Genomic DNA, 228,537 nt, shown 5'->3' on the forward strand with positions numbered 1-228,537 from the left:
GCTCGCTGGGCTCATAACCCAGAGGTCGCAGGTTCAAATCCTGTCCCCGCTACTGCAGTCGAAGGCCCGGATCCCTTGGGATCCGGGCCTTCGTGGTGTGCGAACTCATGTACTGAGGGGAGGGGCGGCCGCGCCGTCGTGGGGAGTTGAGCACCGTGTGTTTGACTTGTCGTCCTGTGGGCATGTCGACAAAACGCTGAAGTGACCTCACGGGGTGCGGTATACCGGGTGTACCCAGGTTGCAGGTGGTGCGACGATGGACGTTATGGGGGACAAGGCAACTCTGTTCGAGTCAGGGCGATTTGTGACGCCTTCCGGTGAGGAACCGTCCCGTGACGAGATGACCGACATGGGGGACGCCGCCGAGGAGGTACGCCTCGGACTCGCCGCGCAGAGCGGCGACGCCGAGGCCGCGAGCGTCCTCGGAGCCATGCTGCTGCGCCGTGGCGACCTCGACGGAGCCGAACCCCACCTACGGGCCGCCACCGCGGCCGGCGACCGGGCCGCCGCCAACAACCTGGGCGTCCTGCTGCACCAGCGGGGCTACCCCGAGGAGGCCGCCGGCTGGTGGCGCATCGCCGCCGTCGCCGGTTCCGCGGCCGCCGCGCACGCGCTGGGCCGCTACCACCGCGAACGCGGGGACGAGCCCGCCGCCGAGTACTGGCTGCGCCAGTCCGCCGAGCAGGGCCATGTCCTCGGCGCCTACGCGCTCGCCGACCTGCTGGAGCACCGCGGGGACGTCGCCGCCGAGCACTGGATGCGGGCCGCGGCCGAGCGCGGACACCGGGAGGCCGCCTACCGGCTGGCGCGCGCGCTCGACCGCCCGGCCGGACGCGAGGAGGAGGCCGGGGCCGACAACGCTGTCGCCGAGGCCGAGCAGTGGTACCGGCAGGCCGCCGCGCGCGGCCACCGGCGGGCCGCGCTGCACCTCGGGGCGATCCTGGAGAGGCGGGGCGAGCTGAAGGAGGCCGGGCGCTGGTATCTGACCTCCGCCAAGGACGGCGAGGCCCGGGCCGCCTGCGCGCTGGGCTTCCTGCTGCGCGACGCCGGGGACACCGAGAGCGCGGCGGTGTGGTGGCTGCGGGCCGCCCAGGACGGCGACGGCAACGCGGCCAACGCGCTCGGCGCGCTGCACGCCGAACGCGGCGAGACCCAGACCGCCGAGCGCTGGTACCGGGCTGCGCTGGACGCCGGCGACGACAACGGCGCGTACAACCTCGGGCTGCTCTGCGCCGAGCAGGGGCGGACCGCGCAGGCCGAGCAGTGGTACCGGCGCGCCGCCTACGCCGGGCACCGGGAGGCGGCGAACGCGCTCGCCATCCTGCTGCTGCAGGGCGGCGACGCCACCGGCGCCGAGCCGTGGTTCTCCAAGGCCGCCGAGGCCGGCAGCGTGGACGCGGCGTTCAACCTCGGCATCCTCTACACCGGACGCGGCGAGGAGGCCATGGCGCTGCGCTGGTACGAGCGGGCGGCCGCCGCCGGGCACACCGAGGCCGCGCTGCAGGTCGGGATCGCCCGGCTGCGCGAGGGTGAGGAGCAGGAGGCCGAGCGGCATCTGCGGTGCGCCGCGGGTGGCGGCAGCGCGGAGGCGGCGTACCGGCTGGCCGCGCTGCTCGACGCGCGTCGGCCGCCGGAGCCGGCGCACGAGCTGGGCGAGATCGTGCACGAGAAGACCGAGTGCGAGGAGTGGTACGAGCGGGCGGCGACCCAGGGGCACCGGCGGGCGCAGGTGCGGGTCGGGATGCTCGCGGCGGCGCGCGGGGACGTGGTCGAGGCGGCGCGGTGGTACCGGGCGGCCGCGGAGGCCGGGTCGCGCAACGGCGCCTTCAATCTCGGGCTGCTGCTGGTCCGGGAGGGCAGTGAGCCGGAGGCGGCGGTGTGGTGGACGCGGGCCGCGGACGCCGGGCACGGGCGGGCGGCGCTGCGGCTGGCCCTGGTCTACGCGCGTCGGGGTGAGCTCGCGGAGGGGCAGCGGTGGGCCGACAGGGCGGTGGAGCTGGGGCCGGCGGAGGTTTCCGAGCGCGCGGGGCGGTTGAGAGACGCCCTCAGAGAGGAACTGTCGGCGTGACGCCGCGCTGGGCTCCCGCGGATGCGTCCCGCCGGCCCGCGCGTCCCGGTCGGCTGCGAAGTGAGCCCCGCCACGTCGCCGGTAACCGATTTGCTTCCGGGCGCTCCCCTCACGTAATGTCGTGTTCACCGACGCGGGGTGGAGCAGCTCGGTAGCTCGCTGGGCTCATAACCCAGAGGTCGCAGGTTCAAATCCTGTCCCCGCTACTGAAGGCCGAGGGCCGGAATCCAGAGATGGGTTCCGGCCCTCAGTCGTGTCCAGGGGCAGCGCAGCAAAAAAGAGGGGGCTCGTGGCCCCCTCTCCGGCGTTCGCTCAGGCCCTCGCGCAGTCCGGGCACAGTCCGCGGTACGTCACCTCTACGTCCGACACCGTGAAGCCGAAGCGCTCCGCGTCGGGGAGGTCGGCCAGCGGGTTGCCCGTCGGATGGACGTCGCGGATCGCGCCGCACCGGGCGCAGACCAGGTGGTGGTGCGGCCGGTGCGCGTTCGGGTCGTAGCGCTTGGCGCGTTTGTCCGTCGCGACTTCCAGCACCTCGCCGAGGGAGACCAGCTCGCCCAGCGTGTTGTAGACGGTGGCCCGGGAGATCTCCGGCAGCTTCGCGACGGCCCGCGCATGGACCTCGTCGGCCGTCAGATGGACGTGTTCGCCGTCGAGGACCTCGGCCACGACGCGCCGCTGCGCGGTCATCCGCCATCCGCGTCCACGCAGCCGTTCCAGAAGGTCGCTCATGTCCACCAGCCTAACAGCAGGGAGGACCAGGACGGGAATAGGTGTGAGTTTGGATCAATATTTGACTTAGATTGAGTCCAATGTAGGATCGAGAACGGCTTTGGCCACAGGACAGGACTGGGACAGGACAGTCAGCGATGACGCAGGAGGCGCGCGTGACGCAGGGACCGCTCACCACGGAGGCCGGTGCTCCGGTCGCCGACAACCAGAACAGCGAGACGGCGGGTGTCGGCGGGCCGGTCCTCGTCCAGGACCAGCTCCTGCTGGAGAAACTCGCCCACTTCAACCGGGAGCGCATCCCGGAGCGGGTCGTGCACGCCCGGGGCGCCGGGGCCTACGGCACCTTCACGGTGACCGCCGACGTCACGCCCTACACCCGCGCCGCCTTCCTCTCCGGGATCGGCAAGGAGACCGAGGTCTTCCTGCGCTTCTCGACGGTGGCCGGCAACCTCGGCGCGGCGGACGCCGTCCGTGACCCGCGGGGCTTCGCGCTGAAGTTCTACACCGAGGAGGGCAACTACGACCTCGTCGGCAACAACACCCCGGTGTTCTTCATCCGGGACGCGATCAAGTTCCCGGACTTCATCCACACCCAGAAGCGCGACCCGTACACCGGCTCCACCGAGGCCGACAACGTGTGGGACTTCTGGTCGCTGTCGCCGGAGTCCACGCACCAGGTGACCTGGCTCTTCGGCGACCGCGGCATCCCGGCGTCGTACCGGCACATGGACGGCTTCGGCTCGCACACCTTCCAGTGGAACAACGCGGCCGGCGAGGTCTTCTGGGTCAAGTACCACTTCAAGACCGACCAGGGGATCAAGAACCTCACGGCGGAGGAGGCCGCGGTGCTCGCGGGCAAGGACCCCGACTCGCACCAGCGCGATCTGCGTGAGGCGATCGAGCGCGGGGAGTTCCCGAGCTGGACCGTGGGTGTGCAGATCATGCCGGCGGCGGACGCGGCGACGTACCGCTTCAATCCCTTCGACCTGACCAAGGTGTGGCCGCACGCGGACTACCCGGTCATCGAGATCGGCAGGCTGGAGCTGAACCGCAACCCCCGGAACGTCTTCGCCGAGGTGGAGCAGTCGATCTTCAGCCCCGCGCACTTCGTGCCGGGCATCGGCCCCTCGCCCGACAAGATGCTCCAGGGCCGTCTCTTCGCGTACGGCGACGCGCACCGCTACCGCGTCGGCATCAACGCCGACCACCTGCCGGTGAACCGCCCGCACGCCACCGAGGCGCGCACGAACTCCCGTGACGGCCATCTCTACGACGGCCGGCACGGCGGCGCGAAGAACTACGAGCCGAACAGCTTCGGCGGGCCGGGGCAGACCGGCCGTGCGCTGTGGCAGCCCACCTCCGTCGACGGCTCCACCGGCAGCCACCCGACGCCGGTGCATGCCGAGGACGACGACTTCGTGCAGGCGGGCGACCTCTACCGGCTGATGTCGGAGGAGGAGAAGGAGCGGCTCGTCGCCAACCTGGCGGGCGCGATCGCGCCGGTCTCGCGCGAGGACATCGTCGAGCGCGCCATCGGCAACTTCGCGAACGCCGACGCCGAGTTCGGCAAGCGGCTGGAGGCGGCGGTGCGGGCGCTGCGTGGCTGAGTCGGAGGCACTGCCTCCCCCGGTGCCTCAAGAGCCTGGGGGAGCGCACCCCAGGGCGGGCCGGACCCCACGCTGCTCGGGTCCGGCCCGTTCCGCCTGCTCAGAGCGCCGGTGCGGGCTCGCGGGCCGGGGCCCAGCAGCGGATGATGTCGCGGACCGAGACGATCCCGGCGACCTCGCCGCGGTCGAGCACGACCAGGTGCCGGAAGCCGCCGTGGGCCATGGCGCCGGCGGCCTGCTCCAGGGTCCAGGTGGGGGCCGCGAAGACGACGTCGGTGGTGGTGTGGGCGTGGGTGCGTTCGGTGTCCGGGTTCTGGCCGAGGCCGACGGAGTTGAGGATGTCGCGTTCGGTGAGGATGCCGATGCCGCCGGCGTCCGGGTCGAGGACGACGGCGGCACCGACGCGACGGGCGGACATCAGGGCGGCTGCCTGGCGGAGGGTGTGGGCGGGGCCGACGGTGAGGATCACCGTGCTCATGGCGTCTCGGACGAGCATGGAAAGGGCCACCTCCTAGGAATCCCGTGATAGTTCAGGGATTCACAAATTCACAAGTGGGGGTGGATTCAGAGTGCCAGGTAAAGCAGGAGTCAACAAGAGGGCGCGTGGAGTGAGTTCAGGGGCGTGCCCGGGTTTCTCTGGTGACTCAGTGGCGCGGGTTGAGATACCCCAGCAACTCGTCGTGCAGCAGGCCGTTGGACGCCACCGCGTTGCCGCTGTGCGGCCCCGGGCGGCCGTCGAGGCCGGTGAAGGTGCCGCCCGCCTCCGTGACGACGACCGCGGTGGCCGCCATGTCCCACAGTGACAGCTCCGGCTCCGCGCAGATGTCCACGGATCCCTCGGCGACCATCATGTACGGCCAGAAGTCGCCGTACGCGCGCGTGCGCCACACCTGGCGGGTGAGGTCGAGGAAGCCGTCGAGCCGGTCCTGCTCCTCCCAGCCGGACAGGGAGGAGTACGCGAAGGACGCGTCCGCGAGCTTGCCGACGCGGGAGACGTGCATGCGGGTCGCGGAGGTCAGGCTGCGGCCGGTGAAGGCGCCGTGGCCCTTCGCGGCCCACCAGCGGCGGCCGAGGGCGGGGGCGGAGACCACGCCGACGACGGGCTGGTAGCCGGTCTCGCCGGCCTCCATCAGCGCGATGAGCGTCGCCCAGACGGGGACGCCCCGGACGTAGTTCTTGGTGCCGTCGATGGGGTCGATCACCCAGCGGCGGGGACCGGAGCCCTCGACGCCGTACTCCTCACCGAGGATCGCGTCCCTCGGGCGGGCGCGCTGGAGGTGGCCGCGGACGAGTTCTTCCGCCGACTTGTCCGCCTCGCTCACCGGGGTCATGTCCGGTTTGGTCTCCACCTTCAGGTCCAGTGCCTTGAAGCGGTCCATGGTGGCGGCGTCGGCTGCGTCCGCGAGGACGTGGGCGAGGCGCAGGTCGTCGAGGTAGTCCGGCATGGAAGAACCGTATCTGTCGTGGTCGGCGTGGGCCAGCATGGGACAGGGCGTTGCGGGGGCCTTGTGCTGCGGTGAGGGTGACGTGGGGCGCGGGGCCCACCGGGCGCCCGGAAGCCGGCCGGGGGCGGATCTGGCGTGCTGCGTGGATTCCTCGCCGGCCGGAGCGCGCCCCCGAACCCCCGCGAACCCTTGACAGTGCATACAAGTGCGTCAAATCTGGGCGCAGAGCTGCTCCGCTCAGGGAGGCGATGATGCCTGCTGCCCGGGAGTCCCTACTGGACGCCGCCTACACGGCCCTCGTGCGCCTGCCGTGGTCCGCGGTGCGGATGGTCGACGTGGCAGCGGCGGCCGGCGTGTCCCGGCAGACCCTGTACAACGAGTTCGGCAGCAAGGACGGCCTGGCCCGCGCGCTGGTGCGCAGGGAGGCCGACGGCTACCTCGCCGGAGTGGAGCGGGCGCTCGCCGGGCCGGGAGAGCCGGGGGAGCGGCTCACCGCCGTGGCCGAGTGGACGAACTCCGCCGCTCGGGACAACGCGCTGATACGGGCCATGCTCACCGGCTGCTGGAGCGAACGGCTGCCCGCCCCTCCGCTCACCGCCGTACCGTCCTCCTCCTCGGTGCCCGCGCAGCGCCGGGCCGACGGGCCGCTGCCGGCGCCCCGCGACTTCGTGCGGATCGTGCGGGACCGTGCGGTCACCGCCCTGACGGGCCCCACCGCCGGCGCCGCCGGTTCCGCCGAGCTGTCCCGCCCGTGCGAACTGGCCGTACGCCTCGCCCTGTCCTGCGTCGCGGCGCCACCGGGGGAGGGCGGCATGGCGGAGCTGATCCGGGCGGTCGTCCCGCGTCAGGCGGTGTGAGGCTCAGTCGCTGCAGGCCGGCCGGTACCCCGGTCCGCCGGCCGGACTCCTTCGTCCAGAACGGGTCCCCGGTCCCGCCCGGCTGCGCCGCGACCAGCCCGCCGTCCCGCACGGCCGCCGTCCACCCGGCCTTCGCCCCGCACGCCCCACAGGTGAGCCGGCGGCGCCGGAACAGCAGCTCGAAGCAGTACTTCCGGTGTCGGACGGGACCGGTGTCCGGCTCGGAGGCCATGACCGGGACCGCACACCTAGTGCGCCGACCCCGACAACTGCAGCCCTATCACCCCGACGATGACCAGACTGATCGAGACGATCTTCAGGGTGGACACCAGGTCGCCGAGGAAGACCATGCCGTAGATCGCCGTGCCGGCCGCGCCGATGCCGGTCCACACCGCGTAGGCGGGGCCGACGTCGAGCTTGCGCAGGGAAAGGGTCAGCAGGCCGAAGCTGCCGAGGGCGAACGAGGCGAAGGCGATCGTCGGCCAGAGACGGGAGAACCCGTGCGAGAGCTTCAGGCACACGGCGAAACCGGTCTCCAGAAACCCGGCCACGATCACCAGCAGCCACGCCATGCGCTGTCCTCCCGTTGATCCGGATCTCCGGCTCGGTGCGATTATGCACTTACCGGCCCCGGGCCCCGGCAAACAACGCGAAGGCGGCTCAGTCCCCTTCCCTGCGCTCCCGCGTGGCCAGCAGCCGGCGCAGCGAGTACAGCCGCGCCGGGTCCGCGTGGCCCTCCTCGACCCAGGCGTCCAGCGCACAGTCCGGCTCGTCGTGGCTGCACGCGCGCGGGCAGCCCTCCGTGCCGGGTTCGAGATCAGGGAAGGCGTGGATCACCCGGGACGGGTCGATGTGCGCCAGCCCGAAGGAGCGGACCCCGGGGGTGTCGACGACCCAGCCCTCCGCACCGGTCAGGGGCAGGGCGAGGGCCGACGTGGTGGTGTGGCGGCCACGGCCCGTCACCGCGTTCACATGTCCCGTCGTACGCCGCCGCTCCTCGGGGACCAGGGCGTTCACCAGCGTCGTCTTGCCGACGCCCGAGTGCCCGACGAACGCGGTGATCTTGCCGTCCAGGTACTCGCGCACCCGGTCCGCCGCGTTGCCGTCCGCCAGCTCCTCGCGGCTGGTGACGACGTACGGGATGTCGAGCGCCCCGTACAGCTCCAGCAGCTTGTCCGGCGGGGCCAGGTCCGACTTGGTCATCACCAGGAGGGGGTCCAGGCCGCCGTCGTAGGCCGCGACCAGGCAACGGTCGATGAGGCGGGGGCGGGGTTCGGGGTCGGCCAGGGCCGTGACGATGGCCAGCTGGTCGGCGTTGGCGGCGACGACGCGCTCGTACGGGTCGTCGTCGTCGGCCGTGCGCCGCAGCACCGACGTGCGCTCCTCGATGCGGACGATCCGGGCCAGCGTGTCCTTCTTGCCGGACAGATCGCCGACCAGGGCCACCCGGTCCCCGACCACCGCCGCCTTGCGGCCCAGCTCGCGGGCCTTCATCGCGATCACCGCCCGGTCGCCGACCAGGCAGGTCAGCCGACCGCGGTCGACCGTGAGGACCATGCCCTCGGCCGCGTCCTCGTGCTTGGGCCGGAGGTTGGTCCGCGGCCGGTTGCCCTTGCGGTTGGGACGGGCGCGGATGTCGTCCTCGTCGGTGTGCTTGCCGTAGCGGCGCATGGCGTCCGTCCCTACTGCCCGAGCATCCCGGTCCACAGCTCGGGGAAGTCCGGCAGGGTCTTCGCCGTCGTCGCCACGTTCTCGATGCGCACGCCCTCGACCGCCAGGCCGATGATCGCGCCGGCGGTCGCCATGCGGTGGTCCTCGTAGGTGTGGAAGACGCCCCCGTGCAGCGGGCGCGGGCGGATGTGCAGGCCGTCGGCGGTCTCGGTGACGTCACCGCCGAGCCCGTTGATCTCCTTGGTGAGCGCGGCCAGCCGGTCCGTCTCGTGCAGCCTCAGGTGCGCCACGCCCCGCAGGGTCGAGGGGGAGTCCGCGAGGGCCGCGACGGCCGCGATGCCCGGGGTCAGCTCGCCGACGTCGCCCAGGTCCACGTCGATGCCGTGGACGGCACCCGAACCGGTGAACACCAGCCCGTACTCGGTGAGTTCGCAGGAGCCGCCCATCTCGGTGAAGATCTCCCGCAGCCGGTCACCGGGCTGGGTGGTCCGCTCCGGCCAGTCCGGAACCAGCACCTTGCCGCCGGTGACCAGCGCCGCCGCCAGGAACGGCTGGGCGTTGGACAGGTCCGGCTCGACCGTCAGGTCCCGGCCGAGCAGCGCGCCCGGCGTCACCCGCCACACGTTCGGCTCGCCGCCCGACTCCGGGGTGTCCACCTGGGCGCCGACCGCACGCAGCATGTCGACGGTCATCCGGATGTGCGGCATGGAGGGCAGGGTCGCGCCGGTGTGACGGACCTCGACGCCCTGGTTGAAGCGCGGGCCGGAGAGCAGGAGAGCGCTGACGAACTGGGAGGACGAGGAGGCGTCGATCGACACCGGGCCGCCGTCCAGGGCCCCGCCGCCGTGCACGGTCAGCGGCAGCGCGCCCCGGCCGTCGTCGTCGATGCGGGCGCCGAGCACGCGCAGCGCGTCGATCACACCGTGCAGAGGGCGCTCGTACGACCGCGGGTCGCCGTCGAAGCGGATCGGGCCGTCGGCCAGCGCGGCCACCGGCGGCAGGAAGCGCATCACCGTGCCGGCGTTGCCGACGTCGACCGTGGCCGGGCCGTGCAAGCCCGTCGGCAGCACCCGCCAGGCCTCGCCGGTGCCGTCGGGGCCGACCCCCTCCTCGATCTCCACGCCCATCGCGCGCAGGGCACCGGCCATCAGCAGGGTGTCGCGGGAGCGCAGCGGGCGGCGCAGCCAACCGGGCTCGGAGGCGAGGGCGGCCAGCACCAACGCGCGGTTGGTGACCGACTTGGACCCGGGCACGTGGACCGTCGCGTCGACGGCTCCGCTCGCGTGCGGGGCGGGCCAGAGGGCGGGAGGGGCGGTGTTCGGGGCCATGGGGCCACTTTATAAGGAGGGCCGCGCAGCCGTTTTCCGTGCGCGGCCGAGTGGGGTCCGGCGGCGTCTCACACCTGCAGCAGCCAGCGCCCCCCACCGATCAGCGAACACACCGTCACCGCGTGGAACAGGAAGAGCCACAGCGCCGCCGGTACGTGCGTGAGCCGGGACAACTGGTCCGCGTCCGAGTCGCCCGCGCCGCCGCGCGACCGTTTCAGTTGCAGCTCGAACGGCGGCCGCACCCCGCCGAACAACAGGAACCACACCACCGCGTACGCGAACGCCGCCTGTACCTGGGGCCCCGCCAGCCAGGAGACCAGCAGGAAGGCGCCACCGGCCAGCACCACGGTCAGCACGCCGTAGGCGTTGCGGATCATCACCAGCATCGCCACCAGCAGGGCGGTGGCCACCCACAGCAGGAGGGTGATGTGCCCGGCCGCCAGCAGTGCGGCGCCGCCCAGACCCAGCAGCGACGGGGCCGTGTACCCCGCGGCGGCCGTCAGGATCATGCCCAGCCCGTACGGCCTTCCCCGGCTGACCGTGAGGCCGCTGGTGTCGGAGTGCAGCCGGATACCGGTGAGCTGCCGGCCGGTGAGCAGGGCGACCAGACCGTGGCCGCCCTCGTGCGCGATGGTGATCGCGTTGCGCGCTATCCGCCACAGGCCGTGCGGGACGACGACGGCGAGCGCGGCGGCCAGCGTGGCGAGCACCACCCACAGGTCGGGATCGGGCTGGGTACCGGTGAGCCGGTCCCAGAGGTCGGGCAGCGCGAGGGCGGCGAGGCTGTCCATGTCTGCTGGTGGCTCCCTTTCACCGGACGGAATCTGGCAGTGTGGCACGTATGTGCGGACGGTATGCATCGAGTCGTAGGCCCGAGGATCTCGCAGGAATCTTTGAGATCGAGATGGGGGTCCCCGCGGGGCGGGCGGAGTCGAGCGGCTGGGGAAGAGAGCCCGAGGAGACCCTGGCGCCGGACTACAACGTGGCTCCGACCAAGGAGGTCTTCGCCGTCCTCGACCGCCCCCTGAAAGACGCGGCCTCTGCGCGTCCGGTTCGCCAGCTGCGCAAGCTGAAGTGGGGACTGGTGCCGTCCTGGGCCAAGACGCCCGAGGGGGGTGCCCGGATGATCAACGCGCGGGCCGAGACCGTGCACGAGAAGCCCGCCTACCGCCGTGCCTTCGCCGCCCGGCGCTGCATCATCCCCGCCGACGGCTACTACGAGTGGGTCACCGGCACGCAGGAGCGCGAGCTGGAGGTCGAGGGCAGGAAGAAGCGCCCGCGCAAGCAGCCGTACTTCGTGCTGCCGGCCGACGGCTCGGTGTTCGCGATGGCCGGGCTGTACGAGTTCTGGCGCGACCGGACCCTGCCCGACGACCACCCACAGGCCTGGTGGGTCACCTGCTCGGTGATCACCACCGAGGCCGAGCGGACCCCGCTGGCCGTCGCGCCCGCCCAGGGCCCGCACACCCTGGCCGACATCCACCCCCGGATGCCGCTGATGCTCACCCCGGATCGCTGGGACGCCTGGCTCGACCCCGGCCGCACCGACCCCGACGACCTGCGCGGCCTGCTCGCCCCGCCCCCGCCCGGCCTGATGCGCGCCTACCCGGTCTCCACGGCCGTCAGCAACGTCCGCAACAACGGCCCGGAGCTGCTGAAGGAGCTGGAGGCACCGGAAGAGGGCACACTCTTCTGACGTGACCACACAGATCGTCGGTACGGACGCCGGGGACGCCCGGATCACCTGGCACCGGGCGCGGAAGGCCCGGCTCGTGCTGGCCGCCGGCCACGGCGCCGGGGGCGGCATCGAGGCCCGGGACCTGCGGGCCCTCGCCGATGCGCTGCCCGGCCGCGGAGTCACCGTCGCCCTCGTCGAGCAGCCCTGGCGGGTCGCGGGCAAGAGGGTGGCGCCCGCGCCGAAGACGCTGGACGCCGGCTGGCGGGGTGTGTGGCCGGCGCTCACGAAGCCGGGACTGCCGGTGATCTCCGGCGGCCGCAGCGCCGGGGCCCGGGTCGCCTGCCGCACGGCGACCGAGCTGGGCGCACACGCCGTGCTCGCGCTGAGCTTCCCGCTGCACCCGCCGGGCAAGCCGGAGAAGTCCCGCGCCGAGGAACTGCTCGGCGCGGGAGTGCCCACGTTGGTCGTCCAGGGCGGCAACGACCCCTTCGGCAAGCCGGCGGAGTTCCCGAGGGGCGACTTCGAGCTGATCGAGGTGCCGTACGGGGATCACGGCTTCGCCGTGCCCAAGCGCGCGGAGATCACCCAGGAGCGGGCCGTGGAGATCATCGCCGAGGGTGTCGTGAAGTGGGTCGCGTCACTCGGGTGACGGCCGGGAATGTTGCGTGACGGACCACTGTTGTGGCCGACAGAAGTGCTGAGGCCTCGGCACCGACGTCGTAGGAGAGGAAGTCCGCCGCATGGGTTCGACCATCTGCCCGAGCCATACGCGTAGCGCCGACCTGGACTGGACGGTGCTGCACGCGGCCAAGACCGCTCCTATTCGAGGGGCGGCAGGCCCGGGTCGTGTTCTATCCTCCGAATCGAGTGGGACCGGTCTCGGTCCTGCCCGGGATCTTGAGGAGGTGGGTCCGGTCACTGGGACCGACGCAGGGACCGACAACGGCCAGGCGGAGCAGCCCGAGGGCCAGGGCATCAGCGCGGAGGCGACCGACGAGTCCACCGCGGAGCGCAGTGCGCGCTTCGAGCGGGACGCGCTCGAATTCCTCGACCAGATGTATTCGGCCGCGCTGCGTATGACACGCAACCCGGCCGACGCCGAGGACCTGGTGCAGGAGACCTACGCCAAGGCGTACGCGTCCTTCCACCAGTTCCGCGAGGGCACCAACCTCAAGGCGTGGCTGTACCGCATCCTCACCAACACGTTCATCAACTCCTACCGCAAGAAGCAGCGCGAGCCGCAGCGCTCCGCCGCGGAGGAGATCGAGGACTGGCAGCTCGCCCGCGCCGAGTCGCACATGTCGACCGGTCTGCGCTCCGCGGAGTCGCAGGCGCTCGACCACCTGCCCGACTCGGACGTGAAGCAGGCGCTGCAGGCGATCCCCGAGGAGTTCCGCATCGCCGTCTATCTCGCGGACGTAGAGGGCTTTGCGTACAAGGAGATCGCGGACATCATGGGGACACCCATCGGTACGGTGATGTCCCGGCTGCACCGGGGCCGCCGTCAGCTGCGCGGCATGCTGGAGGACTACGCCCGCGAGCGCGGGCTGGTCCCGGCGGGCGCCGGAGAGTCGAACGAAGCGAAAGGCTCGGGCTCATGAGCTGCGGAGAGCCGCACGAGACGGACTGCAGTGAGGTCCTGGACCATCTGTACGAGTTCCTCGACAGCGAGATGCCGGACGTCGATCGCGACAAGTTCCAGCACCACTTCGAGGAATGCTCCCCGTGCCTGGAGAAGTACGGTCTGGAGCAGGCCGTGAAGAAGCTGGTCAAGCGCTGCTGCGGGCATGACGACGTGCCGGCGGACCTGCGCGCCAAGGTCATGGGGCGGATCGAGCTGATCCGCTCCGGCCAGACCGTGCCCGAGCACGACGTGACGGCGACGCCCAGGAGCGCCGAGCGCCTTCAGGAGAGCTGAGCACACCCCTCGGGAGCACCCGCCAGGAGAGCTGGGCAGCGCGCCGTTTCACCCGAACGTGCTAATCCTCAGGTCGTGGGCGCCGCGTCCCCCGACCCCACCCTAGGCTCCGAGCCTGGACAGGCGTGGTCGGGGAGGGGCGCGATGGAGGCGGTACCGGCGAGAGCACGCGGCTATGTGGCCGGTGTCGCCCTGCTGGCGCTGCTCTGCCTCCTGCCGCTGCCGACGATACGCACTCCCTGGTGGGCGCTCGGCCTGCTCTGCGCGCTCTACGCCGCCTGCGAGCACGTCGTGCGCGGGCGCTTCGGCGGGACCTTCCACCCCGTCCTGCTCGCCGGGGCGTTCCTGCTGCCGCCGCCGGCCGCCGCGCTGGTCCCGCTGCCCGCGGCCCTGCTCCCCCCGGTCGAGCACGGGTCCGCGCCGCTCAGGCGCGTCTGGCGGGCCGCGCAGCTCGCGCTCGCCGTGTGGGGCGCCGCCACGGTGCACTGGACGCTCGGCGGCCGGGACGCCGTCATCGCCTCCGACTTCCCGTACGCCCTGCTGCCCGCAGGCGCGGCGGTCCTCGCCTTCTGTCTGGTCCTCACCGTCCTCGACGGCGGCATCCGGGCCGTCGCCCTCGGCATCCCGCTGCGCCGGGCCTGGCGCGGGCTGCTGTCCCGGTCCCTCGCGCCCGTCGCGGTGCACGGACTCGCCGGGCTGATGATGGCCGTGCTGTGGCGCAGCCCGTACGGCCCGGTCGCCGCGCTGCTGGTGCTGCTGCCGATGTGCGTGTCCTGGTGGATCTTCGCCCAGTACCACCGCGAACGCGCCGCCCACCAGGCCACCATCCGCGCGCTCGTGCAGGCCGTCGACATCAAGGACGGCTACACCCGGGGCCACAGCGAACGCGTCGGACAGGCCTCCGTGATGATCGCCCGCGAACTCGGCATGGACGACGAACGCGTCGAGGTGCTGCGCTTCGCCGGCATCCTGCACGACGTCGGCAAGCTCGGCGTCCCCACCCGGCTGCTGCGCAAGGACGGCCCGCTGACCGCCGAGGAGCGCCGGATCATCGAGCTGCACCCCGAGTACGGCCATGAGATGGTCCGCGGGATCTCCTTCCTGGGCGAGGCCCGCGCCGCGATCCTGCACCACCACGAACGCCTCGACGGCAGCGGCTATCCGTACGGCCTCGCAGGTGCCCAGATCCCCGAGTGCGCCCGGATCGTCGCCGTGGCCGACGCCTTCGACGCGATGACCTCCACCCGCTCCTACCGCAGGGCGCGGCCCGTCGAGGCGGCCGTCGCCGAGCTGGAGCGCTGTGCCGGCGCGCAGTTCGACCCGCGCGTGGTCACCGCTCTCGTCCGGGCCCTGGGGCGGTGGGGGTGCCCCCGAGCGGGCGAAGCCGAGAGCGGGGGAGGCCTGCACCCGAACGCCACCGCCGACGAGACGCCCGGGCCGGCCCAGGACCGGCAGCCGTTCACCGGGGCGCCCCGGTGAACGCCCTGCGGATCGTCCACGGCGCCGCCGCCCTCGCCGCGGCCGCGTCCCTGGCCGACGTCCTGTGGACCGGCGTCGCCGACCGGGGCGTCGCACTCGCCTTCGGGGTGCTCATAGCCGTCGGCGAGCTGACCCGGTGGAGCGGCGCCCAGGTACGGCAGGCCGCCCCGCTCGCCACCGCCGGCTCGCTGTCGTACGCCCTGCTCGGACCCGACGCGGGGCACCCGACGCTGCACGACGCACCGCAGGTCGTCACCGTCGTCCTCACCGCGTCCCTGCTCGGCGGCGTCCCGCACATCTGGTGCGGCCGCCCGACCCTGGACCACCTCGCCCGCCGCGTCCTGACCGTCGGATTCGCCGCCGTCTGCTTCCAACCCCTCTTCAACAGGGGCGTGTTCGAGACCTGGAGCGGCCCCGCCTACGCACTGCTGCTCGTCGCCCTTCTCGTCCTCACCGCCCTGTGCGACGCAGTCCTGGCCGCCGCGCTGGCCCACTGCCGCACCCGCTGGCCGTTCGGCCCGCTGCTGCGCGAGGAACTGCGCGGGCTGCTCGGCATCGGCTCCGCCGTGTGCGCGACCGGCGCGGTGATGGCGCTCGCGGTCGCCGTCGCCGGCCTGTGGGCGCTGCCGGTGTTCTGTCTGCCCCTGCTGCTCACCCAGCTGTCCGTGCGCCGGTACGCGGCCGTGCGCGCCACCTACCGGCAGACCATCGCCTCCCTCGCCCGCGCCACCGAGATAGCCGGCTGCACCCCTGCCGGGCACGCCCGCCGCGTCGCCGCGCTCAGCCTCGCCGTGGGCCGGGACCTGGGCCTCATCGAGGGCGAACTGACCGTCCTGGAGTACGCGGCCCTCATGCACGACATCGGCCAGCTCAGCCTGGTCGACCCGGTCCCGGCCGGTGCCACCGCCGACCTGCCCGCCGAGGAACAGCGGCGCATCGCGCTGCTCGGCGGGGCCGTCGTAAGGCAGACCGGGGTGGCGGCCGCCGTCGCCGTGGTGGTGGAGCGGCAGGCGGATCCCTACCGTGAACAGCCCGTGGCCGCCCGGATCATCCGGGCCGTGAACGCCTACGAGGAGAAGTCCAGGGTTGCCGGCCCCGAGGGACCCCTGAGGGCACTGGAGGAACTGCGCCTCGGCACCGCCGGTGACTACGCTCCCGAGGTGGTGGAGTCCCTCGGCCGGGTGCTCGCCCAGCCGGGGGCCTGGCGTAGGAGCGCGCCCGCGGAGGGCGGCGAGAGAGAGATACCGCACCGTCTGACCTCGCGCCCGGCTGGGTAACCCATGGGTAATGAGCGCCTTTCCCGCCGTACGTGGTTGGATGCGAGGGAGAGGGTGTCCGGGGGCACAAGCCAGCCCACTGTGCGGAAATGGAACTGGCAGGCGGGAATCGTGAGGATCTTCGGCAAGGGACGGCACCGGCCCTCCGCCTCCTGGCGGCAGGCCACCGACCGGGCGTTCACGCTCATCGGCGACGGCCGGTACGAGGACGCGGGCGAGCTGCTGACACGGGCCGCCGATCTGGAGCCCTGGCTGTCGGAGTCCTGGTTCAACCTCGCCCTGCTGCACAAGTTCCGGCACGACTGGGAGCAGGCCCGCGCGGCCGGACTGCGCGCCGTCGCCCTGCTCGACCGGGAGACCGGGGCGCCCGACTGGTGGAACGTCGGTATCGCCGCCACCGCCCTGCAGGACTGGTCGCTGGCCCGCCGCGCCTGGCAGGCGTACGGGCTGAAGGTGCCCGGCGGCGCCGCCGTGGCCGGGGAGCCGGCCGGCATGGAGCTGGGCAGCGCGGCCGTGCGGCTCTCCCCGGAGGGCGAGGCCGAGGTCGTGTGGGGCCGCAGGCTGGACCCGGCGCGGATCGAGGTGCTGTCCATCCCGCTTCCCTCGTCCGGGCGACGCTGGGGCGAGGTCGTGCTGCACGACGGGGTCCCGCACGGCGAGCGCACCACGTCCACCGGGCACGCCTACCCCGTCTTCGACGAGATCGAGCTGTGGGCGCCCTCACCGGTCCCGACCTGGGTGGTTCTGCTCGAGGCGGCCACGGAGGCGGACCGGGACGCGCTGGAGCAGCTGGCCGCCGACGCGGGATTCGCCGCGGAGGACTGGTCCTCCTCGGTGCGGTTGCTGTGCCGGATGTGTTCGGAGTCCCGGATGCCCTCCGACGAGGGCGAAGGGGTGCATCTGGATCCCCACGACCACAGCGAGCCGGGACATCCCGGGCCGCTGGGGCACCGCACCGACGGGCAGCTGTGGGTGCCCGAGCGTGAGTGCGGGGTGGCCGCCCCGGCTTCGCTCGTTCGGGGGTTGCTGGACGGGTGGGTCGCGGACAGCCCGGACTCGCGTGACTGGCGGGATCTCGAAGAGGTTTGCTGAGCAGCCGATGACCGGCCACCTTTAGGCTGTACCCGAGACTTTTCCCAGGTTTGCAGGAAGGCGTACGTCGGTCATGGCGCAGCAGGACACCGATCAGCAGCACGCGGGCGTGCTCCCCGTCGACGACGAGGGTTACGTCGTCGACACGGAGGACTGCGAGGAGCGCGAGAAGGCCTGGCGGGAGCGCGGGACCTCGCGGCCGATCACCGTCGTCGGCAACCCGGTGCTGCACAAGGAGTGCAGGGACGTAACCGGGTTCGGCGAGGAGCTGCGGCAGCTGGTGGCCGACATGTTCGCCAGCCAGCGCACCGCCGAGGGCGTGGGCCTGGCCGCCAACCAGATCGGGGTCGACCTGAAGGTCTTCGTCTACGACTGCCAGGACGACGAGGGCGTCCGGCACGTCGGCGTCGTCTGCAACCCGAAGCTGGTCGACCTGCCGGCCGACAGGCGCCGCCTGGACGACAGCAACGAGGGCTGCCTGTCCGTGCCTGCGGCGTACGCCCCGCTCGCGCGCCCCGACTACGCCGAGGTGACCGGCCAGGACGAGCAGGGCAACCCGATCAAGGTCCGCGGCACCGGCTACTTCGCACGGTGTTTGCAGCACGAGACCGACCACCTCTACGGCTATCTGTACATCGACCGGCTGTCCAAGCGGGACCGCAAGGACGCGCTGCGGCAGATGGCCGAGAACGAGCCACGTTATCCGGTGGTCGCCAACGACTAGGTGCCACAGGGCCGTTGGGGCGCCCGACAGGGATCACTCCCGGTCGGGCGCCCTTCGTATGAGCCGGCCTCGCTCATCCGTGCGTCGTGCAACCGGCCCCTTCTGTGGTCCTGATGATCCCCAATCGGTCACACAAGGGGGGATTCTCGGCACCTTGGGGTAGTGAGTGGGGCAAATCCGTTCCCATGACGGTCAGTTGTGGTGCTGAATGGAAGTGCGGGGATACGCAACGGCGCACGCCCGGCACGACGGGAGGGGTGTGCGCTCCTGGCGGCGGAGAGGGGTTTGTACGTGCATGCTTTCCCACACAGCACCACAACGACGCCTACGGCGGTCGTAGTACCACCCTCACTGGCACTCCCGGTGATCGAGTCCGCCTTTCCTCGGCAACTGCACCCGTATTGGCCGCGACTGCAGGAGAAGACGCGGCTGTGGCTGCTGGAAAAGCGGCTGATGCCGGCGGACAAGGTGCGGGAATATGCCGACGGACTGTGCTACACCGACCTCATGGCGGGCTACTACCTCGGCGCCTCCGAGGAGGTACTGCAGGCCATCGCCGACTACAGCGCCTGGTTCTTCGTCTGGGACGACCGCCACGACCGGCACGTCGTCCAGGGCCGGGTCGGCGACTGGCGGCGGCTGAGGTACCGCCTGCACGCGGCACTCGACGCACCCCGGCACCATCTGCACCACCCGGACCCGCTGGTCGCCGGGTTCGCGGACAGCGTGCTGCGGCTGTTCGGCTTCCTGCCGAGCACCTGGAACCAGCGCTTCGCCCGGCATTTCCACGCGGTGATCGAAGCCTACGACCGCGAGTTCCGCAACCGCAGCGAGGGACGCATACCCGGCGTCGAGGAGTACCTCGCCCTGCGCCGGCTCACCTTCGCGCACTGGATATGGACGGACCTGCTGGAGCCGAGCGCCGGATGTGAACTCCCGGACGCGGTACGGAAAAAACCGGCCTATCGCCGGGCGGCACTGCTCAGCCAGGAATTCGCCGCCTGGTACAACGACCTGTGCTCGCTCCCGAAGGAAATAGCGGGTGACGAGGTCCACAATCTCGGTATCAGTCTCATCACCCATGAGGGACTGACTCTCGAGGAATCGGTGGACGAAGTCAGGCGGCGCGTCGAGGAATGCGTCAGTGAATTCGTCGACGTCGAGCAGGAAGCGCTGCGTTTCGCCGACAGCCTCGCCGACGGCACGGTCAGTGGAAAGGAACTGAGCGCCGCGGTGCGCGCCTGCGTCGGCAATATGCGGAACTGGTTCAGTTCCGTCTACTGGTTCCACCACGAATCCGGCCGGTACATGGTCGACACCTGGGACGACCGGTCCACGCCCCCGTACGTCACGAACGAAGCGGCAGGTGAGAAATGACCGTCGAGTCTGTGAAGCCCGTGACCCCCGAAGCCACCGGGACGACCGAACTACGCGAACCGCCCCTGGCCGGAGGTGCCGTGCCGGGTCTCGGGCACGGCCTCAAACTGGTCCGCGACCCGCTGGCCTTCATGTCCCGGCTCCGCGACCACGGCGACGTCGTACGCCTCAAGCTCGGCCCCAAGACGGTGTACGCCGTCACCACGCCCGAGCTGACCGGCGCGCTCGCGCTCAGCACCGACTTCAAGATCGACGGACCCCTCTGGGAGTCCCTCGAAGGGCTGCTCGGCAAGGAGGGCGTGGCCACGGCCAACGGCCCCCGGCACCGGCGCCAGCGGCGCACCATCCAGCCCGCGTTCCGGCTGGACGCCATCCCCCAGTACGGGCCGGTCATGGAGGAGGAGGCACACGCGCTGACCGAGCGCTGGCAGCCCGGCGAGACCATCGACTGCACCTCGGAGTCCTTCCGGGTCGCCGTCCGCATCGCCGCCCGCTGCCTGCTGCGCGGAGAGTACATGGACGAGCGCGCCGAGCGGCTCAGCGTCGACCTCGCCACCGTCTTCCGCGGCATGTACCGGAGGATGGTCGTCCCCCTCGGGCCGCTGTACCGGCTGCCGTTTCCGGCCAACCGCGAATTCAACCGGGCGCTGGCCGATTTGCATCTGCTGGTCAACGAGATCGTCGCCGAGCGGAGGGCGTCTGGTCAAAAGCCGGACGATTTGCTGACGGCATTGCTGGAGGCAAAGGACGACAATGGCGACCCCATCGGGGAACAGGAGATCCACGACCAGGTCGTCGCGATACTCACCCCCGGCAGCGAAACAGTGGCGTCCACGATCATGTGGCTGCTCCAGGTCCTCGCGGAACACCCGGAACACGCCGCAAAGGTACGGACCGAGGTCGAATCGGTGACCGGTGGCCGACCTGTCGGATTCGAGCACGTCCGCTCACTGAGGCACACCAACAATGTCGTCACCGAGGCCATGCGGCTCAGGCCGGCCGTATGGATATTGACGCGGCGCGCGGTCACCGACACCCAACTCGGCGGCTATCGCATTCCGGCCGGGGCGGACATCGTCTACAGCCCCTACGCGATCCAGCGCGACGCCCACTCCTACGACCGCCACCTCGAGTTCGACCCCGACCGGTGGCTGCCGGAGCGGGCCAAGGAGGTGCCCAGGCACGCCATGAGCCCCTTCAGCACGGGCAACCGCAAGTGCCCCAGCGACCACTTCTCGATGACACAGCTGAGCCTGGTCACCGCGGCGATCTCGGCGAAGTACCGCTTCGAGCAGGTCGCGGGGTCGGACGACACCACCCGCGTGGGCATCACGCTCCGCCCGCATGACCTGCGGCTGAGGCCGATGCCCTGGTAGGACTCCTGGTACCGACGCGCGCTCAGGCGGCTTCAGGGCCCCGGAACGCGCGCCGGTAGGCGTTCGGGGTGGTGCCGAGGGCCCGCACGAACTGGTGGCGCAGCGCGGCGGCCGTACCGAACCCGGTGCGCCAGGCGATCGCGTCCATCGTCTCGTCGGTTCCCTCCAGCAACTCCTGTGCGCGCAGCACCCGTTGACGCAGGATCCACCGGTAGGGAGTCGTCCCGGTCTCCTGCTGGAAGCGGCGCGCGAAGGTGCGCGGCGCCATGTGGGCGCGGGCTGCGAGCTGTTCGACGGTCACCTCCGTCTCGAGGTGCTCCTCCATCCACACCAGCACCTCGCCGACGGTGTCGCACGAGCCCTTCGGCAGCGGGCGCTCGATGTACTGCGCCTGCCCGCCGTCGCGGTGCGGCGGTACGACCATCCGGCGGGCGATCTTGTTGGCGACCTCGGGCCCCTGCTCCTTGCGTACGAGGTGCAGACAGGCGTCGATCCCGGCGGCGGTGCCGGCCGAGGTGATCACGGGGTCCTCGTCGACGTAGAGCACGTCCGGCTCGACGGTGACCCCCGGATACCGGCGGGCGAGCTGTTCCGCGTGATGCCAGTGCACCGCGCACCGCCGGCCGTCCAGCAGCCCGGCCGCGGCCAGCAGGAACACCCCGGAGCAGACGCTGAGCACCCGGGCCCCCCGCTGGACGGCCCGGCGCAGGGCGGTCAGCAACTCCTCCGGGTACTCCCGTACGGCATACGTCTCCCCGGCCGGCACGGCGATCAGATCGGCCTCCTCCAGCCGCTCCAGCCCGTAGGGGGTGGACACGGTGAACCCGCAGTGGGTGGCGAGGGTGGGCCCCTCGGCGGAGACCACGGCGAAGTCGTACACCGGCAGCCCCTCGTCGCTGCGGTCGATGCCGAACACCTCGCACACGACACCCAGCTCAAAGGGATGCACCCCGTCCAGCAGCACGGCGGCCACGTTCTTCAGCATGCTGCCAGTGTGCCGCGTCGGCGGCAGTAATTCGAGGGTGTGCGGCAGTCCTGCCACTCACGGTAAGGAGTGTTCCGCGCGACAGTGATGGCATGAACGGAAACCAGATCCAAGGCGTCATCGGCGTGCTCGTCACCCTCGGGATCCTCGTCCTCATGATCCTCCCGTCCGCGGTCGGCGCCGTGCGGGAGTGGCGCGTCGACCGGCAGCTCAGGCAGGCGGAGCGCGGCGAAGACGAGGGCGCGCCGGAGCAGGGATGCACCCGCAGCCGACACGGGGCGGCGCACCCCGCCTGAGGGAAGGGGCGGCAGCCCTGACGCTGCTCACGGCGACCGGTGCGCACGCCGAGGGGAGGGGCGACATCCGGGTCACGGGTGCCGTCGTCAACGGTGGGAAGGACGTCACGATCGGCACCACCCGGCGCGTCACCTACCCGATCGCCATCACCGTCCGGGACAACTCGGGCGTGAGGGGACCGACGCACGTCAAGCGTCTTCGACAAGGCCGACGGCTCGGGCTTCGGCGACTGGACCGGCACCACGTGCGTCGTGGGAGGGCCTGAAGTACCACGGGTTCACCGGGCAGGACGTGACGCTCCAGTTCAGGGCGGACGGCGCCGCCCACTACCGCGCGGTCAGGACGGTGCGGACGGGCGACGCCGGGAAGCTCGGCACCAAGGTCACCGCCACCTCGGCGGGCAGCTGGCGCTGGTACTTCCCCGGCACGACGACGACCGCGCGGATCGTGTCGGCCGGGGACGCGGTGAAACTGAGGTAACGGCCGGTCAGAAGTCCTCGTCCAGGTCGACGGTGCCCTCCACCGCGACCTGGTACGCCGACGGGCGACGCTCGAAGAAGTTCGTCAGCTCCTGAACACCCTGCAGCTCCATGAAGGAGAACGGGTTCTCCGAGCCGTACACCGGGGCGAAACCGAGGCGGGTCAGGCGCTGGTCGGCGACGCACTCCAGGTACTGCCGCATCGACTCGGTGTTCATGCCCGGCAGGCCGTCGCCGCACAGGTCGCGGGCGAACTGCAGCTCGGCCTCCACGGCCTCCTGGAGCATGTCGGTGACCTGCTGCCGGAGATCGTCGTCGAACAGGTCCGGCTCCTCCTTGCGGACCGTGTCGACCACGTCGAAGGCGAAGGACATGTGCATGGTCTCGTCGCGGAACACCCAGTTGGTGCCGGTGGCGAGACCGTGCAGCAGGCCCCGGCTGCGGAACCAGTAGACGTACGCGAACGCGCCGTAGAAGAACAGGCCCTCGATGCACGCCGCGAAGCAGACCAGGTTGAGCAGGAAGCGCCGGCGGTCGGCCTTCGTCTCCAGCCGCTCCAGCTTCTCCACCGAGTCCATCCACGTGAAGCAGAACTGCGCCTTCTCGCGGATGGACGGGATGTTCTCGACGGCCGCGAAGGCCGCCGCCCGGTCGTCCGGGTCGGGCAGATAGGTGTCCAGCAGCGTCAGGTAGAACTGGACGTGCACGGCCTCCTCGAAGAGCTGGCGCGACAGGTACAGGCGCGCCTCCGGGGAGTTGATGTGCTTGTACAGCGTCAGCACCAGGTTGTTCGCGACGATCGAGTCACCGGTCGCGAAGAAGGCGACCAGCCGGCCGATGAGGTGCTGCTCCTCCGGCGTCAGCTTCGCGAGGTCGGCGACGTCCGAGTGGAGGTCGACCTCCTCCACGGTCCACGTGTTCTTGATGGCGTCCCGGTAGCGCTCGTAGAAGTCGGGGTAGCGCATGGGGCGCAGGGTCAGCTCGAAGCCCGGGTCGAGAAGGTTGGTGTTACGGGTGGACATCACTGGCAGGCCTCGCAGGACTCGGGGTTTTCCAGGGAGCAGGCCACGGCGTCGGGGTCGGCGACCTGCTGGACGGGGATGGCGGCCGGGGTCTGCGCCCGGGCCGCGCGGGCGATCCGGGTCGCCGGGCGCGAGCGCAGGTAGTACGTCGTCTTCAGGCCCGACTTCCAGGCGTACGCGTACATCGAGGAGAGCTTGCCGATGGTCGGCGTCTCCATGAAGAGGTTGAGGGACTGGGCCTGGTCCAGGTACGGGGTCCGGGCCGCCGCCATGTCGATCAGGCCGCGCTGCGGGATCTCCCACGCCGTGCGGTACAGCGCCCGTACGTCGGCCGGGATCCAGGCGAAGTCCTGCACCGAGCCGTTGGACTCGCGCAGCGCCTCCCGGGTGCGCGCGTCCCACACGCCGAGGTTCTTCAGGTCCTGCACCAGGTAGGAGTTGACCTGGAGGAACTCGCCGGACAGCGTCTCGCGCTTGAACAGGTTCGACACCTGCGGCTCGATGCACTCGTACACGCCCGCGATGGAGGCGATGGTGGCCGTCGGGGCGATGGCGAGCAGCAGCGAGTTGCGCATGCCGACGGACGCGATCCGTGTCCGCAGGGCGGCCCAGCGCTCCGGCCAGGTCAGCTCGACGTCGTAGTGGTCGGGGTGCAGCACGCCCCGGGCCGTACGGGTCCTCTCCCAGGCCGGCAGCGGGCCGCTGCGCTCCGCGAGGTCGGCGGAGGCCTCGTACGCGGCGAGCATGATCCGCTCGGCGATCCGCGTGGACAGGGCCTTGGCCTCCGGCGAGTCGAAGGGCAGGCGCAGCTTGAAGAAGACGTCCTGCAGCCCCATCGCGCCCAGGCCGACCGGCCGCCACTTGGCGTTCGACCGTCCTGCCTGCTCGGTCGGGTAGAAGTTGATGTCGACCACGCGGTCGAGGAAGGTGACGGCCGTGCGGACCGTCTCGTCCAGCCGCTCCCAGTCGATGTCGCCGGTCGCCGTGTCGGCGAACGCGCCGAGGTTCACGGACCCCAGGTTGCAGACCGCGGTCTCCCCGTCGTCCGTGACCTCCAGGATCTCCGTGCAGAGGTTGGAGGAGTGGACCACGTGACCGGGCAGGGCCGTCTGGTTGGCGGTGCGGTTGGCGGCGTCCTTGAAGGTCATCCAGCCGTTGCCGGTCTGTGCGAGGGTGCGCATCATCCGGCCGTACAGCTCACGGGCCGGGATGGTCTTCTTCGCCAGGCCCGCCGCCTCGGCCTTGCGGTAGGCGGCGTCGAACTCCTCGCCCCACAGGTCCACCAGCTCCGGCACGTCCGACGGGGAGAACAGCGACCACTGCTCGTCGGCGTTGACCCGGCGCATGAACTCGTCCGGGACCCAGTGCGCGAGGTTCAGGTTGTGCGTACGGCGGGCGTCCTCACCGGTGTTGTCCCGCAGCTCCAGGAACTCCTCGATGTCGGAGTGCCAGGTCTCCAGGTACACCGCCGCGGCGCCCTTGCGCCGGCCGCCCTGGTTCACGGCGGCCACCGAGGCGTCCAGGGTCTTCAGGAACGGCACGATGCCGTTGGAGTGCCCGTTGGTGCCACGGATCAGCGAACCGCGGCTGCGGATGCGGGAGTACGACAGACCGATGCCACCGGCGTGCTTGGAGAGCCGGGCCACCTGGTGGTAGCGCTCGTAGATGGAGTCCAGCTCGTCCAGCGGGGAGTCCAGGAGGTAGCAGGACGACATCTGCGGGTGCCGCGTGCCGGAGTTGAAGAGGGTGGGGGAGGACGGGAGGTAGTCGAGCCGGCTCATGAGGCCGTAGAGCGCGGCGACTTCGTCCACGGAGCGGATGGTGTCGTCCTCGGCGAGACCGCTCGCGACCCGCAGCATGAAGTGCTGGGGCGTCTCGATGACCTTGCGGGTGATCGGGTGTCGCAGCAGGTAGCGGCTGTGCAGGGTGCGCAGGCCGAAGTAGCCGAAGCGGTCGTCGGCCTGGCGGTCGATCAGCGCGTCGAGCCGTTCGGCGTGCAGCCGCGCGAACTCGGCGGTCCGGTCGGCGATGAGCCCCTCGCGGTGCCCCACGGCCACGGACTCGGTGAAGGACGTCACGCCCTGCGAGGCGGCCTCGGCGCGGATGGAGACGGTCAGCAGCCGGGCGGCGAGCCGGGAGTAGGCGGGATCGTCGGAGATGAGTCCGGCGGCGGCCTCCGTGGCCAGCTCGCGCAACTCCGCCTCGTCGGCCCGGGCGGACCGGCCGCGCAGCGCGGCGGCGGCGACCCGGCCGGGGTCGGCGTCGGGGAGGTCGGCGGTCAGCTCGGTCAGGGTCCGCAGCAGCGCGGCTCCGGGACCGTCGGTCTCCAGGCCGCTGGCTGAAGCCGGGTCTGCTGGCGCGATGGTCACGTGGGGCTCTCCCTCGCTCGGCACGGGGGCCTTGCGGAGGGCAGGGGCAGCCACGAGCGCACACGGCGTCGCGTCCACCGGCCCATTCCACGAGGCCCGGACGTCGGAAGGCACCCTGGCCGGACGGCCGGGCGCACGCTGCCGGCAGGTCCTCGGACTGACACAGGCGTGCGAAGGCACACAAGTACACCGTTGCGGGACAGTTCCGGATTCGCACCGGATTCCCCTGCGGCGACAGCGAGGATGAGCATACATCTAGTGCCGGGCTGTCGCGTCACCCCCAGATGTTGTGTCGCGTCGGTCTCAGAGCGTCAACTGGTAGGTGAGCAGAGTGATGTCGTCCAGATGCGGCACGGGATTCCAGTCCCGCTCGGGCGTGCGAACGAAACCCAGGCGTTCGTAGAGCCGGTGGGCGGCGTGCATGCTGCGCTGGCTCGACAGCACCACGGCCGTGCAGCCCTCGGTGGAGCGGGCGCGTTCGAGGCAGGTGCGGACCAGGGCTTCGCCGGCGCCCCGGCCGCGTGCGTCGGGTACGACGGCGAGCGCCCGGATCTCGGCCTCGCCGGGGCGGGCGATGTCGGCGACGGGGCCGCCGGACGGGACGAAGGTGACGCCGCCGACGACCCGGTCGCCCGCAACGGCGACGAGGACCTCGGCTGCGGCCGCGCGCGCGGCGACGTCCTTGAGCACGGGCAGATACGGGTCGCTCTCGCCGTAGTCGAGGAGACCGTCGTCCAGGTAGGCACGGGCGGTGAGTTCGCCGAGCGCGGCGTACTCGCTGGGTTCCGCTGTCCGGATCCGGATGTCCATGCGGGCGAGTGTGTACGACAGCGGGCCGCCGTCGCATGCGCTTTCCGGCGGCCCGCTGTCGCGCTGATCGGGACTAATGGACGCTTCCCGCCGTCGCCGGCGGCAGCTCCACCTGGACTCCCGGGTCTCCCGCGTCCGCCGTGTAGTCCTCCGGCCTGGTCTCGTCGAGGCCCTCGGGGGCCTTCACGGCCTTGAGGACGAAGGTGAGGACCACGGTGACCGCGACGTTCAGCACGAACGCCGTGAGGCCGATGTAGCCGATCTCGCCGATGCCGGGGATCTCCTTCGCCGAGCCGCCGAAGTGCTTCTGGGTCGGGGAGGCGACGCCGTACGCGGCGACCGTGCCGTACACCATGCCGACCGCCCAGCCGGCGAGCAGGGCCCAGCGGTGGAACCAGCGGGTGAACAGACCGCCGACCAGGGCCGGGAAGGTCTGCAGGATCCAGATGCCGCCGAGCAGTTGGAAGTTGATGGCGACCGTCTTGTCCATGGTGAGGACGAAGACCAGCGCGCCCACCTTCACCAGCAGCGACACGAACTTGGAGACCTGCGCCTCCTGCTTCGGCGTGGCGTCCGGCTTGATGAAGTCCTTGTAGATGTTGCGGGTGAAGAGGTTCGCCGCCGCGATGGACATGATCGCCGCCGGGACCAGCGCACCGATGCCGATCGCCGCGAAGGCCACGCCCGCGAACCAGTCCGGGAACATGTCCTCGAACAGCTGGGGGATGGCCAGCTGGCCGTTGGTGACCTTGACGCCGGCCGCGATCGCCATGAAGCCCAGCAGCGCCAGCAAGCCCAGCATCAGGGAGTACAGCGGCAGGATCGTGGTGTTGCGGCGGATCACCTCACGGCTCTTGGAGGACAGGGTCGCGGTGATCGAGTGCGGGTACATGAACAGCGCGAGCGCCGATCCCAGCGCGAGCGTGGCGTACGTCCACTGGCCCGCCTCCGGCGGGGCGAGCGCGCCGCGCGGCTTGCCCGTCGCCGGGTTGACCTGGCTGAACGCGTGGCCCGCCTTGGCGAAGATGTCGTCGAAGCCGCCCAGCTTGATCGGGATGTAGATGATCGCCACCGCGATGACGATGTAGATCAGCGCGTCCTTGACGAACGCGATCAGGGCGGGGGCGCGCAGGCCGGAGGAGTAGGTGTACGCCGCCAGCACGCCGAAGGCGATCAGCAGCGGCAGGTCCTTCACGAACCAGTTCGTGTTGTCGCCGCCGCCCACGCCCATCACGTCCAGCACCGCCTGGATGCCGACGAGCTGGAGCGCGATGTAGGGCATCGTCGCCAGGATGCCCGTCAGCGCCACCGCGAGCGACAGGCCCTTGGAGCCGAAGCGGCCGCGCACGAAGTCCGAGGTCGTCACGTAGCCGTGCTTGTGGGACACCGACCACAGGCGCGGCAGGAACGTGAAGATCAGCGGGTACACCAGGATCGTGTACGGCACCGCGAAGAAGCCGGACGCGCCCGCCGCGTAGATCGCCGCCGGTACGGCGACGAAGGTGTACGCCGTGTACAGGTCGCCGCCGAGCAGGAACCAGGTGATCCAGGTGCCGAACGACCGTCCGCCCAGGCCCCATTCGTCCAGGGAGTGCTCGTTCTCGGCCCTGCGCCAGCGTGCGGCGAGGAAGCCCATGACCGTGACGGCCAGGAAGAAGAAGATGAAGACGCCGAGCGCGACGCCGTTGACGCCGCCCTTCACTTCGCCTCACCGCCCTTCCGAGCGGTACGGGCGCGCTGGTCGCGCTGCCACAGCTGGTACGCGGTCATGGTGAGCGCCGTGGAGATCAGCACCCAGAGCATCTGGTACCAGTAGAAGAACGGGATCCCGATGAAGGCGGGATCCGTCTTCGCGTAGGAGCCGACCCAGAGCATCGCCACGAAGGGTGCGATGAGACAGACGGCGATGATCACGCGGACCGGTGTGACGACCGGTGGTCTCACTTCAGGCGTATCGGACATGCCACGGCTCTCCGTCCCCTCACTGATCACCTGTGTAATGCGCAGGCAATCTAGGTGACGGTGTCGCGGCAGCGGAAGACCTCGTCCGTATATCGGTATATCGATTCAGCGAACGTCCACGGGTCCTGCGCGCCTCACTCCGCCGGGCGCTTGAGCCGCGCCACGAACTTGTAGCGATCGCCCCGGTACACCGAGCGCACCCATTCCACCGGTTTGCCCTCCCGGTCCAGGGAGTGGCGGGAGAGCATCAGCATGGGCAGGCCCACGTCGGTGCCGAGCAGGCCCGCCTCGCGCGGGGTGGCCAGGGAGGTCTCGATGGTCTCCTCGGCCTCGGCGAGGTGGACGTCGTAGACCTCGGCGAGGGCCGTGTAGAGGGACGTGTACTTCACCAGGGAGCGGCGCAGGGCCGGGAAGCGCTTGGCGCTCAGGTGGGTGGTCTCGATGGCCATCGGCTCGCCGTTGGCCATGCGCAGCCGCTCGATGCGCAGTACGCGTCCGCCGGCGGCGATGTCGAGGAGCCCGGCGAGCCGGTCGTCGGCGGTGATGTAGCCGACGTCCAGCAGCTGCGAGGTCGGCTCCAGGCCCTGGGCGCGCATGTCCTCGGTGTAGGAGGTGAGCTGCAGCGCCTGGGAGACCTTGGGCTTGGCGACGAAGGTGCCCTTGCCCTGGATCCGCTCCAGCCGGCCCTCCACGACCAGCTCCTGCAGGGCCTGGCGGACGGTGGTGCGGGAGGTGTCGAACTCGGCCGCCAGCGTGCGCTCGGGCGGGACCGGCGTGCCCGGCGCCTGGGTCTCCGTCATGTCGAGCAGGTGCTTCTTCAGGCGGTAGTACTTGGGCACGCGCGCCGTACGGACGGTCGTCCCGGCCTCGTTCTCCGCACTGCTGACGTCGGTGCTCATGCTCTGCCTTCCCGGCTCCGAATGCCGAAGCGACCGACCTGACATCGGCCGCGCCTCACATCGTGGCACGGCTTCGTCTGTCAGGAGTCCACCCGCACGCTCCGTGATCTCCTCTGTATACCGTCGCACCCGGTGTTGGTCTAGTCCATCGGGGGCGGGCGGGGCCCGGCGCGGTTCTCCTGCCGGACCCCGCCGGTGACGGTCAGATCCCCTGCCAGTCCGGCTTGCCCGCGTAGGTGTGGCGGAAGTAGTCCGCCAGCTTCAGCTTGGACGCGGCGGCCTCGTCCGCCACCACCGTGGCGTGCGGGTGCAGCTGGAGCGCGGAGGCCGGGCAGACGGCCGCGACCGGGCCCTCGACGGTCGCGGCGACGGCGTCCGCCTTGCCCTCGCCGGTAGCCAGCAGCACCAGGTGCCGGGCCTCCAGGATGGTGCCGATGCCCTGGGTGATGACGTGGTGCGGCACCTGCTCGATGTCGCCGTCGAAGAAGCGGGCGTTGTCGACCCGGGTCTGCTCGGTCAGCGTCTTGATCCGGGTGCGCGAGGCGAGCGACGAGCAGGGCTCGTTGAAGCCGATGTGCCCGTCGGTGCCGATCCCGAGCAACTGCAGGTCCACCCCGCCGGCCTCGGCGAGCGCGTGGTCGTAGGCCTCGCACGCCGCCTGGATGTCCGCGGCGGTGCCGTCGGGTCCGAGGAACGCGTCCATGCCGATGCCGAGCGGCTCCAGCACCTCCCGGCGCAGGACCGAGCGGTAGGACTCGGGGTGGTCGGCGGGCAGCCCCACGTACTCGTCGAGCTGGGCGATGCGCGCCCGCGAGGTGTCCACGGCGCCGGAGCGCACCTTCGCGGCGAGTGCCTGGTAGATGGGCAGCGGGGTGGAGCCGGTGGCCACGCCGAGCAGGGCGTCGGGCTTGCGTCGCAGCAGCTGGGCCAGGGCCTCGGCGATCAGCTCGCCGCCCGCCGCGGCGTCCGGAACGATGACAACTTCCACGCTGGGCCTGCCGTTCTGAAGTGGGCTCTGTGCGTCTATGTGGTTTAGACCAATCTAACAGAATCGGGTCCTTCGATGAGCGCCTCTTTTTCTCTAGGGCCCGCTATAAAATGACCCTCATGGTGAGCGGTCAGGAGACGGGAACCCGGGCGGCGGCCTCCAGGACGCGGGGCCGGCCGCGCTCCTTCGATCGTGCCACCGCACTGGAGAAGGCGCTCATGGCCTTCTGGCGGCACGGCTACGAGGCCACCTCGGTCTCCGACCTCACGAGGATCATGGGCATCGGCGCCCCGAGTCTCTACGCGGCCTTCGGTGACAAGCGGACCCTGTTCGAGGAGGTCGTGCGGCTCTACGGCGACACGTACGGCGCCTTCGGCGACCGCGCCCTCGCCGAGGAGCCCACCGCCCGCGCCGCCGTGGCGCGCATCCTGCGCGAGGCCGCCGCCGAGTACACCGACCCCGGACATCCGAACGGCTGCCTGGTCGTGCACGCCGCCACCAACTGCACCAGCCCCGAGGTGGAGCGGTTGCTGCGGGAGCGGCGCCAGGCGAACACCGCCGCCTTCGAGTCCCGGATCCGGGCGGACGTCGCCGCCGGGCTGCTCCCCGCCGCCACCGACGCCGCCGCTCTCGCCCGGCACACCGCCGCGATGATCCAGGGCATGTCCCAGCAGGCGCGCGACGGAGCGAGCCGGGAGGAGCTGGAGGCGCTCGGGGAAATTGCCATGGCCATCTGGCCCCGCGGCTGACCCGGGCGGGCTAGGCTGCGTGGCATCGGGTGCCATCATCTTGTCGTGCAGTCTTCGTGCATGCCGACAAGACCATGGACACATCCTTGTGGTCTAGTCCACAATCCAAGTGAACAAGCCTCCGTCTTCCCCGCACAGGAAGGCGGATCGAGGAACCGGCGCTCTCTGCCCTGACTGCCCCGGCTCCTCGACCTTCGGCCGACCGGGACCGCACACCCCACGGCCGATGATGCTCCGGGCTGCGGTGCCGGGAGGGTTGAGGGTCCCTTCCAGGCGCCGCGGCCCGCGGGTGTTTTTCAGCCACGTTCAAACGTGCGGGTACGCTCGCAGACGTGCCCTCCATGAACGAACTGGTCCGCCAGCACACCGCACTCGACGACTCCGACCTCGAGTGGCTGCATCTGCTGGTCTCGGAGTGGCAGCTGCTCTCCGACCTCTCCTTCGCCGACCTGGTCCTGTGGGTTCCGACCCTGGACGGCACCCGGTACGTCTCGGTCGCCCAGATGCGCCCCAACACCGGCCCCACTTCCTACCAGGACGACATGGTCGGCCACCTCGTCCCGCGCGGCCGGCGGCCCATGCTGGACGCGGCGCTCGACGAGGGCCGGATCGTGCGCGAGGGCGACCCGGAGTGGCGCGAAGAGGTCCCCGTACGGGTCGAGTCCATCCCCGTACGGCGCGACGGCCGTGTCCTCGGCGTGATCGCCCGCAACACCAATCTGCTCACCGTCCGCACCCCGAGCCGGCTGGAGCTGACCTATCTCCAGAGCGCCTCGGACCTCGCGCAGATGATCGCGGCAGGATCGTTCCCCTTCCCCGACCAGCAGGTCGATATGGACGCCTCGCCGCGTGTCGGCGACGGTCTGATCCGGCTGGACGCCGACGGCATCGTCCAGTACGCCTCCCCGAACGCCCTGTCCGCCTACCACCGGCTCGGCCTCGCCGCCGACCTGGTCGGCCACCACCTCGGGCAGATCACCGCAGAACTCGCCCCGACCCGTGGCCCGGTGGACGAGGCGCTCGTCAAGCTCGCGAGCGGCTGGGCGCCGCGCGAGTTCGAGATCGAGGCCAACGACGGGGTGATCCAGTTCCGGGCGATCCCGCTCAAGCCCAAGGGCACCCGGATCGGCTCGCTGGTGCTGTGCCGGGACGTCACCGAACTGCGGCGCCGCGAACGCGAGTTGATCACCAAGGACGCGACCATCCGGGAGATCCACCACCGGGTGAAGAACAACCTCCAGACGGTGGCCGCGCTGCTGCGGCTGCAGGCCCGGCGCATCGATTCCGAGCGCGGCCGTGAGGCCCTGGAGGAGGCCGTCCGCCGGGTCGGCTCGATCGCGATCGTGCATGAGACGCTGTCTCAGAACCTGGATGAGCGGGTCGAGTTCGACGACATCGCCGACCGCGTGCTGGCGATGGTCGCCGAGATCTCACCGGGCAAGGTGACCGGCCGCCGCAGCGGGCGCTTCGGGATACTCGACGCCGAGGTCGCCACCCCGCTGTCGATGGTGCTCACCGAGGTGCTCCAGAACGCCCTGGAGCACGGCTTCCGCGAGGGCGACACCGGCACGGTCGAGGTCTCCGCGGTCCGTGGCGGCACCACCAAGGAGGCCCGCCTGCTCGTCACCGTCCAGGACGACGGCGTCGGCCTGCCCGCGGACTTCGACCCGCACCGCTCGGGCAACCTCGGCCTGCAGATCGTACGCACCCTGGTGGAAGGGGAGTTGGGGGGATCGTTCGACATGGTCCGGGCGCCGGGCCGGGGAACCAGGGTGATCCTCGATATTCCGGTGCGGGCGCAGAAGTAGCCCGACTACCGTACGTGGCCGGGCGTTCGGGGGCGCAGGAGGACAGCAAAAAGCCCCGGACCGCCGTCGGTCCGAGGCTTGTGCTCGTTGCTGCTCCGCTGTAGGGCTAAGCGCATCGGGGGATACTGCGCGCTGCGGCTCGGGGGCGGGAGATGCGTGCGTGCTGCACGCGCCGCCAAGCTCAGGCTGTCAGCAGGGGTGGGTATGTCAGGCGGAGGCCTGACGAGCCCGGTTGCGGGCGGCGCGGCGCTTCATGGCGCGGCGCTCGTCCTCGCTGAGACCACCCCAGACGCCGGAGTCCTGACCGGACTCGAGCGCCCACTGCAGACACTGCTCGATCACCGGGCAGCGACGGCAGACGGCCTTGGCTTCCTCGATCTGCAGCAGCGCAGGACCGGTGTTGCCGATGGGGAAGAAGAGCTCGGGGTCTTCCTCGCGGCAAACGGCGTTGTGACGCCAGTCCATGGCTGCTACCTCTCCTAGGTTCTCTGAACGTATTACGTGCAGGTTGCTTGTGAATGTGAACGCTTTCACGAATCCCTCAACAAGTGAAGGGCCGACCGCCGAGTCTCCCCGGCGTGGTCCTGGGGTATGAAGAGGGGTTCTGGTGATCAGTGGAGGCCGGTGTTGCGGGCCGTCCCGATCGCCACGTAGAGACTCGCAAACCTCAGCGGCGGATACAACCCCTTCCGGAAAGTTTTTTTTGATTCCTCGGTGTCGACTAGGTCACAGCCGTACTTCCATGGGGTGGATCCTGGCCTAAACGTTCGAGTGAAAGGACTTTCGCCCTTTCCGCTCACACAATCACACGCAGTGCACGGCGTACGCCTGTGAACGTCACGCTGCTACGCAGTCCCAGGTGGTCTCCGTCCATCTGCAGGGGGAGCGGCGCCTTCGAATGCAAGGTGAACTGGTCCAGATCGTGCAGTGAGACCACGTGCCTGCCGTGGGGGCCGCGCTCGGGGGACGAAGTGAGCAACTGGGTGCCATACCGGGCAACCGCGGCCGTCGACAGACGGCTGAGACCGAGTACGTCGACGCCGGTATCGAACGAGGCCTTAGGCGACGTGTACATGGGGCGATTGCCGAGATACGTCCAGGGGGACGTGTTCGAGATTATGGCCACCACGAGATCGGCAATCGGGTCCTCGCCGGGTCGCTCCAGCGTGATCGAGCCGCGCCGGCGGTTCGGCTCGCCGAGGAACTGCCGGATCACCTGGCGTACGTACAACGCGTGGGTCGACCTCTTCCCGCGCTCGCGCTGCTGCTCCACCCGGCCGACGACACCCGCGTCGAATCCCAGTCCCGCGTTGAAGGTGAACCAGCGGTCCGGGACGGCCTCGTCCTCGGTGCCGGGCGTGCCCGAGGTCAGTCCGAGCCCGACGACCCGCTCCCGGCCCTCCCGCAGCGCGTCCAGCAGGGCGCCGGTGGCCTCCACCGGGTCGTTGGGCAGGCCGAGGGCGCGGGCGAAGACGTTCGTGGAGCCGCCGGGTACGACGGCGAGACCGGGCAGGCGGTCCAGGGCGGGGCCGGCGTGCAGGAGGCCGTTGACGACCTCGTTGACCGTGCCGTCGCCGCCGAGGGCCACCACGAGGTCGATGTCGTCGCTGTCCGCCGCCTGCCGGCCGAGGTCGCGCGCGTGCCCGCGGTACTCGGTGGTGACCGCCTCCAGCTTCATCTCGCTGGCCAGCGCGTGGATCAGCACGTCGCGCCTGCGTGCGCTTGTGGTGGTTGCCGCCGGATTGACCACGAGAAGTGCACGCATGGATGGCAGCGTACCTACTGGGGGGTACCGGGCCCATACCGAGGTAGGGATCCGGTAAGAGGGACGGGCGTGAGCCTGGATACGTGGTGCGGGCGGTGGTGACGCCCATGAGCCCGGGGTGCGTTGCGGTCCGGCGGCCGCGTATGCGTCGCGGCCGGTCGCGCGGTCCGAGCGCCCCCTTTCGGGGCGCTCGGCACCGACCCCGCTACCCTGCTGGGGTGAGCAGTGAGCAGAACCCCGCCCAGGACACCGCTGAAGCCGCCGCGGCGCCCCGCCCCCGTCGGCTGACGTATGCCGCCCTGCTGGCCGGCCTGGAGGGTGTCGCGCTCATGGTCGGCGGGCTGTGGGTGCTCGTCCTCGGATTGGCGGGCGACCCGGACGACCGGCAGCAGGCCGTGACCCTGGGCATCACCCTGGCCGTGCTCGCGCTGCTGCCACTGCTCGCCGCCCGCGGACTGCTGCTGCGGCGCGGCTGGAGCCGCGGCCCCGCCGTGATCACCCAGCTCATGGCGCTGCCGATCGCCTACAACCTGCTCAAGGCCGACAGCATCGCGATCCCGGCCGGAATCGTCCTGGCCGTCGTGGCCGTGGCGGCGCTGGTGCTGCTCGTCAACGGCGAGACGACCCGGGCCCTCGGCATCAAGGGACCGGGTCGCGCCGAATAGTTCCCTCCGCGGATCACTCCTCGACGAGGAGCTTCTCCCGGAGCTGGGCCAGCGTGCGGGCCAGCAGCCGGGAGACGTGCATCTGGGAGATGCCGACCTCCTGTGCGATCTGCGACTGGGTCATGTTCCCGAAGAAGCGCAGGAGCAGGATCCGCTTCTCGCGCGGCGGGAGGTCCTCCAGCAGCGGCTTGAGGGACTCGCGGTACTCCACACCCTCCAGCGCCTCGTCCTCCGCACCGAGGGTGTCGGCGACCGCCGGGGACTCGTCGTCGGTGTCGGGGACGTCCAGGGACAGCGTGGAGTACGCGTTCGCGGACTCCAGGCCCTCCAGCACCTCCTCCTCGGAGATGGCGAGCTTCTCGGCCAGCTCGTGCACGGTGGGGGAGCGGCCGTGCAGCTGCGACAGCTCGGCCGTCGCCGTGGTCAGCGCGAGCCGCAGCTCCTGCAGCCGGCGCGGGACGCGGACCGCCCAGCCCTTGTCGCGGAAGTGGCGCTTGATCTCGCCGACGACGGTCGGGGTGGCGTACGTGGAGAACTCCACGCCGCGGTCCGGGTCGAACCGGTCGACGGACTTGATCAGACCGATCGTGGCGACCTGGGTGAGGTCGTCCAGCGGCTCGCCGCGGTTGCGGAAGCGGCGCGCCAGGTGCTCCACGAGCGGCAGGTGCATACGGACCAGCTGATTGCGCAGCTCCGCGTACTCCGCACTGCCCGCGTTCAGCTTGCGCAGCTCGACGAACATCGCCCGCGCCCCACTGCGGTCCTGGGGGTCGTGGTGTGCGGCCTGCACTGCCTGCGCGTCCGGCGCGTCGTCCTCGGCGTACCGCTCGTGCTCGCTCATCGTCCCGCCCGTAGCCCTTCCCCGAGGCCTGGCTCCCGCGCGGACGGCGGACCCGGCGCCGGATCCCTCCGCCGGTACGCCCTGCACGGCACCGTCACCGCCGGCACGCGCGGAGTCCCCCTCCGGGTGCGGTCTGGCCTGCTCGGGGATGCCGTCGATGCCGTCCGCCGTGCGTCGGGAACCGTCCCGGGGGGCCTCCCCTGAGACGTCACCCGTGTTCGGCCAGGGGGCACCCCCGTCCCCGGCCGGCAGCTCCCGTGTGCCGCGCTCTTCGTCCCGCACCGGACCGTCCCCGTTCCTCACGCCGGGCCAGGGCCCGCGCCGCGCTGTTTGTAGAGGCTGATCGACACGGTCTTGTCCTCGTCGACGGCGGACGAGACCTTGCCCGCGAGGGCTGAGAGCACCGTCCAGGCGAAGGTGTCCCGCGAGGGGGCGTGACCGTCCGTGGTCGGCGCCGAGACCGTGACCTCCAGCGAGTCGTCGACGAGCCGGAAGACACAGCTGAGCACGGAGCCGGGCACGGCCTGCTGGAGCAGGATCGCGCAGGCCTCGTCCACGGCGATGCGCAGGTCCTCGATCTCGTCCAGGGTGAAGTCCAAGCGGGCCGCGAGACCGGCCGTGGCCGTCCGCAGCACCGACAGGTAGGCACCCGCAGCCGGCAGCCGGACTTCCACGAAGTCCTGATTCGCCGCGGGCTCGCCTGCGATCTGGGACACCCTCACCTCCATGGTGGTACAAGCTTTACGGGGCCGAGGGTCGCCCCTCGGGCTAACGCGTACGTGGTTCCGCGGTGACGCTATCGCGCTCCGAACGTTTCTGTCCCGGGACCCCAACCCCCCTGGCGTCACTCACAGTAAAGCTGCGCATACGCTCCGTGTCTAGAGGGTCGGCGGGCCCAAATGGGAAGTGCGCGCGCCGGATTGACGTACCCAGACGTCAGACGCTCGAACCGTCGTGCGGCCACCGCCGATTGCAGTGTCACACGAGAACGCTGTCGGGCGGGAATGCGATCATGCGCGGAGCCCCTCCGACAAGGCCGCTCAGACCAGCACGTGGTCCACGAAGCACCACCGCCAGTCCTCGCCGGGTTCGAACGAGCGCATGATCGGGTGACCGGACGCCTCGTGGTGCCGCGTCGCGTGCCTCCCCGGCGAGGAGTCGCAGCAGCCGACGTGACCACAGGTGAGACACAGGCGCAGCTGCACCGGGTGCGTGCCGTCCCGCAGGCACTCCGGGCAGGTCGCGTCGAGCGGATCCGGTTCCGGGTGCGGCAGCGCGTCGGCGTGCGTGCACTGTTTCATGATTGCCAGATTACGACGGGCGTGCGGGTGGCCGCGCGGAAAACGAGGGTGGGCGAGGACCATGGACGTGATGCCGCTGCTGTTGCTGGTGGCGGGCAGTGCGGCGATCGCGGGGGCCGCCCGGCGCACTCCGGTGCCGGCGCCGCTGCTGCTGGTCGCCGTCGGCCTGGCGGTCTCGTACCTTCCCGGGGTCCCGCACTACACGCTGGACCCGAACATCGTCCTGCCCCTGGTGCTGCCGCCGCTCCTCTACAAGGAGGGCACGGAGAGCTCGTACCTCGATCTGCGCGCCCAGATGCGGCCCGTCGGACTGCTGTCGATCGGGTACGTGCTCTTCGCGACCTTCGCGGTCGGCTGGGTCGCCTATCTCGTCGTCCCGGGGCTGCCGCTGCCCGCCGCGCTGGTGCTGGGCGCGGTGGTCGCGCCGACGGACGCGGTCGCGGCCGCGGCGATCGCTCGCCGGGTCGGTCTGCCGTCCCGGCTCACCACCATCCTCCAGGGCGAGTCGCTGCTCAACGACGCCACCGCGATCACCGCCTACAAGGTCGCCCTCGGAACGGCCGTCGGTGCGGGCGCCACCTGGACGGGCGGCATCGAGGAGTTCCTGCGGGCCGCCGTCGGCGGTGTGCTCGTCGGGCTGGTGCTCATGGTGCCGATCCACTGGCTGCGCACCCATCTGACGGAGGCGCTGCTCCAGAACACCCTCTCCCTGCTGATCCCGTTCGTCGCCTACGGCGTCGCAGAGCAGTTCCACGGTTCCGGCGTCCTCGCGGTCGTGGTGGTCGCGGTCTATCTCGGGCACCGCGCGTGGGAGGTGGACTTCGCCACCCGCCTCCAGGAGGACGCGGTGTGGCGGATGGTCGCCTTCCTGCTGGAGTCGGCGGTGTTCGCGCTGATCGGTCTCCAACTGCCCACCGTCCTCGAGGGGTTGCGCGCCTACCACGGGGCCGACGCCGTCTGGTACGCGGTCGCCGTCTTCCTCGTCGTCGTCGCGGCCCGCTTCGTCTGGGTGTTTCCCGCGACCTTCCTGCCCCGCCGGCTCTTCCGCCGCATCCGGGAGCGTGAGGACGCCCCCACGTGGCGGGCGCCGGTCGTGACGGGATGGGCCGCCATGCGGGGAGTGGTCTCGCTCGCCATCGCGTTCTCCATCCCGCTCACCGTGAACAGCGGCGCCCGCTTCCCGCAGCGGAACCTGATCCTCTTCCTGACCTTCACCACGGTCATCGGCACCCTCGTGGTGCAGGGCCTGACACTCGCGCCGCTGATCCGCCTGATGCGCTTCCCCGACCGCGACCCGCAGGCCGAGACGCTCGCCGAGGCCAACGCCCAGGCACAGGCCTCCCGGGCCGCCGAGCGCCGCCTCGACGACCTCCTCTCAGACGAGCGCAACGAACTGCCCCCGCCGCTGGCCGACCGCCTGCGCACGGTCCTGGAGCGCCGCCGCAACGCCGTCTGGGAGCGCCTCGGCCAGACCAACCCGATCACCGGCGAGTCGGTCGACGACACCTACCGCCGTCTCTCCCGCGAGGTGATCAGCGCCGAACGCGAGGTCTTCGTCAGGCTCCGCGACCACCGATACATCGACGACGAGATGCTGCGCGCGCTGCTCAGGCGCCTGGATCTGGAGGAGGCGGCGGCGTACCGGGAGGCGGGTTAGCCCTACGGGACGGGCTCCCCGGGACCCGCCCTACGGGAAGGGCCGCCCGGTCACGACGGCGGCGATCGTCGTTCCGCGCGCGAAGGCGCCCTCCTCCGCGAGGGCGACAAGTCCGTACAGCAACTTGGCGACATACAGACGTTCCACCGGCAGCCCGTGCCGGTCCTCGAAGTCCTCGGCGAAGGCCTGCAGTTCGGGTGTCGTACGGGCGTAGCCGCCGAAGTGGAAGCGTTCGTCGAGGGACCAGGAGCCGGTACGGGCGCCGAAGGCACGTTTCTGCAGTGCCTCGACGTCGCCTTCGAGGAAGCCGCCCCTGAGGACGGGTACGCCGAGCGCGCGCTGCCCGGGGGCCAGGCCCGCCGCCAGGCCGGCGAGCGTGCCACCGGTGCCGCAGGCGACCGCTGCGACGTCCGTGTGCCCGCGCAGCTCCGCTCCCAGCGCACGGCAACCGTGCACGGCCGCGCTGTTGCTGCCGCCTTCCGGCACGACGTACGCCTCCTCGGCGCCGGCCGCGCGCAGGATCGCGGCCAGAGCGGCCGGTTCGGTCTTGCGTCGATACGTCGTCCTGTCGACGAAGTGCAGTCGCATGCCGTCCGCCGCGCACCGGGCCAGCGAGGGGTTGAGCGGCCGGCCGGCCAGTTCCTCGCCGCGGACCACGCCGGTGGTCGGCAGCCCGAGGAGGCGGCCCGCGGCGGCGGTGGCGCGCAGGTGGTTGGAGTACGCCCCGCCGAACGTGACCACGGGCCTGCCGTGGGCCGCGGCCACGTTCGGCACGAGCTTGCGCCATTTGTTGCCGACGAGGTCCGGGTGGATCAGGTCGTCGCGCTTGAGGAGGAGGCGCAGACCGCGCCGCTCGAACCGGTCGTCCCTTGCCTCCTGGAGGGGGGACGGGAGGCGGGGGGTGAGCGGGTCGGGGCTGGTCACCGCTTCAGGCTACGCGCCCCGCAAGGGGAGTGGGGCCGCGCCGACGTGCGGCTCCGCCGCGTGGGCGCGACCGGCCCATGGACCCGCCCCCGGCCATGGTGACCTGCCCCTGCGGCGCTACCCCTTCAGCCGCTCGGCCACCCGTTCCCGCAGCCAGTCCATCCCGAACCCCCGCGGATCCACCTTCCCCGGCTGCCACTCCCGGTGGCCGATGACCGACCGCTCCGACCACCCGTGCCGTCGGCACAGAGCCGCCGCCGCCCGCTCGATCGCGTCCAGCTGGGCCTGCGGCCAGGGGTCCGCCCCGTCGCCCAGGTTCTCGCACTCGAAGCCGTAGAAATGCCGGTTGCCGTCGGTGTTCGCCTCGTTGTCCGGCGGCAGTCCCCGCTCGGCGACGACCGCGCGCAGCACGTCGTCGTCGCCGAGGCCGGCATGGTTGGCGCGGCCGTAGCCGACCAGGTGGACCGTGCCGTCCTTGGTGATCACGCCGTGGCACAGCGGGCCGGGCAGCGCCGGACGGCCGTCCCGGCAGACCTGAACCGTGTACGCGCTGCCCCGGGTCACCGTGTGATGGATCATCACGCCGTGGACGGGCCCCCACGGGCCCTTGTGGTTGCGGTGGTGGTGCTGCCAGTCGCCGACCTCGACGACCGTGACGCCCTCCGCTCGCAGAGCGTCCAGAAACCCGCTCGCGGACATGGGTGGGGCCATGCCGCCTCCTTCGTGCCGTGCCGATCTCGTGCCGTGCCGGTCTGCCGTTCTGCCGGTCTTCCGGGAAACCCCTACCGAAACCCGACCTCCCGGACCACCTCGTTCGTACGCTGTGCGAGCCGATCCGGACAGACGGCGCAGGTCGCCGGCGTCCCAAGTCGCTGGACAGGGGCCCTCTTCGTGCCCAGTGACGCGTTGATCCATTCCCGCTCTTTCGGGTAATGGTGCGGCTGCGTTCCGTGCTGGAAGGCTCGGTGCCGAGACCGGTGCCTCCTGCGATTCGGCGCCGGGCATACCTGGGAGGCAATTCTCTATGTCGGTAGGCGAAGAGGTCCGCACGGATCAGGGCAAGCCGCAGCAGTCCCTCGGGACGGCGGCAGCGCGGAACCTGGCCACCACCACCAAGTCCGCTCCGCAGATGCAGGAGATCAGCTCCCGCTGGCTGCTGCGCACACTCCCGTGGGTCGACGTACACGGCGGCACGTACCGGGTGAACAGGCGCCTGACGTACACCGTCGGCGACGGCCGCATCACCTTCGTGAAGACCGGGGACCAGGTCGAGGTCATCCCGGCCGAACTCGGCGAGCTCCCGGCCCTGCGCGGCTACGAGGACGAGGAGGTGCTGACGGAGCTGGCCCGGCGCTGCCGTCAGCGCGACTTCGCACCAGGCGAGGTGATCGCCGACTTCGGCAACCAGACGGGCGAGGTGTACCTGCTGGCGCACGGCAGGGTCGAGAAGATCGGCACCGGCCCCTACGGCGACGACGCGGTCCTCGGAGTCCTCGCCGACGGCGCCTACTTCGGCGACCAGGCACTGATGGACCCGGACGCCATCTGGGACTACACCGTCCGCGCGGACACCGCGACCACGGTTCTGATCCTCAGCCGCCAGGACTTCCAGCAGGTCGCGGAGCGGGCGGACAGCCTGCGCGAGCACCTCGAGCAGCTGCGCTCGCTGCCGGAGCAGCGGACCAACAAGTACGGTGAGAAGGAGGTCGAGCTGGCGGCCGGCCACTCCGGCGAGCCGGACATCCCGCACACCTTCGTGGACTACGAGGCGCGTCCCCGCGAGTACGAGCTGAGCATCGCCCAGACCGTGCTGCGCATCCACACGCGCGTGGCCGACCTGTACAACCAGCCGATGAACCAGACCGAGCAGCAGCTCCGGCTCACGGTCGAGGCGCTGAAGGAGCGCCAGGAGCACGAGCTGATCAACAACCGCGACTTCGGCCTGCTCCACAACTGCGAGTACGACCAGCGGATCCAGCCGCACGACGGCGTGCCCAGCCCGGACGACATGGACGAGCTGCTCAGCCGCCGGCGCAGCACGAAGCTGTTCCTGGCGCACCCGCGCGCGATCGCCGCGTTCGGGCGCGAGCTGAACAAGCGAGGACTGGTCCCGGAGTCCGTCGAGATCGGCGGCAACCGCATCCCGACCTGGCGCGGTGTGCCGATCTACCCGTGCAACAAGATCCCGGTCACCCCGGAGCGCACGACCTCGATCATCGCGATGCGTACCGGTGAGCAGGACCAGGGTGTCATCGGCCTCAGGCAGTCGGGCATCCCGGACGAGATCGAGCCGAGCCTGTCCGTGCGGTTCATGGGCATCAACGAACAGGCCGTCATCAACTACCTGGTGACGGCCTACTACTCGGCCGCCGTACTGGTGCCGGATGCGCTCGGCGTGCTGGAGAACGTCGAGATCGGCCGGTGGAGGTGACGTTTCCGCACTTCGCGGCCGTGTTCCCGCCCGTCGGGCGGGGTAGACCCTCGGAATATGCGTCCGGCCGGGCCGGCGACGCCGGTGTCCGCGGACCTGGCGAGGGGGAGACATGGCCGAGTTCATGACGGAGACCGAACAGCGTTGCCCCGCCGTGCCGCGCCCCGGCCCGGCGGGGCAACGGCGGGGGAGGCCCGGCGACGCCGGCGCCGGTCCGCTCGAGGAACGACTCGAGGAACACGAGGAACAGGAGGAACGGCTCGAGGAACAACACGAACGACATCTCGACGGGCGCCTCGAAACACACGAGGCGGCCACACTGCTGGAGCGCACCCGGGCCGTGGTCGACCCGGAACTGCGCACGGCCCTGGAGTCGCTGCCGGGTTCCATGCGCCGGATCGCGCTCTACCACTTCGGCTGGCAGCACGCGGACGGCAGCCCGGCGGCGGGCAACGCCGGCAAGGCGATACGGCCCGCGCTCGTCCTGGCGGCGGCCGCCGCCCTCGGCGGTCCCACGGCGCGCACGGCGGCGGTCCGGGCGGCGGTGGCGGTCGAACTGGTCCACAACTTCACGCTGTTGCACGACGACGTGATGGACCGGGACACCTCCCGCCGGCACCGGCCCACGGCCTGGACCGTGTTCGGCGACGCCGACGCGATCCTCGCCGGTGACGCCCTCCAGGCGCTGGCCCTGCGGCTGCTCGCCGAGGACCCGCACCCGGCCGCCGGTCCGGCCGCGGCCCGGCTCGCGGACTGTGTCGTGGAGCTGTGCGCCGGCCAGCACACCGACACGGCCATGGAGAGCCGCGCCCCGGACGAGGTCACCCTCGACGAGGTGCTCGCCATGGCCGAGGCGAAGACCGGCGCGCTGCTGGGCTGCGCCTGCGCCCTCGGTGCGCTGTACGCGGACGCCGGCCCCGAGGAGGTGGCGGCGCTGGACGGCTTCGGCCGTCAGGCCGGGCTCGCCTTCCAGCTGATCGACGACGTCATCGGCATATGGGGCGACCCGCGGCGCACCGGGAAGCCGGCAGGCGCCGATCTCGCGGCCCGCAAGAAGTCGCTGCCCGTGGTGGCGGCCCTGTCCTCCGGCACCGAGGCGGCCGCCGAACTCGCCGAGCTGTACGGCAAGCCGTACGTCTCCGGTGACGCCGAGGGCATCGCCCGTACGGCACTGGCCGTGGAGCGGGCCGGCGGCCGGGACTGGGCGCAGGCCGAGGCGGCCGACCGGATGGCCCGTGCCGTGCAGGAGCTGTCCCGCGCGGTCCCCGATGCCGAGGCGGCGGGGGGCCTGCTGGCGCTCGCCGAGTTCGTGACCCGGCGCAGCGGCTGAGCGCTGCCCGCGCCGGAGGCGCGGAAGGACCCGGAGTCCCGGGCCCGCGCGGCTCCTGACCCCGCGCGGTCACCCGGGCTCCGGTCAGGCGGGTCCCGCACACCCCCCTTGTGCGGGACCCGCCGCTCACGCATGAGCGGAATCGTTTCTCCCACTTGGCCGCCGGCCCGGGAATCGGCTTGCGACCACTATGCCTGGAGTACTACAACTAAAGCACTACGGACGAAGTGGTCATCCTGCCGTGCCGAGTCCGGCAGAGAAGGGATCAGCTTGCGCAAGCTCACGTACTTCGTCGCCTGCTCGCTCGACGGCTTCATCGGGGACGAGCACGGCGACGCCTCGGCCATGTTCCGCTTCATGGACGAGGAGTACCTCGACTTCCTCGCCACGCAGTTCCCGGAGACCCTGGCCACCCACGGCCGCAGGGCCCTCGGCCTCGACGGCCTGGAGAACAAGCGGTTCGACACCGTCGTCCAGGGACGGGCCAGCTACGAGCTGGCACTGAGGGAGGGCATCACCAGCCCCTACGCCCACCTGCGCGAGTACGTCGCCTCCCGCAGCCTCACCACGTCCCCCGACCCGCACGTCGAGATCATCGCCGACGACCTGGTCGGCCGGGTGCGCGCACTGAAGGCGGAGGAGGGCGGCCTGGACATCTATCTGTGCGGCGGCTCCCGGGTCGCCGGAGAGCTGCTGGACGAGATCGACGAACTCGTCATCAAGAGTTACCCGATCGTCTACGGCACCGGCATGCCGATGTTCGCCGCCGGACTCGGCACAAAGGAGTTCGCCCTCGACGAGGTGCGCGTCTTCGGCAACGGCGTGGTCGTGCGGACCTGTACCAGGAAGCGGTGAGCGACCCGCCGACGCCGTACCGTGAGCGCATGCCGAAACTGCCCCGCATCCTGCACATCACCGAACGCTCCCTGTGGGAGGAGGCGCGCGAGCGCGGCACCTATGAGGTGTCGACCCGTGGCCGCACCCTTCAGGAGGAGGGCTTCATCCACTTCTCCACCCGCGAGCAGTTCCCGCGCGTCGCCGCGTTCCTGTACGGCGACTACGACGGCCCGGACGAGCTGGTGGTGCTGGTCGTGGACCCGGCCCTGGTCGGTGCGCCGGTGAAGTACGAGGCCGCGGAGCCGGGCGGGGAGGAGTTCCCGCACGTCTACGGGCCGCTGCCGGCCGACGCCGTGGTGGGCGTGGAGCCCTGGGGGTGAGGTGACCCGCGAGGGGGCCCACGCCCACGCTCCTGCACCGGCAGGCCCCCCGCGCGTGGGTCCGGGAGGAAGGGAGCGAGGACCCCTGTCCGCCGAGTCCGCCGCCCGCGGGCACCGCGGCCGTGTGCCTCTACGCGACGACGGCTCGCCGACCGCCGCCCGGCAGGCCGCCCGTCTCCGGGTCCCGGCCGGTCAGGCAGTAGGTGCCACCCGCGGGGTCCCGCATCACCGTCCAGTGCGCGCCCCCGCCCACGGCGACGGCCCCGTGCTCCTCGTGCCGGGCGCGGACGGCGGCGATGTCCCCGCAGGCGAGGTCGAGATGGGCTGTCGCGGGGCGCTCGTCGTCGAGCCGCTGGAGCAGGATCCGCACGGGCAGGCCCGTCGGCGGCCGCAGCACCTCGAACTCCGGACGGGACCCGGTCAGCCGTTCCCAGCCGGTGAGGCCGGCCCAGAAGTCCGACTCGGCGGCGTACGCGGACGGCGGGATGTCGAGGCACACCTGGTCCAGCCGGCTGCCCGCCACCACCGGCGGCCGTACCGTCTCCCCGTGCCAGGGCACGGCACAGAACAACTGCCCTGCCGGGGACCGCAGTACGGCCCAGTCTCCATGGTCCGCCACCGGCTCCGCGCCCAGTTCACGGGCCGCCGCGACCAACTCCCGCACGTCCGCGGCGCAGAGGTCGAGGTGGGCACCGCCGGCCCCCTCGGTGACCCCCTGGAGCTTCACGCACGCGTCCACCCCCACGCCCTCGTCGGGCAGCAGGGTCAGGAACTCCCCCCGCTCACCGCGTGGTGGGGACGCGTGGGTGCCGGTGACGGCCGTCCAGAAGGCGCAGGCCCCGGACAGCCGGCCCGCGGGCCGGTCGACGAAGGCGTAGGTCCAGCGAATGATCATGGCCGGAGTGTAGGCGCGAACCACCGGCCGGAGGCCGGGAATTCACTCCGCGGGCCGCTGGAGGAAACGCAGCTGGTTGCCCGCGGGGTCCCGGAAGGCGCAGTCGCGCACCCCGTACGGCTGGTCCGTCGGCTCCTGGAGCACATCGGCGCCGGACTCCCGGACCCGCTCGAACAGCGCGTCGCAGTCCTCGGTCGTGAAGATGACACCCCGGAGCATGCCCTTGGCGAGCAGTTCGGCCATCGCCTGCCGGTCGGCGGGCGAGGCGTCCGGGTTCGCGCCGGGCGGCTCCAGCACGATCTCGACGTCCGGCTGGAGCGGCGAGCCCAGCGTCACCCAGCGCATGCCCTCGAAGCCCACGTCGTTGCGGACCTCCAGGCCGAGCACGTCACGGTAGAAGGCGAGGGCCTTGTCGTGGTCGTCCACCGCGATGAAGCACTGCTTGAGTTTCACGTCCATGGACTCACGCTAGAACCATCCGGACCCGAACGCGCGCGACTCAGTAGGGCCGGCGGCGTGGGCGGGTGAACGTACGGGCCACGCAGGACGGGATGACCGCGCTCTCCTCGTGATCACGGGCCCGGTAGGCGCTCGGCGTCTCCCCGACCAGCTCGGTGAAGCGGGAACTGAAGGAGCCGAGCGACGTACAGCCCACGGCGAGGCACACCTCGGTCACCGTGAGGTCGCCGCGGCGCAGCAGCGCCTTGGCCCGCTCGATCCTGCGGGTCATCAGATAGCTGTACGGCGTCTCGCCGAAGGCCTTGCGGAAGCTGCGCTGGAAGTGCCCGGGCGACATGTGCGCGCCGCGGGCGAGCTCGGTCATGTCGAGTGGCTCGGCGTACTCACGGTCCATGCGGTCGCGCACGCGCCGCAGCCGTCTGAGGTCCTCCAGGGTCACGCCAACAGCTTGGCACAGGGCACCGACCACGCGGGGGGAAACGATTCCGCACAGGACCGCACAACAGAGTCCCCCATCTTCGACACGCCGTTCGCCCTCAGTTCTCCGCTCATTGGTCTGCCCTTGCTTGCCTTGGGGAATGGACCACATCACGTTCCTCGTGGCGGTCGTCATCGTCACGGCACTCGCGTTCGACTTCACGAACGGGTTCCACGACACCGCGAACGCGATGGCGACCTCCATCGCCACCGGCGCGCTCAAGCCGCGCGTCGCGGTTCTGATCAGCGGAGTCCTCAACATCGTCGGGGCCTTTCTGTCCACCGAGGTGGCCAAGACGATCTCCGGTGGAATCGTGGACGACACACTGGTCAGTCCGGCGATGATCTTCGCGGGGCTGGTCGGGGCGATCCTGTGGAACCTGGTGACCTGGCTCGCCGGACTGCCCTCCAGTTCCTCCCACGCCCTCTTCGGTGGTCTGATCGGTGCGGTCTGGGTCGGCGCGGGCTCCCACGCCGTGCACTTCGACAAGGTTGTCGAGAAGGTGCTGATCCCGGCCGTGGCCTCTCCGGTGGTGGCCGGCCTGGCCGCCCTGATCGCCACCTACCTCGCCTACAAGCTCACCGCGCGCGCCCGCCAGGACTCGGTGACCAAGGGCTTCCGCCTCGGTCAGATCGCCTCCGCGTCCCTGGTGTCCCTCGCGCACGGCACCAACGACGCCCAGAAGACCATGGGCGTCATCACGCTGACCCTGATCTCGGCCGGTGCGCTCGGCCACGACGCGGGCCCGCCGGTGTGGGTGATCGGCTCGGCCGGCCTCGCCATCGGTCTCGGCACCTACCTGGGCGGCTGGCGGATCATCCGCACGATGGGCAAGGGGCTGGCGGAGATCCAGTCGCCGCAGGGCTTCGCGGCCGAGACGGCCTCCACGACCGTGATCCTCACCTCCGCCCACCTCGGCTTCGCGCTGTCCACCACGCAGGTCGCCTCGGGCAGCATCCTCGGCGCCGGCATCGGGCGCCGCCTCGCGGAGGTCCGCTGGGGCGTGGCCGGCCGCATGGTGCTGGCCTGGCTGATCACCCTGCCCGCGGCCGCGCTGGTCGGCGGCCTCTCGGCGAGCGTGGTCAAGCACGGCGGCAACCTCGGTACGGCGGTCATCGCCCTGGTCGCCCTTGCCCTCGCCGCCACGATCGTCGCCGCGTCCCGCCGCAACCCGGTGCGCGCCGACAACGTCAACGACCACCACGAGGTCACCCTCCGTACCCCGTCCCCGACGCACGTCGGCTCGGCCGCCTGACCCTCCGGGAGCCCCCCATGCATGTCGACTGGTCCGCCCTCGGCAAGGTCGCCGGGGTCAGCCTCGGCGTCACCGTCGCCGTGGTCGTCGTCTTCACCTTCGGCGTCCTCGGCCTGTCCCAGGCCGAGGACGGCCGCTCCGGAGCCGCCGGCACGGGCCGTGCCCTGGCCGGCCTGTGCTTCCTCGCCTGCGCGGCGGTGGTGGCGTACGGGATCTATCTGATCGTGCCGCAGTTCCACTGACGTCCGGTACGGACGGACGTACGGGCAGGGGCCCGGCCGGGAAACCGGCCGGGCCCTCTCCGGAGCTCAGGCGGTGGCCTGGGGCCGTGCCGGGCCGAGGTAATGCACGGCGGTCTGTTCGGCGTGTGGGGCGAGCAGGCCCCGCAGTTCGTCGGCCGCGACCTTGAGGACGTCACCGTCCCGGGCGGCGTGGAGGGTTTCGAGGACGAAGGCGACGTGGACGGAGTCCTCGGTGACGCGGGTGCGGTGGGCGTCGCGGTGGTTCCAGTGGCGGGTCAGGACGCCCGTGCCGTCGGCGTAGATGATCTCGCCCGGCCGGGGGCTCTCGACGGTGCCGGGCTCGCCGAGGGGGGTGAAGGACTCGGTGCCGTGCGCGTGGCGGATGTCCACGTCGCCGACGACCTGGTCGAGGTCGAAGGCGCCGGCGGGCAGACCGTGCCGGACGGAGAGGGCGTTGTAGGAGTCGACGGCCGGGTTGATGCGCGGCAGCGATCCCCTCTTGGCGAGGCGGCGGCCGAGCGCGTCGACACTCGGGCGGACGCGGCGCGGGTTGGTGCCGAAGGAGCGGTACGCGGTGTGCCACGCCTCGATACGGGGGTCGGTCTCGTCGGCGGGCCGCCAACTGCCGTCGGCGAGCTGCTGCTCCAGTTCCGCCAGGGTGGCGGACGTGTGCGGCCAGGGCTCGTGACCGCGCACCCCCGTGGCGGTGACCAGGGCGATCAGGGTGCCGGGGAAGGCGGCCGCGACGGCGGGGTCGATGCGGAAGGCGGGCATGGGCGGGGTTCCGTTTCCTGCGGCGGAGCGGGCGGGTCAGGGCTTCCAGGGGCCGATGCGGTCCAGGCGGCGCAGCTGCCGGCGCGCGGTGGGCACGTCCAGGCCTTGGCCGCGCTCGGTGAGACGGCCGGCGACGGCGGTGCGGTGCTCGACCGGTTTGTGGTCGTCGTACTTGAACTTGGCCCGTACGTCGGTCACTTCCAGGCGCAGACCGCGGATGCCGGAGAGCATCCGGCCGTACGGAGGCCGGTCCACGGCGACCGGACCGTGGTCGCCGTCGGGCTGGAAATGGGCGAGCTGCCGGCGCAGCAGCTCGGCCTTGGCCTCGGGGTCGTCGACGATGACCGCGCGGCAGGTGAACTGGACGGCCGCGTAGTAGCTGGTGGGCACGCCGTCGGTGGGCGGGGTGCCGGGCCCGGCGCGCCAGGGGCCGGGGACGAAGGCGTGGTCGCCGATGACGGTGAAGGTGACGTGGGGGTCGTGCTCGATCGCGTTCCAGACCGGGTTGGGCCGGGCGAGGTGGACCAGGAGATGGTTGCCGTCGTACGCCTGTGGACCGGCGAACGCGGCAGCGAGGCCCGCCTGATGCTGACGACCTCGGGCCCGTCCCCGGTCGAGGTCTGGCGCTGGCGACTGGAGCCGGACGAGGAGTACGCCAGCCACCCCCACCAGGCCGGCGTGGTGGAGACCGTCAGCGTCACCTCCGGCCGGATGACCCTGGTGGTCGACGGCACCGTACACAGCGTGGAAGCCGGCCAGACCGCCACGTTCGACGGCGACACCCCGCACACCTACCGCGGCGCGGGCACGGAGACCTGCCACCTGATCATGACGGTCCACCTGCCCCCCGGGCCCGCCGCCACGGCCTGATCCGCGCGGCACGCCACGGCTGCGTCGAGGCGGTCGCGCGAGGGACGGGGCCCCTTCTCGGACAGCCGAGGTGCGCGACGGCGCTGAGCTGCCCGCACCCTTGGGGTGCACTGGCCTTTTGATGGTTGCCGGCGATGGGTTGCGACGGTCGCGATCAGGTGCCCTGCGGACTGTGTGCGGACCGCTGTCCCGCCCGGGGTGTAGGCGGCTGACGCCGGACCTCGGCGGGTCGGTGCCGGCACGTTGGCGGGTGTGCCGACCGCCGGTGATCTCCAGAGCCTGCCGCGCTGGCAATCGGGATGAACCGGGATGATCGGGGTGCGAGAGACTAGCCTCGGGCCATGGTGACGCGCACCCGGCTTTATCACGACGGCACTCTCGTCCTGGAGGACTTTCCCGTGAGTGACGTCCCTGCGCACCTCGCCGATCCGGCGTCGGTCCTGTGGTTGGACCTGTACCGGCCCGGACTCGCCGAATTCGCCATGCTCGGCCAGGAGTTCGCCATCCACGAACTCGCTCTGGAGGATGCCGCTCAGCGTGGGCAGCGGCCGAAACTCGACCGCTATCGCACCCACGAGTTCCTCAGCGCCTACGCCGTGACCGTCAGCCCGGACGGTGCGGAACTGACGTACAGCGAGATCGCCGTACTGCTCACCAGCCAGGCCATGATCACCGTCCGCAAGGACGACGGTCTCGACATCGAGGGCGTCGTCGCCCGCTGGGACGAGAGCCCGGACCTGGCCGGCCACGGCGTCGGATTCCTGCTGCACGGTCTGCTCGACCATCTCGTGGACGGACACTTCGCCGCGGTCCAGCAACTGGACGACAGCATCGAGGAGCTGGAGGGTCTGCTCTTCGCGGCCGGGCGCCGTGAGATCGAAGCCGTGCAGCGCCGGGTCTTCGCACTGCGCAAAACGCTCGTCCAGTTGCGCCGCGTCGTGCTCCCGATGCGTGAGGTGGTCAACGGGCTCATGCGCCCCGGCCTGCACCTGATCACCGACCCTCTCGTCCCGTACTACCAGGACGTCTACGACCACGTGCTGCGCGCCACCGAATGGACGGAATCGTTGCGGGACCTGGTGGCCTCGGTCATGGAGACGAACCTCTCGGTCCAGGCCAATCGCATGAACCTGATCATGAAGAAGGTGACGAGCTGGGCCGCGATCATCGCCGTCCCCACCGCGATCACCGGCTACTACGGCCAGAACCTCCCCTATCCCGGTTTCGGCCGCCAGTCCGGATTCATCACCTCCGCCGCCGTCATCGCGCTCCTGTCCGCACTGCTGTATCTGACGTTCAAGCGCAAGGACTGGCTCTGACCGGCACCGGGCACCGGCGACCAGGTCCCGAAGACAGGAAACTACCTGGTCATCCCCGGCTTTTCGGGCCGGTGAGCGGAGTAGTGTGAAGACACCGGGAGTTCTTCGCGCACCGGCTCCGCTGCGGGTGCGGTTTCCGGTGATCGACAGCGCCGGGCCGCACTCACGAGCCCGGGGACAGGTCCGCGCCATGCCCGTGACCATTGACCGTACGACATCGAGCAGACGCACGCCGCAGCCGGCCCGGCTGTCCCTGAGACCCGCGCCGGGCGGGCTGGACGGCATCTGGTGGCCTCGCTCCCGTGCCTTCACCCGTGAGCTGCCGTCCTTGACGGCCGCATTGGGCGATCTCTGGGGTCGTATCACGGGTGTCGCCGTGCACCCGGCCTACTGGCCCGTCCTGCCGCATTGGGTGTCCGACGCCGGGCGCACCGTGCAGGTGAGCTGGTCCACCGAGGCACAGGATCCGCACAGACTCACCCTTTTCTCCGCTGACGGCCGCCGGGACGTGCTGGTGATCCCGCCGGAAACCGGTGCGGATGCCGCCGCGCAGCTGATGGGCGGCGACGGCGTCGATGCCCCGGCCCGGGAGGAAGCAGCAGACAGGATCGATGCCCGGGGCAGGGAAGAAGCGTGGGAGAGCGACGGCGGAGCATGTCGGCCGGCGTTCCCGCCCCGGCCCATCGGCTCGACAGGGCCTTTCGCCCGGCGGTCGGCGGAGGTGAGAGAACCATGACTGTCGTCGCCGTGGCCGTGCTGCTCCTTCTGATCGCCGTCGGAGTCGTTCTGATCCACCAGCTCAATGGTCAGCACGACGAACGGATCGCTGCCTTCCACTACAGCGATGTTCTGCCGGGGATCGGGCGTCGGCCCCGGAGGCACCGTCGGTCGGCGGTGGAGGCGAGCGTTCCGACCCGCCCCGCCGCGACGGCGACCGCGGATGACATCGACTTCGGCCCGACCACGGACGGTAGAGGAAGGCGCGTCATGGCGATATTGCGAGACCGGAAGACGTACCGCGAGAGGATCATGCAGGCTCTGTACCAAGCCGCCGAAGGCAATCGCCTCCTGGGCGTCGATGGGGCGAAGCTCCGCACCGACCTCGGCATCCCTGAGCAGGACATGGCCGCTGCCTGTATGTACCTGGCTGGTGAAGGCTTGGTCGTCGTGGACTGGGGGAGGGGCAACACGCCTGCGATGGTCACGCTGACGCACCGGGGGATCCGGCAGATGGAGACGGAGGAGGAAGGGCGTGGCTGAGCCACCGCGTCGGCTTCTCGGACCGAAGCGAACCTTCACCAGGATGGTGCATGTCGGATTAATCCCTTTGGCGTAACGTGGAAAGCGGGTCGGCGCACGCTCACGTGCAATGACCCGGAAGGGCGGCTCCGGCGGGTATACGCCGGAGCCGTTGCCTGTTTCCATGACGGCGTTCTGCAGCGAATCGCTCGCGCGAGCGTCGTGCGGAGTACGGTGAGACGGCGGGGTTGTATCGCGGTCGCACGCTCTGCGGTCGCCGTGCTCTCTGCGGACGGGCGGACACCATGGCCGACTCAGACATCCCCGACCACCTCCCCAGGCTCTTGCCTGACGCCGTCCACCGGTCGGTGAAACCGGGCACGGCCCTGCTGAGGCTGGAGACGACACACGCACGCGAGGGAATCCTGGACGGCGCGTGGTGGCCGCGGTCCCGGGACGTCGGTGCCGAGCTCCCCTCGTTGATCACCGCGCTGACCGAGCACCTCGGACCTGTCACCCGGGTCGGTCTGGACGGCAGCGCCTGGGACGAACTGCCGACCCGGGTGATGGTCGACGGCCGAGTCGTCCACATCGATTCCTTCTCGGTCAGTGACGACACCGTCCTCATCACCCGGGGCGACCGGGACCACTTCTCCCTGATGCTGGTCCCTCCGGACACGACACTCGACGCGGCACGCGCCGCGATAGCCAGGGCCGTACGGGCCGACAACGTCACCGGGGCCAGACAGATCCTCATCGAAACGGGCGGCGACACGCCACCTACGCCGGCCTGACACGTCCGTCGCGGATCGACTCTCTGTCGGCCGGGACGCTAGATGCGCGCGAACTCCTCCGTCTGCTGGGCGAATTCCTGGGCCATCGCGGCGCTGACCGTGGGCTTGGTGTCGCGGATCGTGTCCAGGTAGTCGTCGGTGGTGGGGGTGGTCCGGGTGCCGGTGTCGAAGGTGCGCTCGAACTGGGCCTGGGAGACGGTTCGCGCCGCATGGGCGATGTCGGCGGGGGTGAACCCCTCGCTGGCGGACGCGAGTACCGCGCTGTCGGCCTGCGCGCCCGCTCGGGCCAGGTAGCTCTCCCACAGTGCGGTCCTGGCGGTGTGGTCGGGAGGGCCGATCGGCAGTACGTAGTCGAAGCGGCCGTGTCGCAGAAACGCGGAGTCAAGCGTGGTCACGTTGTTCGTGGCGCAGACGAGCAGCCGTCCGTCCTGGCTTCGGAACCGGACGATCGCTTTGAGCAGTTCGTTGACGACGCCGACAGCGGTCGCGTCCGCGCCGCCGCGTTCGCCGGCGATCTCCTCGACCTCGTCGATGAAGACGAGGACGTGGTCGAGCCGGGCGATCTCGTCGAAGCGCCGGTTCAGCCCGGTCGCCAGGCCGTACTCGGCGGCCAGACGGGCGGGGAACAGTTCGAGGAAGGGCCATCCCAGGCGGCTGGCGATCGCGTGCGCGAACGTGCTCTTGCCGGTCCCGGGCGGGCCGAACAGCATCACCGCCCGTGGCAGTTCCACTCCGTGCTGGGCGGCCAGTTCGGGATGGGCCAGCGGCAGGACCAGGCGCCGCTCGATGAGCTGCTTCTCCCGTTGCATGCCCGCGACCTTCTGCCACAGTCCCCCTGGCGGCAGCTCCGCGCCGAGCGAGGAGAGCGTGCCGGCCGACTGCGGGGTCACCGGCCCGAGCTTTTCGAAGAAGACCAGCCCGGGGCGGGCGCCGAAGTCGCAGTTGCGCAGGGCGGTGGCACCGGTCTCGCCCTCGGGCAGGGCGGCGTGCACCGCTCGGACGCCGGCGGCGAAGAGCCGTTGCTCAAGGGCGGTGATCAGGGCACTGCCCAGCCCGCGCTGCCGCCAGCCGGGCGCCATGCAGATGCGCAGGATCCATGCCCGTTCGCCCTCGACCCTGCTCACCGCGGCGCCGATCAGCACCTCGTCGGCCGTGGCCACCACAGCCGGGTGCCGGGCCTGGAGGGCGGTCACGGCGTCCGAGAGCGGGAAGAGCGGCGGCTCCTCGGTCGTGCTGCTCTCCATGCCGACTCGGATCAGCGCTTCGAGATCGTCCTGGGCGTAGTCCCTGACCCGCCAGCCGGTCATGATCAACTCCGCGTGTTCGGCCGTACTCCCATCATCTCGCGATGCCCGGAGGCGGAGCGAGCGTCAAGCAGGTCCAGCTGGTCCTCGGCCACGCGTCCGCCGTCATCACGCTGCGGATCTACGCCCATCCGTGGCCGGGCGAAGAAAACCGCACCCGGACCGTCATGGACGCCGTGCTCGGCGGCCTGCGGACCGGGTGCGGACAGGGAGACACTGCAACGAAAGAAGTCGCAGGTCAGAGGGCGTAAAAGGAGATCACGCCTTCTTGGTCTCCCAGAAGATCTTGTCGATCTGGGCGATGTAGTCCAGCGCCTTCTGGCCCGTCGCCGGGTCGGTGGACGCCTTGGCGGCCGAGAGGGCCTTCAGGGTGTCGTTGACCAGCTGGTGCAGCTCCGGGTACTTCTCGAAGTGCGGGGGCTTGAAGTAGTCGCTCCAGAGCACCGAGACGTGGTGCTTGGCGAGCTCGGCGCGCTGCTCCTTGATGACGGTGGCGCGTGCCTGGAAGTGGGGGTCGTCATTGCCGGCCATCTTCTCCTGGACGGCCTTCACCGACTCCGCCTCGATGCGGGCCTGGGCCGGGTCGTAGACGCCGCAGGGCAGGTCGCAGTGGGCGCTGACCTTGACCTTGGGGGCAAACAGGCGGGAAAGCATGGAGCATTCCTTCCTCGTGATCGTCTTCTCAGGTGCGACATTACTCCCTGGGGAAGGCGATTTCTCGGGTGCCCCCTAGGGCTTAGGACAAAAGTCCAGGGTCAGACTGAGACTGGTGGAGGAACGGACCGGGGAGGTGCCGGGGATGCCGGAGCTGTCGCAGGAGACCGAGCGGGGGAGGGCCGTGGCGCCGTTCGGACTGGCCGAGGTGACCGGCCCGTCCATGGTGCCCACCCTCCTTCACGGGGACCGGCTGCTGGTGCAGTACGGGGCCTCGGTCAGGCCGGGGGACGTCGTCGTCCTGCGTCATCCGTTCCAGCAGGACCTGCTCGTCGTCAAGCGGGCCGTGGAGCGGCGCGAGGGCGGCTGGTGGGTGCTCGGGGACAACCCCTACGCGGGCGGGGACAGCACGGACTACGGGGTCGTACCCGATGAGCTCATTCTCGGCCGGGCGCATGTGCGGTACCGGCCGTTCCCGGTGGGTCAGCGCTCCCCGCTGGCGGTGGTGCGCTGGGCGCTCTCGGCCGCCAGGCCGCTGCTGCCCGACCGGTCGGCCTCCAGGCGTTTGCGGGCCCGGTAGGCGGCCACGTTGGCGCGGGTGGCGCAGCGGTCGGAGCAGTAGCGCCGGGAGCGGTTGGTGGAGGTGTCGAGGTAGGCGTTGCGGCAGGGGACGGCCTCGCACAGGCCCAGGCGGTCGACGCCGTACTCGGTGAGGTGGAAGGCCAGGCCCATCGCCGCGATGGCGGCGTACCCGGCGGTGGTGTTGGAGGGGTGGTCGGCCAGGTGCATGTGCCACAGGGGGCGGCCGTCCTCGTCCCGGTGGTCGTGGCCGGAGATCTGCGGCGACACCGGGAACTCCAGCAGGAGTGAGTTCAGGAGGTCCACCGCGAGGGTTTCGTCACCCTTGTCGGCGGCTTCGAAGACCGCGCGCAGCCTCGCCCGTACCGAGCGGAAACGCGTGACGTCGGCGTCGGTGGCCCTGCGGGCCGCGGTCGAGTTGGCGCCGAAGAGGTCGCGGACGGCCTCGACCGAGGTCAGGGAGTCCTTCCCTCGCGCCGGCTCCTCGCTGTTGACGAGACGTACGGCGTAATCCGAGTAATAGGCCAGTTCCACTTGTAGTCCTTACGAGGGCGCTTTATGGTCGTGTCTGCGGTCGGGTAACAGCCGGTCGTGCTTCCAGGGTATTACGCATGGCGAGGGGAGACGGGATCCCGTGACGACGAGTACCGGAACGGACTGGGCGGCCTGGCAGGAGAGCTGGGACCGGCAGCAGGAGTGGTACATGCCGGACCGCGAGGAGCGGTTCCGGATCATGCTCGACCTGGTCGAGGCGCTCGTGGGCACGGCCCCGCGCGTCCTCGACCTCGCCTGCGGCACCGGCAGCATCACCGACCGGCTGCTGCGGCGCTTCCCCGAGGCCACCAGCACCGGCGTCGACCTCGACCCGGCCCTGCTCGCCATCGCGCGCGGCACCTTCGAGGGCGACGACCGCGTCTCCTTCGTCACCGCCGACCTCAAGGACCCCGACTGGGCGGCGCGGCTGCCGTACGACTCCTACGACGCCGTCCTGACCGCCACGGCCCTGCACTGGCTGCACAGCGAACCCCTCGCGGCCCTCTACGGTCAGGTCGCGGAGCTCGTCCGCGACGGTGGTGTCTTCATGAACGCGGACCACATGATCGACGAGAGTACGCCCCGGATCAACGCGGCCGAGCGCGCACAGCGGCACGCGCGCATGGATCAGGCCAAGCGGGAGGGCGCCCTGGACTGGGCCGAATGGTGGCAGGTCGCCGCCAAGGACCCGGCCCTCGCCGAGCCGACGGCGCGCCGCTTCGAGATCTACGGCGAGCACGCCGACGGGGACATGCCGTCGGCGGCGTGGCACGCGCGCGTGCTGCGCGAGAAGGGCTTCGGCGAGGCCCGGCCGGTGTGGTGCTCGCCCTCGGACACACTGCTGCTCGCCCTGAAATAGCCGGCGGACGACACGCGTCAAGGCCGTCCTCGGGGCCCACTCCCGCCGAGCCGGGCGCAGCCGCGCGAACTCGCGCTGAAAGCCCAGCTGCCGCCGCGGCGCGGCACGCGAAAGGGGCGGTGCGAGGACCTCGCACCGCCCCCCTCTCGCGCGCTCAGAGAACCTTCGACAGGAACGACTGGGTCCGCTCGTGCTGAGGGTTCGTCAGGACATCGCGCGGATGGCCCGACTCGACCACCACGCCCTCGTCCATGAACACCAGGCTGTCGCCCACCTCGCGGGCGAATCCCATCTCATGGGTGACGACGATCATGGTCATGCCGGACTCGGCGAGGTCCCGCATGACGTCAAGGACGTCACCGACCAGCTCCGGGTCCAGGGCCGAGGTCGGCTCGTCGAACAGCATCAGCTTCGGGTCCATCGCCAGGGCCCGGGCGATCGCCACCCGCTGCTGCTGGCCGCCGGAGAGCTGCGAGGGGTAGTGCCCGGCCCGGTCGGCCAGGCCCACGCGCTCCAGCAGCTGCCCGGCCCGCTCCCGGGCCTGCGTCCTGCCGATGCCCTTGACCTGCACCGGCGCCTCCATGACGTTCTCCAGCGCCGTCATGTGCGGGAACAGGTTGAAGCGCTGGAAGACCATGCCGATGTCCCGGCGCTTCAAGGCGACCTCGCGGTCGCGCAGCTCGTACAGCTTGTCGCCCTGCTGGCGGTAGCCGACCAGCTCGCCGTCGACGTACAGCCGGCCCGCGTTGATCTTCTCCAGGTGGTTGATGCACCGCAGGAAGGTGGACTTGCCGGAGCCGGAGGGGCCGATCAGGCAGAACACCTCGCCCGGCTTCACCTCCAGGTCGATGCCCCTGAGCACCTCGACATGGCCGAAGGACTTGTGGACGCCCTGCGCCTTGACCATCGGCACCGAACCCCCGGGCGGGGTGTCCTGCGCCTTGCTCAGCTTGTCGGTCATGCCGTGACCTTCCTGCTCGAGAAGGTCGTCAGGTGGGACCTGACCTTCTGCCACGGGGTCGGCGGGAGGCTGCGGCTGGAACCGCGCGCGTAGTACCGCTCGATGTAGTACTGGCCCACGCTCAGGACGGACGTCATGATCAGGTACCAGGCAGCGGCGAGGAAGTACATCTCCACCGGGGCACCGGAGTTCTGGCCGATGTCCTGGGCGTAGCGGAACAGCTCGGGGAACTGGACGGCCGCCACCAGCGAGGTCGTCTTCAGCATGTTGATGACCTCGTTGCCCGTCGGCGGCACGATCACCCGCATCGCCTGCGGGATGATCACCCGGCGCAGGGTCCTGCCGTGGCTCATGCCGAGCGCGTGGGCCGCCTCGGTCTGGCCCTCGTCCACCGCGAGCAGGCCCGCCCGGCAGATCTCGGCCATGTACGCCGCCTCGTTCAGACCCAGGCCGAGCAGCGCCGTCAGCAGCGGCGTCATGAAGTTCGACCAGTAGTCCTTGTAGAACGGCATCAGGTTGATGTAGTGGAAGACCAGACCCAGGTTGAACCACAGGAACAGCTGGACCAGGACCGGGGTGCCACGGAAGAACCAGATGTAGAACCAGGCGATCGAGGAGGTCACCGGGTTCTTCGACAGCCGCATGACCGCCAGCACGATGCCGCCGGCGATGCCGATCAGCATCGACAGGACGGTCAGCATGAGCGTCTTGTAGACGCCGGTCAGGATCCGGTGGTCGAAGAAGTAGTCCGGCACCGCCTGCCAGTTGATGTCGCCCTGGCTGAAGGCGTAGACGATCGCGACGAGGAGCGCGATGGCGATGACCGCCGTAACGTATCGCCCGTAGTGCCGTACCGGGATGGCCCTGATGGCCTCCGGGCCGGCCGGGGCAGCGGGGTTCCCCCCGGCGCTGTCCCCGGCCGTCTTGTCGATGTCAGTCACGGGTGTTGCCTCTCAGTGGCCGCTGCTGCCCGCGCGGGTCACTTGCCGCCGTTGATCACGGACTCCTGGACGGCGCCGTCCTGGGCGCCCCACTTCTGGAGGATCTTCGCGTACTCGCCGCTCTTGATGATCGCGTTCATCGCGGCCTGCAGCGCGTCACGCAGCTGGGTGTCCTTCTTGGCCACGGCGATGCCGTACGGGGCCGCCTCGACCTGCTGGCCGACGATCTGGAAGTCCTTGCCGCCGCCGGAGGTCTTCACCGCGTACGCGGCGACGGGGAAGTCGGAGGAGGCGGCGTCCACACCACCCGAGCGCAGCCGGGTCTGGGACTGCTGGTCGTCGTCGAAGGGCTCGATGGTGAGCTTCTTGCCGCCCGGACACTTCTTGGCCTCCTGCTTGGCCAGGTCGTTCGAGACGGTGCCGCGCTCGACGGCGATCTTCTTGCCGCACAGGTCCGACCAGCCGTTGATGCCCTGGGTGTCGCCCTTGCGGGTGTAGATCGAGACACCGGCGGTCAGGTAGTCCACGAAGTCGACGCCCTCGCCGACCTTCTTGTTCGTGTCCGGGTCGATGCCCTCCTGACGGTTCTTGTTGTCCGTCATGGCCGACATCGCGATGTCGTAACGGCCCGAGCGCAGCCCGGTCAGCAGGCCGTCGAACGTGCCGTTCTGGAAGTCCAGCGTCACGCCGAGCTGCTTGCCCATGGCCGCGGCGAGGTCCGGGTCCAGACCGACGGCCTTGCCGGTGGAGTCCTTGAACTCCACCGGGGCGTACGCGATGTCCGAACCCACCTCGATCTTGCCCTTGTCCCTGATCTCCTTGGGGAGCTTGTCGGCCAGCGGGGCGCTGCTGACGGAGGCGCCGGAGCCGTTGCTCTTGTCCTTGGTCTGGTCACCGCAGCCGGTGAGCAGCAGGGCGCCCGCGACCGCTATCGCACCGGCCGCTGCCAGACGGGAGCGTATGGCGGTCGTACGACGGGTGGAGCTTGCGGTCATCGTGGTTCCTCCGGCGGATGGGAAGGTGCCGATGGGTCAGCGAGAACACACACCTTCGGGTGTCGCGACCTCGTGGGTTTACGGCATCTTGCCATTCGGACTACGCCATCCAGGGGCGCCGCTATGTCAAAATCGCATAACGGGTGACCCCCGAACCGCGTCAGGTCGGCACATCCTTGGTCCTTCGCCACCGAACCATCTGCGGGAACCCAGCCTTCCGGCCGGAAAATCCACGGCGCATCTCACGATGCGGTCAGCGCCTGCGTCCGCCTGCCAGCGCCTTCGCGCGCTCCGCGCGCTTGTCAGCCGCGCGTCATCTCCGTGCGGGTTTCCGGTTCCGCGGTGTGACCTTGCACCTAATGGACTCGTCCTGGGCACTGTCCGTCCGGTAAGAAGGTTCTTTACACCCCTCATCCGGGGCTCAGGGCGCGTGTGCGGCGCGCCCGTCGCGTACGGCCCGTACGTATCAGCAATCGGGCGGTACGCGGTGCCCGCCCACCCCTCACCAGGAGTGGTCGACCCTCAAACCATGCATACCTAAGGGGTACAACAAAGTGGCAGCGGAGATCGTCAATCCTCGCAGCGACAGCAATACGGATCAGGACGGCGGGGCCGAGCCCCTCGATTCCTTCGATCCGGCGTTCGCGCTGCACCGCGGCGGCAAGATGGCCGTGCAGGCCACCGTGCCGGTCCGCGACAAGGACGACCTTTCCCTCGCGTACACGCCCGGCGTCGCGCGCGTGTGCACCGCGATCGCGGAACAGCCGGAGCTGGTCAACGACTACACGTGGAAGTCCTCGGTGGTCGCCGTCGTGACGGACGGTACGGCCGTGCTCGGACTCGGGGACATCGGTCCCCAGGCCTCCCTCCCCGTGATGGAGGGCAAGGCGATCCTCTTCAAGCAGTTCGGCGGCGTCGACGCGGTCCCGATCGCGCTCGACTGCACCGACGTGGACGACATCGTCGAGACCGTCGTCCGGCTCGCCCCGTCCTTCGGCGGAGTGAACCTGGAGGACATCTCGGCGCCCCGGTGCTTCGAGATCGAGCGCCGGCTGCAGGAGCGCCTGGACATCCCGGTCTTCCACGACGACCAGCACGGTACGGCCGTCGTGACGCTCGCGGCGCTGCGGAACGCGGCGCGGCTCAGCGGGCGGGAGATCGGGCAGCTGCGGGCCGTCATCTCGGGTGCCGGCGCGGCCGGTGTCGCCATCGCCAAGATGCTGGTCGAGGCCGGCATCGGGGACGTGGCGGTGGCGGACCGCAAGGGCGTCGTCTCGGCCGGCCGGGAGGACCTGACCCCGGTCAAGCGGGAGCTCGCGGGCTTCACCAACAAGGCCGGCATCACCGGCTCGCTGGAGGACGCCCTCGCGGGCGCGGACGTCTTCATCGGCGTCTCCGGCGGTACGGTCCCGGAGGAGGCCGTCGCCTCCATGGCCGAGGGCGCCTTCGTGTTCGCGATGGCCAACCCGAACCCCGAGGTGCACCCGGACGTCGCGCACAAGTACGCGGCGGTCGTCGCGACCGGGCGGTCGGACTTCCCGAACCAGATCAACAACGTGCTGGCGTTCCCGGGCATCTTCGCGGGCGCGCTGCAGGTGCGGGCCTCTCGCATCACCGAGGGGATGAAGATCGCTGCGGCGGAGGCGCTGGCCGCGGTGGTGGGGGACGACCTTGCCGCCGACTACGTGATTCCCTCGCCGTTCGATGAGCGGGTCGCTCCGGCGGTCACGGCGGCGGTGGCCGCCGCGGCTCGGGCCGAGGGTGTCGCTCGTCGCTGACGTCGCGTGGAAATGGTCCCGTCCGTGTGGGCGGGGCCATTTTCTTTCCCGCTCGCCCGCACCTCTCGGGTGTCGCACGAGGCGCCCGTGACGGTGTGGGTGCCGGCCTGCGCCGCATGGGTGTCCCTGCGCAAGAGGGCATGTGTCACAGGGCTGCCTGGTTCCGCCGGCTGGTCAGCGCCCCTATCGTCGGCTGCATGTTCGCTGTCTACGCCGCCCGAATCGACCGCGACCAGCCGCTCACCGGCCTGGAGTTGGGGGAGCGTCCGGCTCCCGAGGCCCGGCCCGGCTGGAGCACCGTCACGGTGCGGGCCGCTTCCCTCAACCACCACGACCTCTGGTCCCTGCGGGGCGTCGGCCTCCCGGAGGACCGGCTGCCGATGATCCTCGGCTGCGACGCCGCCGGTATCGACGAGGACGGCAACGAGGTCGTCCTGCACTCCGTCATCGGCCAGACCGGCCACGGCGTCGGCCCTGACGAGCCGCGCTCCATCCTCACCGAGCGCTACCAGGGCACCTTCGCCGAGCAGGTCGCCGTGCCGGCCTGGAACGTCCTGCCCAAGCCCAAGGAGCTGTCCTTCGCCGAGGCCGCGTGTCTGCCGACGGCCTGGCTGACGGCGTACCGGATGCTGTTCACCAACGCCGGGGTGCGGCCCGGTGACTCGGTCCTCGTGCAGGGCGCGGGCGGCGGCGTGGCCACGGCCGCGATCGTGCTCGGCAAGGCGGCGGGGCTCCGCGTCTTCGCCACCAGCCGGGACGAGGCGAAGCGGAAGCGGGCCCTGGAACTGGGGGCCGTGGAGGCGCTGGAGTCCGGTGCGCGCCTGCCGCAGCGGGTGGACGCCGTCATCGAGACCGTGGGCGCCGCGACCTGGTCCCACTCGGTGAAGTCCCTGCGGCCCGGTGGGACGATCGTCATCTCCGGTGCCACCAGCGGGGACCGGCCCTCGCACGCCGAGCTGACCCGGATCTTCTTCCTCGAACTGAGGGTCGTCGGCTCCACGATGGGCACCAAGGACGAGCTGGAGGACCTGCTCTCCTTCTGCGCCGCGACCGGCGTACGGCCCGTCATCGACGAGGAGCTGCCGCTGGACCGGGCCCGTGAGGGCTTCGAACGGCTCGCGGCCGGCGAGCAGTTCGGGAAGATCGTGCTCACCAACTCCTGAGACTCCTCGGGGAGCGGCCGGCGGGCGGGTCCGGGTGTCCGGGCCCGCCCTTTTATGCCGCGGGTGTCAACTGTGGTTGACATGCAGGGGCATGTCAACCTAGATTGACATCATGACCGAGGCAACCGATCTCGCCGAGCGCGCCGGCGACCGTGATCCGCGGGTCGGCCTGCGGGCCGTGGCGGCGCTGCGCAGGCTGCTGGAGCAGCTGGAGGCGGTACAGGTGCGCAGCGCGCGCAATCAGGGCTGGTCGTGGCAGGAGATCGCCGCGGAGCTCGGTGTCAGCAGGCAGGCCGTGCACAAGAAGTACGGGAGGCAGTGATGTTCGAACGCTTCACCAGGGACGCCCGCGAGGTCGTGAAGGGCGCGGTCGGCCACTGCCAACGCGCGGAGGGACGGGCCGTCGCCGCCGAGCACATGCTGCTCGCCTTGCTCGACCGCGAGGCCGGCCGGGCCTCCTTCACCCTGACCGCGCTCGGGCTCGCGGGACGCAAGGCCTCCGTGCGGGGCGCGCTCGGCGAGGCCCGGCGGCACGGCGGGCTGTCGCGGGCCGACTCGGACGCGCTGGCGGGGCTGGGGATCGACGTCTCGGAGATCGTCGCCCGGGTCGAGGAGGCGCACGGCGTCGGCGCGATGGCCACAGGCCCGGAGGACCGGCGCCGGCGATCGGGACGGGCGCCGGGCTTCGGCCGCGACGCCAAGGAGGTCCTGCAGAAGGCGCTGCGGATCGCCGTGGCCCGCCGCGACCGGCACATCGGCGACGAGCACATTCTGCTCGCGCTGACCGTCCTGCCCGGGGTGGCGGGTGAGGTGCTGGCGGATCACGGAGCGACGTACACGTCGGTGACGCGCGTGCTGTACGGCGCGGGACGGGCGCAGGCCGGCTGAGACACCGGCCGGCCTGCGCCCCGCTCGCCGCCCTCCGGGGTCAGGCCTTCGGCGTGCGCAGGAGCGCGCCGATGTGGGCCGCCGCCGTCGACAGGTGACGGCGGGCCTCCCGGAGCTGGGTGGTGGTGACTCCGTGGTCGCGGGCCGCGTCGCGGATGTCGTCACGGAAGCGGTCCAGGAGGCGGTCAAGGTCGCGAGTCGGCTCGCCGGTGAAGTCCTCGTGCGCCCAGGAAGGTTCGTACTCGGCCGGGAAGTCCTCGGTGGGCGAGACGTAGTCCGGGGCCGCGGTGGGCGGGGTGGCGGGATGGGGCGCCGGTCCCTCGGACGGGCGGGAAGAGGTCCAGTTCTTGCCGAAGTCGCCCAGTTCCCTGGCCAGTTCGGACAGCCCCTCGCGAACGCCCGTCGGCCAGTCTCCGTGGCTGAAGTGGTCCTGGACGCGGTCCTGGACCTGGCGGGCGATGCGCTGCATCTCCTCCTGCGCCTGGGCCCGCGCCCGCGCCTGCGCCTCCTGGGCCTGGTGGCGGGCCCGCTGGGCCTCCTCGCGGGCCCGGCGGCTCTCGTCCTTGGCCCGGCGGGCCTGCTCCTTCCACTCCTGCCTGACCCGGCGCATCTCCTCCTTGGCGGCCCGCCAGGACTCCTTGTCGGTGAGGTCGCCGGACTCCCCGGAGGGACCCGCCGCGCCCGTCTTCGTGCTCCGGCGGGCCTCGGTCGCCGCCGCGCGCATCTCGCGGCGCAGGTCGCCGGCCGCGCCACATACATCGGCCCTTATCTCGGCGGCCAGTTCCGCGACGGACTCACGGATCTCCAGCTCGAGGTCGGCCAACTCGCCGCTCCGGTCGGCCAGTTCGGCACGGCCGGCGTCCGTGATGGCGTACACCTTGCGGCCGCCCTCGGTGGTGTGCGTGACCAGGCCCTCGGCCTCCAGCTTGGCCAGCCGGGGATAGACCGTGCCGGCCGAGGGGGCGTACAGCCCCTGGAAGCGTTCCTCGAGGAGCCTGATCACCTCGTAGCCGTGGCGCGGGGCCTCGTCGAGCAGCTTGAGCAGATACAGGCGGAGGCGCCCGTGGGCGAAGACGGGGGGCATGTCAGAGCACCTTCTTGTCGGTCGTGCCGTCGGCCGGGGCGTCGGTGGCGTCGGCGCCCTGTCCGGAGACGGAATTGTCCCCCGGGGCGGCCGGGGCGTCGGCGGCGGGGGCGGTGCCGGGGTTCCGTGGCGGCTCGGTGGGCTTGGCACCCCACGGGGTGTCCGCCTCGTCCTCGCGCGACGGGCGGCGCAGCAGGGCGATCGAGCCGGAGACCGTGGTGGCCCGGAGCCTGCCCGTGCCCGCGCCGAGGCGGCCGGTGATCTTGTGGGCGCCCCACTGGCCGTGCACCCGCAGTCCGTCGAAGGCGTTGGAGATCGTGCCGCTCGCGGTGTTCGCCTCCACCTCGGCGTCCGCCGGGTGGGGCAGGCGGATGGCGATCTCGCCGGAGACACTGGTGAGGCTGACGTCCGTGGGGCCGTCCGGGTCCAGGTCGACGATCATGGAGCCGCTGACGGAGTCGGCGCGGACGGAGCGTCCGGAGCCCTCGACCACCGTCAGGTCTCCCGAGACCGACTTGAACCGCAGGTCCCCGGTGACCGCCTGGGCTTCCACGTTCCCCGACACGGTGTCCGCGTGGACCGGGCCCGCGACGCCGACCAGCGTGGTGTCGCCGGTCACCCCCTTGACCACCGCGGTGCCGCGGATGCCGGAGACGACCGCGCCGGCGCCGACCACGCCCACCTCCACGCGCGTGTCGGCGGGAACCGCCAGGGAGACCACGGCGCTGCGCTGCCAGCCCTTGCGGTCCAGCCACTTGAGGAAGCCCTTCCAGGGCAGGTCCTCGTAAGCCACCGTGAGCGTGTCGCCCTGCTGGGTGACCACCAGGGGTGGGCCTTCGATCTCGGATACTTCGAGCCGGGCGGAACCCTCGTCCGTGCCCACCACGTTCACCGTTCCGTTGACGATGCGGACCTTGAGGTCGCTCACGCGAGTGTCGAAAGTCAGCTTCTGGGCCTCGGTGACGGACCACTCGGGCATGGAGGACCTCCTCGGGACTCGGCCGCGACACGCCATATCGCGTCCTCTGTGAAACACGATATATCGCGGACGGTGGAAGTCAAGACGCCCTTTCGTGTGAGCGCGCCCCGAAGTGCGGACCGAAGACGGGGGAGGCGGATGGGCCACGACCGAGTCGCCCACACCTTCCCGCCCCGTCCGCGCCGCAGCCCGTCGGGTCCGCCCGGGGGCGCTCCCGCACCTCGGTACGACGCGCCCTCGCGCGCCGCCGTCCCCCGGATACGCCCTACCCTGGAGGAATAGGTCCGTCCCATCAGGAGTGAGAGTTGTACTTCACCGACCGTGGCATCGAGGAGCTGGAGAAGCGGCGCGGCGAGGAGGAGGTCACCTTCGAGTGGCTCGCCGAGCAGCTGCGGACGTTCGTCGATCTCAACCCGGACTTCGAGGTGCCGGTGGAGCGGCTGGCGACCTGGCTGGCGCGGCTGGACGACGAGGACGACGAGTAGGTGCCGACCGGGGTATCAGCCGCTCTCTGACCGGCTCAGCGATCCACGTCGGGCATGGTGCCTGGTGGGTGTGCAGGTGGAATCCCGCGTCCCGTGCCGTCGTCACGCTCTGGTGCCGGTGGGAGCCCGGTGGCGCGTGTCCCTCCGGACGCCTGCCCGCTCGGCCGGCCCGCTGTGCCGGCACCGCGGCGGACAGCGTCTCACCCGTCTTCTCCACCAGGCGCGGGCTCCAGGAGATGGCGCAGAGGCGACCGTCGACGGTCGCCGCATGTCCTCGCGCCGCGCTGCCGGCCACGCGCGCGTAGGGGGTGGGCGAAGGGCCCGGTGCCGAGTGGGAACTCGGCACCGGGCCCTTGTGTTCAAGGCCTACGCCTCGAAAACCTCACGCACCAGCTGCTCCTGCTCGGCCTGGTGACGCTTGGCGGAGCCCACCGCCGGGGACGAGGAGTGCGGGCGCGAGATGCGCCGCAGCCGCTCGCCGTGCGGGACGTCCGCGCCGACCGCGAGGTCCAGGTGGTCGATCAGGTTGAGCGCGATGAACGGCCAGGCACCCTGGTTCGCCGGCTCCTCCTGCGCCCACAGGTACTTCTCGGCGTTCGGGTACTTCTTGATCTCCGCCTGGAGCTCGGCACCCGGCAGCGGGTACAGACGCTCGATGCGGATGATCGCCGTGTCCGTGATGCCGCGCTTGACCCGCTCGGCCTCCAGGTCGTAGTACAGCTTGCCGGCCACGAAGACGACCCTGCGGACCGCGGCCGGGTCCGCGGTCGCGTCCCCGATGACGGGACGGAACTGACCCGACGTGAACTCCTCCGTCTTCGACGCGGCGGCCTTCAGGCGCAGCATCGACTTCGGGGTGAAGACCACCAGCGGCTTGTGGTGCGGGTTGTGCACCTGCCACCGCAGGAGGTGGAAGTAGTTCGACGGCAGGGTCGGCATCGCGACCGTCATGTTGTTCTGGGCGCAGAGCTGGAGGAACCGCTCGACACGGGCCGAGGAGTGGTCCGGGCCCTGGCCCTCGTAGCCGTGCGGCAGGAGCAGGGTGACGCCGGAGGTCTGGCCCCACTTCTGCTCGGCCGCCGAGATGTACTCGTCGACCACCGTCTGCGCGCCGTTGACGAAGTCGCCGAACTGCGCCTCCCACATCACGAGCGCGTCGGGGCGGGCCAGCGAGTAGCCGTACTCGAAGCCCATGACCGCGTACTCGGACAGCAGGGAGTTGTAGACGTTGTAGCGCGCCTGCTCCTCGGCGAGGTACTGCAGCGGGGTGTACTCCTCGCCCGTCTCGCGGTCGATGAGGACCGCGTGGCGCTGGCCGAAGGTGCCGCGCTGGGAGTCCTGGCCGGACAGCCGGACCGGGGTGCCCTCCAGCAGGAGGGAGCCGACCGCGAGGGTCTCGCCCATGCCCCAGTCGATCGTCCCGTCCTCGACCATCGTCGCCCGGCGCTGCAGCTGCGGCAGCAGGCGCGGGTGCACGTGGAAGGTGTCGGGGATGTTCACCTGGGACTCGGCGATCCGCTTGACGACCTCCGAGGAGATCGCGGTGTTCACGGCGACCGGGAACTCCGCCCGCGGGTCCGACACCGGGACGGTGCCTGGCTGGGCCGTGACGGCCTCGCGGACCTCGGTGAAGACCTTCTCCAGCTGGCCCTGGTAGTCCTGCAGGGCCTGCTCGGCCTCTTCCAGGGTGATGTCGCCGCGACCGATCAGGGACTCGGTGTAGAGCTTGCGCACCGAGCGCTTCTTGTCGATCAGGTCGTACATCAGCGGCTGGGTGAAGGCCGGGTTGTCCGACTCGTTGTGACCGCGGCGGCGGTAGCAGATGAGGTCGATCACCACGTCCTTGTTGAACGCCTGGCGGAACTCGAAGGCCAGACGGGCAACGCGCACGACGGCCTCGGGGTCGTCGCCGTTCACGTGGAAGATCGGGGCCTCGATCATGCGGGCCACGTCCGTCGCGTACATGGAGGAACGCGAGGACTCGGGGGCCGCGGTGAAGCCGACCTGGTTGTTGATGACGATGTGGACCGTGCCGCCGGTGCGGTAGCCGCGCAGCTGGGACATGTTCAGGGTCTCGGCCACCACGCCCTGGCCCGCGAAGGCCGCGTCGCCGTGCAGCGCGACCGGCAGGACCGTGAAGTCCGTGCCGCCCTTGTTGATGATGTCCTGCTTGGCGCGGGCGATGCCCTCGATGACCGGGTCGACCGTCTCCAGGTGGGACGGGTTGGCGGCCAGCGAGACCTTGATCTGCTCGCCGTCGAGGCCCGTGAAGGTGCCCTCGGCGCCCAGGTGGTACTTCACGTCGCCGGAGCCGTGCATGGACTTCGGGTCGAGGTTGCCCTCGAACTCGCGGAAGATCTGCGCGTACGACTTGCCGACGATGTTGGCGAGGACGTTCAGGCGGCCGCGGTGGGCCATGCCGATGACGACCTCGTCGAGCCGCGACTCGGCGGCGGAGTCGATCACCGCGTCGAGCAGCGGGATGACGGACTCGCCGCCCTCCAGCGAGAAGCGCTTCTGGCCGACGTACTTCGTCTGCAGGAAGGTCTCGAAGGCCTCCGCGGCGTTCAGCCGGCGCAGGATCCGCAGCTGCTCCTCGCGCTCCATCTTGGCGTGCGGGCGCTCCACGCGGTCCTGGATCCACTTGCGCTGCTTGGGGTCCTGGATGTGCATGAACTCGATGCCGGTGGTGCGGCAGTACGAGTCGCGCAGCACGCCGAGGATGTCGCGCAGCTTCATCATCGACTTGCCGGCGAAGCCGCCGACCGCGAAGTCGCGCTCCAGGTCCCACAGCGTGAGCCCGTGCTCGGTGATGTCCAGGTCGGGGTGCTTGCGCTGCTTGTACTCCAGCGGGTCGGTGTCCGCCATGACGTGGCCGCGGACCCGGTAGGAGTGGATCAGCTCGAAGACGCGGGCGGCCTTGGTGACGTCGTCGTCGTGGCTGGCGTCGATGTCCTTGAGCCAGCGGACCGGCTCGTAGGGGATGCGCAGGGCCTCGAAGATGTCGTCGTAGAAGCCGTTCTCGCCCAGCAGCAGGTTCGCGACCTGGCGCAGGAACTCGCCGGAGGCGGCGCCCTGGATCACCCGGTGGTCGTAGGTCGACGTGAGCGTCATGACCTTCGAGATGCCGAGCTTGTTCAGGGTGTCCTGGCTGGTGCCCTGGAACTCCGCCGGGTAGTCCATGGAGCCGACGCCCATGATCACGGACTGCCCGGGCATCAGACGCGGGACGGAGTGGACCGTGCCGAGGCCCCCGGGGTTGGTCAGGGAGACCGTGACACCGGTGAAGTCGTCCATCGTCAGCTTGCCGTCACGGGCGCGGCGGACGATGTCCTCGTAGGCCTGCCAGAACTCGAAGAAGTTCAGCGTCTCTGCCTTCTTGATGGCCGCGACGACCAGCTGGCGGTCGCCGTTGGGCTTCACCAGGTCGATGGCCAGGCCGAGGTTGACGTGGGCCGGCTTGATGAGGGTCGGCTTGCCGTCCTTCTCGCCGAACGAGTGGTTCATCGACGGCATGGCCTTGATGGCCTGCACCATCGCGTACCCGATGAGGTGGGTGAAGGAGATCTTCCCGCCCCGGGCGCGCTTCAGGTGGTTGTTGATGACGATCCGGTTGTCGAAGAGCAGCTTCACCGGGACCGCGCGGACCGACGTGGCGGTCGGCAGCTCCAGCGAGGCGTTCATGTTCTTCGCGACGGCGGCGGCCGGACCGCGCAGCGTGACCAGCTCCGGGCCCTCGGGGGCCTCGGCGGCCGGGGCGGGCTTCGCGGCCGCGGGCTTCGGCTGAGCGGGCGCCTGTGCGGGCTGCGCCGGCTTGGCCGGGGCGGGGGCCGCGGCCTTCGCCGCGGGAGCCGGAGCCGGAGCCGCAGCGGGCTTCGGGGCGGCCGGGGGTGCCGGGGCGGCGGCCTGCGGGGCCGGAGCCGCGGGCTGGGCCTGCGGGGCCGTGCTGGTGGCTGCGGCCCCCGCGGCCGCAGTACCCGCCGCAGCCGGGGTGGCAGGTGCACCCGGCTTGTAATCGGCGAAGAAGTCCCACCAGGCGCGGTCTACCGAATTCGGGTCCTGGAGGTACTGCTGATAGATCTCGTCGACGAGCCACTCGTTCGGACCGAACGCGGCAGCGGGGTTCTTCCCGGCTTGGTCGTCGGTGGAGACGCTCGGGTTACTGGGGGACTGTGGCGACACGGCGGCAACCGCCCTCTTCCGCTTCACAAGGTGATGGACAGCGGGAATAAAGGCTACGCCTCCACGGCCGGGAAGGTCAGGTCGAGCAAGGTCATCGTCGCGTAAGTCACATCGAAAATCTTGTTTCAGGGCTTGATATGGCGGGAAACAAGCGTGGTTCCAGATGTGGCGGGGTGCACCGGCTCCGGCCCGCCGCGCCGTTCTGCAGCGGATCGCGCGGGCCTGCTCCTGATCACACGTGTCCAGCTGCGCGACTACGGCGCGGACGCTCGTGGATCTTGTGCTTCCGGTTCGAACTTTACGTCAACTTGGGACGGAAGACAGTCCCGGAAGGGTGACGATGATCCGGCAGCCCCGCTCGGATTCGGCCACACCGATCCGGCCGCCGTGCAGATCCACCGCCCAGCGGGCGATCGCGAGACCGAGGCCCGTGCCGCCGTCGCTGCCGGGGCCGTGCGGCCGGGTCACCGCGCCCCGGTTGAACCGCTCGAACACCCGGTGCCACTCCGACCTGGGGATGCCGGGGCCCTCGTCCAGGACCTCCAGCTCCAGCGACTCCGGCCGCGGCCCGCGCCGCGCCCTCACCGTCACCCGGCCGTGCGGGGGGCTGTGCTTGACCGCGTTGTCGATCAGGTTGGCGACGACCTGGTGGATGCGCTCGGGATCGGCGTGCGCGGTCAGCTCCGGCGGGGAGACGTCCAGGTGCAGATGGACGTCCGTGCGCGTGTGGCTCCCGGAGCCGGAGGCGATGCCCGCGCGCGCCGAGGCGACCATGTTGGCCTCCTTCAGCACGCCCGACAGGTACGGCCACACCTCGAAGCGGCGCGTCTTCAGCGGTACGACGCCGTTGTCGAGCCGGGACAGGTCCAGCAGGGTCTCCACCAGCCGGCCGAGCCGCTCGGTCTGCTTCAGGGCCGTGCGCATGGTCTCGGGGTCGGCCTCGGTGACCCCGTCGACGATGTTCTCCAGCACCGCGCGCAGTCCTGCGATCGGCGTGCGCAGCTCGTGCGAGACGTTCGCCACCAGCTCCTTGCGCTGGCGGTCCTGGGCCTCCAGCTCGTCCGCCATGACGTTGATCGTCTGGGCCAGGTCGCCCAGCTCGTCGCGGCGGCCGTCGCTCACCCGGCGGGTGTAGTTGCCCTGGGAGATCGACCGCGCCACCGCGTTCATCTCGTCCAGCGGCATGGTCAGCGAATGCGCCACGAACTGCGTGATCAGCAGTGTGGCGATCATCGAGAAGACCGTGATGAAGCGCAGCTCGGTCTTGGTGTGCACCGCGATCACCGACAGACCGGTGGTGATCAGCACCGAGATGACGACCAGCGCACCCAGCTTGGTCTTGATCGAGAACGGGCGTACGCCGCCCCAGGGATCCTCCTCGGGGCTCCTCCGTGCGGCCTCGCGCCCGTCGCCGGTCATGGGGTGGGCGTCTCCAGCGCGTACCCGACGCCGTGCACGGTACGGATCCGCTCGGCGCCGATCTTCCGGCGCAGCGCCTTGATGTGGCTGTCGACGGTACGGGTGCCCGAGGCGTCGGCCCAGTCCCAGACCTCGGCCAGCAGCTGCTCCCGGGAGAGCACCGCGCGCGGGGTGTTCGCCAGGCACACCAGCAGGTCGAACTCGGTGGGCGTGAGGTGGACGTCCTCGGACTTCACCCGCACCCGGCGCTGGGCGTGGTCGATCTCCAGCTCACCGAGGCGCAGGATGCCGGAGCGCGGCGTGGTCGCGGCCAGTGCCGCCCGCTCCACCCGGCGCAGCAGCACGTGCACCCGCGCGGCCAGCTCCCGCATGGAGAACGGCTTGGTCATGTAGTCGTCCGCGCCGACCCCGAGACCGACCAGCATGTCCGTCTCGTCGTCGCGCGCGGTCAGCATCAGTACCGGCACCGGCCGCTGCGCCTGCACCCGCCGGCACACCTCGAGGCCGTCGAAGCCCGGCAGCATGATGTCGAGGATCAGCAGGTCGGGCTGCCAGGCCTCGGCCGTGTCGACGGCGGCCGGGCCGTCCGTCGCGGTCTGTACGAGAAATCCCTCGGCGCGCAGCCGGGCCGCGATGGCGTCGACGATCGTGGGGTCGTCCTCGACGACCAGCACCCGGCGCTGTGCGCCCGGGGTGGTCGTCGCCGCGCCGCTCTGGGAGGTGTGTGTCTGCTCCATCGCCCGCCCCTGCTTGTTGCTTTCCGGAACCCGTGGGGTGATCCCATGTCTGCGATTGACGCTTGAATGATCCGCGTCAGGGCAGCACCCTACGGGGATCGACCGTGCTGTCGCTATCCAGGTCGGACGGCGAGGTGCACGGCGTCCGGAACGCCCCGGGCAACCGGCACCTCTTCGGTACGCACCTGCTGGAACCCGGCATTCCGCAAACTACCTTCAAATTCCGGAGAGGGTTCGGCGGACCATACGGCGAGCACCCCGCCGGGGGTCAACACCCTTGCGCAGGCGGCCAGTCCGGCCGGTGAGTAGAGGCCGTGGTTGCCGTCCGTGACCGTCCAGCCGGGGCCGTTGTCGATGTCCAGGCAGAGCGCGTCGAACGTGGCGGATGTCTCATTGACGAAAGCCACGAGATCGTCCTCCACGACCTCGGTGCGCGGATCGCCGAGCGCACCCGCGGAGACCTCGGCGAGCGGCCCGTCCCGGTGCCAGTCGATGACGGCGGGCTCCCGCTCGACCACGGTGATCCGTCCCCACCGGGGATCCGCCGCGGCATGTGCGAGTGAGAACCCCACGCCCAGCCCTCCGATCAGCACTTTCGGCCGCGGCCGCCCGTCCAGCGCCGCGTGCGCGGCGTCGACCAGCAGTCGCTCCGAGCGGCCGTCGGAGGTGTCCATGAGGAAGCAGCCGTTGGCGATGATCTGGAGCAGGGCTCCGTGCCGGCGCAGGACCACCTCGCCGTACGGGCCGTCGCGCCGGTCGAGGACCACGGGAGAGTCGTACACGGCAGTCATGCCCCCATCCTGCTCGAACGCGCCTGGTCGGTCACGGGAATTGCGGATGGCGGCACGGTGGTTCGAACATGATGTGCACACCCGATCACGCGTTCCTGTGGCGCGGACGCCTGCGGAGCGTGAGAGGTTGCTGTGAATCGGCTCTCGCGTGGCGTCGGTCATAGACAGCGGCCCCCGGAACCCGAAGGGTTGGGCACGACGGAAGGAGTGCCGCACCGTGGATCGGACCGCGACGGGCCCTGCGACGGCCGCGTCCCCGCCCCTGCCGGGCGCACCCCTTGCGGACGGCACCGCCGCCGTCCCGGCCCCCGTGCTCGCGGACCTGCTGGACGGCATGCCGCGCCAGCGGCGCACCGCGGCCCCCGCTCCCGGTCCCGCCCCCGTCGGAGCGCGCCCGGCCGTGCGGATCCCGCGCCTGTGGCGTCTGCTGCCCACTCCGGCCGCCACCCCGTTCACCTTCGGCTACACGGCCGTTCTGGCCGTCACCTCCGCGGTCGCCGCCCTGGCCGACCCCGGCCTGGTGCACACCCTCTACCAGGACTGCAGCACGGACGTGGCGCACCTGGCGCGCTCGCCCGGACTGGTGCTGCTCGCGAGCGCGCTGTGGATCGCGGGTGGCGTCCTGTCGCCGTACGCGGTGGCGTTCGTGCTGGTGCTCACCGCGCTGGAGCGGCGCATAGGCGGGGCGCGCGCGGCCTGCGTCTTCCTCGCCGGGCACGTCCTGGCCACGCTCGCCACCGAGGTGCCGGTGGGGCTGGCCGTCCTGGTCGGCCACCTCCCCGCCACCTCGCTGCACCGGCTCGACTACGGCATCAGCTTCGGCGTGGCCGCCAGTATCGGCTCCCTGGCCGGCCTCCTGCGCCCGTGGCTGCGCTGGCCCCTGCTCACCCTGACGGCCGGCGCTCTCCTGAACGACCTGATCGCGTTCGAGGACCCGATGACGAACTGGGGTCACCTGATCGCGTTGACGATAGGGGTGGCGACCTGGCCTCTGGTCCGGCGCTGGCAGGGGGCGCCGTCGAGGGCCGCGGGGCTGTGCTGACCCTGGGACTCCGCCGCGGGGGCGCGGACAGCCGCATCTGACCCCGCTCCCGCGCACGGCGCGAACGGGGCACACCCTTGCGCGCACTTGATCGCTCACAGCGAACAAACACAGGGAACACCAGCCCATCCCCAACAGTTGAGTCGGCATAACTCAACTTGACTGCCGAAGGGGAGATCATGGCTGCTGAGTCCACGGCGTTCACGCTCGTACTGCCCGTGCTGCCACTCGACGACGAGGTCGTGCTGCCCGGCATGGTGGTCCCGCTGGACCTGAGCGACGCCGAGGTGCGGGCCGCGGTGGAGGCCGCGCAGGCCGCCGCCCGGTCGGAACCGGGCAAGCCCAGGGTGCTGCTGGTGCCACGCGTCGACGGCACGTACGCGAAGACCGGTGTGCTGGGCACGGTCGAGCAGGTCGGCCGGCTGGCCGACGGTGACCCGGGGGCTCTGATCCGCGGCCGCAGCCGCGTGCGGATCGGCGCGGGCACCACGGGTCCCGGTGCGGCCCTGTGGGTCGAGGGCGCCCGGGTCGAGGAGGCCGTGCCGGAGCCGCTGCCCGGCCAGGTCGCCGAGCTCGTCAAGGAGTACAAGGCGCTCGCCACCAACTGGCTGAAGAAGCGCGGCGCCTGGCAGGTCGTGGACCGCGTCCAGGCCATCGACGACGTCTCCGCGCTCGCGGACAACTCCGGCTACTCACCGTTCCTCACCATCGAACAGAAGGTCGAACTGCTGGAGACCGCCGACCCGGTGGCCCGGCTCAGGCTCGCCGCGCAGCAGCTCCGCGACCACCTCGCCGAGCAGGAGGTGGCCGAGACCATCGCCAAGGACGTCCAGGAGGGCGTAGACAAGCAGCAGCGCGAGTTCCTGCTCCGCCGCCAGCTGGAGGCCGTCCGCAAGGAACTGCGCGAGCTGAACGGCGACTCCAAGGACTCGGCCGAGGAGTCCGACGACTACCGCGCCCGAGTGGAGGCCGCCGACCTGCCGGAGAAGGTCCGCGAGGCCGCGCTCAAGGAGGTCGACAAGCTGGAGCGGTCCAGCGACCAGTCGCCCGAGGGGTCGTGGATCCGGACCTGGCTCGACACGGTCCTGGAGATGCCGTGGAACGAGCGGACCGAGGACGCGTACGACATCCAGGGCGCGAAGGCGGTGCTGGACGCCGAGCACTCCGGCCTGGAGGACGTCAAGGAGCGCATCACCGAGTACCTCGCGGTGCGCAAGCGGCGCGGTGAGCGCGGGCTGGGCGTCATCGGCGGCCGGCGCGGCGGTGCCGTGCTCGCCCTGGTCGGCCCGCCCGGTGTCGGCAAGACCAGCCTGGGCGAATCCGTCGCGCACGCCATGGGCCGCAAGTTCGTCCGCGTCGCCCTCGGCGGCGTCCGCGACGAGGCCGAGGTCCGCGGCCACCGCCGTACGTACGTCGGCGCGCTGCCCGGCCGGATCGTGCGGGCCATCAAGGAGGCCGGGTCGATGAACCCGGTGGTCCTGCTGGACGAGATCGACAAGGTGGGCTCCGACTTCCGCGGCGACCCGGCCGCGGCCCTGCTCGAAGTCCTGGACCCGGCGCAGAACCACACCTTCCGGGACCACTACCTGGAGGTCGAACTCGACCTGTCGGACGTGGTCTTCCTGGCCACCGCCAACGTCCTGGAGGCCATCCCGGAGGCGCTCGCCGACCGTATGGAGATCGTCCGCCTGGACGGCTACACCGAGGACGAGAAGGTCGTCATCGCCCGTGACCACCTGCTCCCGCGCCAGCTGGAGCGGGCCGGGCTGAACAAGGACGAGGTCACGATCGACGAGGGCGCCCTGCGCAAGCTCGCCGGCGAGTACACCCGCGAGGCGGGCGTGCGCACCCTGGAGCGCTCGATCGCCCGCCTGCTGCGCAAGGTCGCGGCCCAGCACGAACTCGGCGAGCGGGAGCTGCCGTTCACCGTCCGGGACGAGGACCTGCGCTCTTTGATCGGGCGTCCGCACCACGTGCCCGAGTCCGCCCAGGACCCGGCCGAGCGCCGTACGTCCGTGCCCGGTGTGGCGACCGGTCTCGCGGTCACCGGCGCCGGTGGTGACGTCCTGTTCGTGGAGGCGTCCCTGGCCGACCCGGAGACGGGCGCGGCGGGCCTGACCCTGACCGGTCAGCTCGGTGACGTCATGAAGGAGTCGGCGCAGATCGCGCTGAGCTTCCTGCGCAGCCACGGCGCCGAACTGGAGCTCCCGGTGGGCGACCTGAAGGACCGGGGCGTGCACATCCACTTCCCGGCGGGCTCGGTCCCGAAGGACGGCCCGAGCGCCGGCATCACGATGACCACGGCGCTGGCGTCGTTGCTGTCCGGGCGGCTGGTGCGCACGGACGTGGCGATGACCGGCGAGGTCTCGCTGACCGGCCGGGTGCTGCCCATCGGCGGCGTGAAGCAGAAGCTCCTCGCCGCCCAGCGCGCCGGGGTGACGACCGTGATCATCCCCAAGCGCAACGAGCCCGACCTGGACGACGTCCCGGCCGAGGTGCTGGACAAGCTCGACGTCCACACCGTGACGGACGTCCGCCAGGTCCTGGAACTGGCGCTCGCACCCGCGACGAACAGTGCGGAGCCGGAGGTTCCCGTGGCGGCGTGACGGACGCCATGGGTGAGTGAAGGCCCGGGTCCCGTGAGGGAGGCCCGGGCCTTCACATGCGCCCACAACGGGAGGGGCCGATGGAATGCGGGCGTGGGCTGGCCCCGCGAGAGCCCCCCGGCTGATCGGCCGCGGCGGCCCGGCCGCCGTTCGCCGTGCCGGGGACGAACGGGAACCGCAGGGCACGGCGGGGAAGACGCCCCGCGTCGCGTGACCCGCCCCACCGCTCCCCGTGGCGGGGCGGTGCCGGCTGCTCGCGCCCGGTGTCAGCCCGCGGCCAGCGACTGCTCCGCCCACACCGTCTTGCCCACCCGGTCGTGCCGGGTCCCCCAGCGGTCGGCCAGCTGGGCGACCAGCAGCAGGCCCCGGCCGCCCTCGTCGAAGATGCGGGCGCGCCGCATGTGCGGGGTGGAGGTGCTGGCGTCGTACACCTCGCAGATCAGGGTCGAGTCCTGGTGGATCAGCCGGAGCCGGATGGGCGGGCGGCCGTAGCGGATGGCGTTGGTGACCAGTTCGCTGACCATCAGCTCGGTGGTGAAGGACGCCTCGGCCAGGCCCCACGCGCACAGCTGGTCGCAGGCGAGGCGACGGGCGCGGGAGACGTCCTCGGGGTCGCTCTCCAGTTCCCAGGCGACGACCCGGTCCTCGTGCAGGACCCGGGTGCGGGCGACGAGCAGGGCGATGTCGTCGTCGGGGCGGTGGGTCAGCAGCGCGGTGATGACGTGGTCGCAGACCGTGTCCAGCGACGCCGCGGGCCGGCCGAGCGCGGCGAACATCTTGTCCAGCGCCTCGTCGATGTCGTGCTCGCGGGCCTCGAACAGCCCGTCGGTGTACAGGGCGAGCAGGCTCCCCTCGGGCAGGTCGGTCTCGATGGCCTCGAAGGGCAGCCCGCCGAGCCCGAGCGGCGGTCCCGCGGGCACGTCCACGAAGCGCACGGCGCCGTCCGGTGTGACCACCGCGGGCGGCGGATGGCCCGCACGGGCCATCGTGCACCCGCGCGAGACCGGGTCGTAGACGGCGTACAGGCAGGTGGTGCCGATGCCGCCGGCGGTCTCGGCGCCCGGGTCCGCGCTGCCCTCGTCGGCGGCGAGCCGCAGGACCAGGTCGTCGAGGTGGGTGAGGAGTTCGTCGGCCGGCAGATCGACGTCGGCCAGGGTGCGTACGGCGGTGCGCAGCCGGCCCATGGTGGCCGAGGCGCGCATGCCGTGGCCCACCACGTCGCCGACGACGAGCGCCACCCGCGCCCCGGACAGCGGGATCACGTCGAACCAGTCGCCGCCCACGCCGGCCCGGGTGGCGGCGGGCAGAAAGCGGGTGGCGATCTCCAGGGCCGCCTGGTCGGGCAGGGTGTGCGGAAGCAGGCTCTGCTGGGGGGGCATGGTCGTGGTGCGGGACCGTGCGTCGGCGCGGGCCTGCTGGATCCCGCCGGCCGCCTTGGCCGTGAACTCCTGGGCCAGCCGCAGATCCTCCGGGCCGAACCCTTCCCGGCCCGGGCGCCGGGCGAACAGTGCCACGCCGAGGGTGCCGCCCTGGACGAGCAGCGGCACCGCCAGCAGCGAGCGCGCGCCGGACGCCCGCAGCCAGGCCGCGCCCGGGGCGACCGCCGCCCACTCGGCGACGAGCGGGTCCGTCGTGTCGTACAGCAGCGGACGGCCCGCCCCCAGGCACTGGGCCGGAGGGGAGTCCACCGGGCAGACGATCGCCTCGCCCACGCCGGTGCCGTGGGTGGATCCCTCGCCGTCCGGGACGGCGCGCAGCGCGGCGCGGCGCAGCACCACCGGGCCGGGCGGCGGGACCGGTTCCTCGCCGGCGCCGCGCGGGGAGTCGAGCAGGTCGACCGCCATGACGTCGGCGAGCCGCGGCACCGTGACCTCGCCCAGTTCCTGGGCGGCGCGGGCCTGGTCGGCGGCCATGCCGACGCGCGAGCTCTCGCCCGACGGGCGCTGCCGGCCGGCGGTGTCCTGGACGGGCGCCTGGCTGGACAGGCAGACGGCACGCACCCGGCCGTCGGCGTCCTTCAGCGGCGTGAGCATGGCACTGCGGCCGAGTTCCGGGCCGAGCCGGGCCGGGGACTGCTGCGGCCGGCCGGACTCCAGCGCGAGCCGCATCGACCGGGCGGTCTCCTCGCTCGCGGCGCCGGGCGCGATGTGCGGCAGCCGCAGTCCGCGCATCGCGGCCTCGGGCAGGGCGAGGGCGTGTTCCATTCGGCGGTTGGCGCGTACGAGCCGCAGCTCGGCGTCGAAGATCGCCAGCGGGAAGGGGGACTGCAGGAACGTCCACTCCTCGAGCGGTTCGCCCCGGGGCGGCTGCACGCGGGCCGTCACGGCGCTCACCACGAGCCAGTCGGTGACGCCGGCGTTCGAGGTCCGGCGGTGCGCGAGGACGTCCAGCTCCAGCAGCCGGCCGTCGCGGTGCCGCAGGGGGACGGTGCCGTTCCAGCGTTCGCTTCCGGCGGCGATCCGCCGGGCGGCCGAGCCGTCGGCGGCGAGCAGTACGGCCGCGGGCCGTCCGACGACGGCGGGGGAGTCGTAGCCGAGCAGCCGCTGTGCGCCTTCGCTCCAGCTGGTGACGATGCCCTGCTCATCGATGGTGGCCGTGGCCGTGTACGTCGACTGTCGCTCCATCGCCGCTCATCTCGCCCTAGCTCGGCAGGCTCCTCCTGACCAGCATGATCCGGGGCGGCGCGGAGCACCAACGCAGGGCGTTGCGAGGAAGACTCCAGGCCGGTCGCACCCGGCCGGCGGCTTTCCGGCGTGAAGAGGTCACCTGCCCCTTTTCCGGCAACGGCCGATCACGTCGGGGGTGGTGACCAGGGAGGACGGCGTGTCCCGGCACGCGGCGGACACGTGCAGGCGCCGCATCCGCGCCAAGCTCGGCCACCCGAGCATGGCCGAGCCGACGCGGATCGCGGTCTTCGTGTCGCGGTGTTCACGGGGACGTGGGCTCCAGGGCGCCGGGGCCGGCCGGTGGCCGGGGGCGCGGTACTAGCCGTTGGCCAGGGCCTGCACCCGGTCCAGGGCTCCGTTGAACTTGTCGTGGTCACCGACGGTCGGGCCGGAGGAGGTGTACTGCCACATCGTGTAGTACGACCAGCCGGCCGGCAGGGTCCCCGGGTCGGAGGCGTAGCGGGCGATCCACAGCGGGTCGTTCGCCGCGAAGCCGCCGTAGTTGCCGGTGCAGTCGCTCCACCAGCTGGTCGCCGTGTAGATCACGGGGTAGCGGCTGGTGAGCGACTTGTAGGTGTTGATGAAGTCGGCGATCCAGCTGACCATCTGGCTCGCGGTCTTGCCGTAGCACTCGGCGCCGTAGGGGTTCCACTCGATGTCGAGCGCGCCCGGCAGGGTCTTGCCGTCCTGGGACCAGCCGCCGCCGTGGCTGACGAAGTAGCTCGCCTGGGTGGCGCCGCTGGTGGTGTCCGGGGTCGCGAAGTGGTAGGCGCCGCGGATCATGCCCACGTTGTACGAGCCGTTGTACTGCTGGGCGAAGTACGGGTTCGTGTAGTACGTGCCTTCCGTCGCCTTCGTGTACGCCCACCTGACCCCGCTGCTCCACAGGGTCGACCAGGCGACGTTGCCCTGGTAGCCGGCGACGTCCACGCCCTCGGTCTGGGTGACGTCACCGGAGGTGGGGGTACCGGCGTGGCCGTCGTGCGCGAGGACGCCCATGCCCATGTAGGCGGAGCCGCGGCTGGGCGTGGTCGCCGCGTGGGCGGAGGTCAGGGGCAGGGTCAGGGAGAGCGCCGCGAGCAGCGCCGTGACGAGGACGGGGAGGGGGCGCGGGCGGATGGGGCGGTCGGAGCCGGGTCTGTGCACGGGCATGACGTGCCTCCGGAGAGTGGGGTGGGGGGAACGTGGCCGTGACCGTGTACCGGATGCCGCACTGGCGTGGGCATGCCATTCGATGAGCTGATGAAGAAGCTACGCACGTAGATGACGGCGTGGGAAGGGGGTCCGGACACCGCCGTTGGTCTACGCCTGCGAAATACTTACGGAGCTGCGGCAATGACGGCTTTTGGCAGAAACTTTCAGAACGGCGAAACCGAGCAGGGGTGCTGACGTGCACGAGGACGGAAACGGCGACGCTCATCGCGACGCCCACGAGATGACGCCCAGTGGTGCAGACCAGGAATTCCTGGCACTGGAGCGGGAGTTGACGGTGCTGCTGCGCCGCGCCCGGGCCAACCAGGGGGAGATGGCCCGCGAGGTCCATCCCGACCTGGAGTCCTCCGCGTACGGCCTGCTCATCCGTCTGGACGAACTGGGCGGCCAGCGGGCCACGGAACTCGCCGCCTACATCGGCGTCGGCAAGGCCACCATGTCCCGCCAGCTGCGCGCCCTGGAGGAACTGGGCCTGATCGCCCGCGAACCCGACCCCGCCGACGGTCGCGCCTGGCTCGTCACCCTGACCGACGAGGGACGCGGCCGGGTCGGCAAGGTCCGCGAGGCGCGCCGCGCCCGCTACGTCCGGCAGCTCGCCCACTGGGACCGCAGCGAGGTTTCCGAACTGGCCCGTCTGCTCCACCAGTTGAACCGGGTAATGGAGAAGTAGCCGCGTTCCCGCGCGGTCACAGCTCCACGTGGACCACCGTCGCGTCGTCGTGCGTCTTGCCCCGCCCCAGGTACGCGCGCGCCTCCCGGTCCGCCGCCTCCAGCCCCCGCACCCGGTCCACCAGCGACCGGGCGCCCTCCTTCGCGACCACGTCGAACAGGGCCGGCCAGTCGCCCTCACGGAACTTCTCCGTCCAGCGGGTCGCGCCGTCGGTCAGCGCGGCCAGGGCGCGGACCGCACGGCGGGGCAGGGTGCCGGCGACCGCGCGGGCGGCCACCGAGGGGTCGGCGGCGGCCGTGAAGAAGCCGCCCTCCTTGTTGCGCAGGGTCGCGTCCACCAGGGCGTCGGTGGCGAGCGCGGAGCGCGGGAGCCGGGCCAGACGATCGTCCAGAACCGGGGTGACCGTCCCGTCCGGCCCCTGGAGCAGCAGCGCGGAGTCCGACAGCACCAGGTACTCGACCGTCTCGGCCGACCAGCGGGCCAGGGCGACCGTTGCCTGCGGTGTGCGCGGGTGAGAAAGCTCACAGGTGTGCGCGTGGGCCTCGGCGGTGCGGCCGATCGCCCGCGAGAGAACCTCCGAGAGTGTCAGATCTTGGCGCGAAACGGTCAGTTCGGTCAACGTGCCGCCGAGTCGCGTGGTGAACCAGGGGACGGAATGCAGACACCCCGTCCCGCCCCGCGGCGGAGTCACTCCGTCCAGGACGACCACGCAACCGCCCTGTCCGCAGGCGGGTAGTCCGACACCGGCGAAGTCCTCGTTGGGGCGGTTCGGGTCGCCGGGTTCCGAAACGAGATCAGTTCGCATTCGGCCAGTCTGCACGAGGCCTTCACAGGATTCGCCAAAGGCTGGCAACCGCCGTCGAATTGACACGACCCCGCAGGTCAGGCGCCTGGTTTGCGGGGGAATGATCCGCTCCGGGAAGGCGTGGTGGCGAATACTGCCAAAGCCTGCCGCGCGCGTCCAACCGGCGTGCCACGAAGGCACTCCGCACGCGCCACCGGAACTTGCCCGCCAACTCCCCTCCGATGTTCACTCCTTCGGGTGGCGGGTCAGGTGATGCACGACCACCGCCCACCGGCGCTGGGAGGGTCGGGAACCGTACGAACCGGGTGTACGCACCACCACTTGGCACCGCGATGACGGGGCGCCACCCGGGCCCCTGAGTAGACGAGTTCAGGAATGCGAGCACCGGTGCAGAAAAAGCGGCCTCGGCGCACAGGCAGGCAGACGGACCCCATGGGTACCGCCCAGCAGACCCCCGTGGGCACCGGCCGTCCCACCCATGTGCGCAACCGGCTGATCGTCGCCGTCGCCGTGGTGGCTGCCGCGATCGCCGGCGCCGGGGCGCCCTCACTGATCAGCGCATCCCAGGACGTCAGCGAGTCCCAGGATCTGGTGACCCTGGCCGCCCGAACCCAGGACGCCCTCGCCCTCGCGAACTCCCTCGCCGACGAGCGCGACGAGGTCACCTCCTACATCGCGGCGGGGCGCCCCAAGGCGAAGGCTCCCTCCGAGGACCGCAGCGCCCGCGTCGACCGGCAGGTCGAGGACCTGCGCGCCGAGGCCGACACCCCGGCGAGCCTGCGCGGCGACCTCGACGGCATCGCCGCCGTCCGCCGGGCCGCCCTCACCGGCAAGAGCACGGCCCTGCAGGCCCACCAGGCGTACTCGACGGCCATCACCGAACTGCACCGGCTCGCCGAGCAGCTCGCCGACCTGACGCCGCCGCGGGCCGGCTCCGGCGCCCACGCGTTCGCCGAACTGGACACCGCCGTGCAGCAGTCAGCCGCCGCCCGCGGTCTGCTGCTCGCCGCGCTGAACGTGCCGTCCACCACCCGGACGGTGATCAACCCCGTCACCGGCCTGCCCACGACGACCACCACCGCCTCCGAGGCCGACAAGAAGCAGCGCGACGCGCTGACCGCCTCCGCCCAGCAGGCCCGGCTGCGCGCCGACACGGCCCTCGCCGACTTCCGCGCGACCGCCCCCAGGACGGCCGTCGACTCCTACGACTCCACGGTCACCGGCGCCGACGTCAACTCGGCGGAGAAGTACCTGGCCACGCTCACCGACCAGCCGACGCTGACCGACAGCGAGCTGGCCACCAGCACCAAGAAGCTGGACGCCGCCCTGTCCGCCCGTGTCGACCTGATGCGCGGCGCGGAATCGGCCCTTTACGACCACCGCACCAAGGACCTGGCGAAACTCCGCGACGACGACGTCACGGCGCTGGAGATCCGCGTCGCCGTGCTCGGCGCCCTGATGCTGGTGGCCGTGGGCGTCGCCACCGCCATGGCCCGCACCCTGACCCGCCCCCTGTCGGTGCTGCGCCGCGGCTCGGCGCGTCTCGCCGAGTCCGAGGACCCGGCCGGCCAGGAGCCGATCGCCTTCACCGGCCGCAACGACGAGTTCGCCCAGGTCGTCCGCTCGGTCAACGCCCTGCACGCCCACGCGGCGGCCCTGCACGAGCGCGTGGCCACGCTGGAGACCGACCGCAGGCACCTGGTCGGCCAGCGCCAGAAGATGGCCGACGCCCGCGAGGCCCTCCAGACCGAGCTGAGCCAGGCCGCCGAGCGACTGGAGCGGCTGCGCGGCAGCATCGGCGGCACGTTCGTGAACCTCTCGCTGCGCACCCTCGGCCTGGTCGAACGCCAGCTCGCGGTCATCGAGGGCCTGGAGGAGCGCGAGCACGACCCGGACCGCCTCGCGACCCTCTTCAAGCTGGACCACTTCGCCACGGTCATGCGCCGCCACAGCGAGAACCTGCTGGTCCTGGCCGGTGCCGAGCACGTCCAGCAGCACCATGGCGCGGTGCCGCTGGTCGACGTGGTCCGAGCGGGCGTCAGCGAGATCGAGCGCTACGAACGTGTCCGTATCGCGGCCCTGCCCCCGCACGCCCATGTCGCGGGCTTCGCCGCCGACGACCTCTCCCACCTCCTGGCCGAGCTGATGGAGAACGCCACCTCGTTCTCCCCGCCGGAGATGCCGGTGGAGGTCTCCGGCTGGCTGCTGGAGAGCGGCGAGGTGATGCTGTCGGTCCAGGACGAGGGCATCGGCATGGCGACCGACCGCCTGGGCCGCCTCAACCACCGCCTCGCCGACTTCGACCCCGAGGCGACGTACGACGACGAGGGCGGCACCGGTCTCGGCCTCGGCCTGTACGTCGTCGCCCGCCTCGCACAGCGCCACGGCATCCGCGTGCAGCTGCGCGAGCAGAAGCAGGGCGGCATCGCGGCGGTCGTCGTCCTGCCGGCCACCCTGCTCGCCGAGGCCCCGCCGACCGCACTGCCCCCGCAGACCACGTCCATGAGCGGCACCGGCACCTTCTCCCTCCCCGGGGCCGACGCCGAGGTCAACTCCAACGTCCTGCACGCCCGCACCAAGGACAGGGACCCGCTGGTCGCCCTGGCGGAGCAGGCGGTCCACCAACAGGCCGCCCCGGGCGCCCGGAACACGGAGACCCGCCCGAAGGCCCCGCCGGAGACGTACGCCGAGTCGACGATGGAGCTGTTCCTCCCGGAGGTCGCGGCCGGCCGGCCGCACGCGGGGCCCGTGGACCCGGCGGGCGCCGACGGTGCGGGCGCCCCGCAGGGACCACCCGCCCCCGGCGTCCCACGGGAGTCGGTCGCGGCCGACGCCGAGGGCTCCACGGGTGGTCCGGGTGGGAACACGGCCGCCGAAGGCGATGCCGAGGCGAGGACCGCACCCGCCGAAGCGCCGCAGGACCCCGCCGAGGCGGAGGAGCGGCTCACGAGCAAGGGCCTCCCCAAGCGCACCCCCAAGATCACCGCCCCCTCGGCCCCGCCCCGCCAGCGCGGCGGCAGCGTCGACGCCGAAGCCCTCCGCAGGAGGCTCGGCGGCTTCCGCAGCGGCGCACAGGCCGGCTATCGCGACGTAGAGACGGAGATCGCCGAACAGACCGCCGCCCACCAGCGGCCCGCACGCTATGCACACGCCGATGAAGCCACGGGGGGCACAGCCGAGGAGGCAAGCAGTTGACCGCGCCCAGTACCTATGGACTGAGCAGTGAAGCCCGCAACCTGCACTGGCTGCTGACCAACCTGGTCGAGGAAGTCCCCGGCATCCAGTCGGTCGCCGTGGTCTCCTCGGACGGTCTGCTGCTCCTCTCGTCCGACCCGGGCCACACCAAGCAGACCCATCAGTCCCGCCCGGCGAAGGGGCCCCGCGGCTCCTCCGCCGACCTGGCCACCATCGTCTCCGGCATCGGCAGCCTCACCGTCGGCGCCGCGAAACTGATGGAGTTCGGCGGCGTCAAGCACACGATGATCGCGATGGAGGAGGGGAGCCTGTTCGTGATGTCGATCAGCGACGGCTCGCTGCTCGGCGTGCACGGCAGCGCCGAGTGCGACATGAGCGTGGTGGCATACCACATGGCGCTGTTCGTCGGCCGCGCCGGCCACGTCCTGACCCCGGAACTCCGTTCGGAGCTACGGCAGTCACTGGAGGCCCAGGCGACCGGGAGCGCCCGATGAGCGGCACACCGAAACTCCCCGTGCGCGGCGGCGACCGCAAACCCGCCCGCGTCCGCCCCTACTCGCTCACCGGCGGCCGTACCCGCTTCGGCCACGTCCTCCTCGTGGAGACGTTCGTGGCGGCGCTGGAGGCCCCGGAGGAGCGCAAGGAACTGACGAATGGTTCCCTCACCACCCGGGTCATGCCGGAGATGCGGGCCATCGTCGAACTCTGCCGCCGTATGCGCACGGTGGCCGAGATCGCCGCGCTGCTGAAGATGCCGCTCGGCGTGGTCCGCGTGCTCCTCAGCGACCTCGCGGACCAGGGAAAGATCCGTGTGTACGGCACCGGAACCGGTCACGGCACCGGCCGCCCGGACCGCGCTCTGCTGGAAAGGGTGCTGAGTGGACTCCGCCGTCTCTGACGCCACCGGCGTCGCCCCCCTCGTCACCGAGCCCGACGGGGACCTGAAGTCCTGGCAGACGGACCGCACCCGGGCCCCCATCGCCACGAAGATCGTGGTGGCCGGGGGCTTCGGCGTCGGCAAGACCACGCTGGTCACCTCCGTCTCGGAGATCACGCCTCTGCAGACCGAGGCGCTGATGACCGAGGCGAGCGAGGAGACCGACGACCTGACCGCCACGCCGGGCAAGCTCACCACCACCGTGGCCATGGACTTCGGCCGCCTCACGCTCGACGACGACCTGGTGCTCTACCTGTTCGGCACGCCGGGCCAGCAGCGGTTCTGGTTCATGTGGGACGACCTGGTGCGTGGCGCGATCGGCGCGGTCGTCATGGCCGACACCCGCCGGCTGAAGGACTGTTTCCCGGCACTGGACTACTTCGAGAGCTGCGGGCTGCCGTACGTCGTCGCGGTCAACCACTTCGACGGCAGCGAGCTGTTCGAGCCGGAGGACGTACGGGAGGCGCTGACGATACCCGCGCACATCCCTGTCATGATCATGGATGCGCGGCGTCGAATTTCGGTCATCGAGACACTGTTGGCCCTCGTCGGCCACGCGCTGGACGAAACCCCCGAGTAGTCCCTGTTAGGAGTCCTCACCCGCATGCGGAAGATACTCGTCGTCGGAGCCGGCCAGTCCGGTCTCCAGCTCGCCCTCGGCCTGCAGTCCCACGGCTACGAGGTCACCCTGATGTCGAACCGGACCGCGGACGAGATCCGCACCGGCCGGGTCATGTCGACGCAGTGCATGTTCCACACGGCACTGCAGCACGAGCGCGATCTCCAGCTGAACTTCTGGGAGTCCCAGGCCCCGAAGATCGAAGGACTCGGCGTCTCGGTCGCGGCCCCCGGCTCGCACGACCCGGGCCCCACCCAGCGGGCCATCGACTGGGTGGGCAAGCTGGACGGGTACGCGCAGTCCGTCGACCAGCGGGTGAAGATGGCCGGCTGGATGGAGACCTTCGCCCAGCGCGGCGGCCAGCTGGTCATCCACGGCGCGGCGGTCGGCGACCTCGACTACTTCTCCCGGACCTACGACCTCGTCCTGGTCGCGGCGGGCAAGGGCGAACTGGTCCAGATGTTCGGTCGCGACGCCTCGCGCTCCCCGTACAGCGAGCCGCAGCGCGCGCTGGCGGTGGCGTACGTCCACGGGCTCGGCCCGCGCCCGGAGCACCCCGAGTTCGACGCGGTGCGCTGCAACCTGGTCCCCGGCGTCGGCGAGCTGTTCATCATGCCGACGCTGACCACGTCCGGCCGCGCCGACATCCTCTTCTGGGAGGGCATACCCGGCGGTCCGCTCGACGTCTTCAACGGCGTCAAGGACCCGGCGGAGCACCTCTCCCTGACCCTGGAACTCATGGAGAAGTTCACGCCCTGGGAGTACGCGCGGGCGACGAAGGTCGAACTGACGGACGCGGGCGGCACGCTGGCCGGCCGCTACGCCCCGACGGTCCGCAACCCCGTCGGCCGCCTCCCCGGCGGCGGCCTGGTCCTGGGCGTCGCGGACGTCGTCGTGGCCAACGACCCGATCACCGGCCAGGGCTCCAACTCCGCCGCCAAGTGCGCGGCCGCGTACCTCGCCTCGATCGTGGAGCACGAGGACAAGCCGTTCGACGAGGAGTGGATGCAGGCCACGTTCGACCGGTACTGGAACACGGCCCAGCACGTCACCAAGTGGACCAACGCGATGCTGGCGCCGCCGCCGGAGCACGTCCTGAACCTCATCGGCGCCGCCGGCCAGCTCCAGCCGGTCGCCGACCGCTTCGCCAACGCCTTCAACGATCCGGCGGACTTCGAGAACTTCTTCTACGAGCCGGAGAAGACCGAGGCCTACCTGGCGTCGGTGGCCGGGGCCTGATCCGGGCGTACGGCACCGAGCAGCGGATAGGACGCCAGAGGCGACACCTCGACCTTCTGTCCGGGGCGCGGTGCCTGTACGACATGGCCGTTCCCCACGTACATCGCCACGTGTGTCGCGTCGGGGAAGTACACCACCAGATCCCCCGGGCGCAGCTCGCCGAGCGGAATTCTCCTCAGGTGCCGCCACTGCTCCTGGCTGGTCCGGGGGATCGGTGTGCCCGCCTGCCCCCACGCCCGTGCGGTCAGGCCCGAGCAGTCGTAGGAGTCGGGGCCGGCGGCGCCCCACGCGTACGGCTTGCCGAGCTGGTCCAGGGCGTAGCGGACCGCGCGGGCGCTCTCGGGGGAGGCGGGCCGGTCGGCGGGGAGGGCGCCCGCGGTGGTGAGCTTCTGCTGGGCTGCGGCGACGCCCCGCTGTTCCAGGGCGGCGACCGCGGCCAGCTGGGCCGGGGTGAGCGTGGCCAGCATGCGTTCCACCCCGGCCAGCTTGGCCCGGACGTCGTCGCGCTGCCTCTGCTGCTGCTCGGCAAGGGTGAGCTGGGTGTCCAGCGCCTTGCGGGCGGCCCGGGCGAGGGCGTCCCGCTGCCGCTCGGTGGCGGTCAGCCGGGTCACCGTCCGGGCCCGCTCCCGAGCCAGCTCGCCGAGGACATGGCCCTCGTCCAGGGCGTGCTGCGGATCGGGGGACAGGAGCAGCCGGACGTACGGGCCGAGGCCGTCGGCGCCCTGGTACTGCTGTCGGGCGAGCCGGCCGGCGTCGCTCCGGCTGTCCTGCAGCGCGAGCCGGGCGCGGGCCAGTTCGCCGTCGAGGCGGGACACCACCGCACGCTGTCGTCCCAGCTGCTCCGCGGTGGCGTTGTAGGCCTCCGTGGCCTGTTCGGTCTGCCGGTACAGCTGCTGAAGGGCCGTCAGCAGCTGGGGCACGGACCGCTGCGGGTCCGGTGCGGCCGCGGCCGGTGCGGGTACGAGGACGGCTTGGGCCGCCACTGCGGCCGTACACGCCATGCGCAGAAGCATTCCTGACACATCATCACCTCGGGTGCGGGGAGGAATACCCGGCGGGCGGGCTGGTCGCCTCCTATCGCACCGCGATAATCAGATGTATCCGTGCGGGACGCGCGCCTGGTGTGCGCGGTTCGGCGCAGCTCTGTCACTCCTTCGGGGCGTCCGGCCCGCCGGGCGGCGTGGCGGTGGGCTTCGACCAGGGCCACCTCGGCCTTCCGCCGGAGGTGTCGTCCGGGTCGTACTGGTACTTCCATCCCCGGATCAGGCCCAGCCGCCTGCTGTGGCCGCGCGGCACACGGCGGTAGACGAGCACCGTGGGCGGCCCGCCGGCGGGGCCCGGGACGGGGATGCGGTACGTCTTCGGGGGGTGCCCGGTGGGCCCGACCAGGACCGGCAGCACGCGCCCGTCCATGGGGCCGCCCTCGAAGGGGGTGTCCTGACTCTTCACGGCCTCAGTCTCGGCCATCCTCGGCGAGCTCGCCGACCACGGCGGCCGTCTGCGGATCCCGGGCCGCGGTGACCGTGAGGACGGCCACGAACTGCTCCACCAGCCAGGTGCGCAGCTCCTCGACCGGGGGCTGCTTGTCCTCGTCCAGCCAGATCAGCGAGGCCGCCTCCACGGCCGTGATCCAGGTCCGGACGGTCATCCGCAGCCGGGGGCCGGGGTCGGTGACCCCGAGGTGGCTGTAGATGTGGTCGGCGGCGGCCCGGCGCACCCCGTCGACGATGGCGGTGGTGCGCGAGGTCTCCACCACGCTGCCGCCCTGGAGCAGTGCGCTGAAGCCGGTGTCGTGCTCGTCGACGAAGGCCAGGTACCGGTCCAGGGCGTGGGACAGCCGGGGCAGCAGAGGACCCTCGCGGGGCTCGTCGAAGCACAGCCGCAGCTCTTCGGCGGCGGAGCGCAGGGCGGCCTCGTACAGCTGCTGCTTGCCGCCCGGGAAGTACCGGTACACCAGGGGGCGCGACACTCCGGCCGCCTCCGCCACGTCGTCCAGCGACACGTCCTCCGGTGCCCGGTGGGCGAACAGTGACAGCGCGGCCGTGAGCAGCTGGCTGCGGCGCTCCTCGACACTGAGTCGGCGGTAGGCGGGGGTCGTGGCCGGGGTCATGCCCGCAGCCTAATCGCCACGGGGGCGCGGCGACGGCGGCGGCCGCGGGTCGTCCCCGCGGCCGGCCTCGCCGAAAGCCGCGGCCGGTGTCAGGCCAGGAGCCCCGAGGACCGCCACAGCCGCCGCCCGGCTCCCCTGAGCACCCCGATGTCGTCCAGGAAGTCCGTCAGCCGCTTCGCTCCCGTCTGCATGACCTCCCGGCGATGCCCGCTCGCCCGCACCTGGGCCATCGCCTCGCGCCTGTCCAGTCCCACGTTCGTGTACACCTCGGGGTTCACGAAGGCGACCGAGAAGACGCGGGCGAACTCGCCGGAGGTGATCCGGGTGAACTCCTGCGACCACTTCGGCGCCGTCACCATCTGGCGCCGCAGCTCCTCGCGGGCGTAGCGGACATGGCGCGCCTCCTCGACCACGTGGATGCGCGTGACGCCGCGGATCAGCGGCTGGATCCGCTCGTCCGGGAAGGTCAGCCGCTGCATCCAGTCCAGGACCTCCTCGCCGAGGAGCGTGGCGGTGAAGGAGCCGGGGGTGGTGGAGACGGTCTTGAAGAGGCGGCCCAGGTTCCGGTGGACGCGGCTCACCGGGTACCAGGGCGTGCCGCCGTGCGAGATCAGCCGGGCGAACATCTTCGAGTGCCGGCACTCGTCCTCGATCTCGGTGAGGGCGTACCGGACGTGCGCGCTCGTCGCCGCCTTGTCGTAGATGTGCCGGACCAGCAGCTGCATCAGGATGATCTCGAACCAGATGCCGAGCGAGGCCAGCGCCGCCGCCTCGTGCTGCGAGAGCAGGATCCGCTGCTCCTCGCTCATCCGCTTCCACATAGGGGTGCCGTACAGCGACACCAGTTCCGGCGGCCAGAACCACTTGCCCTCCTCGAAGGGCGCGTCCCAGTCCAGTTCCTCGTCCGGGTCGAAGGAGTGCTTGGCGGAGGAGACCAGCAGCCGTTCGGCCACCTGCTCCCGGTCCTTGAGCAGGCCGAGCGCGTCGCGCAGGCCGTCCAGCGCGTCGGCTTCCGTCAGGGTCGTCATGGCTCCCTCACCTCGTTACCCGGGGGTAGTCGTCCTGCCTCTTATGAGACTGCTTGTCAGCAAGGCAGTCAATCCCCTGCGCATGACTTGTTGACTTCGCGTCTACGTGTGAGCCTGCGAGGTATGCCGACCCATGACCTGTACGCCAACGACCCCGGTGACCCCCTCTGGCAGGTGCCCGCGACCGGCGCGGCCCGGTTCAGCTGGGAGTACGACGAAGGCCGCGAACGGTTGCTCGCCCTGTACCAGAAGGGCAAGGACAAGCAGTGGGACGGGCAGCAGCGCATCGACTGGGACCTGGAGGTCGACCCGTACGACGCGCTCGGCACGCCCGACGAGATGATGTCCCTGTACGGCACCAGGCACTGGGACAAGCTCACCGACAGGGACAAGGGCGACCTGCGCCGGCACTACGCCTCCTGGCAGTTCAGCCAGTTCCTGCACGGCGAGCAGGGCGCGATGATCTGCGCCGCGCGGATCGTGGAGTCGGTGCCCGACCTGGACGCCAAGTTCTACTCCGCGACCCAGACCATGGACGAGGCCCGGCACGCCGAGATCTACGGCCGCTTCCTGCACGAGAAGATCGGGCTCGTCTACCCGATCAACGACAACCTCCAGGCCCTGCTCGGCGACACCCTGCGCGACAGCCGCTGGGACATGCCCTACCTGGGCATGCAGGTCCTCATCGAGGGCCTGGCGCTGGCCGCCTTCGGGATGATCCGGGACACCACCGACAAGCCGCTGCCCAAGCAGATCCTCACCTACGTCATGCAGGACGAGGCCCGGCACGTGGCCTTCGGCCGGCTGGCGCTGCGCGACTACTACAAGCAGCTCACCGACGCCGAACTGCGCGAGCGCGAGGATTTCGTCATCGAGGGCTGCTACCTCATGCGCGACCGGTTGCGGGGCGTGGAGGTGCTGGAGAACTTCGGCATCCCCAAGGCCGAGGCGGAGGAGCTGAGCGAGCGCTCCGAGTTCCTGCAGTTGTTCCGCAAACTGCTCTTCAGCCGGATCGTGCCCTGCGTCAAGGACATCGGGCTGTGGGGCAAGCGGCTGCAGCAGGCCTACGCGGACATGGGCGTGTTCGAGATGGGCGACGCGAATCTGGACCTGCTCATGGCCCAGGACGAGGAACTGGCCGAGCGGTTGGACGCCGAGCGCTTCGCCGCCGAGGAACGCGACCGGGTCGCGGAGGTGCGCGAGGCGATCGAGTCGGGGGCGGCGGAGAGCTGAGCCGGCCGCCGGAGAGCCGAGGCGGCCGTCGGGCCCGTCACACGGGTGCAGTAGCGTGCTGGCGTGTCCATGCCTCCGCCGCCGCAGCCGCAGCCGTACCCCAACGGCCCCCAGCAGCCGTACCCGTACGGCCAGCCGCCCCAGCAGGCCGCCCCGGGCCCCTACGGTCAGCAGCCGCCGCAGGCCGCTCCCGGCCCGTACGGCTCCCCGTACCCGCCGCAGCAGCCGTACCCGCAGCAGCCGTACCCGCCGCAGCAGCCGTACCCGCCTCAGCCGTACGCCCAGCAGCCGTACCCCGCCTGGGGCGCGCCGCCCGTGGCCCCGCTGCCGAAGAAGCGGCGGGTCGGGCTGGTCCTCGGGATCGTGGGCGGCGCCGTCGTGTCGGTCGTCGTGGTGCTCGCCCTGATCGGAATGGCGGCGAGCAGCGGCTTCCCCGAGGCGAAGAACGAGCTCACCCTGCCCAGGACGCTGCTCGACGGGAAGTACGAGCTCGCCCAGGACCTCTCCGGCACCGAGGGAAAGAAGGTCGAGAAGGAGGCCGACGGCGCCTGGGACGCCAAGGACATCCATGCCGTCACCGCCCGCTACAGCCCGGGCGGCGACACCACCAAGGGCATGCTGCTGGTGTCGGGCATGTACGGCCGCTTCAAGAACAAGGACGCCGTGCGGCGCAACATGCTCAAGGGCGCCGCCGAGGCCGACAGCGTGACCGTGGACCAGGCCCCGAAGGACGTCACCCCCACCGGCTCCGACGTCACGATCAGCTGCGAGGTGCTGACCCAGAAGGCGTCCCTGGTGACGATCACCTACCCGGTCTGCGCCTGGGCGGACGGCAACACGGCCGCCGTGATCGGCGAGGCGGCCCTGCCGGCGCCCGACCCGTCCGCCGTGGACCTCGACGCGGCCGCCCGGCACACCGTCACGGTCCGCACCGAGATGCTCAGGCCGGTCGGCTGACCGCGACCGTCTCCTGCGGTCCCCCCGGTGCCGGGAACGACGTCCGCAGCGTGAAGGCGTACGGTGTCGCGCCGTGCGCCCTCAGGTGCAGCAGCCGGTCCTCCGCCTCGGCCACGGTCGGGCGGTGGCCGGCCGGCACCCACCACAGCGCCGTCACCGCCTCCTCGAGCTTCTCGAACCATTCCCTGCGCCGGGACAGCAACTCCCGGTGCAGGCCCTGGTACATGAACGCCGTGAGCGCGTTCGGGTCCCGCCACGTCGTGAGGTTGATGATCAGCCACTCGTCACCGAGGACCGGGATGTCGGTGGCGTTCCCGGAGTCGCTCTGCAGCCGCCAGACGAAACCGTCCGCGGCGTCCGCCGCCTCGTTGACCGGGTCGAGCGAGTCGACGAAGAACTTCAACTGGGGTGAGTCCAGGGGGGACTTGAGACGGGCGATGTTGACCTGGGCGAGTTCGTGCGCGGTCGAGTCGGTCATGACCGAACGGTAGGTCGGCCGTGGTCGCCGACGGTATCCCCGTCTCATTTGCCGAGAACCGCCCGCATCACGTCCCGTGCGATCGGCGCCGCGTTCCCGCCGCCGCTGATCTCGCCCCGGTGCGCCGAGGCGTCCTCCACCACCACCGCGACCGCCACCTGAGGCTCCAGGGAGGTGTCGGCCTGCGCCCAGGAGACGAACCAGGCGTACGGCACCCCGGAGTTGCCGACCCCGTGCTGCGCGGTCCCGGTCTTGCCGCCGACCAGGGCACCGGGAATGGCAGCCCGGGTGCCGGTGCCCTCCCGGACCACGTCGGCCATCAGTTCCTTCAGCCGTTCGGCGGTCGAGGCGTTCATCACCTGCCGCACCGGATGCGCCCCGCCTGCGGCGATCGTCTCCCCGTCGCGCCGGGTCATGCGCTCCACCAGGTACGGCGACAGCAGCTGACCGCGGTACGCGACGGCCGCCGCGACCATCGCCATCTGCAGCGGCGTGGCCCGGGTGTTGTACTGCCCGATCGAGGACAGCGCCAACTGCGCCTTGTCGACGTGCGTGTCGAAGGTGCTCGGCGCGACGGAGAAGGGGATGCGCAGCCCGTCGTCGTCGAACCCGAACGCCCGTGCCGCGACCGTCATGCCCTGCACGCCGACGTCCACCCCGAGCTTGGCGAACACCGTGTTGCAGGACCACTCGAAGGCCGACCGCAGCGAGGCGTCCCGGCAGCCGTCGGCCTCGTTGGTCAGCCGGGTCGTGGTCCCCGGCAGCCGGTAGGGGTCGGGGGAGTCGGTGCGCGCGTCCAGGTCGGTGACCACGCCCGCGTCCAGCGCCGCCGCCGCGGTGACCACCTTGAACGTCGACCCCGGCGGATAGGTCTGCCGCACCGCCCGGTTGAGCATCGGCTTCTCCGGGTCGTGGTTGAGCCGCGCCCACGCCGAGGCCACCGCCTCGCCGTTGCCGGACAGCACCCCGGGGTCGTACGACGGACTCGACACCAGTGCCAGGATGCGGCCCGTGGTGGGCTCGATCGCGGCCACCGCGCCCTTGCGCCTCGCGAGCCCCCGGTACGCCGCCTCCTGCGCCCGCCGGTTCAGGGTGGTGACGACGTTCCCCGTCGGACCGAGCCCGTGCGTGACGTCGTTCCACAGCGGCAGCGGCGCGAGCATCGGGTCCGTGCCGGAGAGCACCCCGTCCCCGGCGTGCTCCAGGAACGTGGTGCCGTACGACTGCGAGGCGAAGCCGGTGACCGGCGCGTACAACGGGCCGTCCTTGTAGGTGCGTTCGTAGCGCAGTTGCTCGCCGGTGTCCACGGAGCCGGTGACCGGCTCGCCGCCGACCAGGATGTCGCCGCGCGGCTGGCCGTAACGGGCGATCTCGGCACGCCGGTTGGCGGGATTGCCGTCGTACAGAGCCGACTGCACCACCTGCACGCGTGCGGCGTTGGCCAGCAGCGCCGCCAGCAGCAGCGCGCTGAACGCCCAGGCGTGCCGGATGTACCGGGCCATCGGCCGTCCGCCGCCGTAGTCGCTCACGGTGCCTCCCGTCCGTCGTACTGGCTGCGCGCCGAGTCGCTCACCCGGATCAGCAGCGCCACGATCGCCCAGTTGGTGACCACGGAGGAGCCGCCCTGGGCGAGGAACGGCATCGCCATGCCGGTCAGCGGGATCAGCCCGGTGACCCCGCCCGCGATCACGAACACCTGCAGCGCCAGGATCGCGGCGAGCCCGACCGCGAGGAGCCGGCCGAAAGGGTCCCGCAGGGCGAGGCCCGCCCGGTAGCCGCGCTCCACCAGCAGGGCGTACAGCAGAAAGATCGCCGCGAGCCCCGTGAGCCCCAGTTCCTCGCCCGCCGTGGCCAGGATGAAGTCCGACTTGGTGGCGAAGCCGATGAGGATGGAGTGCCCGCGGCCGAGCCCGGTGCCGAGCACACCGCCCGCGGCGAAGGCGAACAGCGACTGGGAGAGCTGGTTGGGTCCCCGTCCGGCCTCGATGGTGGCGAAGGGGTGCAGCCAGTCCTCGATGCGCTGGTTCACATGCGGCTCCAGGCGCCCCACGGCCACCGCACCGAGCACGGCGAGCAGCAGCCCGACCGCGATCCAGCCGGTGCGCCCCGTGGCGACGTACAACAGCACCACGAACAGCCCGAAGAACAGCAGCGAGGTGCCCAGGTCCCGCTCCAGGACCAGCACTCCGACGCTCAGCAGCCAGATCGTCACGATCGGCCCGAGCACCCGCCCGGTCGGGAACTGCAACCACCACAGCCTGCGGCCCGTGTACGCGAGCGCGTTGCGGTTGGCGGCGAGATAGGCGGCGAAGAACACCGCGAGCAGCACCTTCGCGAACTCGCCGGGCTGGATGGAGAATCCGGCGAACCGGACCCAGATCCGGGCGCCGTTGACCGCCGGGAACAGGCTCGGCAGCGCGAGCAGTCCGAGCGCGGCGGCCACGCACACATACGCGTACCGCTGGAGCACCCGGTGGTCGCGCAGTACCAGCACGACGGCGATGAACAGCCCGATCCCCAGGGTGGACCACACGAGCTGGGCCGGGGCCGCCTGGTCGTTCGGGGTCTCCAGGTCCAGCCGGTAGATCAGGACCAGCCCCAGTCCGTTGAGCAGCACACCGATCGGCAGGAACAGCGGGTCGGCGTACGGCGCGCGGATGCGCACCACGAGATGTGCGAACAGCGCGAGCACGGCGAGCCCGGCGCCGTAACCGACGGCGCCGGGCGGGACGGTGCCGGTTCGGGCCAGGCCCACCGCGCAGTAGCCGTACACGGAGAGCAGGACGGCCAGCACGATCAGGGCGAGTTCGATGCCACGGCGCCGGGGGAGGCGTACGGCGGGCTCGCGAGCCTGCCCCGCCGCCAGGGTGGTTCCGGCCTTGGTCATGCCCGGAACCTACCCAAACGGGGCGTCTTGTGGGTCGTGCCGACCGGCACCAGCGTGGCGCGGGTGGACCCGATCCCGCTACCGCGTCTCCGCCACAGGCAGGACGAGCGTGGCGACAGCCCCACCATCCACGGCGTTGCCGAAGAACAGCCGGGCCGCGAGCACCTCCGCCTGCCCCACGGCGATGGTCAGTCCCAGCCCGTGCCCGGTCGCCCCGCCCTCCGTGCGGAACCGCTGCGGCCCGTGCGCCACCAGATACTCCGGATACCCGGCCCCGTGGTCCCGGACGGTCACCACGGCCCCGTTGACCGTCAGAACCACCGGCGGTGCCCCGTGCTTGTGCGCGTTGGCCACGAGGTTCCCCAGCACCCGCTCCAGCCGCCGCCGATCGGTCTCCACCCGCGCGTCGGCGAGCACGCGGACCTCCGTGTCGGTGCCCGAGGCGCGCACCACCCGCCGGGCCAGCGCCCCCAGCTCCTCGGTGTCCACCGCCGGCTTCTCCCGCCCGGTGTCCAGCCGGGAGATCTCCAGCAGGTCCTCGGTGAGGGTACGCAGCGCCGCCACTCGGTCGCGCACCAGCTCGGTCGGCCGGCCCGGCGGCAGCAGCTCCGCCGCCGCGTGCAGCCCGGTGAGGGGGGTGCGCAGCTCGTGCGCCACGTCCGCGGTGAACCGCTGCTCGCTCAGCAGTTTGCTCTGCAGGCTCGACGCCATGGAGTCCAGGGCCGCCGCCACGGCGCCCACCTCGTCCTGCGGCCGGGACGGGTCCTTGGCGAGGGGGTCGTCGACGCGCGCGTCCAGGTCGCCCGCGCTGATCCGCCGGGCCACCCGGGCCGTGCTGTGCAACCGCCGGGTCACCCGGGTCACCGCGAACACGCCGACCAGCACCGTCGCCCCGATCGCGAGCCCGGACGACCACAGGATCGAGTTGTCGAGCCCGGCGATGGTCCGGGACTGCTGCGAGTAGTCGACCGCCACGGCCAGCGCCCGGTTCCCGGCCACCGGGCCCGCCGCCCACATGGTCGGCCGCCCGTCGTGCGTGGAGACCATCGTGCCGCGCTCACCGGCCGCCGCCAGCCTCCGCAGCGACGCGGGCAGCCCCTCGGGGTCCACCCCGGCGTTCGGCAACAGCGCATCCCCGGCCTCGTACGCCTGCGTGGCGTCCGCGAGGCGGGCCAGGGCCAGGTCGCGGGCCTGGCCGACGGTCTGGTTGGTCACCGAGACGTGCACCAGGACGCCGAGCAGCGCGGCCAGCGCACAGCACATCACCGTGATGAACGCGGCGGCCTTGACGGCGAGCGGCCCGGCCCAGCGGGGCAGCGCGACCCTCATCGCACGCTCGCGGAGGAGGAAGCGGAGGCCGCGGCGGAGGCGGAGTCGGCGGACGAAGCGGCGGGGGAGGCGGAGGGGGACGCGGACGGCGACGGCTTCTTGGCGCGCCGGCCGTTGCCGGTGTGCAGGTACTCGTCGCGGGAGAACACCATCGCCCGCTGCCCCGGATCCCACACCCAGGTCGTGCGGTACTCGTAGCCGGAGATGTCGGCCGGTGAGCGCTCGATCAGCGACCGGCCCGCCAGCTCCACCCCGAGGATCGCGTCGTTGTCGGCCAGCACCCGCACCAGCCTGTGCTTCTCGACGGTGTAGACCCGTACGGCCGTCTGGTTGGTCGGGTACAGCCGGAAGCCGAGCGTCATGTCGTCCCGGCCGTCCCCGGTGAGATCCCGGTAGTACGGCTTCAGCAGCGGGCAGCGGGACCGGTCGCCGCCGGGCCGGCAGTCCTTCAGCCGGTCCACCGTCCCGTGGTACGCCCCCTTCGACCCGTAGTCGTCCGGCTGCGCCTTGATCTCGGCCTCGACCACGTCGACCGGGTCCACCTCGCGGATGTCGTCGCCGGGGACCGTGATGCCCTTGACGACGTCCCGGGTCGCCACGTCGTAGGGGTAGGCGGGGCTGGAGGCCGGGCGCAGGTCGGGCCAGAGCTTGGCGGGGCTGACGGCGGTCGGGGTCGGGCCCGCGCCCTGCAGCCCGCCGGAGTCCCCGCAGGCCACCGCCGTCGCCGACAGCAGGGCGACGGCGGCCGCGGTGAGGGCTGTGCGCGCGGGACGGCGGGCTGGCACGGTGCTCCTGGGGTGTGCGGGGCGGTCGGGGCCCGTACACCTTATTCGTAGACGAGAAAAATTCGTATGTAAGTCGTACGTAAGTCCTTTTTGCGCGCCGGTCGGCGCGGCGTTGCGGAAAAGGCTACTCGGCCAGTTCCTCCAGCAGCCGCACGGTGGTCAGGCCCGCGCGCAGGTACTCCACGAACAGGTCGTTGTGCAGGGCCCACGCCGAGCGCCGGGCCCGGATCAGCTGGATCACCTCGTCCGGCGAGGCCCGCCCCCGCTGGACCAGGGCGTGCGCGACGACCAGGCCCGAGCGGTTGTAGCCGTGGTAGCAGCGCACGAGCACCCGGCGTCCGGCGTCCAGCGCCTCGTTCGCCGCCCGGGCCAGCCGGATCACCCCGGCGAGCTGCGTCCCGTCCAGCGGGCCGTCCGGAATCGGCCACACATGGTGCTCGACCCCCGGATCGGGGCCGTAGCCCGGCAGCCGCAGCAGCGTCTGCACCACGTCGAACTCGTCGCGTACGACGGCGAGCTCCGGCCGTCCCGAACAGCCCCGGAACTCGTGCCCGCCCATCCACAGGCCGGGCACGATCTCGTTCCACGGGCTCTCCGGAGCCGGCACGTCGGGCTGCTTTCCGCGGATCCGCAACGGCGCCTCCCCAACTCCCCCTCGCAGGGCCGCCTCCACGGTAACCGGTCTTGCCCAGGGAGCACCCCGCCTGTTCCCATGGTCGGGGGTGATGGCGCATGAGCGGACTGCGCGTGGTGCCGGCCTATCGGCACGGCCGGGAGCGGCTGTACGTCTGCCGCCCGGACGGAAGCAACGCTGCCTGGTACGACCGGGAGACGGGCCGGGTCAACCTGCTCGGCGAGGACTGCAGGAACGATGTACTCCAAGCCCTGAAACCGTTCCTCACCGGCCCGGTGACCGTGGGCCCGCCGCCGGTGCCGACCCCCGTGGAGCTCGCCCGGCTGACCCTGCATCCCGACGACGACCTGGCGCCCAACCGCCCCGGCGAGGCCCTGCTCGTCGCCCTCGACCGCGACCCCGGCCCCGCCCACCGGCTGCGCCCCGACCCGCGCCGGCGCGCGCTGGCCGCCGAGGAGGCCGTCGGCGCCGCCCTGGACGGCCTGGAGGGCGCCGGCTGGCACACCCTGCACTCCGTCGCCCTGCCCGGCGGCGACCGCATCCACCATCTGCTGCTCGGCCCGGGCGGCCTGTTCGCCGTGCACGCCCTGTACGCCCGCAAGGCCCGGGTCCTGATCGCCGACCCGATGGTCACCGTGGGCCGCCGCGAGGCCGAGCCGCTGCTGCGCCGGCTGCGGGCTCTCGCCGACCGGGCCTCCTACGCCCTGACCGCCGAGGTGCGCTCGGTGCTCGCCCTGGTGGGCCCGGCCGGGGTGACGGTCACCGAGCGGCCGCGGGCGGTACGGATCCTGCGGGACACCGAGCTGACCGGCCTCGCCCGGTTCGGCGGGGTGCTGAAGCCGGCGGACGTGGAGGCCCTGCACGGGATGGCCCGGGACCGCCGCACGTGGGGAAGGGTGTAGATCGCGGGCGTCGAGCCGGGGGCGCCGGTCAGGGCAGCGGCGCCGCCGTTCCCGGGTCCAGCAGGGGTGCCATCAGGTCCCCCAGGTCCTGGAGCCGCGGCGCGATGTCGTCCGCCCGGAACTCCAGCTGTGCCGGGCTGCGGCAGTCCGCCACCTCCTCCCAGGTCACGGGCGCCGAGACCAGCGGGACCCGGCGGGCACGCAGGGTGTAGGGCGTGGCCGTGGTCTTGCGGGCCGCGTTCTGGCTCCAGTCGACGAACACCTTCCCCGGCCTGAGGCTCTTCGTCATCCGGTGCACCACCAGCCGGGGCATCGTCCGCTCGGCCTCCACGGCGAGCGCCTTGGCGTATTCGCTCGTCCGTTCGGGCGAGCCGCCGTGCACCGCCGCCAGCAGGTGCAGCCCCTTCGACCCGGCCGTCTTCGGGTACGCCTCGATGCCGTCCGCCGCGAGCCGCTCGCGCAGCCAGAGGGCCACCTCGCAGCAGTGGACGACGTTCGCCGGTGCCCCCGGGTCCAGGTCGAAGACCAGCCGGTCGGCCTCGTCCGGGCTCTGTACCAGCCACTGGTGGGTGTGGAACTCGGTGACCAGGTTCGCCGCCCAGACCAGGCTCGGCAGATCCTGTACGACGACCATCCGGGCCGGGCTGTCCGCCGAGGACCGCGGCACCTCGGCGGTCGTGACCCACTCGGGCGTACCCGGCGGCACGTTCTTGGTGAAGAACAGCTGGCCGTCCGGGCCGTCCGGATAGCGCAGGAAGGACACGGCCCGGTCGCGCAGGTGCGGCAGCAGCGCATCGGCGCTGGTCGCGTAGTAGTGCACCAGCTCCGCCTTGGTGAACCCCGTCTCCGGATACAGCACCTTCTGCAGGTTGCTGAGCGCGACCCGCCGCCCCTCCACCTCTGTGATAGGCGTCATAAGATGACAATCCCAGACAAGCCGCCGAAATATCCGAAACCGGTGAGTCGGCGGTGTCATCGGCAGCGGAACCGGCAGAGGAAGGGTGCGGCACGTGCGGTCGATATGGAACGGCGCCATCTCCTTCGGGCTCGTCAGCATCCCGATCAAGCTGGTGAACGCCACGGAGAGCCACGCGATCTCCTTCCGCCAGATCCACACCGAGGACAACGGGCGCATCCGCTACCGCAAGGTGTGCGAGCTCGACGACCGCGAGGTCAGCCAGGACGAGATCGGCAAGGGGTACGAGGACGCGGACGGCACGATCATCCCGATCACCGACGACGACCTCTCCCACCTGCCGATCCCGACGGCCCGCACCATCGAGATCGTGGCCTTCGTGCCGGCCGACCGGATCGACCCGCTCCAGATGGGCGCGGCGTACTACCTCGCGGCGAGCGGCGCCCCGGCCGCGAAGCCGTACACCCTGCTGCGCGAGGCCCTCAAGCGCAGCAAGAAGGTCGCCATCGCCAAGTACGCGCTGCGCGGCCGGGAGCGGCTCGGCATGCTGCGGGTCGTCGGCGACGCCATCGCCATGCACGGCCTGCTGTGGCCGGACGAGGTCCGCGCGCCGGAGGGTGTGGCCCCCGACGCCGCCGTCACCATCCGGGACAAGGAACTCGACCTCGCGGACGCCCTGATGGACACCCTGGGCGAGGTCGACCTGGAGGACCTGCACGACGAGTACCGGGAGGCGCTGGAGGAGGTCATCGCCGCCAAGGCCACCGGCGAGGCCCCACCGGAGGCGCCCGCGCCGGCCACCGGGGGCACGGTGCTGGACCTGATGGCGGCGCTGGAGAGCAGCGTGCGGGCGGCCCGGGAGTCGCGAGAGGCGCCGTCCGGCGCCGGGGCCGAGGTCAGATCCCTGCCGCGGAGAGCCGCGCCGAAGGCGACGGGGGGCAAGAAGTCGACGTCCACGGCGAAGAAGACCGCCGCCGCGAAGAAGGCGGAGCCGGCGCGCAAGTCGACGGCCAAGACCGCCCGGTCGACGGCGGGGGCGAAGAAGACGGCGGCCTCGAAGGGCACGGCGAAGAAGACGGCGGCCGCGAAGAAGACCGCGTCACGCAAACGGTCGGCCTGAGGGGGCGTTCTCGAGCCGAGGGCGCTTGTTTCGATGCGAGGGATCCTGCGAGGGCGGGTCTTCCGTTTTGCCTTGCGGAGGCGTAGGTTCCGTTTACCCCGCGACGGCGCCTTTCGAGGCGCTGGCCCGCCAGTTCCGGACGGCGGGCCGCGCGGGGGCCAAACGTAGGGCCGCGACCGATGCCTGCGACCCTCCAGCCGTCGGCTCCACCGGGCCCCTCGCGGCACCCCGCCTGCAGCCCGGAGCCTGTCGCCGCCGCAGGACGGTCCGAGCGCGAGCGACCTGTCAGCGGTGCCGGCGGGCGTTGAGCCGGGCGGCCTGGCGGGTCAGGTGGTCGCGCTCGGCGAGATGGGGCGCCTTTCGGGCGGCCTCGGCGTACAGCCGCGCCGCCGTCGCCGGATCACCGTCGCGCTCGTGCAGGTACGCCGCCACCGCCGTGTGGCGGGGCAGCGCGTCGTCCAGTTCCGCGAGCGCCGCGAGGCCGGCGCGGGGCCCGTCGGCCTCACCGACGGCGACCGCGCGGTTGAGCCGGACGACGGGGTTGTCGGTCAGGCGCACGAGCTCGTCGTACCACTCGACGATCTGCACCCAGTCGGTCTCCTCCGCTGTGGGCGCGTCGGCGTGGAGTGCCGCGACGGCGGCCTGGGCCTGGAACTCGCCCAGCCGGTCGCGGGCGAGGGCCGCCTGCAGGATCGCGACGCCCTCGGTGATCGACTCGGTGTCCCACCGGCCGCGGTCCTGCTCGGCGAGCGGCACCAGGCTGCCGTCGGCCGCGGTCCGGGCGGCGCGGCGGGCGTGGTGGAGCAGCATGAGGGCGAGCAGTCCCGCCACCTCGGGGTGGTCCACCTGGGCCGCAAGCTGCCGGGTGAGCCGGATGGACTCGGCGGCGAGGTCGACGTCGCCGGAGTAGCCCTCGTTGAAGACGAGGTAGAGGACGCGCAGCACGGTGGCGACGTCGCCGGGCCGGTCGAACCGCACGCCGGAGACGGTGCGCTTGGCCCGGCTGATCCGCTGCGCCATGGTCGCCTCGGGCACGAGGTAGGCCTGGGCGATCTGCCGGGTGGTGAGCCCGCCGACGGCGCGCAGGGTGAGCGCGACCGCCGACGCCGGCGTCAGCGACGGGTGGGCGCACAGGAAGTACAGATGCAGCGTCTCGTCCACCGCGGGCGCCGGCCCGGGCGCCGGCTCCTCGTCGACGAGGTCCTCACGCCGGCGGCGGGCGGCGTCCGCCCGGGCAGCGTCGAGGAACCGGCGCCAGGCCACGGTGACCAGCCAGCCCTTCGCGTCCCGCGGCGGGTCGGCGGGCCACACGCGAAGCGCCTCGACCAGCGCTTCCTGGACGGCGTCCTCGGCCGCCGCGAAGTCGGCTCCGCGGCGGACGAGGACGGCCAGGACGCTGGGCGTGAGACTGCGCAGCAGTGCCTCGTCCATCGCGGGCGTCACTCCGTGACGGTGGGCGGCGCGGCCAGAAACGGACGCACCTCCAGCCACTCATGGATCGGCTTGCCGCCCGCGCCGGGGGCGGCCGACAGCTCGCCGGCCAGCTCGACGGCACGCTCGTGGCTGTCGACGTCGATCACCATCCACCCGGCGATCAGGTCCTTGGTCTCGGCGAACGGCCCGTCGGTGACCGGCGGCCGCCCCTCACCGTCGTACCGCACCCACGTCCCCTCGGCGGCGAGCGCCTGAGCGTCGACGAACTCACCGGACTTCTCCAGCCGGGCCGCGAAGTCGTTCATGTACCGCACGTGCGCCGAGATCTCCTCCGGCGTCCACTGGTCCATGGGCACGTCGTTGACCGGGGCCGGTGCGCCGCGGTAGTGCTTGAGCAGCAGGTACTTGGCCATGAGTGTGTGCTCCTCGCTGCCGGTGCGACCCATTGTGGCCGCGTTCACCTCAGGGACGCAGCCGGTACCGGGTTCTCGACATCGCCGCCCGAATTCCCTGCGGCTTTCGCGACGGGCAGGAGGGAACGGGGGAGCCGTCTCGTGGGACGTCCGGTCCAGGGCGGGTGGCCGAACGCCGGGATGCCCATCGTTGAGGTGGCCCGGCGCACCGGTCCCTCGCCGGAGCGGGAGATGTATGGTACGTGTCACAGTGCTCGGCTCGAGTGAGCGAGGGGGAGCGGGAGTGCTCGACGAGGCCTTGACGTCTTTGGCGGCTGCCGGCGGTGGCGCAGTGGTACAGGCAGCGGGTACGAGTTTGTGGACTGCCTTCAGTAACGGTGTGGCCCGGCTCTTCGGGCGGGGAGACGACCGGACGACCCAGGTGACTCTCGTACGCCTGGACAGGACGGCGGCCGCCCTCGGGCAGGCCGCCGCAGACGACGCGGAGCGGGTGCGTGCGGGCGAGGAGACGTCCTGGCAGACCCGGTTCCAGGACCTGCTGGATGAGCTTCCGGAGCGTGAGCGCGAGGAGGCTGCCGCCGACCTGCGCGAACTGGTCGAGTCGGTCAGTCGCCAGGGCGGCGCGACGGCGGGTGACGGTGGTCTCGCCGTCGGTGGGAACGTGAGTATCCGCGCCGACCGCGGCTCGGCGGCTGCCGGCGTCATCAACGGGGGCGTGCATCTGGGCACCCCTCACCAGCCGGGCCCGGCCCAGGGTTGACGGTTCCCGGCAATTCCCTCAGCAACCCGCACATCGTCGGCCCTGCGGTGGCTCTTGCCCAGAACGGCTCCGTCGCGGTCGTTCATGCCGACACGGTGATCCACCAAGCCGCGCCACGGACAGAAGTGGTGTGGCCACAACTCGTCGGTGTCATACCGGGACAGGTCGGTTCCTTTCAGCACCGCGACGTCGCGGACACTCTCGACGCGGCGGTAGCCGGTGGCGGGACGGCCGTCCTCTGCCAGGTACTCTCCGGCACCGGAGGCGTGGGCAAGACGCAGCTTGCCGCCCACTATGCCCGACGCCAGTTGACCTCCCGCAGCGTGGACCTTCTCGTCTGGGTCACTGCGAGCAACCGGGACGCGATCACCTCCATGTACGCGAGCGCCGGCAGCCGGACAGCCGGTGCCGACAGCAGTGACCCCGAACAAGCGGCTCAGCAGTTCGTGACCTGGCTGGAGACGACCGACCGGCCGTGGCTGGTCGTCTTGGACGACGTGGCTGATCCGAGTGACCTGAGCGGGCTGTGGCCGCCACAGTGCCCGACAGGCCGCGTGGTCATCACCACCCGCCGCCGGGACGCCGCCTTGGCGCGCCGGGGGCGCCTGGTCCAAGTCGGCCTTTTCACCTCTGACGAGGCCACCGCCTACCTCACCTCCACGCTCACGGCTCTCGACCGGCACGACGAACCGGAGCAGATCGCGGGTTTGGCCGAGGACCTCGGCTTTCTGCCACTGGCCTTGGCACAGGCCGCCGCATATTTGATCGACCGCGACCTGGATTGCGCCGAGTACCGTCGACGCCTGGCGGACCGCCGCCGCACCCTCGCCGAGGTCCTCCCCGAGAACGGGGCCCTGCCGGACGACCAACGGGACACCGTGGCCGCCACTTGGTCACTGTCGGTCGAGTTGGCCGATCAGCTTGCTCCCGCGGGTCTGGCCCGTCCCATGCTGCAGCTCGCGAGCATGCTGGATCCCAACGGCATCCCTTCCACCGTCCTGACCAGCCCTCCTGCCTTGGCGTACCTGACGTCCCAGCGCCTGCGGTCGCCCGGCGACCTTCCCCGCGCGGGGGAGCAGGAGGGGACGGTACTCGAGGAGGACGCGCACGACGCGCTGTCCCACCTGCACCGGCTGAACCTCGTCGATCGCGACCGCGACGCGTCCGACCGCGTCGTGCGCGTCCACGGCCTGATCCAGCGGGCCACCCGCGACGAACTGACGATCCCCGAGTTCGACCGTGCCGTACAGGTCGTCGGCCAGGCTCTGTGCGACGTCTGGCCCCAGTTGGACACACCCCTGAGCGGCGGGGTCCTGCGGGCGAACGCAGACGCCCTGCATGCTCACGCCGGGGACCGGTTGTGGTCGGTCGAGGCTCACCCGGTGCTGTTCCAGGCCGGGAAGAGCCTCAGGAGAGCGGGGCTCCTCGTCTCCGCAGTCGCCTACTGGCGGGTGCTGTGTGACGCTGCCCGGCAACACCTCGGGTCCGCGCATCCCGACACCCTCGCCGCCCGCTATTACCTGGCCGACCTGCGGGGACAGTCGGGTGATCGGGCGGGTGCTGTGGCGGCAAGCGAGGAACTGCTCGCGGACCGGCTGCGGGTGCTCGGCGGGGATCACCCGGACACGCTTGCCACCCGCGCCCAGATCGCCCATCTGCGGGCGGCGGCGGGTGACCGGGTGGGTGCTCTGGCGGCGGCCGAGGAGTTGTTCGCGGAGCGGCTGCGGGTGCTCGGCGGGGATCACCCGGAGACTCTTGCCACCCGCGTTCAGATCGCCCAACTGCGTGGGGACGCGGGTGATTGGACGGGTGCCCTGGCGGTGGCCGAGGAGTTGCTCGCGGACCGGCTGCGGGTGCTCGGCCCGGAGCACATCGACACTCTCGCGTCCCGCGCCCTGATCGCCCATCTGCGGGCAGCGGCGGGTGATCGGGTGGGTGCTCTGGCGGCGGCCGAGGAGTTGTTCGCGGAGCGGCTACGGGTGCTCGGCGGGGACAATCCGGAGACTCTTGCCACCCGCGCCCAGATCGCCCAACTGCGGGGAGAGTCGGGTGATTGGACGGGTGCCCTGGTGGCGGCCGAGGAGTTGCTCGCGGACCGGCTGCGGGTGCTCGGCGGGGACCACCCGGACACGCTTGCCACCCGCGTCCAGATCGCCAACTGGAGGGGCAGGACCGGCGATCGAGCCGGCGCTCTGGTGGCGGCCGAGGAGTTGCTCGCGGACCGGCTGCGGGTCTCGGGCCCGGACCACTCCGCCACCCTTGCCGCCCGCGCGCAGGTCGCCGAGCGGCGGGGGCAGGCCGGTGACTGGGCGGGCGCTCTGGTGGCGGCCGAGGAGTTGTTCGCGGACCGGCTGCGGGTCTCGGGCCCGGACCATCCCGCCACCCTTGCCGCCCGCGCGCAGGTCGCCGAGCGGCGGGGGCAGGCCGGTGACTGGGCGGGGGCTCTGGTGGCGGCCGAGGAGTTGTTCGCGGACCGGCTGCGGGTCCTGGGCCCGGACCACGCGGACACTCTTGCCACCCGCGCCCAGGTTGCCGAGCGGCGGGGGCAGGCCGGTGACTGGGTGGGAGCCCTGGTGGTGGCCGAGGAGTTGCTCGCGGACCGGCTGCGGGTCTCGGGTCCGGACCACGCCGACACCTTCGCCGCCCGCAGGACCGTGGCTTTCCTGAGAAGGCAGGTCGGTGACCGGACAGGCGCTGTGGTGGCGGCCGAGGAGCTGCTTGCGGATCGGCAGCGGGCCTTGGGCCCGGATCACCGCGATACCCTTGCCGCCCGCGCCCAGGTTGCCGACAGGCGGGGACAAGCCGGCGATCCGGCGGGTGCTGTGGTGGCGGCCGAGGAGTTGCTCGCGGACAGGCTGCGGGTGCTCGGCCCGGACCACGTCGATACTCTCGCTTCCCGGGGTCAGGTGGCGCACTGGCGGGGCAAGAGCGGCGATCCGGCGGATGCTGTGATGGCGGCCGAGGAGTTGTACGCGGATCGGCTGCGGGTCCTGGGCCCGGACCACGCCGACACGCTCGCTTCCCGGGGTCAGGTGGCCAACTGGCGGGGCAAGAGCGGCGATGCGGCGGGTGCTGTGGTGGCGGCCGAGGAGTTGCTCGCGGACAGGCTGCGGGTGCTCGGCCCGGACCACGTCGATACTCTCGCTTCCCGGGGTCAGGTGGCGCACTGGCGGGGCAAGAGCGGCGATGCGGCGGGTGCCGTGGTGGCGGCCGAAGAGGCGTTTGCGGAGCGGCTGCGGGTCCTCGGCCCGGACCACGTCGATACCCTCGCGTCCCGCGCCCTGATCGCCCATCTGCGTGCGGCGGCGGGTGATCGGGTGGGTGCCTTGGCGGCGGCCGAGGAGTTGCTTGCGGATCGGCTGCGGGTCCTGGGCCCGGACCACGCCGACACGCTCGCCACCCGCCGCAACATCGCCCGACTGCGGAGTAAGGTCCCGAAGTCGGCCAAGGGAAGTCGGCGCCGAGGCGCAAGGCAGGGGGCACCGGCAGCCCGCTCCGGAGCACCACAGGGCCGATTCTTCCTGCGCTGGATCGCTGCCGACGGCGTCCGTCAGTCCATGGGCCCCTTCCCCCGCGCCAGCACCGCGCGGCAGGCCGGCGAATGGGCCCGCAAAGGCGGTGGCACCGAAGTCCAGGTGACCGAGGAGCGCTCGCAGGACGAGCCACTCGCCTGACGGGCGGTCATGTAGTTTCATTCCCGCCCGTCCGCTGGGACCCGGGCCACGGTCGCTGGCGTGCGGTGGGCCGGCACCGGGGCAACGGCCGCCGGTACGTCAACATGGTCGTACGCGCGGATGACCTGGAGAACTTCCGGGTCAAGGGTGTCTACAGCGAAGCTCTGGTGCGTGCCCTCAACGGCCACGACCACGACCCGGCCGCCCCGCGGACCCTGCAGAACCCGTGGACCCGCGAGCGGGCCCAGAAAAGGGCGGACGCCTGGAACCAACCCCGGGAGCCCGTCCGCATCGACGGCCACTCCCACCCGTGGATCTCCGTTCCCAACCCTCCGCCGGCAGAGCTCCAGCTCGACGGTGAAACCCTGCACCTGGCCCACTACGGCACCAGGGGAGCCCACTACAGCCGCACACCCCCTCCCGTGGAACGGATCCCCCGGTCCTGAGCGGGGCGTACGTGACGTTCCACGGTGGCCGCGCCCCGGTTGCTGTCGGCATCTCGGCAACGTCGATGCGAGTGCCCAGGGGCCTCGTGGAGCTGCACGAACATCGTCAAGGCCGGCATGACCCGCCGCCTCGAGCCGGTGGACCGCGTCCGGGAACCCGGTGGCGCTTCAGTGCCGTTCCGGTACGACGTCCATGCCATGTTCTCTTCCGAGGACGCCGGGCCACTGGAGTCCGAACTCCACAAGGCGGCCGCCGATCGACGCGTCGACTGGCCGCGTCAACCGTCGCCCTGCTCGATGTCCAGATGGATCGGACCCCGGAGAACGGGGCTGGGCCGGTACGGCGGCGGGTCGGCGACCAGCCTGGGGCGGTCGAGCCGGCGTACCAGCTCGGTCAGCGCGATCTGGGTCTCCCGCCGGGCCAGCGGGCCGCCGAAACACAGGTGGATGCCGCTGCCGAACCCCAGGTGCTGGTTGTCACGCCGGTCCGGGTCGAAGCGGTCCGGATCGTGGAAGCGCTTCGGATCGCGGCTGCCTGAGGCCAGCATGAGCATGATCTGCGAGCCCTGGGGGATGACGGTGTCGGCGACGGTGATGTCGCTGTACGCCGCCCGCCAGGGGATGACGTGCACGGGGGGCTCGTAGCGCAGCAGTTCCTCGACCAGCGGCACGACGAGGTCCGGTTCGTCGCGCAGTCGCCGCAGCACCCGCGGGTGGCGCAGCAGCGTCAGCATGCCGTTGGCGATGAGGTTGACGACGGTCTCATGGCCGGCGATCAGGAGCAGTTTGGCGGTGGCGACGATTTCGGCGTCGGCCATCCGGCCGTCGGGCCCGTCGTCGTTGGCCAGCCGTGACAGCAGGTCGTCTCCCGGCCGGCCGTGGCGCTGTTCCACCAGCTCGCCGAGGCGCTGACGCAGGTCCTTACGGGCCTGCACGCCCTTGTCCAGTTTCTCCCTCGGGTCGGTCTCGGGGTCGTAGTCGACCGAGTTCATGATGTCGTTCACCCAGAGGTGGAACCACGGCTCGTCCTCGCGTGGCACACCGAGCAGGTGACAGACCACGGTTACGGGAAGCGGGAAGGCGAAGTCGTCGACGACGTCGATCCGCTCCTTGCCCGCCAAATCGTCGACCAGGCTGCCGACGGTGGCGGTCAGGAAGCCTTCGAGTCCGGTCACCAGGCCAGGAGTGTGCGGGGGGCCGAAGTGACGCATCGCCATACGCCGCAGGCGATCGTGCTCGGGCGAGTCCATGTGGATGAACGACGACGTGGCCTGTCCCTCGGCTGAGGGCATCGGACGCGACAGATTGCGCACGTCGGAACTCAGATGCGGGTCGTTCAGTAGGTCCGTGATCTCGCGGTAGGTGCTGATGACGTAGCTGCCGTCCTCCTGTCGAGCCACCGGCGTCCTGCGCAACTCGGCATACAGCGGGTAGGGGTCGGCCCGGGCGGAGTAGTCGAAGATCCGTCGCAGCGTTCCGGGCGTCCCGGTCGGGGTCGTCCGGCCTTCCTCCCGCCGATGCCGGCGCACGGCCGTGACCCGGTGCTCACCCGGGTCATGGCCTGTGACGACCGCCGTGGCGCCCTGCGCGAGCACGGCGGGGCCGGGGAAGTCGACGGGCACCGGCTTCATGTCGGCCGGCCGGTCCGGCGTGGGACAGGGGGGCGGGAAAGGTGCGGCCGTTTCGATCAACCGTCGGTAGTGTTCCAGCCACTTGCCGTTGTTGAAGCTCACGGCAGCCGTGACGCGGCCCCGATAGCCGTACGCGGTGACGAAACGGTGGTCGTCCAGCGATCCCTGGGTGACGACCACCTCGTCGGCGAAGGTCGGCACGCCGACGGACTTGATGTTGACGCCGAACTGGATCGACCAGAACAGCGGGATGGACAGGTGGGACCAGCGGTCGGCCGGGGCGCTGACCATGTTGTGTGCCGCGACCTCTGCCTGCTCCACGGCGTTGGCCCAGTGCTCCAGCGAGATGAGACGGCATCCGTAGACGGGGTGGGGGCAACGCGCCACGTCTCCCGCGGCGAAGACGTCGTCGATGACGCGGCCGTTGATGTCGAGGGCGCGGCAGCCCGTGTCACAGGTGATTCCCCACACGCCCGCCGCCAGTCCCGACTCCCGCAGCCACTCGGTGTTGCGGATGCTCCCGAGTGCCACCACCGCCACATCGGCGTCGACGGTACTGCCGTCGTCGAAGTGAGCACGGCGAAACCGTCCCTGCGCGTCGCCCTCGAGCCGGGTGACCCGGACACCGCACCGCAGGTCGACACCATGAGCGCGCTGCATGTCGGCCGCAGCCTCGCCGATCATGGCGCCGAGCGCCCCGACCAGCGGGGCCGGCCCGATTTCGGCGACGGTCACCGGGATCTCCCGCTCGCGGCAGATGGAGGCGATCTCGGAGCCGGTGAATCCCGCACCGATGACCAGCACACGGGAGGGTCCGGCGGCGAGGGCCCGCTGCAGGCTCTCCGCATGCTCGCGCGTGCGTACGACGAACACTCCGTCCAGGGCCGCCTCGGACTCGACGAACCACGGCCGGGCCCGTACCCCGGTGGAGATCAGCACCCGGTCGAAGGGAACCTCGCGTCCGTCGGCGAGACGCACGTGGTGCGTCGCGAGGTCCAGCCCGCCGGCGGGCACGCCCAGCAGCCACTCCGCGTCGACGGAACGACGGCGGGGCAAAGTGGTGCCCCCGGCCGGCACCCACCCGGTCAGTACTTGCTTGGACAGGGGAGGCCGGTCGTAGGGCTCGCCCACCTCGTCACCGATCATGGTCAACGATCCGGTGAAACCCTCGTCTCGCAGAGCCTCCGCGGCCCGCAGCCCCGCCAGCGAAGCCCCGACGACCACGATGCGGCCATCGCGCCTGAACGCACGCAGGTCGTCGGCACTGGTCATGACGGCGGCGCCTCCGCCGGTGCGTGCCGCGCCTCCGGCTGGTCGACCAGGATCGCCTGGACCGGGCAGGCCGCCACGGCGCGCAGCACCTGGTCGCGCTGGGCGTCGTCGGGGTTCGGGTCGTACATGAGCGCTTCCTCCCCGTGCATCCGGAACGCCTCCGGAGCCAGGAACGCGCACTGCGCATACCCCTCACATCGGGAAAGATCAACGACGACTTTCACCCCGACCTCCACAGGGAGTGGGAGCTGCGGACTCTCAAGCCGGCGCCACTCTGGAAAGCACGGACCATCGCGGCTGAGGCGACCGGCGCCTGACCGGGGACGTATCCCTGGTTGCGGCCGCATTCTGCTTACGTAAGCGGCGCTCTTTCGGATTGCCGTTTCGGCTTTGTACCGCCGTTTCGCCGGAAACCGTGTGGCACGGCGTGCCGGAATACCGTCAGAGAATCAGCGTAACAGCGGCACCGACACCGGTGCTGGCTCCCGCCTTCTCCCATTGCCTCGGTGCGCCTCTCGGTCTCGCGCGCGCAACAGCGTGATCAAATAGGGCATGGCATCATCCTGGACTGGTGATCGGGTACGCCTACGCGCTATCGAGCCCGACGACTGGACAGCGTTCATGCGCTTCGCCGACGATGACGGGCGGCGAGGGGGCCGGCTGGATCTGCCGCGGTCCGCCGAGAGCTACCGTGCCTGGGCGCAGGAGCAAGCCGTTGCCAAGTGCCATGACGACCGCTTCCGGTTGGCAGTCGAAGCCACGGCCACGGGAGACCTGGTCGGCACGGTCGGCTCGCATCGCACCGGCCCTCGTTCAGGCTGGTTCGAGTTCGATGTCACGATCGGCGCTGACCACCGGCGCAAAGGCTACGCGGCAGAAGCCGTGGTGCTGCTGCTGCGCTTCATGTTCGCCGAGCGGCGCTATCACAAATGCCTAGCAGCGGCCTTCGCCCACAACGAGGCATCGCTGGCGCTTTTTCGTCGGCTCGGCTTCACCGAGGAGGGGCGCTTGCGGGAACACGTTTTCTTCGCCGGCCGGCACCACGACCTCGTCATGATGGGCATGCTCGCCGACGAGTTCGGCCGGCGACACACGATGAGCGAACAGTGAGCCGGTCGTCCAGGCGGGTACGGAACGGCACTCGAACTCGATCAACGTTCGCTCTTCGCTGGTGGAGGCGGCCCGGCACCGACAGCAGGACTGCCCTCAGCCGCGCAAGGTGGCGCGCAGGCGCAAGCCGACAGTCGCGAGACCTTCGAGGGTGGTGACCTGGTAGCCGGGTTCCGGTCCGGGCGGCTCGCTCAAGTGGTGGCAGCGGGCGGTCTGCGCAGTCAGGAGCGTCAGCATCGCCATGGCCAGAGCGGCTCCCTCGCAGCCATGCGGCCCGGTACCGAAAGAGAGGAAGGCCCCGGGTTTCGCCGGCGAGCCCGGATCGTCGAGCCAGCGCTCGGGCTGGAACTGGTCCGGCTCGGCGTATTCCCGTGCGTCGCGGTGGGCGGTGTAGGGGCAGACGAGAACGGTGGACCCGGCGTCGATGGTGTAGCCGGCGAGCTGGGTCTGTCGCGGGGCGCGCCGGGTCAGCAGCCAGCTCGGGGGGTACAGCCGGAGCACCTCACTCACCAGTGCCTGGGTGTATCGCAGGCTGCCGAGGTGGGTGCTGGTCGTCTCGGCCGGGTCCGCGGGCAGCGAGGCGGCCTCGGCCGCGACACGGTCCGCTGCCCGGGGGTGCCGGGCCAGGTGGAGCAGGATCCATCCGGCTGCCCGGGACGGGGCCTCGAAGGTGGCGACGGTGATTCCGGGGAGGGTGTCGAGGATGGCCTCTTCCGGCAGTGGGCCGTAGTGGGGGGAGGGCCGGAGCATCTGTCCCAGCATGTCGTCACCGAGCCGGCCCGATGAACGCCGCCGCCGGACGATGGGCCGCAGAGCGTCGGTGAAGGCGACCTGCTGCCGGGTGCGGAACCGCCGTGCAGGCGTGGGGATCCAGCGCGGCCATACCCAACGCGAGGGGCGTACGAGCACCTCCCGGGCGAGGAAGAGCTGTGAGGCATAGGGCAGCAGGGTGGGAGCGTCTTCGGAGAAGAGGTAGCTCACGCCGATCTCTGCCAGGGCGTGCCGGACCGGGGGCAGGATCTCGACGTCCTGGCCCGTGGGCCACTGGTCGGCGAATCGAGCGGTCCGGGGCGCAATCTCACCGATCCGGGCTGCCACCGCCTGCGCACGTAGTCCGCGCATGCGGGCGGCGTGAGCGTGCGCACGCTCCTCGGGCGTCGGCGCTCCGCTCGACCGCTTCAACGGCGGGAAGAGAGGCGAGGACGCCTTGGGGAAGTCCTGCGCGCGGCGCAGGACCGCTTCACACGGCCCGGCCGCAGCGGCTACGTAGACACCCGGCTCCAGCTGCCAGACGTCCCCACACTCTTCAGCGCCACGGCGCGCCAATGCCAGCCGGTCGCGGCTCCAGGCCGCGAAGCCGCCTTCGGGCAACCGCGGCGGCTCATTCCTTCGGCCCATGAGATCGTCCCCGGCTCTCGTGCCCGTCCAGGCCGATACCGTCGGCAGCGTGGCTCGGAACTGGCGGGCGCCCAAGGACGCCCGCCGGCAGTGCGGTCGGTCCTAGTCGTCGCCTGCGTACGCATCCCATTCGTGGGCCCCGTACGCGCCGTAATGGCGGGTGAAGGAAAGCTTGCCGAGCAGCTTGGCGATCATGATGCACTCCTCTCGCCTGGCTTCAGCACCACAGCCACACACGACATATTGCCACACACGGCATATCTGCGATATAGAGCACATTACGGTCACCGGTCGCCCGCATTCACTACGCATTCACTACTGATCACCGCCTTCGGGAACCGCGGTAGCGCCGCCGCGGAGGTCGGCAAGGGCAGCCGGGTGCCGGGTGCCGGGCGCTGACCGCTCCCCGCAGCGCCTTCGTCAGCGCATTGCGCAGGCCCGGCCCGGTCGGCTCGGCATGCAGGCCGAACCTCGGAGTGGCCCAAGGTTTTACCATGGAAATGGACCCCACTCCTGGGCTGCTCCGCTCCTCAGGTCGAAGACATGACGACGAGCGCATAGCAGTCCGGCCGGCACTGTCCAGATCGCCGGCCGCGGCCTATCGGCCCCGCCGAGGTGATGCCGAACAGGCTTTCCATCCCCGCAACATTTCCACCAAAGAGACAAATGGCCGTGGAGGCAATTCCCATGAGAGCGATCGTGGTGACGGACCAGGCTGCGGGAACGGCCGGGATGACGCTGGTGGAGCGGCCCGAGTCGCAGGCAGCGATAAACGATGTCGTCGTTCGGATTCATGCGTCGGGATTCGTGCCCACCGAGATGGCGTGGCCCTCGACCTGGACCGATCGCCTCGACCGTGACCGAACACCGTCGATCCCCGGGCACGAGTTGGCCGGAGTGGTCACCGCCCTCGGCTATGGCACGACGGGACTGTCGGTGGGACAGCGGGTGTTCGGCATCACCGACTGGTACCGCGACGGCACCCTGGCCGAGTACGCGGCCGTCGAGGCACGCAACCTCGCGCCGCTGCCGGGCGATGTCGACTTCACGGTGGGCGCGAGCCTGCCGATCTCGGGCCTGACCGCGTGGCAGGGACTGTTCGAGCACGGCCGCCTTCAGGCGGGGCAGAGCGTGCTCGTGCACGGTGCGGCCGGCGCAGTCGGGTCGATGGCGATGCAGCTCGCACGTGAGTTCGGTGCGTACGTCATCGGCACCGGACGCGCTGCCGACCGTCAGACGGTGCTCGACTTCGGCGCGAGGGAGTTCGTCGACCTCGAGAACGACGCCCTCGGAGAGATCGGCGGCGTCGATCTGGTGTTCGATGGCATCGGTGGCGACATCGGGAAGCGGTCCGCGGGCCTGATCAGGGCCGGGGGAACGCTGGTGTCCATCGTCGGGCCGCCGGAGGCAAGGCCCGCCGACGGCCTGGCGGTTGACTTCGTCGTCGAGTCCGATCGTGCCCAACTGGGCGAGATCGTTCGGCGGGTGCGGGACGGACGACTGCGAACCAACATCGACAACGTCTCGACCCTCGACGATGCCGTCGCCGCCCTCAATCCGACCGGGCGACGCAAGGGGAAGACGATCATCCGCGTTCGTCCGTGAGGACCCGGGGACAGCGGCCGGTCCTCCCCTCCTCGTGGATCAGCGATCGGCGCCGAACGTCAGTGGACGATCGGCCGAGGGGAAGGCCCGGTTGGCCAACGTCGACGGTTCCCCGGGGATCGGCTCGACAAGGATGAGGCTGGATCTCGAAACCTGTACCGGCGCGTGTGCCGGCCTGGGCGTCGGCATCGACCGATCGATGGCGGTCCGCAAGCCTGACGCAGTCACGTACGCCGGATGACCAGCACGGCCACGTCGTCGAGGTGGTCCCCCGCGACCGCGGCGTCGAGGATGCGGTCGGCGGTCTCCTCGACGCTCAGTCCGTCGTGGAGGGCCGCGCCGAGCAGTGTTGCGGTTCGTTCCAGTCCGGCTTCCAATGTGAGGCCGGGTCCTTCGACCACGCCGTCGGTGACCATGACCAGCGCGGCATCCTTGTCCAGTGTGAAGATTCCCTTGTGGTAATCGGTGTCGGGCAGGACTCCCAGCACCGGGCCGCCCGGCAGCTCACGGATGCTGTGGTAGCCGTCTTCGCGTGCGTACAGCAACGGCACGTGGCCGGCGCTGGCGCCGGTGACCTCTCCGTCGTCCGGGTCGACATGCAGCATGGTGCAACTGGCGAATCGTGCCGCGTCCATGGTGACGAGCAGCTCGTTGATGCGTGTCAGTACGGTTGCGGGGTCCGGTTCGCGGGCGGCGATCGCGCGCATGGAGGCGCGTACCTGTCCCATGGCCGCAGCGGCGTCCACGTCGTGCCCTTGGGTGTCGCCGATCTCCAGGGCGACCGCACCGTCGGGCATGACGAAGGCGTCGTACCAGTCTCCGCCGATGTCCAGCCCGTCGCGGCTCGGTCGGTACCGGGCGGCGACTTCCAGGCCCGGCAGGTGCTCGGGCAGCGTGGGGAGCATGGTCTGCTGGAGCGCCGTGGCCAGCTCGACTCGTGCCTCTTGCAACGTGACGCGTTTCAGTGCCTGGCCGGCAAGATCGGCGAGAGTAGTCATGAGGGCCCGCTCATCCGGGGACGAATGGTGTTCGCCCTCGTAGGTCACCAACCAGGCCGCGAGCGGCTGATCGCCGTTCGGGCTGAGGGAGGTGATCGAGACGGCGTAGCCGGAGCCGAGCTGGTCGAAGTACGGCACCATGGCCCCGTACGGCCAGCGGCGGATGTACTCCTCCTGGTTGGGAATGAACTGCGGCTCGCCAGTGCGGATCACATAGGGCAGCGCGCTGGGGGCGTCCAGCGGCAGGCCGTGCACGGCGGCCATCGGTATCGGGATCCCGGCGTCGGAGGAGACGCGCAGGCGGCCTTTCGTGACGAACGCCAGCGCGGCGCCGGCACCACCGAAGGTCGCGGCGAGCCGGGTCAGGACGACCTGCTGTATTTCCTGCTCCGTGACCGCGGTCATCACGGCGGAGGAGAACGCCGCGATCTCGGCGGCTCGCTGCCGCTCAGCACTCAGCGCGACCAACGCTCTGCGCCGGCGCGCTTCCCCCTTGGCGTTGTCGCGGATCACTCCGAAGACCCGCTCAGGGCCGCCGTACCCCAGCTGGACCCGGCGGGCCCGGCAGGCCAGAAGGTGCCAGCCGGCGCGCTCGGTGAGGAATCGCAACGTGATCCAGGGGGACTGGGCGGCGGTCGAACGCATGAGCCGCCGCAGAGCCCCGCGGTCTTCAGGGTGGACTCGCCGGACCACCCTGGACAACGGCATGGAGGCCTCCGGGAACAGCGTCGCCAGGGCGGGTGCGCCACCCAACCACTCCAACCGGTGCTCCTGGGGCGAATACATGCACAGACCGAGGTCGGCGGCCTCGGCTCCCAACCGGAACGGGATCATCAGACCGCCCAGGTCGTTTCCCGCGTCCAACGAGTGCACCCACACCAGCGGTTCGCCACCCGCAGGATCCTTCACGGGTCGCGCCTCGACAAGGCAGACCACGGAGGGTGCACCTGCCCGGGGGAACTCCAGCACCCGCATCACGATCGTCTTCGTCGTGGCGGCGTGCGCCATGAGGCTCTCGACCGCAGTCCGCTGGCTTGCGGGCATCAGATCAACCAGGCCACGACCCACGCACTGCTCCGCCGGCCTGCCCAGTGCCCTGGCCATCGCCGCATTGAGGCTGCGAACGGCACCGTCCAGGGTCAAGAGAGCGGAAGGGGTAGCCCTTCGAAGGAGTTCGTCCGAGGCGTCCATCTGTGCCTCCTTGGAACGTACTGAAACCGCCTCTTCAACCATATTCGCGTAATTTGCTGCGATATCTCAGTGAAGAGTGTGTGCGACTGCCGCGTCGAGTGATGACGGCGGGTACGGCAACCCCAGCAACTGGCCGCCACAGAGAGCTGCGGATGAGAAGCTTCCCGTGCCTCACCCGTGCCGGAGCTATCCCGGCAACGGTCGTATGCGACCCCGCGGGCCTCCCGCTGGAGATCACGGACCCGCTCGGCGCGCTCACGCGCTGCGAACGCGACGCCTTCGGCCGCCCCATCGCCATCACGGATCCCACGGGCGCCACCACACGCCTGGAGTGGACGGTCGACGGCCACTTGGCCCGTCGTACGGCACCGGACGGCACGACGGAATCGTGGACGTACGACGGCGAGGGCGACTGCACCAGCCACATCGACCCTATGGGTGGCGTCCCGCGCTTCGAGCACACCGACTTCGACTTGCTGACGTCCCGCACGGGCCCGGACGGGGTCCGCCACGAGTTCTGCCGCGACCGGGAACTGCGCCTGACCGAGGTCACCAACCCCCAGGGCCTGACGTGGACTTACGAAGCCTATGCCGGCCAGGCCGGGCAGGCAGTGTCTGCGACCAGGGGACTGACCGGCTCGGGTCCGGCCGACGGCGCGATCACCTGGGCGCGGGAGGCGATGCGGCTGCCGGCCGAGGCGGTGGAGCGCGTCGACGACTCGGACGGATGGCTCGGGCAGGCCGGTGCCGGGCTTGCCGACGCCCACCTCGACGCGTGCCGTGCGGCCCGACCGATCCCGAGGAACTCGCGCGCTGGCCGGTCGGCCATGCGCTCGGCGACGTCGACGACGGCCTGACCGACATCGACCCCCTCGATTACGAGGATGTCCTCAGCGAAGAGAGGATGGCCGTCCTGCGGAAATCGGCGGTCGAGGCGTGCCGCGCAACCGTCGCGGCTGGGCCGAGAAATACCTGATGGAACGTCTGGCCGAGGCGGGGGCGACGTCGACGCGGTGATCGCCGTACACGCCGCCGACCTCGCGCCGAACGGCCACACGCACCTGTTCATCGCCCGCGAGCCGGATGCTCGGCGGCGCTCCCGCCGGCGGTTGCGGCCTCGCCGCTCGCCAGTAGGCCGTACGACCTTCGGCACTCGGCGCTGTCGACCTGGCTCAATGCTGGAGTGGATCCCATCGAGGTCGCCGAGCGCGCCGGCAACAGTGTCGAGGTCCTGCTGACCCGCTACGCGAAGTGCCTCGACGGACGGCAGGACGTCGCCAACCGCCATTGAGGACCTGCTCTGCGAGTACGAATGAGACACCCTGCACGCCCACGGAGGCCCCAGGCATGCCGCCTGGGGCCTCCCTCGTTTTGCGCTGCCTGCGGTGATGCACTTGTTCACGAGATGTGCGAAAGCCCCGCCGGTGCCTTACCAGGGCCGGTGTTGGCGCAGTCGCCGGTGCCGAGGGTGTTCGCGATGCTGTACGCGGTCCGCATGTCGGCGTTGAGGTCGTCGATGGCCTTGTCCGTGGTGGCGATCGCGGTGGTGATGTTCGCTTCCGCTGTGGCTATGGCGCTGCCGGCACTGGGCAGCGTGGGCAGTCCGTCGGCAGTGAGGGATGTCTGCGCGTTCTGGAGAGCGGTGATCTGGGACCGCAGGCCCGTGATCGCCTGCTTCTCCTGGTCTACGTCGTAGCTGGCCGTGATTGTCACGTCGTACCCGACTACGTTCTCGGCGTCGTAGCCGACCACGTTCTCCACGTTGTAGCAGCCATCGCCGTTGCCGCCCTTGGCGTCCTGCCGCTCCTGCGCGAGATCCTTGTCGGCTGTCCCGACGTCGCCGCGTACGGACTTGGCGTTGGTGAAGGAGCTGTTGGAGCCCTGGAGTGCTGTGAGCGCGTCCTGCGCCGTTTGCCGGTCCGCCGCCTGTGCACTGGCTTGAGCACTTGCGTGAACCGTCGCCCGGTCCTGCTGCTGCGCGGTCCGCTCCGCCTGCGCGTCTTCGGTCCAGCCGCTTTGAAGTAGGGCGCTACACACGCCCTGCCCGAATATCTGGCCGTTGGTGTCGCGGACCACGACCATGACGTCGTTCTTCTGTACAGCGCACACCTCGGGCACGAGACCCTGCACGGCAACGGTTTGCGTGGTCCAGAAGTCTCCGCCTGTGGACAGGGAAGAGGCGAGGCTGCCGCACGCGGCCGCCGGATCGGACTCCCCACTGCTGTGCACCTCGGCACGGGCGGCGTGCCCGTACAGGTAGATCGTGCAGACACCACCGCCGTCACCTGCTGCCGCCGGCGCAGCGCTGCTCGAGGCCGAAGGCGTCGAGGAGGCCAAGCGGACGTCAGGCGCTGCCGAAGGCTTGTGAGAAGACATGCAGGCGGCGAGAGGCAGACAGGAGAGCAGAGCGATGGCCGAGACGGTGCGGCGCACGATTCCCCTCATAAATGGCAGGAGTTGGTGGGGATACTGTGACAGTCGTGCGGGACGTGTGTGCCATTGTTGCCGGAACGTGAGGAAGCCCGGGCCCTACCGGTGGAAGGGGCAGGCCCCGAGCGGTTCGACCACCTGGGACGACTGAACGAAGCACTGCAGAGTGCCGGACGCGCAGCCGGTCGCGCTCACTCCCCGGACTCAATACGACACGGACAACTGGGTACTACGCCGGGTCCCTGTGGCCCGAGGCGGACGTTGAAGAGGTCCGTGGTCGGCAAGGGCGAGAAGCGCGTACATATGCGGGACAAGCCCCGGGGTCACGCGATCCCCCACCAGGAGCGCCGGCTTCGAGTGAGGTCGATGTCTCCTGCGGTTGGTGATGCGCATGGGGTTCGCTCCGGTCGGCTCAGCTGATAAGAGCTGGCTCGCGCCTCGTCTCGTGCCTCAGAATTCTCGGCGTGGCAGACACGGGACCTACCGAAGAAGAGACGCCGGACGGGCTGTTGGGCTGGTGCCTGGTGGCCAACGTGGCGCGAGAAACCGCGCACGGCGAGAGTGGCCTCGACATCCAGCACGGCACGAAGCACTTCCGCGCAGGCGCCCTGCTGTGGATCCCGCCCGTCTGCTGGGACCCGGGCCACGGTCGCTGGCGTGCGGTGGGCCGGCACCGGGGCAACGGCCGCCGGTACGTCAACATGGTCGTACGCGCGGATGACCTGGAGAACTTCCGGGTCAAGGGGGTCTACAGCGAAGCTCTGGTGCGCAGCCTCAACGGTTACGAGCACGACCCGGCCGCCCCGCGGACCCTGCAGAACCCGTGGACCCGCGAGCGGGCACAGGACTGGGCCGATGCCCGGAACCACTTCCGGGAACCTGTCTTCATCGAAGGCCACCCCTACGCCCACCCACGGATCTCCGTTCCCAACCCTCCGCCGGCAGAGCTCCAGCTCGACGGTGAAACCCTGCACCTGGCCCACTACGGCACCAGGGGAGCTCACTACAGCCGCACACCTCCTCCCGTGGAATGGACCCCCGAGCCCTGAAAGGAACTTTGGAAAGGGCGAGCGGGGAATCGGCGCCGCTGGTGGGGATCAAGTGAGGTTCCACGGTGGCCTGTCAATACGAAGCACCACCACAAGAGGGCCGTACGGGCCGGGGATGACTCCGTGAAAGTCGATCACGGGAAACCGGCGCCCTACGCAGGCAAGATCCGGGCGGAGGCCAAGCGGGTCGCCCGAGTGCTTGAGCGCTCTTGCGACCCGTACCGGTGGAGCCGGTGCTCGTCCTCGTCGGTGTCACCGAGCTGAAGGTGGTCGCTACGCAGTTCAGTGTCCGGGTCTACCAGGAGTGCCAAGTAGCGGCACTCGCTCCGCTCTCAGGCGTGCTCACAGCCGACCAGGTGGAGCAGGTGGAGCAGGTGCACAGCGTTGCTCGCCATCGTCAGGCTTGGAACCAGGCCTGAGTCGGTCGCCTCAGCGGAGTGCCGGCGGTCCTCATGGACGCCAGTTGCCAGCCCCCGCGGCGTGACGATTCGTGCGGGGCAGGGCGCCTGGCGGTGGTGCGGGCCTCGCCATTTCCTGGGCCTCACTGCAGCGACGTTCCAAGATCCCGTCCACGCCTCGTGCACGGACCCCGCCATACGGCCACTTCCGGCGGCGTACGTCTGCGTATACGAGCCGCCGTCCCGGCGCGGGCTCCCCGGCAGTGGTACGCCGGGCGCCCGCGCCTCGGGGACAGGACGGGGTCAGCCCTCCTTGGCGAGGGCCGGGACGAAGCGGGCCGCGTCGATCGTTCCGATGCCGGTCGCCATGTCGTAGCCCTTCACCGCGGTGTAGCCGGTGACTCCCGCGTAGCTGTTGTTCGTACCGTCCTTCACGTCCACGATCCCGGTGGACGGGTTGGACGAGGACTTCGCGTACAGCGAGTACAGCGCCTGGTGGATGTCTCCCAGCCGGTGCCCGGCGACCTGGTCGGCCAGGGCCACGATTCCTGCGAAGAGCGGGCTGGCCTCGCTGGTGCCGACGTAGACCTCCCAGCCGACCTTCTTGGGGTCGTAGCTGGAGTACACCCATCCGCCGCCCTTCAGCGCGGCGGACATGGAGATGTCCGGGGTGCTGCGGTGATTGCCGGCCAGCCCGCTCTGGTACGAGGGACGGGGGAAGACGTGGGACTGGCCGCCGCCGCTGGCGCCGTGGTCGTTGTAGACGCTGTCCGGGGCGGTGCGGTCGCCGTTGGCGTCCAGGTGCAGCTGGGTGCCGCCGACCGAGACCACCAGGGGGTCGTCGGTCGGCCAGGCGTTGACCCTGTACGGGTAGGTGGTCTGGCCGTTCGCGGTGGTGTCGGTGGGTCCGCTGTCGCCGGAAGCGTCGGTGACGGTCACACCGTGCTTGGCCGCGTCCTTGTAGGCGTACCGCAGGTTCTGGATGCTGGAGAAGTCACCCTTGCCGAAGCCGGGGAAGTTGTTCTCCGCCACGCCCCAGCTCTGGCTGATCACATCGCCCACGCCGCGGTCGATGAGCGACTTCTCGGCGTCCATGATTTCCCGCAGGCCGGTGGTGCCGTCCCCGATCCGGCCGACCCCGGTCTCCGCCAGGACGATGTGCGCGTCCGGGGCGACGGCATGCGCCATCTCCACGTCGAGGGTGGTCTCCCCGGCCCAGCCGAGCTGGTCGGCGTCGCTGGGGTCGAAGCGCGGGACGTTGCCCCACTTGACCACGTCGACATGGGTGCTCTTGATGCCGAACCGGGCGCTGTAGACGTCCAGGTCCTTCTGGATGGTCGGCGAGCCGAACGGATCCACGATCACGATCGTGCGCCCCTTGCCGGTCACTCCTGCCTCGTACAGCGGGTTCAGGTCGTACGCCTGGCGGTACTGGAGCGCGTTGTAGCAGTCGAACCCCCACTTCTCCCGGCACTGCGCAGTGGTCATCAGGCTGCCGGGCGCGCTCTTCGACTGCTGCCCGGCAGCCGGCACGGGCTTGACCCCTTGCGCCGGTTGCACGGGTGCTGCCACGGCGACGGAACCAGACAAAAGCGTTGTTATCGCAGCGAAACTGGTGAGGCTGGTGAGCCAGGCTGCGACGACAGGGGTGCGCCGCCGCGCATGGATCCTGCGCATGGATGCTCCTCGGTGTGGACTAGACCATGCTCGGCCGTTGACCGTCGATCTCACTCCGAGGGCGTCCACGAGGCAAGGGTTTGCCCCTGTGTGCCTTGTCACTGCTTCATATGATTCGATGCTCTATGTCCGTTCCGAGGGTGTTCCGCACGGGCTGGCAACCCGTCGAGGGCGCGCGTGCCGGTCTGGCTGTCGCACGGCTTCAGTCCTGGTGGCAGCGGGGCCTTCGCGTGTTGGATTGCCTCCTGCAGGAGTCCCGGCCGGTTCGATGCCCGCTGTGTTGGTCTTATTCGATAGCTCGGCTCTGACCGCTTCGTGGGATACATCACGGTCCGGCCGTCGAAGAGGGGCGACGCTTGAGCGGGATCGGGGGGCCGCTGGAGCCGGACATGGCGCCACGCGCCCACTTGGCGCCGAGCGGAGCGGTGGGTGGTGTCGGAGACCTCGGAGGGACGGCCGGACGCAGGTGACCGTCCGTCGAATGTGGCGGCTGACCTCGGCGGGCGCTCCAAGATCCCATCCACGAATAGTCCACGGACTCCGTCCAGCTGGTCTTGCCCACGACCAGCTGGATGCAGTACTCGGTGTACTCATCGATGCCGTGGCCGTCCTTGTGTGCCGCACGCCCCACCCGTCGGCAGCATCGTTGTCGTGAACGCCGCAGCGCACGACCACACCGATGCGGACGTGGTCGTTGCCGAGGCTGTTGACGTAGGCGTTCTTGGACGGGAACGGATGGCCGTAGAAGCAGTCGCTCCACTGGGTAGCGCCGCTGGGCGGGTCGGTCTGGCGCGGACTGTTGGCTGCTGCGGATACGCCGGTCAGCGAGATGGTCAGCGCCGCTGCGGCGAGGGCTGCGACACTGCGGCGAGGGCTGCGACGCTGAAGCGCTTGAAAGCGCGCACGAAAAACTCCCCCTTATAAAGTTTTCGGGTGGGCCGGGAAAGCAGGTTCCTCTACGAAGGTCGACGGTCGCGCAATGTGCTACACAGTGACGAGAACGCCGCATTCGGGAAATCTCCACCCCAGCCCGGAATCCGCCCCTTTGGCGCCGTTTCTCGGACAGCCGAGAAGGCTTCCTTGAATGCTGTCAGGAACGTCAGCACAGGGACCCGGGCTGACACCAGGGCATTCCCCCGTACTGGCGTCCAGGGCGGGTCAGCCGGAGTGAGCCAGTCGGGCAGGCCCAGTTCGTGTACGGCGATGGAAGCATGGTCTGGCCCCGACCTGGCGAGATCGAGGAACACCCCTCCCGGCTCGTCACCCCACAGAACCGACGCCACCGCCGCACCCGATGCGATGTGAGCCACCGCCGCGACCAAGTCGGAGAAGAACTCGTCCTCAATGGATGTAGCCCGATAGACAGCCGCTTCTCCGCCTACACGCAACGTCAGGCGACACCACCCGGCCCTGAATGTGAAAGAAACTTCGAACTGGTCGGTCGAACCAGAAAACACGGAAACCCCCGTCGGGAAACCTGCATGACGACCCCAGGACGGGAGTCGCACGCATGCCCACTACTTATTGAGTCAATCCCTCTTACGTAATTCTTGACTCACGGAAGGTGGCTGATGGTGAGCGCTGAAAAGTCCGATGAAGGACTGGCTCTCAGCTCCCTCTTGCAAGAGCGTCAGCGCTGGCTTCGGCGGTCCTTGATCAGGTTCGCCGGCTGGATCGCCCGGCGAGCTGCCTCGGTCACACCGATGATCACCAGGGCGACGGCGAAGTGGGTCACCTCGATCCCCAACCCATTCATCCGCAGCAGCAGTACGACAGCCGACACCAGACCGACCGCAGCGATGGCCAGCCGCGCGGTCACGAACAACAGGCCCGACCGAGCCGGCTTCCCGTGCAGCCTCGGGTGATCCTGCTGGAGACGTGCCGAGATCACTTGCAACCGTGGATCGTCACCGTCCTCCTGAGCCACTTGCTTCCCCTGCCCTTCTTCGACGTCGCTTCGGCGGTTAGCCCACCAGCTTGCCGCCTTCATAGGCGTCCTGGCGCGTGCAGTGCCTCAGCAACGCGGAAATCGCCCGACGCGCGAGTAGTTGGCCGTCTGGGCCTGGATCATTCACGTGCGCGCGCGGAAGTGAGCGGGTCGACTGAGAGCGCTGCAGGTCGGGTCGGTATGTCGTGTCTCGTTGCAGTGGGCGTCGGCTTCCTGTGCCCGGGGGCCGCGGTCACTCCTTCCGGGGGAAGTGGCGGGGCGCGTGGGTCAGCTCAGGACCGTTGCGAGACTGGGGCGACCGTCGGTGACCCGTCCGAACGGAGCTCCGGATCAGAGGCTCCCCATGCCGCACTCGTGCCAGAACTAGCGGGGCCTCCGCCAGGTGGGTGCCACGAGGAGGGTGGTGGCCGGCGGGTGTGTGGCCCCCACGTTCCTCACCCGCGATCGGTGCGCAACGACGAGAAAGAGCGGGAGACAGTGAGACTGTCTCCCGCTCTTTCTCGTCGGCATCCACCCGGGCCAGCGCTTGATTTCTGCTGATCCTGGACGAGTGCCCCCGGCAGGATTCGAACCTGCGCACACGGCTCCGGAGAGCACGCTGATGGCATCCTCGACTATGGCTCTGACCTGCAAGGTAGCCGCGCGGGCCGCGTGATCTCGACCCGCACACGCCCCTCACACGCGTGCGGGAGAGGGGCGCGAAGTTACGTCCGGTCGTTGAAGCCCGGCGGGAGGCGACGACGTGAGGGGCTGCAACACCGCGGGGTGTCGCAGCCCGATACTCAGGTCGGACGGGTGGGACACTGGTGAATCTCACTGTCCCACCCATCTCTGCAGGTCAGGGCTCTAACCGGACAGTCGGACACGTAGGACACATGGCGTCCAAGTCCTGGAGCGGAGATCCCTTTGCCTTCGCGTGTCGGTCGTTGTCAGTGCGGTCCCTTAGCTTGACCATGGTCGGTACAGGAGGGAACTTCACTCACCCCGGTGAGCCGTCGGCGATGGGTCAGCCCGCGGCGGGAGTTCAGCCCCAAGCTACTTCGGTGTGGACTTCGCCTGGGATTGGTGCAGCTCTCACCCGCGCTGATGGTCCGCAGACGTCCGCACTTGTTCGCCGTTGTGCGTGGGTGTTCCCACTCAGTTAGACACTCAGGCTTCCTGACCGGAGGACGCCGGCCCAATTCCGGTGAGCCGGCGTCCTCCAGCATGCGCATCAGGCGGTTGCTAGCTTTAGCCTTCGCCGAATCCGCCGCCTTCGCCGAATCCGCCGCCCTCGCCGTGGCGGCAGATGACGCGGAAGCTGGCGACGACTCCGTTCTTGACCTTCACGCCGTCCTCCATCTCCTCGTGGTGATCACCCTTCTCGTGGTGCTCGCCCTTCTCGTGGCGTTCGCCCTTCTCGTGGTGCTTGCGCTCCTCGCAGTTCTCGTGCTCGTGCTCGTCCTCGTCCTTGAACCTCGGGCAGACGCCGTCGCTCTGGCTGTGGGGGCCGACGATGGCGATGGGGGCGCCGTTGTCGCAGACAGCCCCGCGGAAGACCTCGACCACGTTGCGGCTGTCGTTGCGGATGTTGAGGGTCCTGGCACCCAGGCCGCTGACGACGGTGATGCATCCGTCGGGGCGGCCGGAGTATTCGCGCTCATTGACGAAGACCCTGCCCTCGAAGTGGGGGCGGAACCCCCTTCCTTCCCTTCCTTCTCTTCCTTCGTTGCCCTTGCCTTCGTTGTTGTTGGGGGTGCTGGGACCGCCGAGCGGTGCCGCCATGACAGCCGGGGCTGACCGGGGAACCGGCGCTGAGACGGCCGAGGCGTAGGTGATACCAGTCGCGGTCAGTGCCGCGGCGGCCGCGACGGCCATGGTGATCTTGCGGGATTGGGTCATCAACATGTTGCTTGTTCTCTCTCTGAGACTGAAGACAGCAGCGCCCGCTGTGGCAGCCGGTGCGTGATTGAACGTACTAACGACCCCTATTGCTGTCATATCGAGCAAATCGGAATCTCGGCTTCGTGGGGCCGTTCGGGTATGCGGAGGCCCTCCACACCACTCGGAGGTAAAGCTGGTGAGGCCATCAAAGTCCTTATGGTTAGCAGCAGTTGAGTCGCAGTTAGCCCTTACAGGTGATCTTCTGGCGCCTAGTCACCCGCCATGGTGGCGGGTTGCCGGGAAATGTCGGCGAGTCGCTGCTTGACATGTGACCTGTCGTAGGTTTAGAGGCGGCCACGTGAACGTTGGCTGTCCCGCGGACGCGGCAGCGCACAGCAGGGTTCGCCCAGGCCGGACGGTGACCAGTGCCCGGCGGGCGCGGTCTACCCGCCGCGCCCGGAGAAGGCATGACGATGGATTAGGCCATGGCCTCTTGGGCTCGTGAGTTGGACTACCGATGCTCGATGCATCGAGCTGTCGGCGAACGACTGAGGTGGGCGTAGCGGCTTTGGGCTGGAGTTTCAATGACCCAGTCAAGCGCCGCCGCGCTCGGATCCTGGAGCCCTAGTGGCTGTCCCGTAATCGGTCTTGGGTGTATGGCTGGGCAGGGGCTCAGGAGATGTGGCTACGCACCTTGGATGAGGTTGTGGAGGCGGGCGATGCCGAGCATGGCGTGGTGGACCCCGTCGCCCTTCAGCCGGCAGTCGCGGAGGATCTTCCAGGTCTTCAGTTGTGCTCGGCCTGCCACTCGGTGAGCTCGCCGCCCTTGGGCCGGTGGTGTGGGATGACCAGCCCGGTACCCAGGTAGCCGCCGTCGGCGATGGCGGTGGCCTTGCCGACGGCAGTCTTCGCCCCGGACTCCTTCCAGGCTTTGCAGTCGTTGCGGTTGCCCGGGACGGGCGCCATCGGCGATCAACACGGCGTCCGGTCGGAATCTCTGCCGGGGCTTGAACGCAAGCAACGGCCCCAGCTGAGCGATGATGCGGTCGGCGGCGGACTTGGAGATCCCGAACAGTGGAGCAAGCTGCCGGAGCGTCAAGTTCGTTCGCCAGCACGCGGTCACTAGGAGGACCCGATCCTCCAGCGGCAGACTCCACGGCCGTCCTCGCCGCACCTCGGCCGCACCCTGACGTCTCAACGCTGTGATCAGTTTGCTCAAGCGGCGAGGGCTCAGCCCGGTGAAGGGGGCTGTCCAGAGCGGCTGCGAAGCGGTGATCACGCTACTCACGGCATGATCTTCCCAGGACTGCCTGGATCAGGGAGCCAGTGCTGTGGTCACCCGGGCGAGGCGGTCCGCCGGCAGGGCGAAGCCGTTGGTGGGGTTGCGGAACGAGTAGCGGCCATCGTTGGTCCGTTGACCGTCCCTGTTCGTGGTCCAGTACGTAGGGCCACAGGGGCCTTGGCCTTCCATCAGAGCGGCCGCAAGTTGTTCGGGGTCCTCAACGGCGGTTCGGGCGCGTAGCGCTGCCGCCAAGCGTCCGGCGGCCCCTGCGGGTAGGGCTGCGTCTCCGAATGCGGGCAGAAGGAGCAGCAGACGACTGTGTGGGTCGGTGGTGGAGCCGCCGGCCAGGCCGTTGTCCGCAGCTGCAGTCAGCTCGGGCCAGGACAGGCCGGGGCCCATGAAGTGGCCGTCGTCTCTGGCGAGCAGTTCGGCACGGTCCCAGTCTGGATGGTGCAGGAGGTAGTCGGTACCCGCGTCCTCGGCAAGGTTGCGGTAGACGATGTGCAGGCGGCCGGCGGTGACCGGGACCGTGAAGGTGGGCCAGTCCGCGCGTCCGGAGATCTGGCGGTGGAAGTCCTCCGCGGCGTCGTAGTCCGCACCGAACAGGAGCTCCTCGGCCTCCTCGCTCTGCACGCAGGAGTAAAGGTGTCCCAGCCAGAACAGAGGCTCGTTGAGAAGCTCCGGAAGGTGGGCGAGGGCGTCGCTGTCGTAACCCGGGATCAGGTCCGGATGCATCCCTGCGCTGCTCGTCATGGGGCTCATCATGCCGCTGCCCTATGTCATCGCCGCAGCCGGGCGGTCGCGGGAGGCTGCCGCCGCCGAGCTTGCCGGAGAGCCACCGCGGCTGAACCTGATCTTTACAGGACAAGCCTTGGTTTGGAAGATCGCGTATGCGGATGAGGTCCGGCCTGGCGAGAGGCTGATCTTGTTTTCGACAGGGTGTTTCGGAGCCACCGGGGCAATGAGAATGAGAGCCACCCGCGGGACCGCTTTCCACGTGGCTCGGTGTCCGCGAGACGTCGTTTGTTGGCTTGCCGGTCTGTTGGGCCGAACGGCGCTAGGGATGCGGGCGGCGGGCCGGTTAGGTCGGGGAAGCGCCGAGGAATCTCAGGACGGCGAGAACGCGCCGGTGGTCGGCGTCGGCTGCGGGCAGGTCGAGCTTGGCGAGGATGTTGTTGATGTGCTTGGCCACTGCGCTGTCGCTGACGACCAGGGCCTCGGCGATCCCGGTGTTGGAGCGTCCCTCGGCCATCAGGGCGAGTACCTCCCGTTCGCGTGGCGTCAGCCGATCGAGCGGGTCACTGCGGCGGCGCACGAGCAGCTGGGCGACCACCTGTGGGTCCAGTGCCGTGCCCCCGGCTGCAACCCGCCGAACGGAAGCCACGAACTCCTCCACGTCGGCGACGCGTTGCTTGAGCAGGTAGCCGACGCCGCTGGTGTTGGCCGTCAGCAGGTCGGCCGCATACCGCTCCTCGACGTACTGCGAGAGCAGTACCACCGCGGTCTGCGGCCATTGCTTACGGATCACCAGCGCGGCGCGCACGCCTTCGTCGGTGAAGCCGGGTGGCATGCGGACATCGACCAGGGCCAGCCCGGGCCGGTGTTCCTCGACGGCCGTAAGCAGGGCTTCGGCGTCGCCGACTTCGGCGGCGATCTCGAAGCCGGCCATTTCCAGGACCTTGACGAGCCCGACGCGCAGCAGCAGTGAGTCCTCGGCGATCACGGCTCGCATGGCAGCTCCACGGCGATGGTGGTCGGGCCCCCGACCGGGCTGCTGATGTGGAAGGCGCCGTCGACGGAACCGACCCGTTTGGCCAGCCCGCTCAGTCCGCTGCCGGTGGAGGTGTCGGCGCCGCCGATCCCGTCGTCGGTGATGTTCACGCGCAGCATTCTCCCGATCTGTTTGACAGTGACGTCCACGCGGGTGGCGCGGGCGTGCTTGGTGACGTTGGTGAGCGCCTCGGAGACCACGAAGTAGGCGACCGACTCCACGGTGGGCGCCGCTCGCTCCTCGAGGTCGACTCGCAGCCGTACCGGGATCGGTACCCGGGCGGCCAGCCCGGACAGCGCCGCGTCCAGCCCGCGGTCCTCGAGGACGGCCGGGTGCAGGCCGCGCACCAGGTCGTTGAGTTCGGCGATGGCCTCCTTCGCCTCGCGGTGCGCCTCGTCGATCACGGTGCGGGCCTCGTCCGGCAGGTTGGTGAGGGTGGCCTTGGCCAGGCCCAGGTTGACCGCGAGGGAGACCAGGCGCTGCTGGGTGCCGTCGTGCAGGTCGCGTTCGATGCGGCGGCGTTCGGTATCGACGGCGTCGATCAGGTCGGTGCGGCTCTCGGATAGGTGCTCGACACGCTGCTGAAGCTGCTGGGAGCGGCTGGTCCCGAGCAGCGCGAGCGCGATCCGGGTCTCGGCGCGGGTCACCGGCCCGGTCAGCCAGGGTGCGGCGCACAGCAGCAGCACGCCGGCCGCGGTGTAGTACACCGCTTGGGTCGCGTAGTCGACATAGTCCAGGCGAACCTGGACCGGCAACATCCAGGCCCACCCGTTGACGGTGACGCCAGCAAGGCCCGCGACCCACGCAGCGAGCACCCCCAGCTCCACCACAGCCAGGAGCGGACCGACAAGCAGGTGGTATCCGGCCTGCCGCCAGGTCTGGGCCACGGATAGCCACCGCAGAGCGCGCCTCAGCCCCCCTTGCTCGCGCGCGGCCGGCAGCGGGAGGATCTCCACTCCCAGCAGCACCCGGTGACGGCGTCGCTGCACAGCGGTGAGCGCAAGCACACCGAGCAAGATCAGCACAAACGGGAGCGGAAGCCACGGCCACGCCCTCGAGTTCGCGACACTCGCCATCCAGCTCCACAACGGCACCAGCGCAAGGTGCAGCGGAATCCCGGCCGCCAAGAAACCGGTGTCCCGCCGGACCCGAACAACTCTGCGCCGCAGCGCCCGGGGAATCGTCATGGCTCGACGGTAAAACGCCAGGTGAGGGCTATGCCATGCACCGTGCATCCGGATCGATGGTGAAGCTGGCACCACCCTGAGAACGGCACCCGGCATTACTGACTGTGATCGCTGTGCGGCTCAGGCTGAAGGGCGTGCAGGAAATCATCGAACTGTTCCCGGAGCCGGACGCCGAGCGCGGCATACGCAGGCCGCACGGCCCGCGCACGGGATCGCTCCCCAGCCCGCAGCGCCGTCGTCCGGACCGCCTTCCAGGCCGACGGCGTGGTCTTGTCCTGGCCGGCTGCGGGGTGGCGCTGCTGCCGTGGCTCGTCGTGTTGGCCACCAGCCTGCCGACCACCTTCCGTGCCTCGCACTGGTCCGCCGCCTGGGTGGGTCTGGACGCGCTGGAGGCGATCGGCCTGATCACCACAGGTCTGCTGGCCACCCGCGGGGATCGGCGACTGGCACCGGCCGCCGCCGCGACGGCCGCCCTGCTCACCGTCGACGCCTGGTTCGACACGATGACCGCGGCCGGCGGGAGCGAACTGCGCGCGGCGCTGGTCATGGCGTTGTTCGCAGAACTTCCGCTCGCAGCGGTATGCGTCCGCCTGGCGGTTCGAGCGCTGCCCCGCACCCCATGAAACCCGCCACACCGACCCGGGCTGCAACCACGGATACCACAGAACTGGAGAACACCATGGGCTCTGCTGTCCTGACCGCACCGCGCCTGCGCTGGGCCTGCGCCCTCAGTGCCGCTGCCGCCGCAGGCGCCTGGTGGTTCGGCGACAAGGCGCCGTACCCCTACGCCCAACGCAGCCTGCTGGACCTGCCGTTGCCGTTCCTCACATCCGCCCGGCTCGACGCGGTGCTCAACCCGAGCCCGGGCGAGCGGATCCTCGAAGTGGGGCCCGGCACCGGACTGCAGTCGCTGCACATCGCACCGCAACTCGGGCCCCACGGGCAACTCGACATCCTCGACATCCAACCCGAGATGCTCCGCCACGTGATGCACCGCGCGGGGCAGCGCGCAGTACCCAACATCGTGCCCACCCATGCGGATGCCCGCGAGCTGCCCTTCGACGACGACACCTTCGACGCGATGTATCTGGTGACCGCACTGGGCGAGATCCCGGAACCACAACGGGTGCTCGATGAGGCAGTACGGGTGCTCACCCCCGCAGGACGGCTGGTCGTGGGCGAGTTCTTCGACCGGCACTGGATCCCCTTCGGCCCTCTGCACCGTCTCGCCGACGCGTCCGGCCTGCATCTGAGCACCAGGAGCGGCTCGACCCTCGCCTATCTGGCACGGTTTCAACCCTGCGCCCGATAGCAGCGCTCACTTCGAGGACCTGAGAGCTGATCGGTAGCCCAGCCCAGGTGTTCCGCCTCGGCGGAATCATCCCGTGCCCGGCAGCGGCAGCCGATGCGAACCCACAGCCAGTACAGCACCGCGATGGCGACAGCCGCGCCGGTTAAGCCCACGCCGAGACCCACATGCGCTCATCGCTCTGCTGCCGTGGTCATCGCTTCAAGTATCCCGGTGGGGTCCCCGTCTCGGCGTCGATCCGCCAACGACACTCGATCGAGCGACAGCCCACCCTCACTACCGACCGCCCGATCCGCCCACCCCCGGCAGTGGTTCACAATCGCGCGAATGGCTCCCGTTCCCGCTGCCCGAGTGGCTCCCCTTCACCCTGCCCAAAACACTGATCTGCACCTTCCTGGCACGGTCCCCGCGATTCCCTGCTGTTCCCCGCTCTATGCCCCAGCATCGGGCACGCCGGGGACACGTGCGCCCCTGTCCACATGCCCCGCCTTACAACGACCAGAAGAGCAGCTGGGTACCGTGAAGCCAGCCCCTACGAGCAGGAGGCAACAGGCCATGCGTGGTCTTGGAGATCACCCCAGCATCGGTGAGCGCATCGCGTTCTATCGGAAGCGTCGCGGCTACACGCAAGAGGTGTTGGCTGGCCTCGTCGGACGCTGCACTGACTGGCTCGCGAAGAACGAGACGGGAGGGTCTGGTGCAGGTTCAGATGTCACCCGATCGTGCAGCAGACCCCGCCGACCGATCAGGCGCGTGTGTGTCTCGCTGTACGCCCACCGGCCGCCACCACGCTGCCCGTGCCGTCGACCAGAGAAAGCCACGACGGCCGGCACGTAATGACGGGCCCGAGCCCTCAGCTTGCGGAGCTCAGGTGATCAACGACCGACCATTGTGCTGACCTGCGGTGGAGCGCTTTGAGCTGTTGGGGGCCACTGTCTTGGTCCCCGGTGTTCCCCCCTGCTCTCCGCACGGCCTGGCACGGATCTGGCACGTCCGGCGCAGACACGCCGCCGGCAGCACTCGACCTATGGCAAAGTCATCTCTCCCGGGGGAGAGGATCGCCTGATGACCGATTACCAATGCGAGTCGTGCTCGTACGAGAGCGATGATCTCGACGAGTTTCAACGACACTTGCAGGAGACGGGCCACGCCAGCATCTGCAAGGACGAGGCCTCGGCAGCCGGAGGCAAGCTCATCAAGGCCCTGGTCGTGGCTGAGGTTCTGACCGCTACCGCCCTTGGAGTCGCCGTCTGGATGTGCAAGCACCTGTACTCCAAGTTGGAGGAGTCGGAGGCGGAGAACAACTACCTGAAGTCGCCCAGCGGCGCAGGAGCCAACCTCAAGAGCCATCACAAGCGCTGAACGGGAGCGCGGGCGCAGTCTGCAGAAGCTTCTGTTTCCCCTCCTGCTCGGTCAGTCTCCACACATGCCACTCATCGCCACATACGCTGGCATAAACACGAAGACCCTGACCTCAAGGTTTCGCTGATGGCGGCGTGTCCGGGCACCTCCTGCTACGGATGCCCCCAGCAGGAGGTGCACCTGCGAACACGGCTCCGGAGTGAATGCGTAGATCGCCCCTCATAGCCCTCTGACCTGCGGCTGCGACCGGACCGGGCGTCTGTGTGTGGGATCCGTGCTTCGATGCGCAGCACCTCTGGTGCCGCACCCGGCGGGACTCGGCGGGACAGGCGCTTAGAAGATGCGGGCAGGCCCCAGCTGGCTGGACCACCGGGGCCACGGGACTTCCGTGACAGGCCGTCGGGTGTTGTCGTCGTCCGCGCTCGTTGCCGTCAGCGTTGCCGTCACTGCCGCCTGGGCCTTGATGTGACCGCCGCTTTGCAAGTTCGGTCTGATCGCCTGCCCACCCGTGCTGCGCGGGGCGGCTGTGGCCGTGTCAGACCGCACCGCGCCGCCGCTGTCCGCTGTCGTTGATGTCAGCCATGGATGTCACCTCACATCCGCTGGGGTCACTTGCGACACTTGCGTGTCTTCGCCTTGCGTTCGGCTTCCTTGCGCTTCTCGATGGTGTACGACGACCACTCGCCACGGTGCAGGTTGCATCGCGACGCACCGACCATCGCCAGCCGCCGACACCGAGTGCCCTTCTCCGTGAGCGCTCCACACCTGGACTGCGTACGAGCCACGTCTCCCACCCCCGGTCCCGACCGTCGTGCGGACTAGTGCAGGATTACTGGGCACATGTCCTCTGTGGAAGGCGTACTGCTCCGCGCAGCGGTGCACGGCGGCCCAAGGAGGTTGCTCGGGGGCGCACGCTTTCCAAGTCTGTTGGCGGACGCTAAGGCTTGTCCCGCAATGATCACCTGGGGCGGGTGACAGTGAGGTTGTGGAGGCGGGCGACGCCGAGCATGGCGTGGTGGACGCCGTTGCCTTTCAGGCGGCAGTCGCGAAGGATCTTCCAGCACTTCATGTGGGCGAAGACGTGCTCGACACGAGCGCGAACTTGCCGGTGTGAGCGATTGTGTTCTTCCTTCGAGGCCGGTAGTTGAGGCTGGCCGTCTTGGCGTCGGTGTGGGATGACCAGGCCCGTGCCTCGGTAGCCGCCGTCAGCAATCACCGTGGTGCCGCCGACCGCGGCCTTCGCGCCCGACAGCTCCCACGCTATGCAGTCGTTGCGGTTGCCCGGCACCGGTCGGCCGACCGCGACGACCAGGCGGGTGTCGGCGTCGATGACCACCTGATGATTGGTGGAGTAGCGGTAGTTCTTCGACTGCTCAGCGACTGTGTGGTCGCGAGTAGGCACCAAGGTGCCGTCGACGATCAGCACAGTCGTGGCACTGAATCGTCGACGCGGCTGCACGGCAAGCAGAGGTCCCATGTGGGCGATGATGCGTTCGGCCGCAGACTTGGAGATCCCGAAGAGTAATGCCAGCTGGCGCATGGTCAGGTTGGTGCGCCAATACGCAGCTACAAGAAGTACGCGCCCTTCCAGCGGAAGACTCCACGGCCTTCCCCGCCGCGTCGCGTCGGCGCCTTCTCTACGCACAGCGGCAACGAGCTTGTTGAAGTTATGCGGGCTCAGCCCCGTAAACGGGGTTATCCAGCACGGCTCAGACGACGTGATCACACCAGCCACATCGAGATCATCCCGCCGTGTCAGGAGCGTCGACCTCAGGAGCCGTGGGGTTCCGGGATCGCGGGATACTCAGGGCGCTTCCGCTTGAGCTTTGCCAGGTCACTGAGGTCGACCCCGGTGGCCTTGGAGTACTGCTTGGCCCAGTCGGCGACAGCCTGTCGGAAGAGGTAGTCGGGCCAGGGAGCTACCGGCTCCTCGCCTCGGTCCCGCAGCTTGACCACAGCCGCCCGTTCCAGATCCTGATCCCCTGAATGCCGGGCCAAAAGGATCGCCTGGGCAATCCGTGCCGGCTCGTTGTTGGTCGGCGCGAAGGACCGGACCCTGTCTCGGTGAACGTGGGCATCTGCCAGCAGGAGCAGGCCCAGGTCGTGGCGGTCGCGGACGAAACGCAAGGACACAGGCCCGTACTCGGTGACCGCGGCAGCAGCCTCCGGAGCCAGTGGGGTCCCGGCCACCGGCCAGGGATAGCCGGCAGCAGGAGGGATGTTGGTTGGATTCGCGCCGTCGGGCGGCGTGGGGTGGTCGATCCGAATGCTCATGCCGCCGAAGCCCTCCATCCGGTCTCGGAGGGCTGTGTCGTACGTGCGGACCATCCAGCCGAAGACCGACCGGTCGAAGCGGTCCTTCCAGATCGAGAGGGTGGAGCGCAGCTCTCCCCGTGCGAACGTCAGGTCGCCGCCCTGGACACTGACAGGAACCATCCCGAGCAACTCGGCAAACTCGTCCGCCATCTTGCGCATCGTCGAGGGCCGCGTCACGAAGGCATGCTAAGCGCTGGCCACAGCGTGGTGACCTGCGAGCCCAGAATCAGGCCCGCCCCTACGGGACAGCTACCCGAAGATCGATTACGGGACAAGCCTTAGTTAATGGTCTTCGTCGACCTTAACAGGACACTACGCATGAATGGGTGGAGCATTGATATTGCTAGCGCCGCCGAGTCCTAGCAGGCTGCAACTCGGTGGCGGGCGATCGCCGGGACAGCCCCTATGAAGGTATGTAGTGTCCCTGCCCCTCTGAGCAGGGAATCACTTAGGGTCGATCCCCGGTTACTGCAGAGGCGCATCTGAAAATATCGAAGGGACGTGCTCCAATGGGCAGCGGTGATGACATTCGAGCCGGCCGCGCAACCTCGGCAGAGTCGACTACATTTCTGACCGGGGCGATCCCGAGCGAACTAGACGTCGACTTCAACGGGGACTTCTTTATGGAGGTTGGCCCCTTGGGAGGAGCCCTTAGTCCGCGCCATGAGCACAGTGGAATTCGCGGCTCCGGGTCGAACGCGCAGCCTCCCACGGGAACAGTCGGCGGGACTGGCGTGCAGGGAATCGGTGGCGCCGGGGGGACTGGAGTTCAGGGAACCGGTGGCGCTGGGGGCACTGGGGTTGATGCTACGGGCGGTGACGGCCTTACGGGAAATGGTGGTGCTGGTCTGACTGTCTCCGGTGGAGAAGGTAGACAATCCGGGGGAGGGAGCATCTTCCGTCCGGGTGAGGGGATCGTAGCCAGGGGTGGAGGGTTCTCTGTAAGTGAGCCCACCAGTGGTAGCTCCCGGACCCCGAATGGCCCCGGGTTGGTTGCTGCGGCAGGCCAGAGCACAACGCCTGCCCAGACGGGAAATGTCGGAATCTTCGGCCAGGGCGGAAATGAAATTTCAAAGACTGTTAAAGTCCTGGGCGGAACCGTCGTCCTGGGTCCCGATTCTGCTGGCGCCGGAGTGGTTGGCCGCGGCGGGAAGAGAATGAGCGACAGCGGAATTCCAGACAACCCTCTAGTCGCAATTCCCGGCGGCGGCTCCGGAGTATTGGGGATCGCCGGGGATACCGATTTGCCGGTGCCGTCAAACGGGATTGGGGTATTGGGAGTGTCACGCTCCGGGCCGGGAGTTGCGGGCAGTTCGGGCTCCAATGACGGCGTCAAGGGCAATTCCCGAAAGGGATCCGGGGTAACTGGTCATAGCGTAGAGAATGCAGGAGGAATATTCAGCTCAGGCAAGAAGGCGCAACTGCGGATAATTCCAAACGACGGGGGCAATCCAAACACGGCCGGAATTCCCGGGGATCCCGGAGATATTCTTGTCACATTGAGGACGGACCCGGAGTTGGGGCGGAAGGTGGCCACATTGTGGTTCCGTGCTTTCGACGATACGGGCGGTTGGGCCGTCATCGCATGACGAGCGAACGGCCTCGATCACATCGGGACGCTGGACCGCATCCTCGCCCGTAACGGACAGCTCGCCTTGGAGCTGGAGGAGTACGGCCGGGTGGAGGACGCCGGGTGGGAGCGCACCAGGGCGACCGCCTACGACGTAATCCGGGCGACCGAGGTGCACCGCTACAAGGCGGTGCTGTGTGAGAACGTGCTGGAGTTCGCCGTCGACTGGGAACTGTTCGACTGGTGGCGCAAGGGCATGGAAATGCTCGGCTACCGCTCCCAGATCGTGTCCGTGTCCTCCGCGCACGTCGGCGGCGCCGCCAACCTGCCCGCGCCGCAGTGGCGGGACCGGATCTACATCGTCTTCACCCGCACCGACATCCCCGTCCCCGATCTGGCACCCCGGCCGCCCGCCTGGTGCCCCGAGTGCGGCGAGGACGTGTTCGCGGTGCAGACCTGGCGCAACGGCCGCAGGGTGGGCAAGTACAAGCAGCAGTACGACTACCGCTGCCCCAACACCGCCTGTCGGCGCGCCGTGGTGGAGCCGTACGTGCGCCCGGCCGCGTCCATCATCGACTGGACGAACCTGGGAGTGCGGATCGGCGACCGCCCCGCCCACGGACTGCGGCCACTCGCGGCGAACACGGTCAAGCGCATCCGCGCCGGGCTCAGCCTGCTCGGCAGTGAACGGATGGTACTCACCATCAACCACGGCGGACACGACGGCCGCGCCGTGCCTGCCGACAGCGCCCCGCTCGCCGCCCGCACCGTGAAGATCGGGGACGCGGTGCTGGTCCCGGCGGGCGGCACGTGGAACACCCAGCCGACACACACGGCCGAGCCGATGCGGACCCGGCTCGCCAACCCCAAGGGGTTCGAGGCGCTGTTGACCCCGCCGCAGGCCGATGACTCGTTCATCGTCACCCTGCGCCGCAACGCCACCGCCCGCCCGGTCTCCACCCCGGTCGACACCGTCACCGGGCAGGGACGGCATCACTGGCTGGTCATCCCCTACCGCAACGCCGCCAGCAAGTCGGCCGGCGAGCCGCTGCACACGCTCGGCACTCGGCTTCCGCGGCCACTTCTCCACCAAGTCCCGCCGCTACTCCACCACGCTCGGCGCCCTCCGCGACGCACGCGCCGACTGGCGCCGGGCCCAAGCTGCCCCGCCCGTCCCGCAGGACGGCGAGACCACGCTCGTGCTGGCTCACTGGGTCTTCGCCGGTACCGGCCTGTCGAGCGCCGAAGCCTGGCTTGCCGAATCTCTAGAGCCCGCCCCCGGAACGGAAGGAGAACCGACATGGACGTCCGCCGCGACGAACTGATGCCTGTTCGCCAAGTCCTGGCCGAACTGGGCGGCGTTTCTCGCCGGACGTTCTACCGCTGGCGCGAACTGGGACAGGGGCCGGCCGCATTCAAGCTCCCCAATGGTGAGCTTCGGGTCTGGCGCAGCGATTTCACCTCGTGGCTCCGGCAGTTGGAGGAGGCGGCGTGAAGTCTCTCGACGTCAAGGTCTGGGGCGTACGCAAGCGAGACACCAAAACGCCCTCGTACGGCGTCCGCTGGTCCGTCGCGGGCAACGTCTTCTCGGACTCGTTCCGCACAAAGGCGCTCGCTGATCACTACCGTGCGAAGCTCATGAGTGCCATGCGGGGCGGTGAAGAATTCGATACGGAGACCGGTCTTCCGACCTCGATGGAACAGAAGAAGTCGCCTTTGTCCTGGTACGACTTCGCCCTGAGGTATCTCGCGATGAAGTGGCCGCACGCTGCACCCAATACGCGAGACGGCATCAACGAATCCCTGACCAGCGTGACCATGGAACTGCTCGTGGAGCGCGCGGGGCGGCCGTCCGACGAGGAGATCCGTAAGGCCTTACGTAACTGGGCCTTCGTGCTGCCGGGGCCCAACGATCGGGAAGTCCCGCATAACGTTCGAAACGCTCTGCACTGGGTGGCGAAGGCATCTCGGCCGCTTGTGGATCTCGCTGAACCGGCCACGGCCCGTGCGGAGCTCGACGGGCTGAAGCTGAAGCTCGACGGCACCGCGGCCGCCGCTGAGACGGTGCGGCGTAAGCGACGGACTCTCGTCAACGCTGCAAACTACGCGGTCGACCTGGGGGAGCTCCGTGAGAATCCGATCACCGCAGTTCGCTGGCAGAAGCCCAAGGTCTCTGACCAGGTCGATCCGCGCGTTGTCGCCAACCCCGAACAGGCGCGCAATCTCCTGGCGGCGGTGTCCTACGTTGGCGGTTACCGGCGTGCTCGCGGCCGGCGTCTCGTCGGGCTGTTCGCGGCGATGTACTTCGGCGGCCTCCGTCCTGCTGAGGCGGTCGGCCTGGTGGAGACTGACCTCGTCCTGCCCGAGCAGGGCTGGGGGTCGGCGCTGCTGCACCGGACTCGTCCTTCGGTCGGCAAGCAGTGGACCGACTCGGGGCAGACCCACGACGACCGCGGGCTGAAGAATCGGCCGACTGAGGACGTTCGGCGTGTGCCCATTCCGCCCCAGCTCGTCACGGTGCTCCACGATCACCTCGCCACTTTCGGCACGGCGGAAGACGGGCGGCTCTTCTTCAGCGAGAAGGGCTCGGTCGTCCCGTCCTCGACCTACTACCGCGTGTGGCAGGAGGCTCGGCTCCTGGCGCTCCCGCCGTCCGTCGCGGCCTCGCCGCTCGCGAGCAGGCCGTACGACCTTCGACACTCGGCGCTGTCGACGTGGCTCAATGCCGGAGTAGATCCCACCGAAGTTGCCGAGCGCGCCGGCAACAGTGTCGAGGTCCTGCTGACCCGCTACGCGAAGTGCCTCGACGGACGGCAGGACGTCGCCAACCGCCGCATTGAGGACCTGCTCCGCGAGTACGAGTGAGACACCCTGCACCTAGGCCCCAGGCATACCGCCTGGGGCCTCCGTCTGTCTGCCGAGCTGCCTGCTGTGCGTACGAGAACGGCTCCGACCGAGGCAGCCCTCCCCACCGACCCTACCTATCGCGGCACCCACTCGATCAGAGGCGCGCCCGACATTGAGACCCCCCACGCGCAACGCGTACTCACCGCCAACTACCCTTGCTGTCGCGGAACCTGACCGAGCAGAACACGAGTCAAGCTGTTGACGAGCTGTCGGAGGATCGTCGACGACCTGACGAAAATCGGCCTGCTCACGGGGGTTTACTAGGCAGTCACATCTGTCCACGCGGACGACCGGACACGGTCAGCTTCGCTTTCTGCGGACAGTCGAGGCCGATAGTCGATAAGGAGCATGGCAATGCTGAAGAGGTCACTGGTGGCCGTTATGAGCGCTTCCGCCCTCGCCATAGGGGCGCTGGGACTGAGCGCCGGATCTGCCTCGGCAGCTTCCACCTGGAAGCTGAAGGCCACGTGCAGCTCAGTCAACATACGAGCGAAGTCCAACACCAGCGCGAAGGTCAATGGCGTCGCTTACAAGGGTGACCTAATGAACGGCACAAAGGTGGACTACAAGGGCTACAAGGACATCAAGGTAGACAAGGCCTGGATCTACGGCAAGGTGGTCCGTAAGGATCACAAGGTCATTTACGGCTGGGCCGCGCTCAAGTGCTTCAACCCTTACGAGCAGTAGGGGAAACCTGCTCGGACAACCACACGGCCTCTGACCGTTTTACCCGGTCAGAGGCCGTTTGCCTGGCGGTGGGCGTGGAATCTTAACCCACATTGACTCGCGCCGCGACGGCCTCCAAGACCGCTGATCATTCAGGAGACCAGGTTCGAATCCCGCCGCCGGCACCGTGCCGACCCGTCTAGCTCGCGCCCCGTCTCGTGCCTCAAAATTCTCGGCGTGGCAGACATGGGACCCACCGAAGAAGAGGCGCCGGACGGGCTGTTGGGCTGGTGCCTGGTGGCCAACGTGGCGCGAGAGACCGCGCACGGCGAGAGCGGCCTAGACATCCAGCACGGTACGAAGCACTTCCGCGCAGGCGCCCTGCTGTGGCTCCCGCCCGTCCGGTGGGACCCCGGCCACTGTCGCTGGCCCGCGGTGGGTCGACACCGAGGTAATGGGCGCCGGTACGTCAGCATGGTCGTACGCACGGAGGGCCTGGAGAACTTCCGGGTCAAGGGTGTCTACAGCGAAGCTCTCGTCCGCGGCCTCAACGGCTACGAGCACGACCCGGCCGCCCCTCGGACCCTGCAGAACCCGTGGACCCGCGAGCGGGCCCAGGCAACGGCGGACAGTTGGAACCAGCCCCGGGAGCCCGTCCGCATCGACGGTCACTCTCACCCTTGGATGTCCGTTCCCAACCCTCCGCCGGCGGAGCTCCAGATCGACGGTGAAACGCTGCACCTCGCCCACTACGGCACCAGGGGAGCCCACTACAGCCGCACACCCCCTCCCGTTGAATGGACATCGGAGCCCTGAGAGGGTCCTTCGAAGGTGCGAGTGGAGAAGCGAAGCCGCTGGTGGGGATCAAGTGACGCACCCGGTGGCCTCGTCCCACTTCTTGCTGCCGGCATGTCGGCAACATCCGTGTGAGAGCACAGGGGGACCTTGTGGAACTGCACGTCACGCGCTGGAAGCGGTACGGGCATGACCGTTTATACGCCAACCTGCCTGATGGCACCGCGGTGGGTTGGGCGGACGTCACGACAGGGGACATCACGGTCTTGCGGGCCGAGTTTCGCGACGACGTGATCGCCGTGCTCACAGAGCACTTACAGAACCTCACCGGGCTTGTCCCGCCAAACAGGGCGCCAAAGGCTCAGGCGCGTCCGATGCTGCCGCCTCTGACGCCGGCCGACGATCTGGCCGTCAACCCTCCCGGGCAGTCCTTGCGTGATCTGCTCGCCGAATCCGGCCCCGGGCTGATGGAGCGAGTCGTCTCACGGCTTCTGCGGCGGCCCTCGGAATGGGAACCCTGGCGAAAGGGATTGGCGGGGGAGCAGCGAGTAGGAGCCGAGCTGAACCGCTTGGGGCGCCACGGCTGGCGCGTCCTGCACTCCGTCCCCTTGGCCAACAAAGTGGATATCGATCACTTGTTAATCGGGCCTGGTGGAGTGTTCAGCATCAATACGAAGCATCACCACAAGCGGGCCGTATGGGTCGGGGAAGATTCCGTGAAAGTCGATCACGGGAAATCGGCGCCCTACGCATGCAAAAGCCGGGCAGAGGCCAAGAGGGTCGCCTTCCCGGTTCCGGTTGAGCCGTGCTCGTCTTCGTCGGTGTCACCGAGCTGAAGGTGGTCGCTACCCAGCTCGATGTCCGGGTGTACCAGGAGCGCCAGGTATCGGCACTCGCTCCGCTCTCAGGCGTTCTCACGGCCGACCAGGTGGAGCAGGTGTACAGCGTTGCTCGCCATCGCCAGGCTTGGAACCAGACCTGAGCCGGGCATCCCGATGGGGTGCCGGCCGTTCCCGCTGGAGCCATGGGCGGCCCCGCACGACTTGAGCGTCCGTCTCCGGCGCTATTGTTCCGTCGCCTTCTTCCCTTCCCCCTCGCAGAGGAGCGCCGGTGCGCAGGGCTGCTTGCATCGCCCTCGGTCTGATCCTGATCGTCGAGGCTCTCTGGCTGTTCGTTCTGCTCGCCGGGATCACTGTTATCGCTGTGGCCTTCCCCCGCGAACCTGACCGCCCCGGCGCGACGTGGATGACCTATGTCGCGTTCGCTCTGGCCCTGCTCTGGGTCGTCGCATGTCTTTGGGGCTCTTTCCGGTCCTTCGAACGTGCGTATCGCCGGCCGAGCGCGACCTGGTCCCGGGGCCTCTTTTTCCTCGCCCTCGGCCACCTCGCCGTCACTGTCCTGACCGCGACCGACGGCTTCCCGCTCGTGGCCCTCGGTGAACTAGCGTGCGTGCCTCTTGTCCTCCTGGCGGCCCGGCCCTCGCGCTCCCGCGCCTCGACGCCTAGCGTCCGGTAGTTCGAGGACGCTGAAGTGGTGGACCGACCGTCCAGCGGTGTCGTGGCTTTCTGGGCTCACCTGCGGCGATGCTCCAAGATCCCGGCCATGCCTCGTCCACAGACCCCGACATGCGGCCGCTTCGGGCCGCATACGGCTGCACATACGCGAAGACCCCGGCCTCAGCGTTTCCGCTGGTGACGGGGTCTTTGGGCACCTCATCGAGCGCGCCGGCAACAGCGTTGAGGTTTCGCTGACCGTACGCGAAGTGCCTCACGGTCGTCAGGACGTCGCCAACCGGCGTATCGAGGATCTGCTTCGCGAGTACGAGTGAGACACGCTGCGCCCCACCGAGGCCCCGGGCAGCTGGCGGATCCGCAATCCAGCTCAGACCGTGCCATGGCGGAGTGTGAGACAGATCTGGTCGTCGAGGTCTGGTCGAACCGCCGTTGCCAACCGCTCCGCCCCGGTTGGTCTGGCCAGGTATCAGAAGCTCCAGGTAGAGCCGACGCTTGGTCAGATGAAGGGTACACCTATATTACTTGCGAAGATCATGTGAACGATGAACTCTCAAGGTGTAATGTGTCTCGACGTTTCCTTCACTTCGCCCCGATGGCGCTGCTTGTAACCCTGCTCGCAGGGTGCGCTGCGGGGCAGGCGGGTACCCCTGTGGCGGCAAGCCCCAAGAGCAAGCCGACTGCGGTGGCAACTACGCGGGCTCCCTCTGTGAAGCCGTCCCCGGCAAAGAAGCCGCACTCCACGAAGAAGCCGCGCTCTCGCTGCGCCAAGGGCTCTGTCACCGCTCGCCTCAAGTGCCTGAACCCCGCCATCAAGAGCGTCCAGGTGCTGGGCAAGGGGGAGAATCTGGACGTGACGATCTTCGTAAATTCGGGCGCCTCGCAAGCTTTGTTCGGAGTCGAAGCCACGGTCCATGGCGAGAATCAGGATGTCGTCCGGGCGGCAGCGAGAGTCTTTGGGCAGTCCTCTGTTGAAGGGCTGTCAGTCATCGGGGTGGGGCCGGTCGAGGACAAGTACGGCAACACAAGTACGCAGCCGCTTTGGGTCTGGGGCGCGTATCACGGTCATTTTTCCCAATTCAACCTGGGTGTCCTGGAGATGAAGACCCTTTGGGATGCTGGCGACAAGTCGGGGTTCATGCCGGGGCTCACCTGATAGCACAGTCGGCCTGGGGCTAACAGCTCACCGAGCGGGGAAGGTGAGTCGCAGAACGATCTCGCCGTCGTCGATCTCCCCGGTGGGCTCGAACCCGAACTTCTGGTAGAAGGGCCACGGCTCGCCGTCGCCGGGCTCGTAGCTGGTCAGCAGCTCGGTGGCGCCGTCCGCGCGCACCAGGGTGGCGACCTGCGTGAGCGCCTCTCGGCCGATCCCTCGCCCCTGGTACCGCTTGTCGACGAGGAGGCGCCAGAGGAAGTGTCGCCCTTTGTAAGGACCGGCCGGCGGTTTCCACGACAGCATCACGAAGCCGACTGGCTCATCGCCGCGGTACACGGCGCGGTACCAGGGATTGGCCTTCGGCTTCTTCGCCGCCTCCTTGAGGGAGTGGGACACGGAGGCGACGAATTGCTTCTGGTCACGTCGGACGCGGAGGGCACGGACGGGATCGCGGTTGTCGTCGGTGATCTCCCGTAGGTGCACGCTCGGGGATCTCATGCCACACCCCTTCCGCATCCGACAGCTGCGCCGTCCCGGCCTACGTGAAGAGCCGATACCGGGCGGCATTCCCGCGCATCCGCGTTGTCGAGGCCGCAAGGCCGGACGTCTTCGCAGCGTATTCGACCCAGGCGATCTGGAGCGGGACTGGCGCGCCGGACTGTGACCGCGCCCAAGGCAGCTCCTAGGAGAGCAACCTGGCCTGACGCGGCGATGCGCATGCGCAGGTCCCTTCGTCAGTTAGATGGGCTGACCTGGGTAATCGGTCGGCCGCGACCGGCTCCCCGTCGACCCGCGGACGAGCCGGATGCCGCAGTCGAAGGTGATCGCGGGAGGTTTCCTTCGAAACTTACCGAAAGGCTATTGACTTATGGCGCTCGGTGTACATGGTGGTTAGTAGGCCATAACACCGAAAGAGTCGCAAAGTCGCTGAGGACGTCTAGCCGGCGTAGTGACTTGGACAGGATGTGGTTCAGGCCCCCGGCAAGCCGGCGCGATACCGAGGCGACAGTGACGACTGAAACTTCAGGACACGCGCAGTACTACCGGGGACTGTTTTTGCCCTCAGGGTGCGACCACTGCACTGTGCTCTACCGCGACGATCAGCCGACCGAGATCGGCTACTGCGGGACACCGCCGATGAACCGATCGTCAGGCCCCTGGACTGTTCCGGGGCCTTGCCGTTTGCCGGGGCTGACCTGGGCAGACGCCTCAAGATCCCGTCCACGCCTCGTCCACAGACCCCGGCATACGGCTGCTCCGGGCGACACACGCCTGCACATACGCGAAGACCCCGACCTCAGCGTTTCCGCTGGTGACGGGGTCTTTGGGCACCTCATGTTGGGTGCCCCCGGCAGGATTCGAACCTGCGCACACGGCTCCGGAGCCCAGGTGAGCTCACCGGGCCTACATCCCTCTGACCTGCGCCGGAGCTGTCCGATGCCGAACAGCCAACCAAGATCATTACGTCCCCATTACGCAGGTGACCTGTCGGCGTCGGGATGCGCCCCGTATGGTCGGTCACATGATCTCGGGCAGCGACGGCGAGTGGGAAGACGGCGGCGACACGGGGTTCACGGCCGGGGGTACGGCGCCCGTTCTCCGAGACGCCTGTCACTCCGCCGGCCTCGATCCGACCGGCGCCGACTTGCTCCGTCTCGGCTCCAACGCCGTCTACCGCCTGGCCTCGGAACCGGTGATCGTCCGCATCGCTCGGGACCCTGCTGTCTTTCCTGAGATGGAACGCGCCGTCGATGTTACCCGCTGGCTGGAGCAGTCTGGCTTCCCGGCCGCGCGCGTTCCGCGCGACATCACCCAACCCGTGGTCGTAGGTGGCCGGGTTGTGACCTTCTGGGAGAGCGTCCAGGAGCGGGAGGAGTACGCCACGGTAGGCGAGCTTGCAGATCTGTTAAAGCGCCTCCACTGGCTGGAGGAGCCCGAATCCATGGGGCTGCCGTACTTCGACCCACACGCCAAGCTGGCCTCGTCCCTGGCGGGTCTGGACGGCATCTCAGACCGGGACCGAGAGTTCCTGGAGGGGCGGGCGGCCGAGCTGGGCAAGGAGTACGACCGCCTGGACTTCGTCCTTCCCTTCGGCATGATCCACGGTGACGCGAACATCGGGAATGTCCTCCGCCACCGCGACGGCCACGCCGTCCTGATCGATCTCGATGGCCTCGCCCTGGCCCCGCGTGAGTGGGACCTGATACTCACCGCGATCTACTACGAGCGGTACGGGTGGCACACCCGTGAGGAGTATGCGGAGTTCGTCCACCGGTATGGCTTCGACCTGATGAACTGGCCTGGCTACGAGACCCTCGCTGACCTCCGCGAACTGATGATGGTGGCGTGGGTCGGGCACCAGGTGACGACGAGCGAGCGATTCGCGGCCGAGTTCCAGAAGCGCATGTACTCCCTTCGGACCGGTGAGGGCCGGGCTACGTGGGGCGCCTTCTGAACAGCCTCGGACATCGCCTGCCGACTCCACGAGCAGCAAGACCGCCGGCTGCGGCTGCCACCCACAACCGGTGCTCGCCTACCTGTTCCGCGAAGGCCTGGGACACCGCGTTGTCCCCTGCTGCGAGCAGATTCGCCCGGAACTCGGCCAGGTAACTCACGCATCGTGCGGACTTCAGGTTCTCCCCGAGATCCAGCGCATCCGCCGCCACCCGGCAGGCCTCCTCGATGTCGTCGGCGCGTAGGTGGGCGTCGGCCAGCACCATCGTGGCGAAAAAGTCGCTCCGCACGTGGCTGCCGCTCATCGCGTTCTCGGCGTGCGCGACGGCTTGCCTCGCGCTGTTGACGTCGCGGAAGCAGTGCGCCGCTTCCGCAGCCAACTCCGCCTCATCGAAGTAGGCGATCCACTCGGGCTCGTCGTCGCTGTTCCTACCCTCCAGCGCTCGCGTCGCCGCCGCCAGAGCTGCTTCACACCCTCGGACATCCCCTGTACGGGCGAGCGCGCGAGCCTCCATCGCATGGAACTGGGCTCGGAGCGTCGGCGTCGCCACCGCCGAGATGCCCATCAGGGCGGCACGGGCGAGCGTCGCTGCCTCGGTGTATCGGCCGAGGAAAGTGGCCTGGTGGCTCATCGCCGACAGGATGCTTCCGGCAAGGCGCCGGTCGTTGGCGTCCTGGGCCAGCCGGAGGGCTTGAAGGAAGTAGCGCTGGGCGAGTCCGTGATGGCAGGCGTCGTACGACATCCAGCCGGCAAGAAGCGTCGCCTCCGCCACGGTGGAGTAGAGAGCCCTCCCCACGGCGTCGCTGTAGCCGCCGCGCAGCAGCGGAACCACCTCGGTACTGAGGTACTGGATAACGGACCGCCGGGCGTGGTCGCCGCCGAACTGGTCGTCGAGTCTGGCGAACATGTCGGCCGTGGTCTTCACCGTTGCCACGTCTCCGTGCCCCACACGCAGCCCCACCGGGCGACCGGATCGGGGCGCCGGCTCCGGTGCCACCAACCACCGCAAGGACGCCTCGTTCCACGCCGGCTCGGACGCCTCGGACTGCAACAGCGGCTCGTACCGGTTCAGGTCGGCGCTCCATGGCCGGTCAACTGTGTTGATAGCCGCGTCAGGGCTGTCGGGGTAGCTGGCGTCCAGAAGTGCGGCGTCCTCTCTGCCGTCGTGTTCCAGCCCCAGCTCATGTGGGCTGGCGCCGTATGCGTCCCCGAGCAGAGCGCCGTAGAACCCGTCCGGCACGCTGTGCCCGTTCTCCCAGCTCGCGATGCGCCGCTTGACGCTGTCGTCGGTGGGCATCTGGTGGCCGCGCTTGGCCGCAGCCTTGCGTAGTTCCCGTACCAATCGCAGCTGGCTCCAGCCGCGTTGGGTTCGGGCCCGGCGTAAACGCTCGCTGACGGGGTCCATGGGAGACGGCCTTTCCCTCCTCCTGGCAGCGCAAAGGGGGTGGTGCGTGGTCCTCGACCATCACGAACGTACGCGCTTTACAACCCCGTTGGCAGCGGCGAACGGGATTTATCACCACCACTTCGGGACGACGGGGGGTGACGGGCTTCCGCGCCACTCGTCATCCCCCGTCACCTGTCGTCATCTGCCCTGGTCAGTGCCAGTCCCGGGACGCTGAACCCACTGCGGCTCAGGCGCCGTGGGGTAGCCGACCTGAGGTGGGAAGAAGACGTGCAAACGATGACCAGGAGAGGCATCGAGTGGCTGTCGGCAGCGGCGGACGACCCGGTGATGTGCCGGGCGCTCTGGGCGGACGACCCGCGTAGCCCGTCGATGATTCCCGCCGGCCGCCTCTTCGACGTGGTGTCGGTGGAACAGCGGCTCGGCCTGGAGACGTTCGATCAGATGTGCCGCCGCGAGTTGCCATGCGGCCCGGTCATGGTCGACCACCGGGCCCGCAGGGTCGGCTTCTTCCTTAGCTCCAACAGCCGCGACTGGTTCACCTACTTCCTCAGGCGCGAGACCAGCGAGCCGCCGGAGTACCGGTACCTCGGTCTCAAATCCGTGGTGGTGGTGCCGGGGCCCATGCCCCTGAGCGGCGACCGCTACCAATGGCTCCGGGCCCCGGTACGGCGTCCAGAGGCCAATCCGCTCCGTCCGATCGCCCTGGCAACAGTGCTTGTCGCTGCCGCCGAGCTACTGGCACGCGTCGACCGCTACGGCGATCGGTTCACCTCCGCTGCTGACGCCATGGCGGCCTATCCGGAGGAGTCGACTTCCGGTGCATGAGGAATCCCGCGGCCGCCTTGACGCAGCGCGCTGGTCCCCGTTGGACAGCGACGGTTGGTACGCCGCTCGTGACGCAACAACGGCCCTCCGCGACGCCTTGATCAGTGCGGGCATGGAGCGTGACTTCCCGTACCTGCGCGCCGACCTGAACGCCTTCGGCCACGGCTTGGTCGAACTGGGCCGCGTCTCGCCTGCGACTGCCGAGCACCTGGCCGAGCTGCTGCGCCTGGCCCTGGCGAGCGCTGCTGAGCCTCACCCCGACACCGAGACTGACCGCGAACCGAGGGAGTGAAGTCATGACAGACCGACGCGGAGTTATCGCCCCACGCGCCGAGAACCTCACAGTCGGCGTGAGCTACGTCCGAGGCTGGGGTGAGGCTCGACGCGGTGCCGACTGTCTCGCTGAGCAACTCGCTGCGCTGGGGCTGGAGGCGGACTTTCCGGGGCTCACGGCGGACGTGAATGTGCGCGGTGACGGCCTGGTCCGCCTCGGCACAGTGCGGCCTGAAGCGGCCTTGCTCCTGGCAGGGCTCATCCAGGCCGGCTTGGAGGCGACGGAACGTGAAGCGCGTCCTTCGGCTTCCGCATCGCTTTGAGCCGAGACACGCTCAGCGAGGGTCTAGCCAGGTGGCCTGCCGTCCGGCCGGGACCGGCGCCCCAGCGCCGCAGCCCGGACGGACGACAGGCCACATCTGTTGTGCCATCAGCTTGGGAAGCTGAGAGGACGCGTGACCCCGAATTGCGGCTGACCTGGGCGAATGGCGGACAGGGAGCCTCGGCACGTGATGGCGCATTCCCGTGATTCCCTGCTGTTCCCCGCCCGACCTGGTGCGGATGTGGTGCGCGCACTCGCCACACGCATGCCACTGACACCAACCGCTTCTGTGCCAGTAGCGCTTCAGCAGCGCAGACATGCGCGTGTGGTCCGTCTCCCTGTTGAACTTGGCCCACGAGAGAGCCTTGGCGCACAACTTGCAGCGATCGCTCGCCCCACCAGCGACGTCCTGAGTTGTCCCGGATCACGTGCTGGTCAGAGGGGGTGTCCCTCAGTGAGGGACACCCCCTCACTTTAGGCTGACTCACTCTGATGAGGCCTTGTCGTGTTGTGGATCAGCGGGGGGACCAGGCATGGACCAAGAACTGGCCCTGCGGGGCAGGGAATCTGCTGGTCAGCGGCGCTCTCTGATCCGAGGCGTAGACCGTCCCTGAGACGGGACCTACGAGTCATCGACCAGACGGCGTTGCGGCCAGGAGAACTGACGGGCCGCAGCAATAGCCGTGCGGACGATGGCTGGAAGTACGCCATGAGCACGGAGTCGACTGACACCGACCTCGACGCCGACGTGCTGAGCAGGTTCCGCGCCCGGCTGACTAAGCCCGGTAAGAAGCGGGTCGTAGTTAGTCGGCGCTTGGACCGGTGTCGAGGTTGATCCTGTCGTTGATCTTGCCAGTGACAGCGTCAACAAGGGCTGTCCTGGCTTCCGTTGAAGAGCTGTCGGGCACGCCGTCCTGAACAGCACCGTCCTGGATCACATTCTTGGGGGTGATCATCCAGTACGGGCGCCACCGGCCCCGCTCATCGCGTGCAGCGAGAAGCACGGACGAAGCCACTGGATGACCGTCAAGCGCCACGGAAGCGGCCTTGACAGCCTGGCCTTGGCTGATGCGGACCTTGGGCAGCGCAGGATCCTGCACGTGACGTGCAGTGAATGACGCGACGTGGCCGCCGGGCCTGATCACTACGTCCATACGCATCGGCATCATCACGTCGTCCCTGTAGCGGCGCCAGGACACGAGGCGTGCCTCGCTATGGGGTCCGACCGAGCTGATGGACTGCTTTGCCGGAAGTGCCCAGGAGAAGTGGTCGTCGATGAAGCGCTTCGCCACCTTGGTCGCTTCCTCATTGGATACGTGATCCTGCGTGGGCGCCTCGCCTTCAGGGGCTGGACCGATCATTCCGGACTGCACTTCTCGTGACGGCCAGTCGATCATCAGGGAGCCCTTGTCGGTGGTGAGCTGCACGGTTCCGGTCTCTCCGGAGCCCGCAGCGAACTGGACCTTCACGACGTGTGCTGTGGGCGGCAGGAACTCCTTGGCTGCTTCCAGGGCCGCTTTACGCTGCGGATCGGATGCGTCGTGCGCCCACGCCACTTCGGACATGACGGGGGTCACTATGGTGGCGCAGAGCGCGGCGATGGCGATCACGGCGGCGGAGAAAGCCCGTACGAAGTGTCGGCCGGGCCGGGTGAGATGGGTGCTGCGGTGCCGACGCCAGAGGATGAGGGCGGCTGCTGCGGTGCCGATGAGTGTGCCGACGGCGTTGGTGATCCAGTCGGTGCTGTCGCAGGCGCGGCCCATGCCTGGTGTGATGGCCTGGACCGTTTCGATGCCGGCGGACAGTCCGAGGAAGGCGAGTGCGACGGAGATGGGGCGTCGTGTAAGCCAGGTCCAGGCCACTGCGGCGGGTATGAACAATGCGATGTTCAGGAGCCCCTGGGTGGTAGTGGAACCCAGGAGGGGGTCACGCTCGATGTAGCAGACGTTGTTCGCCGGGGCGTTGAGGGAGAGCGGGTACAGAGTTGCTCCCAGGATCAGCGCGGTCGACGTCGCCGCCAGGCAACTCTCGATGAGCGGCTGATGCGTGGCCCTTGCTACGAGGAGACCGATGAGCCCGGCGAGAACGCATACGCCGAGGACGGTGCCCATCAGGGTGTGGTCGTTGAGGAGGGTCTGGATCATGGGGCTCTCGGTGGGAGGGTGGAAAGAGGCATGCCCCCGCCCGGGCAGGGGCGGGGGCAGTTCGATTGTGCTGGCCTCGTGTCAGCAGCCCGTCACGGGTGCGTTGTAGAACGTTCCCTGGCCGCTGACGTCCAGGAATCCGACAACGTTCTGGCAGTCGTTGATGTAGACGTTGCTCCACTGGGCGGCCTTGGTGGTCCCGGAGGACTGGCTGAACCAGGAGCCGTAGTGGGTGCCGCTGTGGTAGCTGTAGCCGAACCGGGCGCTGATGGTGCCGCCGCCGGACTTGTTGTACCAGTCCTTGACGTTCATGTGGGACGAGTCGGAGCCGGTGCTGAGCTGGGTGTAGAGGTAGCCGTTGCTCAGCGAGGTGCGGGAGGTCGCGTAGTCATAGTTGCCTCCGGCCACGGCGGCGGGGGCGGTGACGCCCAGGCCGATGAGGGCGGCCGCCGTCGCGGTAGCAACGCGTCGAAGCTTCATCATCTCTCCTGCTTGCAACTGGATTGTGAACATGATCTTGACAGAACGCGGACAACGTAAGTGGTTGGCTACAGGTTGCGCAATGCGATTTGAGCATCATTTGAGGGTCGGCTCTCTTGACCTCGGGTGACCCAAACTCCTGACCACGCAAGGCAAGTGAGGAAGCGACAGGTCGTCAGCAGTCGGGGCAGGCAGTCGGGAGGAAGCGGGCGACGTGGCAGGCCGACCCGACACGGACGGCTCCCTGCCGCATCGACGACTCGTGTATCCAGGTGTGATGATCTGAGCGAACACGCCGCCTGCAAGCCCGTTGCCGCCCACCTTGCGAATTGGTGCAAATCACCCAATTGCACAGCGTCGTAGGGGGTCCATGCGACGACGACCCCAAGAGCCTGGGCCGTCGCGCCGTCCCGTCCTCGTGCTCTGCATCGCACCCCTGCACTGGCACCGCATGTGACAGGCAACTGCTCGCGCGAAGGTGGGGGAGCGGTGGCGGGAATCGGACTGCGTCTTCACCACCCGCACCGGCCGCCCGGTCGAGCCGCGCAACGTCTACCGCCATTGCACTCGCCGAGTCCGCTGGCCTCCGCGTCATCCGCCTGCACGACGCCGCCACGGCACCGCGACCTCCTTGCGGCGGCCGGAGTCGCTCCCCGAGTCGTGATGGAGATCCTTGGGCATTCACAGATCAGCATCACCATGGAGGTCTACACCCTCGTCGTAGCGGTTGGACCTTTACCGGGCATCACTGCCCAGTGGGCTCGCGACTGCCGGCGGCACAGGCGCTTAGAAGATGCGGGCAGGCATCGGTGGGCTGGGCCGGCAGCACGACGCCAGTCCCGCGCCGGGCTGTCGAGCACCGCTGCCGTCCACCGCCGTTGCCGTCAGCGCTGCCGTCACTGTCGTCGGCCGCGGCTTCTGTGAGCACCGCATTAGGAGTTCGAGCTGCCCGCGGCCTGGTCGGTCCTCGCCTCGTGCGTCGGTGCTGTCCGCGACCGTTGTCTGTCGCCCTTGTCTGGGGTCGTTGATGTCAGCGTTGGATGTCAGCGGAACAGCTTTGGTACCGGACAGGCCCCTCCACGGCATGACGACCCCCGGTACTACGCGCCCTTGCCCTCGCCCGCCCGCCCGCCCGCCGGGCAGTGGCCGAAGGTTCCCGCACCGCTCGCGCGCCGGGGGACCGCCCGAGCTGCCGCACCCCTGGTCTGCGCCGTCCGCCTCGGCGAACACCATGCGCAGCCGGGCCCGGTCCGCCGGCGTCGCACCGAACGCCGCGACGCGCAGCCGCAGCTCGGCCGCCGCCGACAGATCGCCCCGCCACAGCCGGGCATGGATCAACGCGGTGTCGAGCAGGTACTGCCAGTCGGACGACCCGAAGTGCTCGACCTGCGGCGAGTCGACCCACATCTGCCACCACTCGCGCGTCCGCCCGGGCCACACGAACTCGACGAGCTGTCCGTCGCGCTCGATTCGGAACTCGGGCAGCTGGGGCGGCTCAGCGCGCTCCCACCGCAGTATGGTCTGCGCGACGGGGTTGGCCTTGTGCCGCACCTTACGAGCCTTCGGGGGCGGACCGTTGCCTGCCATGGCTGTACCTCCAATCCCTGCGCGCAGTTCGAGTGACGTGGATACGGTGCCCATGTGGAGATACCGGGGGCTGCTGCGCTTTGGACAGTTGGGTCATTCCTGCTAGGGCAGGGCGTTGTGTTTGGGGGCGTGCTGATCAACAACGCGTCCCAAGCGCGGCGCGAGCGAGCGGCACGCGATGCTGAGCGGGCCCGCACTCTTGCAGACCGGCGCGAGACGTTTGAACTCGCACATCTGCAGGACCTTCACGCGGAGCTTTCCGAGCTTCTACTCGTGGCGGAGGACAACATCAACCAGTGGTGCGCCTGGCACCGTCTCAGCTCCCGAACTCCAACACGGCGCCGAACCGCTGAAGACCTAGCCCGTCAGTTGGGCGAGATCAGAGCAGTCGCCGACGAGCTGGAACGCATCACGAACGAACACCGCGAGAAAATCAACCGGCTTGCTGGGCTCGTCATCCCCGACCGCCTGCGCACACGTGTCATCAACGCCCACATGCAATACGAGCAGCTGTCGGAAATCCTTGTCGAGGACGGCCCGGACGCTGCACAGAACGCCTTGCCCAGTGCCATCGCCAAACTGCACGGCGTACAAAGAGAGGTCGCGGACCGTATACGGGAGATCTACGTAGCGCACGAGCCGGAAATGATCACGTCAACAGCTCGTCGATCAACCGTTGCACGTCGCCCAAGCATCGTGGCGCGGCACCGAAGGTCCGCCCCGTAACTGCGATGCGCCGGCCGTTCGCGTACACCTCGACCGTTCCGTCGCCGACCCTCAGCCGGCGGCCCGCGTCGCCCGGCAGCGCGCCGTGACCCCAGACGTGCAGTCCGCCGCCGCTCGTCGACACCTCGACCCATGTCGAGTCGCCGGCCGCGTCGAGCACGCCCTGCGCCTCGGTTCTGTCTCAGGGCCTGAACAGCCAGCGTTCGATCTCGTCGATGCCTATGCGGCGCCCGAACCGCCTGCCCTCCTCGTGGGCCCAGCGGTCCAGGAGTGTGCAGTACCGAACGTAAGTGCTGGCGGGCCACGCGTTGTCACCGAGCGAGTCCCACGTGCAGATGGTTCTGAGCGTAGCGGTCACCTGGGAGTCGAGGATCGCGCATGGGTGATCGAGAGCGCCGCGGCCGGCGAAATACAGGACCTTGGTCGAGAACGCCGGGCCCAGATACGCGATGGCGTTGCGGTCTCGCGGGTGCAGAGCTTCGTATGCCCGTGCCGGATCCTCGCGGGCGGCCTGCAGAGCCTGGCGCAGAGCCGCCACGGCTGAGGACGGGCTATCCGCCACAGCTCGCATGCGCTTGCGATTGAGGCGGAGTTTCATGCCGCTACCCCAGGCGAGTACGCGCCACAGAAAACGCAGCAGCTCCTCGTCGGAGTCCGTGTCGAGCTTGGCAGCATCCGCGAACAAGTCACCGCGACTGAGCTGGGTGACATCTGAACTGGCCATTGGCGCACCAGGCAAGCCAACGGCGGCTAGCTCGGTGTTCCACCAGGTGGTCGCTACGGGGATGGTGTGACTGTCGATCCGCTCCGACCGCTGCTTGGCAAGAGCCTCATGACACGCGCGTGGCAACTGCAGGCAAGACAAGTCGGTGGGTGCCATGACCTCATCCTGCCCTGCGCGAAGGAGGAGGGACAGCAACTCCGCTGCCCGTGCCGGGCGAGATGACGAACAAGACCCTCACCTCACCATGCTGCAGAGTGCCCGACGGCCTCGGTAGCCAACACGGCTCCGGAGTGAATGCGTCAATCGCGTCGCACGACTCTCTGACCTGCGGTGGAGTCTGTCAGAAGGCCACAGCGACACAGACTGTGTCGGAGGTGTGTCGGACAGGCTTGAGGAAATCGTTTAGAGAGCTGCTCCTGCACGCATACACCTCAAGCGCCTCTCATCGCTCTCTGCCATGGTATGGCGTGCTTGGCCGAGTAGTCCGCGCAGCTGTCGCCACACAGTCGCACTCGGTGAGGGTGCCGTCGAGCAGAACAAGTCTGGGTCGCTCTCGCGCAGGATCTTGAGCAGGCCGGGGCTCGGTCCGCGAGCAGATCGGCCACGGCCGTGCGTAGGCATGGGCAGTGCCGACCGAGAGCCGAAACCGCCCCCTGGGTTACTGGCCCTACCTGGCCTCGGCGGTCGGGATGACGTCCTTGCGCTTAGATGCAGATTCCTGCCGTCGGCCGTCGATCACTCTGATGTGAATCTCTGCGGGGAAATCTTGTTCGTTCAAAAAATCGAAAACCTCTTGGCTGCGACCGCTTCCTGTCGCCTGGTTTGAAACGATGACGACGTACCAGCCCTGGTGATAGCCCCTCGCATTGAGATAGCTGGGAAGCTGGCAGCATAGCCCATGTTTCAAAGTGTCAGTACGTTTGCGGTCCACCTTGAATTCGAGGGCATGTTGTTGTCCGTATCCAGAAATCACGAAGTCGACAGGTCCCACACCTGTCTCTACTTCGCGATGAACTTCCACTTCTGTCCCTGAATATTTTGCAAGGATGTCAAACAATACCTGACAGTCTTCTTCTTGATCGCCTTTGAGTAGTTGGTGCCCGCGTGTATGAGATATCGCCTCCTGGTATCTTGACAAGAGCATGCTGATCACGTCAGAGAGTGCATCCGGGCCAGCAAATGTGTCACTGCCAGTGATGATCTTCGCGGTCTCGGAGATTCCCGTCGTTCCGAGTATGTTTTCGCGACCCACGGCGAAAATGTCGGCGTCAGTCTCGGAGGTGACGCAGCCAATTACTATGCCATTGGTCATGAGGTTCTTCATGTGGTGAGACGAAGAGGTGGTGAGCATGTTTTCGTCCCACAATGTACCTACCCAAGTCTTTCCGGTGAGAGGTATGGATATTTGTCGGGTGTCGGACCCTGTCCTACGAAAGCGCACCGATCCTACGTGGTAGAACCACTCTCCGACTTTAGGCTGGCTCAACTGCTCCAAGAGTGGCAACTGGTAAAGGTCGATTATTAGATTCATCACCTCCTCGACGATGCTGGCTTTGAAGGCTCCAGCGAGTTTGTGCTCAGATGCGCGATCCCATAGGGAGTGAAAGTTTTCGGACATCACCCCATTCGGAATTGCGCGCGCAAGGGCGTTCGGTCTCGCATACGTGGCGTAAATATCCACAGATCCCCCAATTTCTAGCTGCGCAATAATACAGGTTCCGAAATGGTCTCGATTGGTGATTAGCCTCTCGATCTCCCGGTAGCCAGGGAAGATATCATCGGAACGCGCTCATCGGGGAGACCTAGTCAGTCGTCCACGATGCTCCCACTAGGCCTTCTACCGGGTGGGTGATGGTCGCAGCGCCGCCCGAGTCGCTGGCTGAAGTGGGGTGAAGCCTGGAGCGGGGCCACGCGCACCGGGCGGGTGGGCCTGGCGCCTTGATCGGGTAGGGGAAAGTTCCGAATCTCGCTCCTAAGCCAGAGCAGATCGGAAGTCGCCTCCGGCTCCTACGTCCATTGGAGAGGTCGGCTTCGCCGACGGGCTGCAACACCCCCGGGGTGTTGCAGCCGTCTGTGACCGGACAGCCCGGACGGCGACACTTTGAGCTGTCCGGGCTGTTTGTGCAGGTGGGAGTTATAACTGGACAGCCGGACAGTGCGGACACCTCTCAGCGCGGTTCCATCAGACCCGGACAATCCGTCCGGGGCCTCTCCTGCTCAGTGCCGCAGGCTGGCCATCGGCGGTAAGGGCTGAGATCGCTTACCCCTTCCCCGCCGCGTCGGTACCGTGAATGACGCCCCTACTCAGCAGCGGGAGGCAACACCACATGCGTGGTCTTGGAGATCACCTCAGCATCGGCGAGCGCATCGCGTTGTACCGAAAGCGGCGCGGCTAAATGGCCAGAGGTGCTGGCTGGTCTGGTCGGTCGTAGCACTGACTGGCTTGCGCAGATCGAGACGGGACGCCGGAAACCGCCCCGTATCGACATGCTCGCAGAGCTGTCCCGCATCCTGCGCGTGCCTCTCGGGGATCTGCTCGGTCAGACAGTGCTCACGGAAGACGAGCGGCAACAGGACGATGTCCCCGCCGTACGCGATGCCCTCGTGAGTCCGCGCCGGCTCTCGCGTCTGCGAGGTGGGGTGGGGCGCTCAGTTTTGTCGAGATCGTGAATGCAAGTTCACCCTGCCAGGTTAGACGGCTCCTCGCCACAGCACTGGCTCGGCCTCTGCGAAGCGGCGCTCCAACGACTCCAGGTCTCCGAGCACCATGCGCATCCTGTGCCGGAACGCTGCACCGTGAGCGGAGACCCTCAGGTGTGTCAGCTCATGAACGAGAACCAGATCCACCAGGCTCGGTGGCAACTGCATCAGCGCCCAGTGCAGAGCGATACAACCGTCCGGCTGGCAGGCCCCCCAACGCTCTCCGAGGTCTCGAACAGTCACATCCCCCGGGGTGACTCCTGTGCGTTCGGCCAGGGGGGCCGCGCGGGCGGCGGCCCATCGGCTGCCTCGTGCGGTGTACCACTCGGCGATCAGACGAGCGCCCTCCCGCGGACATCTGGTTTCTGGCAGCTCCAGCCAGCCCTGGTGCAGTCGCACCCGCCCGCCCGGCTCGGCGGGCACGACCTTCAACCGGTGGCGACGCCCGAGATAGGCGAAGCTCGCTCCGCCCACCAGTTCCTTGACCGGCTCTCCTCCGCCGCGCCTGCGCCGCTCGACCTCGTCGGCGAGGCGGGGCAGCCGAGAACGTACAGCGTCGGCGACGGCCTGCGGATCGGCGTCCGACGGCACCGCGAAGAGCACACCGCCGTCCTCCTGGATCTCGATCCCCAGCGTCCGGCGTCGCGGCCGCACGACGACCTGCCACGTCCACTCTCGTGGCATGGGGAGTGACGCGAGGGCGGACTGGACGGTGAGACTCACTCCGCATTCGTACCACCTGGCGCAGACAGGAGCCGCCACGGCCCTCCACGCTTCTCCTACTGACGTGGTCGCGCTCCATGGCGCAGGAAGTCGCCGTGTCGCTCCACGGCCAGTTCCAGAAGTCCCGCTGCCATGTCCGCGGTCTCCTCCCATTCCAGGTGAAGGTGAGCGGCCACCTTGAAGCGGAGTTCCCTGCGTACGTCGTTGCGTGCATCGGGCTGCGCGGGGAAGTGCGGCTGCCTCACGAGGTTCGCTATGTCGACGGAGATTCGGCAAGCCGCCTGGTACAGGTCAACCCCCGCCGGCACGGCGACCGCGTCAGCTCGCTGCAGCTCCCTGACCAGCGCCCGGTACACCGGCCCCTCGGTCAGCGGGTCGAGGTGCGGCCCTGAGTCCTCGACGTCCTCGGTGACGTCGCCGACGAGCCGTGCGAGATCGGTTGCGGCCTGCTCGAAGTCCTGGTGCATCCGCTGGACGATCTCCTCCAGACGGCTGCTGAACAGTTCGTAGCGGGCCCGGTCCGTCCCGATCTTCGCCGTGATGTGCGTACGCAGCCGACTCACCATGTAGCGAGCCTTGGCGCGCGCGTCGTGATTAGCGTCGACGCGTTCCACGAAGTCAGAAGCGGTCAGCTCCACAGGAGGGACCCGCAGCTCAACACCGGTGGCCCGGATATGGTCGGAGATGAGCCTCCGCACCTTCGTCCCGTACCGGCGCGGGCTGAACTCGTCGCGCCCGTCCAAGTAGCTCTGCCGCGCCAGGTACTGGACCTCGCCGAGGTGGCCCGCGAGCTGCTCGTAGTTGAGCGCGTACGGCCGGGGTAGGACGGCCCCCAGAGCAGTGAGGAAGTCGCGCGCCAGCTCGTCGAACTCACCGCGTGCCAGCGGGTCGGCCAGCAGGTCGACAAGCTCCTCGCGACGCTGATCGTCGGCCAGGGAGACGATGCCGCGCGCGTCGTACGACGCGAGTCTCCGCGCTTCGAGAAAACGGGCGACTGAGCCGTGCAGGTCTTTGAGGAGCCGGTCGGCGGCGGCGTCCGCCTGGAGGAGAAGCCCGTCGCCGGTGGGCTGCGCTCCCTTGAAGTCCCGGCTGAGGTGGTCGACGGACACGTTCTGGTAACCGTAGACCTCACGCAGGTGGTGCTGCTCGTACGCGTGCAGGGAGCGGGCCAGTTCGGGACCGATGCCGATGAAGTCGACGACCAGACCCCATTTCTTGCGCGGATACGGTCGGTTGGTACGGGCCACGGCTTGTAGTAGTCCCACGCCGGAAAGGGCGCAGTCCAGGTAGAGAACCTGCTCGACGGGTGCGTCGAAGCCGGTGAGCAGCATCGACTGGACGACGAGGAAGGCCAGCGGCTCATTGGCTTCCCGGTCGTCGCCGTCAGCACCGCCGTGGTCATCGTCCTCCTCCGCGTCAGCCGCATTCCCTGCCAGCCATTCGTCGGTCACGGGCGCGCCGGATGAGGGCAGCCCCTGGCCCGGTATGCCATGCGGGTCGACGTCCCAGGAAGGGTCGATGGCGGCGTCGAGCGGGTCGCCGAGGCCCGCCTTGAATCGCTTGATGTAGGCGTCCTGCCGGGACTTCAACGTCCAGTTCCGCCACTCCGCGGGGTCCCTCTGCCTGTCGCCGTGGATCACCACTGCGGCATTGATGGAGGCGAGGATGTCACGGTGCGGCAGTATGGCGAGAAGCTTGCGTGTCTCCTCGTCGGCATCAAGGATCGCCGCCGGGTCGTAGCACAGCGCCGGGTCGAGCGCGTCGAGTTGTCCGACCAGCCGGTCACGGGCGGCGAGCAGAGCATCCCGATAGCGAACGGCCGCGTGCCGGGACACTGCCACGAGCTGCGCACCGAAGCGGTCGGGCAGTGCGTTGACCGCCCAGTGCCGCAGCATGTAGTCGGCCTTGTCGGCGATCACGGGCGGGGCTTCGAGGACCTCTCTCTGGCGCGCGAACTTCCGAAGCACGCGTTCACGCCATTCCGGATCGGTGGGCACCTGCGCGTCGAACGTGGCGTCCAGGGCGGCCTTCTCGACGATTTCCAGCGGTACTTCGTACGCCTCGTAGCGCACCGGAACGACGGACCGGTCCTGTTCCGCGTCGCGCAGCGTGTACGTGTCGACGAGCGGCCCGAAGATCTCCTCGGTCTTCTTGCGGGCACCACCGATGATCGGTGTGCCGGTGAAACCGATGAGCACAGCGTTCGGCAGCATGGCGCGCAGTCGGGCATGCAACCAACTGTCCTGGCCGCGGTGCGCCTCGTCGACGAGGACCACGATGTGCGGGTTGGGGTTCGCGACCCGCACCTGGACGTGGGCGTCCTCGCTGCCGTCCTCCGTCCCCAGGTTCTCGTCGCGCCCGTCATAGGCGGCATCGTCGCGCTGGGCCTTCTGGAGCATCACCAGAACGACGTCCGGCACCCGCACCGCGAGGTGCGCGCGAGCGTCCGCGATTCCGTCAGCCCGGTGAACGGTCTCCTCGGCCGCGGCCATGGACTCCAGGATCTGCTTCTCCAAGTCGATGCGGTCCGTGACGACGACGACCTTGTACCCCTTCAGCTCATGGCTGCTTCTAAGGTGGCGCACGAGGAAAGCCATGGTGAGGCTCTTTCCGGAGCCCTGGGTGTGCCAGACGACTCCGCCCCGCCGGCCGGTGTCGTGCCCCGCCGCGACCGCCGCCGTACGTTCCCGCAGCGCACGGGCGATCCTCCGTACAGCCCGGAACTGCTGGTAACGGCCGACGACCTTGAGCGTACGACCGCCCTGCCCGCGCTCGGTGGTGAAGTCCTTCACCAGGGCGAGGAGATGGTCCGGGGTCAGCACCCCCGCGGCGAGGACGGCCATGTCGGTGACGCAGCCGTCCGCCGGCGCGGGCTCGGTCGTACGCCACGGTGTGAAGTACTCGGGAGCCGAAGTGACGGTACCGAGTTCGGCGTACGTCCGGTCGGTACCGATCAGGACCTGCGCGTAGCGGGTGAACTCGGGCACGGGAGCGGGAGAGTCCAGGCTCGCGTAGCGGCACACCTGGCCGACCGCATCGTCCAGGGCGGCCCTGCTGCCACTTCCGGACGTGAGTGGGGCCTTGCACTCGATGACGACCCAGGGCAGCCCATTGACGAACAGCACCAGGTCCGGGGTGACGTGGGAGAGGCCCTTGCGGTCCACACGGAGCTGGCTGACGGCCAGCAGGTCGTTGCGCCCGCCGTTCTCCCCGTCCCAGTCGACAAGTTGGACGTGCTGGGGATCGCCCTTCCTCCACCCCGGAAGAGTGCGGGCGTTGACGCCGTCGCGCAGCAGTTTGGTCACCGCGAGGTTGGCTGCCACTCCACGCTCGGCCGGCCCCTGGCCGGGGGCGGTGCCAAGTACGAGTGCGAGGAGACGGTCGAGCTGGGCGGGGGTCAGCCAGGTACCGCCGCCTCCAGGAGCTGGATTGATCCGCGCCACAGCGTCTCGGAAGCGGTTCTCGTAGACGACCTGCTCATACGTCGCCCGCTGGGATGGCGCCGCGCTGCTGACAGGGTCACCGGGCGGGGCGCCTTCCAGGTACTCCCACCCGAGCCCGATCAGCTGCTCGATCAGCGGTTTCTCGGTCTTGACGTACTCCGGCCCCGCGTACCCCGACACCTCTTGCTCCCGCCGCCCGCTCACCGCTGAACTCCCTGCCCTCACAGTGCGCTGCGCTCCAGTGCCATCCTGGGGCATACGGGCAACCCTACGTCCGGGCAGAGAGTCGGCCAGAGGCGTTTCGAACTTTGATCAAGCCGTTAGGACATGTGGCGTCGGGGGCCAGGTCGAACCACCTGGCCTTGAGCGAGGGCGTAGCCCCCGGGAAAGCGACAGCCCGGCCGACGTGCTGACGACGGACCGGGCTGTGCCAATGTGCGGCGCGAAGTCAGGGTCGTTAGGCGACGTACGCCTTCGAGCGACCGGTGAGTAGGTCTTCGACAATGCCTCGCTGTACCGTACGCAGCTTGGTGATCTGCTTCTCCAGCAGCTCAGCCCGCTTCCGAGTGGCCCGAACAGGTCCGAGCAGTCGTTCCTGCTCGTCCAGCGGCGGCACGGGAACCGGCATCTTCCTCACCTGAGTTGAGTTGATCGATGCGAGATTTGTTGTTTGCTTGCCCACCCGCTGAAAGTAGGCGCGGCCTGCGGTCGAAGCGGTGTACAACGCAAGGAAGTCCGGCGTCATGCGCTCCCGGCAGCGTACGCGGAACACGTGGTTCTGGTGCAGGCAGGCTTCGATGCGACCGTCCCAGACCGCGCCTCGGCCAAGCTTGTCGAGATCGCCGCCTTCCGTGAGTAGCAGGTCCCCCTGCTTGAGGGCGTACCGCTCGAACTGCGTGCTGAGAATCCGGACCCTCTTCACGTCGGCCGTATTGATGCGGCCGTCTAGAACGTTGGCGACGCGCAGGTACGGAAGCTCGACGGTTCCGTCACCTACGGGCTCGGAGCCGAGCGTGACGCCAGCGACTACTGTAGCGACAGACTCTAGGGAGACCTGGTCCCACCTATTGCATTGCGCGGGTGCCAGCGCCTGTGTCGACAGCGATAGCTCGGCAAATCGCAGCTTGCCGAGCACCCTCTCCAACGCCCCGATCCGCCGCTCGAAAGCGGCATGCGCGGTGACGATCCGGTGCTGTTCGTCAATTGAGGGCAGCGGGATCTCGAGCCCCTCAACCATCGCTGCGCTGATCTTCACCATGCTGTCGCTCGTGCCCCGTGCTTCCGCCCGCACGGCCTTGCGTACCGCGTTGGAACGAAGGACGAGCTCCAGATACGCGGGCAGGCACCGCGACTCGTCTGGGCGCAACCGCATCATCAGGTCCGGGTAGATACACGGGTATCCGGTAGCCCTGTATCGACCCACGAGGCCAACGAGTTCCCGAGTGTTCGCCCGGCTGATGAGCACGTCCCCGTCGGCCAGCGCGCAACGTCGGGCCAGCGCCGTGTCCGGAACGTTCTTGATCTGCACCGGCGCGAACCCGCTGCTCGTCAGACAACCCAGTCCGAGTGCCTGCAGCCCGGTCCATTCCGGAACATCCTTTGGCGAGTACCCGTTTCTCGGCTTTTCCGCGAGCACAGACCCCAATCGGATGATGGGCCAGCGTCCCATCTCACCGCCCATAGCCCAACTCCTCCAACCAACCCCGCAGCTCCTCCTGGGTTGCCTCGCTCGCTCCCTCCAGCTCACTCAACGACACCGCGTACTTCTCCGCCCACCGCCGGAACACTGCCACCAGCTCGCGCCGCCCCACTGCGACTGCCGAGTCGAGGCGCCTCGTTAGATCCTCGTCCAGCACCGCCAAGACGACCTCTTGCGTCCGCTCCTCGTCCGCGAGGACGAGTTTCGATGCCGCCATCAGTTCCGGCAGGAAACGGTCGTCCAGCGCCTTGCGCTTCTTCGTCGCGGCCGTCCGAGTCTTCCGGTATGACGCCAACTCAGCCTCCAGATGGGCCAGCTCCTCGGACGAAACAGGCTCGGCAATCTCTTCCACAGCGGAGCCGTCATCCTCGCCGTCCTCTGACGGCGGCTGCGCCGCGGCCAGGGCGTCCGCTGCCTCCTTGTATGCTGCGTCTGCCGCCGCGACCTCTGCCTCCACGACCGCGTATTGCTTGAGGAAGTCCGGGATGAGGTGGCGTACGACAGGCTGGTCCATTGCGCGTCGGCGGTCGGCAGCCGAGGCCGTCGTCTTCGGCTTCCGGGCGGAGCCAGGACTGCTTACCGATCCCTCCGCCGGTTTCACGATGGCCTCCGTCGAGTCGACCCAACCTTCTAGGACGCGCCCGAAGCCGCCTGCCGCCAGAGCCTTCATGTCGTAGCGCGCGTGCGTCCACCAGTCGGCGATGATGCCCGCGGTGCGGTATTCGTCGAGGACGCCCATGGCTCCGATCGACTCGGTGAAGCCCGCAAGCACCCCGGCCCGCAGGTCCATCAGCTTCCCGTCCTCGGCCAGCTTGCCGAAGAGCGTCGAGCCTTTCGTCCACCACTCCGCGTACGCAGCCCGCATGGAGGCTTCTTTCGCGGCGGCCTGTTCCGCGATGCGGCCGACCGTGATGTCAGGCTCCTCAGGTAGGAAGTCGTAGTAGTCGGGATCACCGTCGCGTGCGGCGAACAGAGTGGACGCGTCGACCCCGTACGCTCCGAACAGGTCTGCCTGCGCCGCGACCTCCGACACGGGGACGCCGCCGTACAGATGCGCCCGTACGTCCTGCGGCTCTGCAGGCGGCGAATTGTCCACCCAGCGGCGAATATTGAGGTCGGCACCCTCCGCGAGAAGGTCCTTCACCTCCACCCAGCGTGAGTAGCCGGGAAGCTGCAGCCCTTGCTGGAATACCGTGACTATCTTCTCGACGTGCTCAGGGCCCAGCTCGTTCTGGTTGCGGCCGACCGTGAACTCTCGGTCGGCATTGATGAAGAGGACCTTTTTGCTGCGGTCGGGATGCTTGCGGCGCGGGCGGCGCAGGATAAGGACACAGGCCGGGATTCCAACGCCGTAGAAGAGGTTCGGGCCGAGGCCGATCACCCCTTCCACACAGTCGTCGCGAAGGAGCTCCTCCCGAATTTCCTTCTCCTTGCCACCTCGGAAGAGCACGCCGAGCGGCATGACGACGGCGACCACGCCCCGTTCCTCCAGCACCGAAATCATGTGCTGGACGAACATCAGGTCGGCCTTCTTGCCCTTCTCGGGCGCCCAGCCCCACCGCATGCGTGTGCCATGTAGCTCGTCGGCTGCCGCCACCTGTGCCTGGTTGTACGGCTGGGAGAAAGGAGGATTGGAGAGGACCTTGGTGAAGGTGGTCAGGCGTCCGTTCTCGTCCAGGTGAAGCGGCTCGGTGAGAGTGTCGCCGTGCTGGAGGTCGAACTTGCGGATGCCGTGCAGCACCATGTTCATGCTTGCCATCGACCAGGACGCCGGATTGCGGTCCTGGCCGTTGATGCCGAGTTCGTCGGGGTTGCCGCCGTGCTCCTCGACATACTCGCGGGCAGCGATGAGCATGCCGCCGGACCCCATGCAGGGGTCGTAGACGCTCTCCATGGGCTGCGGGTCCAGGAGGCGCACCAGCATTCGCACTACCGAGCGCGGCGTGTAGAATTCTCCGCCGCTCTGGCCGGCGGAGTCCGCGAAGCGGCCGAGGAGGTACTCGTAGGCCGCCCCCAGCATGTCGGGGAACTCGAAGTCCTCGTTGCGGAGCCGATAAAGACTGAAGTGCCTGATCAGGGCGAGTAGTTCATTAGAGGTGAAGCGGGACTTGTTGCCGGCGACAGCGTTGAACTCGATGTGAGAGGCGACGCCGGACAGTCTCGTGTTGCCGTCCTGTAGGGCGACGAGCGCCTTGTCCAGGTACTCTCCCACCTTCATCGGGTTGCCGTCGGGGCCTCGGGTCTCCGCGGTGAGGCCCTCGATGCCCGGAACAGTCATCTCCGGGTGCTCGGGGTCGAGCACGTGCGGCCCGGTCCACCAGCGTGCGCGGGGCGGGACGTAGAAGACGTGGCGGTAGAAGTCAGGGTTGTCAGCCCGCTGCAAAGCCTTCGTCTCGCTGCCCGTCGCCTTCAGCCGCTCCTGATAGACGCGCTCCCACTCGGGCTGGAATTCGTCTGATGCCCGCTTGAGGAACAGCATCCCGAAGATGTAGTCCCGGTAGTCGGAGGGCTCCATACGTCCGCGCAGGATGTCAGCGGCGGCGAAGAGATGCCGCTCCAACTGGGGAAGGGTGATTCGGGCCACGCGCCGGTCCTTCGTCGGAAAGTGAGTGAGAAGTGCCAGGGCAGCGTAGACGCCCGGCGGCTCCGGGCGGAAACCGCCCGGAGTACTTGATCTCGAGAACCCGCGTCAGTCGTCGTCGTGCTCGATGCCGAGGCTGGCGAGAAGGCGCCACACATCGGTGGACGGGTCCCGGTCCAGGACCTTGCAGTCCAGAGCATGGCCGGAGCGGGCGGACCACTTTCGGGGCGACTGGGGCAGGTGGTCGGACTTGTGAGGGCTGGTGCGGTCTACGGGGACGGCCTTATGCTGGCTGGCTTTGCACGCCCCGTGCTCGCACTGGGAGACGAGGCTCTTGGCGTGCGCGATGGCGGCCTTGGTTCTGCCCTCCAACGCTTTGCGACGCGGCCCCTGGACACTCTTGTCGTTCCCCTTGTCGAAATGCTTGAAGGCCGGATTGGCCTTCCGGAGCTTGTCCACGACATTCGTGCTCTTGCCGCTCTGCTGTCCGCCGAACGCCTGGAAGTGCAGGAGCAGCCACAGGTCGAAGGACGGGTGAGAGAAGCAAAGCTCCGTGCCGTCGGCCGCGGCATCTTCCACAGCCTGCGGAATCCGCGTGTGCTCGTCGCGGTCGAAGAGTGCCCAGGTCTCGTCCGTCGCGGCGTACCGGTGCACGGCTTCCACTACCTGCTCGGGCAGCAGACCGTTCGCCTTGTAGACAGGGACGATCCGGAAAGGCTGCCCCGTCCGCTCGCCGGATCCGAACCGCTTGACCAGGTAATCCAGGTAGTCCGGCTCGGTCGACTCGCCCTCACAGCCCACGTAGAGGATTCGCTCCTGCTTGTACTCGGCCCACTGGGCGGGTGCCAGCGGCCGTTCCTCGTTGCCTCCTCTGCGCCTCTTCCGCTTCCTTGGTGCCGCTTCGTGCTCGTGGCCGCCCGACGCCTGCTCTCGTCCGCCCCGCCTGCTCACGCTGACGCCTTCGCCTCCCGCTCGCGTTCCCGTTCCTTCTCCCGCCAGGTCAGGGCACGGGCGATCTCGCCCACGCTGACCCGTGGCGAACCGCCGTATCGGCCACGCAGGTATCCGCGTTCCAAGTCCTCGTCGTCGCCCGGCCCGGCCGCTGCGAGCGGATACAGCTCGGTCTCGCCCGATGCCTTCTTCGCGGTGATCCAAACTTGCTCGCGGGCGAGCGGGCGGTCCAGGACCGCGCTGCCGAGCAGTGTCGCGTCGTGGGTGGTGAAGAGCAGCTGCGCACCGCGTGGATTGGACTTGGGGTCTTGGAAGAGCCGTACGACTTCGGCGGCCAGTGTGGGGTGGAGACTGGAGTCGAGCTCATCCACCAGGAGGGCCGTGCCGGCGTCGAGGACGGAGAGCATCGGGCCGAGGAAAGCGAACCATGAGTGGGTACCGAGCGACTCCTCACCGACGAAGTCGAGGGCAATATCGCTGCCGTCCGAGCTGCGGTGGCGCAGGGCGATCTCGCCGGTCTTGCGGTCGATGTCGATGCCACTGATGCCCAGGTCGGCGATGGAGAGGAGTTCGACGAGCCACTCCCGGTAGTCCTTGCCGCGCTTCGGGTCTGCCAGCAGACGCTGCGTCCAGTCGCTTCTGGCCTTGACATCCCGACCGGGGGTCATCAGCCACAGGTTGTTGATGAACCATCTGTGCAGGGCAGCCAGTTGAGGGTCATTGAGGGTGGCGCCCGTGGACAGGAAGAGGGCGTCGGGGCGGGTGACGGGCACGAGTACGCTCCGCTGCCCCCGGAATCCGGTGCCTGCACCGGGGCCGGAGTCGTGGTTGGAGCTGGGGAAGAGGAACTCACCGCCCTCAGACTCGGGACGGTCAGCCTCGCGGTCGAACCAGACGACGCGCTGGCCCTCAGGGTAGGCGTGCAACCATTCCGCCTCCACCCGCTCGTCCGAGAGCTCGAAGCCGTAGGTGTAGCGGACCGGGCTCGCGCCGAGCATCAGGTCGACCTCGTAGAGCGTCGTCTCGTCCGCGGCGGCCGGGTCCAGCTTGAACGGCTGACGTGGCACCCCTGACTGGGTCGCCCACTCTGCGAACGACGTGCGTACGGCGTCTCGCATGTCGAACAAAGCCCTAAGGAGGTTCGTCTTGCCTGACGCGTTCGCACCGAAGATGCCGATTACAGGAAGGACCGACACCTTCTGGTCCTGGTCGCGCAGCAGCGTCGCGCGCGCCACGCTGTCACCCGCTGAGGCACCGACCAACGACAGCTCGCACTCATCACGAATCGAGCGGTGATTGGCCACCCGAAAGCGGAGGAGCACTCTCGACCTCCCGTAGGACGGGGAGGCGGCCCCGTCTCGTACCTGAACCTCTGCGGACGATCCGCACATGAAGCCTATGACGGCGGCTGATCGGTGGCCAGTGCGGACTTCTTGTCTGAAGCTGGCCTCCCGCTCTGTTCAGGCCATCGCCGTGGCTGGCTCCGTAGCCGCAATAGTCGCCCCCTATACGATTCGTACAGTGTGATCGCCTGCCCGCGAGCGAAACCTGAAGCGTGTAGCCGCTCAGGCCCGCAGTCACGTGCATCTCCCCCCTGCGGGCGTGGAGCTGCGCCGTGTGCGTCTCCGGCCGCTAGGGGCCGCGCTGCACCAGCGGAGGTTGATCGCCGTGAGGGCGATGACCCCGCCGGGCCGACGGTGATCGTGACGTCGAAAAGATGGTCGAGGACGTAGCGGGGCCTGCAGCCGGAGACTCAGGCCATGATCGACCTGGTCAGTACTTCCAGAGTCTGAAGCTGCCGGCGCACCTCATTGCGGAGCCGTACCGCCTTGCCCAGGGTCGTCTTGATGAGGCAGGGAGAGCTCCGCGCCCTGCTGTTACCTCTCATGACGCAGAGTAGATCGGAAGCCGCCTTCGGCTCCTGCGCCCATTGAGAGGTCGGCTTCGCAGACAGGCTGTAACACCCCGAGGGTGTTACAGCCGTCTAGGACTGGACAGCCCGGACACCTGCACTTTGAGCTGTCCGGCGCGTTTGTGCAGGTGAGGGGTTTAAGCGGACAGCCGGACAGTCCGGACACCTGAAGCAGGAGGTTCCTTCGGACCCGGACAATCCGTCCGGGTCCCCTCCTCTTCAGCGCCACATGCTGGTCATGGCGGACGAGCTAAGCCCGCTTACCCGTTCTCCGCCACGTCGGTACCGTGAATGACGCCCCTACTCAGCAGCGGGAGGCAACACCCCATGCGTGGTCTTGGAGATCACCTCAGCATCGGCGAGCGCATCGCGTTCTATCGGAAGCGCCGCGGCTACACGCAAGAGGTGCTGGCCGGCCTGGTCGGTCGGAGCACTGACTGGCTGGCGAAGATCGAGACCGGTCGCAGGAAACCGCCCCGCATCGACATGCTCGCGGAGCTGTCGCGCATCCTGCGCGTGCCCCTCGGAGACCTGCTCGGACAGACGGTTCTCGTGGAAGACGAGCGGCAACAGGACGACGTCCCCGCCGTGCGCGACGCCCTCATGAGCCCGCGTCGGCTGTCCCGTCTCCTCTTCGGGCCGGACGCTGAGGCTCAGCTTCCGACGCCTGTTCCTATGGCCGTGCGCGTGGAGCATGCGTGGAACGACTATCAGGGCGGCCGGCTTGGCAGCGTCATCGCTGCGCTGCCAGCCCTGCTTCAGACGGCTCAGGAGCTGGAGGAACGAGCGGCGCGTCGCGGCGATGACCGTGGCGACTGCTGGGCAGTGTCGGCCCGGACGCACCACCTTGCGGCTACGACACTCGCCAAGATCGGTGAGTCGGACATCTCGTGGCTCGCTGCCGAGCGTGCGATGCGAGCCGCTGACGAGTCGGACGACCCGCTCGTGCTGGCCTCCGCCGCACGTTCGGGTACGCACGCGCTGCTGGCCAACGGGCGCTATGACGATGCCCTCGAACTGGGCAACACGGCCGCAGCCTGGCTGTCGTCTCAGGTAACTGATCACAACCCGGCGGCACTCAGCCTGCTGGGAATGATCCACCTGCGTGCAGCCGTTGCGGCGGCGCGTCATCAGGACCGGCCCACCGCCACGGCACTGCTGAACCGTGCCGAGGAGCTCGCGGAGGATGTCGGCTCGGATGAGAACTACTGGCAGACCGGCTTCGGGCCGACGAACGTGCTGCTCCACCGACTGTCCATCGAGCTGGACCTCGACAACGTCTCGTATGTGGTGGAGCGCGGTCGGATCAACGTCGACCACATGCCGCAGGAACGCAGCGTCTCGCACCGTATCGACTTCGCCCGTGCCCTGTCGCTCGCTGGGCAAGGTGATGATGCTTTCGCAGAGCTGCGTACCGCCGAACGCACGTCGCCGCAGCTCGTACGCAACAATCCGAGGGTGCGCGAGACGCTGCGAGATCTGATCAAGCAGTCCCCAGTGACAGGTGGCTCGCGTTCGTCGGATGTGTTCGCGATGGCTCAGCGGTGCAGGGCGGTGCAGTGAGTTCAGGCAATCGTGGGGTTCTGGGAGTCGTCGGCTCGGCGGCCGGCGGCGTAGAAGCGTTGCGCACCGGTCTCGTAGAGCCCGCCATGGGCCGCGGATGGCGGGTGGCCGTCACGCTTACGCCAATCGCAGGTCAGTGGCTGCGCACGAGCGGCGAGCGTGAGCGGTTGGAGAAGCTGACGGGCCTGCCCGTGCGCGATGAGCCGCGCCTTCCCGGCGAGGCTCGGCCACATCCGCCGGTTGACTGCTACGTGGTCGCCCCCGCGTCCGCCAACATGGTCGCCAAGCTGGCTACCGGCCTGATGGACAACCAGGCGCTGACGCAGGTTGGCGAGGCCATCGGGACTCTCGGTCTCCCCGTCGTGGTCTTCCCGCGGGTGAACGCGGCGCACGCTCGCCACCCCGCATGGCAAGGCCACATTGACGCTCTCAGGGCGGGAGGGGTGCATCTGGTCTACGGCCCGGATGTCTGGCCGCTGTACGAGCCGAGGGATGCGCCGGCCGGTCGTGAACTTCCGTGGACTGCAGTGCTGGACGCCGTGGACGGAGCCATCCAATGATGGGTCGTCAACAGGCCTGATCTGCAAGGAAAGAGGACCCGGACAGTCTGTCCGGGTCCTCTGCTGTTTCCGGCTGCATGCTCATTGGCATGTCAGGGATCAATGAGCGAAGCGGCGAGTCGGGAGGCCTAACCTCTGCCGAACTTGCCGCGATCAAAGTGAGCATGGACGAGGCGCGCGTCACGGCCGAACGACTACTGAGGCGCGCGGACAGGCTCACGGAGCGGGTGGAGTCTCGTTGCCGACGAGGCGTTCAAGACGATCAAGCCGCTCGCCGAGCGTATGAAGCGCTTCGTGAATCGCGCTGAGCTCAGCGGAGAGCGCAGTGAACGCGGGGCTACTGCCCGGCTCGGTGCCGAGCGGTACCGACGGGTCGCGGACGAAGGTTCCGCGGCCTTGCTGGGTAAGCACGAGCCCCTCGTCGCGGAGCTGCCCGTATGCGCTCTGCACGGTCATGAGCTGCACGCCGAGTTCTTTGGCGAGTCTGCGAGCCGCGGGCAGCTGCTCGCCCGGTTCGTACGAGCGGTTCGGACCGGTGATCTTCGCGCGGAAGTCGGCGGCGATCTCTTTGGCCGTGGGCGTCTGCTTCGGCGCTTCTGGGCTCTGCTCCATGGCTTCGAGAGTAGCTGGACCTAGGTCAATCTCTTTTTCTCCCGTCGCCCTCCTTGACAGCTAGATTGACCTAGGTCAATCTGAAATCGCGCGGCGCTGGGACTCCCCAGCAAGGTCGCTCACCGCCGCGGTTCTCCCTGCTCCTTCGACTCAGGAGAGCACCATGCGCACGTACATCGGCCGTCAACAGGCTGTCTCCGCTGAAGACTTCGTGGAACTGGCCCTTGGTACCCCGGTTGAGCTGTGGCTCGGGGTTGAGGGCGAAACCGAGATGGAGCGCGCGGCCCGCCTAGACGCGGCGCGCGACATCCTCGCTGACCCCGAGTACCGCAGCCTGCCGGACGACGTGGCCCGTATCGCCGCCGAGGTGATCGAGGCGCACGCCCCGGACCTGTTCAACATCGTCCCGCTGGCGCGGCCGGCGAGGCACCGCCGGTCCTCCCGGAACGGGGCGGCGGCATGACGACCGCAACCGAGACGGCACGGCCCGCAGTGCCGCCGCTGACGAAGCCGGAGATCGGTCTTGCCGGACTGGGCGCGTTAGCCGCGGCCGGTGTCGGCGCCCTGGGGCTGATCGCATCGCTCGACGCTGTCTCGTCTGCTGCTGCCCGGTGGGGCTTCGGCGAGCCGTGGATGCTGCCGGTCGGTATCGACGTGGCCATTCCGGTGTTCACCGTTGCCAACCTGCTGCTCATTCGGATGGACATGGCGTTGGCGTGGGTGCGGTTCGTGCCCTGGGCGCTGACGCTGGTCACGTGCGGGCTGAACGTCGCCGCCGGGCTCTCGCTGTGGGCCAAGGTCGCGCACGGCACGATGCCCCTGCTGTGGGTGGTCTTCTCCGAGATCGGCGCCCACATCTACGCCGTACGGATCGGTGCCGCCACCGGCCGCCGGATGGAGAAGGTGCGGTTCTCGCGCTGGATGCTCGCCCCGCTGTCGACCTTCGCCCTGTGGCGGCGGATGACGCTGTGGGAGATCACGTCGTACTCCGAGGCGCTGAAGCGGGAACGAGAGCGGCAGTTGGCCCGCGCCCGGCTGCGGGAGCGGCACGGCCGGCGGTGGCGGTCGAAGACCCCGCGCCCGGAACGCGTGCTGCTGAGGCTGGGGGAGCTGGCCCCGGCGAGCGAAAACCTGCCGGTGCCGCCGCAGAAGACAGCGGAGCCGAAGCCGGAGGCGCCCAAGCCGCCGCGCAAGCGCCCGGCCGGCGCCAAGGGCAAGACCAAGACTGCCAAGGCGCCGCGGACTCCGGCGGAGCTGCTCGCCGAGGCGCGTGAGGCCACGGCCGACTGGTCCGATGACGCGATCAACGCGGAAGCGATCCGGACCACGCTGCACTGCTCCGCGGCCAACTCCCGTGTGCTGCGTGACCTGCTGCTCGGTGAGCGGGCCGAAGGGCGACGCCTGCACTCCGTCGACGGCGGCGAGGAGACCGAGGGGACTGCGGCATGAACACCTGGCTGAGCATGCTGGCTGCGGCGGCTCCGGTCGCCTCCGGCTGGACGGTCCACACGTTGTGGTTGCGGCGGCGCCTGAACGTCGCCCGCCGTGACCCGCTGACCGGGCTGCGGACACGGGAGGCGTTCACTCGTCGCGCTACCGCTCTGCTGCGGGACCCGCGAGCGGTCGTGGTGCTGGCGGATGTGGACCGCTTCAAGCAGATCAACGACACCTTCGGCCATGCGGCCGGAGATGCGCTGCTGAAGGCGACCGCGGCCCGGCTCGCCCACCACGTCGGCGGTTCCGGGGTGGCCGGGCGGCTCGGGGGCGATGAGTTCGCCGCCGTCCTGATCGATGACCGCGGCACCGCTGGTGATCTGCTCGCCGTGCTGCACGGGGTGCTGGCTCGCCCGATCGATGACCAGGACCCGGCGGTACACACCACAGTCTCTCTCGGCTGGGTGCGCGCCGCGGATTTCCCCGGCGAGGACCTGTCCGCTCTGCTGCGGCGGGCCGATGAGGCGATGTACGCGGCCAAGCAGGCGCGCGCCGGGGCCCGCCGGGCGGGGCTGGGGCGGTTGTTCGCCACGGTCACCGGGCGGCGCGCTGGCCGCGCCGGGACCCGGGCCGATGCTCCGGTCGTGGGGGTGGCTGCCTGATGTCCGCCTACGGCAAGTGCTTCGACCCGTCCGGCGCCCGGTTCGGGGTCCCCACGTACCCGTGGCGGTTCGCCCCGGACGGCTACGCCACCCGCCGTCAGCTGCGGGCAGCCGGGCTGCGGCCGGGCGGGCAGCCGGTGGCGGCTCAGGTGATGCGCCGCCACCGCGGTCGCAAGTGCGGCTACCAGGTCGCCTACCTCTACCGCGTCGACTGCGCGAGGCCGGTGCAGCCGATGACCTCACGCAAATGGGGTGCGCTCGCTCTGGCGATGCTCGCCCGCCGCACCTGCCCCAAGTGCCGGATCACCTACAGCTACTGCATCCCGACCTCACTCGGGGTGTGCGTCCTCTGCACCTACCCCGAGGAACAGTGCACCGCCTGACCTGTACGGGGCCCGGTCTCAAACCGACCAAAGCAGCGGCCGGGCCCCGCCATCCCTCCCGAGAGAAGGAACCTTCAGTGAAACACCCCGATGACGACAACGAACTCTTCAACCGGCTGGAAGCCGAGATGGCCGCCGACTCCGACGGGCACGTGGTCGACCTGGACAAGGCCCGGTCGGCTCGCACCGAGTCGGCCGACCGCACGCCCGACGCGTCGCCCGATTCCGGGGCCGACCGGTCGGCCGACCCGAGCGAGGCAGGGTCGGACGACTCCGGCCCGACGCTGGTCGACCGTCCGGCCCCGGCACAGTCGGGCCCCGGTCTGATCGACCGCATCCGCGGCTCCAAGCGGCTCGACGTCCTCCCGGCGTGGGTGAAGTCGGGCCCGGAGTTCGCCGAGGCGATGCGGTGGCTGGCCGGGCACGTCTGGCACACCATCGCCTTCCACGCGATCCGCGTGCCGTTCCTGTACGTGCCCAAGCTCATCTGGCGCTCGCCGCGCGGCCTGGCCAACACCCTGACCAGGATCGGCCGATGGGCGGTGGACGCGGAGGGCGAGCCGCTGCGGCAGGCCGAGGCGCGCCGGGAGAACTCCGAGCTGTACCTGAAGCTGTCCCGGCAGCGTGACCGCCGGGTACGGCTACGGATGATCCTGACCATCCTCGGAGCGCTGGTCGCCCTGGGCATGGGCCTGTTCCTGGTCTACGGTGCCGAGCAGAGCACGAAGGTCATCGCCGCCACGATCACCCTGCTGATGCTGGGCTGGCTGGGCGCGCCGGCGGATGCGCCGCTGGCCACCCGCGCGGTCATCAAGACCGAGGTGCAGAAGCTGACCAGCGACATCGTGGTCAAGGCCATGGCGTCCATCGGCATCGGCCAGATCACGTCCGCGGTCGCCAAGGGCCAGGACGGCATTAAGTTCGTCGCCCCGATCACCCGCGAGGGGCCCGGCTGGCGCGCGGACATCGACCTGCCCTTGGGCGTCACGGTCGCCGACGTGGCCGACCGGCGCGCCCGGCTCGCCTCCGGCCTGCGCCGCCCGCTCGGCTGCGTGTGGCCCGACGCCGACCCCAGCGAGCACGAGGGGCGCCTCATCCTCTGGGTGGGGGACCGGGACCTGTCCAAGACCGGCATCGTCAAGTGGCCGCTCGCCAACGCCCGCAAGCACGACATCTTCAAGCGGATCCCGTTCGGCATCGACCCGCGCGGCCGGGCTCAGTCCGTGCCGATGATCCAGCACAACATCCTGATCGGCTCGCTGCCCGGCCAGGGCAAGACCGCCTCCGTGCGCGTGCTGGCCTGCGGCGCCGCCATGGACCCGTCCGTGGAACTGTGGCTGCACGAGAACAAGGGCACCGGCGACCTGGACTCCCTCGAATGCGTCAGCCACCGGTTCGTCTCCGGCATCGACGACGACTCGATCAAGTACGCGGCCGACTCCCTGAAGCTGCTGCGCGAGGAAGTCATGCGCCGCGCGGCTGCGATCAAGAAGCTGCCGCGGGACCTGTGCCCGGACAAGCGCATCACCCGCGCCATCGCCGACAAGCGCTCGCTCAAGCTGTGGCCGCTGGTCGGGGTGTTCGATGAGTGCCAGAACCTGTTCGGCCACCCCAAGTACGGCAAACAGGCAGGTGACGACGCCGAGTTCATCATCAAGCTCGGCCGAGCCCTGGGCGTGATCCTCATCCTGGCCACGCAGCGCCCCGACAAGGACTCACTCCCGACCGGGATCAGCGGCAACGTGTCCATCCGCTTCGCCCTCAAGGTCGCCGGACAGGTCGAGAACGACATGATCCTCGGCACCTCCGCCTACAAGAACGGCGTGCGCGCCACGTCCTTCCGCCCGGAGATCGACGCCGGTAACGGCTACCTCGCCGGCGCGACCGCGCTCCCGGTCGTGGTGCGCACCGCCTACCTGGACGACCCGGCCACCAACGCCATCGCCCAGCGCGCCTACGCCCTGCGCAAGGCCGAGGGAACCCTGTCCGGCCACGCACTCGGAGAGGACCCCGAGGCCGTGACCGGCCCGTCCTACGACCTGCTCGCCGACGTCGCCGCGGTCGTGCCGCCCTCGGAAGAGCGGGTCTGGAACGAGCGGATCGCCGCCCGGCTGGCCGAGCTGCGGCCGGAGGTATACGGCGGCTGGAAGGGCGAGAACGTCACCAGCGCGCTCAAGCCGCACGGCATCAAGACCCGCGACGTGGCCGGAACGACCGACGACGGCACCCGCACCACCCGCCGCGGCATCACCCGCACCGACCTCACCAAGGCGATTGCAGAGCGTGACGAAAAGCGGGGTGCCGCCTAGCCCTGAACGGTGCTACCGGTAGCACCTCGCCCTGCTACCGGTAGCACCCCCGCTAGCACCCCTCATAGCACCTGATCTGCGATCTAGTGCATAGCACCCCACCTGCGAAAACCCCCGGACACTACCCGGAAGGGCCGCTCATGACCATCATCGCCCTTGCTATCGCCTGCCTGTTCGCCGTCACGCTCGGTTACGGCGTGCTGTGTGCGGGCAGCCCGTTCGGCACCTGCCGCAAGTGCAACGGCTTCGGCTTCGCCATGGAAACCGACCGCAAGGGACGGCCCAAGCGCGGCAAGAGCTGCCGCCGCTGCAAGGCCACCGGCAAGCGCATACGCGCCGGGCGCTGGCTCTTCAACCGCGCCCAGCGGATCTACCGCGAAGGCACCCACTGACCACCCACCCACGCCACCCCAAGGAGGTACCGCCCGTGGCCGTCACCGTCTCCCTCGTGGCCCTGTTCGGACTCGTCCTCTTCTTCCTGCTGCGCTCCAACTCCCTCGGCTACGGCGCGGCCTTCACCGCCGCCGGGTTCGGCTTCTTCCTCGCCTCCACCGGCGCCGCCGGCCCCATCAACCAGCTCGCCGACGCCGTCATCAACGCCATCCCACACCCATGAGGAGCCCAGTCATGAACGAACAGATCATCGCCCCACACTGGCTCGCCGTCATCGTGCCCAAGGCGGCACCCGCCCTCGCCACATCCACCGTGCTGATCCTGGCTCGCGTCTGGAACGCCAACGGCGCCGAACACTCCGTCGGCAACGCCGTGCTCATGACCGCGCTGTCCCTCGCCGCCGCAGCGGCCGGCGTGTGCGCGAGCATCGGCCGCGCCGGAGACAGCGTCATCGCCGGAACCGCGTTCGCCGCCTCCGGAGGACTCGGCTTCGCCGCAGTCGCCGGATACGCCGACGGGCTGTCCCTGCCGCTCCTGCTGTGGGCGCTCGCCACCGCCATCGCCTACGGACTCGTCGCACGGTACTGGCGCACCGACCGCCGCGAACGCATCACCCACGAGCGGCAGACCAGCGCCCGGCGCGAGGAACACGCCCACATCGAGCGCGTCGAAGCCCTACGCGCCGGAGCACAGATCGAGGTGGCCCGCACCGGCGCCGCCTACGCCGAACAGCTCGCCCAAGCCCTCATCACCCGCGCCGCCCTGCCTGGCTTCGACTTCAAGGCCCTGGAAGCCGCCGGGCTGCCCGAACTCCCCTCCGCCAGCACCAGCAAGGAGCACTGACCCATGTTCGAGATCCGCGTCATCTGCGACCCGGCCGACACGGACCGCGTCAGCCGTGCTCTGGCCGCCGCCTTCGACACCGGCCCGGCACGCCAGCACCCCACCCACGACGGCAAGAGCGCCCGGCTGTACGTCACCGCCGACCACCGGCCTGCCCCCGAGCCGTCGCTCTCCGCCTCCTACTGGCCCGCCCCGGAAGAGGCGTACGCGCTCGCCCCGAGCATCATCAGCGAAATCGGATGGACCGCCCGGACCGCGGCCGATAGGCCGTTCTACGACGGGCTGAACCGTGAGTTCTGGCTCCGCAAGGCCGCTCTGTTGGACCGGATCGCGCTGAGCGACGAAGCCGACAGCGTCACCAACGATGCCGCCGACCTCGCCACCCGAGCCGCGCACCGGCTGATGGAGCTAGACGGCACGGCCATCATCTGCGCCCCGCGCTACTACGTCCGCCAGCAGTACGCCGCTTGGGCCAAGAACCAGTAGAAACGCCGCGGCGGCGGGACTCCCCAGCAAGGTCGCCCGCCGCCGCGGTTCTCCCTGCCCATCCGTAGACAGAACAGGAGAACCTCCAGGATGCCGCACACGGACGGCTCTGCCCAGCTCACCGCCGCGCTTGACGCAGCGTCGCGTGACTGGCGCGTCTTCCCCCTCATCCCCGGCGACAAGCGCCCGGCCGTCTCCGACTGGGAGACCCGCGCGACCACCGACCCGGACCGCATCACCCGCGCGTGGTCCGTCGCGGCCTTCAACGTCGGCATCGCCACCGGCCCCTCCGGCCTGGTCGCCATCGACCTGGACAAGCCCAAGCACCCCGGCGACACCCCGCCGGCCGCCTGGGCCGAGCACGGCGTCACCGACGGCGCCGACGTGCTCGCCGTGCTCTGCGAGCGCCACGGCCAGCCCTTCCCCGCCGACACCTACACGGTCCGAACCTGGAGCGGCGGCACCCACCTGTACTTCCTCGCGCCCGAGGGCGAGCTCCTGCGCAACACCGCGGGGGACAGCTCCCGTGGACTGGGCTGGAAGGTCGACACCCGCGCGTGGGGCGGACTCGTGGTCGGCGCCGGCAGCACCTTCGAAGGGCGCCCGTACGAGGTCATCCGGAACGCTCCCGTTGCGGCCCTGCCGGGCTGGCTCGCTGAACTCCTGCGCCCGGCCCCGTTGCCTCCGCAGACGCCCATCATGGTCGCCCTCACCGGCCGGGGACGGCGAACCGCCTTTCTCCGCTCCGCGATCAACGGGGAGGTGCAGCGGGTCACCGGCTCCGGCCCGCACGAGCACAACAACGCGCTCTACATCGCCGCGGTCGCCCTCGGGCAGCTCGTTGCCGGGGGCGAGCTGAGTGAAGCCGACGTCACCGGCTGGCTTCTGACGGCCGCGCTCCAAGTCGGCCAGGGCGAGGGCGAGGCACGGCGGACCATCACCTCCGGCCTCCGAGCCGGAGCGCGGCGCCCCCGGACGGTCGCAGCATGAGCGCCAACCCCATCCCGCCCCTGCACCTGTACTCCGTGCCCGGCGACCCCGAGACGGCCCCCACGGCGCCGCCGAAGAGGGAGCGCCCGCGGACTGCATGGACGGCCGATCAGCTCATGGCCGCACACTTCCCCGAGCCGAAATGGGCCGTGCCCGGCATCCTCGCCGAAGGCGTCAACGTGCTCGCCGGACCGCCCAAGGTCGGCAAGTCCTGGCTCTCCCTCGGACTGGGCCTGTCGGTCGCGGCCGGCGGCAAGGCGTTCGACTCCGTGCCCGTCCAGGGCGGCCCGGTGCTCTACCTTGCTCTGGAAGACACCCCGCGCCGTCTCCAGACCCGCATGGGCAAGATCCTCGGAGGACAGCCAGCCCCCGCCGGCCTGACCCTGGTCACCGAATGCCCGCCCTTCCCCCAGGGCGGTACCGAGGCCATCGCCCAGTGGCTGGAGCGCAATCCCGACGCACGCATGGTCGTCATCGATGTGTTCGCCAAGATGCGCGGACAGGCCCCAGTCGGGGTATCGGCATACGACGCTGACTATGTTGCCGTCGGTTACGCCAAGCGGCTCGCCGACCACTACAACGTGGCCGTCGTCCTCGTCCACCACGTCCGCAAGGCAAGCTCCGAAGACTTCCTGACCGAGGTCTCCGGCACCAACGGCATCGCCGGAGCCGCTGACGCCACGCTCGTGCTGAAGCGTGCGCGTGGGCAGGCGGACGGCATCCTGCACGTCACCGGCCGCGACGTGGACGAAGCCGAGTACGCCCTCAGCTTCCAACCCGCCTCCGGCGCCTGGCATCTGTTGGACGGCCCGGTCTCCGACCACACCGTCAGCGACACCCGCGCCACGATCCTGCGGTACGTCCGTGCCCACCCCGGCGCCAAGCCGAGGGACATGGCGGGTGAGCTGCCGCACGTCGACATCGACACGATCCGCCGCACTTGCAACCGCATGGCCGACGCCGGACAGCTCAGCAAGGACGCCGGCGGCCGGTACTACCCGGACACCGAAACCCGGACGCAGGGTGCCGAAGAGGTGTCCGCACTGTCCGGCTGTCCGGTTACCACGTCTGACCAGCACGAATACCCCGGACAGTCGGAATTGGAGCTGTCCGGACTGTCCAGTGCGGACGAAGCCGAAGGGATGGCGAAATGAGCGCCCGTACACGGGACGAGAAGATGACCGTCAAGGAGGTCATCGCTGATCTGAAGGTTGCCCCGTCGACCTTCTACCGGTGGCGCCAACTAGGGAAGGGCCCCCGCTCGATCAAGCTCCCGAACGGCGATGTGCGGATCCGGCGGTCGGAGTACGAGCGTTGGCTTGCGGAGCGGGAGGACGCTGCGTGAGCACCGACGACACCCCTGCCGGGCGCCCTCGCGGGTCGGCCCGGCCGGGCTACTCCTTCGACGTCAAGCTGTGGAAAGTGTCCAAGACTGGCCGTAAATCCCGCCCGTGGCGCCTCCGGTGGGTGGTCTCAGGGAAGGTGCACGGCGACACGTTCACCACGTTGGCTCTCGCGGAGAGCCGACGGTCAGAGTTGTGGCAGGCCATGAACCGGCGTGGTGAAGCGTTCGAGATCGAATCGGGGCTGCCTGAGTCCGAGGTGCGCGCGGCGGCCGAAGCCGTCGAAGCAGCGGATGCCGAACCGCCTTTGCGGTGGTTCGAGTTCTGCCGGAAGTACGTGGCCGGGCGGTGGCGCACGGCTGCGGCCAAGACCCGTGAAGGCATGGCCGACGGTCTCGCGGCCGTGACGCTCGCCATGGTCAAGCACGGGGACGCCACCCCCGAGGATGCATCCCTTCGGTTGGCTTTCCGATGGGGCATCGTGCCCGCGAACGAGGGGGAGGACCCGCCGGCCGAACTCAAAGCGGCGTACGACTGGGTCACGACGGCCGACCGGCCGTTGGGTGATCTCGCCGACGCTGAGGTGTTCGAGGAGGTGCTGTACCGCGTCAGCTACAAGCTGGACGGCACCCCGGCCGCGGGCGACACGTACAAGCGGCGCCGCCGGGCCCTGAACGCCGTTCTTGAACACGCTGTTGCCACGGGGGAGCTCCCGGAGAACCCGCTTCAGCGAACCCGCCGCAAGCGCGTCGGCTCCAGCGACGTGGTGGACCCGCGCGTCCTGGTGAACGCCGTACAGGCCCGGCAGTTGCTCACGTCCGTCTCCTACGTCGGTTCGTGGGATCGCTGCCGTGGGCGGCGCCTAGTGGCCTTCTATGCGGTCCTGTACTACGCGGGGCTCCGGCCCGCTGAGGCGGTCGGGCTACGACTGTCGGACTGCCACTTGCCCGATTCGGGTTGGGGCACGCTGACGCTACGGGAGACGCGCCCCGTTTCCGGTAAACAGTGGACCGACTCCGGCGAGCGGCACGACCGCCGGGGTTTGAAAGCGCGAGAGGCATCCACCGACCGGCCAGTGCCCATCCCGCCCGTCCTGGTCGCCCTCCTTCACGCGCACCTGATGGAGTTCGGCACGGCCAAGGAAGGCCGCGTATTCGGTAACGAACGCGGGGGAGTGGTCGGCTCATCCACCTACTGGAGAGTTTGGGAGGAAGCCCGGAAGTACGCGCTGCCTCCCGAACGGGTCGATTCACCGTTGGCCGGACGTCCGTACGACCTGCGGCACGCCTGCATCACTCGGTGGCTGAACGCCGGGGTTCCGATCGCTGAGGTGGCCCGGAGGGTCGGCAATTCGCCGGAGGTAATCCACCGCCGCTATCACGGCTGTATCGATGGTCATGAGGAGGTAGCCAACGCGATGATTGCAAAGATTCTGGCGGAAGATGGCGACGTAATTGAGTAGCCAGTTGTAGCGGAGCGGTGTGGACCGGCCGGCCCGGCCTACACCGCTATGGCGCCGACTGCCTTGCCGCTGCCCGCCGTGCTGCTCGCTGTGCAGCCATATCGGCCCGCTGTGCGGGCTGCACGTATAAGACAAAGACTGCCTCGCTGATGAGCTCGGCAACGTCCGCGATCTCGTCTGCCGAATACGCCAGGGCATCGTGCGCTGCGTCATTTCCAACGAATCGAACTTCATGGAATGCATCCACAATGTCCTGTGGAGCGCCTAGGGCCGTCAAGCCGGTAATGCGCTCATAGAGATTTTTACCAGCCGCGCCTCGTTCTTTGACGATCTGCTCTACGGCTGCTCGGTATCCGATGCCAGCCAAACGGAATGCTCCTACCGATTCTGCAAGTGCTGCTTCTGAGAACACCTCTCGGACGGAGTCAGGAGCTTCCGGAGGTAGCTCGCGTGGCATCTGAGTCGGCCATAGCTGGGTCAGGTCAATCGTGCGGAACTTCTGCTTAGTGCCTTCCGTGGTTGGTATCGGTGCCGTAATCGCGTGATGCAGAAACGCGCTCTCTTTTTTGCACCAGTCGCACCGCAGAATCAGCACATATTTAAGGTATTGAGCCTTCTCGCGGGGATCTTCACTGCCTTCCAACCCTGCGTGCATGGTGCATTCGAGAGTCGTATGACGCACACAGTGCGGGCACTCCCCTGCGATCTTTCTCCCCATAGGGGTATATCCGTCTAGGTTGTTGAAGCGGTTCGTCACAGAAGGACCGTAGCCTGATGAGGCCAGTCAGCAGGCAGCTTTTCTGCCATGGCTGTCGTATCTGACGGTGGTGGCCGCTTCCGGGCTGGCCGGCAGGGGCTGCTCGCGTGTCGGAGGTGTGTCGTGACCACTGAGAGACAACGAGAGAGGGCGGGAGCCAGTGAGACTGACTCCCGCCCTCTTCTGTCGGCATCCGCCCTGGTCAGCGCATGATCTCTGCTGATCCTCGGCGAGTGCCCCCGGCAGGATTCGAACCTGCGCACACGGCTCCGGAGGCCGTTGCTCTATCCCCTGAGCTACGGGGGCGTGTCGGCTGCTGAGCTCTTCGCTCGCGGCGACGGGTAGAACACTAGCAGGTCCGGCGGGGTGATCAGGAATCCGTTTACCCGGGGCGGGACAGGGCGGACTTCCGGGCGGGGCGGAACGGTGTCCACTGCGTGGGCGGGGTGTGTCCCCTGTACGGGGTGGAAGTGGGGAAAACCCGGACGCGGTGGCCGGTCCGGACCTACTCTCGAGTTGTGTCAGGCGCCTCCGGTCGGGTGCTTGTTGTGGACGACAACAAGGTCATCCGGCAGCTGATCAGGGTCAACCTCGAGCTGGAAGGGCTCGAGGTCGTGACCGCGGCCGACGGTGCCGAATGTCTGGATGTGGTGCACCAGGTGCGGCCCGATGTCGTGACGCTCGACGTCGTCATGCCCCGGCTGGACGGCCTGCGTACCGCCGCCCGCCTTCGAGCCGATCCCCGTACCCATCACCTCCCCCTCGCCATCATCAGTGCGTGCACGCAGTCCGAGGTGGACACCGGTCTCGACGTCGGTGTGGACGCCTTCCTTGCCAAGCCCTTCGAACCGGCCGAACTCGTACGGGTCGTCAAGCAGCTGATCGAGCGCGGGAGTGGCGAAGACGGGGGAGAGGGGCACGGGGGAGAGCGGGGACACCGAGGCGGCAGCGGCGATGGTGATGGGGGTGAGGGTGCTGATGGAGCGGATGGGGTGGGTGGGGCCGATGGCGAACGGGGCGACGGCGGAGTCGCCGACGGGGTCTCCGACGGCGTACCGGGTGGGATCTCCTCCGGTGGCTAGGGCATAGGTGCCGGGGTCGGGGACTCGCCAGGAGTACGGAGCGGGAGCTCGGGGTTCGGGCGTGGGAACTCGATGCAGGTCCGCACACTCACCACACTCCCAGCGGAAGGAGCAGGGTCCGTCTCACCGTGCCCGCTCTGTCCACTCCGGTCCGGCTCGTACTCACAGAGCCCCCGTTCCAGGACCGAGGGGCAGCCGGGCCAGGGGGCTCACCGCGGAGGACCGGCCGTATTCACCCCACGGTCTCACCCCCAAGAAACGGTCACCCCCAAGAAACGGTCCCACCCTCAAGGAACCAGAGGGCTCCGTCCCACAGTAAGAACCACTTCGTCTACCCACCCCCTCCCTCCCCTACGCTTGTCCCGTGACCCCCGACGAGCTGTCCCGCACCGTGCTGCGCGCGGTGCGTTGTGCCGTCGATGACGGGGAGCTGAGTGTGACCGTGCCCGAGCGGGTCGTGGTGACCGAGCCGGGGCCCGGGGGGTGCGGGGACTTCGCCACCAATGTGGCCCTGCAGCTCGCTCGGCCGGCCGGGCAGCCGCCGCTGCGGGTGGCGGAGATTCTGCGGCCCCGTCTCATCGGCGCCGACGGCATTCGGGACGTCGTCGTCACCGGGCCCGGGTTCCTCAACATCACCCTCGACGCGCAGGCCGACCCCGTCACCGCGCTGGTGCGGGAGATCCTGGCCCGTGGTGCCGCGTACGGACACGGTGACGCCCTCGCCGGGCAGGTCGTCGCGCTGCGCGTGCCGTACGAGGTCCGCGCCGAGGTGATCGCCGACGCCGTCGTACGGATCGTCGCCACGCAGGGCGGGCGGGCCACCGTCGAACACGGCGAGCCCGTCAATCTGCGGCCCGTGCCCGCGCCGGAGGATCCCGCCCCGCTCGGACCCGACGCCTCCCAGTGGGCACTCCTGCACCCCGCCCCGCACGACCGGCCCCGGATCACCGCCGATCACCTGGTCCAGCGGGAGAGCAATCCGCTCTTCCGGGTGCGGTACGCCCACGCCCGCATCCGTGCCCTCGGCCGTAACGCCGCCCGGCTGGGCTTCACCGCCGAACCCGGCCCGCTCGACGCCCGCCCCCTCGACACCGGTCCCGTCGGCACCGGCCCGATCGGCACCGACCCCCTGGGCCCCGACCCCCTCGGCCCCGACCTCCTCCACGCCCGCCCCCTCGGCAGTGGCGCCCTGAACGCCGGCCCACTCGGCCCCGTCCCGGGCAAGTCCGGCTCGCTCGCTACCGACCCCGCCGGTACCGGCGCGCCCAACGGCCACCCGGTCGAGACCGGCGCGCCCCACACCAGCCCGCTCGACGCCGGCCGGACCGGCATCGGCGCGCCCCACACCAGCTCGTTCGACGCCGGCCCCGCCACCCAGAGCCCATCGGCCACGCGCCCCACCGACCGTGTCACGGACACAGGCGCGGCCGCCCCCCACCGCACCTCGGCCCCGGACGTGGCCGCCCCCCACCGCACCCCGGACCCGGACGTGGCCGCCCCCCACCGCATTCCGGACACCGGCGTGGCCACCCCCCACCGCACCCCGGACACCAGTGCAGCCACCCACTACCGGGCCACGGCCACCGGTCCCACCCCTCACCCCGCCGCGGACCGCCCCCACCGCATCCCGGACACCAGTGCAGCCACCCCCCACCCGGCCGCGGACCGCCCCCACCCCGCCACGCCCCATCCCCACCCGGCCGCGGACCACCCCCACCCCGCCACGGACCGCCCCCACCCCGCCACGCCCCACCCCCCCACCGACCTCCTCACCCCCCTGGCCGACCACCCCCGCATCCTTGCCGCGGCCGCCACCCACCGTGCCCCGGACCGGCTTGCCCGGCATCTCGTCACCGTCGCCGATGCCGTGCTGCCCTTTCTGCCCTTCGTGCTTCCCCGTGGCGAGGAGAAACCCTCGGCCGCCCACCGCGCCCGGCTCGCGCTCGCCGAAGCCGCCGGGACGGTGCTGGCCGGCGGCCTGTTCCTGCTCGGCATCGACGCACCCGAACATCTCTGAGGGCCCCAGAGCAGATGCGCCCCGGAGAGAGACAGAGAGTCTGAGAGTCACCGTCATGAGCCGTTCCGCCCATCCCGCCGGGCCCCGTCACGCCGACGTCCTGCCCGAGGGGCACTACTCCGCACCGCCCGCCGACCTCAACGTCCTCGACCACAAGGTCTGGGCCCAGACCGTCGGGCGCGGCGCCGACGGGGTCGTCACCGTCGGCGGCGTGGACGTGAAGACCCTCGCCGAAGAACACGGCACCCCGGCGTACATCCTCGACGAGGCCGACTTCCGGGCACGCGCGCGTGCGTGGCGTACCGCCTTCGGTGCCGGCGCCGACGTGTTCTACGCCGGGAAGGCGTTCCTGTCCAAGGCCGTTGTCCGGTGGCTGAACGAGGAGGGGCTCAACCTCGACGTGTGCTCGGGCGGCGAGCTGGCCACCGCCCTCTCCGCCGGGATGCCCGCCGAGCGCATCGCCTTCCACGGCAACAACAAGTCCGTGGAGGAGATCCGCCGGGCCGTGGAGGCCGGGGTCGGGCGGATCGTGCTCGACTCCTTCCAGGAGATCGTGCGGGTCGCGCACATCGCGCAGTCCCTGGGCAGGCGGCAGAAGGTCCAGATCCGGATCACCGTCGGCGTCGAGGCGCACACGCACGAGTTCATCGCCACCGCTCACGAAGACCAGAAGTTCGGGATTCCGCTGGCCGGCGGGCAGGCCGCGGAGGCCGTGCGGCGGGCGCTGCAGCTCGACGGGCTGGAGCTGATCGGGATCCACTCCCACATCGGGTCGCAGATCTTCGACATGTCGGGTTTCGAGGTCGCCGCGCACCGCGTCGTCGGGCTGCTCAAGGACATCCGGGACGAGCACGGTGTCGAGTTGCCCGAGATCGACCTCGGGGGCGGCCTCGGCATCGCCTACACCAGTGACGACGATCCGCGTGAGCCGCACGAGATCGCCAAGGCGCTGACCGAGATCGTGGGGCGGGAGTGCGAGGCCGCAAGGCTGCGCACGCCGCGGATCTCCGTGGAGCCCGGGCGTGCCATCGTCGGGCCGACCGCGTTCACGCTCTACGAGGTCGGAACCGTCAAGCCGCTGGAGGGACTGCGGACGTACGTCTCCGTCGACGGCGGCATGTCCGACAACATCCGCACGGCCCTGTACGACGCCGAGTACAGCGTCGCCCTCGTGTCCCGGAGCTCCAGCGCCGAGCCCATGCTCGCCCGCGTGGTCGGCAAGCACTGCGAGAGCGGGGACATCGTGGTCAAGGACGCGTTCCTGCCCGCCGACCTGGCGCCGGGCGACCTGATCGCCGTGCCGGCCACGGGCGCGTACTGCCGGTCCATGGCCAGCAACTACAACCATGTGCTGCGGCCGCCGGTGGTCGCGGTGCGGGACGGCGAGGCCCGGGTGATCGTCCGGCGCGAGACGGAGGAGGACCTCCTGCGTCTCGACGTCGGCTAGCCCGTGAAGCGGGCTGGAAGATCTCCGTCTTCCGGCCCCGCGCAAATGAAATACATGTCTCAGGATCCGGACGAAGGGTAGAAACTCCCGTCCGGTGAGTGAGACTGGTCCAACCGTAGACGGTATGAGGGAAACGAGGTCGGATGATGCGTACGCGTCCGCTGAAGGTGGCGCTGCTGGGCTGTGGGGTTGTCGGCTCAGAGGTGGCGCGCATCATGACGACGCACGCCGACGACCTCGCCCAGAGGATCGGTGCCCCGGTGGAGCTCGCGGGGGTCGCCGTACGACGGCCGTCCAAGGTGCGTGAGGGCATCGACCCGGGCCTGGTCACCACCGACGCCACCGCCCTCGTCAAACGGGGGGACGTCGATGTGGTGGTCGAGGTCATCGGCGGGATCGAGCCCGCCCGGAGCCTCATCACCACCGCGTTCGAGCACGGGGCCTCCGTCGTCTCCGCCAACAAGGCCCTGCTCGCCCAGGACGGCGCCGCGCTGCACGCGGCCGCCGAGGAGCACGGCAGGGACCTCTATTACGAGGCCGCCGTCGCCGGTGCCATCCCGCTGATCCGTCCGCTGCGCGAGTCCCTCGCCGGGGACAAGGTCAACCGGGTGCTGGGGATCGTCAACGGCACCACCAACTTCATCCTCGACAAGATGGACTCCACGGGCGCCGGGTATCAGGAGGCGCTCGACGAGGCCACCGCGCTCGGGTACGCGGAAGCCGATCCGACCGCCGACGTCGAGGGCTTCGACGCCGCCGCCAAGGCCGCCATCCTCGCCGGGATCGCGTTCCACACGCGCGTGCGCCTCGACGACGTCTACCGCGAGGGCATGGCCGAGGTCACCGCCGCCGACTTCCGCTCGGCGAAGGAGATGGGCTGCACCATCAAGCTGCTCGCCATCTGCGAGCGGGCGGCCGACGGCGGCTCCGTCACCGCGCGCGTGCATCCCGCGATGATCCCGCTGAGCCACCCGCTCGCCTCCGTGCGCGGCGCGTACAACGCCGTCTTCGTGGAGAGCGACGCCGCCGGCCAGCTGATGTTCTACGGTCCCGGCGCCGGGGGTTCCCCGACCGCCTCGGCCGTGCTCGGCGACCTCGTCGCCGTCTGCCGCAACCGGCTCAACGGTGCAACGGGGCCCGGTGAGTCGGCGTACGCCGCCCTGCCCGTCTCGCCCATGGGCGAGGTCGTCACGCGCTACCACATCAGCCTCGACGTCGCGGACAAACCGGGTGTTCTCGCCCAGGTCGCGACCGTGTTCGCCGAGCACGGGGTGTCGATCGACACGGTGCGCCAGCAGGGCAAGGACGGCGAGGCCTCCCTCGTCGTCGTCACCCACCGCGCGTCCGACGCCTCCCTGTCCGGGACCGTCGAGGCGCTGCGCAAGCTCGACACCGTGCGGGGTGTCGCCAGCATCATGCGGGTTGAAGGAGAGTAACCAGCAATGACCCACCAGTGGCGCGGAATCATCGAGGAGTACCGGGACAGGCTGCCGGTATCCGACACCACGCCGGTCGTGACGCTCCGCGAGGGCGGCACGCCGCTCGTGCCCGCGCAGGTGCTCTCCGAGCGCACGGGCTGTGAGGTCCACCTGAAGGTGGAGGGGGCCAACCCCACCGGCTCCTTCAAGGACCGCGGCATGACCATGGCCATCTCCAAGGCCAAGGAGGAAGGCGCCAAGGCGGTCATCTGCGCCTCCACGGGCAATACCTCCGCCTCCGCCGCCGCTTACGCGGTGCGCGCCGGCATGGTCTCGGCCGTTCTCGTGCCGCAGGGCAAGATCGCCCTCGGCAAGATGGGCCAGGCCCTCGTGCACGGCGCGAAGATCCTCCAGGTCGACGGCAACTTCGACGACTGCCTCACCCTCGCCCGGTCGCTGAGCGAGAACTACCCGGTGGCGCTGGTCAATTCGGTCAACCCGGTGCGTATCGAGGGACAGAAGACGGCTGCCTTCGAGATCGTCGACATGCTCGGCGACGCACCCGACATCCACGTCCTCCCGGTCGGCAACGCGGGCAACATCACCGCGTACTGGAAGGGCTACAAGGAGTACGCCGCCGACGGCATCGCCACGAGGACCCCGCGCATGTGGGGCTTCCAGGCCTCCGGCAGCGCCCCGATCGTGCGCGGCGAGGTCGTCAAGGACCCGTCGACCATCGCCACCGCCATCCGCATCGGCAACCCGGCCTCCTGGCAGTACGCCCTGGCCGCGCGCGACGAGTCGGGCGGTGCCATCGACGAGGTGACGGACCGTGAAATCCTGCGCGCCTACCGTCTGTTGGCCGCGCAGGAGGGCGTCTTCGTGGAGCCCGCCTCCGCCGCCTCCGTGGCCGGTCTGCTGAAGGCCGCGGAGCAGGGCAAGGTCGACCCGGGCCAGAGGATCGTGTGCACGGTCACCGGCAACGGGCTGAAGGACCCCGACTGGGCCGTCGCCGGTGCTCCGCAGCCGGTCACCGTCCCGGTCGACGCCGCCGCCGCGGCCGAGCGCCTCGGCCTGGCCTGAGCCCTCGCCGCCCGGCCCTGGGTCCCGCCTGCCGGGCGTGAGGCCTCGTCCGAGCCCCGGCAGGGGCCCGGACCGTGAGCAGTGCCCCGAGCCCTGGGCCAGGGCCCGGGCCCTCGGCAAACACTGAGGGCCCGGACCCTGGAAGGCCCCCCGGAGGCCCGGGCGTCGGGGGAAACCGTGGCAGGGTGCACGGGGGGCTTGCGACACGCATCGTGCGCCTCCTGTGCGCCCTATGTCGCCACAGAACCTTCCTTCGATAGGCTGTACTGAACCCGCCCGCTGCATATGCCTGGCATATGGCTGCGCGTCTGGGCGACACCGCGCCGTCTGCGCGGCCGGCGGGTCCCCACGTACGTATCGAATGTCTTCGACAGTCACGCAGCTCAAGGAGAGTCAACGAGCGATGGCCGGTCCAGCGTTCCGCGCCGCCGCCGTCCGGGTGCGCGTTCCCGCCACCAGCGCCAATCTCGGCCCGGGCTTCGACGCCCTCGGCCTCGCGCTGGGGCTCTACGACGACGTGGTCGTCCGGGTGGCCGACTCCGGGCTGCACATCGACATCGCGGGGGAGGGCAGCGAGACCCTTCCGCGTGACGAGTCTCACCTCCTCGTCCGCTCCCTGCGCACCGCCTTCGATCTGCTGGGCGGCCAGCCCCGCGGCCTGGAGATCGTCTGCGCCAACCGCATTCCGCACGGCCGTGGCCTGGGCTCCTCCTCCGCCGCCATCTGCGCCGGCATCGTCGCCGCCCGCGCCGTGACCATAGGCGGCGAGGCCCGTCTGGACGACGCGGCCCTGCTGGAACTGGCCACCGAGATCGAGGGTCACCCGGACAACGTGGCCGCGTGTCTGCTCGGCGGCTTCACCCTCTCCTGGATGGAGGCCGGCGCCGCCCGGGCCATCAGGATGGAGCCGAACGATTCCATCGTTCCGGTGGTTTTCGTGCCCGGAAAGCCGGTCCTGACCGAGACCGCCCGCGGCCTGCTGCCGCGCACCGTGCCGCACGTCGACGCCGCCGTCAACGCGGGCCGTGCCGCCCTGCTCGTCGAGGCCCTCACACGGCGCCCCGAGCTGCTGCTGCCCGCCACCGAGGACCGCCTCCACCAGGAGTACCGCGCCCCGGCCATGCCGGAGAGCGCCGCGCTGGTGGAGCGGCTGCGCGCCGACGGCATCCCGGCCGTCATCTCGGGCGCCGGGCCCACCGTGATGGCGCTGGCCGACACCGACAGCGCCGACAAGGTCGCCCACCTCGCCGGCGAGGGCTGGGCCGCCAACCGGCTGGACCTCGATGTCCAGGGAGCGAGCGTGCTGCCGCTTGCGACCTGACACACGGTTGCCGGATTTCGAGAGGGGGAATGTTTGTTGGATCCGGTAGTGTTAATCTCAAGTCTGCACCCGACCCCACCATGGCGAGGTGCCTCGTGTCCCAGTCCGGGACAGACATTCTTCCGGGAGCCTCCCGCGCCACTCCGTGTTCCGTGCGCCGTACCTGGGCAGTACGTCGTATGCGGACACTGAGCGGGCCGCCGGGCACACTCCGGAACAGGTGCTACCACGCCACGTGACACCGGGTGCCACGGCTCGCGGAAGCGCCATCACCGCACATTTCCTCCGCCGCTTTGGCGGACCACCGCCCCGGCACGGTTCACGGAAGACAGGACCGTAGCCGGACAGCACAACCGGTCGCCGAGCCAGACAGGCCGACGTCCGCTCCAGGGAAGGACCCTTCGTGAGCGACACCACCGATCTGATGGGCGCACGTGTCGAGGAGACCGCTGCCGCGCCCGCCACGGACGCCTCCGCGCCTGCCACCGGTGCCGGCTCCCGGCGGCGCCGCGGTACCGGCCTCGAGGGCATGGTGCTGGCCGAGCTGCAGCAGGTCGCCTCGGGCCTCGGCATCAGGGGCACCGCGCGGATGCGCAAGAGCCAGCTGATCGAGGTCATCAAGGAGGCGCAGGCCGCCGGTGGGGGTGCCCCCTCTGGGGGAGCCGCCCCCAAGGCCGAGCCGGCCGGCGAGACCAAGCCCAAGCGCCGCGCCACCTCCAAGGCCCGTACGGGTGAGGCCGCCGCCGACGGCGAGAAGAAGGCCGAGGCTCCCGCCGAGAAGGCCGTGGCCCAGCAGCAGATCGAGATCCCCGGCCAGCCGGCCTCCGACGACGCCCCGACCGAGCGCCGTCGCCGCCGCGCCACCGCCGAGGCCGGCAGCCCCGCCGCTTCCGGTGCCGAGACGGTCGCCGCCGAGGCGAAGAGCGAGCCGAAGGCCGAGACGCCCGCCCAGCAGCCGCAGCAGCAGGGTGAGGCCAAGGGCGACGCCGGTGACGGCGAGGGCCGTGGCCGCCGCGACCGCCGTGAGCGCGGCCGCGACCGTGACCGCGACCGCCGGGGCAAGGGCGACGAGCAGCAGGGCCAGGGCGGCCAGCGTCAGCAGGGCCAGCAGCAGGGCGGCCGTCAGGACCGGCAGCAGCAGCAGGACGACGACGACTTCGAGGGCGGCCGCCGTGGCCGTCGCGGCCGCTACCGCGACCGCCGGGGCCGCCGGGGCCGCGACGAGATCGCCGAGCCGCAGCTCGCCGAGGACGACGTCCTGATCCCCGTCGCGGGCATCCTGGACATCCTCGACAACTACGCCTTCATCCGGACCTCCGGCTACCTGCCCGGCCCGAACGACGTGTACGTCTCCCTCGCCCAGGTCCGCAAGAACGGCCTGCGCAAGGGTGACCACATCACCGGTGCGGTCCGCCAGCCGAAGGAGGGTGAGCGCCGCGAGAAGTTCAACGCGCTGGTCCGCCTCGACTCCGTCAACGGCATGGCGCCCGAACACGGCCGCGGCCGCCCGGAGTTCAACAAGCTGACCCCGCTCTACCCGCAGGACCGCCTGCGCCTGGAGACGGACCCCGGCGTCCTCACCACCCGCATCATCGACCTGGTCTCGCCGATCGGTAAGGGCCAGCGCGGTCTGATCGTGGCCCCGCCGAAGACCGGTAAGACCATGATCATGCAGGCGATCGCCAACGCGATCACGCACAACAACCCCGAGTGCCACCTGATGGTCGTCCTCGTCGACGAGCGTCCGGAAGAGGTCACCGACATGCAGCGGTCGGTCAAGGGCGAGGTCATCTCCTCGACCTTCGACCGCCCGGCCGAGGACCACACCACGGTCGCCGAGCTGGCGATCGAGCGTGCGAAGCGTCTGGTGGAGCTCGGCCACGACGTGGTCGTGCTGCTCGACTCGATCACGCGTCTGGGCCGTGCGTACAACCTCGCCGCGCCCGCCTCCGGCCGCATCCTGTCCGGTGGTGTCGACTCGACCGCGCTGTACCCGCCGAAGCGGTTCTTCGGTGCGGCGCGCAACATCGAGGACGGCGGCTCGCTGACCATCCTCGCCACGGCTCTCGTGGACACCGGGTCCCGCATGGATGAGGTGATCTTCGAGGAGTTCAAGGGCACCGGCAACATGGAGCTCAAGCTCGACCGGAAGCTCGCCGACAAGCGCATCTTCCCGGCGGTGGACGTGGACGCGTCCGGCACCCGTAAGGAAGAGATCCTGCTCGGCGCCGAGGAGCTCGGCATCGTCTGGAAGCTGCGCCGGGTGCTGCACGCCCTCGACCAGCAGCAGGCGATCGAGCTGCTCCTCGACAAGATGAAGCAGACCAAGTCGAACGTCGAGTTCCTGATGCAGATTCAGAAGACGACGCCGACGCCCGGGAACGGCGACTAGCCGGCAGTGGTCGGCTGCAGTCGGTAGAGACTGGGTAAGAAAGAGGGCCGCCCCCCGTCCATCGGTGACGGGGGGCGGCCCTTTGGCGCTGAGAGGTACGGGTGCGCATCACGCGCCCCTCCTGACTCATCGCTCCATGGGGGGACTCCTTTGTCCACACCTCTGCCCCGCAGTGGTCGGCACAGACGCCGCATACGCATCGGCCTGCCCGTCGCCGCCGCCGGTGTCGCCGCGGCCGTGGCCGCCGCGCTGCTGACCACTTCCGCGGGCGCCTCGACGGCCTCGGCCTCGCCGACCGTCAAGCCCGCCACCAGCTCCGCGTCGCTCACCGAGCTGACGGGCCGCGTCGCGGGCGCGCTCGCCTCCGACAAGGACTTCAAGAAGGCCTCGAAGACCAAGGACGCGAAGAGCGGCGGAACGGCTGCTTCGTCTTCCTCCTCCTCTTCGTCCTCCCCGTCCACGACGTCCGGCTCCGGGACCTCGTCCGGTTCCGCGTCCACGTCCACCGTCAGCCCGATGATCATCGGCGGCACCACCACGAGCATCACCTCCGCCCCGTGGATGGCCCAGCTCTGGTACTACGACGACAAGGGCACCAGCGACACCAGCGACGACGTCGGCTTCTTCTGCGGCGGTGCCGTGGTGGCGCCGACGAAGATCCTCACCGCCGCGCACTGCGTCAAGGGCTACGACTGGCACGCCAACGGCGCCGTCGTCACCGGAACCGACCAGCTGCCCACCACCGACTCCACCGGCGGCACCGACCTGCACGGCGGCACCGTCTCCGGCGTGTGGCGGCAGTGGAACCACCCGTCGTACAACGCGTCGACCATCGACAACGACATCGCCGTCCTGACCCTGCCGAGCCCGATCAAGGCCACCCCGATCCGTATGACGACGTCGACCGACACGGCGTCCTACGCGGCGGGCACGAGCGCCAAGGTCTACGGCTGGGGCCGCACCAGCTCCACCAGCGACGACATCTCGCAGACGCTGAAGACGGCGACCCTGCCGATCCAGTCCGACAGCACGTGCTCCGGTGCCTACGGCAGCGAGTTCATCGCCGGCCACATGGTCTGCGCGGGCAACCCCGCGTCCGGCAGCGACACCGGCACCACCGCCACCTGCAACGGCGACTCCGGCGGCCCGCTCATCGTGAACAACCGCATCGTGGGCATCGTCTCCTGGGGCGTGCAGAACTGCGTCGCCAAGGGTGCCTACAGCGTGTTCAGCAAGGTGAGGACGTACGTCGGCGCGGCCTACCCGCGCATCGACGACACCAACCTCAGCGGCGACCACAAGGCCGACCTGTTCGTGCGCGAGCACTCCACGAACACCGGTTACGAGAAGGACTCCAAGGGCACCTCGTTCGCGGCCCGCGTCTCCTGGGGCAGCTTCTCGGGCTACAACACGATCCTCCAGACGGACCTGAACCGTGACGGCTACCAGGACTTCGTCCTGCGCCGCAGCAGTGACGGGGCGGTCTTCTGGCTGCACTACGTCCCGGCCACCCAGAGCTGGAGCAAGAAGGAGATCTTCAGCAACTGGGCCAGCCGGAAGTTCACCGTGGCCCCCGGCGACGTCACCGGCGACTACCTGCCCGACCTGCTCTCGGTGGACTCCTCGGGCATCCTGTGGATCTACCCGGGCAAGGGCGACGGCACCTTCTCCGCCCGCGTCGAGGTCGGCTCCGGCTGGGGGCAGTACAACTCCCTGCGCGGCCACGGCGACTTCGACGGCGACGGCAAGGCCGACCTGATCGCCCGCCAGAGCAGCACCGGTGACGTGTACCTGTACCGGGGCACCGGCAAGTCCGGCTCGGGCGCCTTCGCCTCCCGGATCAAGGTGCGCAGCGGTTGGACCGGCTACAACACCCTCGACGCGGTCGGTGACGTGACCGGTGACGGCAAGGCCGACCTCCTGGCCCGCACCTCTGGCGGCACGCTCTACCTGTACCCGGGCACCGGCAAGGCGAGCAGCGAGATCTTTGCCACAAGAATCTCGGTTGGCACCGGTTTCCAGGCCTACGACCTCTGGGGCTGAAACCCCTGGTGAGCGAGGCTCACCACAGCTGATCCGATGACGCAGAGTGCCCATCGCCGTACGCGGTGGGCACTCTGCGTTGTGCAACTCTTGCCCGAGTTTCTCCGTCTGGCCTTACGGAGCGACGATGGAGCGGTACTGACCGCGCCTGACCCTGAAAGCAGGGGGTAACCGACCGACGAGACCTAGGAGTGATGTGTCCGCCGAGAGCACGCCGGAGCCCGTCATACCCGAGCCGGGCGAGACCGGCCCCCGCCGCAGTGGCAGGGGCGTCCGCCGCAGGGCCCGCAGCAGGGGACGCAAGGCCCTGCTCGCCGCGGCCTGGACGGCCGCCGGTGTGGTCGTGCTGGGCGGTGCGGGAGCCGGTTACCTGTACTTCGAGCTCAACGGCAACATCCACAGCGTCGACCTCGACCAGGCACTCGGCAACGACCGCCCCACGAAGATCGACAATGGCTCCGAGAACATCCTGGTCCTCGGCTCGGACACCCGCTCCGGGTCGAACAGGAAGCTCGGCGGGGGCACCGACGACGGCAGCGCCCGCTCCGACACGGCGATGATCGTCCACGTCTACGAGGGCCACAAGAGGGCCGGCGTGGTCTCCGTCCCGCGGGACACCCTGATCGACCGCCCGGCCTGCACCGACACCAAGGGCACCCGGCACCCGGCCGCGAACGGCGTGATGTTCAACGAGGCCTATTCCACCGGCGGCGCGGCCTGCGCGGTGAAGACCGTCGAGTCCCTCACCGGTATCCGCATGGACCACTACCTCGAGGTCGACTTCGCCGGCTTCCAGAAGCTCATCGACGAGCTCGGCGGGGTCCCGGTCACCACGACGAAGACCATCCACGACCCGCAGAGCCACCTGGACCTGCGGGCCGGCTCCCACACCCTGGACGGGCAGCAGGCCCTCGGCCTGGTCCGTACCCGGCACGGCGTGGGCGACGGCTCCGACCTGGGCCGCATCCAGCTGCAGCAGGCCTTCGTCAAGGCGCTGATCGGCCAGGTCAAGCACGTCGGCGTCTTCAGCCACCCGAAGAAGCTGTACGACCTCGCCGACACCGCCACCAAGACCGTCACCACCGACTCCGACATCGGCTCGGTCAACTCCCTGATCGACTTCGCCGACGGTCTCAAGGGCATCGGCTCCAGGCACATGACCATGATCACCATGCCGGTCCGGTACGACCCCGCGAACCCCAACCGGGTGGTCATGGAGAAGGCCAGGGCCCAGCTGGTGTGGGACGCGTTGAAGAACGACCGGCCGATCCCGAAGGCGGCGACCGCGGGTGCGGCGACGGGCGGAGCCCAGGGCGTGGTGAAGTAGCAGAGGGATGCGGGGCCGTGTCACCCGCAGGAATAGAACAACCGCACCCCCGGTTTGGGTGGATGGCCCCAGTCCTGGCAGACTGGTACGTCGGCTCCGGTTCACGCTCCCGCACCCCGCGGCAGCGACCCGGCGCCCTCCCGAAACCTAGGAGACACCTTGAAGCGCGACATCCACCCCGCGTACGTCGAGACGCAGGTCAGCTGCACCTGTGGCGCGTCGTTCACCACCCGCAGCACCATCGAGTCCGGCACCATCCGGGCCGAGGTCTGCTCCGAGTGCCACCCGTTCTACACGGGCAAGCAGAAGATCCTCGACACCGGTGGCCGTGTGGCCCGCTTCGAGGCCCGCTTCGGCAAGGCTGCCGCCGGCTCCAAGAAGTAGCGAGCCCCATTTCGCCGGTCCACGGCCACACCCTCGCGGGGGTGTGCCCGGGACCGGCGTTTTTGGTCGCCCGCCAGCCCTTCCCCGCAGTATTCAGGAGCCCAAGATGTTCGAGGCCGTCGACGAACTCGTCGCCGAACACGCCGATCTGGAGAAGAAGCTCGCCGATCCGTCGGTCCACTCCGACCAGGCGAACGCGCGCAAGCTGAACAAGCGCTATGCCGAGCTCACGCCGATCGTCGCCACGTACCGCTCCTGGAAGCAGGCCGGCGACGACATCGAGACCGCGCGCGAGCTCGCCGCCGACGACCCCGACTTCGCCGCCGAGGTCAAGGTCCTGGAGAAGCAGCGCGAGGAGCTCACCGAGCGCCTGCGCTTCCTGCTGGTCCCGCGCGACCCGAGTGACGACAAGGACGTCATTCTGGAGATCAAGGCGGGCGCGGGCGGCGACGAGTCGGCGCTCTTCGCCGGCGACCTGCTGCGCATGTACCTGCGCTACGCCGAGCGTGTGGGCTGGAAGACCGAGATCATCGACGCCACCGAGTCCGAGCTGGGCGGCTACAAGGACGTCCAGGTCGCGGTGAAGGCCCGCGGCCAGCTCGAACCCGGTCAGGGCGTGTGGGCCCGGCTGAAGTACGAGGGCGGTGTGCACCGCGTGCAGCGCGTGCCGGCCACCGAGTCCCAGGGCCGTATCCACACCTCCGCAGCCGGTGTGCTCGTCACCCCGGAAGCCGAGGAGGTCGACGTGGAGATCAACCCGAACGACCTCCGCATCGACGTCTACCGCTCCTCCGGCCCGGGCGGTCAGTCCGTGAACACCACCGACTCCGCGGTGCGCATCACGCACCTCCCGACCGGCGTCGTCGCCTCCTGCCAGAACGAGAAGAGCCAGCTGCAGAACAAGGAGCAGGCGCTGCGTATCCTGCGCTCCAGGCTGCTCGCCATGGCGCAGGAGGAGGCCGAGCGGGAGGCCGCCGACGCCCGCCGCAGCCAGGTCCGCACGGTCGACCGCTCCGAGAAGATCCGCACCTACAACTTCCCGGAGAACCGCATCTCGGACCACCGCGTCGGCTTCAAGGCGTACAACTTGGACCAGGTCCTGGACGGCGACCTGGACGCGGTCATCCAGGCCTGCGTCGACGCCGACTCGGCGGCGAAGCTGGCGGCCGCGTAACGCACAACGGCACGTACGAGTACCACACGGAGGACTTGCGTGAACCTGCTGCTCGCGGAGGTGGCCCAGGCCACCCAGCGGCTGGCCGACGCCGGCGTGCCCTCGCCGCGCAACGACGCGGAGGAGCTCGCCGCGTTCGTGCACGGCGTGAAGCGGGGCGAACTGCACTCCGTGAAGGACTCGGACTTCGACGCCCGGTACTGGGAGGTCATCGCCCGGCGCGAACAGCGCGAGCCGCTGCAGCACATCACCGGACGGGCCTACTTCCGCTACCTGGAACTCCAGGTCGGGCCGGGCGTCTTCGTGCCCCGGCCCGAGACCGAGTCCGTGGTCGGCTGGGCCATAGACGCCGTACGCGCCATGGACGTCGTCGAGCCGTGCATCGTCGACCTGTGCACCGGCTCCGGCGCCATCGCGCTCGCCCTCGCCCAGGAGGTGCCGCGCTCCCGGGTGCACGCCGTGGAGCTGTCCGAGGACGCCCTGGTGTGGACCCGGAAGAACATGGCGGGGTCCAGGGTCGACCTGCGGCAGGGTGACGCCCTGACGGCCTTCCCCGACCTCGACGGGCAGGTCGACCTGGTGATCTCCAACCCGCCGTACATCCCGCTCACCGAGTGGGAGTACGTGGCTCCCGAGGCCCGTGACTACGACCCCGAGCTGGCGCTGTTCTCCGGCGAGGACGGCCTCGACCTGATCAGGGGCATCGAACGCACCGCGCACCGGCTGCTCCGCCCCGGCGGGGTCGTCGTGATCGAGCACGCCGACACCCAGGGCGGCCAGGTGCCGTGGATCTTCACCGAGGAGCGGGGCTGGGCCGACGCGGCCGACCACCCCGACCTCAACAACCGCCCCCGCTTCGCGACCGCCCGCAAGGCGCTGCCGTGAGCACCCCGACGACTTTCATCCCGCAGTACGTGTACGAGGAGGCCCGCTAGACATGGCACGGCGATACGACACCAACGACGCGACCGACCGCGCGACGGGTCTGCGCGAGGCCGCGTCCGCCGTCCGCCGGGGCGAGCTGGTGGTGCTGCCGACCGACACGGTGTACGGCATCGGCGCCGACGCGTTCTCCTCGGAGGCGGTCGCGGACCTGCTGGCCGCCAAGGGCCGGGGCCGCAACATGCCCACTCCCGTCCTCATCGGCTCCCCGAACACGCTGCACGGCCTCGTCACCGACTTCTCCGAGCTGGCCTGGGAACTCGTCGACGCGTTCTGGCCGGGCGCCCTGACCATCGTCGCCAAGCACCAGCCGTCCCTGCAGTGGGACCTCGGCGACACCCGCGGCACGGTGGCCGTCCGCATGCCGCTGCACCCCGTGGCGATCGAGCTGCTCACCGAGGTCGGCCCGATGGCCGTCTCCTCCGCCAACCTCACGGGCCACCCGGCCCCGGAGGACTGCGACGCCGCGCAGGGGATGCTCGGCGACTCCGTCTCCGTGTACCTCGACGGCGGCCCGACCCCGGGCAACGTGCCGTCGTCCATCGTGGACGTCTCCCGCGGGGTGCCGCTGCTGCTGCGCGAGGGCGCGATCTCGCCGGAGGAGCTGCGCAAGGTCGTACCCGACCTCGAGGTGGCGAATTGACGGCCCCTGAAGCGGGGCGTGGCATAGGCATCGAGGAGCGTCTCGCGGAGCAGACGACGACGTTCGGCTTTCCGCGCGACACCTTCCGCATCCTCCACGTCAGCACCGGCAACGTGTGCCGCTCGCCCATCACCGAGCGGCTGACCCGCCATTTCGTGGCGGAGCGGCTCGGCGTGCTCGGCGGCGGGCTCGTCGTGGAGAGCGCGGGCACCTGGGGGCACGAGGGCGCGCCGATGGAGGCCAACGCGGAGACCGTGCTGGCCGAGTTCGGCGCGGACACCTCCGGCTTCTTCGGCAGGGAGCTGCTCGACGAACACGTCATCCGGGCCGACCTGGTGCTCACCGCGACGCGTGACCACCGCGCCCAGGTCATCTCCATGGGCCATTCGGCGGGACTGCGCACCTTCACCCTGAAGGAGTTCACGCGGCTGGTCCGGGCGATAGACCCGGCCACCCTGCCGCCCCTGGACGACGGCGTGGTCATGCGGGCCCGCGCGCTCGTCCGAGCGGCGGCGGCGCTGCGCGGGTGGCTGCTCGCGCCCACGGCGGAGGCCGACGAGGTGTACGACCCGTACGGGGCGCCCCTTACGTTCTTCCGGTCGATCGGGGACGAGATACACCAGGCGCTGGATCCGGTGGTGACGGCGCTGACGGGGGTTCCGGCGCGCACGTAGGCGGCTCTTCGAAGGACTGTCCGCGGCGGTTGGCCGTCGATACCGGGCGTCCCGGACATCTCCGGCCTACATTGGACCTACGTCACCGTCGACCGCCCGGGAGCCCGCCATGTCGGTCACCCCTACCCTCGAGACCGACGTCCTGCGGCGGCAGGACCCGGCGATGGCCGAGATCCTGCTCGCGGAACTGGCGCGGCAGTCGACGACCCTGCAGCTGATCGCCGCCGAGAACTTCTGCTCGCCGGCCGTGCTCGCCGCCCTCGGGGCGCCGCTCGCCAACAAGTACGCCGAGGGCTACCCCGGCGCCCGCTACCACGGTGGCTGCGAGATCGTCGACCTCGCCGAACGCGCCGCCATCGACCGCGCCAAGGCCCTCTTCGGCGCCGAACACGCCAACGTCCAGGCCCACTCGGGCTCTTCGGCCGTCCTGGCCGCCTACGCCGCCCTGCTGCGCCCCGGCGACACCGTTCTCGCCCTCGGCCTGCACTACGGCGGCCACCTCACGCACGGCTCGCCCGCGAACTTCTCCGGCCGCTGGTTCGACTTCGTGGGGTACGGGGTGGACGCCGAGACCGGGCTCATCGACCACGACCAGGTGCGGCACCTCGCCCGCAACCACCGGCCGAAGGCGATCGTGTGCGGCTCGATCGCCTATCCGCGCCACATCGACTACGCCTTCTTCCGCGAGGTCGCCGACGAGGTCGGGGCCTATCTGATCGCCGACGCCGCGCACCCCATCGGGCTGGTCGCCGGCGGCGCGGCGCCGAACCCGGTGCCGTACGCCGACATCGTCTGCGCGACCACCCACAAGGTGCTGCGCGGACCGCGCGGCGGGATGATCCTGTGCGGGAGCGAGCTGGCCGAGCGGGTGGACCGGGCGGTGTTCCCCTTCACCCAGGGCGGCGCGCAGATGCACACGATCGCCGCGAAGGCCGTCGCCTTCGGCGAGGCGGCGACACCGGCCTTCGACGTGTACGCCCATCAGGTGGTCGCCAACGCGCGGGTGCTCGCCGGACACCTGGCCGCCGAGGGCCTCACCGTCACCACCGGCGGCACGGACACCCATCTGATCACCGCCGACCCGGCGCCGCTCGCGGTGGACGGCCGCGACGCACGCGGCCGGCTCGCCGCCGCCGGCATGATCCTGGACTGCTGCGCGCTGCCGCACGGCGACGCCCGCGGGCTGCGGCTCGGGACGGCCGCGGTGACCACACAGGGCATGGGGGAGCCCGAGATGGTGCGGATCGCCGCGCTGATGGCGGCCGTGCTGCGCGGTGAGACCGACCCGGCCGCGGCACGGGACGAAGTGCGCCTTCTCACAGGTACTTTTCCGCCGTATCCGGGCTGAACGGGGGTAGGCGAGGTCCCGTACACCGTGAAGTGTGCCGTGGTCCACAGGCACACGTGCAACCATCGTCGCTACCCGGAAGTCCCCATCCATATACGTCCATCGCTAGGGTGTGGGGCTGTGATGGCCAGCGAGACCTGTGGGGAAGCCCGTGCGTGAATACCTGCTGACGCTCTGCATCACGGCCGCGGTGACGTACCTGCTGACCGGACCGGTACGGAAGTTCGCGATCGTGGCCGGGGCGATGCCGGAGATCAGGGCCCGTGACGTGCACCGGGAGCCCACTCCGCGCCTCGGCGGTATCGCCATGTTCTTCGGACTGTGCGCGGGCCTGCTGGTCGCGGACCACCTGACCAACCTCAACGAGGTCTTCACGAAGTCGAACGAGCCGCGGGCCCTGCTCTCCGGCGCGGCCCTGATCTGGCTGATCGGCGTGCTGGACGACAAGTTCGAGATCGACGCGCTGATCAAGCTGGGCGGCCAGATGATCGCCGCGGGTGTGATGGTCGTCCAGGGTCTGACGATCCTGTGGCTGCCGATCCCCGGCGTCGGCAACGTGGCGCTGACCCAGTGGCAGGGCACCCTGCTGACCGTGGCGCTCGTCGTCATCACGATCAACGCGGTGAACTTCGTGGACGGCCTGGACGGCCTCGCGGCGGGCATGGTCTGCATCGCGGCCGGCGCGTTCTTCCTGTACGCCTACCGGATCTGGACCTCGTACGGCATCGAGGCCGCCGCCCCGGCGACCCTGTTCGCGGCGATCCTGATGGGCATGTGCCTGGGCTTCCTGCCGCACAACATGCATCCCGCGCGGATCTTCATGGGCGACTCCGGCTCGATGCTGATCGGCCTGGTGCTGGCGGCGGGTGCGATCTCGATCACGGGCCAGCTCGACCCGGACGCCCTCGCGCTGTTCACGGGTTCGGAGAAGGCGGCGGTGCACCAGACGGTGCCCGTCTACATCCCGCTGCTGCTGCCGCTGACGATCATCGCGGTGCCGGCGGCCGACCTGGTCCTGGCGATCGTCCGCCGGACCTGGCGTGGCCAGTCCCCGTTCGCCGCCGACCGCGGGCATCTGCACCACCGGCTGCTGGAGATCGGTCACTCGCACAGCCGGGCCGTGCTGATCATGTACTTCTGGTCGGCGCTGATCGCCTTCGGCGCGCTGGCGTACTCGGTCAACTCGGCGTCGATGTGGATCGTGCTGGGCGTGGTCTTCCTCAGCGCGGTCGGTCTCGTTCTGCTGCTGCTCCCGCGCTTCACGCCGCGGGTACCGCTGTGGGCGCAGCAGTTCGTGCCGCCGCGCTACCGGCGCCGGCGCCGTGCCGCCGAGGCCGCCGAGGCTGCCGTGGCGCTGGAGGCCGGGGAGGCGCAGGAGGACCGGGAGACCGGGGAACGGGCTCCCGTCGCCGCGGGGATCGCGGGCGTCAACGGCGCGACCGCCATCGGACCCCGTTCGCGTTTCGTTGATCGCCGATAGACGGCTCAAGGTAAGAATCTGACTAGAGCATTGCCAAGTCGTGGGGGAACAAAGCCCCCTAATACCAGACAACTGGGCCCGGTTTCTGCACAGACGCGCACTGTCACTCTCATGTGTGACAGCAAGCACACCTACCAGGTAAAGACCTCATCAAATAGTTTGTGATACGGTTCACGAGAACCCCGGAGAGAGCCGAAGGACCGTACTGCGACGGTCCAGAGGTGTGAGGTCTCGATCACTCAGCCCGGGACTACGCTCGTCCATGACGACACCCTGCCCCCTGTGAAAGCGGAGTTGCCGCCATGCCGTCCAAAGACGCCCGGAACCTACTGCAGATCGCTGTGCCCGCAGCGGCTGCAGGCGCGATCGCCGTCGCCGTGAGCGCCGCGGTCGCGGGGGGCAAGGGCGCGCTCGGCGCGGCCGTCGGCACGGTGCTGGCCATCCTGTTCATGGGCATCGGCCTGTACGTGCTGCAGTGGACGGCGAAAACGCTCCCGCAGCTTTTCCAGATGATGGGCCTGATGCTCTACGTGGCCCAGCTGCTGCTCCTCCTGATCTTCGTCGCTGTTTTCAAGGACACCTCTCTCTTCAACGCGAAGACGTTCGCCGTGTCGCTCGTCGTCGCGACCGTCGTGTGGATGGCCGCGCAGGCTCGCGCGCACATGAAGGCCAAGATCTTCTACGTCGACCCGGACCACGAGAAGAGCGAGAAGCCCGAGAAGACAGGGCCGAAGCCGTGAGGGGTAGGGGCGGGATAAAGGCTTGTGAGATCTCCTGCTATCGTCCGGTGCCAACTGCGGCATCGCGGGCGCGGGCACCCGAGCTGACGCCTGCTCAATCGCGAGGCTCGATGCCCCCCAGCCGCCCCCACATCCGTAACACCAAGTCCGGTGCCGATCCGCGGCCTGAGCCGCGCCGACACAACGAGGTTGCCGTACCCATGCGTCACGCCGAAGGAGCCCGCGGTGAGTGCTGACCAGACCCAGCTCGCCTTTGACTGGAGTTGTCGGGTCATGTCCGACAACGGGTGTGGCTTCCCGGCTCCGGGCCTTCAGTCCTTCCTCTTCAAGCCGCTGGCCACGGTCGGGGGCTTCGAGTTCAACAAGGTGATGCTGCTCGCGCTCGTCACCACCCTGCTGATCGTCGTCTTCTTCTGGGCCGCCTTCGGCAAGGCCAAGGTCGTCCCGGGCAAGCTCCAGATGGTCGGCGAGGCCGGCTACGACTTCGTGCGCCGCGGCATCGTGTACGAGACGCTCGGCAAGCGCGAGGGCGAGAAGTACGTCCCGTTCATGGTCTCGCTGTTCTTCTTCATCTGGATCATGAACGTCTGGTCCGTGATCCCGCTGGCCCAGTTCCCGGTGTCCTCGGTCATCGCCTACCCGGCGGTGCTCGCCGCGGTCGTCTACATCACCTGGGTCTCGCTGACCTTCAAGAAGCACGGCTTCGTCGGCTTCTTCAAGAACGTCACGGGCTACGACAAGTCGCTCGGCGCCGTCCTCCCGCTGGTCATGGTCATCGAGTTCTTCTCGAACCTGCTGGTCCGCCCCTTCACGCACGCGGTGCGACTGTTCGCCAACATGTTCGCCGGTCACCTGATGCTGGTCATGTTCACGGTGGCCTCCTGGTACCTGCTCAACAGCTGGCTGGTCGTGGGCGCCGGCGTCTCCTTCGTGATGACGATGGCCATGATCTGCTTCGAGCTCTTCGTCCAGGCCGTCCAGGCGTACGTCTTCGTGCTGCTGGCCTGCTCCTACATTCAGGGCGCTCTCGCCGAGCACCACTGAGCCGTACCACCCCCGCCAACCCCCAGACGTCCGGTGGCCAACCCCCACCGGTCCATGAAAGAGAAGGAAGAACGGCATGTCCGCTGCTCTTGAGACCCTCGCCGCCACCGCTGGTGTCCACGGCTCCGTCGGCTCCATCGGCTACGGCCTCGCTGCGATCGGCCCCGGCATCGGCGTCGGCATCATCTTCGGTAACGGCACCCAGGCCCTCGCCCGCCAGCCCGAGGCCGCCGGTCTGATCCGTGCCAACCAGATCCTGGGCTTCGCCTTCTGTGAGGCGCTCGCCCTCATCGGCATCGTTATGCCGTTCGTGTTCGGTAAGTAATCACCCCTTACCCGACACGAATCGACGAAAGGCACTGATGTGATCGCCAACCTGGTACAGCTGGCGGCCGAGGAGACCGAGCAGAACCCGCTCGTCCCCCCGGGCCCCGAGCTGCTCGTCGGCACCATCGCCTTCGCCATCGTGTTCTTCTTCTTCTGGAAGAAGCTGCTTCCGAACATCAACAAGGTTCTGGAGGAGCGCCGCGCGGCGATCGAAGGCGGTATCGAAGAGGCCGACGCCATGAAGGTCGAGGCCCAGAGCGTCCTTGAGCAGTACAAGGCCCAGCTCGCCGAGGCCCGGCACGAGGCCGCGCGCCTGCGCCAGGAGGCGCAGGAGCAGGGTGCCGCCCTCATCGCCGAGATGCGGGCAGAGGGCCAGCGGCAGCGCGAGGAGATCGTCACCGCCGGTCACGCCCAGATCGAGGCCGACCGCAAGGCCGCCGCGCAGACGCTGCGTCAGGACGTGGGCAAGCTGGCCACCGAACTGGCCGGCAAGCTCGTCGGCGAGTCCCTCGAGGACCACGCCCGCCAGAGCCGTGTGATCGACCGCTTCCTCGACGAGCTCGAGGAGAAGGCCGAGGCCACGCGATGAACGGAGCGAGCCGCGAGGCCCTGGCAGCCGCACGTGAGCGTCTCGACGCGCTGACGGACTCCACGTCCGTGGACGCCGCTTCGCTCGCGGACGAGCTGGCGGCCGTCACCGCGCTGCTCGACCGCGAGGCCGGCCTGCGCCGGGTCCTCACCGACCCGGCGCAGCCCGCGGAGGCCAAGGCGGAACTGGTCCAGCGTCTGATCGGTGGGCAGGTCAGCGGGTCCGCCGCGGACCTGGTGGCCGGGATGGCGCGCTCCCGCTGGTCGCAGCCCCGCGACCTGGTGGACGCGCTGGAGGAGCTGGCGAACATCGCCGACCTCACGGCCGCGCAGGGGACGGGCACCCTCGACGACGTCGAGGACGAGCTGTTCCGGTTCGGCCGGATCGTCTCCTCCAGCACCGAGCTGCGCGCCGCGCTGACCGACCGCGCCGCCGGTACGCCGGCCAAGACCGAGCTGCTGCACCGGCTGCTCGGCGGGCGGGCCAAGCCGGTCACGGAGCGTCTGGTGACGCGCCTTGTGACCGCGCCGCGTGGACGTAGCCTGGAAGCGGGACTGGAGTCCCTGTCCAAGCTGGCCGCCGAGCGCCGGGACCGCATGGTCGCAGTCGTCACCTCGGCGGTGCCGCTGAGCGACGGCCAGAAGCAGCGCCTCGGCGCCGCTCTGACCAGGCTCTACGGACGCCGGATGCACCTCAACCTGGACGTGGACCCCGAGGTGATCGGCGGTATCAGGGTGCAGGTCGGTGACGAGGTCATCAACGGCTCTCTCGCGGACCGGCTGGACGACGCCGCCCGCCGCATGGCGAGCTAGCAGCAACTCGATATCTCGAGAAAAGCAGTACGTACTTACGGCCCTGGTTGGGCCGTGCAGAGGATTCCTGGGGGTCGCCCCCAGACCCCCCAAGTGAAACTTCGGGCCCAACAAGGAGAGCAGGGAACCCAGATGGCGGAGCTCACGATCCGGCCGGAGGAGATCCGGGACGCGCTGGAGAACTTTGTCCAGTCGTACAAGCCGGACGCGGCCTCGCGCGAGGAGGTCGGTACGGTCACCCTTGCCGGCGACGGCATCGCGAAGATCGAGGGTCTTCCCTCGGCCATGGCCAACGAACTGCTGAAGTTCGAGGACGGCACCCTCGGCCTCGCCCTCAACCTCGAGGAGCGCGAGATCGGTGCCATCGTCCTCGGTGAGTTCAGCGGCATCGAGGAGGGTCAGCCGGTCACGCGCACCGGCGAGGTCCTCTCCGTCGCGGTCGGCGAGGGCTACCTCGGCCGTGTCGTCGACCCGCTCGGCAACCCGATCGACGGCCTCGGCGAGATCGAGACGTCCGGCCGCCGCGCGCTGGAGCTGCAGGCCCCCACGGTCATGCAGCGCAAGTCGGTGCACGAGCCGATGGAGACCGGCTACAAGGCCGTCGACGCGATGACCCCGATCGGCCGTGGTCAGCGCCAGCTGATCATCGGTGACCGCCAGACCGGCAAGACCGCCCTGGCCGTCGACACGATCATCAACCAGCGCGACAACTGGCGCACCGGCGATCCGAAGAAGCAGGTCCGCTGCATCTACGTCGCCATCGGCCAGAAGGGCTCCACCATCGCCGGCGTGCGCCGCGCGCTGGAGGAGAACGGCGCCCTGGAGTACACGACCATCGTCGCCGCCCCGGCGTCCGACCCGGCCGGCTTCAAGTACCTGGCGCCGTACACCGGTTCGGCCATCGGCCAGCAGTGGATGTACGAGGGCAAGCACGTCCTCATCATCTTCGACGACCTCTCGAAGCAGGCCGACGCCTACCGCGCCGTGTCCCTGCTGCTGCGCCGCCCGCCGGGCCGTGAGGCCTACCCGGGTGACGTCTTCTACCTGCACTCCCGCCTGCTGGAGCGCTGCGCCAAGCTCTCCGACGACATGGGTGCCGGTTCGATGACCGGTCTGCCGATCGTCGAGACCAAGGCCAACGACGTCTCGGCGTTCATCCCGACCAACGTCATCTCCATCACCGACGGCCAGTGCTTCCTGGAGTCGGACCTGTTCAACGCCGGTCAGCGTCCCGCGCTGAACGTCGGTATCTCCGTCTCCCGAGTCGGTGGTTCCGCGCAGCACAAGGCGATGCGCCAGGTCTCCGGCCGCCTCCGCGTGGACCTCGCCCAGTTCCGTGAGCTGGAGGCGTTCGCCGCCTTCGGTTCCGACCTGGACGCGGCCTCGAAGGCGCAGCTGGAGCGCGGCTCGCGCATGGTCGAGCTGCTGAAGCAGGACCAGTACCAGCCGATGGCCACCGAGGACCAGGTCGTCTCCGTCTGGGCCGGCACCAACGGCCGTATGGACGACGTCCCGGTCGCCGACATCCGCCGCTTCGAGAAGGAACTGATCGACTTCCTGCACCGGAAGCACCAGGGCCTGATGACCTCCATCAAGGAGGGCGCCAAGATGTCGGACGACACGATCCAGGCGATCGACGACGCGGTGGCCGAGTTCAAGAAGCAGTTCGAGACCTCGGACGGCAAGCTGCTCGGCGAGGACGTTCCTGCCGCTGCCGCCAAGTGACGTAAGGAAGGGACCTGACTCATGGGAGCCCAGCTCCGGGTCTACAAGCGTCGCATCCGATCCGTCAGCGCGACCAAGAAGATCACGAAGGCGATGGAGATGATCGCCGCCTCGCGCGTCGTCAAGGCGCAGCGCAAGGTGGCGGCCTCCACGCCGTACGCGACCGAGCTGACGCGCGCGGTCACGGCGGTCGGCACCGGCTCGAACACCAAGCACCCGCTCACCACGGAGCCGGAGAACCCGACCCGTGCCGCGGTGCTGCTCCTCACGAGCGACCGGGGCCTCGCCGGCGCCTTCAACTCCAACGCCATCAAGACGGCGGAGCAGCTGACCGAGCGCCTGGAGCGCGAGGGCAAGCAGGTCGACACGTACATCGTCGGCCGGCGCGGGGTCGCCCACTACAACTTCCGTGAGCGCAAGGTCACGGAGTCGTGGACGGGCTTCACGGACGAGCCGACGTACGCGGACGCCAAGAAGGTCGCGGCGCCCCTGATCGAGGCCATCGAGAAGGAGACGGCGGACGGCGGTGTGGACGAACTCCACATCGTGTTCACCGAGTTCGTCTCGATGATGACGCAGACGGCGCTCGACGCCCGGCTGCTGCCGCTGCGTCTCGAAGAGGTCGCGCAGGAGGCCGCCCCCAAGGGCGAGATCCTCCCGCTGTACGACTTCGAGCCCTCGGCGGAGGACGTCCTCGACGCCCTGCTGCCGCGCTACGTGGAGAGCCGTATCTACAACGCGCTCCTCCAGTCGGCCGCTTCGAAGCACGCCGCCACGCGGCGCGCGATGAAGTCGGCCACCGACAACGCGGGCGAGCTGATCAACACGCTCTCCCGTCTTGCCAACGCGGCCCGCCAGGCCGAAATCACCCAGGAAATCAGCGAGATCGTCGGTGGCGCGAGCGCCCTGGCCGACGCGACCGCGGGGAGTGACCGATAAATGACCACCACTGTTGAGACCGCGACGGCTACGGGCCGCGTCGCCCGGGTCATCGGCCCGGTCGTCGACGTGGAGTTCCCCGTCGACGCGATGCCGGAGATCTACAACGCCCTGCACGTCGAGGTCGCCGACCCGGCGAACGCGGGCGAGAAGAAGCTCCTGACCCTGGAGGTCGCCCAGCACCTGGGTGACGGCCTGGTCCGCACCATCTCCATGCAGCCCACCGACGGTCTGGTCCGCCAGGCCCCGGTGACCGACACGGGCGCGGCCATCTCCGTCCCCGTCGGCGACTTCACCAAGGGCAAGGTGTTCAACACCCTCGGTGAGGTGCTGAACGTCGACGAGACCTACGACGGCGAGCGCTGGCCGATCCACCGCAAGGCCCCGAACTTCGACGAGCTCGAGTCCAAGACCGAGATGTTCGAGACGGGCGTCAAGGTCATCGACCTGCTCACCCCGTACGTCAAGGGCGGCAAGATCGGCCTGTTCGGCGGCGCCGGCGTCGGCAAGACGGTGCTCATCCAGGAGATGATCTACCGTGTCGCCAACAACCACGACGGTGTCTCCGTGTTCGCCGGTGTCGGTGAGCGCACCCGTGAGGGCAACGACCTCATCGAGGAGATGACCGACTCGGGCGTCATCGACAAGACCGCGCTGGTCTTCGGTCAGATGGACGAGCCCCCGGGCACCCGTCTGCGCGTCGCGCTGGCCGGCCTCACCATGGCCGAGTACTTCCGTGACGTCCAGAAGCAGGACGTGCTGTTCTTCATCGACAACATCTTCCGCTTCACGCAGGCCGGTTCCGAGGTCTCCACGCTGCTCGGCCGTATGCCGTCCGCGGTGGGTTACCAGCCGAACCTGGCCGACGAGATGGGCCTCCTGCAGGAGCGCATCACCTCGACCCGCGGTCACTCGATCACCTCGATGCAGGCGATCTACGTCCCCGCCGACGACCTGACCGACCCGGCCCCGGCCACCACCTTCGCCCACCTCGACGCGACGACGGTGCTGTCCCGTCCGATCTCGGAGAAGGGCATCTACCCGGCCGTGGACCCGCTGGACTCGACGTCCCGGATCCTGGACCCGCGCTACATCGCGCAGGACCACTACAACGCGGCCATGCGCGTGAAGAACATCCTGCAGAAGTACAAGGACCTGCAGGACATCATCGCGATCCTCGGTATCGACGAGCTCGGCGAGGAGGACAAGCTCGTCGTCCACCGTGCCCGTCGCGTGGAGCGCTTCCTGTCCCAGAACACCCACGTCGCCAAGCAGTTCACCGGCGTGGACGGTTCGGACGTCCCGCTGGACGAGACGATCGCGGCGTTCAACGCGATCTGCGACGGCGAGTACGACCACTTCCCGGAGCAGGCGTTCTTCATGTGCGGTGGCCTGGAGGACCTCAAGGCCAACGCCAAGGAGCTGGGCGTCTCCTGAACTCCCTGAGTTCGTGTGAGGGGGCGGGCGCGTCCCGCCCCCTCATCCACGCCCTTTAGAATTGACCCCAACACCCGGCGCCCCTGCCGGGTGGTGACCCGAGGAGCCACCCTTGGCTGCTGAGCTGCACGTCGAGCTGGTCGCCGCCGACCGCCAGGTCTGGTCCGGTGAGGCCACCCTGGTCGTCGCGCGCACCACGTCCGGCGACATCGGCGTCATGCCCGGTCACCAGCCGCTGCTCGGTGTGCTGGAGTCGGGCCCGGTGACCATCCGTACGAGTGAAGGTGGGACGGTCGTCGCCGCGGTGCACGGCGGTTTCATCTCGTTCGCGGACAACAAGCTCTCGCTGCTGGCCGAGATCGCCGAGCTGTCGGACGAGATCGATGTCCAGCGCACGGAGCGGGAGCTGGAGCGCGCGAAGGCGGAGGGCGACGCCGCCGCCGAGCGCCGCGCGGACGTCCGACTGCGTGCTGCGACGGGGCGCTGACCCAGCCGCGTTGTACGTTGACATCACTCAGCCGCGGCCGGCCCGGAGCAATCCGGTGCCGGTCGCGGCTGAGGCAGATGTGGGTGTTTTTTCCGTTTCATTACTCAGTAACAGAAGCAGTTCCCCTACCTAGGAGACGAGGAGGTCGGTGCCGATGGTCCTCGCTCTGACTGTGTGCGGGATCGTGGTCGCGCTCGTGGTGGTGGGACTGTTCCTGTTCGGGCTGCGCCGCAGGCTCATCCAGCGCTCCGGCGGCACCTTCGACTGTTCCCTGCGCTGGGACGTGGCCGAGAAACCGGACGCCAACGGAAAGGGCTGGTCCTACGGCGTCGCCCGGTACAACGGCGACCGCATCGAGTGGTACCGCGTCTTCTCCTACGCATTCCGCCCGCGCCGTACCCTGGAGCGCGCCGCCATCGAGGTGGCGGGCCGCCGGCTCCCCGAGGGCGAGGAGGAACTGGCGTTGCTCTCCGACGCGGTCGTCCTCGCCTGTACCCATCGGGGCACGCGCCTCGAACTCGCCATGAGCGAAGACGCGCTGACCGGATTCCTCGCGTGGCTGGAAGCAGCCCCGCCCGGTCAGCGCGTCAATGTCGCTTAGGACTCTTTCGGGTACTACAGGTTGCTGCTGATGGCGTTCACCAGCTCACCGTCGCTGGTGTCGCCGCTGAACTCCCAGAAGAACGCACCGCCCAGGCCCTGGGACTTGGCCCAGCTCATCTTCCCGGCGATGGTCGACGGGGTGTCGTACGACCACCAGTTGCTGCCGCAGTGGGCGTAGGCCGTACCGGCGATGGTGCCGGTGACGGGGCAGGACGTCTTGAGCACCTTGTAGTCCTCGATGCCCTGCTCGTAGGTGCCGGCTGCCGGTCCCGTGGCCGTGCCGCCCGGGGCGTCCTGGGTGACGCCGGTCCAGCCGCGGCCGTAGAAGCCGATGCCGATGAGCAGCTTGGACGCGGGCACCCCGATGGACTTGTACTTGGCGATCGCGTCGGCGGTGGTGTAGCCCGCCTTCGGGATGCCGGAGTACGAGGTGAGCGGGGAGTGCGGGGCGGTGGGGCCCTGGGCGTCCCACGCGCCGAAGAAGTCGTACGACATCACGTTGTACCAGTCGACGTACTGGGCGGCACCCGCGTAGTCCGCGGCCTCGATCTTGCCGCCGGAGGTGCCGTCGGCGGTGACCGCGGCCGTGACGAGCTTGCTCGAACCGAACTTGGCGCGCAGTGCGGCCAGCACGTTCCTGAAGGCCGCCGCCCCGCTGGTGTCGCAGGACAGGCCGCAGGCGTTGGGGTACTCCCAGTCGATGTCGATGCCGTCGAAGACGTCGGCCCAGCGCGGGTCCTCGACCAGGTTGTAGCAGGAGTCGGCGAACGCGGCCGGGTTGGCCGCGGCCTGGGCGAAGCCGCCGGACCAGGTCCAGCCGCCGAAGGACCACAGCACCTTGAGGTTCGGGTACTTGGCCTTCAGCTCGCGCAGCTGGTTGAAGTTGCCGGCCAGTGGCTGGTCCCAGGTGTCGGCGACGCCGCTGACCGACTGGTCGGCGGTGAACGTCTTCTGGTAGTCGGCGTAGGCGTCGCCGATGGCGCACTGGCCGTTGGTGACGTTGCCGAAGGCGTAGTTGATGTGCGTGATCTTCGCGGCCGAGCCGGACGTCACCAGGTTCTTGACGTTGTAGTTGCGGCCGTAGATGCCCCACTCGGTGAAGTAGCCGAGCTTGACCTTGTCACCGGTGGTCGGGGGAGTGGTGGTGCCGCCGGTGGTGTGCACCTTGACCGCGCCGCTGACCGGGCCGGTCTGGTCGGCGGTGTCGCGGGCCTGCACGGTGTAGGAGTAGTCGGTGCCGGCGGTCAGCCCGGTGTCCGTGTACGACGTGGTCGTCACGGTGCCGACGACCTTGCCGTCGCGCAGGACGTCGTAGTTCTTGATGCCCTTGTCGTCGGTGGCCGCGCCCCAGGAGAGCTTCACCGAGGTGTCGGTGATGTTCGAGGCGGTCGGGGTGCCGGGCGCGCTCGGGGCGGCGTCGCCGGGGGCCGTCGTGCCGTCGCAGCTGTCACCGTTGAGCTTGCAGTTGCTCGGCGAGCCCGGTCCCGAGCCGTTGAAGCCGAAGGAGACGGAGGCGCCGGGGGCGAGGGTGCCGTTGTAGGACTTGTTCTTGGCGGTCCAGTGGTTGCCGGAGCTGGTGACGTCCGCGTCCCAGGCGGAGGTGACGGACGTACCGGAGGGGAAGTCCCACTCGACGGTCCAGGAACTGATGCCGGTGGTACCGGTGTTCTTGATGGTCCACTGACCGCCGAAGCCGGTTCCCCAGTCGCTGGTCTTGGTGAAGCTCGCCGTCGCGTTGGTCGCGGCCTGGGCGGGGCTCGCGAGTCCGACGAGGCCGGCCAGGGGAAGCAACAGGGTCGCGAAGCCTGCCGCGGCTCTGTGTCTGAAGCGCATGGTGCGCCTCCTCGGTATGGGGGAATGTCAGGAGTGGCGTGGGCATGACTGAGCCTCCACGCCCACGGTGCTGCGAGAGTAGAAAGGTCTGGACCACCGGTCAATAGGTCTGGACCAATTTGCAGCAACGCCGCTAGATCCCCAACTCCTGGGCCAGCACGGCTGCTTGGACCCGGCTGCGCAGCTCCAGCTTGGCCAGCAGCCGGCTGACATGCGTCTTCACCGTGCCCTCCGCCATCTCCAGCCGTCCGGCGATCTCGGCGTTCGACAGGCCCTGGCCGACACAGGACAGCACCTCCCGTTCGCGCCGGGTCAGCCCGTCGAGGACGGCCGGATCCGCCTTCGTCCGCCGTGCCGGACCGGCCGCGAACTCGGCGATCAGCCGCCGGGTCACGGCCGGCGCGACGATCCCCTCGCCGCGTGCCACCGTCCGCACCGCCTCCAGCAGGTCCCGCGCCTCGGTGTTCTTCAGCAGAAACCCGGCCGCCCCCGCCCGCAGCGCCCCGAACACATACTCGTCCAGGTCGAAGGTGGTCAGCACGAGGACGTCCGCGAGCCGCTCCGCGACGATCTGCCGGGTCGCCGACACCCCGTCCAGGCGCGGCATCTGTACGTCCATCAGCACCAGGTCCGGGCGCAGTTCGCGCGCCAGCTCCACCGCCCGCTCACCGTCCGCCGCCTCCCCGGCCACCTCGATGTCCGGCGCGCTGCGCAGGATCAGCACGAGGCCGGCGCGTACGGCGGACTGGTCCTCGGCGACCAGGACTCGGATCACGGGGAGCCTCCTTCGGCTTTGGTGTCGATGAGGGGAAGCGCGGCGCGTACGGCCCACCGGCCGGCCTCGGGTCCCGCCGCGAAGGTGCCGCCGAGCAACGCCGCCCGCTCCCGCATCCCGGTGAGCCCCGAGCCCGAGCCGGGGGCGCGCGGGGTGTCGCCGGGCCGGTAGGGGCTGCTGACCTCGATGCGCAGGGTGCCGTCGGCCCGCCGCAGGGCGACGCTCACGGACCCCGGCGCCGCGTGCTTGAGCGCGTTGGTCAGGGACTCCTGCACGATCCTGTACGCGGCCAGCTCCACCGGCGCGGGCACCCGGCCGTGGCCGGCCTCCAGGTGGACGTCCAGGCCATTGGCGCGGGCGCCCCCGACCAGGGTGGCCAGGCCGTCGAGCGTCGGCGTGGCGGCCGGTTCCAGGTCACCGCCGCTGTCCCGCAGAATGCCGATCAGGCGCCGCATCTCGGCCAGCCCCGCCACGCTGTTCTCCCGGATCACCGCCAGGGCGTCCCGGGAGGTCCGCGGATCGTCCAGGGACAGCGCGGCGGTGGAGTGGATGGCGATCGCGGACAGGTGGTTGGCGACCATGTCGTGCAACTCCCGTGCCATCCGTGCCCGTTCGGCCGTGACCGCCTGTGCCCGGTCCATCTCGGCGAGCAGCGCGGTCTGCTCGGCGCGCAGCCGGGCGGCCTCGGCGGCGTCCCGGTGGTTGCGCACCACCCAGCCGGTCGCGGCCGGCGCGAGCGCCACCACGCCGACGCCCACACCGATCAGCAGCGCCTGCGGATCGCGCCAGAAGGCGGCCGGTACGACTCCGCCGAGCACCGTCAGCAGCCCGGTGATCCAGGGGATGCGGCGGGCGGAGGACGGGGTGCCGTACAGGACGGCCGCGTACATCAGGTCGGTGTACAGCACGACCGTGACCACGCTGCCCAGGGTCACCGTGTCCAGGGTCAGTGCGAGGGTGCCCACCAGCAGACCGATGCGCGGCCGGCTGCGGCGCAGCGGCTCGCACGCGGCCGTCAGCGCCAGCGGTACCAGCGGGGCCCAGGGCGCCGCCCACAGTACGAGGGGGTCCGAGGGCACCCGTGGATGAATGCCGAAGAGCCACATCAGCACCCCGCCGAGCAGCCCGCCCACGGCGATCCGCACGTCGTCGCGGTGGGGGCGGGGGAGTACGAGAGGCATGCCCTCCATCCAACACGGCCCGAGCCCCGCCCGCCTGCTCCCCGGGCAGGGTCCCGGACTGCAACTTTCGCTTACGCCGGGTTCGCCCGCGCCGACGACGCCCCGCGCCCCGCGCCCCGCGCCCCGCGCGCCGGGAGCCGGGAGCCTGGAGGGCGGGCGAGGGGAGCGAACCGTGATCGTCGGACTGATCATCGCCTGCGAGGTGGCGTTCTGGGTGCTGCCGGCACCCGGACCGGCCGTGCGCCACCTGCTCGAACGGCGCCGTGCGAGCGCGGCGTTGCTGCTCTGCCAACCCCTGCTGGAACTGGTGCTCCTCGTCGTGACCGCGACCGACCTGAGGAACGGCGCCGCACCCGACTGGCGGCACGGACTGGCCGCCGTCTCCATCGGCTTCACGGCCGGCTTCGGGCACTCCACCCTCATATGGGCCGACGCCCGGGTGGCCCACCGCTTCGCGGGCGGCCCGCGCCCGGCCAAGCCTCCCGGGTACGGCACGGCCCGAGCCGCTCACGGGTGGAAGGTCGCGGGCCGCTGGATCCTCGCCTGTGCCGTCGCTCTCGCCCTGCTCCAGGGCGTCGCCTGGTACGTCGGCGGCGGCCGCGACACCGATCCGCTGCGGGCCTGGCAGCCGCGGCTGCTCGTGGTCCTCGCCGTCAACGTGGTCGTCGCCGTCAGCTACACGCTGTTGCCGAGGCGGGAGCCGGCCGGCCGGGCTGCGCACCGCGTGTCCGGCCGCCGCCCCTGAGCCGCCCGTCGCCCCGGCAGCCGAAACCCCCGCCCCCCTGCCGCGCGCTCACCGGCGGGTCGTACCCTGACCCGGCGACGAGGAGGGCGCATGACGGACACGGCGGACCGCGGTGCGGTGCTGGTCGTCGACGACGACGCGGCGATCCGGCGCTCGCTGGAGCGTGGCCTACGGCTCGCCGGCTTCGCGGTGCGGACCGCCGCCGACGGCCCCGAGGCGCTGGCGGCGATCCGGGACGCGCCCCCCGACGTGCTGGTGCTCGACGTGTCGATGCCCGGCATGAGCGGCATCGAGGTGTGCACCCGGCTGCGCGACGAGGGCCGCGACCTGCCCGTGCTGATGCTCTCCGCGCTGGACGAGACCGCCGACCGGATCGCCGGGCTCCAGGCGGGCGGCGACGACTATCTGGTCAAGCCGTTCGCCCTGCAGGAACTGGTGCTGCGGCTGCGCGCCCTGCTGCGCCGCCGCCCGCCGGCCGGCCGCGCCGAACTGCGGGTCGCGGACCTGGTGATCGACCCGGCCGCCCGCGCCGCCGAGCGGGCCGGCAGGCCCCTCGACCTCACCCGGCGCGAGTTCGAACTGCTGGAGGTGCTCGCCCGCAACGCCGGCCTGGTCCTCACCCGCGACCAGCTCCTGGAGCGGGTGTGGGGCTACGACTTCGACGTGCGCACCGACGCCGTCGACACCTTCGTCAGCTATCTGCGGCGCAAACTGGAGGCGGACGGCGGCGGCCGGCTGATCCACACCGTGCGGGGCGTCGGCTTCGTGCTCAGGGAACCACGGGGCACACCGTGAGACTCTCCACCCGCATCGCCCTCGCCGTCGGCTGCACCGTCCCGCTGCTCGTGCTCGCCGCCGGCTGGCTGCTGCTGCAGCTGGTCGCACGGGACCTGCACCGGGCCGAGGACCAGCATCTGCGTGAGCGCGCGGTGGCCCTGGCGCCGGACGCCCGGGCGCTGCTGCGGGCCTCGGCCGACGGCCGCCCCAAGGCCGCCGACACCCGGGAGCGGCAGCTCTTCAGCTCCGCCCTCGACGTCGGCGTACGGCTCGTCGCCACGGGCACCACCTTCAGCGGCGGCCCCCAGCCCGGCCCCGCCGTGACGCTGCCGGACCGGTCCGCCGGCTTCGTCACCCTCCGCGCGGACGGGCGCAGTTGGCGGGTCCTGGCCCGGCCGGTCCGGGCCGCCGCTGTCCCGGGCACGCTGTGGCTGTTCTCGCCCGACACCGCCGACCGCACCCAGGTCCGGCTCGTCCGCAACCGGGTGCTCCTCACCGCGGTGCTCGCCGCACCCCTGTCCGGGCTGCTCGCCTGGGGCCTGGCCGCCCGGGCGAGCACGCCCCTGACCCGCCTCACCCGCCGCACCGCCGGCCTCGACCCGCGCACCAGCACGGTCCGGCCGTCCGAGGAGCGCACCGGGGTGCGGGAGGTCGACGAGCTGGCCGCGACCCTTCGGACCGTCCTCGCCCGCTACGACGAACAGGCCGCCCGCACCGGCCAGGCCCTGGACACCGCCCGTTCCTTCTCCTCGGCGGCCGCACACGAACTGCGCACCCCGCTGATGAGCATGGGCACCAACCTCGACATCCTCACCGGCCATCCCGACCTGCCGGCAGCCGAACGCGCCGAGGTCCTGGCCGACCTGCACCGCGAACACGCCCGGCTGCTCGGTCTGCTGGTGATGTTGCGGGACCTGGGGCGCGCGGACCTCGTGGAGGCGGAGGCATTCCGTCCCGTCGACCCGTCCGACCTCGCCGACGCCGCCGTGGCCGAGGCCCGGCGCCGCGCGCCGGACGCCGACATCACCCTCGACGCGGCAGCCGGCCTCACCGTGCACGGCTGGGAGCCGGGTCTGCGGCTCCTGCTCGACAACCTGCTCGGCAACGCCCTCGCGCACGGCCGCGACGCACAGGGCCGGGCCCGGGTGCGGGTCGGCGTGACCGGCGGCCCGGGCGAGGTCCTCATCACGGTCGACGACCACGGCCCCGGCGTACCGGCCGACGCCCGTGCCCGCGTCTTCGAGCGGTTCCGTCGGGGCCCGGGCAGCGCCGGCTCCGGCCTCGGCCTCACCCTCGTCGCCCAGCAGGCGGCCCTGCACCGGGGGAGCGTCACCGTCACCGACGGCCCCGACGGAACCGGCGCGCGCTTCGCGGTACGGCTGCCCTCCGACGGCGGAGCGTTGCCCGGCCGACGGGACTGGCTGATCGGCACAGCCGGGGCAAACCGGTCACAGAGTTTCCCCAAAGACCCTTCCTAGCCTCGGTCTCGTCGGACGGACGACGGGCCGTTCGGAAGGGGACGACCGGGCCGTCCGGGAAGGGAACCGAGAGACAGATGAACGGACGACGACGTGCGCGCACGCTGTTCGCAGGGGTCGCCGCGGCGGCCGTACTGGTCGGAGCCGGCGGGGTGGCCGCGGCCGACAGCAGCCCCGCGCCCGGACCCACCGGAGACGGGTCGCAGAAACTGTGCAAGCGTGTGCCCAAGATCGACCGGCACATCCAGCGGGCGCTGAAGCGGCTGGACGCGGGAGCGGGCACCCGTGGCTCGGTGGCCCGGCTGCAGCAGCGCGTGGACAACGCGAAGAAGGCGGGACACACCCAGGTCGCCACCTATCTCCAGGACCGCCTGGACTTCCGCAAGTCCTTGGTCACCAACCTGAAGCAGCGCGAGAAGGACCTGAACGACGTCCGGACCTGGTGCCAGGACAACTCCGGCGGGAAGGCGGCGAGCTGATGCGGGCGCGGCGGGTGCTGCGGCCGGCGGTCGCCGCGCCCGCGGTCGCCCTCCTGATGGCGCTCACCGCGGGCTGCGCCCACCACGACGGGGCCGCGCCGAGTACGCCGCCCGCCTCCGGTACCCCCTCCGGGTACGCGGAGATGCAGAAGAAGGTGAACGCGGCCGAGTCCGCGGCCGCCGCCGCCGACCGGGACGCGGCGAGCGGCACGGACCGCTGACGTGCGGGGTCCCCGGCGGCGGAGCTCAGCGCTCCCCACCGGGGACCCACAGCACATCCCCGACCTCCTTGTTGGCCACCCGAGCCAGGATGAACAGCAGGTCGGACAGCCGGTTGAGATAGGTGGCCGTCAGCGGGTTCATCGTGTCGCCGTGGGCCTCCAGGGCCGCCCAGGTGGAGCGCTCGGCCCGGCGTACGACCGTGCAGGCCTGGTGGAGGAGGGCCGCGCCCGGCGTGCCGCCGGGCAGGATGAAGGAGCGGAGCTTCTCCAGCTGCTCGTTGAAGCGGTCGCAGTCCGCCTCCAGCTTGTCGACGTAGAACTGCTCCACCCGCAGTGGCGGGAACTCGGGGTTCTCCACCACCGGCGTCGACAGGTCCGCACCCACGTCGAACAGGTCGTTCTGGACGCGCGTGAGGACCGTGACGACCTCCGCCTCCAGGCCGCCCAGCGCGATCGCGGTGCCGATCACCGCGTTGGCCTCGTTGGCGTCCGCGTACGCGGAGATCCTGAGGTCCGTCTTCGGCACCCGGCTCATGTCGCCGAGGTTGGTGGTGCCCTTGTCGCCGGTCCTGGTGTAGATACGCGTCAGATTGACCATACGGCCAGCGTAGTTATGCCCCGGCCGTCCGGAACACTCGTGTGCCCACCGTCACGGCCGGGGCGGCGGAGCCGACGGCGACGAGGACGCCGTAGACCATGTGCGCACTCGTGTAGTGGCCGACGTACGCGTCGCGCACCGCGTCCACCAGATAGCGGAACGGGACGCAGTGCGACAGCACGTTCAGCCACGCGGGTGCCAGGGTCATGGGGAGCATCAGGCCGGACAGCAGGATCGACGGCATCGACACCATGTTGATCAGTGGACCGAACTCCTGCGGGGTGCGGGCCCTCATCCCGAGCGCGTACGACAGCGAGGCCAGCGAGACCGTGAGCAGGGCGACGAAGGCGAAGCCGATCAGCACGCCCGTGAGCGGCGCCCGCATTCCCATCACCACCGCGGCCAGCACCAGCAGCACCGCCTGGAAGACGAGGACCGTGGCGTCCCGCAGCGCCCGTCCGAGCAGCAGCGCGAGCCGGCTGACCGGGGTCACCCGCATCCGGTCCACCACCCCCTGCCCCTTCTCCACGATGACCGTGAACCCGGCGAACAGGGCGCCGAACAACCCGAGTTGGAGCAGCAGGCCGGGGACGAGCACCTGCCAGGAGCTGCCGGTGCCGCCGAGCGGGAGGTGGGTGAGCAGCGGACCGAAGAAGAGCAGATGGAGAAGCGGAGTGAGCACCCCGAAGAGGAGGGCGAAGCGGGAGCGCAGGGACTGGCGGAGGTAGCGGCCGTAGACGAGGGCCGTGTCGTTCAGAAGCATCTCTGGATCCCTAGACGGCGACAGGGGCGGGGTCGGCCGGGGAGGGGCCGCGGCCGGTGATGGCGAGGAAGGTGTCCTGGAGGCCGGCGTCGATCGAGCCGCCGTACTCGAGCTTCAGCGCGCTCGGCGTGCCCTCGGCCGCGACCACACCCCGGTCCACGATCACCAGGCGGTCGGCCAGGGCGTCGGCCTCGTCCAGGTAGTGGGTGGTCAGGAAGACGGTCGTACCGTGCTCGTCGCGCAGCCGGCGCACCAGGTCCCACAGGTCGGCGCGGCTGCCCGGGTCGAGGCCGGTCGTCGGCTCGTCCAGGAACAGCACCTTCGGCCGGTGTGTGAGCGCCATCGCGATGTCCAGCCGGCGGCGCTGACCGCCGGAGAGCGCACCGGCCCTGCGGTCCAGGAACGCGGTGAGATCCAGCTCCCGGGCCAGCTCCTCGGCACGCTCCGCGGCCGCGCCCCTCGCCAGGCGGTACATCCGCCCCTGGGTGACCAACTCCTCCCGCACGGTGATCTGCGGATCCACGCCGCCGGACTGGGCGACGTAGCCGCTCGCCGCGCGCACTCCCGCCGGATCCGTCGCCAGGTCGTGCCCGGCGACCGTGGCCGCGCCGCCGGTCGGCTTCAGCAGGGTGGTGAGCATGCGCAGGGTGGTCGTCTTGCCGGCGCCGTTGGGGCCGAGGAAGCCGAGGATCTCGCCCTCGCGGACGGCGAGGTCGACGCCGCGCACGGCCCGCACGGGCCCGGCCTTGGTCTGGAAGGTGCGGGCGAGTCCCGCCGCGCTGATGACTGCTGCCATACGAGCCAGAAAAACAGAGTCTCTTAAGTTTTGCAATGACTCCAAGTATTCATCGTCCCCAGCGAAGCTAGGATGCGGACATGGCAGAGGGGCTCAGGGAGCGGAAGAAGCGGCAGACCCGGCAGTACATCTCCGATGTCGCCACGGGCCTGTTCCTGGAGCGCGGCTTCGAGGCGGTCACCGTCGCCGAGATCGCCGAGGCGGCCAACGTCTCCGTCAACACCGTCTACAACTACTTCCCCGCCAAAGAGGACCTCTTCTTCGACCGCTCCGCCGGCATGACCGACCGCCTCGCCCGCTGGGTCCGGGGTCGGGACGCGGGGGAGTCCGCCGCGCGCGCCGTCCTGCGTGAACTGCGCGGCGAGGTCGAGGCCGTCTCGCCCCGGGTCGGCCTGACGGAGGGCTACGACCGTTTCATGCGGGTCATCCACGAGGCGCCCGCGCTGCGCTCCCGCCTCTGGAGCCTCCAGCAGGAGATCCACGACACCGTGACGGCGGCCCTGCGCGAGGAGACCGGCGCCGGCGACGACGATCCGCTGCCGGACCTGATGGCCGGTCAGATCTGCTGGATCCACCAGACGGTCTTCACCGCCATCGGCCGCGAGATGCTCGCGGGCCGCGAACCGGCCGAAGTGTCCCGAGAGGTACTCGTCCTCCTCGACGACATCGAGGACCTGTTGAGCGAACGGGTCCTGAACTACGCCGTCCGGGGAGCGGTCTGAGCACGCTGCCGCCGAAGGGGCCCCGCCGGCAGGGCCGGCCGTCATGTCCGGTGGAAGGCCGCAGACACCGAAGGGGGCACGGAACGCACCGGCCGGCGGGTATGCGGGTCGCAGGGTGTGGAGACCTCGGCGCCGGACGGTCCGTGAAGCGCCAACCAGCATGAAGCGGAAGGGGGCTGACGCTCCGGCCGCCGCGTCCGCGATCCGGTCGGATCCGCCGACGGGAGGATCGCCGAGTCCGCCGACCGAGACGTGACGGTTGTCTCACGCCCTGAGACGCGTGACACGCGTTACTTCCCGGTCACACAGCGCCGCCGGAGCGCTATGGTCCGCCGGAGAAGCAGACTTGGAGCGCGTTCAAAGGGGAGTCGGAGTGGCACGGAAGCTCGCCGTCATCGGGGCCGGCCTCATGGGGTCCGGGATCGCTCAGGTCGCCGCGCAGGCGGGCTGGGACGTCGTTCTGCGCGACGTCACCGACGAGGCACTCAAGCGTGGCACCGACGGCATCAAGGCCTCGTACGACAAGTTCGTGAGCAAGGGGAAGATGGAGGCGCACGACGCCGACGCCTCCCTGGCCCGCATCACCGCCACCACCGACCTGGACGCCGCAGCCGACGCGGACGTCGTCGTCGAGGCCGTCTTCGAGAAGCTGGAGGTCAAGCACGAGATCTTCCGCACGCTCGACAAGCTGGTGCGCGAGGACACCGTGCTCGCCTCCAACACCTCCGCCATCCCGATCACCAAGATCGCGGCGGCCACGGAGCACCCCGAACGGGTCGTCGGCGTCCACTTCTTCTCCCCCGTGCCGATGATGCAGCTCGTCGAGCTGGTCCGCGGCTACAAGACCAGCGACGAAACCCTCGCCACCGCACGGGAGTTCGCCGAGTCCGTCGGCAAGACCTGCATCGTCGTCAACCGGGACGTGGCCGGCTTCGTGACCACCCGGCTCATCTCCGCCCTCGTGGTGGAGGCGACCAAGCTCTACGAGTCCGGGGTCGCCACGGCCGAGGACATCGACCTCGCCTGCAAGCTGGGCTTCGGCCACGCCATGGGCCCGCTCGCCACCGCCGACCTCACCGGCGTGGACATCCTGCTGCACGCCACCAGCAACATCTACACCGAGTCCCAGGACGAGAAGTTCGCCCCGCCGGAGCTGATGCGCCGGATGGTGGACGCCGGTGACATCGGCCGCAAGAGCGGGCAGGGCTTCTACAAGTACTGAGATCCACCCGTACAGGCATACGCCGGACATTCACCCCGGGAATATCACCCCCCGGGGTGAATTCGGTATCGGTTCGCTTACAAGCAGCAACCGCACCGGCACTCACGCAGTCAGACGGTGCACAGCATCGTCACCATCGTCACCGAAGTACGCCAACCGCACGCAACGGGGAGCGCATATGCACATCAGGGGCGACCATGCCGAGCTGGTCGTCGGGGGCCGCCTCGACGTCCGCAGCGCGGCGGACGCCCGTACGGCCCTGCACACGGCCGTCGACACCGGAGTCGGCGACCTGGTGCTCGACCTGTCCGAACTGGACTCCTGGGACGCCACCGGACTCGGGGTGATCATGGGTGCCCATCGGCGGGCCGGCCGCTGCGGTCGCCGTCTGGTGCTGCGCGGCGTCCCGCCGCAGATGCAGCGCCTGCTGGTGGCGACCCGGCTGCACCGCATCCTCGCCATCGAGGGCGGCATCGGGGTGGAGTCGCTGCCCCGGGTGTGAGCCGCCGGACGGCCGAGGCGCAGGCACCGCGAGCGGGTGGGAAAGGGGCGACGGGGGTGACCCGGGCGCAGCCGCCGAAGGGCACGTCGGGGGCAATCCTCACCGGACTGTGACGTCTCGGACCGCACGGCACCCCGCCCTGTCGGAGATACTGAGCGAAGGTTTAGGGTTCGGTCGCCCGCCGCCTCGCAACCCTCGATCGAGCGGGCCCGGACCAGAAGCGACAGCGCGGTGCGCGACGAGGCCGGGAGGGGCCGCAATCACGGGCACACGACGCTTTTGGGGGGCTTGAACCTATGGACCCGATCAACCCGGGACCCGAGGAGCACGGCCAGGCGCACAGCCGCCGCCCGCCCCGGGAATCCCTGACCTCCGACTTCGGTCAGAGCGCGCCCGCGCTCGCCCGTACGACGCGGCTCGTGGCCGGCGACCTGCTGCTGACCGTCAACCCCGTCGACGGCAGCGAGATAGAACCCTGCCCGCCGGCCCAGCGGCCGGAGCGGCCCCACAAGCGCACCGCGACCGAGCGCGCCGAGGCCGAGCGCGCCGGCCGGCCGCCCGTGCCGCCCGGTCCCGCCCAGCCGGCGCTCTCCCTGCTGGAACGCCAGGACGAACGCGAGCGGCTGGTGCGGCTGCTGGCCCGTGGCCGCTCGGTACGGCTCACCGGCCCCGGCGGCTGCGGCCGTACCGCCCTGCTGGACCTGGTCGCCGAGGACTGCCTGGACCTCGCCCCCGATGGTGTGGTCCGGCTCAGCGGCTTCCGCCGCACCGCCGCCGACGTCCTGCACGACCTCTTCCACGCCGTCTACGACGCCCCGCACCAGCGCCCGGAACCGGACGAACTGCACGCGCTGGTCGGCGAGATCGGCGCGGTCGTCGTCCTGGACGACATCGATTTCGGCGGCGCCGCCCTGGACGAGCTGCTGGACGCCACCCCCGAGTGCGCCTTCTTGATCGGCGCCACCCCGGACGTGCCCGCGCCGTCCGCCGAGTCCGCGGTCGAGGAGGTCTTCCTCAGCGGCCTGGACCGTGCCGGCGGCGTGGAGATCCTGGAGCGGGCGGTCGGCCGTGTGCTCACCGAGGAGGAGGCCAACTGGGCGGGCGACCTGTGGTTCGAGTCCGAGGGGCTGCCGCTGCGGTTCGTCCAGGCCGGAGCCCTGCTCCGGCAGCGCGACCTGCTGCGGGCCGGCGCCGGAGTGGTGGACGAGTACGGCGTCTTCGAGGACGTACGACCCGGTGTGCGCCCGCCCATGGAGCTGCCGGTGGAGCTGGAGGAGGACGTTCCGCTGCCCTCCCTCGGCGAGGCCGCGGCGCCCGCCCCGCTGCTGGCCTCCCGGCTCAGCGCCTCCGCCCGTGCCACCCTGCGCTTCGCCGTCGCCCTCGGCGGTGAGGTGCCGCACCAGGCGCATCTGCCGGCGCTGATCGGCGACACCCACGCCGACGCCGCCCTCGGCGAGCTGGCGAGCTGCGGGCTGGTCTCCCCGGTCGGCTCCCGCTACCGCCTCGCGGCGGGAGTGCTGACCCAGCTGGAGGCCGCCGGGTACGCCGACGACGCCCAGGAGCAGGCGCTGGCCGCCGCCGAGCACTACGCCTGGTGGGCCGGGCACCCCTCGGTCACCCCCGAGCGGGTGTCCGCGGAGGCGGACGCGCTGCTGGCCGCGATCGCCGCGATCGTCCCGCAGACGGTGCCGTCCGCCGAAGGGGAGACGAGCTGCGCGGTACGGCTCGCCAGGACGGCCGCGCCCGCGTTCGCCGCCGGGCTGCACTGGAGTGCCTGGGAACGGGCCCTTCGCTCCGGCGCTGAGGCCTCCCGGCTGGCCGGTGAGGTACACGAACAAGCCTATTTCCACCATGAGTTGGGCGTCCTCGCGCTCTGCGGGGGCCAACTCGACCGGGCTCGCGCCGAGCTGGAGGCGTCCATCGGGCTGCGGGGCG

211 protein-coding genes, 2 tRNA genes, 9 pseudogenes and 1 riboswitch (1 of these 223 only partly in view) are annotated in these 228,537 nt (G+C 69.8%); of the genes and pseudogenes, 129 read left to right on the forward strand and 93 right to left on the reverse strand.

The annotated features are described in order from the left end of the window. Positions 1-256: 256 nt before the first annotated feature. Both AB0L59_RS19635 and AB0L59_RS19640 read left to right on the forward strand, forming a co-directional pair. Positions 257-2,068 (forward strand): tetratricopeptide repeat protein, encoded by a 1,812-nt coding sequence (locus AB0L59_RS19635; protein WP_365585093.1) that lies wholly within the window; start codon positions 257-259, stop codon positions 2,066-2,068. 132 nt (positions 2,069-2,200) lie between these two features. Beyond that, positions 2,201-2,274 (forward strand) — tRNA-Met (locus AB0L59_RS19640). A gap of 106 nt (positions 2,275-2,380) precedes the next feature. Here the strand turns inward: AB0L59_RS19640 and AB0L59_RS19645 are convergent. Further along, entirely contained in the window at positions 2,381-2,797 is a 417-nt protein-coding gene (locus tag AB0L59_RS19645; protein ID WP_365585096.1) for a Fur family transcriptional regulator, read from the reverse strand. A 155-nt stretch (positions 2,798-2,952) separates the two neighbouring features. Between AB0L59_RS19645 and AB0L59_RS19650 the strand changes: the two genes are divergently transcribed. Then, positions 2,953-4,404, forward strand: coding sequence for a catalase (locus tag AB0L59_RS19650; RefSeq protein WP_365585099.1), 1,452 nt, complete (start codon positions 2,953-2,955; stop codon positions 4,402-4,404). 100 nt (positions 4,405-4,504) lie between these two features. On the opposite strand, the gene AB0L59_RS19655 is transcribed toward AB0L59_RS19650, so the two are convergent. Together AB0L59_RS19655 and hisN are read right to left on the reverse strand one after the other, a co-directional pair. Next, entirely contained in the window at positions 4,505-4,900 is a 396-nt protein-coding gene (locus tag AB0L59_RS19655; protein WP_365585101.1) for a CBS domain-containing protein, read from the reverse strand. Between the two features lie 148 nt (positions 4,901-5,048). Continuing rightward, positions 5,049-5,849 (reverse strand): histidinol-phosphatase, encoded by an 801-nt coding sequence (gene hisN / locus AB0L59_RS19660; RefSeq protein ID WP_365585103.1) that lies wholly within the window; start codon positions 5,847-5,849, stop codon positions 5,049-5,051. Between the two features lie 248 nt (positions 5,850-6,097). Here hisN and AB0L59_RS19665 point away from each other — a divergent pair, with 248 nt between their 5' ends. Next, complete coding sequence (locus AB0L59_RS19665) at positions 6,098-6,706, forward strand: TetR/AcrR family transcriptional regulator (RefSeq protein ID WP_365585107.1); 609 nt, start codon at positions 6,098-6,100, stop codon at positions 6,704-6,706. 248 nt (positions 6,707-6,954) lie between these two features. Here the strand turns inward: AB0L59_RS19665 and AB0L59_RS19670 are convergent, their stop codons facing one another. The 4 genes from AB0L59_RS19670 to AB0L59_RS19685 all read right to left on the reverse strand — a co-directional run bounded on the left by AB0L59_RS19670 (position 6,955) and on the right by AB0L59_RS19685 (position 10,496). Further along, on the reverse strand, positions 6,955-7,278 hold the full coding sequence (locus tag AB0L59_RS19670; protein WP_365585110.1) for a multidrug efflux SMR transporter: 324 nt from the start codon (positions 7,276-7,278) through the stop codon (positions 6,955-6,957). An 88-nt stretch (positions 7,279-7,366) separates the two neighbouring features. Next, positions 7,367-8,377, reverse strand: coding sequence for a ribosome small subunit-dependent GTPase A (rsgA, locus tag AB0L59_RS19675; protein ID WP_365585112.1), 1,011 nt, complete (start codon positions 8,375-8,377; stop codon positions 7,367-7,369). A gap of 11 nt (positions 8,378-8,388) precedes the next feature. Then, entirely contained in the window at positions 8,389-9,705 is a 1,317-nt protein-coding gene (aroA, locus tag AB0L59_RS19680) for a 3-phosphoshikimate 1-carboxyvinyltransferase (RefSeq protein ID WP_365585115.1), read from the reverse strand. A gap of 68 nt (positions 9,706-9,773) precedes the next feature. Further along, positions 9,774-10,496 carry a M50 family metallopeptidase gene (locus AB0L59_RS19685; RefSeq protein WP_365585117.1) on the reverse strand — a complete coding sequence of 241 codons (723 nt, stop codon included), beginning with the start codon at positions 10,494-10,496 and terminating at the stop codon, positions 9,774-9,776. A 50-nt stretch (positions 10,497-10,546) separates the two neighbouring features. Here AB0L59_RS19685 and AB0L59_RS19690 point away from each other — a divergent pair, with 50 nt between their 5' ends. The 10 genes from AB0L59_RS19690 (at position 10,547) to AB0L59_RS19735 (ending at position 20,626) form a co-directional block, all read left to right on the forward strand. Then, entirely contained in the window at positions 10,547-11,401 is an 855-nt protein-coding gene (locus tag AB0L59_RS19690) for an SOS response-associated peptidase (RefSeq protein WP_365585119.1), read from the forward strand. 1 nt (position 11,402) lies between these two features. Beyond that, positions 11,403-12,032 (forward strand): alpha/beta family hydrolase, encoded by a 630-nt coding sequence (locus AB0L59_RS19695; RefSeq protein ID WP_365585122.1) that lies wholly within the window; start codon positions 11,403-11,405, stop codon positions 12,030-12,032. A 256-nt stretch (positions 12,033-12,288) separates the two neighbouring features. Beyond that, on the forward strand, positions 12,289-12,984 hold the full coding sequence (sigR, locus tag AB0L59_RS19700) for an RNA polymerase sigma factor SigR (protein WP_365585123.1): 696 nt from the start codon (positions 12,289-12,291) through the stop codon (positions 12,982-12,984). Then, positions 12,981-13,301: a mycothiol system anti-sigma-R factor gene (gene rsrA, locus AB0L59_RS19705; protein WP_365585125.1), complete on the forward strand. Its 321-nt coding sequence runs from the start codon at positions 12,981-12,983 to the stop codon at positions 13,299-13,301. The genes sigR and rsrA overlap by 4 nt, the downstream gene beginning before the upstream one ends. Positions 13,302-13,445: 144 nt before the next feature. After that, positions 13,446-14,780: an HD-GYP domain-containing protein gene (locus tag AB0L59_RS19710; protein ID WP_365585127.1), complete on the forward strand. Its 1,335-nt coding sequence runs from the start codon at positions 13,446-13,448 to the stop codon at positions 14,778-14,780. Further along, positions 14,777-16,057, forward strand: coding sequence for an HD domain-containing protein (locus tag AB0L59_RS19715; protein WP_365585130.1), 1,281 nt, complete (start codon positions 14,777-14,779; stop codon positions 16,055-16,057). Before AB0L59_RS19710 ends, AB0L59_RS19715 begins: the two co-directional genes overlap by 4 nt. A 111-nt stretch (positions 16,058-16,168) precedes the next feature. Further along, positions 16,169-17,149 carry a hypothetical protein gene (locus tag AB0L59_RS19720; protein WP_365585133.1) on the forward strand — a complete coding sequence of 327 codons (981 nt, stop codon included), beginning with the start codon at positions 16,169-16,171 and terminating at the stop codon, positions 17,147-17,149. A 73-nt stretch (positions 17,150-17,222) separates the two neighbouring features. Further along, positions 17,223-17,873 carry a peptide deformylase gene (gene def / locus AB0L59_RS19725; RefSeq protein WP_365585135.1) on the forward strand — a complete coding sequence of 217 codons (651 nt, stop codon included), beginning with the start codon at positions 17,223-17,225 and terminating at the stop codon, positions 17,871-17,873. 291 nt (positions 17,874-18,164) lie between these two features. Beyond that, entirely contained in the window at positions 18,165-19,250 is a 1,086-nt protein-coding gene (cyc1, locus tag AB0L59_RS19730) for an epi-isozizaene synthase (RefSeq protein ID WP_365585138.1), read from the forward strand. Beyond that, complete coding sequence (locus AB0L59_RS19735) at positions 19,247-20,626, forward strand: cytochrome P450 (RefSeq protein WP_365585140.1); 1,380 nt, start codon at positions 19,247-19,249, stop codon at positions 20,624-20,626. Before cyc1 ends, AB0L59_RS19735 begins: the two co-directional genes overlap by 4 nt. A gap of 22 nt (positions 20,627-20,648) precedes the next feature. Here AB0L59_RS19735 and AB0L59_RS19740 read toward each other — a convergent pair whose 3' ends face one another. Then, positions 20,649-21,611, reverse strand: a complete 963-nt coding sequence (locus AB0L59_RS19740) for a helix-turn-helix domain-containing protein (protein ID WP_365585143.1) — start codon at positions 21,609-21,611, stop codon at positions 20,649-20,651. Between the two features lie 92 nt (positions 21,612-21,703). On the opposite strand from AB0L59_RS19740, the gene AB0L59_RS19745 reads away from it, so the two are divergent. Beyond that, the gene (locus tag AB0L59_RS19745) at positions 21,704-21,907 is read left to right on the forward strand and encodes a hypothetical protein (protein ID WP_365585145.1); all 204 of its coding nucleotides are present in this window, start codon (positions 21,704-21,706) and stop codon (positions 21,905-21,907) included. A 292-nt stretch (positions 21,908-22,199) separates the two neighbouring features. Further along, a complete protein-coding gene (locus AB0L59_RS19750; protein ID WP_365585147.1) occupies positions 22,200-22,388 on the forward strand; it encodes a hypothetical protein in 189 nt (62 codons plus the stop codon). A 7-nt stretch (positions 22,389-22,395) separates the two neighbouring features. On the opposite strand, the gene AB0L59_RS19755 is transcribed toward AB0L59_RS19750, so the two are convergent. The 7 genes from AB0L59_RS19755 to nagB form a co-directional block, all read right to left on the reverse strand. Continuing rightward, positions 22,396-23,409 (reverse strand): ribonucleotide-diphosphate reductase subunit beta, encoded by a 1,014-nt coding sequence (locus AB0L59_RS19755; protein ID WP_365585150.1) that lies wholly within the window; start codon positions 23,407-23,409, stop codon positions 22,396-22,398. After that, a complete protein-coding gene (locus tag AB0L59_RS19760; RefSeq protein WP_365585153.1) occupies positions 23,409-25,778 on the reverse strand; it encodes a ribonucleoside-diphosphate reductase subunit alpha in 2,370 nt (789 codons plus the stop codon). The genes AB0L59_RS19755 and AB0L59_RS19760 overlap by 1 nt, the downstream gene beginning before the upstream one ends. A gap of 125 nt (positions 25,779-25,903) precedes the next feature. Further along, positions 25,904-26,059, reverse strand: a riboswitch (cobalamin riboswitch). A gap of 22 nt (positions 26,060-26,081) precedes the next feature. Then, positions 26,082-26,588: a GNAT family N-acetyltransferase gene (locus AB0L59_RS19765; protein WP_365585156.1), complete on the reverse strand. Its 507-nt coding sequence runs from the start codon at positions 26,586-26,588 to the stop codon at positions 26,082-26,084. 73 nt (positions 26,589-26,661) lie between these two features. Next, the gene (gene mctP, locus AB0L59_RS19770; protein WP_365585159.1) at positions 26,662-28,290 is read right to left on the reverse strand and encodes a monocarboxylate uptake permease MctP; all 1,629 of its coding nucleotides are present in this window, start codon (positions 28,288-28,290) and stop codon (positions 26,662-26,664) included. Then, entirely contained in the window at positions 28,287-28,550 is a 264-nt protein-coding gene (locus AB0L59_RS19775) for a DUF3311 domain-containing protein (protein ID WP_365585162.1), read from the reverse strand. The genes mctP and AB0L59_RS19775 overlap by 4 nt, the downstream gene beginning before the upstream one ends. A 134-nt stretch (positions 28,551-28,684) precedes the next feature. Beyond that, positions 28,685-29,449 (reverse strand): GntR family transcriptional regulator, encoded by a 765-nt coding sequence (locus tag AB0L59_RS19780; RefSeq protein WP_330337871.1) that lies wholly within the window; start codon positions 29,447-29,449, stop codon positions 28,685-28,687. Between the two features lie 202 nt (positions 29,450-29,651). Further along, the gene (nagB, locus tag AB0L59_RS19785; RefSeq protein WP_365585165.1) at positions 29,652-30,437 is read right to left on the reverse strand and encodes a glucosamine-6-phosphate deaminase; all 786 of its coding nucleotides are present in this window, start codon (positions 30,435-30,437) and stop codon (positions 29,652-29,654) included. Positions 30,438-30,556: 119 nt separating this feature from the next. Here nagB and AB0L59_RS19790 point away from each other — a divergent pair, with 119 nt between their 5' ends. Together AB0L59_RS19790 and AB0L59_RS19795 are read left to right on the forward strand one after the other, a co-directional pair. Continuing rightward, complete coding sequence (locus AB0L59_RS19790) at positions 30,557-31,186, forward strand: TetR/AcrR family transcriptional regulator (RefSeq protein ID WP_365585168.1); 630 nt, start codon at positions 30,557-30,559, stop codon at positions 31,184-31,186. Positions 31,187-31,527: 341 nt separating this feature from the next. After that, a complete protein-coding gene (locus AB0L59_RS19795) occupies positions 31,528-32,994 on the forward strand; it encodes a PAS domain-containing sensor histidine kinase (protein ID WP_365585662.1) in 1,467 nt (488 codons plus the stop codon). 207 nt (positions 32,995-33,201) lie between these two features. Here the strand turns inward: AB0L59_RS19795 and AB0L59_RS19800 are convergent, their stop codons facing one another. Next, positions 33,202-33,459 carry a WhiB family transcriptional regulator gene (locus AB0L59_RS19800; protein ID WP_003992873.1) on the reverse strand — a complete coding sequence of 86 codons (258 nt, stop codon included), beginning with the start codon at positions 33,457-33,459 and terminating at the stop codon, positions 33,202-33,204. Between the two features lie 331 nt (positions 33,460-33,790). Continuing rightward, entirely contained in the window at positions 33,791-34,759 is a 969-nt protein-coding gene (locus AB0L59_RS19805; protein ID WP_365585171.1) for a diacylglycerol kinase family protein, read from the reverse strand. Positions 34,760-34,977: 218 nt separating this feature from the next. Here AB0L59_RS19805 and AB0L59_RS19810 point away from each other — a divergent pair, with 218 nt between their 5' ends. Then, a complete protein-coding gene (locus AB0L59_RS19810) occupies positions 34,978-35,424 on the forward strand; it encodes a hypothetical protein (RefSeq protein WP_365585174.1) in 447 nt (148 codons plus the stop codon). 13 nt (positions 35,425-35,437) lie between these two features. Here AB0L59_RS19810 and AB0L59_RS19815 read toward each other — a convergent pair whose 3' ends face one another. From AB0L59_RS19815 to AB0L59_RS19825, 3 genes are all read right to left on the reverse strand, one after another. Continuing rightward, complete coding sequence (locus AB0L59_RS19815) at positions 35,438-36,568, reverse strand: RNA polymerase sigma factor SigF (RefSeq protein ID WP_365585176.1); 1,131 nt, start codon at positions 36,566-36,568, stop codon at positions 35,438-35,440. Further along, positions 36,565-36,981, reverse strand: coding sequence for an anti-sigma regulatory factor (locus tag AB0L59_RS19820; protein ID WP_009190566.1), 417 nt, complete (start codon positions 36,979-36,981; stop codon positions 36,565-36,567). The genes AB0L59_RS19815 and AB0L59_RS19820 overlap by 4 nt, the downstream gene beginning before the upstream one ends. Before the next feature lie 324 nt (positions 36,982-37,305). Continuing rightward, positions 37,306-37,566, reverse strand: coding sequence for a UBP-type zinc finger domain-containing protein (locus tag AB0L59_RS19825; protein WP_365585178.1), 261 nt, complete (start codon positions 37,564-37,566; stop codon positions 37,306-37,308). 61 nt (positions 37,567-37,627) lie between these two features. Here AB0L59_RS19825 and AB0L59_RS19830 point away from each other — a divergent pair, with 61 nt between their 5' ends. Then, positions 37,628-39,223 carry a Na+/H+ antiporter gene (locus AB0L59_RS19830; RefSeq protein ID WP_365585180.1) on the forward strand — a complete coding sequence of 532 codons (1,596 nt, stop codon included), beginning with the start codon at positions 37,628-37,630 and terminating at the stop codon, positions 39,221-39,223. A 30-nt stretch (positions 39,224-39,253) separates the two neighbouring features. On the opposite strand, the gene AB0L59_RS19835 is transcribed toward AB0L59_RS19830, so the two are convergent. Next, on the reverse strand, positions 39,254-40,147 hold the full coding sequence (locus AB0L59_RS19835) for a pyridoxal-phosphate dependent enzyme (RefSeq protein WP_365585183.1): 894 nt from the start codon (positions 40,145-40,147) through the stop codon (positions 39,254-39,256). Positions 40,148-40,264: 117 nt separating this feature from the next. Further along, positions 40,265-40,858 (reverse strand): N-acetylmuramoyl-L-alanine amidase, encoded by a 594-nt coding sequence (locus AB0L59_RS19840; protein ID WP_365585185.1) that lies wholly within the window; start codon positions 40,856-40,858, stop codon positions 40,265-40,267. Between the two features lie 313 nt (positions 40,859-41,171). On the opposite strand from AB0L59_RS19840, the gene AB0L59_RS19845 reads away from it, so the two are divergent. The 4 genes from AB0L59_RS19845 to AB0L59_RS19860 all read left to right on the forward strand — a co-directional run bounded on the left by AB0L59_RS19845 (position 41,172) and on the right by AB0L59_RS19860 (position 45,125). Continuing rightward, a complete protein-coding gene (locus AB0L59_RS19845; protein WP_365585189.1) occupies positions 41,172-42,578 on the forward strand; it encodes a family 2B encapsulin nanocompartment shell protein in 1,407 nt (468 codons plus the stop codon). 112 nt (positions 42,579-42,690) lie between these two features. Then, positions 42,691-43,908, forward strand: coding sequence for a family 2 encapsulin nanocompartment cargo protein polyprenyl transferase (locus tag AB0L59_RS19850; protein ID WP_365585191.1), 1,218 nt, complete (start codon positions 42,691-42,693; stop codon positions 43,906-43,908). A gap of 270 nt (positions 43,909-44,178) precedes the next feature. Next, positions 44,179-44,763, forward strand: a complete 585-nt coding sequence (locus AB0L59_RS19855) for a dihydrofolate reductase family protein (RefSeq protein ID WP_365585194.1) — start codon at positions 44,179-44,181, stop codon at positions 44,761-44,763. Positions 44,764-44,792: 29 nt separating this feature from the next. Continuing rightward, complete coding sequence (locus AB0L59_RS19860; RefSeq protein WP_365585196.1) at positions 44,793-45,125, forward strand: DUF952 domain-containing protein; 333 nt, start codon at positions 44,793-44,795, stop codon at positions 45,123-45,125. A gap of 130 nt (positions 45,126-45,255) precedes the next feature. On the opposite strand, the gene AB0L59_RS19865 is transcribed toward AB0L59_RS19860, so the two are convergent. The 3 genes from AB0L59_RS19865 to AB0L59_RS19875 are packed head-to-tail and all read right to left on the reverse strand — an operon-like array spanning position 45,256 to position 46,918. Continuing rightward, positions 45,256-46,020 carry a VOC family protein gene (locus AB0L59_RS19865; RefSeq protein WP_365585199.1) on the reverse strand — a complete coding sequence of 255 codons (765 nt, stop codon included), beginning with the start codon at positions 46,018-46,020 and terminating at the stop codon, positions 45,256-45,258. 42 nt (positions 46,021-46,062) lie between these two features. Continuing rightward, positions 46,063-46,479, reverse strand: coding sequence for a VOC family protein (locus AB0L59_RS19870; protein ID WP_365585201.1), 417 nt, complete (start codon positions 46,477-46,479; stop codon positions 46,063-46,065). 40 nt (positions 46,480-46,519) lie between these two features. Next, complete coding sequence (locus tag AB0L59_RS19875; RefSeq protein WP_099055057.1) at positions 46,520-46,918, reverse strand: helix-turn-helix transcriptional regulator; 399 nt, start codon at positions 46,916-46,918, stop codon at positions 46,520-46,522. Positions 46,919-47,057: 139 nt separating this feature from the next. On the opposite strand from AB0L59_RS19875, the gene AB0L59_RS19880 reads away from it, so the two are divergent. Together AB0L59_RS19880 and AB0L59_RS19885 are read left to right on the forward strand one after the other, a co-directional pair. After that, positions 47,058-48,212 carry an inorganic phosphate transporter gene (locus AB0L59_RS19880; protein WP_365585204.1) on the forward strand — a complete coding sequence of 385 codons (1,155 nt, stop codon included), beginning with the start codon at positions 47,058-47,060 and terminating at the stop codon, positions 48,210-48,212. A gap of 17 nt (positions 48,213-48,229) precedes the next feature. Next, complete coding sequence (locus AB0L59_RS19885; RefSeq protein ID WP_365585206.1) at positions 48,230-48,454, forward strand: hypothetical protein; 225 nt, start codon at positions 48,230-48,232, stop codon at positions 48,452-48,454. 66 nt (positions 48,455-48,520) lie between these two features. Here AB0L59_RS19885 and AB0L59_RS19890 read toward each other — a convergent pair whose 3' ends face one another. Both AB0L59_RS19890 and AB0L59_RS19895 read right to left on the reverse strand, forming a co-directional pair. Continuing rightward, positions 48,521-49,228: a phenylalanine--tRNA ligase beta subunit-related protein gene (locus tag AB0L59_RS19890; RefSeq protein ID WP_365585208.1), complete on the reverse strand. Its 708-nt coding sequence runs from the start codon at positions 49,226-49,228 to the stop codon at positions 48,521-48,523. A 36-nt stretch (positions 49,229-49,264) separates the two neighbouring features. Continuing rightward, the gene (locus AB0L59_RS19895) at positions 49,265-49,891 is read right to left on the reverse strand and encodes an FMN-binding negative transcriptional regulator (RefSeq protein WP_365585211.1); all 627 of its coding nucleotides are present in this window, start codon (positions 49,889-49,891) and stop codon (positions 49,265-49,267) included. On the opposite strand from AB0L59_RS19895, the pseudogene AB0L59_RS19900 reads away from it, so the two are divergent. The 5 genes and pseudogenes from AB0L59_RS19900 to AB0L59_RS19920 all read left to right on the forward strand — a co-directional run. Beyond that, positions 49,778-50,098: pseudogene (locus AB0L59_RS19900) on the forward strand (cupin domain-containing protein); the annotation flags it as partial. The gene AB0L59_RS19895 and the pseudogene AB0L59_RS19900 sit on opposite strands and share 114 nt — an antisense overlap. Positions 50,099-50,439: 341 nt before the next feature. Further along, the gene (locus AB0L59_RS19905; protein WP_365585213.1) at positions 50,440-51,417 is read left to right on the forward strand and encodes a magnesium transporter CorA family protein; all 978 of its coding nucleotides are present in this window, start codon (positions 50,440-50,442) and stop codon (positions 51,415-51,417) included. Between the two features lie 190 nt (positions 51,418-51,607). Next, a complete protein-coding gene (locus AB0L59_RS19910) occupies positions 51,608-52,153 on the forward strand; it encodes a DUF5994 family protein (RefSeq protein ID WP_365585216.1) in 546 nt (181 codons plus the stop codon). A 251-nt stretch (positions 52,154-52,404) separates the two neighbouring features. After that, complete coding sequence (locus AB0L59_RS19915) at positions 52,405-52,677, forward strand: hypothetical protein (protein ID WP_365585666.1); 273 nt, start codon at positions 52,405-52,407, stop codon at positions 52,675-52,677. A gap of 284 nt (positions 52,678-52,961) precedes the next feature. Continuing rightward, positions 52,962-53,450, forward strand: coding sequence for a DUF5994 family protein (locus AB0L59_RS19920; RefSeq protein ID WP_365585219.1), 489 nt, complete (start codon positions 52,962-52,964; stop codon positions 53,448-53,450). A 38-nt stretch (positions 53,451-53,488) separates the two neighbouring features. Here AB0L59_RS19920 and AB0L59_RS19925 read toward each other — a convergent pair whose 3' ends face one another. Beyond that, positions 53,489-54,757, reverse strand: coding sequence for a bifunctional GNAT family N-acetyltransferase/ATP-binding protein (locus AB0L59_RS19925; protein ID WP_365585221.1), 1,269 nt, complete (start codon positions 54,755-54,757; stop codon positions 53,489-53,491). Positions 54,758-54,807: 50 nt separating this feature from the next. Between AB0L59_RS19925 and AB0L59_RS19930 the strand changes: the two are divergent. Continuing rightward, positions 54,808-55,005 (forward strand): annotated as a pseudogene (locus AB0L59_RS19930) (site-specific integrase); the annotation flags it as partial. A 7-nt stretch (positions 55,006-55,012) separates the two neighbouring features. Here the strand turns inward: AB0L59_RS19930 and sodN are convergent. Continuing rightward, positions 55,013-55,408 carry a superoxide dismutase, Ni gene (gene sodN / locus AB0L59_RS19935; RefSeq protein WP_004983535.1) on the reverse strand — a complete coding sequence of 132 codons (396 nt, stop codon included), beginning with the start codon at positions 55,406-55,408 and terminating at the stop codon, positions 55,013-55,015. 145 nt (positions 55,409-55,553) lie between these two features. Between sodN and sodX the strand changes: the two genes are divergently transcribed. Then, positions 55,554-55,988 (forward strand): nickel-type superoxide dismutase maturation protease, encoded by a 435-nt coding sequence (gene sodX / locus AB0L59_RS19940; protein ID WP_365585669.1) that lies wholly within the window; start codon positions 55,554-55,556, stop codon positions 55,986-55,988. On the opposite strand, the gene AB0L59_RS19945 is transcribed toward sodX, so the two are convergent. Next, the gene (locus tag AB0L59_RS19945; RefSeq protein ID WP_365585223.1) at positions 55,892-56,521 is read right to left on the reverse strand and encodes a CGNR zinc finger domain-containing protein; all 630 of its coding nucleotides are present in this window, start codon (positions 56,519-56,521) and stop codon (positions 55,892-55,894) included. The genes sodX and AB0L59_RS19945 overlap by 97 nt on opposite strands. 100 nt (positions 56,522-56,621) lie before the next feature. Between AB0L59_RS19945 and AB0L59_RS19950 the strand changes: the two genes are divergently transcribed. Further along, on the forward strand, positions 56,622-57,380 hold the full coding sequence (locus AB0L59_RS19950; RefSeq protein WP_365585226.1) for a class I SAM-dependent methyltransferase: 759 nt from the start codon (positions 56,622-56,624) through the stop codon (positions 57,378-57,380). 154 nt (positions 57,381-57,534) lie between these two features. Here AB0L59_RS19950 and AB0L59_RS19955 read toward each other — a convergent pair whose 3' ends face one another. The 3 genes from AB0L59_RS19955 to AB0L59_RS19965 are packed head-to-tail and all read right to left on the reverse strand — an operon-like array spanning position 57,535 to position 60,277. Further along, complete coding sequence (locus AB0L59_RS19955) at positions 57,535-58,287, reverse strand: amino acid ABC transporter ATP-binding protein (protein ID WP_365585672.1); 753 nt, start codon at positions 58,285-58,287, stop codon at positions 57,535-57,537. Positions 58,288-58,337: 50 nt separating this feature from the next. Further along, positions 58,338-59,282 carry an amino acid ABC transporter permease gene (locus AB0L59_RS19960; protein ID WP_365585227.1) on the reverse strand — a complete coding sequence of 315 codons (945 nt, stop codon included), beginning with the start codon at positions 59,280-59,282 and terminating at the stop codon, positions 58,338-58,340. 38 nt (positions 59,283-59,320) lie between these two features. Continuing rightward, positions 59,321-60,277, reverse strand: coding sequence for an ABC transporter substrate-binding protein (locus AB0L59_RS19965; RefSeq protein ID WP_365585228.1), 957 nt, complete (start codon positions 60,275-60,277; stop codon positions 59,321-59,323). A 554-nt stretch (positions 60,278-60,831) separates the two neighbouring features. On the opposite strand from AB0L59_RS19965, the gene AB0L59_RS19970 reads away from it, so the two are divergent. The 4 genes from AB0L59_RS19970 (at position 60,832) to AB0L59_RS19985 (ending at position 64,106) form a co-directional block, all read left to right on the forward strand. After that, complete coding sequence (locus AB0L59_RS19970; RefSeq protein ID WP_365585230.1) at positions 60,832-62,055, forward strand: NADP-dependent malic enzyme; 1,224 nt, start codon at positions 60,832-60,834, stop codon at positions 62,053-62,055. Positions 62,056-62,252: 197 nt separating this feature from the next. After that, a complete protein-coding gene (locus AB0L59_RS19975) occupies positions 62,253-63,218 on the forward strand; it encodes a zinc-binding dehydrogenase (protein WP_365585233.1) in 966 nt (321 codons plus the stop codon). Between the two features lie 112 nt (positions 63,219-63,330). Beyond that, positions 63,331-63,540: an HTH domain-containing protein gene (locus tag AB0L59_RS19980; protein WP_018571396.1), complete on the forward strand. Its 210-nt coding sequence runs from the start codon at positions 63,331-63,333 to the stop codon at positions 63,538-63,540. Further along, positions 63,540-64,106 carry a Clp protease N-terminal domain-containing protein gene (locus AB0L59_RS19985; protein ID WP_365585236.1) on the forward strand — a complete coding sequence of 189 codons (567 nt, stop codon included), beginning with the start codon at positions 63,540-63,542 and terminating at the stop codon, positions 64,104-64,106. Before AB0L59_RS19980 ends, AB0L59_RS19985 begins: the two co-directional genes overlap by 1 nt. Positions 64,107-64,146: 40 nt before the next feature. On the opposite strand, the gene AB0L59_RS19990 is transcribed toward AB0L59_RS19985, so the two are convergent. Then, on the reverse strand, positions 64,147-65,190 hold the full coding sequence (locus tag AB0L59_RS19990) for a helix-turn-helix transcriptional regulator (protein ID WP_365585239.1): 1,044 nt from the start codon (positions 65,188-65,190) through the stop codon (positions 64,147-64,149). A 1-nt stretch (position 65,191) separates the two neighbouring features. Further along, entirely contained in the window at positions 65,192-66,169 is a 978-nt protein-coding gene (locus AB0L59_RS19995; RefSeq protein WP_365585242.1) for a DUF4097 family beta strand repeat-containing protein, read from the reverse strand. Between the two features lie 305 nt (positions 66,170-66,474). Here AB0L59_RS19995 and AB0L59_RS20000 point away from each other — a divergent pair, with 305 nt between their 5' ends. After that, positions 66,475-66,654, forward strand: a complete 180-nt coding sequence (locus AB0L59_RS20000; protein WP_003992906.1) for a DUF6104 family protein — start codon at positions 66,475-66,477, stop codon at positions 66,652-66,654. A gap of 366 nt (positions 66,655-67,020) precedes the next feature. On the opposite strand, the gene AB0L59_RS20005 is transcribed toward AB0L59_RS20000, so the two are convergent. The 4 genes from AB0L59_RS20005 to AB0L59_RS20020 all read right to left on the reverse strand — a co-directional run bounded on the left by AB0L59_RS20005 (position 67,021) and on the right by AB0L59_RS20020 (position 73,783). Further along, positions 67,021-70,836 (reverse strand): multifunctional oxoglutarate decarboxylase/oxoglutarate dehydrogenase thiamine pyrophosphate-binding subunit/dihydrolipoyllysine-residue succinyltransferase subunit, encoded by a 3,816-nt coding sequence (locus tag AB0L59_RS20005; protein ID WP_365585244.1) that lies wholly within the window; start codon positions 70,834-70,836, stop codon positions 67,021-67,023. Positions 70,837-71,139: 303 nt separating this feature from the next. Next, complete coding sequence (locus AB0L59_RS20010) at positions 71,140-72,255, reverse strand: ATP-binding protein (RefSeq protein WP_365585247.1); 1,116 nt, start codon at positions 72,253-72,255, stop codon at positions 71,140-71,142. Then, a complete protein-coding gene (locus AB0L59_RS20015; RefSeq protein ID WP_362118775.1) occupies positions 72,252-72,992 on the reverse strand; it encodes a response regulator transcription factor in 741 nt (246 codons plus the stop codon). Before AB0L59_RS20015 ends, AB0L59_RS20010 begins: the two co-directional genes overlap by 4 nt. A gap of 113 nt (positions 72,993-73,105) precedes the next feature. Beyond that, positions 73,106-73,783, reverse strand: coding sequence for a spermidine synthase (locus AB0L59_RS20020; RefSeq protein ID WP_365585252.1), 678 nt, complete (start codon positions 73,781-73,783; stop codon positions 73,106-73,108). A gap of 217 nt (positions 73,784-74,000) precedes the next feature. On the opposite strand from AB0L59_RS20020, the gene AB0L59_RS20025 reads away from it, so the two are divergent. Together AB0L59_RS20025 and lon are read left to right on the forward strand one after the other, a co-directional pair. Next, positions 74,001-74,825 carry a rhomboid-like protein gene (locus tag AB0L59_RS20025; protein ID WP_365585255.1) on the forward strand — a complete coding sequence of 275 codons (825 nt, stop codon included), beginning with the start codon at positions 74,001-74,003 and terminating at the stop codon, positions 74,823-74,825. Positions 74,826-75,004: 179 nt separating this feature from the next. Next, positions 75,005-77,431 carry an endopeptidase La gene (gene lon, locus AB0L59_RS20030; protein ID WP_365585257.1) on the forward strand — a complete coding sequence of 809 codons (2,427 nt, stop codon included), beginning with the start codon at positions 75,005-75,007 and terminating at the stop codon, positions 77,429-77,431. Between the two features lie 266 nt (positions 77,432-77,697). On the opposite strand, the gene AB0L59_RS20035 is transcribed toward lon, so the two are convergent. Both AB0L59_RS20035 and AB0L59_RS20040 read right to left on the reverse strand, forming a co-directional pair. After that, a complete protein-coding gene (locus tag AB0L59_RS20035; RefSeq protein ID WP_365585260.1) occupies positions 77,698-80,055 on the reverse strand; it encodes a SpoIIE family protein phosphatase in 2,358 nt (785 codons plus the stop codon). A gap of 360 nt (positions 80,056-80,415) precedes the next feature. Further along, positions 80,416-81,249, reverse strand: coding sequence for a lysozyme (locus AB0L59_RS20040; RefSeq protein WP_365585262.1), 834 nt, complete (start codon positions 81,247-81,249; stop codon positions 80,416-80,418). Positions 81,250-81,532: 283 nt separating this feature from the next. Between AB0L59_RS20040 and AB0L59_RS20045 the strand changes: the two genes are divergently transcribed. Continuing rightward, a complete protein-coding gene (locus tag AB0L59_RS20045) occupies positions 81,533-81,979 on the forward strand; it encodes a MarR family transcriptional regulator (protein ID WP_365585674.1) in 447 nt (148 codons plus the stop codon). Between the two features lie 16 nt (positions 81,980-81,995). Here AB0L59_RS20045 and AB0L59_RS20050 read toward each other — a convergent pair whose 3' ends face one another. Beyond that, positions 81,996-82,784: a protein phosphatase 2C domain-containing protein gene (locus tag AB0L59_RS20050; protein ID WP_365585265.1), complete on the reverse strand. Its 789-nt coding sequence runs from the start codon at positions 82,782-82,784 to the stop codon at positions 81,996-81,998. Positions 82,785-83,216: 432 nt separating this feature from the next. On the opposite strand from AB0L59_RS20050, the gene AB0L59_RS20055 reads away from it, so the two are divergent. The 5 genes from AB0L59_RS20055 to AB0L59_RS20075 are packed head-to-tail and all read left to right on the forward strand — an operon-like array spanning position 83,217 to position 88,774. Beyond that, the gene (locus tag AB0L59_RS20055) at positions 83,217-85,979 is read left to right on the forward strand and encodes a nitrate- and nitrite sensing domain-containing protein (RefSeq protein ID WP_365585268.1); all 2,763 of its coding nucleotides are present in this window, start codon (positions 83,217-83,219) and stop codon (positions 85,977-85,979) included. Further along, positions 85,976-86,473 (forward strand): roadblock/LC7 domain-containing protein, encoded by a 498-nt coding sequence (locus tag AB0L59_RS20060; RefSeq protein ID WP_365585270.1) that lies wholly within the window; start codon positions 85,976-85,978, stop codon positions 86,471-86,473. Before AB0L59_RS20055 ends, AB0L59_RS20060 begins: the two co-directional genes overlap by 4 nt. Then, positions 86,470-86,877, forward strand: a complete 408-nt coding sequence (locus tag AB0L59_RS20065) for a DUF742 domain-containing protein (protein ID WP_225823271.1) — start codon at positions 86,470-86,472, stop codon at positions 86,875-86,877. The genes AB0L59_RS20060 and AB0L59_RS20065 overlap by 4 nt, the downstream gene beginning before the upstream one ends. Then, positions 86,858-87,496 (forward strand): ATP/GTP-binding protein, encoded by a 639-nt coding sequence (locus AB0L59_RS20070; RefSeq protein WP_365585274.1) that lies wholly within the window; start codon positions 86,858-86,860, stop codon positions 87,494-87,496. The genes AB0L59_RS20065 and AB0L59_RS20070 overlap by 20 nt, the downstream gene beginning before the upstream one ends. Positions 87,497-87,520: 24 nt before the next feature. Continuing rightward, positions 87,521-88,774 carry a styrene monooxygenase/indole monooxygenase family protein gene (locus tag AB0L59_RS20075; RefSeq protein WP_365585277.1) on the forward strand — a complete coding sequence of 418 codons (1,254 nt, stop codon included), beginning with the start codon at positions 87,521-87,523 and terminating at the stop codon, positions 88,772-88,774. On the opposite strand, the gene AB0L59_RS20080 is transcribed toward AB0L59_RS20075, so the two are convergent. From AB0L59_RS20080 to AB0L59_RS20095, 4 genes are all read right to left on the reverse strand, one after another. Then, positions 88,747-89,796 carry a C40 family peptidase gene (locus AB0L59_RS20080; protein WP_365585279.1) on the reverse strand — a complete coding sequence of 350 codons (1,050 nt, stop codon included), beginning with the start codon at positions 89,794-89,796 and terminating at the stop codon, positions 88,747-88,749. The genes AB0L59_RS20075 and AB0L59_RS20080 overlap by 28 nt on opposite strands. Positions 89,797-89,920: 124 nt before the next feature. Beyond that, the gene (locus AB0L59_RS20085; RefSeq protein ID WP_365585282.1) at positions 89,921-90,223 is read right to left on the reverse strand and encodes a hypothetical protein; all 303 of its coding nucleotides are present in this window, start codon (positions 90,221-90,223) and stop codon (positions 89,921-89,923) included. A gap of 4 nt (positions 90,224-90,227) precedes the next feature. Beyond that, positions 90,228-90,884 (reverse strand): TetR/AcrR family transcriptional regulator, encoded by a 657-nt coding sequence (locus tag AB0L59_RS20090; RefSeq protein ID WP_365585284.1) that lies wholly within the window; start codon positions 90,882-90,884, stop codon positions 90,228-90,230. Between the two features lie 89 nt (positions 90,885-90,973). Further along, a complete protein-coding gene (locus tag AB0L59_RS20095) occupies positions 90,974-91,912 on the reverse strand; it encodes a diiron oxygenase (protein WP_365585286.1) in 939 nt (312 codons plus the stop codon). Positions 91,913-92,035: 123 nt separating this feature from the next. Between AB0L59_RS20095 and AB0L59_RS20100 the strand changes: the two genes are divergently transcribed. Then, a complete protein-coding gene (locus AB0L59_RS20100) occupies positions 92,036-93,145 on the forward strand; it encodes a ferritin-like domain-containing protein (RefSeq protein WP_365585289.1) in 1,110 nt (369 codons plus the stop codon). Positions 93,146-93,214: 69 nt separating this feature from the next. After that, complete coding sequence (locus AB0L59_RS20105; protein ID WP_365585676.1) at positions 93,215-94,102, forward strand: hypothetical protein; 888 nt, start codon at positions 93,215-93,217, stop codon at positions 94,100-94,102. Here the strand turns inward: AB0L59_RS20105 and AB0L59_RS20110 are convergent. The 6 genes from AB0L59_RS20110 to AB0L59_RS20135 all read right to left on the reverse strand — a co-directional run bounded on the left by AB0L59_RS20110 (position 94,086) and on the right by AB0L59_RS20135 (position 100,215). After that, positions 94,086-94,580: a DUF3291 domain-containing protein gene (locus AB0L59_RS20110; protein ID WP_365585291.1), complete on the reverse strand. Its 495-nt coding sequence runs from the start codon at positions 94,578-94,580 to the stop codon at positions 94,086-94,088. The genes AB0L59_RS20105 and AB0L59_RS20110 overlap by 17 nt on opposite strands. Before the next feature lie 44 nt (positions 94,581-94,624). After that, positions 94,625-96,082 carry a penicillin-binding transpeptidase domain-containing protein gene (locus AB0L59_RS20115; protein ID WP_365585679.1) on the reverse strand — a complete coding sequence of 486 codons (1,458 nt, stop codon included), beginning with the start codon at positions 96,080-96,082 and terminating at the stop codon, positions 94,625-94,627. Positions 96,083-96,105: 23 nt separating this feature from the next. Then, complete coding sequence (locus tag AB0L59_RS20120) at positions 96,106-97,467, reverse strand: FtsW/RodA/SpoVE family cell cycle protein (protein ID WP_365585293.1); 1,362 nt, start codon at positions 97,465-97,467, stop codon at positions 96,106-96,108. Between the two features lie 78 nt (positions 97,468-97,545). Next, positions 97,546-98,796: a HAMP domain-containing sensor histidine kinase gene (locus tag AB0L59_RS20125; RefSeq protein ID WP_365585296.1), complete on the reverse strand. Its 1,251-nt coding sequence runs from the start codon at positions 98,794-98,796 to the stop codon at positions 97,546-97,548. Beyond that, on the reverse strand, positions 98,793-99,581 hold the full coding sequence (locus AB0L59_RS20130; protein WP_365585299.1) for a hypothetical protein: 789 nt from the start codon (positions 99,579-99,581) through the stop codon (positions 98,793-98,795). Before AB0L59_RS20130 ends, AB0L59_RS20125 begins: the two co-directional genes overlap by 4 nt. A gap of 124 nt (positions 99,582-99,705) precedes the next feature. Continuing rightward, positions 99,706-100,215 carry a protein phosphatase gene (locus AB0L59_RS20135; protein WP_365585301.1) on the reverse strand — a complete coding sequence of 170 codons (510 nt, stop codon included), beginning with the start codon at positions 100,213-100,215 and terminating at the stop codon, positions 99,706-99,708. A 98-nt stretch (positions 100,216-100,313) separates the two neighbouring features. Here AB0L59_RS20135 and AB0L59_RS20140 point away from each other — a divergent pair, with 98 nt between their 5' ends. After that, positions 100,314-101,117: a nuclease-related domain-containing protein gene (locus AB0L59_RS20140; RefSeq protein ID WP_365585303.1), complete on the forward strand. Its 804-nt coding sequence runs from the start codon at positions 100,314-100,316 to the stop codon at positions 101,115-101,117. Between the two features lie 28 nt (positions 101,118-101,145). Here the strand turns inward: AB0L59_RS20140 and ligD are convergent, their stop codons facing one another. After that, positions 101,146-102,033 (reverse strand): non-homologous end-joining DNA ligase, encoded by an 888-nt coding sequence (ligD, locus tag AB0L59_RS20145; protein WP_365585306.1) that lies wholly within the window; start codon positions 102,031-102,033, stop codon positions 101,146-101,148. 94 nt (positions 102,034-102,127) lie between these two features. Here ligD and AB0L59_RS20150 point away from each other — a divergent pair, with 94 nt between their 5' ends. After that, positions 102,128-103,153, forward strand: a complete 1,026-nt coding sequence (locus AB0L59_RS20150) for a Ku protein (protein ID WP_365585309.1) — start codon at positions 102,128-102,130, stop codon at positions 103,151-103,153. Positions 103,154-103,438: 285 nt separating this feature from the next. On the opposite strand, the gene AB0L59_RS20155 is transcribed toward AB0L59_RS20150, so the two are convergent. Both AB0L59_RS20155 and AB0L59_RS20160 read right to left on the reverse strand, forming a co-directional pair. Further along, positions 103,439-104,584: a DUF6596 domain-containing protein gene (locus AB0L59_RS20155; protein ID WP_365585311.1), complete on the reverse strand. Its 1,146-nt coding sequence runs from the start codon at positions 104,582-104,584 to the stop codon at positions 103,439-103,441. Positions 104,585-104,592: 8 nt separating this feature from the next. Beyond that, entirely contained in the window at positions 104,593-105,000 is a 408-nt protein-coding gene (locus tag AB0L59_RS20160; RefSeq protein WP_365585314.1) for a YciI family protein, read from the reverse strand. Positions 105,001-105,379: 379 nt separating this feature from the next. On the opposite strand from AB0L59_RS20160, the gene AB0L59_RS20165 reads away from it, so the two are divergent. Then, positions 105,380-105,760, forward strand: a complete 381-nt coding sequence (locus tag AB0L59_RS20165) for a hypothetical protein (RefSeq protein WP_365585317.1) — start codon at positions 105,380-105,382, stop codon at positions 105,758-105,760. Here AB0L59_RS20165 and AB0L59_RS20170 read toward each other — a convergent pair. Continuing rightward, positions 105,733-106,053, reverse strand: coding sequence for a hypothetical protein (locus AB0L59_RS20170; RefSeq protein ID WP_365585320.1), 321 nt, complete (start codon positions 106,051-106,053; stop codon positions 105,733-105,735). The two genes, AB0L59_RS20165 and AB0L59_RS20170, sit on opposite strands and share 28 nt — an antisense overlap. Here AB0L59_RS20170 and AB0L59_RS20175 point away from each other — a divergent pair. The 3 genes and pseudogenes from AB0L59_RS20175 to AB0L59_RS20185 form a co-directional block, all read left to right on the forward strand. Beyond that, on the forward strand, positions 106,027-109,434 hold the full coding sequence (locus AB0L59_RS20175) for a tetratricopeptide repeat protein (protein ID WP_365585322.1): 3,408 nt from the start codon (positions 106,027-106,029) through the stop codon (positions 109,432-109,434). The two genes, AB0L59_RS20170 and AB0L59_RS20175, sit on opposite strands and share 27 nt — an antisense overlap. 65 nt (positions 109,435-109,499) lie before the next feature. Next, positions 109,500-109,880: a hypothetical protein gene (locus tag AB0L59_RS20180; protein ID WP_365585325.1), complete on the forward strand. Its 381-nt coding sequence runs from the start codon at positions 109,500-109,502 to the stop codon at positions 109,878-109,880. A gap of 117 nt (positions 109,881-109,997) precedes the next feature. After that, a pseudogene (locus AB0L59_RS20185) lies at positions 109,998-110,138 on the forward strand (DUF4041 domain-containing protein); the annotation flags it as partial. A gap of 20 nt (positions 110,139-110,158) precedes the next feature. On the opposite strand, the gene AB0L59_RS20190 reads toward AB0L59_RS20185, so the two are convergent. The 3 genes and pseudogenes from AB0L59_RS20190 to AB0L59_RS20200 form a co-directional block, all read right to left on the reverse strand. Further along, positions 110,159-111,172 (reverse strand): cytochrome P450, encoded by a 1,014-nt coding sequence (locus AB0L59_RS20190; RefSeq protein ID WP_365585682.1) that lies wholly within the window; start codon positions 111,170-111,172, stop codon positions 110,159-110,161. Positions 111,173-111,412: 240 nt separating this feature from the next. After that, positions 111,413-112,783 (reverse strand): annotated as a pseudogene (locus AB0L59_RS20195) (FAD/NAD(P)-binding oxidoreductase); the annotation flags it as partial. Beyond that, on the reverse strand, positions 112,780-113,007 hold the full coding sequence (locus tag AB0L59_RS20200; protein WP_365585326.1) for a ferredoxin: 228 nt from the start codon (positions 113,005-113,007) through the stop codon (positions 112,780-112,782). The gene AB0L59_RS20200 and the pseudogene AB0L59_RS20195, both read right to left, overlap by 4 nt. A 328-nt stretch (positions 113,008-113,335) precedes the next feature. Between AB0L59_RS20200 and AB0L59_RS20205 the strand changes: the two genes are divergently transcribed. Beyond that, positions 113,336-113,893 (forward strand): GNAT family protein, encoded by a 558-nt coding sequence (locus AB0L59_RS20205; RefSeq protein ID WP_365585328.1) that lies wholly within the window; start codon positions 113,336-113,338, stop codon positions 113,891-113,893. A gap of 96 nt (positions 113,894-113,989) precedes the next feature. Here AB0L59_RS20205 and AB0L59_RS20210 read toward each other — a convergent pair whose 3' ends face one another. After that, positions 113,990-115,015: a cytochrome P450 gene (locus tag AB0L59_RS20210; protein ID WP_365585330.1), complete on the reverse strand. Its 1,026-nt coding sequence runs from the start codon at positions 115,013-115,015 to the stop codon at positions 113,990-113,992. Positions 115,016-115,978: 963 nt separating this feature from the next. Between AB0L59_RS20210 and AB0L59_RS20215 the strand changes: the two genes are divergently transcribed. Further along, entirely contained in the window at positions 115,979-116,896 is a 918-nt protein-coding gene (locus AB0L59_RS20215) for an NADP-dependent oxidoreductase (RefSeq protein WP_365585332.1), read from the forward strand. A gap of 224 nt (positions 116,897-117,120) precedes the next feature. Here the strand turns inward: AB0L59_RS20215 and AB0L59_RS20220 are convergent, their stop codons facing one another. After that, positions 117,121-119,127, reverse strand: coding sequence for a SpoIIE family protein phosphatase (locus AB0L59_RS20220; protein ID WP_365585336.1), 2,007 nt, complete (start codon positions 119,125-119,127; stop codon positions 117,121-117,123). Positions 119,128-119,273: 146 nt separating this feature from the next. Between AB0L59_RS20220 and AB0L59_RS20225 the strand changes: the two are divergent. Together AB0L59_RS20225 and AB0L59_RS20230 are read left to right on the forward strand one after the other, a co-directional pair. Then, a pseudogene (locus tag AB0L59_RS20225) lies at positions 119,274-120,173 on the forward strand (hypothetical protein); the annotation flags it as partial. Between the two features lie 5 nt (positions 120,174-120,178). Beyond that, positions 120,179-120,401: pseudogene (locus AB0L59_RS20230) on the forward strand (site-specific integrase); the annotation flags it as partial. Between the two features lie 82 nt (positions 120,402-120,483). Here AB0L59_RS20230 and AB0L59_RS20235 read toward each other — a convergent pair. Further along, positions 120,484-121,518, reverse strand: a complete 1,035-nt coding sequence (locus AB0L59_RS20235; protein ID WP_365585338.1) for a hypothetical protein — start codon at positions 121,516-121,518, stop codon at positions 120,484-120,486. A 461-nt stretch (positions 121,519-121,979) separates the two neighbouring features. Between AB0L59_RS20235 and AB0L59_RS20240 the strand changes: the two genes are divergently transcribed. Both AB0L59_RS20240 and AB0L59_RS20245 read left to right on the forward strand, forming a co-directional pair. After that, complete coding sequence (locus AB0L59_RS20240; protein WP_365585340.1) at positions 121,980-122,564, forward strand: hypothetical protein; 585 nt, start codon at positions 121,980-121,982, stop codon at positions 122,562-122,564. A gap of 209 nt (positions 122,565-122,773) precedes the next feature. Beyond that, on the forward strand, positions 122,774-122,983 hold the full coding sequence (locus AB0L59_RS20245) for a hypothetical protein (protein ID WP_365585342.1): 210 nt from the start codon (positions 122,774-122,776) through the stop codon (positions 122,981-122,983). Between the two features lie 282 nt (positions 122,984-123,265). On the opposite strand, the gene AB0L59_RS20250 is transcribed toward AB0L59_RS20245, so the two are convergent. The 7 genes and pseudogenes from AB0L59_RS20250 to AB0L59_RS20280 form a co-directional block, all read right to left on the reverse strand. Beyond that, positions 123,266-124,495 carry a S53 family peptidase gene (locus tag AB0L59_RS20250; RefSeq protein ID WP_365585344.1) on the reverse strand — a complete coding sequence of 410 codons (1,230 nt, stop codon included), beginning with the start codon at positions 124,493-124,495 and terminating at the stop codon, positions 123,266-123,268. A 1,774-nt stretch (positions 124,496-126,269) separates the two neighbouring features. After that, positions 126,270-126,566 (reverse strand): hypothetical protein, encoded by a 297-nt coding sequence (locus tag AB0L59_RS20255; protein WP_365585346.1) that lies wholly within the window; start codon positions 126,564-126,566, stop codon positions 126,270-126,272. 1,251 nt (positions 126,567-127,817) lie between these two features. Continuing rightward, positions 127,818-128,474 (reverse strand): hypothetical protein, encoded by a 657-nt coding sequence (locus tag AB0L59_RS20260; protein ID WP_365585349.1) that lies wholly within the window; start codon positions 128,472-128,474, stop codon positions 127,818-127,820. A 661-nt stretch (positions 128,475-129,135) separates the two neighbouring features. Next, positions 129,136-129,738, reverse strand: a pseudogene (locus AB0L59_RS20265) (transposase family protein). 27 nt (positions 129,739-129,765) lie between these two features. Then, the gene (locus AB0L59_RS20270) at positions 129,766-130,485 is read right to left on the reverse strand and encodes a hypothetical protein (protein WP_365585352.1); all 720 of its coding nucleotides are present in this window, start codon (positions 130,483-130,485) and stop codon (positions 129,766-129,768) included. A 328-nt stretch (positions 130,486-130,813) separates the two neighbouring features. Continuing rightward, the gene (locus AB0L59_RS20275) at positions 130,814-131,464 is read right to left on the reverse strand and encodes a response regulator transcription factor (RefSeq protein WP_365585354.1); all 651 of its coding nucleotides are present in this window, start codon (positions 131,462-131,464) and stop codon (positions 130,814-130,816) included. Continuing rightward, on the reverse strand, positions 131,452-132,738 hold the full coding sequence (locus tag AB0L59_RS20280; protein ID WP_365585356.1) for a sensor histidine kinase: 1,287 nt from the start codon (positions 132,736-132,738) through the stop codon (positions 131,452-131,454). Before AB0L59_RS20280 ends, AB0L59_RS20275 begins: the two co-directional genes overlap by 13 nt. Positions 132,739-132,824: 86 nt before the next feature. Between AB0L59_RS20280 and AB0L59_RS20285 the strand changes: the two genes are divergently transcribed. The 3 genes from AB0L59_RS20285 to AB0L59_RS20295 all read left to right on the forward strand — a co-directional run bounded on the left by AB0L59_RS20285 (position 132,825) and on the right by AB0L59_RS20295 (position 135,361). Continuing rightward, positions 132,825-133,313, forward strand: a complete 489-nt coding sequence (locus tag AB0L59_RS20285) for a hypothetical protein (RefSeq protein ID WP_365585357.1) — start codon at positions 132,825-132,827, stop codon at positions 133,311-133,313. Between the two features lie 56 nt (positions 133,314-133,369). Further along, on the forward strand, positions 133,370-134,002 hold the full coding sequence (locus AB0L59_RS20290) for a class I SAM-dependent methyltransferase (RefSeq protein ID WP_365585359.1): 633 nt from the start codon (positions 133,370-133,372) through the stop codon (positions 134,000-134,002). Between the two features lie 1,062 nt (positions 134,003-135,064). Then, complete coding sequence (locus AB0L59_RS20295; protein WP_365585361.1) at positions 135,065-135,361, forward strand: hypothetical protein; 297 nt, start codon at positions 135,065-135,067, stop codon at positions 135,359-135,361. A gap of 958 nt (positions 135,362-136,319) precedes the next feature. Here the strand turns inward: AB0L59_RS20295 and AB0L59_RS20300 are convergent. Both AB0L59_RS20300 and AB0L59_RS20305 read right to left on the reverse strand, forming a co-directional pair. Next, positions 136,320-137,096: a transposase gene (locus AB0L59_RS20300; RefSeq protein WP_365585364.1), complete on the reverse strand. Its 777-nt coding sequence runs from the start codon at positions 137,094-137,096 to the stop codon at positions 136,320-136,322. A gap of 35 nt (positions 137,097-137,131) precedes the next feature. Continuing rightward, positions 137,132-137,854, reverse strand: a complete 723-nt coding sequence (locus tag AB0L59_RS20305; protein WP_365585367.1) for a hypothetical protein — start codon at positions 137,852-137,854, stop codon at positions 137,132-137,134. Between the two features lie 2,457 nt (positions 137,855-140,311). On the opposite strand from AB0L59_RS20305, the pseudogene AB0L59_RS20310 reads away from it, so the two are divergent. The 9 genes and pseudogenes from AB0L59_RS20310 to AB0L59_RS20350 form a co-directional block, all read left to right on the forward strand. Then, positions 140,312-140,572 (forward strand): annotated as a pseudogene (locus tag AB0L59_RS20310) (replication initiator); the annotation flags it as partial. After that, on the forward strand, positions 140,548-140,742 hold the full coding sequence (locus AB0L59_RS20315) for a helix-turn-helix domain-containing protein (RefSeq protein ID WP_365585369.1): 195 nt from the start codon (positions 140,548-140,550) through the stop codon (positions 140,740-140,742). The pseudogene AB0L59_RS20310 and the gene AB0L59_RS20315, both read left to right, overlap by 25 nt. Continuing rightward, positions 140,739-142,112 carry a site-specific integrase gene (locus AB0L59_RS20320; protein ID WP_365585372.1) on the forward strand — a complete coding sequence of 458 codons (1,374 nt, stop codon included), beginning with the start codon at positions 140,739-140,741 and terminating at the stop codon, positions 142,110-142,112. Before AB0L59_RS20315 ends, AB0L59_RS20320 begins: the two co-directional genes overlap by 4 nt. A 390-nt stretch (positions 142,113-142,502) precedes the next feature. After that, entirely contained in the window at positions 142,503-142,841 is a 339-nt protein-coding gene (locus tag AB0L59_RS20325) for a hypothetical protein (RefSeq protein WP_365585374.1), read from the forward strand. A gap of 225 nt (positions 142,842-143,066) precedes the next feature. Beyond that, entirely contained in the window at positions 143,067-143,636 is a 570-nt protein-coding gene (locus AB0L59_RS20330; RefSeq protein ID WP_365585685.1) for a hypothetical protein, read from the forward strand. Between the two features lie 131 nt (positions 143,637-143,767). Further along, on the forward strand, positions 143,768-144,451 hold the full coding sequence (locus AB0L59_RS20335; protein ID WP_365585376.1) for a nuclease-related domain-containing protein: 684 nt from the start codon (positions 143,768-143,770) through the stop codon (positions 144,449-144,451). Continuing rightward, complete coding sequence (locus AB0L59_RS20340; RefSeq protein WP_365585379.1) at positions 144,421-144,597, forward strand: hypothetical protein; 177 nt, start codon at positions 144,421-144,423, stop codon at positions 144,595-144,597. Before AB0L59_RS20335 ends, AB0L59_RS20340 begins: the two co-directional genes overlap by 31 nt. A 128-nt stretch (positions 144,598-144,725) precedes the next feature. Beyond that, positions 144,726-145,130: a hypothetical protein gene (locus tag AB0L59_RS20345; RefSeq protein ID WP_365585382.1), complete on the forward strand. Its 405-nt coding sequence runs from the start codon at positions 144,726-144,728 to the stop codon at positions 145,128-145,130. 849 nt (positions 145,131-145,979) lie between these two features. Continuing rightward, positions 145,980-146,282: a hypothetical protein gene (locus tag AB0L59_RS20350; RefSeq protein WP_365585385.1), complete on the forward strand. Its 303-nt coding sequence runs from the start codon at positions 145,980-145,982 to the stop codon at positions 146,280-146,282. A gap of 27 nt (positions 146,283-146,309) precedes the next feature. Here AB0L59_RS20350 and AB0L59_RS20355 read toward each other — a convergent pair whose 3' ends face one another. Then, positions 146,310-146,780, reverse strand: coding sequence for a GNAT family N-acetyltransferase (locus AB0L59_RS20355; RefSeq protein WP_365585387.1), 471 nt, complete (start codon positions 146,778-146,780; stop codon positions 146,310-146,312). 1,024 nt (positions 146,781-147,804) lie between these two features. Between AB0L59_RS20355 and AB0L59_RS20360 the strand changes: the two genes are divergently transcribed. Next, on the forward strand, positions 147,805-148,737 hold the full coding sequence (locus tag AB0L59_RS20360; RefSeq protein WP_365585390.1) for an aminoglycoside phosphotransferase family protein: 933 nt from the start codon (positions 147,805-147,807) through the stop codon (positions 148,735-148,737). Here AB0L59_RS20360 and AB0L59_RS20365 read toward each other — a convergent pair. After that, positions 148,718-150,142: a helix-turn-helix transcriptional regulator gene (locus AB0L59_RS20365; protein WP_365585392.1), complete on the reverse strand. Its 1,425-nt coding sequence runs from the start codon at positions 150,140-150,142 to the stop codon at positions 148,718-148,720. The genes AB0L59_RS20360 and AB0L59_RS20365 overlap by 20 nt on opposite strands. A 279-nt stretch (positions 150,143-150,421) precedes the next feature. Here AB0L59_RS20365 and AB0L59_RS20370 point away from each other — a divergent pair, with 279 nt between their 5' ends. Both AB0L59_RS20370 and AB0L59_RS20375 read left to right on the forward strand, forming a co-directional pair. Continuing rightward, positions 150,422-150,970: a bifunctional DNA primase/polymerase gene (locus AB0L59_RS20370; protein ID WP_145887940.1), complete on the forward strand. Its 549-nt coding sequence runs from the start codon at positions 150,422-150,424 to the stop codon at positions 150,968-150,970. After that, complete coding sequence (locus tag AB0L59_RS20375; protein WP_186582017.1) at positions 150,963-151,262, forward strand: hypothetical protein; 300 nt, start codon at positions 150,963-150,965, stop codon at positions 151,260-151,262. Before AB0L59_RS20370 ends, AB0L59_RS20375 begins: the two co-directional genes overlap by 8 nt. A 1,106-nt stretch (positions 151,263-152,368) precedes the next feature. Here AB0L59_RS20375 and AB0L59_RS20380 read toward each other — a convergent pair. Continuing rightward, positions 152,369-153,709, reverse strand: coding sequence for a VanZ family protein (locus AB0L59_RS20380; RefSeq protein WP_365585396.1), 1,341 nt, complete (start codon positions 153,707-153,709; stop codon positions 152,369-152,371). 81 nt (positions 153,710-153,790) lie between these two features. Beyond that, entirely contained in the window at positions 153,791-154,192 is a 402-nt protein-coding gene (locus tag AB0L59_RS20385; protein ID WP_365585399.1) for a hypothetical protein, read from the reverse strand. Positions 154,193-154,563: 371 nt separating this feature from the next. Between AB0L59_RS20385 and AB0L59_RS20390 the strand changes: the two are divergent. After that, positions 154,564-154,912, forward strand: a pseudogene (locus AB0L59_RS20390) (tyrosine-type recombinase/integrase); the annotation flags it as partial. Positions 154,913-154,975: 63 nt separating this feature from the next. Here the strand turns inward: AB0L59_RS20390 and AB0L59_RS20395 are convergent. Next, on the reverse strand, positions 154,976-155,740 hold the full coding sequence (locus AB0L59_RS20395) for a hypothetical protein (RefSeq protein ID WP_365585713.1): 765 nt from the start codon (positions 155,738-155,740) through the stop codon (positions 154,976-154,978). 165 nt (positions 155,741-155,905) lie between these two features. On the opposite strand from AB0L59_RS20395, the gene AB0L59_RS20400 reads away from it, so the two are divergent. Next, on the forward strand, positions 155,906-156,502 hold the full coding sequence (locus tag AB0L59_RS20400; RefSeq protein ID WP_365585401.1) for a hypothetical protein: 597 nt from the start codon (positions 155,906-155,908) through the stop codon (positions 156,500-156,502). A gap of 181 nt (positions 156,503-156,683) precedes the next feature. Here AB0L59_RS20400 and AB0L59_RS20405 read toward each other — a convergent pair whose 3' ends face one another. Then, a complete protein-coding gene (locus AB0L59_RS20405; protein ID WP_365585404.1) occupies positions 156,684-157,382 on the reverse strand; it encodes a hypothetical protein in 699 nt (232 codons plus the stop codon). A 511-nt stretch (positions 157,383-157,893) separates the two neighbouring features. Further along, a complete protein-coding gene (locus tag AB0L59_RS20410) occupies positions 157,894-158,907 on the reverse strand; it encodes a hypothetical protein (protein ID WP_365585406.1) in 1,014 nt (337 codons plus the stop codon). Between the two features lie 725 nt (positions 158,908-159,632). Here AB0L59_RS20410 and AB0L59_RS20415 point away from each other — a divergent pair. Then, positions 159,633-159,896, forward strand: coding sequence for a helix-turn-helix transcriptional regulator (locus AB0L59_RS20415; protein ID WP_365585688.1), 264 nt, complete (start codon positions 159,633-159,635; stop codon positions 159,894-159,896). Positions 159,897-159,917: 21 nt separating this feature from the next. Here the strand turns inward: AB0L59_RS20415 and AB0L59_RS20420 are convergent, their stop codons facing one another. The 6 genes from AB0L59_RS20420 to AB0L59_RS20445 form a co-directional block, all read right to left on the reverse strand. Then, positions 159,918-160,649: a YgjP-like metallopeptidase domain-containing protein gene (locus AB0L59_RS20420; protein ID WP_365585408.1), complete on the reverse strand. Its 732-nt coding sequence runs from the start codon at positions 160,647-160,649 to the stop codon at positions 159,918-159,920. Between the two features lie 56 nt (positions 160,650-160,705). Further along, the gene (locus tag AB0L59_RS20425; protein ID WP_365585410.1) at positions 160,706-164,296 is read right to left on the reverse strand and encodes a type I restriction endonuclease; all 3,591 of its coding nucleotides are present in this window, start codon (positions 164,294-164,296) and stop codon (positions 160,706-160,708) included. 253 nt (positions 164,297-164,549) lie between these two features. Beyond that, a complete protein-coding gene (locus AB0L59_RS20430; RefSeq protein ID WP_365585413.1) occupies positions 164,550-165,773 on the reverse strand; it encodes a restriction endonuclease subunit S in 1,224 nt (407 codons plus the stop codon). Next, positions 165,763-168,375, reverse strand: coding sequence for a class I SAM-dependent DNA methyltransferase (locus tag AB0L59_RS20435; protein WP_365585416.1), 2,613 nt, complete (start codon positions 168,373-168,375; stop codon positions 165,763-165,765). Before AB0L59_RS20435 ends, AB0L59_RS20430 begins: the two co-directional genes overlap by 11 nt. 105 nt (positions 168,376-168,480) lie before the next feature. Further along, positions 168,481-169,323 carry an RloB family protein gene (locus AB0L59_RS20440; protein WP_365585419.1) on the reverse strand — a complete coding sequence of 281 codons (843 nt, stop codon included), beginning with the start codon at positions 169,321-169,323 and terminating at the stop codon, positions 168,481-168,483. Further along, entirely contained in the window at positions 169,320-170,558 is a 1,239-nt protein-coding gene (locus AB0L59_RS20445) for an ATP-binding protein (protein ID WP_365585422.1), read from the reverse strand. Before AB0L59_RS20445 ends, AB0L59_RS20440 begins: the two co-directional genes overlap by 4 nt. A 1,004-nt stretch (positions 170,559-171,562) precedes the next feature. On the opposite strand from AB0L59_RS20445, the gene AB0L59_RS20450 reads away from it, so the two are divergent. Both AB0L59_RS20450 and AB0L59_RS20455 read left to right on the forward strand, forming a co-directional pair. Next, positions 171,563-172,798, forward strand: a complete 1,236-nt coding sequence (locus tag AB0L59_RS20450) for a helix-turn-helix transcriptional regulator (protein ID WP_365585425.1) — start codon at positions 171,563-171,565, stop codon at positions 172,796-172,798. Beyond that, the gene (locus tag AB0L59_RS20455; RefSeq protein WP_365585428.1) at positions 172,795-173,358 is read left to right on the forward strand and encodes a flavoprotein; all 564 of its coding nucleotides are present in this window, start codon (positions 172,795-172,797) and stop codon (positions 173,356-173,358) included. Before AB0L59_RS20450 ends, AB0L59_RS20455 begins: the two co-directional genes overlap by 4 nt. A gap of 216 nt (positions 173,359-173,574) precedes the next feature. Here AB0L59_RS20455 and AB0L59_RS20460 read toward each other — a convergent pair whose 3' ends face one another. Then, entirely contained in the window at positions 173,575-173,970 is a 396-nt protein-coding gene (locus AB0L59_RS20460; protein WP_365585430.1) for a winged helix-turn-helix domain-containing protein, read from the reverse strand. A 163-nt stretch (positions 173,971-174,133) separates the two neighbouring features. Between AB0L59_RS20460 and AB0L59_RS20465 the strand changes: the two genes are divergently transcribed. The 13 genes from AB0L59_RS20465 (at position 174,134) to AB0L59_RS20525 (ending at position 184,275) form a co-directional block, all read left to right on the forward strand. Further along, complete coding sequence (locus AB0L59_RS20465) at positions 174,134-174,433, forward strand: hypothetical protein (protein ID WP_365585432.1); 300 nt, start codon at positions 174,134-174,136, stop codon at positions 174,431-174,433. Then, the gene (locus tag AB0L59_RS20470) at positions 174,430-175,419 is read left to right on the forward strand and encodes a DUF2637 domain-containing protein (RefSeq protein ID WP_365585435.1); all 990 of its coding nucleotides are present in this window, start codon (positions 174,430-174,432) and stop codon (positions 175,417-175,419) included. The genes AB0L59_RS20465 and AB0L59_RS20470 overlap by 4 nt, the downstream gene beginning before the upstream one ends. Continuing rightward, entirely contained in the window at positions 175,416-176,066 is a 651-nt protein-coding gene (locus tag AB0L59_RS20475) for a GGDEF domain-containing protein (RefSeq protein ID WP_365585438.1), read from the forward strand. Before AB0L59_RS20470 ends, AB0L59_RS20475 begins: the two co-directional genes overlap by 4 nt. Further along, the gene (locus AB0L59_RS20480; protein WP_365585440.1) at positions 176,066-176,449 is read left to right on the forward strand and encodes an RRQRL motif-containing zinc-binding protein; all 384 of its coding nucleotides are present in this window, start codon (positions 176,066-176,068) and stop codon (positions 176,447-176,449) included. The genes AB0L59_RS20475 and AB0L59_RS20480 overlap by 1 nt, the downstream gene beginning before the upstream one ends. A gap of 77 nt (positions 176,450-176,526) precedes the next feature. Beyond that, positions 176,527-178,758: a cell division protein FtsK gene (locus AB0L59_RS20485; RefSeq protein ID WP_365585442.1), complete on the forward strand. Its 2,232-nt coding sequence runs from the start codon at positions 176,527-176,529 to the stop codon at positions 178,756-178,758. Between the two features lie 140 nt (positions 178,759-178,898). Further along, on the forward strand, positions 178,899-179,150 hold the full coding sequence (locus tag AB0L59_RS20490; RefSeq protein WP_365585445.1) for a hypothetical protein: 252 nt from the start codon (positions 178,899-178,901) through the stop codon (positions 179,148-179,150). Between the two features lie 35 nt (positions 179,151-179,185). Continuing rightward, positions 179,186-179,374 (forward strand): hypothetical protein, encoded by a 189-nt coding sequence (locus tag AB0L59_RS20495; protein WP_365585447.1) that lies wholly within the window; start codon positions 179,186-179,188, stop codon positions 179,372-179,374. An 11-nt stretch (positions 179,375-179,385) separates the two neighbouring features. After that, the gene (locus tag AB0L59_RS20500) at positions 179,386-179,994 is read left to right on the forward strand and encodes a hypothetical protein (RefSeq protein ID WP_365585450.1); all 609 of its coding nucleotides are present in this window, start codon (positions 179,386-179,388) and stop codon (positions 179,992-179,994) included. 3 nt (positions 179,995-179,997) lie between these two features. Further along, positions 179,998-180,480 carry a hypothetical protein gene (locus tag AB0L59_RS20505; RefSeq protein ID WP_365585451.1) on the forward strand — a complete coding sequence of 161 codons (483 nt, stop codon included), beginning with the start codon at positions 179,998-180,000 and terminating at the stop codon, positions 180,478-180,480. A 90-nt stretch (positions 180,481-180,570) separates the two neighbouring features. After that, a complete protein-coding gene (locus AB0L59_RS20510; protein WP_365585453.1) occupies positions 180,571-181,470 on the forward strand; it encodes a bifunctional DNA primase/polymerase in 900 nt (299 codons plus the stop codon). Continuing rightward, positions 181,467-182,624: an AAA family ATPase gene (locus tag AB0L59_RS20515; protein ID WP_365585455.1), complete on the forward strand. Its 1,158-nt coding sequence runs from the start codon at positions 181,467-181,469 to the stop codon at positions 182,622-182,624. Before AB0L59_RS20510 ends, AB0L59_RS20515 begins: the two co-directional genes overlap by 4 nt. Next, complete coding sequence (locus tag AB0L59_RS20520) at positions 182,621-182,815, forward strand: helix-turn-helix domain-containing protein (RefSeq protein WP_351364262.1); 195 nt, start codon at positions 182,621-182,623, stop codon at positions 182,813-182,815. The genes AB0L59_RS20515 and AB0L59_RS20520 overlap by 4 nt, the downstream gene beginning before the upstream one ends. Further along, positions 182,812-184,275 (forward strand): tyrosine-type recombinase/integrase, encoded by a 1,464-nt coding sequence (locus tag AB0L59_RS20525; RefSeq protein WP_365585457.1) that lies wholly within the window; start codon positions 182,812-182,814, stop codon positions 184,273-184,275. The genes AB0L59_RS20520 and AB0L59_RS20525 overlap by 4 nt, the downstream gene beginning before the upstream one ends. 46 nt (positions 184,276-184,321) lie before the next feature. Here AB0L59_RS20525 and AB0L59_RS20530 read toward each other — a convergent pair whose 3' ends face one another. Both AB0L59_RS20530 and AB0L59_RS20535 read right to left on the reverse strand, forming a co-directional pair. Beyond that, positions 184,322-185,032, reverse strand: coding sequence for a DUF4145 domain-containing protein (locus tag AB0L59_RS20530; RefSeq protein WP_365585459.1), 711 nt, complete (start codon positions 185,030-185,032; stop codon positions 184,322-184,324). A gap of 234 nt (positions 185,033-185,266) precedes the next feature. Beyond that, a tRNA-Arg gene (locus AB0L59_RS20535) sits at positions 185,267-185,338 on the reverse strand. Between the two features lie 212 nt (positions 185,339-185,550). Here AB0L59_RS20535 and AB0L59_RS20540 point away from each other — a divergent pair. From AB0L59_RS20540 to AB0L59_RS20665, 26 genes are all read left to right on the forward strand, one after another. Further along, entirely contained in the window at positions 185,551-186,114 is a 564-nt protein-coding gene (locus AB0L59_RS20540) for a response regulator (RefSeq protein ID WP_365585691.1), read from the forward strand. Positions 186,115-186,478: 364 nt separating this feature from the next. Beyond that, the gene (gene nrtL / locus AB0L59_RS20545) at positions 186,479-188,131 is read left to right on the forward strand and encodes an ArgS-related anticodon-binding protein NrtL (protein ID WP_365585461.1); all 1,653 of its coding nucleotides are present in this window, start codon (positions 186,479-186,481) and stop codon (positions 188,129-188,131) included. 55 nt (positions 188,132-188,186) lie between these two features. Next, positions 188,187-189,578 carry a diaminopimelate decarboxylase gene (lysA, locus tag AB0L59_RS20550; protein WP_365585464.1) on the forward strand — a complete coding sequence of 464 codons (1,392 nt, stop codon included), beginning with the start codon at positions 188,187-188,189 and terminating at the stop codon, positions 189,576-189,578. A gap of 146 nt (positions 189,579-189,724) precedes the next feature. Then, positions 189,725-191,014 carry a homoserine dehydrogenase gene (locus AB0L59_RS20555; protein ID WP_365585694.1) on the forward strand — a complete coding sequence of 430 codons (1,290 nt, stop codon included), beginning with the start codon at positions 189,725-189,727 and terminating at the stop codon, positions 191,012-191,014. Positions 191,015-191,020: 6 nt separating this feature from the next. Then, on the forward strand, positions 191,021-192,079 hold the full coding sequence (gene thrC / locus AB0L59_RS20560) for a threonine synthase (RefSeq protein ID WP_365585466.1): 1,059 nt from the start codon (positions 191,021-191,023) through the stop codon (positions 192,077-192,079). Between the two features lie 403 nt (positions 192,080-192,482). Beyond that, on the forward strand, positions 192,483-193,400 hold the full coding sequence (gene thrB, locus AB0L59_RS20565; RefSeq protein WP_365585469.1) for a homoserine kinase: 918 nt from the start codon (positions 192,483-192,485) through the stop codon (positions 193,398-193,400). Between the two features lie 403 nt (positions 193,401-193,803). Then, positions 193,804-195,792 carry a transcription termination factor Rho gene (gene rho, locus AB0L59_RS20570; protein ID WP_365585471.1) on the forward strand — a complete coding sequence of 663 codons (1,989 nt, stop codon included), beginning with the start codon at positions 193,804-193,806 and terminating at the stop codon, positions 195,790-195,792. Between the two features lie 192 nt (positions 195,793-195,984). Continuing rightward, positions 195,985-197,835: a trypsin-like serine protease gene (locus AB0L59_RS20575; RefSeq protein ID WP_365585697.1), complete on the forward strand. Its 1,851-nt coding sequence runs from the start codon at positions 195,985-195,987 to the stop codon at positions 197,833-197,835. A gap of 196 nt (positions 197,836-198,031) precedes the next feature. Then, positions 198,032-199,162, forward strand: a complete 1,131-nt coding sequence (locus AB0L59_RS20580; protein ID WP_365585473.1) for an LCP family protein — start codon at positions 198,032-198,034, stop codon at positions 199,160-199,162. Between the two features lie 159 nt (positions 199,163-199,321). Then, the gene (rpmE, locus tag AB0L59_RS20585) at positions 199,322-199,546 is read left to right on the forward strand and encodes a 50S ribosomal protein L31 (RefSeq protein ID WP_014675000.1); all 225 of its coding nucleotides are present in this window, start codon (positions 199,322-199,324) and stop codon (positions 199,544-199,546) included. Between the two features lie 106 nt (positions 199,547-199,652). Next, positions 199,653-200,720, forward strand: a complete 1,068-nt coding sequence (gene prfA / locus AB0L59_RS20590) for a peptide chain release factor 1 (protein ID WP_365585475.1) — start codon at positions 199,653-199,655, stop codon at positions 200,718-200,720. A 39-nt stretch (positions 200,721-200,759) separates the two neighbouring features. Beyond that, complete coding sequence (prmC, locus tag AB0L59_RS20595) at positions 200,760-201,605, forward strand: peptide chain release factor N(5)-glutamine methyltransferase (RefSeq protein WP_365585478.1); 846 nt, start codon at positions 200,760-200,762, stop codon at positions 201,603-201,605. Positions 201,606-201,657: 52 nt separating this feature from the next. After that, complete coding sequence (locus tag AB0L59_RS20600; RefSeq protein WP_365585481.1) at positions 201,658-202,305, forward strand: L-threonylcarbamoyladenylate synthase; 648 nt, start codon at positions 201,658-201,660, stop codon at positions 202,303-202,305. Then, positions 202,302-202,979: a protein-tyrosine-phosphatase gene (locus tag AB0L59_RS20605; protein WP_365585483.1), complete on the forward strand. Its 678-nt coding sequence runs from the start codon at positions 202,302-202,304 to the stop codon at positions 202,977-202,979. Before AB0L59_RS20600 ends, AB0L59_RS20605 begins: the two co-directional genes overlap by 4 nt. A 109-nt stretch (positions 202,980-203,088) precedes the next feature. Then, positions 203,089-204,327 carry a serine hydroxymethyltransferase gene (gene glyA / locus AB0L59_RS20610; RefSeq protein WP_365585485.1) on the forward strand — a complete coding sequence of 413 codons (1,239 nt, stop codon included), beginning with the start codon at positions 203,089-203,091 and terminating at the stop codon, positions 204,325-204,327. A 151-nt stretch (positions 204,328-204,478) separates the two neighbouring features. Further along, positions 204,479-205,807: an MraY family glycosyltransferase gene (locus AB0L59_RS20615; RefSeq protein ID WP_365585487.1), complete on the forward strand. Its 1,329-nt coding sequence runs from the start codon at positions 204,479-204,481 to the stop codon at positions 205,805-205,807. A 302-nt stretch (positions 205,808-206,109) separates the two neighbouring features. Then, the gene (locus AB0L59_RS20620) at positions 206,110-206,547 is read left to right on the forward strand and encodes a hypothetical protein (RefSeq protein ID WP_365585489.1); all 438 of its coding nucleotides are present in this window, start codon (positions 206,110-206,112) and stop codon (positions 206,545-206,547) included. Positions 206,548-206,820: 273 nt separating this feature from the next. After that, positions 206,821-207,591, forward strand: a complete 771-nt coding sequence (gene atpB, locus AB0L59_RS20625; RefSeq protein ID WP_365585700.1) for a F0F1 ATP synthase subunit A — start codon at positions 206,821-206,823, stop codon at positions 207,589-207,591. Positions 207,592-207,667: 76 nt separating this feature from the next. Then, positions 207,668-207,916: an ATP synthase F0 subunit C gene (gene atpE / locus AB0L59_RS20630; protein ID WP_023546735.1), complete on the forward strand. Its 249-nt coding sequence runs from the start codon at positions 207,668-207,670 to the stop codon at positions 207,914-207,916. 39 nt (positions 207,917-207,955) lie between these two features. Continuing rightward, positions 207,956-208,507 carry a F0F1 ATP synthase subunit B gene (locus AB0L59_RS20635; RefSeq protein ID WP_365585491.1) on the forward strand — a complete coding sequence of 184 codons (552 nt, stop codon included), beginning with the start codon at positions 207,956-207,958 and terminating at the stop codon, positions 208,505-208,507. After that, positions 208,504-209,319, forward strand: coding sequence for a F0F1 ATP synthase subunit delta (locus AB0L59_RS20640; RefSeq protein ID WP_365585493.1), 816 nt, complete (start codon positions 208,504-208,506; stop codon positions 209,317-209,319). Before AB0L59_RS20635 ends, AB0L59_RS20640 begins: the two co-directional genes overlap by 4 nt. Positions 209,320-209,451: 132 nt before the next feature. Further along, on the forward strand, positions 209,452-211,044 hold the full coding sequence (gene atpA, locus AB0L59_RS20645) for a F0F1 ATP synthase subunit alpha (protein WP_069778689.1): 1,593 nt from the start codon (positions 209,452-209,454) through the stop codon (positions 211,042-211,044). Between the two features lie 21 nt (positions 211,045-211,065). Then, a complete protein-coding gene (locus AB0L59_RS20650) occupies positions 211,066-211,983 on the forward strand; it encodes a F0F1 ATP synthase subunit gamma (protein WP_365585495.1) in 918 nt (305 codons plus the stop codon). Then, entirely contained in the window at positions 211,984-213,420 is a 1,437-nt protein-coding gene (gene atpD / locus AB0L59_RS20655) for a F0F1 ATP synthase subunit beta (protein ID WP_365585497.1), read from the forward strand. Between the two features lie 112 nt (positions 213,421-213,532). Continuing rightward, a complete protein-coding gene (locus AB0L59_RS20660) occupies positions 213,533-213,907 on the forward strand; it encodes a F0F1 ATP synthase subunit epsilon (RefSeq protein ID WP_365585499.1) in 375 nt (124 codons plus the stop codon). Between the two features lie 154 nt (positions 213,908-214,061). Then, positions 214,062-214,508, forward strand: a complete 447-nt coding sequence (locus AB0L59_RS20665) for a DUF2550 domain-containing protein (protein WP_031171908.1) — start codon at positions 214,062-214,064, stop codon at positions 214,506-214,508. A 14-nt stretch (positions 214,509-214,522) separates the two neighbouring features. Here AB0L59_RS20665 and AB0L59_RS20670 read toward each other — a convergent pair whose 3' ends face one another. The 3 genes from AB0L59_RS20670 to AB0L59_RS20680 all read right to left on the reverse strand — a co-directional run bounded on the left by AB0L59_RS20670 (position 214,523) and on the right by AB0L59_RS20680 (position 218,299). Next, positions 214,523-216,343 carry a glycoside hydrolase family 18 chitinase gene (locus tag AB0L59_RS20670; protein ID WP_365585502.1) on the reverse strand — a complete coding sequence of 607 codons (1,821 nt, stop codon included), beginning with the start codon at positions 216,341-216,343 and terminating at the stop codon, positions 214,523-214,525. A gap of 133 nt (positions 216,344-216,476) precedes the next feature. Beyond that, positions 216,477-217,118 carry a response regulator transcription factor gene (locus AB0L59_RS20675; protein WP_365585503.1) on the reverse strand — a complete coding sequence of 214 codons (642 nt, stop codon included), beginning with the start codon at positions 217,116-217,118 and terminating at the stop codon, positions 216,477-216,479. Next, the gene (locus AB0L59_RS20680) at positions 217,115-218,299 is read right to left on the reverse strand and encodes a histidine kinase (RefSeq protein ID WP_365585506.1); all 1,185 of its coding nucleotides are present in this window, start codon (positions 218,297-218,299) and stop codon (positions 217,115-217,117) included. Before AB0L59_RS20680 ends, AB0L59_RS20675 begins: the two co-directional genes overlap by 4 nt. Positions 218,300-218,471: 172 nt before the next feature. Between AB0L59_RS20680 and AB0L59_RS20685 the strand changes: the two genes are divergently transcribed. The 5 genes from AB0L59_RS20685 to AB0L59_RS20705 all read left to right on the forward strand — a co-directional run bounded on the left by AB0L59_RS20685 (position 218,472) and on the right by AB0L59_RS20705 (position 221,999). Continuing rightward, entirely contained in the window at positions 218,472-219,044 is a 573-nt protein-coding gene (locus AB0L59_RS20685; protein WP_365585508.1) for a hypothetical protein, read from the forward strand. Between the two features lie 90 nt (positions 219,045-219,134). Then, positions 219,135-219,839, forward strand: a complete 705-nt coding sequence (locus tag AB0L59_RS20690; protein ID WP_365585511.1) for a response regulator transcription factor — start codon at positions 219,135-219,137, stop codon at positions 219,837-219,839. After that, positions 219,836-221,299: a HAMP domain-containing sensor histidine kinase gene (locus AB0L59_RS20695; RefSeq protein WP_365585514.1), complete on the forward strand. Its 1,464-nt coding sequence runs from the start codon at positions 219,836-219,838 to the stop codon at positions 221,297-221,299. Before AB0L59_RS20690 ends, AB0L59_RS20695 begins: the two co-directional genes overlap by 4 nt. Before the next feature lie 77 nt (positions 221,300-221,376). Next, positions 221,377-221,778: a hypothetical protein gene (locus tag AB0L59_RS20700; RefSeq protein ID WP_365585517.1), complete on the forward strand. Its 402-nt coding sequence runs from the start codon at positions 221,377-221,379 to the stop codon at positions 221,776-221,778. Continuing rightward, positions 221,778-221,999 carry a hypothetical protein gene (locus AB0L59_RS20705; protein WP_365585520.1) on the forward strand — a complete coding sequence of 74 codons (222 nt, stop codon included), beginning with the start codon at positions 221,778-221,780 and terminating at the stop codon, positions 221,997-221,999. The genes AB0L59_RS20700 and AB0L59_RS20705 overlap by 1 nt, the downstream gene beginning before the upstream one ends. A gap of 25 nt (positions 222,000-222,024) precedes the next feature. On the opposite strand, the gene AB0L59_RS20710 is transcribed toward AB0L59_RS20705, so the two are convergent. Genes AB0L59_RS20710 through AB0L59_RS20720 form a run of 3 tightly spaced genes read right to left on the reverse strand, consistent with a single transcriptional unit; the run spans position 222,025 to position 224,156 of the window. Then, positions 222,025-222,597: a cob(I)yrinic acid a,c-diamide adenosyltransferase gene (locus AB0L59_RS20710; protein ID WP_365585523.1), complete on the reverse strand. Its 573-nt coding sequence runs from the start codon at positions 222,595-222,597 to the stop codon at positions 222,025-222,027. 13 nt (positions 222,598-222,610) lie between these two features. Beyond that, positions 222,611-223,360 carry an ABC transporter permease gene (locus AB0L59_RS20715; protein WP_365585525.1) on the reverse strand — a complete coding sequence of 250 codons (750 nt, stop codon included), beginning with the start codon at positions 223,358-223,360 and terminating at the stop codon, positions 222,611-222,613. A gap of 10 nt (positions 223,361-223,370) precedes the next feature. After that, complete coding sequence (locus AB0L59_RS20720) at positions 223,371-224,156, reverse strand: ATP-binding cassette domain-containing protein (protein WP_365585528.1); 786 nt, start codon at positions 224,154-224,156, stop codon at positions 223,371-223,373. 80 nt (positions 224,157-224,236) lie between these two features. Between AB0L59_RS20720 and AB0L59_RS20725 the strand changes: the two genes are divergently transcribed. From AB0L59_RS20725 to AB0L59_RS20740, 4 genes are all read left to right on the forward strand, one after another. Then, positions 224,237-224,878: a helix-turn-helix domain-containing protein gene (locus tag AB0L59_RS20725; RefSeq protein WP_365585531.1), complete on the forward strand. Its 642-nt coding sequence runs from the start codon at positions 224,237-224,239 to the stop codon at positions 224,876-224,878. Positions 224,879-225,251: 373 nt separating this feature from the next. Further along, complete coding sequence (locus AB0L59_RS20730; protein WP_365585533.1) at positions 225,252-226,100, forward strand: 3-hydroxyacyl-CoA dehydrogenase family protein; 849 nt, start codon at positions 225,252-225,254, stop codon at positions 226,098-226,100. Between the two features lie 178 nt (positions 226,101-226,278). Next, positions 226,279-226,602, forward strand: a complete 324-nt coding sequence (locus AB0L59_RS20735; protein WP_055704184.1) for an STAS domain-containing protein — start codon at positions 226,279-226,281, stop codon at positions 226,600-226,602. 296 nt (positions 226,603-226,898) lie between these two features. Beyond that, positions 226,899-228,537: the 5' portion of an ATP-binding protein gene (locus tag AB0L59_RS20740; RefSeq protein WP_365585536.1), read on the forward strand. Its footprint extends 815 nt past the window's final position; the window shows 1,639 of its 2,454 coding nt (coding positions 1-1,639); the start codon lies at positions 226,899-226,901; its stop codon lies beyond the right edge, outside the window.

Origin of the sequence: Streptomyces sp. NPDC052109 (assembly GCF_040680195.1) — a bacterium.
Taxonomy (GTDB): Bacteria; Actinomycetota; Actinomycetes; order Streptomycetales; family Streptomycetaceae; genus Streptomyces.

Coding starts and splice junctions, on each gene's coding strand:
- AB0L59_RS19980 (WP_018571396.1), top strand. CDS start 63,331: ATGACCGAGGCAACCGATCTCGCCGAGCGCGCCGGCGACCGTGATCCG.
- AB0L59_RS20155 (WP_365585311.1), bottom strand. CDS start 104,584: ATGGACGAGGCACTGCTGCGCAGTCTCACGCCCAGCGTCCTGGCCGTC.
- lysA (WP_365585464.1), top strand. CDS start 188,187: ATGAGCCGTTCCGCCCATCCCGCCGGGCCCCGTCACGCCGACGTCCTG.
- AB0L59_RS20650 (WP_365585495.1), top strand. CDS start 211,066: ATGGGAGCCCAGCTCCGGGTCTACAAGCGTCGCATCCGATCCGTCAGC.
- AB0L59_RS20140 (WP_365585303.1), top strand. CDS start 100,314: ATGAGCGGACTGCGCGTGGTGCCGGCCTATCGGCACGGCCGGGAGCGG.
- AB0L59_RS19765 (WP_365585156.1), bottom strand. CDS start 26,588: ATGGACATCCGGATCCGGACAGCGGAACCCAGCGAGTACGCCGCGCTC.
- sodN (WP_004983535.1), bottom strand. CDS start 55,408: ATGCTTTCCCGCCTGTTTGCCCCCAAGGTCAAGGTCAGCGCCCACTGC.
- AB0L59_RS20270 (WP_365585352.1), bottom strand. CDS start 130,485: ATGACGAGCAGCGCAGGGATGCATCCGGACCTGATCCCGGGTTACGAC.
- AB0L59_RS19670 (WP_365585110.1), bottom strand. CDS start 7,278: ATGGCGTGGCTGCTGGTGATCGTGGCCGGGTTTCTGGAGACCGGTTTC.
- AB0L59_RS19710 (WP_365585127.1), top strand. CDS start 13,446: ATGGAGGCGGTACCGGCGAGAGCACGCGGCTATGTGGCCGGTGTCGCC.
- AB0L59_RS19910 (WP_365585216.1), top strand. CDS start 51,608: ATGCCCGTGACCATTGACCGTACGACATCGAGCAGACGCACGCCGCAG.
- AB0L59_RS19805 (WP_365585171.1), bottom strand. CDS start 34,759: ATGCGTGCACTTCTCGTGGTCAATCCGGCGGCAACCACCACAAGCGCA.
- sodX (WP_365585669.1), top strand. CDS start 55,554: ATGCCGGAGCTGTCGCAGGAGACCGAGCGGGGGAGGGCCGTGGCGCCG.
- AB0L59_RS20205 (WP_365585328.1), top strand. CDS start 113,336: ATGGCATCATCCTGGACTGGTGATCGGGTACGCCTACGCGCTATCGAG.
- AB0L59_RS20450 (WP_365585425.1), top strand. CDS start 171,563: ATGCGTGGTCTTGGAGATCACCTCAGCATCGGCGAGCGCATCGCGTTC.
- AB0L59_RS20110 (WP_365585291.1), bottom strand. CDS start 94,580: ATGACCGACTCGACCGCGCACGAACTCGCCCAGGTCAACATCGCCCGT.
- AB0L59_RS20500 (WP_365585450.1), top strand. CDS start 179,386: ATGAACGAACAGATCATCGCCCCACACTGGCTCGCCGTCATCGTGCCC.
- AB0L59_RS20220 (WP_365585336.1), bottom strand. CDS start 119,127: ATGGTTGAAGAGGCGGTTTCAGTACGTTCCAAGGAGGCACAGATGGAC.
- AB0L59_RS20325 (WP_365585374.1), top strand. CDS start 142,503: ATGGCAATGCTGAAGAGGTCACTGGTGGCCGTTATGAGCGCTTCCGCC.
- AB0L59_RS19860 (WP_365585196.1), top strand. CDS start 44,793: ATGCCGAAACTGCCCCGCATCCTGCACATCACCGAACGCTCCCTGTGG.
- AB0L59_RS20555 (WP_365585694.1), top strand. CDS start 189,725: ATGCGTACGCGTCCGCTGAAGGTGGCGCTGCTGGGCTGTGGGGTTGTC.
- AB0L59_RS19885 (WP_365585206.1), top strand. CDS start 48,230: ATGCATGTCGACTGGTCCGCCCTCGGCAAGGTCGCCGGGGTCAGCCTC.
- AB0L59_RS19655 (WP_365585101.1), bottom strand. CDS start 4,900: ATGCTCGTCCGAGACGCCATGAGCACGGTGATCCTCACCGTCGGCCCC.
- AB0L59_RS20710 (WP_365585523.1), bottom strand. CDS start 222,597: ATGGTCAATCTGACGCGTATCTACACCAGGACCGGCGACAAGGGCACC.
- AB0L59_RS20405 (WP_365585404.1), bottom strand. CDS start 157,382: ATGGCACCCACCGACTTGTCTTGCCTGCAGTTGCCACGCGCGTGTCAT.
- AB0L59_RS20055 (WP_365585268.1), top strand. CDS start 83,217: ATGGGTACCGCCCAGCAGACCCCCGTGGGCACCGGCCGTCCCACCCAT.
- AB0L59_RS20670 (WP_365585502.1), bottom strand. CDS start 216,343: ATGCGCTTCAGACACAGAGCCGCGGCAGGCTTCGCGACCCTGTTGCTT.
- AB0L59_RS19975 (WP_365585233.1), top strand. CDS start 62,253: ATGTTCGCTGTCTACGCCGCCCGAATCGACCGCGACCAGCCGCTCACC.
- thrB (WP_365585469.1), top strand. CDS start 192,483: ATGGCCGGTCCAGCGTTCCGCGCCGCCGCCGTCCGGGTGCGCGTTCCC.
- AB0L59_RS20360 (WP_365585390.1), top strand. CDS start 147,805: ATGATCTCGGGCAGCGACGGCGAGTGGGAAGACGGCGGCGACACGGGG.
- AB0L59_RS20725 (WP_365585531.1), top strand. CDS start 224,237: ATGGCAGAGGGGCTCAGGGAGCGGAAGAAGCGGCAGACCCGGCAGTAC.
- AB0L59_RS19795 (WP_365585662.1), top strand. CDS start 31,528: ATGAACGAACTGGTCCGCCAGCACACCGCACTCGACGACTCCGACCTC.
- AB0L59_RS20515 (WP_365585455.1), top strand. CDS start 181,467: ATGAGCGCCAACCCCATCCCGCCCCTGCACCTGTACTCCGTGCCCGGC.
- AB0L59_RS19780 (WP_330337871.1), bottom strand. CDS start 29,449: ATGAGCACCGACGTCAGCAGTGCGGAGAACGAGGCCGGGACGACCGTC.
- AB0L59_RS19745 (WP_365585145.1), top strand. CDS start 21,704: ATGAACGGAAACCAGATCCAAGGCGTCATCGGCGTGCTCGTCACCCTC.
- AB0L59_RS20120 (WP_365585293.1), bottom strand. CDS start 97,467: ATGACCAAGGCCGGAACCACCCTGGCGGCGGGGCAGGCTCGCGAGCCC.
- AB0L59_RS19840 (WP_365585185.1), bottom strand. CDS start 40,858: ATGGCCCCACCCATGTCCGCGAGCGGGTTTCTGGACGCTCTGCGAGCG.
- AB0L59_RS19995 (WP_365585242.1), bottom strand. CDS start 66,169: ATGCCCGAGTGGTCCGTCACCGAGGCCCAGAAGCTGACTTTCGACACT.
- AB0L59_RS20115 (WP_365585679.1), bottom strand. CDS start 96,082: ATGGCCCGGTACATCCGGCACGCCTGGGCGTTCAGCGCGCTGCTGCTG.
- AB0L59_RS20210 (WP_365585330.1), bottom strand. CDS start 115,015: ATGCGCGGACTACGTGCGCAGGCGGTGGCAGCCCGGATCGGTGAGATT.
- AB0L59_RS20045 (WP_365585674.1), top strand. CDS start 81,533: ATGACGCCCAGTGGTGCAGACCAGGAATTCCTGGCACTGGAGCGGGAG.
- hisN (WP_365585103.1), bottom strand. CDS start 5,849: ATGCCGGACTACCTCGACGACCTGCGCCTCGCCCACGTCCTCGCGGAC.
- AB0L59_RS20275 (WP_365585354.1), bottom strand. CDS start 131,464: ATGCGAGCCGTGATCGCCGAGGACTCACTGCTGCTGCGCGTCGGGCTC.
- AB0L59_RS19850 (WP_365585191.1), top strand. CDS start 42,691: ATGGCCGAGTTCATGACGGAGACCGAACAGCGTTGCCCCGCCGTGCCG.
- AB0L59_RS20385 (WP_365585399.1), bottom strand. CDS start 154,192: ATGATGAAGCTTCGACGCGTTGCTACCGCGACGGCGGCCGCCCTCATC.
- AB0L59_RS19665 (WP_365585107.1), top strand. CDS start 6,098: ATGATGCCTGCTGCCCGGGAGTCCCTACTGGACGCCGCCTACACGGCC.
- AB0L59_RS20715 (WP_365585525.1), bottom strand. CDS start 223,360: ATGCTTCTGAACGACACGGCCCTCGTCTACGGCCGCTACCTCCGCCAG.
- AB0L59_RS20295 (WP_365585361.1), top strand. CDS start 135,065: ATGACCGATTACCAATGCGAGTCGTGCTCGTACGAGAGCGATGATCTC.
- AB0L59_RS20040 (WP_365585262.1), bottom strand. CDS start 81,249: ATGCCCGTGCACAGACCCGGCTCCGACCGCCCCATCCGCCCGCGCCCC.
- AB0L59_RS20665 (WP_031171908.1), top strand. CDS start 214,062: ATGGTCCTCGCTCTGACTGTGTGCGGGATCGTGGTCGCGCTCGTGGTG.
- AB0L59_RS20315 (WP_365585369.1), top strand. CDS start 140,548: ATGGACGTCCGCCGCGACGAACTGATGCCTGTTCGCCAAGTCCTGGCC.
- AB0L59_RS19920 (WP_365585219.1), top strand. CDS start 52,962: ATGGCCGACTCAGACATCCCCGACCACCTCCCCAGGCTCTTGCCTGAC.
- AB0L59_RS19965 (WP_365585228.1), bottom strand. CDS start 60,277: ATGACCGCAAGCTCCACCCGTCGTACGACCGCCATACGCTCCCGTCTG.
- AB0L59_RS20330 (WP_365585685.1), top strand. CDS start 143,067: ATGGGACCCACCGAAGAAGAGGCGCCGGACGGGCTGTTGGGCTGGTGC.
- AB0L59_RS20430 (WP_365585413.1), bottom strand. CDS start 165,773: ATGGGCGGTGAGATGGGACGCTGGCCCATCATCCGATTGGGGTCTGTG.
- AB0L59_RS19690 (WP_365585119.1), top strand. CDS start 10,547: ATGTGCGGACGGTATGCATCGAGTCGTAGGCCCGAGGATCTCGCAGGA.
- AB0L59_RS20680 (WP_365585506.1), bottom strand. CDS start 218,299: ATGCCTCTCGTACTCCCCCGCCCCCACCGCGACGACGTGCGGATCGCC.
- AB0L59_RS19735 (WP_365585140.1), top strand. CDS start 19,247: ATGACCGTCGAGTCTGTGAAGCCCGTGACCCCCGAAGCCACCGGGACG.
- AB0L59_RS19645 (WP_365585096.1), bottom strand. CDS start 2,797: ATGAGCGACCTTCTGGAACGGCTGCGTGGACGCGGATGGCGGATGACC.
- AB0L59_RS20090 (WP_365585284.1), bottom strand. CDS start 90,884: ATGACCCCGGCCACGACCCCCGCCTACCGCCGACTCAGTGTCGAGGAG.
- AB0L59_RS20465 (WP_365585432.1), top strand. CDS start 174,134: ATGCGCACGTACATCGGCCGTCAACAGGCTGTCTCCGCTGAAGACTTC.
- ligD (WP_365585306.1), bottom strand. CDS start 102,033: ATGACGCCTATCACAGAGGTGGAGGGGCGGCGGGTCGCGCTCAGCAAC.
- lon (WP_365585257.1), top strand. CDS start 75,005: ATGGCTGCTGAGTCCACGGCGTTCACGCTCGTACTGCCCGTGCTGCCA.
- AB0L59_RS19800 (WP_003992873.1), bottom strand. CDS start 33,459: ATGGACTGGCGTCACAACGCCGTTTGCCGCGAGGAAGACCCCGAGCTC.
- AB0L59_RS20460 (WP_365585430.1), bottom strand. CDS start 173,970: ATGGAGCAGAGCCCAGAAGCGCCGAAGCAGACGCCCACGGCCAAAGAG.
- AB0L59_RS19905 (WP_365585213.1), top strand. CDS start 50,440: ATGGTGACGCGCACCCGGCTTTATCACGACGGCACTCTCGTCCTGGAG.
- AB0L59_RS20520 (WP_351364262.1), top strand. CDS start 182,621: ATGAGCGCCCGTACACGGGACGAGAAGATGACCGTCAAGGAGGTCATC.
- atpB (WP_365585700.1), top strand. CDS start 206,821: ATGTCCGACAACGGGTGTGGCTTCCCGGCTCCGGGCCTTCAGTCCTTC.
- AB0L59_RS20700 (WP_365585517.1), top strand. CDS start 221,377: ATGAACGGACGACGACGTGCGCGCACGCTGTTCGCAGGGGTCGCCGCG.
- AB0L59_RS20050 (WP_365585265.1), bottom strand. CDS start 82,784: ATGCGAACTGATCTCGTTTCGGAACCCGGCGACCCGAACCGCCCCAAC.
- AB0L59_RS19890 (WP_365585208.1), bottom strand. CDS start 49,228: ATGCCCGCCTTCCGCATCGACCCCGCCGTCGCGGCCGCCTTCCCCGGC.
- AB0L59_RS20380 (WP_365585396.1), bottom strand. CDS start 153,709: ATGATCCAGACCCTCCTCAACGACCACACCCTGATGGGCACCGTCCTC.
- AB0L59_RS19870 (WP_365585201.1), bottom strand. CDS start 46,479: ATGGACGTGAAACTCAAGCAGTGCTTCATCGCGGTGGACGACCACGAC.
- AB0L59_RS19990 (WP_365585239.1), bottom strand. CDS start 65,190: ATGCCCCCCGTCTTCGCCCACGGGCGCCTCCGCCTGTATCTGCTCAAG.
- AB0L59_RS19985 (WP_365585236.1), top strand. CDS start 63,540: ATGTTCGAACGCTTCACCAGGGACGCCCGCGAGGTCGTGAAGGGCGCG.
- AB0L59_RS20735 (WP_055704184.1), top strand. CDS start 226,279: ATGCACATCAGGGGCGACCATGCCGAGCTGGTCGTCGGGGGCCGCCTC.
- AB0L59_RS20480 (WP_365585440.1), top strand. CDS start 176,066: ATGTCCGCCTACGGCAAGTGCTTCGACCCGTCCGGCGCCCGGTTCGGG.
- AB0L59_RS19845 (WP_365585189.1), top strand. CDS start 41,172: ATGTCGGTAGGCGAAGAGGTCCGCACGGATCAGGGCAAGCCGCAGCAG.
- def (WP_365585135.1), top strand. CDS start 17,223: ATGGCGCAGCAGGACACCGATCAGCAGCACGCGGGCGTGCTCCCCGTC.
- AB0L59_RS20470 (WP_365585435.1), top strand. CDS start 174,430: ATGACGACCGCAACCGAGACGGCACGGCCCGCAGTGCCGCCGCTGACG.
- AB0L59_RS20125 (WP_365585296.1), bottom strand. CDS start 98,796: ATGAGGGTCGCGCTGCCCCGCTGGGCCGGGCCGCTCGCCGTCAAGGCC.
- AB0L59_RS20095 (WP_365585286.1), bottom strand. CDS start 91,912: ATGACGACCCTGACGGAAGCCGACGCGCTGGACGGCCTGCGCGACGCG.
- AB0L59_RS20720 (WP_365585528.1), bottom strand. CDS start 224,156: ATGGCAGCAGTCATCAGCGCGGCGGGACTCGCCCGCACCTTCCAGACC.
- rsrA (WP_365585125.1), top strand. CDS start 12,981: ATGAGCTGCGGAGAGCCGCACGAGACGGACTGCAGTGAGGTCCTGGAC.
- prfA (WP_365585475.1), top strand. CDS start 199,653: ATGTTCGAGGCCGTCGACGAACTCGTCGCCGAACACGCCGATCTGGAG.
- AB0L59_RS20160 (WP_365585314.1), bottom strand. CDS start 105,000: ATGGCCAAGTACCTGCTGCTCAAGCACTACCGCGGCGCACCGGCCCCG.
- AB0L59_RS19880 (WP_365585204.1), top strand. CDS start 47,058: ATGGACCACATCACGTTCCTCGTGGCGGTCGTCATCGTCACGGCACTC.
- AB0L59_RS20100 (WP_365585289.1), top strand. CDS start 92,036: ATGCCGACCCATGACCTGTACGCCAACGACCCCGGTGACCCCCTCTGG.
- AB0L59_RS20190 (WP_365585682.1), bottom strand. CDS start 111,172: ATGCCCTCAGCCGAGGGACAGGCCACGTCGTCGTTCATCCACATGGAC.
- AB0L59_RS20355 (WP_365585387.1), bottom strand. CDS start 146,780: ATGAGATCCCCGAGCGTGCACCTACGGGAGATCACCGACGACAACCGC.
- AB0L59_RS19685 (WP_365585117.1), bottom strand. CDS start 10,496: ATGGACAGCCTCGCCGCCCTCGCGCTGCCCGACCTCTGGGACCGGCTC.
- glyA (WP_365585485.1), top strand. CDS start 203,089: ATGTCGGTCACCCCTACCCTCGAGACCGACGTCCTGCGGCGGCAGGAC.
- AB0L59_RS20365 (WP_365585392.1), bottom strand. CDS start 150,142: ATGGACCCCGTCAGCGAGCGTTTACGCCGGGCCCGAACCCAACGCGGC.
- aroA (WP_365585115.1), bottom strand. CDS start 9,705: ATGGCCCCGAACACCGCCCCTCCCGCCCTCTGGCCCGCCCCGCACGCG.
- AB0L59_RS19740 (WP_365585143.1), bottom strand. CDS start 21,611: ATGCTGAAGAACGTGGCCGCCGTGCTGCTGGACGGGGTGCATCCCTTT.
- AB0L59_RS20015 (WP_362118775.1), bottom strand. CDS start 72,992: ATGGAGCAGACACACACCTCCCAGAGCGGCGCGGCGACGACCACCCCG.
- AB0L59_RS19915 (WP_365585666.1), top strand. CDS start 52,405: ATGGCGATATTGCGAGACCGGAAGACGTACCGCGAGAGGATCATGCAG.
- AB0L59_RS20215 (WP_365585332.1), top strand. CDS start 115,979: ATGAGAGCGATCGTGGTGACGGACCAGGCTGCGGGAACGGCCGGGATG.
- AB0L59_RS20010 (WP_365585247.1), bottom strand. CDS start 72,255: ATGACCGGCGACGGGCGCGAGGCCGCACGGAGGAGCCCCGAGGAGGAT.
- AB0L59_RS20640 (WP_365585493.1), top strand. CDS start 208,504: ATGAACGGAGCGAGCCGCGAGGCCCTGGCAGCCGCACGTGAGCGTCTC.
- AB0L59_RS20510 (WP_365585453.1), top strand. CDS start 180,571: ATGCCGCACACGGACGGCTCTGCCCAGCTCACCGCCGCGCTTGACGCA.
- AB0L59_RS19955 (WP_365585672.1), bottom strand. CDS start 58,287: ATGGTCAAGGCGCAGGGCGTCCACAAGTCCTTCGGCCATGTCGAGGTG.
- AB0L59_RS19830 (WP_365585180.1), top strand. CDS start 37,628: ATGGACGTGATGCCGCTGCTGTTGCTGGTGGCGGGCAGTGCGGCGATC.
- AB0L59_RS20260 (WP_365585349.1), bottom strand. CDS start 128,474: ATGTTGATGACCCAATCCCGCAAGATCACCATGGCCGTCGCGGCCGCC.
- AB0L59_RS20490 (WP_365585445.1), top strand. CDS start 178,899: ATGACCATCATCGCCCTTGCTATCGCCTGCCTGTTCGCCGTCACGCTC.
- rsgA (WP_365585112.1), bottom strand. CDS start 8,377: ATGCGCCGCTACGGCAAGCACACCGACGAGGACGACATCCGCGCCCGT.
- AB0L59_RS20065 (WP_225823271.1), top strand. CDS start 86,470: ATGAGCGGCACACCGAAACTCCCCGTGCGCGGCGGCGACCGCAAACCC.
- AB0L59_RS20370 (WP_145887940.1), top strand. CDS start 150,422: ATGACCAGGAGAGGCATCGAGTGGCTGTCGGCAGCGGCGGACGACCCG.
- AB0L59_RS19865 (WP_365585199.1), bottom strand. CDS start 46,020: ATGATCATTCGCTGGACCTACGCCTTCGTCGACCGGCCCGCGGGCCGG.
- AB0L59_RS20075 (WP_365585277.1), top strand. CDS start 87,521: ATGCGGAAGATACTCGTCGTCGGAGCCGGCCAGTCCGGTCTCCAGCTC.
- AB0L59_RS20035 (WP_365585260.1), bottom strand. CDS start 80,055: ATGGAGCGACAGTCGACGTACACGGCCACGGCCACCATCGATGAGCAG.
- atpE (WP_023546735.1), top strand. CDS start 207,668: ATGTCCGCTGCTCTTGAGACCCTCGCCGCCACCGCTGGTGTCCACGGC.
- thrC (WP_365585466.1), top strand. CDS start 191,021: ATGACCCACCAGTGGCGCGGAATCATCGAGGAGTACCGGGACAGGCTG.
- AB0L59_RS20620 (WP_365585489.1), top strand. CDS start 206,110: ATGCCGTCCAAAGACGCCCGGAACCTACTGCAGATCGCTGTGCCCGCA.
- AB0L59_RS19925 (WP_365585221.1), bottom strand. CDS start 54,757: ATGACCGGCTGGCGGGTCAGGGACTACGCCCAGGACGATCTCGAAGCG.
- AB0L59_RS20020 (WP_365585252.1), bottom strand. CDS start 73,783: ATGACTGCCGTGTACGACTCTCCCGTGGTCCTCGACCGGCGCGACGGC.
- AB0L59_RS19825 (WP_365585178.1), bottom strand. CDS start 37,566: ATGAAACAGTGCACGCACGCCGACGCGCTGCCGCACCCGGAACCGGAT.
- atpA (WP_069778689.1), top strand. CDS start 209,452: ATGGCGGAGCTCACGATCCGGCCGGAGGAGATCCGGGACGCGCTGGAG.
- AB0L59_RS20105 (WP_365585676.1), top strand. CDS start 93,215: ATGCCTCCGCCGCCGCAGCCGCAGCCGTACCCCAACGGCCCCCAGCAG.
- AB0L59_RS20505 (WP_365585451.1), top strand. CDS start 179,998: ATGTTCGAGATCCGCGTCATCTGCGACCCGGCCGACACGGACCGCGTC.
- AB0L59_RS19755 (WP_365585150.1), bottom strand. CDS start 23,409: ATGTCCACCCGTAACACCAACCTTCTCGACCCGGGCTTCGAGCTGACC.
- AB0L59_RS19790 (WP_365585168.1), top strand. CDS start 30,557: ATGGTGAGCGGTCAGGAGACGGGAACCCGGGCGGCGGCCTCCAGGACG.
- AB0L59_RS20475 (WP_365585438.1), top strand. CDS start 175,416: ATGAACACCTGGCTGAGCATGCTGGCTGCGGCGGCTCCGGTCGCCTCC.
- AB0L59_RS20705 (WP_365585520.1), top strand. CDS start 221,778: ATGCGGGCGCGGCGGGTGCTGCGGCCGGCGGTCGCCGCGCCCGCGGTC.
- AB0L59_RS20600 (WP_365585481.1), top strand. CDS start 201,658: ATGGCACGGCGATACGACACCAACGACGCGACCGACCGCGCGACGGGT.
- AB0L59_RS20280 (WP_365585356.1), bottom strand. CDS start 132,738: ATGCACGGTGCATGGCATAGCCCTCACCTGGCGTTTTACCGTCGAGCC.
- AB0L59_RS20290 (WP_365585359.1), top strand. CDS start 133,370: ATGGGCTCTGCTGTCCTGACCGCACCGCGCCTGCGCTGGGCCTGCGCC.
- AB0L59_RS19635 (WP_365585093.1), top strand. CDS start 257: ATGGACGTTATGGGGGACAAGGCAACTCTGTTCGAGTCAGGGCGATTT.
- AB0L59_RS19775 (WP_365585162.1), bottom strand. CDS start 28,550: ATGTCCGATACGCCTGAAGTGAGACCACCGGTCGTCACACCGGTCCGC.
- atpD (WP_365585497.1), top strand. CDS start 211,984: ATGACCACCACTGTTGAGACCGCGACGGCTACGGGCCGCGTCGCCCGG.
- AB0L59_RS20690 (WP_365585511.1), top strand. CDS start 219,135: ATGACGGACACGGCGGACCGCGGTGCGGTGCTGGTCGTCGACGACGAC.